The sequence below is a fragment of the Rhizobium pantanalense genome, assembly GCF_030182525.1.
In the GTDB taxonomy this organism is placed as follows: Bacteria; Pseudomonadota; Alphaproteobacteria; order Rhizobiales; family Rhizobiaceae; genus Rhizobium.
Window position 1 is genome coordinate 113,442 of sequence record NZ_JAQJCH010000012.1, and the last position, 230,686, is coordinate 344,127.

Consider the following 230,686-nt stretch of genomic DNA (forward strand, 5'->3'; position numbering starts at 1 on the left):
ACCGCGACTTCGACCTGCGGATGATCGACATGATAACGGCTGAGCCGGGGGATCAGCCAGCGCATCGCGAAGCTGGTCGGGGCGCTTACCCGCAGAATGCGACGCGCGCCCGGCCGGCCACAAGCCTCCGCCGCGACAGCCAGGCGATCAAACGAAAGGCCGACCTCCGCGGCGAAGACCTTCGCCATCGGCGTCGCGACCATGCGCCGGCCTTCCCGCGTGAAGAGCCGCTGCCCGAGCCAGCCTTCGAGCGCCGAGATCTGCCGACTGACCGCGCCATGGGTGAGGCCGAGCTCCGCGCCGGCGTCGGCATAGCTGCCGGTGCGAGCGGCGACCTCGAAGATGCGAAGGGCGTTCAAGGGAGGAAGGCGACGCATGTGAACCCGTGAGAAAAATAAACGATATTCGTGATTAATGACAGGCTAGTCGATAAAAGCTCACGCGTATAGACCTGCGGTAGCTAACGAGGCTCACCGAACGATGCGAACTGCGTATTGTGAAGACCGACCGACAACGACCGAGAGAAATAGGCGCACGCTGCAAAGGCGTAGTCTGGTGGGTGCAAGTCTTACCCACGCGCTCCATGACGGCTATACCGACGCACTCTATGCCTTCCTGCCCATATGGCAGGCGCACTTCACTCTCTCCTACGCCGCCCTGGCCGTCGTTCGCGCCCTATACTACGGCACCATGGGAGTCCTCCAGGTCCCGGCCGACCATGCCCTTCGCTCTGCTTCGCCGCGCACCGCGCTGATCCTGTCAACCATTCTCGCGGCGGCTGGCTTGGCTATTATGGCGCTGCCGTTCGGTTTCACGGGTCTTTGCGTCGGGCTCGTCGTAGCCGGCATCGGATCGAGCATCCAGCATCCGCGCGGATCGATGCTCGTCACCGACAGTTTTGGGAAAGCTGCGCGCGGGCCGCTTGGCATGTACAATTTCGCAGGCGACCTCGGAAAAGCCGTGCTGCCGGCGCTTGTCGCGCTGCTGCTGCCGATCTTCGCCTGGCGACCGGTGCTCGGCATGATGGCGGCGCTTGGCATCGCCATGTCGATCGCGCTGATACCGCTGGCGCCGGCAGCTCGCGTTAACATCAACGCCACGGTGAAGGCTGCCGCCGGCCATGGCCGCGGCGGTTTCGGCATTCTGACCGTGATCGGGGCGCTCGACACGGCGACCCGCATGGGCTACCTCCTGTTTCTGCCTTTCCTCGTCCATGAACAGGGCGGTGGCTCGCCGACGGTCGGGAGTGCGCTCGCCCTGCTGTTCATCGGTGGCGCTCTCGGCAAAGCGGCGTGCGGTTTGCTCGGTGAGCGGTTGGGTGTCGTCGGCAGCGTCATGGTGACTGAGGCCGCAACGGCGATGCTGATCGTGGCGACGCTGTTCACGTCTCTCACGCCAACGCTCATGCTGCTGCCGCTGCTCGGCATCGTGCTCAACGGTACCTCATCGGTGCTCTACGGCACCGTGCCGGAGTTGTCCGACGGCGATACAGGCCGGGCATTTGCGATCTTCTATACGAGCGTGATCGGCTCCGGCGGGATCGCGCCGATCCTTTACGGCATGGTCGCCGATTACAGCAGTCGAGCGATCGGAATGGTGGCCTCGGCGGCAACCGCTGCCCTGATCATCCCGCTCGTGCTGGCTCTGCGACCCCATCTGCGCGCCTCCTCAGCCGCGGATTCGGGCGAGAGCTCCGCCTGAGCAGGCTCGGATCTTCGGCTGGACGAGCCAAAGCCGCCATGTGCGACCCGCGTTTGGGGCGGTCTCGCCTGATCAATATCTCACAACACATGAAAGGTCCGACAAATGGACGCTGTCTCTCAAACGCCGCTCATCCTGATAACCGGTGGAAGTCGTGGCGTAGGTGCTGCCACGGCGCGCCTTGCCGCCGCACAAGGCTACGATGTCGCGATCAGCTTCGTCTCCAACGAAGAGGCTGCGCTCGCGGTGGCGGCCGATGTGGAAGCAGCCGGACGCCGGGCGCTGGCCATTCGCGCGGACAGCGCCGATCCAGATGAGGTCGCGCAACTATTCGCCGCGATCGATCGGGAGTTTGGGCGGATCGATGTACTGGTGAACAACGCCGCGATCATCGCAAAGCAATCACGGATGGAGGATCTCGAGTTCGAGCGAATGCAGCGGATCTTCGCGACCAACGCGATCGGCCCAATGCTCTGCGCACAGCAAGCTGTCAAGCGCATGTCGTATCGCTACAATGGACGAGGCGGCGTCGTAATCAACATCTCGTCGGCATCGGCCCGGCTCGGCAGTCCGAATGAATATGTCGACTACGCCGCGTCGAAGGGCGCCCTTGAGACCTTCACGACCGGGCTTGCCAAAGAAGTCGCGCGCGATGGCATCCGCGCCTGCTGCATTCGGCCAGGGCACATCTACACCGAGATGCATGCCAGTGGCGGAGAGCCGGGACGGGTGGACCGCGTCAGGGATTCGATCCCCATGGGAAGAGGTGGCCAGCCGGAAGAAGTAGCGCGGGCGATCTTGTGGCTGGCAAGCGATGAGGCGTCCTTCATCACCGGCACGTTCCTCGATGTCACCGGCGGCAAGTGAGCGTAGGGCGGTCCGCCATTGGCCGCCGTTGCCTCCCGCATGCCATGTTCAACTTAGCGGAGAACCACCGTTCGAGAGCGCGATCACGGAGGTCGCGTGATCGATGTGCTCCGGTCCGCCCTTCGGCGGCCAGGTGCCGGCGGCGTAATGACGCTCGCGCAGCTGACTTCTCTGCCGAAGGCTCTCGAAACCCCATATGTGGAGGATACGAGGGCGGCCATCCAATGCGAACATGTTGATGACCAGGTGATCGGTATAATCCTTGGCCGGCCCGATCGCCGCTTCCCAGCCATCTAGCGTAGCCGGGAGACCTCCTACCGTCAGGAAATAGGTTCGAAACTCATATATACCGCCTGCCTTCCGAGGGATGGCCGGGGGTAGAAACGGAAAGCCCTCATAGCTCTCCTGGGCAACGGAGGTGGCAAGGCCGCGGACCCTGAACGGATCGCGGTCCAGCAGCGCGCGGCGCCGTTCTTCGCTGAGGTACTTCAAGCTATCGAATTGGCGCAGGAGCAGCACTTGCCCGAGCAGGCCGATATCGGTCCGCCACCGGCCGAGGACGGTTCCCGCCGCAGCACCAGCCATCCATTCTTGCGCCGCCACGTCCATTTCGCTGAGCTTTAGCAAGGGCCCCGATAGGGTCACGAGTTCGTAGAACATGTTTCACATTCCTTCCGTTCGGCGTGAACAGGATGGCTCGTTCGCGCGGACGTTGCGCGCGCTCGGCTATGCCTGGGAAAGGAGCCGCGGCAATCGCCGAGGTGCTTCAGTTTCGCCGTCAGCGACGCTAGGGAGTAGATTCGCGCAACAGCAGGCGCGTCCCGACTTCTACGATGGATCTGATCGCGGGGAGGAGCTCCTTTCCCAACTCGGTCAGTTCGTATTCCACGGTTGGCGGCGATGTCGGCAAAACCTTGCGCGTGAGGACGCCGCGCTGTTCGAGATCCCGTAGCCTGCTCGTCATGACCTTCGCTGAGATGAAGGGATTGTCCCGGCGCAACTCCGAGAACCGGCGCGGGCCTTCGCTCAAGGACCAGAGCACCTCCGGCGTCCAGCAGCCACCAAGGAGATCCATGCATTTGGACATAGGGCAGCCCGGAGGCGTCTCCACCTTCTTTCGTACCTTGAGTACCATCATCCTTCCTTCGACGGCAGTTTCCAGTTGGTTACCGGAAAATGGAGGTAACCACAAGATACGTGGTTTCCCTCAGTAACGATGGCAGCTATCTAAAGGCCATCGAATTCATTGCAACCACGAAATGGACTGAACGATGTACGCAGTAACTGGAGCAACCGGACACCTTGGCCGCCTTGTGATCGAGGCGCTGCTGAAAACCATTCCCGCCACCCGGATCGTCGCGGCGGTTCGCAATCCGGCAAAGGCCAGCGATCTGGCTGAACGCGGGTTGATCGTGCGCGAGGCGGACTACAGCCGGCCCGACACGCTTGGTTCGGCGCTGGCCGGCGTGGAGAAACTGCTGCTGATTTCCTCGACCGAAGTCAGCGGCCGTCTTCCGCGGCATAGAGCGGTGATTGAGGCAGCCAAAGCGAACAGGGTTTCGCTGATCGCCTACACCAGTATGTTGCACGCCGACACGTCGCCGGCAAGGCTCGCAATCGAGCATCGCCAGACAGAGGAGGTCATCGCGGCCTCGGGACTACCCGCGGTGATCCTGCGCAATGGCTGGTACACCGAGAACCACCTCATGGCGCTTCCCGCAGCGCTTGAGCACGGCGCCTTCGTCGGCGCCGCGAAGGATGGGCGCTTCTCGTCCGCGGCCCGGCAGGACTATGCCGAGGCTGCAGCCGTAGTGCTGGCGACGGGTGGGCATGCTGGGAAGACGTATGAGCTCGCAGCCGACCAGGCCTTCACCCTTGCCGAGCTTGCTGCAGAGGTCTCGCGCCAGTCGGGCAAGGCTGTCGTCTACAACGACCTGTCCGAGGTTGCCTATCGTGATGTCCTGACCGGCGCCGGCCTGCCAGCCGATCTCGCTGCTCTCCTGGCCGATGCCGACGCCGCTGCCTCGCACGGGGCGCTGTTCGATGACGGTGGCGCGCTGGGGCGGTTGATAGGTCGTCCGACCACTTCGATGCAGAGCCTGGTCGCTGCCGCGTTGCGCGTCTGAGCCAGGTTCAGGCGATGTCACGTTGACAAAACTGCCGTGGTTTCCTGTTGGGCGGAACCGCCCGACTTCCATCCAGCCTCGCAAACTCGCGTGACACCAACGTGTCCGCGAGGTGAGGAAGTTCCACTCATCAACGCGATCAAGTTCAATTCGTCTCGTAAGATTAATCCAGAGAGCTGTCCCATGCCCATGAAATATCAAACAAACGACAAGACGACATCTTCAACAATGCGTCTGGAGCACAATTTGTCCCGCGCCGTCAAAATCGGTCTCAGCGCTGGACTGACGGCCGGCGTGATCGTTCTCGTGCCGGTTCTGATCTTGCAACTGGCCCGCGGCGTTGGGATCGTACCAGAGATGCAACTGGCAGCCAGCAGCCTGATGGGTATGGCCGCCTATGCGGGCGCGACCGGCTTCGTCTTGGGGACGCTGCTCCACTTTTTCGTGTCGATCGTTCCAGCCGTCGCCTACGCGCTGGTCGTCTGGCAGGTGCCGGTGGTGGACCGCTGGGCGTGGATCGGTGGTCCTGTGCTCGGCATCATCCTCTTCTTCTTCATGGGCTTTGTCGTATTGCCGCTCAGCGCCTTCACGACACCCGCATCGGTGACCCCGATGCCATTCGTGCCGGCCCTGCTGATCCATATGTTCGGTCTTGGGTTGCCGATCTCGTTGATCATCCAACGCATATGGGAGCCAAGACGGGCAGTATAAGCCCGAGAGTAGCCGGATGCCATCTGAGCTCTTATCCGCTTGATGGCGTCAGGCAATGTTGGATCTGGCGCTTGGGCGACGTGCTCAACTCAGCGGCGAACCGTCGTTCGAGAGTGCGATTGCAGACGTCGCGTGATCAATGTGTTCTGGACCGCCCTTCGGCGAAAAACTCGCATTTCGGCTTCCTTTCGGCTCCAGGCTCGATGGATCGCCGGCTGCTCAGGCAGCGAAATAATCCGGACGGGCGAGATCCTCAAGCAGCTCCGGCTGCTCGGGTTTCCAATTCAGGAGCGCGCGCGTACGGTCGCTGCTGGTTGGCGCATCGATGCCGACGAATGGCGCGAACCACCCGAAATGCTCGCCTGCCTCAGCGGCGGCCTTGGAGACCAGCGGCAGATCGAACCGGCGCGCGATCGCCTCGGCGATGTCTTTTAGCGCCACGCCCTGTTCGGCGACAGCGTGAAACGGCCCCTCGGCGGTGTGCTCCAGCGCCAGACGGAAGACCCGCGCCGCGTCGAGGCGATGCACAGCCGGCCAGCGGTTCTGGCCATCACCGATATAGGCCGATACGCCCTTGTCGCGGGCGATGCCGGCAAGACGCGGCACGAAGCCATTATCGCCGACCCCGTGCACCGTGGGTGCCAGGCGCACCGTGGTGGCGCGGACACCGCGACCACGAAGCTCTTCAACGACCGCTTCGGACGCGCGCGGGAAGCGCTCCGTGACGGGTGGCGCCATATCGGCCTCGGTCGCGAGGCGGCCCGGCGCGAGCAGGGCGACGCCGGACGTGACGATCAGCGGCCGCTCTGTTCCTTCGAGCTCCGCGCCCAACGCCTCGATGGCGTGCTTGTCGGCTGCACAATTCTCCGCGAAGCGCGACCAGTCATGGTTGAAGGCGGTGTGGATCACGGCATCCGCTGCCCGCGCAGCCGTTCGCAGCACGTCGATATCCTCGATCGATCCACTCACCACCTGTGCACCTGCCGCCGTGAGCCGTTCGACACCCACGGGAGACCGGGCGAGGCCGGCGATCTCGTGCTCTGCGGCGATCAAGTCCTTCACCACGGCAGAACCGACCCATCCGGTTGCACCGGTTATGAATATGCGCATGGCGCTTCTCCTCTATTTGACTTCAAAACCCAATTTAGGCCGTTGATCAGGAACGATCCATGTCGCATAGTTCGCATATGGTTTTCGATCGTTCAGGAAGTCACGGATGGACGCACTGTCGGATGTGCTCTCGTTCCTGAAGCTGCGCAGCTATGTGTCGGGCGGCTTCGATGCGGGCGGCGATTGGGCGATCAGCTTCGGGCCACATGACGGGATCAAGTTCCACGCCGTCGTGACCGGCTCGTGCTGGATATCGGTGGAAGGGGAGCCCCCCGTTCAGGTCAGCGCCGGCGAATGTTTCCTGCTGCCGCGTGGCCGGCCGTTCCAGATCGCCAGCGACCTCTCGGTCGCGCCGGTCCATGTCAGTCAGATCCTGCCGCCACGGCCGAACGGTCGCATCCTCACCTACAAAGGCGGCGGGGACTATCTCAGCATCGGCGGCTACTTCACACTGTCGGAGGGCCAGTCGGAGCTGCTCTTGAATGTCCTTCCGCCACTCCTGCATATCCGTGATCGTGCTGGCAGCGCGACATTGCAATGGTGCGTCGAGCGCATGCGGCAGGAGCTTTCGGAGGGACAGCCCGGCGACTTCATCATCGCGCAGCAATTGGCGACGATCGTGCTGGTGCAGGCGCTGCGGCTTTACTTGTCCGACCGGACGGCCGAGCAAGCGGGCTGGCTCTCGGCGCTCGCGGATAAAAGATTGCGCGCAGCCATCGCCGCAATGCACGGAGCACCCGGTCAGCGATGGACGCTGCAGACCCTCGCCAGGGAGGCGGGGATGTCGCGCACTGCCTTTGCGGTAACCTTCAAGGAGAGGGTTGGCCTCTCGCCAATGGACTATCTGACCCGCTGGCGCATGATGCAGGCGGCCGAGAGGCTGACCTCGACGCGTCAGTCGCTTGGCGAGATCGGGTTGGCACTTGGTTACGAATCCGAAAAGGCATTCAGCACCGCGTTCAAGCGGGTGATGAACTGCTCGCCCCGGCAATATGGCCGCCGGCAGGTCGAGGCGGGTGAAGCTGGACGTCGCCTAGCATCTGGTAGTGAGCAGTCCTTCTCGTCACTCCCTTAACGGTGGAGCGGACACGTTCAACATGGTTCCCGTTTTGGTCGCCGGCCGGCAGGAGGATCCCCGCGGTTGGCCGCGGGGATCTGTCCGACAATAGCATGTCCGCGATCCTGTCCGACATGCCCGGCCGAGAGATCTGCGATCAGGAAATTTCGTCCGAGCAATTGAAGCAGCGATTCCTCGGTTACGGCGCGAAAGCCAGGCATGCCGTGCATTGGCGCCCGTACTCTCAAGCTCCGAGTGGAGCCGGAGTTCCAGCCTTCGGAGAGACCTTGCGCGCCTCTTCAAGTGCGCCCGCAATCGAGGCGCGGCGTACCTCGTCGCTACGCCCGAGCCCCTCGGCGACAATAAACTCGATATCTGTGACGCCCATGAATGTGAATGCGGAGCGGAGCAGCGTCTCTGCATGTTCGAAGGACTGATACGGCGAGCCATCGCTGTAGACGTTGCCGCGCGCCAGCGCGACGATCACGCGCTTTCCCTGGGCGAGACCGATCGGCCCGTTTTCGCCGCGTGCGAAGGTCTTTCCCCGTACGACGATATGATCGATCCAGGCCTTGAGCTGGGTGGGAACCGAGAAATTGTAGAAGCCAGCCCCGATCACCACAACGTCTGCGTCGAGGAATTGCTGCACGTCGGTGCCGGCGTCGAGCACCTTGAACGCGTCGAGAGTGAGATGCGGGAGCGGTTCGCTGGCAAGGTCGCGATAGGTGACGTCCACCGCGTCATGTGTTTCGACGATCCGCTCGACGATAGCGGCGGAGAGCACTCGGCTTGCCGAGTTTTCGCCCATGATGCTGGAGTCGAGATGAAGAAGCTTCATTGGATATCTCCGGTCTTGATTTGTGACCAAGACTATCTATGTGACCACATGTGCTTCGCCAAGAACGCATATTTTTAGGACCTGGTCACATGGATATGCCTGCCTCACCGGCCGTCAGCGCCCAATGCCACAAGGTCGGCAAAGTGCTTGCCATCGTCGGCGACAAATGGACAGTGATGATCGTCAGGATACTGGTCGAGCGGCCGCATCGCTTCAACGAGATCAAACGGACGGTCGGGGGCATCTCGCAGCAGATGCTGACGCGCACCCTGAAGGCGCTCGAGCGCGACGGGATGGTGAGCCGGACGGTCTATCCGACGGTGCCGCCGCAAGTCGAATATGCCCTGACGAAACTTGGGCAATCCTTGGCGGTGCCGGTCCGCGCACTGGGTGCGTGGGCGGGAGAGCATATCAACGAGATCGAGAACAACCGGGCGCGCTATGATCAGGACAAACATGGTCCCACCAGTCGCGGTGGATCAGAGTAGGCCCGACGTTCGGCGGAGGGGCAGCCCGACATGGCTGAACGCGCTCGCTGTGAAACAGCCGATACGTTCGACAATGCCAGCTTCGCTTCTCTGGAGCACCGCGCTTATGGCGCGGCGCTGAGAAAGTCGATGAGGCTGAAGGGTGCGTGCTCACCCAGGCAAAGATCGAGGACGCGGTGCGCGTCCATGGCAGCGGCCTTGCTGCGCGAAAACATCGCCGCCTCGTAGACGGTCAGCGCATCTTCGATGTTTCCGGGCCGAGCGGCTATGGCCTCGCCGAGCTGGGCTCCGTCGAGCATCGCCAGGTTTGCACCGTCGCCGGCCGGAGGCGACAGATGCGCGGCGTCGCCGAGCAGCGTCACGCCTGGCGTACGATCCCATCGATGACCAACCGGTAGCGCGTTGACCGCTCGCAGGACCGGCGCCGTGTCGCCGCCGGTGATCAATGTGGTGAGAGCCGATGTCCACCCGTCGAATTCTGCTGCTATCCGTGTTTTCACAGTCGCGGCGTCGTTGAAGTCGATGTCCGCAAACCAGGATGCGGACCGCATCAGTTGAACGTAGGTGTGGAGCGCGCCCGCCGGCTCCCGGTGCGCGGTGATCCCCTTGCCCGGTTCGAGCGCGAACATTCCGCCGGCCCCGACCGCCGCGGCCGTTGCGGGGAACCGCCGATCAGCGTCATGCAGGTAGGTCTCGACAAAGGACACGCCGACATAGGCGGGCGTCGCGTTCGACAACAGCGGTCGCACCTTCGACCAGGCGCCATCGGCGCCGACGAGCAATTCGGTCTCTACAGCCGAGCCATCGGTGAACGTTAGCTCATGACGACCGGCGCCAAGCGGCCTGGCTCCGGCCAGCTTCCGCCCCCACTGGATCGTCCCGGCAGGCAAGGAGTCGATGAGGATTCGCCGCAGGTCGCCCCGGAGCACCTCGGGACGCCTGCCGTCTCCGGGCTGGTCGAGCAGCACATTGCCGTTTCGATCGAGCGCGCGCGTCGCGTCCCCACCGTCGTGAACGATTGCGCGGAATGCTTCCGTCAGGCCGGCGGCAGCGAGCGCACGCTGACCGTCATGTTCGTGAACGTCAAGCTGACCGCCTTGAGTGCGGGCGTGCGCGGAGGGTTCTGCTTCATAGATTGTGGCAGTGATGCCGTGAATGTGGAGCACGCGGGCGAGGGTCAGGCCGCCCAGGCCTGCACCAATAATGGTAACGGAAGTGGTCATGCGGCACCTCGGTTGATTGGAACAATGTTCCATATAGCAAGGATTGGAACAGCGTTCCAGATATGTCATCATAGGCGCATGTCTAAACGAGCTCACCAGATAGCGCGGCGCGGGGACGCCCTTTCCAAGGCGCGGATTGTTGAAGCGGCGATCGAGATTCTCGATGCGCGCGGGGAGGCCGCTCTGACATTTCGGGCGCTGGCGACGCAGCTGGCGACGGGCAGCGGGGCGATCTACTGGCATATCGCCGACAGGAACGACCTCCTTGCCGCAGCGACGGCAGATGTTCTCGCCCGCGCCCTGGCGAAAGTGGCCAAGGAAGAGGAGCCAAGGGCCGCGATCCGCGCCATCGCGCTCGCGGTATTCGATGCGATTGACGCTCACCCCTGGGCCGGCGCTCACCTTTCCCGCGAACCATGGCATTCCGCGGTTGGAGAGATCTTCGAACGCATTGGCGGATGGCTCCAGCCGCTTGGTGTTCCTGTGGATGCACAATTCGACTGCGCCTCAGCGCTGACGAACTACATCCTCGGTGTGGCCGGCCAGAACGCGGCCAACGCCCGCACGCTTCCGGGCGGAACGGATCGCAAGGCGTGGCTGGAGACCATAGGCACGCGCTGGATTCAGGATGATCCCGAATCGCGTCCGTTTCTTCGGCGGGTGGCGGCGCAGCTGAGCGAGCATGACGATCGCCAACAGTTCGTTGCCGGCGTCGACTTCATCCTTGCCGGCGCCTGCGTCAAGCGAAACGGTTGAGGCTGGCGGCGGTCATGCGGACTATCCGCTACCCTTCTTCGCCGAGGTCGTCTCCAACCTCCACGCGCCCAGCAAGGATCCCGAGGCGCTCCGCTGGCTCGCCATGTTCGACGGCTTCATTTTCGTGGTGGCCGGGTACAACCATTCGATGCCGGCGGGCTCAAGAACGCACTCGATCAAGCGTACAAGGTGTGGGATCACTCGGTTGTCCGCCCGATCGGCAGGCTGGAATCTGGACTTCATTTCGGATGCTCTGATTCCCAGGGAAGCCCACCGGCGAATAGGGTCGTGATCCACTGTATAAACGCTTCAGTTCGTGCCGGCGTAAACCTCGCGGACGGACGCACAAGATGGATCCCGCCATCGATCTCGAACTGCCACTCGGGTAGGATCCGGACAAGCCTCCCCGCGGCGAAGTCACGGGCCATCGACCACTCGCCGAAGCCGACTATGCCAATACCCTGCCGTGCCGCTTCGAGCAGCCTGTCGATGTCGTTCGATTGATAGCTTCCGGAAGGCAGGATTGTCTCGCGCAGGGGGCCTTTCCGCATTCGCCACTCCGGTACCAGCACTGGCCCGGTATATCGAAGGAGGTTGTGATCCACGAGCGCGCGCGGAGAGGCGGGAATCCCGTGGCGATCGAGATAATCCGATGACGCGCCGAGAACGATCCGGTGGTCGCCCAGCTTGCGTGAAACAAGACGGCTGTCACCGAGCGTTCCAAGGCGTACCGCCGCGTCAAATCCTTCGCCGATGAGATCGACATGCCGCTCGGCGTAGTCGACCTCGATGTCAAGACCTGGATATCGTCGAGCAAAAGCTGGCATCGCAGGTGCCAGCCATTGCCGTCCCATCGCCGCCGGGAAGGCCAAGCGCAGCCGGCCTTTGAGCTCGATACCCCCGGCAGCCGTCTCCTGCTCGGCCTCGAAAATGGCGTTGGTTGCATTCTGGATGCGTTCCGCAAGCCGGGCACCGGCTTCCGTTAGTCGAACCTGACGCGTCGTTCTTTCGAGCAGACGTACGCCGAGGCGTCGCTCCAGCGCGGCGATGCGTTTGGACACAATGGTCGGGTGTCGGCGGAGCACGGAGGCTGCTGCGACGAACGATCCTTCTCGTGCAACGGCCACGAGTGCCGCAAGTTCGTCGGTCCGCGCTTGTTCGAGATGCATGATTATCGGGCCGCCTCAAGATTGCCTGCACAGAGGCGGGATTGCTGCGCACATTGCAGCATTATAGTGCGGTGAACCCCAATATTCCTAGCTCTTTAGTGAGGCTATCTGTGTTTCGGCACGGCAGCGACGCGGTCGCCGCCGGCACGCGAGATGAAAGAGGAAAAACGCGATGACGACTGTTAATGAACGTTTGGAATGGCGCTATGCGACCAAGAAGTACGACCCGAGCAGGAGCATCGCCCCCGACACGCTCTCGCGCATTGTTGAGGCCGTGCGCCTAGCGCCGACGTCGAGCGGGCTTCAGCCCTTCGAGCTGATTGTTGTAAGCAATCCCGAAATTCGCGCAGGAATTCGGGCCGCGGCCTGGGATCAGGCGCAAATCACCGACTGCTCGCACCTGCTGGTTTTTGCTGCCTGGGACGACATCACGGCTGATCGCGTCAACATGATGTTCGACCTCACCAATGAGGTGCGAGGCTTTAGAAACGAGGGCTGGGAAAATTATCGTCAGAAGCTGTTGGGTATAGTTGCCGCGCAGGGAAAAGAGGCCAATCATCAAGCTGCTGCCCGGCAGGCCTATATCGGCTTGGGCGTCGCCGTCATCGCGGCAGCCTTCGAACAGGTGGACTCGACACCTATGGAAGGCTTCGACCCAGCCGCGGTCGACGAGATACTGGACCTGCGATCGAAGGGGCTGCGCAGCGTCGTCATGCTGCCGATTGGATACCGAGCCCCAGAGGGCGATTGGCTTGTGCACCTGAAGAAGGTCCGACGAAGCCGCGATGAGTTTGTCACCGATATCGTGTGATCCAGGCATCCGCAATTAACGCGATGGTCTATGCTTCGGGGATCGGCTCGATCTCGCCGCTCCTCTGATACCCTCTGCGCGGCGGACCACGTCTATGCCGGCAGGAGCCCTGTGACTCGGTAGCTTTCGATCAAGGCGTCGAACAATGATATGTCGCACCGACTTCTCGCCATGAGCTGAGCTCCGGCGACTGCTGCAAAGATCGCACGTGCCCGCGCCTCGCTGTTTTCTGGGCGCGTCATGCCGGCGGCGGCGAGCGCCTTTCTGATCCAGGCCACATTGACGTCGGAGAAGGTCCGAACTTCCGCCGTCACCTCATCTGGAAGATCATCATATTCCGCCGACATGAAGCTGCAGAGGCAAAGCCGGTTATCGCTCTCCAGCGATCTTCGAAAGATTTTCGGATATTCCCGTAGCGCGCTGATTGGATCGGCCGCGTTTTTAAGGAGGGTATCGAGCTCGCTTTCGGTATCCTCCCAGTAGCGCCGAGCAACCGCTGCACCGAGGGCCGCCTTGCTGGGAAAGTGATGATAGATGCTCGCCGCCTTGATCCCGACCTGGGCTGCGAGATCGCGGAAGTTCAGTCCGCTATAACCATGTGATTGAGCTATCCGTCTGGCAGCCGCCAGGATCGCTCCCTTTGAATTCGTCATCGTCATCTCAGCGGCCAGGATCGAATGGTCATTACTCTACCAAATGTTAGATAGGCCTTGACGCACAAAAAGGAAAGGGCTTATCTCCCCCTAACGAACGTTAGGTTGGCTACGTGCCGAGCGAGACGGAGCAGGAAAAGAGAGAAAGACATGAGTGAGAACATCATCTATTCGGACGCGACCAAGCTTGCTGACATGATCCGCAGCCGCGAGGTGTCAGCGGTCGAGGTCGTCAAGGCTCATCTGAACCGGATCCAGGCCGTGGACCCGAAGATCAATGCGGTCGTCACCCTCGCCGAAGACGCCTTGGAAAAGGCTGAGGCGGCTGACGCCGCGGTCCGCGCGGGTGACGAGCTCGGTGCCCTTCATGGCGTTCCGTTCACGGTTAAGGACTCGATCGATACCGCCGGCGTGGCGACGCAGCGCGGCTCGCCGATCTTCAAGGGACGCACGCCCGATGCTGATGCCACCAGCGTCGCACGCATGAAGAGGGCCGGCGGCATCCTGCTCGCCAAGACCAATCTTCCCGAATTCTCTTACTGGATCGAAAGTGACAACCTCCTTACCGGCCGCTCGAACAATCCCTGGGATCTCTCGCGAACGCCGGGCGGTTCGAGCGGTGGCGAGTCGGCCGCGATTGCGGCGGGCATGTCGCCGATCGGCCTTGGCACCGATCTCGCCATCTCGGTGCGCGGACCGGCGGCCCAGACCGGTATCTCGTCTATCAAGGCAACGCACGGCCGTGTGCCGATGACCGGCATCTATCCGCGTGCGCCACGCCGCTTCTGGCATGTAGGCCCAATGGCCCGCAGCATCCGCGACCTAGCGCTCGCCCTCTCGCAGCTTGCCGGCCCCGATGGCCATGACGCTTTCGCGACGAGCACTGTTCAATTCGACGCCGGTATCGGTCGTCAGTCCTATCGGCAGCTTCGAGTGGGTTGGCTGGTCGAACCGGGCTTCGGGCCGATCGACCCGGAAGTGGCCAAGGTGGTCGAGGCGGCCGCTGAGGCGCTCAAGAGTCTCGGGCTATATGTCGAGCCAGTGCGCATTCCCGCGCTCGAGAGAGATTTCGCGCTCGATGTCTTCAATCGTATCCACGTGATGGAGATGAAGCAGGCTTTCGCGGAGGCGACCGCCGGGCACGAAGACCAGATGTACAAGATGTCCAAGACGATGCTGTCGCTGCCGGACACATCGATGGTGGACTTCATCGAGGCCGAGCAAGCGGCGGAGCGTCTCCGCGATGGCTTCGCCGCGTATTTCCAGAAATTCGACGCGCTAATCACGCCGGTGCTGCCGCTCCCGGCTCACAAGCACGGCCAAGAGGAATTCCTCATCAATGGCCGAACGGTCGACGCTACCTATCTGCAGGGCGCGACCGTACCGCTCAACGTCACCGGCTTGCCGGGAATTTCAATGCGATTCGGCACGAGCAGGGAAGGCCTTCCGATCAACATCCAGATCGTGGGCAGTTGGCTGGCGGAGTCGACGATCCTGGCGGTCGCGTCCCAGCTGGAAAGTGTGAGCACCGTCAGAGACCTGCATCCAGATCTTTGACCGGATGGGGCGCCGGGAGCGATCAAGTTCGTGCGGCAGCGCCTATGTCGCGACATTATTTTGCCGAGAGGACGCTGTCCCCAGTCATGGTGGTGCAACTAACCTCCGCCAGCGCCTCGAATACAGCCGGCGTGCGTTCCAGGCGTGCGATCGTTCGCGCGCCTTCGAGGGCGGCTACCAGCGCGGCTGCTGTGGAGGACGCGCGCGCGGGAGCGAAGCCGCACTCCCTGAAATGCTCTGCAATAATCTCGGTCGAATCGACAAACCCGCGCGCGACCCGTTTGGTCAGCTCGGCGTCGAGCGCGGGCAGCTCGTTGGCCAGATTTTGCATCAGACAGCCATATTGGAAGTCGGAGGTGGCCATTTCGGCGGCGAATGTGCTGAAAATCAGGCGAACGAAACTCTCGGCATCGCCCGTCGTATCCGCTGAGATATTCCGCAAAACCGCAATCCGGCTCGCAACGTATTGATCGATTGCCTCTTCTGCGAGCTGTGCTTTGCCGCGTGGAAAGTGAAAATAGAACGATCCTTTGGGCGCGCCACTTTCCGTAATGATCTGAGTCAATCCGGTCGCAGTGTAACCTTGGATGCGAAACAGTCTTTGGGCGGTGGCAATCGCGTTGGCGCGGGCGTCAGTCTTACGTGGCATGCAACAAACATAACACGGTTCGCTTGACGCCGCTATGGCGATTGCCATACTATGGCGATCACCATAGAAAGAGGCCGACGGATGAGTCACCCCGTTCGTTTCATACCATCGATGTCCCGACGTGCCGTTTTGGCGATGGGTGCGGCCAGTCTGGTTGCGGCGTCACTTCGATCGGCTCGCTCAAACCCCATGGGAGGAAGTGCTTTGACTACACCACCTTACGGCGGGGGAACGCTTCCCAAGGGGGTCCGCTCGCGCATGATCCACGGCGTCAACGGCCTTGATGTCCATGTTCTCGAGGCCGGTTATGAAAACGCCGGCCGGCCACTCGCGCTGCTTCTACACGGCTTTCCAGATTTGGCTTACGGCTGGCGACATCTGATTCCGATTCTGGCTGACGCGGGATACCATGTCGTGGCGCCGGATCAGCGGGGTTTTGGCCGCACCACCGGTTGGATGAACGGCTATGACGCTCCTCTTGCGCCCTTCAGCCTCCTGAATATGACGCGCGACGCCCTCGGACTGGTTTCGGCGCTGGGGTATCGGCACACGACGATGCTCGTTGGGCACGACTTCGGCTCGCCCGTGGCGGCCTATTGCGCGCTCGCCCGACCTGACGTCTTTCCATCGGTGGTGCTGATGAGCGCGCCGTTCCCCGGCCCGCCGGCATTTCCGTTCAACACCGCGGAAGTCGAGGCATCGTCGTCGGTCCAACCGAACACTGACAATCAAAAGTTGGCGGCCGCACTGGCCGCGCTCGATCCGCCCAGAGAGTATTATCAGCAATATTTGAGCACGCGGAAGGCCAATGATGACATGTGGCACCCCCCTCAAGGTCTGCACGCGTTTCTTCGCGCATTTTTCTACGTCAAGAGTGCCGACTGGCCGGGAAACAAGCCGCATCCGCTGCTGGCGCGAACCGCCATGGAGCTTGCAAAAATGCCCACCTACTATGTTATGGATCTCGGCAAGACGATGCCCGAGACTGTCGCTTCATTCCAGCCTTCCGCTGCCGAGGTCCAATCCTGCAAATGGCTCACCGAGCCGGAACTTGGCGTGTACACGGAGGAATATGACCGCACCGGATTTCAAGGCGCGCTGCAGACTTATCGCGTCTATTCCGATCCTGACCTGAATGCCGAGTTGCGCCTGTTTTCGGGCAGGACGATCGATGTCCCCTCACTCTTCGTCGGCGGGAAGAGCGATTGGGGCACCTATGCGTCGCCGGGCGCGCTCGATATCATGAGGATGAAGGCAGCGACGAAGATGGCTGGCATCGAGCTGATCGACGGCGCTGGTCATTGGATCCAGCAGGAGCAGCCGGTTCGGCTGAGCGAGCTGCTGCTCGCCTTCATGAAGGACGTAGGTGGGGTGGATCACATCCCCGGTTAGGTCGGGGAATTCCTACTGGAACTCGCGAAAATATTGCCGGCGCCAACGACGTGTCGGGATGGAATGTTAGCGGAATGCCGCCGCGTTCTTCCTGAAGAACGTCATGACGCGATCTATTCGTGTCGGGTTAAGCGCATGGTTCCGACGAATCATCCACATTGTTGTCGGTCCGCATGCCCATTCATCGAGCACGGCGGACAAGCTGCCGGCCCGCAATGCATCGGCAACCAGCCAGTGGGGCGCCCACGCTATGCCGGCACCGGCAATTGCTGTTTGGACAACGGAATTGGCATCGTCGAGGATCAATGCAGGGCTTGGGTACCATCGCAATTCGGAACCATCACCATGGCGGGTGCCGAAGCGCCATGCATCCACGACCCCGGTGCGTTGGTTGCGGAAACCGATAAGATCGTGATTTGACAAGTCACTGGGCGTCGATGGTTTTCCCTGGTTGGATAAATAGGCGGGCGACGCGCAGGCGACCCATGCAAAGTCGAATAGCGTCCGCTGAAGATGCCCAGGGATGCCGTCTATAACTCCCGCACGCAGCACAATGTCCACCCCATCCTCGGCCAAGTCGATCATCTGATCGCTACCACGCAAGTCGAGCAGGATATCCGGATGCGCGCGCCTGAAGGCTGAAGTCAGGGGAGCAAGGCAGGCGCTGAGGAAAGCGGTTGGTGCTCCGACTCGGACGCGACCGTGGGCACCGTCTCGTGCTGCCGCTGTTAAGGCTGTGTCCACCTGTTCGATGCTGCGAACCGCTTCGCGGGCGAGTCCGATAAGTTCCTCACCTTCCGGCGTTAAGGAAAGGGAGTGCGTCGAGCGATTGAGCAGTCGCACTCCTCTTGCTTCCTCCAAGCGTGCGATCGTCTTCGAGATGCCCGATGTGGACAGGCCGAGCTGCCGACCTGCTTCGGCGAACGATCCAGTGTCCACGATCCGCACGAAGCATTGCAGCTGAATTGTACTGAGTGTCGGTGTTGACATGGTGTCAATACTGTCACGCCTGGTCTGGCGCTACAAGGGCGGCAGGCGTCGTGCGATTGAGTCCAAATCAACAGAAGGAAAATCGACATGGATATGCGACATGTAACGCCGTTTCTGAACGCCATGGACGCCGGCGAGGTAGACAAACTCGGCGAGCATCTAAGCGACGACATCGTGCTGCTCAGCCCGTTTGTCGTCGATCCCTTTGTTGGCCGCGATGCTGTCGTTAAGGTGTTGGGTGTGCTGCACTCGGGTGTCGATTCATTTACGACGGAAGAAGTCATCGCGGGCGACAAGCGCGCCGCGGTAATGCTGCGCATCCGGGCTGGTGACATTGAAGTGACGGGCGTTGACGATATGCGGATCGGCGAGGACGGCCGTATCACCAGCATGTCGGTCCAGTGGCGGCCGCTCGCCAACATCGTAGCGATACAACAGCGGTTGGCTCCCTTGATCGGCGCGCCGGTGCTGGAGCTCATTGAAAAGCGGGCGTGAGTGCAATGGCTCCAGCGTGCCGTTGCTGATAAACAATCGCTTGGGTCCTCTCAAAATCCCGACGAGCCTCGGAGATACCATTATTATCGCCAGCGGCACGAGAGATTGCGCCGCCGTGCTCCCCTATGGCGGGAGCGCCAAGGCGACCGGTATAGTCCGACTATTATGAAAGATCCCGAGGTGCTTTCTTTCCGTCAGCGTGTCGTGGCTGAAATCGATCCGGAATTCGATGCTAAAATGAGCGGTGTCAAGCGGCGGCCGGCCGGTGAGACTTCCAAGGCGCTGTTTGCCGCCGGAGCATCGTCAGCGAATAGCCCTGACGACGTCCATGAAGCGCTTGACGCGGGCGGGCTCGACCTTGTTCCAGGTATTGCCCTCATATTTGAAATGCGTGCCGATAACGACACCGCTGGCGCAGGAGAGGATGTCGGTGACATTGTCCTTGTTGACGCCTGTATTGGCGAAAACGGGAACATCCGGCACGGCTTCGCAAACCTTGCGCAAGCCGGACTGGTCGACCGGCTGACCGGTTAGCGGGCCGGACACAAGGATGGCGTCGGCTAGCGAGGAGAAGACGGCGCTCTTTGCGCGGAGTTCGATCGGGCGCTGGTCGAGCGAATGGGCGAATTCCGCATTGATGTTGAATAGCATCTTCATGTCGGTGCGGCCGAGCTTGGCGCGCAGTCGCGCTGGCGTCGCGCAATCCGGTGCCCAGATACCCATATCGGAAGCGAAAACGCCGGTGAAGATCTCACGCACGAAGCTAGCGCCGGTGGCGGCACCGATGGCGACGCTTGCTGTTGGATCCCAGAGATAGTTGACACCGAAGGGGATCTTGAGTTCTGCCTTTGCAGCCTGGACGATCGCCGTCATCGCAGCAATACCTTCCGGCGGCGCTTTCAACTCGTAAGGCCGGTCATTCTCGTTGCCGAACATGATGGCATCCACGCCACCTTCCTGCAGCGCGCGAATATCTTCCATCACGTCGTCGATGAGCTTCGAGACGCCGCCTTTCGGATCATAATTCGGCGAACCGGGCAGTGCGCCGATATGCGCCATGGCAATGATGACTTTCCTCTTGTCACCAAAAAACTCAAAAACCATCGAAAGCTCCGAAATTGGGCGTTAGAGAAAGCGGGTTTTTGCAAAACCGAGTGCTTCAAGAGGACGGGCCGGCGACCATCACTTCGACCTTGGCGGCTTCAAGTGCTTCTGCAAGTTCCGGCGGCGGCGGTGCATTGGTGATCAGCATGTCGAATTGTGACAGCGGTGCGATGTGGACGAGCGACATGCAATCGAATTTCGATGCGTCACAAAGAACGACCTTTTTCGTTGAGCGGCGGAGATAGACGCGCTTCATCTCCGTGTCATCGAAGGAATAATCATAAATACCGTCCGACGTCAGTCCGGAAACGCCGACAAAGGCGATGTCGAACCAAAGTGCTTCGAACTGGGAAATCGCCGTCGCATTGGAGATCGACAACTCATCGTTTCTCATGCGCCCACCCGGCAGGTAGACTTCCGCCAGGCCTTCCCCGAGCTGGGTGGCGTTGCGCACGCTGTTGGTGAAGAACTTTACATGCTGCTGGCCGGCGAGCAACCGGGCAAGCAGGAATGTTGTCGTGCCGACATCCAGCGCGATGGTGCGAAGTCCTAAGGCGACCCGCGCTGCCGCTTCCGCAATCAGCCGCTTCGGCAATGCGTTCTTGGCAAGACGAGCCTGAAAGGTCGGCTCGTTAAGGCGCGAGATGGTTGCCGAAAGGCCAGGTTCGACAATTGCGGTCAGGTCGGTGCTCACTGCTCCGCCATGGGTGCGGGCAAGCCGTCCTTCCTTTTCCAGTTCCGTCAGGTCGCGTCGCACAGTCATTTCGGACACGCCGAGCTGCGCAGCAATTTCCGTGACGGATACGGCACCCGTTTCGGCTAGCGCATCTAAGATGAAAGCTCGGCGCGTGCGCGCAAGAACTTTCGTCTTTTCGATTGTCAGCGTTTCAGCGTGATGGCCTGTAATCATTGGTCTGTCTTTCACTTGGATAAGGTGGGCTGGTGTTTGCGTGCGCCCGAAGCCCAGCCTCCCATTACATAACCAGTGATTAACTCAGAAAGTGAACAAATTCAAACATAAATTTCGATTGATTTGTAAGTTTTTGTTGCTATATGATCGCCCTGTTGTTTAGGCCGGAGATATGGTTCGTGGGACATCCTAAATTCGCGGAGCTCGAGGGTTTGAAGGCGATCGTCACCGGCGGCGGCAGTGGAATAGGCCGCGCCATCGCGCAGGCACTGGCAAAACAAGGCGTCAAGATCACCATTTGCGACATCAATCTCGACGCGGCGAACACAGTCGCACAATCGATTTCCGGCCATGCTCTGGAGATCGATGTTCGTTCGCGTTCCTCCGTGGAAAAAACGTTCGAACGAGCTGCGGATCTCATGGGCGGCTACGATATACTGATTGCTAACGCCGGGGTCTCTACGATGCAGCATGCGCTGGAGATCACCGACGAGGAGTGGGACTTCAACTTCGACGTCAACACGCGCGGCATCTTCCTGACGAACCAGATCGCTGCGCGCCGCTTCGTGGCGCAGGGCCAAGGGGTGATTGTCAACACGGCCTCGCTTGCCGCAAAGGTCGGCGCGCCGCTGCTAGCGCATTACTCTGCCAGCAAGTTCGCCGTTCTGGGCTGGACCCAGGCGCTGGCCCGCGAACTCGCCTCGAAAGGCATCCGCGTCAATGCCGTCTGCCCGGGTTTCGTCAAGACCGGCATGCAGGAGCGCGAGATCGATTGGGAAGCCAAACTGCGCGGCGTCAGTCCCGAGCGCGTCGTTGGAGACTATATCGCACAGACGCCCCTCGGACGACTGGAAACACCCGAGGACGTCGCCGATGTCGTCGTTTTCCTCTGCTCGAATTCCGCCCGTTTCATGACCGGTCAGGGCGTCAATGTCACCGGCGGCGTCTATATGACCTGACGGGCCAGCCGGCCGCCCAAGCGCATCATATCGGAGAGAGCATGGCATCCATCGTCTTTGAGGGAGTGGAAAAGCGTTATCCGGACGGATATGCGGCAATCCAGCACCTCGATCTCACCATCGAGGATGGTGAGTTTCTGGTTCTAGTCGGCCCGAGCGGCTGCGGTAAGTCCACCGCGCTCCGAATGATTGCGGGTCTTGAGGATATCACTGGCGGCCGCCTGTTGGTTGGCGATACCGTCGCCAATGGCCTTGCACCCCGCGATCGCGACATTGCGATGGTCTTCCAGTCCTACGCGCTTTATCCGCATATGACGGTCGCCGAGAATATCGGCTTCGGCCTGTCCGTGCGCGGCGTCGACAAGTCCGAGATCGATCGCAAGGTCAGGGAAACGGCCAAGCTTCTCGAACTCGACGCCTATCTCGGCCGTAAGCCAGGGCAGCTTTCCGGCGGTCAGCGGCAGCGCGTGGCGATGGGCCGGGCGCTGGTGCGCGCGCCCAAGGCGTTTTTGATGGACGAGCCTTTGAGCAATCTCGACGCGCGGCTGCGGGGCCAGATGCGGGCCGAAATCGCCCGGCTGCAGAAGTTGAGCGGTATTACCACCGTCTATGTCACCCACGACCAGATCGAGGCCATGACCATGGGTGATCGCGTCGCCGTGATGCGCGCCGGCGTTTTGCAGCAGCTCGGCACGCCGCGCGCGCTTTACGACACGCCCGCCAATCTCTTCGTTGCCGGTTTCATCGGCACGCCGTCGATGAACTTCCTGAAGGCCACGCTTGCGAGTAGCGAGGGCGGTTTGGTTGCCGCCGCCGGCGGGTTCAGCCTGCCAGTGCCTAAGCCTGTCGTTGCCGCGCGTCCTGCGCTTGTGCGTCATGTCGGCAAGGAGATCATCGTCGGCGTGCGGGCCGAGGCGTTGAGCGCCACAGACGCCGTTGATCCCGGTTTCGGGCGCATTGAAGGAATGATTGCCTTCATTGAGGATTTCGGTGCCACGAAACTCGTCCATCTCGATATTGGCGGAGCCGGCAAGCTGGAGGAGGTGGCGGCGGAAGCCGACGAAGTTTCGCTTTCCGGCCCTCAATTGCGTGCCTCTGTGCCGGCGACGCTTCCGCTTCGCCTCGGCGAGACGCTATCCCTGTCGGTCAATCCTCGAGACCTGCATTTCTTCGACGCCGAGACCGAAAACGCGATCCGCGACTGAAAGGTTCTTCCGCCATGCCCGTATTCATCGGCATCGATATCGGCACGACCTCGACGATCGCGGTAGCGATGTCGGAGGCCGGCGAACCGCTGGCCTCGGCCTCGCGCCCCTCGCGCTTGTCCTCGCCGCATCCAGGCTTCGCCGAGGCCGACCCCGGGCAATGGTGGGCGAACACGCAGGTCGTGGTGCGGGACATGATCACCCGCCTGCCTGAGGGATGCCAACTCGCCGGCGTCTGCGTCACCGGAATGCTGCCGGCTGTGGTGCTGTTCGATCGCGAACGCCGCGTACTGCGCCCGAGCATCCAGCAAAGCGATGCGCGTTGCGGGGCGGAAGTCGAGACGATGAAGGCGGCGTTGGACGAGGAGCGTTTCCTCAGCCGCACCGGCCAAGGCCTGACCCAGCAATTGGTTGCCCCGAAACTGCAATGGCTGAGGGCGCATGAGCCGGATGTTTTTAGCCGGATCGCCCATGTTTTCGGCTCTTATGATTTCATCAACATGCACCTGACCGGCCGCCTGACGATCGAGCGCAACTGGGCGCTTGAAGCGGGCTTCATCGATCTTGACGATCACGGGATCGCGGACGACCTCGTGGCGCTGTCGGGACTTCGTTCCGGTGTCCTGCCGGAGCTGGTCGCCTCGCATGAGGTCATCGGCGCGGTGACGGCGGAAGCGGCGCAACTGACCGGCTTGCCGGAAGGCCTACCTGTCTTCGGTGGGGCCGCCGACCATATCGCCTCTGCGCTAGCGGCTGGCCTGACGCAGGCCGGCGATGTTCTCCTCAAATTTGGTGGGGCAGGCGACATCATCGCCATTGCCGGTAGGCCTGAGCCCGATCGTCGGCTTTTTCTCGATTACCATCTCGTTCCCGGCCTTTATGCGCCGAACGGCTGCATGGCTTCGTCCGGTTCGCTTCTCAGATGGCTTGCCGCCCTAATAGGGGGTTCGGAAAGCGACGATGTTCTAAGGCAACTCGACCGGGAAGCGGCGGCCGTGCCTGCCGGCGCGGACGGCGTACGCGCGCTGCCCTATTTTCTGGGTGAGAAGACGCCGATTCATGACCCGCTGGCGCGCGGTACGATCACGGGCGTCAGTCTCGGTCACACGCGCGGCCATATCTGGCGCGCGGTGCTGGAGGCGATTGCCTGTGGCTTCCGCCATCACCTCGATGTTCTTTCGGAAACGGGACACCCGGCAACACGGCTAATCGCCTCCGATGGGGGAAGTCGAAGCCGCATCTGGATGCAGATCGTCGCCGATATCTGCGGCCAGCCGATCCACGTCTTGTCCGACGCCTTCGGCTCGTCGATTGGTGCGGCCTGGGTGGCGGCGGCCGGATCAGGTGTGGCGGTATGGGAGGATGTCGCGGCCTCCGTGCGGTTTGGCGCGGTGCTGCGGCCCTCGCCCGAAGGTGTTGCCGCAGGCGACCGGATCTATGCCGACTACCGCGATCTCTACCGGTCGCTGAAGCCCTTCTTCGCGCGTGGAGACCAGCCATGATCAAGGCAGTCGCCTGGGATGTCGACGGGACGCTGATCGACAGCGAACCGGTTCACCACAAGGCACTGATGGCCGTTTCGGGGCGCTATGGCGTCAACATTGCCGCCAATGATACGCGTTTCATCGGGGTGGCAATGAGTGATGTCTGGACGGTGCTCGCGCCGCTCTATCCGCCGGGACTTGGCCCCGAGACTTGGATCTCCGAGATTGTCGAGGCCTATATCGAGCGGACCGCCGAATTACAGCCGATTGCGGGCGCGCCGGAGACGGTGCTCGCGCTTGCCGAGGCCGGGCTTGTTCAATGCGCGGTTTCCAACTCGTCTCGCCGCATCGTCGAGGCCAATCTCAAGGCTATGGGGCTCGACCGCGCGATGGCCTTTGCGATCGGGCGCGAGGATGTAGTGCACGGCAAGCCTGATCCCGAGCCCTATCGGCTTGCCTGCGAGCGTCTCGGCCTGGATGCTTCGCACGTGCTTGCCGTCGAGGATAGCATCGTGGGTGCGGCCTCGGCGCGGGCGGCGGGCATGCCGGTGCTGCGCTGTGGGGCGGATTTCACCGACTTCTCGGCGCTCCTCGACCTCGTTGAGGAGCGGAGGCTTCGTGCATGATGAATTTCTGGCCATGCAACCCACCTGAACGCGCCGCTAGGGCGGCGCTCGTCGTGATTGACATGCAGGTCGATTTCTGTGCGCCGGGTGGGTGGGTCGATCAATTGGGCGAGGATGTCAGCAATACGCGCTCCGTCATCCCGGCCGTTGCAGAGGCTCTGGCAATCGCACGAGGCGCGGGCCTTGCCGTCTTCCATACCCGGGAGGGCCACAAGCCGGACCTGTCGGACCTGCCCGCTAACAAGCAATGGCGTACCCGCGTCCATGGGCTCGGCATCGGCGATGAAGGTGCTTCGGGGCGTATCCTCGTGCGCGGTGAACCTGGCTTCGAAATCGTTCCGGAACTTGCACCGCTTGCTGGCGAAACGGTGATCGACAAACCGGGCAAGTCGAGTTTCCACGCGACCGATTTCGATGCGCGGCTGACTGCTCAAGGCATCACCCATCTCATCGTCATCGGCGTCACCTCCGATTGCTGCGTGCAATCGACTTTCCGCGATGGATTCGAGCGCGGCTATGAATGCATCATTCTCGAAGATTGCACGGCGGCGGTCGAAACGGCCAATCACGAAGCGACGATGGATATCCTGAAAGCCTTCGGCGGGCGCTGGGGGACGGTGTCCAATCTTGCGGGCTTCCGCGCCGCCGTGGAGGCGCTCCATGGCTGACAACTTACCCGGTGTTGCCGCCGCCCCGTATTCTTGGCCCTTCGACGGGCAATGGAGCGCTGCCGACAGCGCGCTTCTCGTTCTGGGATTCCAGAACGGTACGATCGCGGCACTCGGTGCGGAGCCGGAGGCCGCTGTCGCGGCAAAGCTGATCGCATGCGCGCAGGAAGCCGGCCTGCCGGTGATTGCGAGCCGGTGCGGCCGCAGCGAGGCGCTTTCCCCGGTTGCCGCCCGCCGCGCCGCCATAGGCGATCCGGTCTTTGCGCCCGGGACGCCGGAATGGCAGCTTTCAGACACGCTCGGCCTGCCAGTGGAGGCTTCGATCTTCGACCATCCGGGCGACAACGCCTTCTATTCGACCGGGCTCGATGCCTGGTTGCGGCGGCGCGGCATCCGCAATCTGGTGCTGGCCGGTGTTCCAACCGAGGGCCTGCTGCACGCGACCCAGCGTGCTGCCAACGACATGGGCTTTGAATGCATCGCCGTTTCCGATGCGTGCAAGGGAACGACGGATGCCCGTCATGCTGGGCAATTGCGCATCACCGTCTTCGGCAACGGGCTTTTCGGCACCGTGGCGCACTCGGATCAACTGTTCTCGGCGCTGAGGGCGCCCATCCCGACCTGAAGAGGATCGACATGTCTGATTTTCACTGGCCGGCCGAGACCGGCAGCCTCGACTTCCACACGCTGACCGCTGCCTATGCATCTGGCCAGCTTAAGCCCTCCACGGTCGTCAACGCCATCTATGACCGGATTGAGGCGCGAGGCGACGACCACGTTTGGATCCATCTCGTCTCCCGCGCCGATGCGGAGAGGGCGGCAGAGGAGCTGGAGAATGCCGGCTATGACGGTCGCCCTCTCTGGGGCATTCCATTTTCAATCAAGGATTGCAACGACGTTGTTGGCCTGCCGACGACCAATGCGCTGAAAGAGGGAGCCTATATCGCCGAAAGTACCGGACAGGTGGTGACGCGCCTTTTCGACAATGGTGCGATCCTGATCGGCAAGACCAATATGGACCAGTTCGGCATCGGCCTTGTCGGCATGCGCACGCCATATGGCGCGTGCTCGTCGGTGTTCAACGATGATTATATTTCCGGCGGTTCCAGTTCCGGTTCTGGCGTTTCGGTGGCCGCCGGGCTTTCCAGCTTCTCGATCGCCAATGATGCAGCCGGCTCCGGTCGCGTGCCGGCGGGCTTCAACAATATCGTCGGGATCAAGCCGACGCCAGGCATTGTCAGCAATGCCTGCGTATCGGGCGGCGGCTGCGTGAAGACGATCGAGACCGTATCTGTCTTCGCGCTGACGGTGGAGGATGGCATGGCGATCATGCGCATCATCACCGGCTACGATCCGACCTATCCCTTTTCCAAGTCCGAGGCCGATCATGTCGCGCTCGACATGCGGCCGGCCCCGCCGAAGTTCCGCTTCGGCATTCCGTCCGGCACGGCGCTTCGCTTCTTCGGCGACAGCGAGGCGGAGCGGCTGTTCCAGGAAGCCGTCAAGCGGCTGGATGCGATGGGTGGCGTGGCCGTCGAGGTCGATTTCGCCGCATTCGAAGAAACCCAGCGTATTCTCTACGAAGGTCCGTGGATTTCGGAGCGTGCGCTCAGCCTCGATAAGGTGCTGGCCCAGCATGGCGACGCGATCCATCCGGTAACAAAGAAGCTCCTCGAAAACAGCGGGCAATATTCATCCGTTGATACCTTCCGCGCCATTCACCGCATTGCGGAGTTGAAATGTGCGACACGTCCGATCTGGGACGATATGGAAGTGCTTCTGGTGCCGACGACGCCGACGATCTATCGCAAAAGCGAGATTCTCGCCGATCCGATCGCGCTCAATGCGCGCCTCGGCATCTATACCAATTTCGTCAATCTGATGGGCCTTTGCGGGATCGCCGTGCCGAACGGTTTCCGCGCCGACGGCCTGCCCTCGGGCGTCACCTTCCTCGCCCCCGGCATGGCCGAAGCGAAAGCGGCGGCGATCGCGGCCGAATTCCACCGCCGCGCCGGAATCGGGCTCGGCATGAACCTCACTCCCTATCCGGCCTATGGCGCACCAGCGGAAATTCCGGCCGGTCACCGCGAGATTGCCGTTGTCGGCGCGCATCTGTCCGGCATGCCGCTCAACTATGAACTGACGGAGCGCGGCGGCGTATTCCGCGGCAAGATCCGCACGACAGGCGATTATCGACTGTATGCGCTCGCCGGCACGACACCGGCCAAGCCCGGCCTCGTTCGCGATCCAAACGCCAAGGGGCCGGGCATCGAGGTCGAGATCTGGTCGCTGCCACTTGCAGGCTTTGCCGATTTCGTCGAGCGCATTCCGCAGCCGCTGGGGATCGGCAAGCTGGCGCTTGAGAACGGTCGTCAGGTGTCCGGCTTCCTCTGCGAGGCCGCAGCGCTGGACGGTGCGACCGACATTACGGCGCATGCCGGCTGGAAGAATTACCTGGTTTCGAAAGCGGCCTGAAGGTTCTCGCGAGAACGTTTCCGGTGAAACGAAATCGCCTGAAGCGCTCCGCACGTCTTGTTTGACTTGTTCGAAATGACGAAAGGCGGCACCGCGAGGTGACACCTTTTTAGTCGCCAATGTTTGTCCGCTCAGTTGATGCCTTTGGTCAGTCCCTGCACGAAATAGCGGTTGAGGACGAGGACGATGAGCACGATCGGCACGGTCGAGAAATGTGCCAAAGCCCCGAGCGTCCCCCAGGTGATGTCCTTTGTGCCGTAAGCCGAAAGCAACGCCACCGAGATCGGCTTGGAATCGAGCCGCGTCAGGAACATAGCGAAGAGGAAGTCGTTCCACGAGAAGAGCACGCAGAAAAGCGCAGACGCTATGATGCCGGAGCGCACCGCCGGCAGCGATACTTTCCAGAACGCGCCGAACTGCCTGCAGCCATCCGTCAGGGCCGCTTCCTCCAGCTCCTTCGGCAGGCCACGGAAATAGGAAAACATCATCCAGCTCACGAAGGCGGTATTGAGCACGCAATTGATCAGGACGACGCTGAACCAGCTGCCGATAAGGCCGATATCGCGCATCAGCAGATAGAAAGGGATAAGCGCCGCGACAGCGGGGACCATGCGGATCGTCATGAAGAAATAGGCAACGCCCATGGCGGCAGGATGTGTCGAGCGGGCGAGCGCATAGCCGGCCGGAACACCGAGTATCAGCGAAAGCAGCATCGAGCCGCCAGCAATCAAGAGGCTGGAAATGATGAGGCTGCCGACATCGAAGATGCGCAATGCATTGCGGAACTGGTCCAGCGTCGGCGTGAAGAAGAGATGTGGCGGAATGGAGAAGATCGCGTTCGAGGGCTTGTAGGCGGTCATTGCGAGCCACAGGAAGGGCAGCAGGAAGAAGGCGAGCGTAAGCAGCAGGAAGACGCGGCGTGCCGTATCAAAGACTGTGGAATGCGTCGTCATCGGCCATTGGCCTTCTTGTCGAAATGGCGGATCATGAGGATGAAGCAGGTGGCGATGATCGCTACGCACAGAAGCGCGATGTTGGAAATCGCAGACGCCTTGCCGATATTGAAGAAGCTCAGGCCCTCCTTCACTGCATAGACCATGAGCGTGTTGGTCGAATTGCCCGGCCCGCCACCGGTCGTGACGAATACGCTGTCAAAGACGCGGAAGGCGTCGATGGTGCGTAGCGTCAGAGCCAGCATGACGGCCGGGAGCATGAGCGGCAAGGTAATGGAGCGGAAAGTGCGCCAAGCGGTCGCTCCGTCGACGGCTGCTGCTTCCAGGAGATCGCCGGGCAGCGCCTTCAGGCCGGCCAGTAGAATGAGCGCGACGAGCGGCGTCCATTCCCAGACATCGATAAAGATGAGCGTGGCTAGCGCCGTCGACGGCGTGGCGAAGAGGCCGCGCGGATCGGTGATGCCCCACTGGGCAAGATAATAGCCGACCATGCCGTAGTCGGCGAGCAGCAAGCCCTTGAAGATGAGACCGACGACCAGCGGCGTGATGGTGACGGGAACAAGGATCAATGTCAGGCAGACGCGATTGAACCGGTCGTCGCGCCAGAGCGCCAGCGCGATGACAAAGCCGAAGACGAGTTCGATGGTGACGGAAAAGACGGTGAAGATCACCGTATTGGCGATGGCGCCGCGAAAATCGGCGTCTGCCAGCAGGTTGATGTAATTGTCGATGCCGACAAAATGCGTCCGCGCCGGTTTCAGGAGGTTGTATTCGTAGAGGCTGTACCACATGCCCTTTACGAGCGGGAAGACGCCGAGCGCGATCACATAGGCGACGGCGGGAAGCGCCATGGCAAGCAGGAAGAATCTTCGCCGCGTGGCAAAAGGGACAGGCGAGAAGCCCGTGGCCGCTTTGCTTTCAACGGAGCTGGTCAGGTTCATCGCGTAATTCGTCATCACCGAATGGCCGATTGCTTCGCGTTTCGATCTGAGAGGAAAACGGGCCATCACGCAAACGGAATCTTGCTTTCAGCGTACCGCTGAAGCTCGCGCGACCAGCGCCTTCGAAAATGAAAGGCCCGCGTCACGGTCTTTCGTGAAGCGGGCCTGTTCTTAGAACAACTTGGTGGCAGCTTCCTGCGCCGCGTCAAGCGCGGCCTTGGGCTCGACCGTACCCACGAGGACGGAGTTGACTGCCGTGCCCAGGATGTCCTGGATTTCCGGATATTCCGGAATGCGCGGGCGATAGTCGCCGTCGCCGTTCTCGAAGACTTCGTTGAGAACAGGCAGGAATGGATACTTGGCGTTCAGCTCCTTATCGGTAACCGTGCTCTTGCGGATATAGCTACCCGCACCGAGCATGTTCATCTCCTTCTGGATCTTTGGGCTTGTGACCCACTTGATGAAGGTCCAGGCGGCTTCTTTCTGCTTGTCCTTCGCATCGGCGTTGATGGCCATGCCCCAGCCGCCGATTCCGTAGATCTTCGGTAAACCCTTGCCGCGCGGGGCAAGCGCGACATCGACCTTGCCGACCACCTTCGACGTCTTCGGATCGTAATAGCCGGGGGCGCCGACAGACCAAGTCTGCATCGTGGCGGCAATCCCCTGCCGGAAGCTTTCCTCGCGGCCGCCCCAATCATAGTCGGCGGCACCGGGAGGGGCTGCCTTCTTGAAGAGATCGCGATAAACAGTCAGGCTCTTGATATTGGCTTCGGAATTGAGCGCTGGCTTGCCGTCCTTGTCGAGGATTGCGCCGCCCATTTCGGCGTTATATTGCATCCAGTCCTGAGCGACCGCCGGGCCTTTCTGGCCGTTGGCGACAAAGCCGTATTGCTTCTTGGCCGGGTCGGTCAGCTTGTAGGCGGCGGCAACCAGATCTTCCATCGTTTCCGGAGCCTTCAAGCCGGCGGCATCGAAGAGATCCTTGCGATAGGCGAGAACGTTGGCATAGCCGGCAAAGGGATAGGCGACCTGTTTGCCCTTGTAGTTGCCGAGCGCTTCCGTGAGCTTGGGATAGATGTCGGCGGCATCGAGCTCTTTGGCATCGCGCTTCATCAAGTCGTTGAGATCGATCGTATAGCCGTTGGCGGCGAACTGCCCTGCCCAGACGATGTCCATGGTGATCAGGTCATAACCGGCGGTGTGGGCGACGAAATCGGCGGTCGTCTTCGTCAGCAGAGAGCCATAATCCATGATGTCGACCTTGATCTCTGCGCCGGTCGCTTCCTTGAACTCGGGCGCGATCTGCGCCAGCACGGCCGAAAATTGGTCGTTCATGGATGCCAAATTGAGAGTGATGCCGGCCAGCGGCTTGTCGGCGGCCTGCGCCATGCCCGCTGTCAGGGCAATGATGCAAACGGTAGCAAATTTCTGAAAATTCCCCTTCATGAATGTCATTAGTATTCTCCTTTTCATGATTGATTGCCACTATACATCAAACAAAAACGCACTCAAGTACACTTGACAAAAAAGCAATAACGGTCTGAATATAACAAAATTGAACAATATCGATCATTTTTTTGCTTGATGCTTGTGCAATATGCCTCGTTTTTGCGCATCGGCCGGCTTGCTTAAAAGACTTGCGGTCATGCGGGCTTAGCGCGAGGCCGGTATCAAAGAAAGAAGTGTCAGGATCGAACATGAATGGAGGTCTCAGCATATCGCGACTTGAAACGCTCGAAAAACGGCTCGTCGCCGAGATGGAGGCCACGGAAGCGCTCGGGCAGGTCTGGGCTCCGGCACCGGAGCCAAGACCTGCTTGCGTCGCGCGCTATAATGTCGTGATCTGTGGGGCCGGCATGTCGGGGCTCGCTATCGCCTTTGGCCTGAAAAGGCGTGGGGTTGCGGGCGTTCAGGTGATCGACAAGGCCGAGAAGGGGCGGGAAGGGCCTTGGATCGGCTGCGCGCGCATGAAGACGCTGCGCTCGCCGAAGTATCTCGCGGGGCCGGATTTCGGCCTGCCGTCGCTGACGCCGCGCGCCTGGTACGAAGCCGTCTATGGCACAGACGCCTATGAAAGCCTCGACAAGATGTCACGGCAAGACTGGATGGCTTATCTCGGCTGGTATCGTGCTGTGACGGAGCCGGATGTGGCCAACGGCACGAGCCTTGCCGGTATCTCGCAAGCCGACGGCTGGTTGCGGCTTGTGCTTGAAGCGGACGGTGAAACGCAACAGATCGAATGCCGTCGGCTTGTGCTGGCGACCGGTATTGATGGCGGCGGCACGCCGATGGTTCCCGATTTCGTTCGTACCTTGCCCAAGCAATACTGGACCCATAGTGCCGAGATCGCGGACGATGGCCATCTCAAGGATCGGGATGTCGCCATTCTGGGTTCGGCGACTTCCAGCTTCGACTGGGCGGCAACGGCCTTGGAAAAGGGCGCGAAAAGCATTGTGATGATCGGCCGCTCGCGCAATTTCGGCCGGACGGAAGTGTTGGCCTGGACCAATTTTCCGGGCTTCCTCGGTCATTTCGGCGACCTGTCGGATCTGCAGAAATGGCGCTATATGCGGCTCTACAATAGCTTCAAGATCCCGCCGACACAGGATCAGTTCGATCGTGTCGTATCCAGTCCGCGTTTCACGATGGCGCTGGGCCATAATGTGCGGTCCGTGACACTGGATGCCGGGCGGATTGTGATCGAAAGTGACAGCGGCATATTCAGCGCCGATCATCTTCTGCTTGGCACCGGCTACACGATCGATTTCAACCGGCGCGCGGAATTGAAGAGTATCGCGCCGCATGTGGCTTTCTGGTCTGATCGCTTCACGCCGCCGGATGGCGAGGCATCGGCCGAGATCGCGGCCCATCCCTATCTCGGGCGCGGCTTCGAACTCACGCCGAAGAATGCGGCAACCCATAGCTGGCTGTCGCACATCCATTTGTTCAACTGCTCGGCCATTGCTAGCCTAGGCCCGATCAGTAACGGTGTGACTGGCATGAAATACGGTCTGCCGCGCATCGTCGATGCGGTCGTAGGCGGTCTCTTTCACGAGGCGGCCGATGATTTTCTCCGTGACCTTGCGGCTTATCGGGAGCATCATTTCGATCCGCGCGGCTATGATGGAGACCTTGAAGGCATTAAGGAAGTGTCATGATGACAATCATACCGACGTTTCCGCTCGGCCGAGTTCTGGAAAGGGCTCGGTATGACAGCGTGGAATTTCCCTATCTGCTCGCCAATCACGCTCCGATGGTTCTCGTGGCACTCGATCGCATGGGCGCGACCCCTGAGCGTCTCGACGAATGGTACGAGATTTATCGCGTGACAAACCAGCTCGTTCCCGCGCCGCCAACCGTGGCCCCGATCGAGCGTGCGCGTTGGGACGCGGCGCTGGGTGACCGGACGCGGGAATCCGATTATCGCGCCTATTTCATCGCGGAGGTCGAACGGCTCGGAACCGATGCCGCGATCCGCCATTATTTGCCCCGGCTGATCCAGGGCGTCGCCGGCAGCGCGCTGCACCCGCTGATGCGGCTGGCTTACGCGATGCTCAACAGCGACGCGAAGGAAGTGGGAACGGCGCTCGGATATTGGACGACCTGTTATCTGCCCTTGCCGGATCCGACTGGACTAAAGCCGGACACGGAAGATCCGGCAGCGATCCTCGCTGCCATGAATGATGTTGCCGGCGCACACGACTATGTGCCTGAAACCGATCTTCTCTGGCACAATATACGCGAAGTCGCCGCCTTGCCGGACTTTCCGCCGGTGATCGATCGCTTGCGCATTGATGAGGCGACACCGAAACGCATGGCGGAGACCGCGCTGGCCCTGTTCGCCGCGACCATGGATTTCTCGGCGCTCCACGCCGTTACCGGCTTGCATTGGGCTCGGTTGGTCGCGCCGCATCTGGATGATCCGCTGCCGCTCTACCGTGCCTTTTGGCAGGTGATTGCCACACTCGTTCCGAAAATCGGCTTCCCAGTACTTCCGGCCGCCGAAGCTCTTCAGGCAATGCGGGAGATGCAGGTACCGGACTGGCCGGAGATAAGGGCTGCAGCGGTGGCCTCCAACGACGAACACGACGTTAGCCTGGTCTTTTCGGCGTTACAGGAACAACTGGCCTGGGGTGATCCGCTTTATCGGGTGGTGGCGGCACGCCGGGTCGGGCTGATCTAGAGGTTGGCGTCCTGGAAGCCTTTAGCGCGTCATCCTCCGTTCGTTCGATCGATTCGATATGACGCGCGAACGGTGCGTTGCAAGCATGCTGCGGTGTTGTTGACCCAGTCGAAACGGCAATGAGCCAGCAGTTCGAATTGGTTCAAGAGACGCAGTTTTTTGGTTGTATGGATGGCCCACCACGAGAACTCGCTTTAGCTTGATGAAAGAGCAGGTCGACCGAAGGTTCAGGCGGGCGGCATCGGCAGGTTCTATCCCTGTTGAGATGGTTTAGAATGCCAAGCGAAATCAGATGCCCCGGATGTGTAGTGTCGAGAGGAGGCCTCCCTCCAGCAATCGATGCATACAAACCGAACGGTCCGGTCGAGATTGGACGCGTAAGGAGGAATTGTTAGCGCGGAAGGTGCACACGATTTAGTACTATTTGACAACTGGAAAATTGTCACATCGGTCGTAAACTTCTGATTGTAAGCCAGCAAGTCAGTGAAGATGCGGCTAAGAGCGCCGGTGCGCTCGTCGGTGCAAATAAGCCGAAATAGGCGGTTCGACTCCGCGGCCGCAACCACGCCTTTCGACAGCATCACAGCTGATGGATGAAAAGCTGCAACTGCAACTAATTTCGGTTCTTGAACCGTTCGAATGCCGTCGGACGCTGAACCAGCGGTCGGCATCCGCCCATCGGTAGGTTTGCGCTCTTAGAAAGCGAAGCTCGTCTTCTATAGCCTCACTCTTTCAGGCGATCCTCTAGATCGAAGGGTGCGTCCTGCGCGGAGGCGGGCACGGCGAAAGCTGGCTTGATCGAAAGAGTTCGAAAAAATGGCGATTTACGTCCGTTGTGCCGGAAAAGAAGCTTACTCGTCATCAGACTAAGGTCCGTGTTCAACGCAGCTCTATTCGGATAGTGCATGACTGCCCCCGGTCGCCGACACCACTGCCACCCGTCGGCGGTCTGCCCTGTCATCGGACCAATCTCCGGTGACAGGGCGAATCATCAGGCATTGGATCGGCGTTCACTCGCTGCCGCATGGACAGCGACTTGCCGCCAGAGGGGCTCTTCACCCAGCACCGTCAAGGCCAGCCTCTAGCGAGACCCCGAAGGCGGCCCGAGGTCATGCGTTGAGTATCGGCGCGTTCCCGACTAAGGATCACACCATTCCTCTTTCGCCGACCGACCATTATCCTTCCGCAAGTCCGTATGCGTCGACTGCGACGATGTGGCTCTCCACTCGCCTTCGTTGCCATCATCTGTTGCTTCGAGCACTCGGCACCCATGCGATGCTGAAGGATCCCATGAATAGGCGTCGGTAGCACCGAGCGCGTTACCTGGACGCGGCGACATCTTTTCGGTGAAGCGCGAAGCCTGATGCCCTTTGATTGCCCAGTTCCGAACGGAGTTGCATGGTCGGAATATGATAGTCCCCGCCATTTTGGCTCCTGTAAGGAATGGGGCTTGTTGTTTCGAGCGTTCGCATCCGATCGCGCAGATGTTTTGCCGCGGCTTCGAAGCGGGCGTCGTCGAAGCGATCGGTACTGTACGTTACGAAGGGCGGCAGCACATCGTAGCCGGGATAGTAGAGAATCCCGTGATTGATCGGAAACAGAAGATCGTCGATGGGGCCGTTGATTCCCCGAGGAGCGTAGTGCTCTTCCCACCCCCCTGCGGTTACGATCAGCATGGCGCGCTTGCCAGCCAAGGTTCCCTCTCCATAGCGATCACCCCAGCGCTTGTCGCTATGTTCGCCAACGCCATAGGCGAACCCATAAGCAAACACGCGGTCGACCCAGCCTTTCAGGATGGCCGGCATGGCGAACCACCAGAGTGGAAACTGCAGGATCAATGCATCAGCCCAGAGAAGCTTTTCGATCTCCCCTTTGACATCGTCCGTCAGCGCATCGCCGTTAAAGGCATGTTTGGAAGCGGCGGCCGGCATAAGCCGCTCGTCAGGAGCCAAAGACGGGAAATCCGCGCGGTCGATCTCTGATTTCCAGCGCATGGCGTGCAGGTCGGAAACCTGTACCGTGTGGCCGGCTGCTTCCAGCTCCTGGATCGCAACATCACGTAACGATGCCGATAAGGATTTAGGTTCGGGGTGAGCGAAGACGATGAGCACATTCATAGTGGTACCTGCTCGTTGAAGAAAACTCTCCCTAAACTAGGCCATGTTCCGCTAATGCGTTATATAGCAGGGATGGATAGGATAATGCCGAATAATGGATAGATCGGACGTCACGCTCGAACGCATCCGTACCTTCGTCCGCGTCGCCGAACGCGGCAATCTGTCGGCTGTGGCGCGCGAGTTGAACATCGGCCAGTCCAGTGTCACGCGGCATGTGCGTGAGCTCGAAGAAGCCCTCGGCGTGGCGCTGTTGAGCCGCACGACCCGCCGCGTCACGCTCACCGAGGAAGGCGGGCTTTACTATGCCAGTGCTATCCAAATCCTGCGCCTGCTGGAACAGGCGACCGATGAAGCGCGAGGCGCGCGGGGCGTCTCCGCCGGCACGGTTCGCATCTCCTGTACGGCAGCGCTCGGCGTCCGGCACGTCAGTCGATTGATCTTCGCCTTTCAGGATCGCCATCCGGATATCGCAGTCGACTTCAGCCTGACGGATGAACGCGTTGATCTCATCCGCGAAGGCGTGGACATCGCACTGCGCCTCGGTCCGCTCGCCGACAGTTCGATGAAGCTGCGGGCGATCGGTCAAAGCCGGCGCGTCCTCGTCGCCTCTCCCGCCTATCTGGCAAGCCGTGGCCGGCCGGCGACACCCGAGGAGCTCAAGGACCATGAGGGCGTCCGCATGTCGAACGTTGCCGGGAGCGAATCTCTTGCGCTTGAGCGGGCGGGAGGCACGCGCCACCTCGTGCCTTTCAGCGGGCATCTGCGCGTTGATCACGGACTTGCCGCGCGCGAAGCCTTTGTCGCGGGTCGCGGCTTAGGCCCTGCTCATATCTGGCTGGTGGACGACCTTCTCGCGGACGGCCGGCTCGAAGCGGTGCTGCCTGACTATAGCCCACCGGCCGTGCCGTTGAATATGCTTATCGCGCCCGAACGAACCGGCATCGCGCGTGTCCGGCTGCTGGTCCACTTTCTGGCGGAGGGAATGCTCCGGATCCCCGGTATAGAGCGGTAAGGGGCTGGGAGTTAGACCGCATGCCTAACCTTGCCTGTTTCCCTTGGCGCTGCGGCAGGGATGGCTCACTCGGTCGAGAGGAAATCCGGACAAGCCTTTCCGATCTCGACATGCAGCGCTACGCGGTTGGTGACCAGCCGAGGCACGGGGCCACCGTCTGGGCGAGATCGGTCAGCAGCCGCACATTCTCCGCAAGGCCGAAAGCAGGCGGCAGGAAGAGAACAATCTCGTCGGCCGCCGCCAGACCCGGGTCCTTGAGCGCCGCCTCGATCACCTGATCGGGGGTGCCGTGGAAGACCGGGGAAATCTGGATGCCCGGCGGCTGAATGGCCGGCGCGGTCGGCTCGAGGGCGCCATTGGGGCGAGAGGCTCCGATACCCTTGGTTCGACGCTCGAGATCGTAAGCGGCATATTTTTCCCGCAATTCGGCAGTGGTGCCGACCAGGATCGATGCCGCGACCGTGACTGGCGGCGGCTCGGTGCCCTGCTTCTGGCGCCATGTCGTGCGGAAAGCCTCGATGGCGCGAGCCTGATATTCTCCGAAACTCTCGCCCTCGGCGTGGTCGTGCTGCACGGTTCCCGAGATGAGACCGATGCCGAGTTCGGCAGCCTGGACGGCCGAGGCAAGGCTCGCAGATCCTTGTCGGATACGCGAACGCAGGGTCGGGCTATGTGGCGTCACTCGCAGCTCAGTACCCTCTGGGGCGCCCTGGCCTGGGCCATCGACGGTGTGAAGAACCTCGCCAGCGATTGCCGCAAGAAAACGCGCCTGGCGGCGCTTCGCTTCCGCTCGGGCATCGGTGTCGACCGCACCGAATACCGCGTCGAATGCAGCGTTGGCGCCGGTGGAGATGGCCAGCTCAAGCCTTTCGCCAATGAGCAGGTCGGCGGTGCCCGCCGCCTCGGCAAGCAGGATGGGATCCTGGTAGCGCATCGGGATGACAGCCGATCCCAGCGTGATATGGCTTGTATGTTGGCCGACCGCGGCAAAGAATGGGATCGGAGAGGACAGGTAGTGATCGAAGTGGCGCTGATAGGCCCAGCCCGACTGGTAGCCCAGCCGCTCGGCTGCCTTGAACAGTTCTATGCCGTCGCGCAGTCCCTGCGCCGGACCGGCCTCATCGTTGAACGATACGCGGGTGTTGAAGCCGAGTCGCCGCTTGGCGCGGAATGTGGCAGGCAGGGTGCCGGCGGGGGCAACGATACTCATGCGATCTGTTCCTGGCTGATGATCCGGCGGAGTTGCGGCAGCGGTGCGCGGGCAGGGCTGGTGGCGGCCGGGATCGATTCCAGTAACGACACCGTGTAGGGCTCGCGTGGATTGTCGAAGATGTCCCTGACGTTGCCGTGTTCGACGATGCGCCCGCGTTGCATCACGGAGACGGTATGGGCAAATTGGCGCACGAGGGCCAAATCGTGGGAGACGAATATATAGGTCAGGCCAAGGCTTGCCTGCAGCGACAGCAATACCTCGACGATATCGGCCTGAACACTGACATCAAGTGCCGACGTCGGCTCATCGAGCACGATCACTTCCGGCTTCAGGACCAGCGAACGGGCAATCGCGACGCGCTGCCGCTGACCGCCGGACAAGGCCTGCGGCTTGCGTGAAAGTAGGTGCTCGCCAAGCCCGACATCGGACAATACTTCGCGGACCCGTTCTGCCCGTTCCGTATGAGTTCCAATGCCAAACCTGTCGAGCGGTTCGCGCACAAGCTGCTCGACTTTCCAGGTCGGATCGAGCGATGTGAAAGGATTTTGATAGACGAGCTGAAGATGGCGCCATACGGAGCGCAGTGACTGGTGTGAGCGTCCGTTGAGTTTTTCTCCAGCGACCGAAATATGACCGGCGTCCGGTTGATCGAGCCCGAGCAGCAGCCGGATCGTCGTCGTCTTTCCGGAACCCGACTCGCCGACCAGCGCGTGCGTGGTACCTGCCGGAACGGTAAAGGACACGTCATCGACGGCCGTCAGAACCTTGCCGTCGACCGTGAAGCTCTTGGTGATGCCCTTGACGTCGATCTTCGGTGCCTTGGTGCTGTCGGCATCGAGGAAACGAAAGCCAGGATCTCGAAGCTTTTGGTAACGGTCGGGATTAAGCGCCGGCACGTCGGCATGCAGCTTCTTTGCGTAAGTCGATGCGGGTGAGGAGAAAACCGCTGCGGTACTGCCCGCCTCCTGAACGACGCCATCCTTGAGCACGACAAGAGAGTTTGCCCGTTCGGCTGCGATCGCCAGGTCATGGGTGATGAGCAGCAGGCTGATGTCGAGGTTCTGCTGCAGCCGAGAGAGCAGGTCGAGGATTCTCTTCTGGATTGTAACATCGAGCGCCGAGGTCGGCTCATCGGCGACCAGCAACCGCGGCCGCGGCAGAACCGCAAGTCCGATCAGGACGCGCTGAAGCATGCCGCCGGACAGTTGGTGCGGATAGGAATCATAAACACGCTGCGGGTTATCGAGCCCGACCTGGGCGAACGTCTCCAGGACGAGCGCCTTGCGGATTGCCTTGCTGGGTTCGTCGACAAGGGCTGCGGCTTCCATCGCCTGGGCACCGATTTTCCGCATCGGGTTGAGCGCATTTCCCGGGTCCTGCGGCACGAAGCCGATGGTCCGGCCTCGAAGCTGGCGGAAACGGCGCTCGGGAAGCTGCAATATGTCCTGGCTGTCGACCGCGATGCGGCCGGTCGCCTGTCCCGTGCGGGGAAGCAATCGCAGTACGGCGCGCGCAATGGTCGACTTGCCCGAGCCCGATTCCCCAATGAGCGCAAGGCTCTTACCGCGCCCCAGTTCGAAGCCGACATTGCTGACGACCTCATGCGAGCCGTAGGAAACGGATAGGCCCTCCACCTGAAGCAATGGCGTTGGCCGCTGCGGCATCGGCGCATTCTCGGCGATAAGAGTGCGAATTGCATTCAGTCTATCTTGCGAAGCCATCGGCTGATCCTATTCACAGAGAGGACGGTCGCGATCGTGACGAAGGCCGGTGCGTAGACCAGCCACGGCCACTTGAGGTAATCCTTGCCGATCGAGATCAGCAGACCCCAATCGGAGGCTGGCGGCGGATCGCCGTAGCCGAGAAAGGCGAGGCTGGCGATCACCAGGATCGAGTCGCCGAACTGCAGCACGGCAAGTGGGAGCACGGAGCGCGATGCGTTCGGCAATATGTGCCGCCACAGGATGTGCCAGCGCGAGCCTCCGGAAAGAAAGGAGGCCTCGATGAAGGTCGCCTGCCTGGTCTTGATGACTTCCGACCGCATGACACGGGCGAAGACGGCCACCGACGAGATGCCGGTGGCGATGGCGGCGTTCGTGGTGTCAAAGCCGATCGCGGTGACAACGATGACGGCAAGCAGGAATTTCGGAATGGCAAGCAGGACATCGACCAGGCGCGCAAGCGCGATATCCACGCGGCCGCCGAAGAAACCGGCGAGCAGGCCGATGAAGCCGCCGGCGACCGCACCGATGACGACAGCGATCAGTGCGCTGCTGACCGAAGAGGCTGCGCCATAGACGACGCGGGTGTAGAGATCGCGACCCAGCTGGTCGGTTCCGAACCAGTGCTGGGCGCTGGGCCCGAGCAGCTTTTGAGAGGGAATCCCGACCGCCGGATTATGGCTGGTGAACAGGCTTGGTGCGAGCGACCAGGCGATCACGATCGCCACGATCACAAACGAGAGCGCGACGGCAGCCGGCAATCGGAAACCGCCAAACCGGCTGCCGGCGGTAAGGCGCGAGGACGTGTTGGTCGAAACGAGCGTCATGACAGCACCGACTTCGAAATTTCCGGAGAACCCTCATCAGAGGTGACGGGTCGGCGCTCGGCACCGCCGAGCAGTTTGACGCGCGGGTCGAGCAGCGGATAGACAAGATCGGCGATGAGGTTGACCAGCACGAAAACCACGGCCGCGAGCGATACGATCGCCTGCAGGACAGGCAGGTCCTGGGTGCTGACCGAGCGCTGGACCAGGCTGCCGATGCCGGTGCGCCCGAACACCGCCTCGGTGATCAGCGAGCCGCCAAGCAATTCGCCGATTGTCAGCGCGACGACGGTGATGACCGGGAGCGAAGACGGCTTGAGGAGATGCCTGGCAAAAAGCTGTAGCTGACCGAGGCCGCGGCTGCGCGCAACGGCGGCATATTCTTGTCCCGACTCGTGATCGAGGTTGGCGATCAGTACCTCGGCGATCTGCGCCGAGATCGGAATGCCGAGCGCGACTGCCGCGAAAAAGGTTGCCCAGAAGCTGTCGGGATTGATCACACGGAAGAGACCGAGCTGAAAGCCGAAGATGTGGATCAGCACCAGCCCTATCACGAAATTCGGCACCGACAAGAACAGGGACGGGAAGCCCCGCAGCAAGCCCTGGCCGAACCTTTTTGGGAGGAACTGAGTGCCGTAGGCAATCACGATCGCCAGGATCAGCGCGACGACCAGACCGGAGAAGGCGAGAACGAGCGTCGAAGGTAGCACCTCGGCGATCATGGTCGTCACGGGACGGTTGGTTCGCATCGACAGACCGAAGTCGCCGATCAGGAAGTGGGAAAGCGATGTCGACAATTGCACGAGTACCGGCTTGTCCAGGCCCTGGGCGGCAATGATTTCCTGGATCTCCGCCTCGCTGAAGCCGTTTTGCGGATTGCGCAGAACGTTGGTGACGGGATCGCCCGGCAGAACGCTGACGACGACGAAGGTGAAGACATAGGCCAGCAGGATGACAATGACGGCCTGGACGAAGCGCTTTGTGGCATAGCTAAGATAGGCATTGTTCACGCCGGTCTCCTCCTTGCGTTCCTTGGTTGTGCTGCGGGTCACTCACTGATCGTGGCCGCGTAATAGCTGGCATAGGCGACGCCGTTATATGTCTCGCCTTTGAGCTTGGGAGACTGGACATAGATGCGCTGGACCATCTGTGTGCGCGGAATGAAGTAGCCCTGTTCAAGAACATATTTCTGAAGCTCGTCCAGCAGCGGGTTTCTGGCCTCGAGAGAACCAGCGCTGGCGATCTTGTCGCGCAGTTCGTTGATCTTCTGGTCGCTTTCGCCGAGTGCGAACCAGTTCTCGCCGTTGTTGGCGTTGGTCAGGATGCTCGCGACGGTACCGGCGTCGATGAAGCTGCGTGTTACCTCATAGGCAGGGACACCGGCGCCGCCATACTGAACCTTCTGGCCGTAGGTCACGACGTCATAGGCCCGGATATCGACTTTCCAGCCGATCTTGCCGAGTTGCTGGGCGATGAGTTCGTCGATCGACCTCGAGGTCACGAGATATGGGTTGGAATTGAGCGTCAATGACAGCTGCCTGCCGTCCTTGGCGCGTATGCCATAGGCCCCCTTTTTCCAGCCCGCCTCGTCGAGGAGTTTCTCGGCTCTGTCGGGATTATAGGCCAGAAGCTCGCTGTGATCGGTCGCGCCGGGCACGTTGCTCTGGATGAATGATGTCGCAAGCTTCCAGTCGGGTGTGTAGACGGTATCGATGATTTCCTGGCGATTGATGCCGGCCTGCAAGGCCTGTCGCACCTTGACGTCGTCATAGGGCGCGAGCTTGGTATTGATTGCCCAGCCGTTGACGAAGCCGAGATAACGCGGCGTCGCGACGGTAAAGCCCTCCTGCTTGAGCGACGTCAGCTCCTGCGGCGAGGCGTTATAGGCAATGTCCGCCTGGCCGGACTGGACGGCAGCGACTCGCAATGACGGTTCGGACACCAGCTTGTAGGTGATCGTATCGAGATAGGCCGGACCGGTATGGCCGACGGCCGCTGGACCCCAGTTGTAATCCTTGCGTTTGGTGAGCTTGACGAAATCGCCTTCCTTCCAGGAATCGATCACGTAAGGTCCGCTGCCGGAGGTCTTGCTAAGATCGGCCTGCTGCGCGGCCGGCTGGGCGATGCTCTTGGGGGAGATCAGAATGGAGCCGTGATAGCCAAGGGTCGGAATGAAACCGAGCGTCGGTTTTTTGAAGAAGACCTTCACCGTGGTTGCGTCAACCGCCTCGGCGTGGTCGTAAGTCTTCGGGAAGAGTCCGATTGGATTGATCCCTTCCTTCTTGCGTCCGGCATACCAGATGTCGAGATTGGCGACCGCGGCAGACGCATCAAGAGGGGTGCCGTCCGAGAAGGTCACACCACTCTTGAGATGCAGGGTGAACTCGGTCGCACTGTCATTCTGCTCCCAGCGCTCGGCGATCCAGGGGCTCACCTTGCCGTCGGCGTCCACGTAGACGAGCTTGTCGGTTACGTGACCCCATATGTGGCCCTGGAAACTGGAAATCGCGCTGTTGTTCGGTATCCAGGTGTCGCCCAATGAATCGATGAGGAAGGTGATGTCGCCGCCATTGGCCGGACCGTCGGCACTGTGCGCCGGGCTGAAGCCTGCCATCGCCACCAAAGCACCGGTCGCCACGGCGGATGAAGTGATCAACAAGCGGCGCCGGGTAATAGGCAGCGAAAGAGGGCGTTCTGTCATAGATAGATCCTGATGGTTCGGGTTCTGCGAATTCCTGAAGCAGAGCCTATTCAGGCAGAACCAAAAGGAGAAAGACTGGTTGTTCTTTTTCTACTAATTTTATGGATTATTTTGTCCGGTTTTGGCTGATGTAGGGATCAGCATTTTTCGGGCCTGTCGGCGAGGGAATTGCGGGCTTGAAATCCTGCATGGCGATCTGCGTCTGCGTATCGATCTCATCACGATCGATTTTGAACCATAAGTCCTGGAATATCCTCGCCGGCAGCCGGTCGCCGATCAGATATGATGTCCCGATGTCATGCGCGAGGATGCTCCGCTTTCCGGATCAACGACAAAGATGAGGTAGTATTTGCCGTCTCCGACATGGCAAAGAGCGGTCGCAGACTTCAGGCCTGTTCGGCCTGAAGTCCTTCGGCGCTATGTCAGGCCACCAGCTTTTCACCCGACAGATGACGTTCGAGGAAGGGCAGGCTGTCCTGCCCCCAATAGAGTTCGCCTTCGTAGCGGAAGGTCGGAAGACCGAAGACGCCAGCTTCTTTCGCAATGTCGCGATTACTGCTCCAGAGTTCCGAGATATCAGGAAGCGCCGCGCGCGCCTCGAGTGCTTCACCGTCAAAGCCTGCGGCATCGGCAATCGCCTTTCGCACATCGGGGCTGCCGATATCGGCGGCAGTGCCCCAGAAGCCGTATTGTAGCGCGCGGGCGAGGGCGACCCAATCCTGCCCTTCGAGCTGAGCCGCCAAAACGAGAAAGCCGGCGGGCGTCGGGTCGGACAGTGTCGAGCGATTGGTAAAGTCGAGCTGCTTGCCGCGAAGAGCGGCCCAGCGCCGGAGATCCTTCAGCCAATAAGCGCGGCGCGCGTCGGGACGATCGCGCGAATAGATCGCGCCATTTTCGACGATCAGCGGAATGAGATAGGGACGGATTTCAGCGCCGGATCGCGCCGCGACTTCGACAAACGCATCCAGGCCTATATAGGCCCATGGTGATCCGATCCCGAAGAAGTAATCAATGGTTTTGGTCATCAAGCTTTCCTCCAGACGGGATGAATTGGCCAGTTGCCATATCGAAAACGGATAACGCGCAATCGCGCGCTACGAGAACAGCACGGGGGTCGCGACCGACGGCAACCGTCGCCAGCGCCCCTTCGTAAAGCAGAGACATGTGCGAGGCAGTCTGTTCGGCGGGACACCTTGCGGCCGACATGACGGAACGGAAGATATCGCGCACGGCGTTCTTATGCTCGCGGGCGACGGAAACGACCCGCTCGGAGTCACCGTGCTCGGCAACCGCCAATGCGAAAGCGCAGCCGCGAAACTCCGGGCTGTCGGCCTTTTCGAACAGGCGTTCGAAAATCAGGGCGATCTGGTCGCGCGGCTGTAGCGTCACGGTGGATGCGACCTCTCTCAATTGAAGAAGGACGCGTTCGTGACGCTCGGTTAGATAGGCAGCGACAAGATGATCTTTAGACGGAAAGTGTCGGTAGAGCGTGGCTTTTGCGACATTGGCTTCGTCGACGATGCGGTCGATACCGACGGCGCGAATGCCTTCCTTGTAGAAAAGGGTGCCGGCGGTGGTCAGGATATGATCTGATATTTTCATTGCGTCGGTCCGGATGCCGTCATTGCATGATCCCGGGACTAGCCCGTCTGATGTGCTTTCGGCCTCGAAGGGATGGGGGTGGAGAAAGACAGGTAGTTCTCGGCAAGCCGGCGCAGACTAGCGAAAGGAAGGAGCGCCGTGAAGCCACCTTGTTGCGCCGCCGATCCGGCAATTTCCTGAGCGGCGCGGTTATAGGGCGTCGCTATCCCATGCAGACGCCCGAGAAGGGTGATTTCGCCGTTGAGGTAGTCGACTTCGCTTGAAGCGCCGCGCGTAAAACTCTGCCAGGTCGATTGCTGGCCGGGTCGAATGCCGGCGCTCTCGGCGATCTTCCAGTGCGCTATGCTGACGGTCCGTTCCGAAGGAGATGCAAATGTATAATCCGCCGCCTTGAGAACGGTCTCGGCCTCCTCGACAAGGCCCGCGCTGAACGTCGCTCGTTCGTCTTCTGCGCCGTCGAAGAGCTCCAGCACATTGCGCACATTATGAAGAAGCTTCGCCGCCTTCCATCGCTTGATATCGCTCGTTGTCTCGGCGATGTAGTCCGACCGGCTAAGATCCAGGGCGACCTTGGCCGCGGTTTCGTCCGAGCCGTGCGGATAACGACCTATGGTGACGATCGCCACCTGCGGATCGCCCCCGACCACGACGTGACCGGTTTCCGTAAAGCGGGCAGGCGTCAGGATGCTGGCGCCGTAGACATTCGCAAAAAGTCTAAGCGCGGCCGCCTCCGTTGCCAGACCATTTTGAAACGTGACGATCGGCAGGGCGGAGGCGGTCAGCCCCTCAGTATGCTCGATTGGCCGCCAGGCCCAAAAGGCGAAAGCTTCGGCGGCATCCTGCGATTTTACCGTCAACAGGAGGATGTCTTCCTGCCTCAATGATGGCGGTTCAGTCGTGTCAAAGGCTTTCAGCCGGATTTGCCGGGTGCCGGCGGGCCGCTGGTAGGCAAGACCGTGATCGATGATGTACCGGATCTGAGCGCCGCGTCCGACAAGAGCGTAGTCGACGCCCGAAAGCTCAAACTGTGCAGCAAGGCTGGCGCCGACGGCGCCTGCTCCGATGATGATGTAGCGTGTCATGCTCGCTGCCCGGAAACTACATTCAGGAACTCCCGCGCGTCTTCCGCCTGCCGTGAGCCGGAGGACACAACTGGCGTCTTTTCAACCGGGAAAAGATGAGGCGGTTCTTCTACCTTTCGGCTCCATCTGTCACATGCCGAGCGTCCGAGAATGGAAATAGACGTGTCTTCCTGGGGGGCGTGGACGAGAACCGATTGGATGTCGCGGAAATGCCGTTCGATCCCGAGATCGCCATTGAGACCGGGATTGCCGAGCGTGCGAACGGCAAGCTGAACGGCGTCGCGTATGTTGCGGGCCGCAAGAAGGCGCGCCCTGATGAGCGCTTCGGGTTCACCCAGCGAATGGTCAAGCGCGTTGAACAGGATCTGTCTCGCCCCGCCCACGAGCAGGTCGATCTCGCCGGCTGCGGAAATGAACCTTTCCGTTTTTGCGATCGGAACGCCGAGATTGGCGGGGATGCGTTCATGACCGAAACGGATGAAAGCCTCCTGGGCAGCTTCTGCAGCTCCGAGGTATATGGCGGTGAGCGCGACGTTGCCGGCGGCATGGGCACGATTGTCCTGCGTGCCGACGGAGACGTCGACGAGATCGAGGACGTCCTCAAGCGGCACCTCGACATCCTTGAACTCGACGTCGTGCGAGCCGCTGGCCCGCATCCCCAGGCTCTTCCAGTTCTCGATCACCGTGATGCCGGGAAGACCCGAGGGAACGACGAAAGTGCCGACGCGCTGCGGTGTCTCATCGGTGCGCGCCCAGACGAGGAAATGCGTCAGACCCAGTGCGCCGGTGACGAAACGTTTGCGCCCTGTGATCGCCCATCCACCGGCCGTGCGGCGCGCCAATGTGTCGGGAAGGCCGCCTCGGGCGGGAGAACCGAGCTCGGGCTCGACGCGGGCCGCGTTCAGCAGGATCGGGCGATCGCGAGCATCGTCCAATAAACGTCGATAAAGCGGCTCCGGCCATTTGCTGCCCGCTGCCTGTCCGAGATGGGTGAATATGGTCATCGCGCTAATCAGGGCGACCGAAGGATCGCCGCGACCAAGCGCTGCCAGAATGCGCCCGACATCGGCAATACCAGCACCTTTTCCACCGAACCGTGTCGCCACCGTGCTTTCGAGAAGGCCGGCGGCATGGACGGCCTCGATGCCTGTCCAAGGGAAGGCGCCGGATTCATCTGCCGCCGCAGCTGCAGCAGCAAGCTTGCGGGTCACATCTGTCAGATCGATGGTGTTAAAGGGCACTTTGCATCAGCCTCTTTGAAGCAGTGAGGGGCGTCATGCGCGGCTTTGCCGCGCGATGGCTTGTTTTTGCAAACACAATCCGAATGGCGTTCGCCAAATTCCATTTGTTGATGCGTGATAATGTGGGTGGTCAGGCGACCGCTTGTCGCGGTGTTTCCCGCGCCGCCAGATCCGCCCTGACGAGGGGCAGAATATAGCGGCCGTAATCGATGGCGTCGTTCAGGTTGTCATAGCCTCGGATCGAGATCAGATCCGCGCCGAGATCGACGTAATCGAGAATGGAGTCAGCAATCGTTCTCGGCGAACCGACCAGGGCAGTGGAGGCACCACGAGCATTGGTGGCCGTTACCGTCGGATACCAGAGAGCCCGATCATGCACATCGCCGCGCGAGGCGATTTCAAGCAGGCGCTGCGAGCCGGTATTCTGGGGCGAAGGCGCTGATGGTGGCACCTTGCCAAGACCTTTTGCGCGATTTTCTTTCAAAAGATCGAGGGTGCGATGCGCCTTGGCCCAGGCAAGCTCGTCCGTCTCCGCAACGATAGGACGGAACGTCACCCAGATCCGCGGGCGATCCTTGCGCCCGGCGCGTGCCGCTTCGGCATAGATCCGGTCGATTTGCTGCTTGGTTTCAGCCAGCGGCTCGCCCCACAGGCCGAAGATATCGGCAAGCGCGCCGCCGATGCGATAGGCGTCGTCCGACGACCCGCCGACCGACACCGGGATGGTGCCGTTTACTGGACGCACGCGGCTGTGGAACTGCTTGAATTGATAGTAGCGGCCATCGAAGTCAAAGGGTTCGCTCGACTGCCAGACGCGTCGCAGGATGCGGATATACTCCTCCTGCCGTTCGTAGCGCTGATGCTTGTCGAGGAAGTCGCCTTCCTTGGCCTGTTCTTCATCGCTTCCGCCGGCGATGAAATGAACCACGACGCGCCCGCCGCTCAGCTGATCGAGCGTTGCCAGCGATTTGGCCGCGACCGTCGGATAGATTGTGTTCGGACGAAGGGCGATGATGATCTTGATATTCTTCGTGTGCGCCACCACGGTTGCGCCGATGGTAAAGGGATCGAAGGACGCGCTGTCATAGGGAATAAGGGTGTAGTTGAAGCCATAATCATCGAGCGAACGGGCATAACGCTCGATGAATTGCGGGTCGAGGGCGGGATTTTCGAGAGGGTTGAGCTCGGTCGAGGCATTTGGAAAGGTGACGCTGATGAATTCGGTCGGCATGGCTATGTCCCTATGGTTTGCTTCACCGGATTGTGGTTAGGATGCTAACGTCAGCGGAATGCCACAGAAAGACAGGTCGTTCTTTTTCTACAAAATTTGTAGAATATTTATGCTTTGAATCCGTCCGACCGAGAAGCTGAGGTTTCGTCGAATAACCCTCATCAGAGATCCCCGCGCTGCCGTGGTTCGAAAAAACCCGTCGCACGCGACGCGGACTTTGCAATTCCCGAAGAGCACATGAAGCATGCTGGAATGCGATTGTCTCGGCGGAGGATCCCACGAATAGGATCAGTCTTGTAGCAGGAGGATCGACGACCACGTGATCGAACGTTTTTCGGGCAGGCCTTTCGTCGCAAACGCGCCCTTTTGCAAAAACATTTCGCCGCTCTTGCCAAGATTGGGTACGGCTCTCTCCACAGTAGTGCAGTGAAACAGTAGATTTATAGCGTTAGATTTGAGGAACCAGAATGTCCCGTCAGGCTGCCAATATCATTGATTTCCAGGCCTATCGCGATGCCCGCGAGAAAACGTCAGCGGTGGCGCCCTCTGTCGGCGCGATTTGGCCGGCCCAGCCGTTTCTGATGTGGGTGCCCTTCGTCGGTTTCATTCCCGTGATGCCGTTCGGCAATCAAGCCTATGGCAGCTGAACTGGGTGGGCCGCTGCATCTGGTCTCCAGGGCGGAGGCAATCGACGAAATTTCGACATTGACCGGTCAAAATCTGCGGCGTCTGAGAACGCGGCGGGGCTATTCGCTAGATCGGCTGGCCAAGATATCGGGCGTCAGCAGGGCCATGCTCGGGCAGATCGAAACCGGCAAGAGCAGCCCCACGGTCGCTATCCTATGGAAAATCGCGGCCGCCCTCGAAGTATCCTGTGGCTCGCTGATCGCCGAGCCGCATGAGACGGCTCTGCAGGTGCTGACGCATGCGAAAGCGAAGGTTCTTTCCGCGTCCGACGGACGATTTCAGACCAGGGCGCTCTTTCCGTATGAGAGCGAGCGCAAGGTCGAGTTTTACGAGCTGCGAATTGCTCCCCACCATACTGAAACTGCGGAACCACATCGCTCAGGCACCGTTGAAAATCTCGTGGTGTCGCGCGGTACGGTGGAGGTCGTTGCCGGCAGGCATGCGCCGCAGATCCTTGGCGAAGGTGATGCCATCATATTCGAGGCGGATGTTGCCCATAGCTATCGCAACATGACCGGCAACGAGGCGGTGCTCTATCTCGTTACCACCTATGTCGAGGAAGTTCGCGGCTGAATTTGCGCCGTGCGAATGAAAAAGCTAGCCCCAAAGCGCGTTGCGATCTTCTAGACTCGCTCCTCGCGCTTCAGGTTTTCTTTCCACATATATCACGCAAAACCACAGCACAGTTGAGGTGATATGCTTCAGAGCTAGTGTGCGTTTGTATGCGCGCACCTGCCTGATGAGATCAGGCGGCTTCCATGGTGCAGCACATCATCATGTTGCCGCACATCATCATCATTGGCATGCCAGACGACATCATGGACATCATGCGCTTGCAGCACTCCATGAACATGTCCTTGTCCATGCCTTCCATCGGCATCATCTCGCAGACCATGCCCTTCGGCGTCATCTTGCACGTCATCTTGCCCATCATCATCTGCATCATGGGCATCATCATCGGATTCATCATGGGCATGCCACCCATCATGGAACCCATCATCGGGTTCATCATAGGATTCATCATTGGCATCGCGCCCATCATCGGCATGTTGCTCATCATGGGGTTCATCATCGGCATCATGTTCATTGCAGGATTCATCATTGTCATCTCCCGAAATCGGCCGCGTTCTGGCCTTCGATGAAAGTTGAGTTATGCCAACTAATTTTCCCGTTCAATGCAAAAAATAATTTTAATATTCTTTCCTCCAATAGAAAAGATACATCTCTGTTGATTTGATCGGTATCGTTGTTATTGCAGAGTTGTATCCGCTATAGCAGACGCCGCCAGTCGTCGTCGGCGGCGGTTCCGCGACGCGATCATCGCGGCCGAGGCGAAGCACGAAGAAATTCATTTTGCCGATTCAAGCCGCCACACCGGAAACCTATTCCTTTAATCTACTAGATTTATAGATATTGTCTCCGCATCGGATAAGTGTTCGCCGCATCGATGCCGCTCGTTGGTGCCGGGTCGGACGTCGGAACAGGAGCTCGTATGGATACTGTCCTTTACCTTGCCTCGCTCTCAACGCAGCACCGTCGCCCAGTGGATCTCGGACCTCTGGCGATTACCCGGTTTGCCCTGGTGAGCCTAACGGTCCTCATGTCGTTGTTCCTGTTGCTGCGCATCACTTGAAAAATTCCGGGGTGCGATGGTCATGCCCTCCCGGCCTTTGCCCTTTCCGCCAGACATCGGAGACGTATCGCGTGACGAAAATATCCCAAAGCTTCTCGGAGCTGATCGGCAACAAGCCACTGCTGGAACTTCACAACCATCGCAGACGGGAGCAGGCACAATGACCAGGAACAATCGCCCTGCCGATCCGCTAGGCCCGAATACCGTGCTGGTGCGCGCGGGCCATGATCCCTTCGACTATCATGGCTTCATCAACCCACCGAAGGTTCACGCATCGACGGTTCTGTTTCCGGATGCGCAAACGATGGATCGCAGCGGGCAGAAATACACCTATGCGACGCGCGGCACGCCGACGACGGACGCGCTCTGCGATGCGATCAATGAACTTGAGGGGGCGGCCGGTACTATTCTCGTCCCGTCCGGCTTAGCCGCCGTTACGACCGCCCTGCTGGCCTATCTGTCGCCTGGAGACCATGCACTGATCGTCGATTCCGTCTATGGCAATGTCCGGCAGTTTTGCGACACCATGCTTTCGCGATTCGGCATCGATGTTGAGTATTACGATCCGTCAATCGGCCGGGACATCGAGACGTTGTTCAAGGCCAACACGAAGCTGGTTCACACCGAAGCGCCCGGATCGAATACCTTCGAGATGCAGGATATCCCTGCCATCGTCGAGGCCGCACATCGGCATGATGCCGTCGTCACCATGGACAATACCTGGGCAACGCCGCTTTTCTTCAGGCCCCTCGACGCAGGCGTCGACGTATCGATCCAGGCATCGACCAAATATCCCGCCGGTCATGCCGATGTGCTGATGGGCACGATTTCGGTCAATGCCAAGCATTGGCCGGCACTGAAACGCGCCAACGGAGCGCTTGGCTTTTGCGGCACGCCTGATGACGCCTATCAGGTTCTTCGTGGACTGCGCACCATGGGCGTTCGGTTGGAGCGCCATCAAGCAAGCAGCCTTGCGGTTGCCAAATGGCTGGAGGGACGAAGCGACGTCGTTCGTGTCCTTAACCCGGCTCTGGAAAGTTTCCCCGGGCACGCGCTTTGGCGGCGTGACTTCAAGGGGGCCGGCGGGGTGTTTTCCTTCGTGTTGGCAGTCGATCAAACAAAGGATTTCAAGCTGAAGGCACAGAAATTTCTCGATGGGCTCTCGTTGTTCGGCCTTGGCTATTCCTGGGGTGGATATCAAAGCCTCGCTCTGCACGTCGATCTCAGTGATCGACGTGTCGCGAAAGTGCCGGTGGAAGGACCGCTCATCCGTCTCCAGATCGGGCTCGAGGATGTCGAGGACCTTATCGCTGATCTTGAACGTGCCTTTACAGCCTCCTCGACGGTTTGAGCAGCACATCTTTCTCAGGAGGCAGGCCTTGGAAAGGCGAGCGTTAGGTCAGATGCATACGGAGATAGGTGAAAGATGGTTCACGGCAGCGTCAAAGCCGCAATCGGACATTCCGAGATGGATCTGACGGATGAATTGGTCGCTCTAAGCTTGCGAAACGAGATCGATCCGGGGCCGGACCCGCTGCGCATACCGATCACGGACGCCGAACTGGATGCGCTGGCGGAGCGGCTCTATCGGGAGTCGCAAGGGGATGCGCTCTGGATCTTCGCCTACGGTTCCTTGATCTGGAAGCCTGATTTCGATGCCGTGGAAGCGCGGGTGGGAGCCATCAAGGGGTGGCATCGCTCGTTCTGTCTCCGGATGACACGGTGGCGGGGGTCGCAGACGCAACCAGGCCTGATGCTGGCATTAAAGCGAGGCGGGTACTGCAAGGCCGTCGCCTTCAGATTGGATGACGGCGATCGCCTTGGCCAGATCGGGCGCATCCTTCGCCGGGAAATCGGAACCCTTGAAGACGCGGCCACCATTCGATGGGTGCGGGTACAGACCGATCAAGGTCCGGTGCGGGCATTGGTCTTCTGGGCGGATCCGAAGGGAAGCTACGTCACTTCCAAGCTGCCATTGGAGGCTGTCGCGGGCATCTTGGCGCGGGCTTGCGGCGCCAGAGGGTCGTGTGCGGAATATCTCTATTTGACGGTGAAGCATCTCGAGGCTTGGGGAATTCGGGATCTCAATCTGTGGAGGCTCCAAAAGCTCGTTGCAGGCGAGCTTAAAGCGATCCACGCGTTGGAAAGCGTGGCAAGCCGGACTGAGGTCATGAGCCGGAGCGCGTAGGGGCGGCGCCAATATTTCCCGACAACGCCGCCATCGCATGTTGGCTCGGCAATCCATCTGCCCTAGATCAGCTGAAAGGGAGATATCGGTAATTCCCTCGCCTCGTTCGAAAGCGGAGAAGGCTTGCGATGATCTATGATGCCATTGTCGTGGGTTCTGGTTTTTCCGCCATTTCTACCGTCTGCAATCTGGTGGAGTTGCTACCCGAAACGGCATCGATCGCTATTGTCGGCGACGATCCCGGATTTGGTCGCGGGACCGCCTATCGAACGGAGCTCTATCTGCATCGTCTGAATGTGCCGGCGGGCCGCATGAGCCTTTTTCCGGACCGCCCGAATGCCTTTGTTGAATGGCTGCGGGAACGCAGGCGGCCACTGGATGCGGGAGATTTCGCCTCCAGGCAGGATTATGGTCTGTACATTCGAGATAGCCTAGCCGCTCTGTTGCGCAACAGGAAGGGCCGCTGCAGGGTCGACTTCATCAAGGCGAAGGCGACAGGATGTATCGAACGCTACGGCTCCGCGCTCGGCTTTTTATTGGACAATGGCAATGAGATTGCCGGCCGAAGCATCGTGCTCTGTCTCGGCGTCGGCAATGCACAACTGCCGTTTGATGTTTCCCGACTATCCGCGGACGCGCGCTCCCACATCATCGAAAATCCATGGCGGCTGTCATGGCTGAGGCGCGTTGGTAAGACCGATACGGCCTGCATCCTGGGTTCGGGATTGACGATGATCGATCAGGCTCTGGCACTGTCTGCCCATGGCTTTAAAGGAAAGATAGTCGTGCTGTCACGGCGCGGCCTCGTTCCGCACGATCATGTCAGCCATCCGAAGCCGGCGGTCGACATCGACGTCGAAGCCCTGCCCACGCGGATGAGTGAACTCCTGCATATTCTCCGTCGCGAAAGCAAAGATGCGGGAGACTGGCGCAGGGTCATGGATGGCTTACGCCCGAAGACGCAAGCTCTCTGGTCGAGATTGCCGGAGGCTGAGCGCCGCCGCTTTTTACGCCATGCCTTGCCGTGGTGGAACATTCATCGTCATCGTGTTGCTCCGGATGTGTTTCGGAGGTTTGAGAGGATGCTGCAAAACGGCCAGGTTTCGGTCCGAGCCGGCTACCTGCAGAATGTTGAGAAAACCAACGCTTTGACCGTGCGTTACCGGCCTCGCGGCGAGCGCTTTATCGCATCAGCTGAGGCGGATTGGATCGTGAATTGCACTGGCATGGAGCGGGCAGGCATCGCCCATTCCCCATTGCTGCAGGAAATGCAGCGCAAGGGCCTGATCGAAGCGGATCCGCTTCGTCTTGGCTTGACGGTCGATGCCCAGTCGCGCGTTCCTGGTTCGATCGGCAATGATGCGGTTATTTATGCCGTTGGTGCGCTGACCGCTGGCCAATTCTGGGAAATTACTGCCGTGCCGGATATTCGCGTCCAGGCGAAAAAGGTCGCCGAGGCCATTGCGGATAGATTGCGGTGAAGGACCGATACCCGCCGACTTGACGGCTGCCTGCCGCGATCAGCCCTGTGCGACACGCACGATCAGCTTACCGAAATTCCGCCCTTCCAGCAGCCCGAGGAAGGCTTCCGGAGCGTTTTCGAGCCCATCCACGATGTCTTCCTTATATTTGAGGCGCCCTTCGGAAATCCATTTTGCGGCTTCACGATAGAAATCGGGGCGCTGATCGGCGAATTCGCGTTGTATGAAACCCCGAATGGTCAGGCTCTTTCTCAGGATGGCGCGCATCACCACAGGCACCTGGTCTGTTCCGCGCGAAGTGGACGGGTCTTCGTTATAATGCGCGATAAGGCCGCAGACCGGAACGCGCGCGAAATCGTTCAGCAATGGAAATACGGCGTTCCAGACGTGTCCGCCGACATTTTCGAAGTATATGTCGATGCCGTTCGGACAAGCCGACGCAAGCCGGGCTTGAAAATCGTCCGCACGGTGATCGATCGCGGCATCGAAACCGAGCTCGTCGCGGATATAGCTACACTTGTCCGGGCCGCCTGCGATGCCGACCACTCTTGCACCAAAGATCTTGCCGATCTGGCCGACGGCAGAGCCGACCGCGCCGCTTGCGGCGGCAACGACCAATGTCTCTCCCGCCTTGGGTCGTGCGATATTACGCAATCCCGCATAGGCGGTGAAGCCCGGCATTCCCAGAATGCCGAGTGCCGTCGATATCGGCGCCGCACTCGGGTCGAGCTTGCGCAATCCCGCGCCGTTTGAGATCGCATGACTCTGCCAGCCGGAATGGGAGAGGACGATGTCCCCCGGCGTGAATTCCGTATTGCGTGATTTGACCACGCGCGCGACGGTTCCTCCTTCCATCACGCCGCCAATTTCGACCGGCGCGGCATAGGATTTCGCGTCGTCCATTCGGCCCCGCATATAGGGGTCGAGGGAAAGATAAAGGATCTGCAGAAGAACCTCGCCTTCCTCGAGATCCCGCAAGGTTTCCCGTTCAAGTCGGAAGTTCGCCGCCACCGGTTTTCCAACGGGACGGGAGGCAAGCACGATGCGGGTGGTGACGGGCTGACTGGCCATGTCGAGTTCCTTGCATTGATTTCGATAGCGGAGCGCTAACGATCGCAACACCGGACACCGGTATTTCATTGCAGCCGTTCGAGAGCTCCTGCCGTATTAGTTGTGCGTCACTGTCGCCTATGCGTCGGCTCTTCTACTCCTTGAACCATAGTGCAACTCCATTGGCGGCATCGGCGTCAACGAGCAGGCCGCCCTCGAAGGGGCGAGGCGAAAAGCCTCCTTGCGCCAGCACGTCCGCCGTCACTTCAAGCGATCGGACCTTCAGCCCCAGCGCCACTTTTCTTTCGTTGCCGTCAAAGCTTGCCGGAATGGCCGAGCCGAACCGGGAGGTGGCCGCAGCCTCCGATAGGATATGAAGTGTGACGATGCCGGCGTGAATTGCAATGCCGTCTCTGCTGATTTCAGGCTCAGCGGCATTGGCAAATCCGCCTAGCAGCTCGGTAATCGCTTGAGGAGCGCGGCTGACGATGAAGACATCGACGATATCGAGGACACCGTTGGGATGGCTCTGATCGCGCGGTTGCCACACCAGCTCCGGCGTATTGTGCTGGCAAAAGAAGAAGCGGCCGTTGGAAATCGCCTCCTTGCCGATCTGGAAGGTGCGGAAACTGGCGGACTTCTCTATGCCTTCCACGTCGACGGGGCGTGAGAAATCACGCCATTCGGTGACGGATTTACCGGCGTCGCCCAATTCCCGCTGTAGAGCGGCCGCATCGGTGGTTCGAAAGGCAAGCCCGTTCAAACCGATCGGATAAGACCAGAGATCGGTGCGTTTCCTGTCACCGTCAGGCGGAAATCCGAGCAGCTCCAGATAGTTCTCGCCGAACACGGCAAGATGATTGATGGAGCCCAGGGTATGGTAGCCTCGGGGCGTCAGCGCGAAGCCGAGTTTGCGATAGATCGCAGCGGCCTCGTCCAGCCGATCAAGGACGCCGACGACCGCGTGATCGAGGATGAGGGGTTGGGCAGTAACAGCCATTGGTAGGCTCCCGACATAGAGATAGGTTAAATTGCGGTCTTCGCGCCGCATTCGGCATGCCGCGATTTTGGTGATCACATCAGCAACCGTGTCCGCGGGCCGAACGCGAGCGGCTGCTGAACTATATCGAACAGGATTGGCTATCCACGGTAATACCAACGTCGATGCGAACCGATCTCATGAGATAGTTCGACGCATTTCGATTGCAGCTCATGGCTGGTACCGTCATCGACAAGATCATCGAGAATGAGCGCCCGATATTCTTGTGCCAGCAGCCTTGTCTCGATCTCGTCGCGTTGTGCGGAGAGGCGAAAGAAACGATGCAGTCTGCTCATGATGCGCCTCCTCTACGCGGCTCGGTTGAGGCCGTCAGGCGCTGTGGACGCCAACTTATGGATTGCTCGCAGCACGTCCGAGGCGGCAGCAAAATGTTGGCCGTCAAGATCGTATACATGAAACTTAACCGCGATGAACTTCAGTGCGCCCTCGTCCGGGACGACGATGCCCACCGGAATGCCGGCATATTCAATCACCTGTCTGGTCATGATCACCACCTGTTGAAATTGATTCTTCCGGACGAACGATCGGGGCATTCCAAGTTCGATTAGTCTATTGATTTAATGGATTATATGTGTGGCGAATGCGGAAGACCATTCTTAGGGATGCCAAATAGTTGCGGCGCGGCGGAAAACAATTCTAATATAGGGGGGCGAAGCTCTTGAGAGCAAAGGCGCACCGGAGGTCGCGACGATGTTCTCGAACGAACCGGGGTTGCGCTGCCGATTTCGGGCGGAAATCTATTGCGTCCAACAGCAGGAGGCCGCAGCTCATTCGTCAATGGGCCTGCCACACCTGTTTAGTCTATAATTTTTATAGACTATTATAAAGGCATCTGGCTATAAGTGGCGCCGGCAATCATTATAGCGCTGACCTGATGCTTGAGGCGCCAGCCATGACGGGAAGGAAATCGGCAGTGACAAATTTGAACGAATATCTTGCGCAAAAGCGCGAAGCCCTGATTAATCGGCGTAAGCGGGTAAAATCAGGGGAGCTTGGCGCTGTCACGCTGCACGCGGGTGCAAGTGCCGAGGGCCGCAGCGGGGTGCGCCGCATCAGAATTAGGGACTTCCAGGTTATTTCCGACAGTCCCCCGGATTTTGCCGGCTACAATTTGGGGCCATCGTCTCCGGAACTTTTGCTCGGCGCTCTCTCGAGCTGCCTGACGCATACTTATCTTATTCATGCATCCGATCAGGGTGTGCCGTTGGAATCGTTGCAAGCGGAAGTCTCCGCCTCGATCGATCCGCGTGGAGGTGCCGAGGGCCATGACGATATTCCCGTCTATCCCCACGATATCAATTACGTCGTAACGCTGATGTCGCCTGCAAGCGGGGAGGAGATAGCAAGGTTGCAGGCCACCGTGGAGAGGCTTTGCCCAATCCTCAATCTCCTGAAGCGAGGAAACGAAGTGCGTGGGCGTGTCGATCACCAACGTCCGGCGTGAGGTGAACGCTGCTCCGTCTTTTTCCATCCGAGGTATCCGCGCCATGAATAAACCCGTTGCATCGTTCGCAGGGCAGCCTGTTTTGAATATCATCGATCGGATCGAAGGCTACCATCCGGAGCTTGTCGCGATCCGGCACGATCTCCATGCCCATCCCGAAATCGGCTTCGAGGAAGTGCGTACCTCGGCGATCGTCGCCGAAAAGCTGTCGTCCTGGGGGATCGAAGTTCATCGCGGTATCGGCAAGACGGGTGTTGTCGGTCTTCTCAAGGGACGCCATCCCGGCAATAGATCGGTGGGCCTGCGTGCCGATATGGATGCCTTACCGATGCCGGAGGAAACCGGTCTTGCCTATGCCTCGATCCATCCCGGCCGGTTTCACGGTTGCGGTCATGATGCCCACACGACGATCTTGCTTGGTGCTGCACGCTATCTTGCCGAAACGAGGGATTTCGCGGGGACGGTGACCTTCATCTTCCAGCCGGCCGAGGAGGGTCTTGGTGGGGCGCGGGCGATGATCGCCGACGGCCTGTTCGAGAGATTTCCGGTGGACGAAATCTATGGGCTACACAACGCAACGCAATTGCCGCCAAATCATCTGCACGTCTCGGCCGGAGCAGTGCTGGCGGGCGCTGATTTTTTCGATGTGACCTTCAAAGGCAAGGGCGCGCATGGTGCCCATCCGGATGTCGCACGCGATCCCATTCCGGCAATCGCCGAACTCGTGCAAGCACTGCAGACCATCGTCAGCCGCAATGTATCGCCCACGGAACCAGCCGTGCTGTCCGTCACCAAGATATTCGGAGGGTCCGCCTATAATGTCATACCCGAAACCGCGAGTGTCGGCGGTACGATACGAGCCTTCTCCGATGACATCAGGTATTTGATCCGCGAGCGCGTGACCACGATTTCGCGCAATATCGCTGCCGCTCACGATATCGAAGCCAATGTCGATATACGCGACATCTTCTCGGTTTTGACCAACCATCCGGATCAGGTCGATATCGTCGCTGCTATTGGCCGCGAGGTTCTTGGTGAGGATCGGGTTTCGACAGTGCCCAAGCGCGCGATGGGAAGCGAGGACTTTGCCGATATGCTGCTCCATGCGCCGGGCGCATTCTTCACGCTGGGGCATGCCGGCAACGTTCCCGCTCACAATCCCGGTTTCATCGTAGACGACGGTATTCTCACCGTCGGCGCGACATTGTTTGCCCGTCTTGTCGAAAGCAAGCTGAAGGCGGCGTGACCGGCTCGATCTTTACGCGCATTCAGTTGACTGGGATGCTCTAACTTTCATAACAAACCGGCGCCGGCACAACGTGCATGGAAGAGTTGGGCTAACCCATTTGCCAATCCGCCATTGCCAATGGTCGCCGGTTCGAAACGGCAGGGCGTTCGTTTCCTGCGTAGTGCCAAAATTAGAATATAAATTCTATAGATAGTAAGGCCATCGTCGTAGGTTGATGCGCATTTTCCTACAGAGGCTTACACAATGGGCATTAAAGCCAAACTCAAAGCGGCAAGTTTACTGAGCGTGTGGCTATTGGCGGCGCCGGCAGCATTTGCCGATGATCAGCCGGTCAAGGGCGGTACGCTGATTTATCTCGAACAGCAGGCGCATACGAACCTTTACCCGCCGGCCGGCGGCTTCTATCCGAACGGCGGGATCCTCAACCAGATCACCGACAAGCTGACCTATCAAAATCCCAAGACGCTTCAAATCGAGCCATGGATTGCCGAATCCTGGGCAGTCAACGATGCGGCGACTGAATATACGTTCAAGATCCGCAAGGGCGTGACCTTTTCCGACGGTACTCCGCTCGATGCCAATGCTGTCGCCAAGAATTATGATACGTTCGGCCTTGGCAACAAGGAGCTGAAGCAGCCGGTTTCCGAGGTCATCAACAACTACGATCACAGCGAAGTCGTCGATCCCTATACGGTCAAGTTCTACTTCAAGAAGTCGTCCCCGGGTTTCCTGCAGGGAACGTCCGTCATCGGATCCGGCCTGGTCTCGTTGAAGACGCTGGCGCTGTCGTTCGACCAGCTAGGAGATGCGACGAAGATCATCGGGTCCGGCCCTTTTGTCGTCGAAAGTGAAACGCTTGGCAAGCAGCTCTCGCTGAAGGCGCGGACAGACTACAACTGGGGTCCGAGCAAGCTGGAGCATCAGGGCCGGGCCTATCTGGATGGCATCAAGTACATCATCACCGGCGAGGACAGCGTGCGCATCGGCGCATTGCTGTCCGGCCAGGCCGATTTCATCCGTCAGCTGCAGGCCTATGACGAGAAGCAGGTGTCCGATCAGAGTTTTGCGATCTATGCGGCGCCGACCCGCGGCGTGAATGACAGCGTCGCCTTCCGCCCGGACAATCCGCTCGTTGCCGATCTCAAGGTTCGTCAGGCGCTCCTGCATGCGACCAACAACAAGGAAATCGTCGATACGCTGTTTTCGGCAAATTATCCGCAGGCGAAATCGGTCATTTCGTCGGCTGCGGCCGGCTACACGGACCTGTCGTCGAAGCTGACCTACGATCCGGCTCTTGCTGAAAAGCTCCTGGACGAAGCGGGCTGGAAGAAGGGCACGAGCGGCGTTCGCGAAAAGGATGGCAAGCCGCTTTCGCTGGCCGTCTACGAATCCTTGCCCCAGCCACAGAACAAGGCCGTCTTGCAGCTGGTCGCGCAGCAATGGGCCAAGCTCGGCGTCAAGCTGCAGGTTCTTGCCGGAACCTCGGGAAATCTGGTGACCGACAATGTCGATCCGGCAAAGACACCGCTGGTTGTCGCTGAAGTCGGACGCGCCGATCCCGATGTCATCAAGAGCCAGTTCTACCCCAAGAATCGCGATGCCCTGCTCCAGAAGGGCGGTCTCAATCCCAAGGCGACCTTCTCGGACGACAAGCTGAACGGCATCCTGGAAACCGTTGCCTCCGAGACGGATCGCGACAAGCGACTTGCGGCTGCCAAGGCGGCGCAGGAATATCTGCTCGATCAGGCCTATGTCATCCCCTTCTTCGAGGAGCCGCAGGTCTTCGCTGGCGCGCCTTACGTGAAGGGGGTTGCATTCGAGGCCGTAGGACGTCCGTCCTTCTACAGCGCCTGGCTTGCTGAACATTGACGAATAAAGGGGCGGCCCGGCGTGGTGCCGGGCTCTCCTTCATGCGAAGACATGGTAGTGGCATGGCAAGATACATATTATCGAGGTTCGGGCAGGCGCTGTTCGTCCTATGGGCGGCTTTCACCGTTTCGTTCGTATTGCTGCAGTCGCTGCCGGGCGACGCGGTGCTGATCAAATTCCAGAACCCGGATTATGGGCTGAGCCCCGAACAGCTTGCCGATATCAGGGCGGCTTATGGCGCCGACGGATCGTTCCTGCAGCAATATGCCCACGCGGTCTGGAATTTTCTGACGGGAAATTTCGGCTATTCACTGCAGGCAGGCGTTCCGGTGAGCTCGCTGCTTGCCACCAACCTGCCGCCATCCCTTCTGCTCGCAGCATCGGGGTTTGTGGTGGCGACACTTCTCGCCGTTCTGATCGCGATCGCCTGCAATCTCTCCGGTCTTGCCTGGCTGCGTGGCCTGATCCAATCCATTCCCTCACTGTTCATATCGGTGCCCACCTTCTGGCTTGGCATCATGCTCATTCAGATATTCTCCTTCAGGCTTCGCCTCGTGCCGGTCATCAATCCGGGTCCATGGGAGGGTCTTTTCCTGCCTATCCTGACGGTCGCGGTGCCGATTTCGGCGCCGCTGGCGCAAATCTTGCTGAAGAACATCGACGAGGTTCTGACGAAGCCCTTCGTGCCCGTGGCCCGGGCCAAGGGACTTTCACATGCCAAGGTTCTATGGCGGCACGTCACCAAGAACACGCTGCTGCCGGTTCTGACCGTTGCCGGGTTGCTGTTCGGGGAGCTGATCGCGAGCGCGGTCATCACCGAAACGGTGTTTGGCCTCAATGGTATCGGCGGGCTGACGAAACAGGCCGTGGATAGCCAGGATGTCGCCGTTCTTCAGGCGATCGTCGTCATTGCCGCGACCGCTTTCGTCATCATCAACCTCGTAGTCGATCTTCTCTATCCCGTGCTCGATCCGCGTCTGAAGACCAAGCTGGGAGCCGCATGATGGCAACGATCGAAACCGCCCGACCTGATCCAGACCTCGATGCGTCCGACCGGAAAGTCAGTGTATCGCCCGTGACGCTCGAGACCAATGCTCATGAGAACACTGGGACTGTCGGCCGTTTTCCCCGCATTCAGCCTGGTCTCTTCCTTGCGTGCCTTATCCTCGCGCTGGCTATCCTTTGGGCACTCGTCCCCGGTCTCTTTACGATCTACGACCCTGTCCAGGGCTTGCCCGGGCAACATCTACGACCGCCCAGTGCCACCCATCTCCTGGGCATGGATTCGCTCGGGCGGGATCTCTATGCCCGCATCGTCTATGGCGCGATTCACTCGCTATCGGGCGCTCTCGCAGCCGTTGGCATCGCGCTTGTAGCCGGCACGGCGCTCGGCGTGCTTGCCGGATCATTCGGCGGCAGGATCGAGACGGTCATCATGAGGCTGGTCGATGTCATGCTGTCGATACCGGATCTTCTCTTGTCGCTCAGCATCATCGTTCTGCTCGGTTTCGGCACCGTCAACGCCGCGATCGCAGTCGGCTGCACGCTGATCGCCAAGTTTGCCAGATTGGTTCGCTCCGAAGTCGTCACCGTGCGGCGAAGCGAATATGTCGAGGCCGCCTTCGGCAGCGGCGGCACCTTCCTCAAGGTGCTCTGGCGTCACATCCTGCCGAATTCACTGACCTCGGTAATCGCCTTTGCGGCACTTCAGGCCGGCTGGGCGATCCTGCAGCTCGCGACGCTCGGTTTTCTCGGCTATGGCGCGCCGCCACCGACACCGGAATGGGGCCTGCTGATCGCCGAAGGACGCAATTATATCGCAACCGCCTGGTGGCTGACGGCCGCACCCGGTCTTGTCGTCGTCCTGGTGGTTATTTCCATCAATCGCATCAGCCGGGCAATCGGGAGCATTGGGAAATGACGGCTCCGATCATTGGAACCATTGCAGAAGAGAGTGCGCCGATCCTCGATGTTGCAGGCCTCGTGGTCGCCTATCGTGATAGGAGCGGCCAGCGCACGGTCGTTCACGATATTGACTTTGAGGTTCGCGCTGGCGAAGTGGTCGCCCTTGTCGGCGAATCCGGTTCAGGCAAAAGCTCCACCGCACAGGCGTTGATCGGCCTTCTACCCGAAGGTGGCATTCTCCAACAGGGAACCATCCGCCTGAACGGCCAGGATATTGCCGGCTGGCCACAGAAGCGGCTGGATGGCATTCGCGGTTCCGTCATCAGCCTCGTGCCGCAGGATCCGGGCAATTCGCTCAATCCGGTGAGGACGATCGGCGAACAGATCGCCGAAATCCTGACGGTGCATGGCTGGGCGTCCGGAGCGGCTGCTCGCGCTCAAGCGATCGAATTGCTGGAACGTGTCGGCCTCAGCCAGCCTCAATTGCGTGTCAGGCAATATCCGCACGAGCTCTCCGGCGGCATGCGCCAGCGCGTGTTGATCGCCATCGCCATTGCGCTGAAACCTTCGCTGATCATCGCCGACGAACCCACCAGCGCCCTGGATGTCACGGTGCAGCGGCACATTCTCGATCTGATCGACGATCTGAGACGGGAATATGGCACGGCGGTCCTTTTAGTGACCCACGACCTCGGGGTCGCTGCCGATCGATCTGACCGGTTGATCGTCTTGCAGCACGGCCGCATCCAGGAGCAGGGGCACACGGCCAATATCCTCGCAAACCCGCAGAGCAACTATACGCGTCGTCTGCTTGCCGACGCGCCATCGTTGAATGCGCGGCCGAAGACCCCGCCGGTACACCCAGTTGCATCCACCGCGCCGGCGGACGACATCGTTGTGGTCGATAGGCTGGTGCAGGATTTTGGTGCCGGTCGCGGCGGCGGTTTCCGGGCGGTCGACGATGTCTCTTTTCGCGTTCGCCGCGGCAGCACCCATGCAATTGTCGGTGAGTCCGGCTCTGGCAAGACGACGACGATAAGGATCGTTTCCGCCTTTCAGAAGCCGACTTCGGGTCAGGTGCTGATCGACGGGCTCGACCTGGCTTCGTTGCGCGGCGAAGCGTTGAGGCTGCTGCGCAAGAAGATCCAACTCGTCTATCAAAATCCCTATGCTTCGCTTGATCCACGGCAGACGATTACCGGGATCGTGGAGGAGCCGTTGCTGAATTTCGAACGCCTATCCCGGCGTGAGCGATTGGCAAAGGTGGCGGCCACTCTCGACAAGGTCAGGCTGCCAGCCGACATATCACAACGTCGGCCGCATGCGCTTTCGGGAGGGCAGCGCCAGCGCGTCGCGATTGCGCGTGCCCTGGTCCTCGACCCGCAGATCCTGGTGCTCGATGAGGCCGTCTCCGCACTTGACGTAACGGTACAGGCGCAGATCCTCGATCTCTTGGGCGAGTTGCAGTGTGAGCTTGGGCTGACCTACCTGTTTGTCTCCCACGATCTCGCCGTCGTGCGACAGATCGCGGACACTGTCTCGGTGCTGAACGCCGGGCAGTTGGTCGAGACGGGTCGTGTCGAAGACGTCTTCTCCAATCCAAGTAGCCCGTACACACGCGAGCTGATCGATGCGGTGCCAGGCAAGAAGTTTCCGCGGGCGACCGCGCCCGCCCTTACCAGTGCAGGATGATCCCATGAGTAAGCCAACATTACTGAAGCGATTGGGCTTCTTCAGTCGGGTCCTGGACCAGGTGGATGCCGGAACCCGCTACAGGCTGGTTGCCGAGCAGATCATCCATGCCGAAAAACATGGCTTCGACACGGCCTGGGTGGCGCAGCATCACTTCAACGGAGACGAAGGCGGCCTGCCTGCACCATTGGTGTTTCTCGCCGCCCTGGCCCCGCAGACCTCGCATATTCGTTTGGGCACGGGCGTCATCACGTTGCCGATGGAGAACGCGGTGCGGGTCGCCGAAGATACAGCCGTGCTCGACAAGCTGCTCGGCGGGCGGCTGGAGGTCGGCTTCGGAACGGGCGGTACCCCGCAGGCCTTCCTTCCCTTCGGCCTGGAAAGCAGCCAGCGCACGGAGGTCTATGGCAATCATCTTGCTCTCGTGCGCGATGCCTGGGCGGGCGGAGAGCTTGCAGGCGGCAACCGCCTGTATCCGGCAGCGCCGCATTTGCGCGACCATGTCTGGCAGGCGACATTTTCCGTTGGCGGCGGCTTGCTTGCCGGCCGTGATGGCGACGGGCTGATGTTATCTAGGACGCAGCCACGGCCGCCGGAGACACCGGACGCCAAGCTTTCGGACCTGCAGAACCCGATCATCGACGCCTATCTGTCAGCGCTGCCGGCCGGGCGGCAGCCGCGAATATTGGGTTCGCGCAGCCTCTTTGTCGCCGACAGCAGAAAGGAAGCCCTTCATTTTGCTGACATCGGCCTGAGGCGGATCGTCGAACACTTCAAGGCGGCGGGCTTTGTGATCCCAGGCGAAACCACGGCTGATTTGATTGGAGCCTTCGATGTTCACGTCGGCACCCCCGACGACGTTATCGCGTCGCTTCAGGCAGACACGGCATTGGCGCGGGTCACGGATCTGGTCTTTCAGGTGCATTCCGTCGATCCGCCGCATGAACATATCCTGCGCTCGCTGGAACTGACGGCTGCTCATGTCGCCCCAGCGCTTGGTTGGGTGCAACAGCGCCCCGCCGGAAATGAACGCCCGCGTGGCGGCGCAAGTCCAATAGCAGCATCCGAAGAGAAGGCATCGACCATGACTTTGCAAACCAGAGACGTCATCGATTTCCTCGCGGGAATAAATCCTGGGTCCGATCTTGACGGCCTTCGGGCACACCGGCCCGAGACGCGCCTCAATGCTCAAAAGAGCTATGAAGCTCTTTTCGAGCCCGAGCATTGGGGAAGCGTGACCCCGGCGGAGCGCTTTGCCGTCGCCGCCTTTGTCGCCGGCCTTCACAAGGCGCCGGAGATCGCGAATTTTTATTCCTCCAAGTTGCGGGATGAGGCGCACGGCCCCGAGCTCGTCGCCGTCATCGATGCGGAGCTGGAGGCCGGTGATACAACCGGACCTTACGGCCATTATCCGGCTGGCCCGCTTTCCAGCGAGGACCGGCCGGGCCTCGTCTATGAGGTTTCGGTCGAAAGCCGCAAACTTCTGGACCTGAAGCTCAGCGCGGCGCTCGAACACAGCCACCTTCTGGTCTTCCGTCCGAGGGAGGCAAGCGCTGCGGCGCTGCAGAAGCTGCTGGACGCCGGCTGGACGACCACAGGCATCGTTACCTTGTCACAGCTGGTCGCATTTCTAGCGTTTCAGATCAGGGTCGTTACGGGCTTGAAGGCCTTGGCGGCCAGTTCAGCCGATGTCGGACGGGTCGCGCAAGCCTGATCACACGAACAAGGACTCCTTTCATGACCGAAACTGTCATTCACCCGACAATCGAAAACCGACCAAATGCCTTCACTCAAGCCGAAATCGGCTGGACGCCCTGGCTGCAGCCCCTTGATGAAGCGGACTTGACCGAGCGGCACTGGGCAGGCCTTGTGGACGCATCCCGCGCGAAGTCGCCGTATTTCATGCTGCTGGTACGCGATCCCGACATTCTCCAGGCCCGCACCAAGACGGACAAGGATATCTTCTATAATGTCTCGGCCGGCCTTCCCCGCGCCGAGCGTGAACTGGCTGCCACGGCTGCATCGCGGGCGAATGGATGCATCTTCTGTGCATCGGTCCATTCTCGTTTCGCCTCCCATCATTCCAAGCGGACGGATGACGTGCAGCATCTGCTGGATGATGGGCTTCAGGCGGATCTTGGCAGCCGCTGGAATGCCGTTGTCGAGGTTTCAGCCGCGCTCACCGCGACGCCATCGCAATTTGGAGCCAACGAGATCGTCAGATTGCGCGAGGAGGGCCTGGATGATCTGGAAATCGCCGACGTGATCCATGGGGCTGCCTTCTTCAATTGGGCAAACCGATTGATGCTATCGCTCGGCGAGCCAACACCAGCGGCCTGAAGCCGACGCTGTCGTGATTGAGCGGCGGAAGCTTGTCTGGAGGGCGGCTATGTCGGTGGCAAGTGCTACAATATGGTGATCGAACTGAAACGACGGACGAGATGGTAACGCAAAGAAAAAAGATATTGCTCAACGCATTCAACATGAACTGCGTCGGCCACATCAATCATGGGCTATGGACGCATCCGCGAGATCAGTCCGATCGCTATAAGACGCTGAGCTACTGGACATCGCTTGCGGCAACCCTGGAGCGTGGCCTTTTCGATGGCATTTTCCTGGCCGATATTCTCGGCGTCTATGATGTCTACCAGAACTCGGTCGATCTAACCTTGCGGGAATCCATTCAGTTGCCACTCAACGATCCCTTGTTGCTAGTGTCCGCCATGGCGGCCGTGACGCAGCATCTTGGCTTTGGCGTAACGGTCAATGCCAATGCGGATGCGCCCTATGTTTTTGCGCGGCGCATGTCGACACTCGATCATCTGACCAATGGGCGCATCGGTTGGAATATCGTAACCGGCTATCTCGACAGTGCCGCGCGCGGCTTGGGACTCGATATGCAGATCGAGCATGATGCCCGCTACGATCGAGCAGACGAATATCTCGAACTCCTGTACAAATTCTGGGAGGGAAGCTGGGAAGACGATGCGGTTTTGGCGGACAAGGAAAAGCGCATCTATGCCGATCCGTCAAAAGTCCATCAGATAGATCATGAGGGGCAATTCTATCGTTCGCGCGGCTATCATCTTGCCGAACCGTCAATGCAGCGTACACCGGTTCTCTATCAGGCGGGTACATCCGGCCGCGGCAGGCAATTTGCTGCCCGTCATGCCGAATGCATCTTCATAGCAGCCGCGGACAAGAATGCAGCACGCGCCGCTGTCCGGGCGCTGCGCCAGGCGGCTGTTGCTGCGGGGCGAAAGCCCGATGACGTGAAAATCTTTGTCGGCATAACTGTCGTGGCGGATCGCTCGGCTGCCGCGGCGCGGGAAAGATACGCGGACTATCTCCACCATGCTAATCCTGAAGCAGGGTTGGCGCATTTTTCGGCGAGCACGGGTATCGATTTTTCGCGTTACGAACTCGACGAGGCTATCGTCTATGGACCGTCCAACGCCAGCCAGTCGGCAACGCAAACTGCGCGGCAACGAGGCTGGACCAAGCGGCAATTGCTAGGGGAACTGTCCATTGGCGGCCGCTATCCGGTCGTTGTCGGCGATGCCGCAACGGTCGCGGATGAGCTTTCCGCGTGGATCGATGAGGGGGAGATCGACGGCTTTAACCTCACACGCACGGTGGCGCCGGAGGGCTTTGAGGATTTCGTCGATATTGTGGTGCCAGCCTTGCAGGATCGAGGTCTCTATAAGACTGCATATGCAGAAGGTTCACTGCGGCAAAAGATCTTCGGGGAAACCGCTCGCCTGCCGGAACGTCACTGCGGGGCGTCTTATCGACGGCGATAATCAAGCTTGCGGATTTGAAAGGCAGAGACGGGTGAGACCCGGAATTCTCTGGATGCGTCGTTTTGGCTCAATAAGCCACGCCGAGCAGCTGGCCGCCTTCCGACGACAGCGTGCCGTGGGGAAGATTGATCGGGACATCGACAACAAAACTCTCGCAACTTATTTCTGTACGCCTTGACGCCAAAACAAAGTTACTTAATCTAAATCCGGGCGATGCGATCCGCTGGGAGGAGAGGGGCGCGGGGCCGGCGACCAATTCGCGCTGATATATTTTCTCCTCCGTCGTCAGTTGCCGATTTTCCGATAGGAACCCGCCCATGTCTCTTACTATTGCCCAACGCCTTGATCGCTTGAAAGTCCGCACTGCGGAGCTTGTGCATTGGCGCGACAGGAAAAGTCTCGCGATCAACGGCTGGACCTTCGATGGGGAACCGATTGCGCATCATCAGGACTGGCCGCATCGCAACGGGGCGGTTCGCTTTGCTGCCAAGGCAACGGCGCCGCAGGACTGGCCGCTCGAGGAGATCCGCCTTCAGCTCGATCTTGGCGGCGAGAGTCTGCTGACGCTGCGTTATCCTGATGGCGAAACCGAGATGTTCGGTCTCGATCCCTATCACCAGGAATTTCCGATCAAGGGTCGCGACTTCCAGATCGCGACCGAGAGCGTTGCGCGGTTTCCCTTCGGCGAGCCCAATAGGGCACCGAAGCTGAACAGGGCGCGCTTGATCTGGCTGGATGAGCCGGTCCATCGGCTGCATCTCCTGTTGCAGCAGATCGGCGAGGCGGCCGATATTCTTGACGGCCATGAAGTCGTGCCGCATTTGATCGATGCGGCCGAACGGGCGTTGCGCAGCCTTGATTGGCCCTCCGACACATCAGCCTATATCTCGCGCACCTCAGGCGCGGCAATGCAGCAGAAGATCTGGGAGCTGCCGGAGCTTCAGGACAATCCGGCCGGTCTCAGCGAAGCACAGAGTGCTTCGGCAGCCGCTGCTTATGATGAATTGCTCGCGCAATTGAAAGAGCTTCAGACCCGCTTCCCGCAAAATGGCGAACTGCTGCTGACCGGTCATGCCCATATCGACCTGGCATGGCTTTGGCCCTATGGCGAAACGCGCCGCAAGATGCGCCGTACCTTCAACACTGCGCTCTCGTTGATGGAACGCTCCGACGACTTTCGCTTCAACCAATCGACCGCCCAATACTATGCGCAAATAGAGGAAGACGATCCGGAACTGCTCGAGCGGATCAAGAAAAAGGTGGCCGAAGGCAAGTGGGAAACCGTCGGCGGCATGTGGGTCGAGCCCGACACCAACATGCCGACGGGCGAGAGCCTCGCGCGTCAGGTTCTCTATGGCCAGCGCTATTTCGAAAAGCATTTCGGCCTGCGTCATAGCGTCTGCTGGCTGCCCGATTGCTTCGGCTTTTCCGGCGCCCTGCCACAGATCCTGCGGCTTGGAGGCATTGACAGCTTCTTCACGATCAAGGTGAACTGGAGCGAAAGCAATCACATTCCGTCAGACCTCTTCTGGTGGAAGGGGCTCGACGGCAGCAAGGTTCTCACTCATACATTCGATAATCCCATGCAAGGTTATAACGGTTTCGTACAGCCGGATTGCTTCGTGCCGACATGGAAGAATTTCCGCGGCAAGACGCAGCATGACACCTCGCTGCTGGCCGTCGGCTATGGCGATGGCGGCGGCGGCGTCACGCCGGAAATGGTCGAGCGCGAAGTGCAATTACGCGACTTTCCGGCTATCCCGAAGGCGCGCTGGGGTACCGTAAAAGGCTTTTACGAAAAGGCGCACCGCACCGCTAAGGAAAAAGAGCTTCCGGTCTGGGACGGGGAAATCTATTTGGAATTGCATCGCGCAACGCTGACGACGCAGAGCGGCGTCAAGCGCAAGCACCGCCAGGCCGAACGCGCCCTGATAACGGCGGAGACGCTTGCCTCGCTTGCTCATATGCTCGGCGCTGCCAAACCTCAAAGTCTCGAGGCGGATTGGCGCGTCGTCCTGAAGAACGAGTTTCACGATATCCTGCCGGGATCGAGTATCCGCGAGGTCTACGCCGATGCCGAACGGGAACTTGACGGCGTGATCGGCAATGCCAGGGCGGAGCAGGCAAGTGCTCTGAAGACGTTATCGGCCCATCTTCTGGCGGGCGGCGTCGTGGATGCGCTTGTTGTCGTCAACCCCTCACTTTCGCCGCGCCCGCTCACTGCAACCCTATCGGATGGAACGGTCCTGGCCTCGGCCGATTCCGTCGCGCCTCTTTCCGTCGCGGTCTTCGATCGCAAAGCCCTGAAGCCCGCCGGTGATCTCAAAGCCGATACCCATCATCTCGAGAACGAGCATCTGTCCGTTACCATCGGCAAGGATGGCGCTGTATCGAGCCTTATTCACAAGGCGACGGGACGAGAAGCGATTGAAGGAAGTGCCAACCAGCTCTGGGTCTATCCAGTCGACAAGCCGCGCAATTGGGATGCCTGGGACGTGGACGCCGATTATGCCGAGAAAGGCATCCGGCTCGATCGGCCGGAGAGCATCACTTTGGTCGAGGAGGGATCGCATCGCGCCGCGATCCGTGTCATCAATCGATACCGCAACTCGACCGTGACCCAGCTTTATGTTCTGACCGCCAATGCCCGCAGGCTTGATATCGAAACGACCATCGACTGGCATGATCGGCGAACGCTGCTGAGAACCCTCAATCCGGTCGCCGTGCGGTCGCGTACAGCGACTTTCGAATGTGCTTTCGGCATTGTCGAGCGGCAAACGCATACCAATACCTCTTGGGAGCAGGCGATGTTCGAGGCGGCGGCGCATCGGTTCGTCGATCTCAGTGAACCAGGCTTCGGCGTCGCGCTGCTCAATAACGCTAAATATGGTCACAGCGCCCGCGGCAATGTCATCGGCATGAGCCTCGTACGCGCGCCGATCTATCCCGATCCGATGGCCGATGAAGGCCAGCAGAGTTTCACCTATGCGCTGATGCCGCATGAGGGCGCCTGGTACGAAGGCGGCGTTCTATCGGAGGCGATCGACCTCAACCAGCCGTTGGTGAGCATGGAAGCAAGCGGTCTTGCGGCCGGCACCGTATCGCCGCTTGGCATCCAAGGCACCCCAGTCGCCTTCTCCGGCCTGAAGCCGGCCGAGGAAGGGGAGGGGCTCATCCTGCGCCTTTACGAACCGGCCGGCCGGCGCGGCCGTCTGTCGCTGACCCTGCCGTCGGGATGGCAAGCTTCGGGGCCGCTGAACATCCTCGAAGAGCCGATGGAGCGCGCAGGCCCTGCCGACATCATGCCGTTCGAAATCCGGACCTGGAAGTTGCAGCGGACCTGACGGCAGATTATTCGGCGCCTTTGCTCCAAAGAGCCGCCTTGTCAGCGGCTCTCCAATATCCGCATCAGTCGGCCCCGATAGCTGTCGAGAATAACGGCGAGCACGATGACGGCGCCGATGACGATCGGCTTGATGTTGTCGTCGGCACCCAAGAGCTGCAGCCCCGTCGACAGCACCTGCAGAATGCAGGCTCCAACCAGCGTTCCGATGATCGAGCCCTTACCGCCCGAAAGGCTGGTGCCTCCGATGATGACGGCCGCGATGGCATTCAATTCATAGCCGATACCGGCAACCGGACTACCGACATTGAGGCGCAGTAGATAGACCATGGCGGCAATTCCGGCGGTCAGTCCGGAAATGGTGAAGACCGCGATCTTGTACCGCTTCGGCTCATGGCCCGATAGGCGGACGGCCTCCTCATTCGTCCCGATCGCGAAGACGAAACGTCCGAACACCGTATAGCGCAGCACGAACCAGCCGATGAGGACGACGACGATCGCGATCAGGAAGATCGATGGAAGAACGCCCCAGAAAATCAGATTGCCGAAATCGACGAAGGCTTGCGGAAGTCCTGTGATGGTGGAGTTGTCACTGACAACGCGGGCAAGGCCGCTTGCGACGTTGAGCATGCCGAGCGTGACGATGAAGGAGGGAAGTTTCCACTTCTCGCAGATCCATCCGTTGATGGCACCCAGGATCGCGCCGGCCCCCATCGAGGCAAGGGATGCAAGAGCAATCGCCTGCCAGGGAGAGAGCCGCGGGTCGATCATGATCGTCGCGCCGATGACGGTGCAAAGCGCCAGCAGCGAACCGACGGAAAGATCGATGCCGCCCGTGAGGATGACGAAGGTCATGCCGGCGGCAAGCACCGTGTTGATGGCGATCTGCACGAAGATCTTCAGGAAGTTCTCCGGCGTCGCGAAATAAGGCGCCGTCAGGGAGAAGAAGATCAAAATCAGGACGAGGGCAATGGCGACGCCGGCCTCTTTCATCGAGATCCGGATGAGCTTGTCCCAGACGCTGGCCTCTTTTGCCTCGGTCGTCTTTTCAATGTTGCCGGACACGACTGTACTCCTTGTAAGCGAGTGAGAGGATCCTGCTCTCGTCAAATTGCTCCCGGGCTATTTCTCCGGCTATCTTGCCGTCCGAGAAAACGATGATGCGGTGGCAAATGCTCATGAGCTCCGGCAGGTCCGAAGACACGACCAGAACGCCTTTTCCCTCGGCGGCAAATTTCCACAGAAGCTCGTAGATTTCCGCCTTGGCACCAACATCGATGCCGCGGGTCGGCTCGTCGAAGATCAGCACCTTGGGGCCGCGGAACAGCCATTTGGCGATGACGACTTTCTGCTGGTTGCCACCCGAAAATGTCCTGACGGCCTGATGGATGGACGGTGTCTTTATCCGCAGTTCGCGCACCAGGCGTTGCGCGGAATCATCCTCCGCCTTGCGCGAAATCAATCCGTTGCGGGAGATCTTGCCGAGACTAGTGATGGTGCTGTTTTGCGCGCAGCTCATATCGAGCATGAGACCTTGTGTCTTACGGTCTTCGGTCGCCAGGCACAGCCCGGCACTGACGGCGTCCCTCGGCGAGGCAATCTCAACCGGCTCGCCGTCTATGCGGATTTCGCCTGCGGCCTTGATGTCGGCGCCGAATATGGCCCGGACCGCCTCTGTGCGGCCGCTGCCCACAAGCCCGGCAATGCCGACGATTTCTCCCTTGGCGACGGAAAATGACAGCTCCGGGCTATGGCTCGTCACTTTGAGGCCGGAGACGCCGAGCGCCTCGCCGGAGATAGTGCTGTCGCCGCGGAAGGCGTCATGCTGCGCGAGTTCGCGCCCAACCATGAGTTCGACGATTTTCGGAATTCCGAGCCCTTCGAGCGGCCGCGTAATCACATGCTGCCCGTCGCGCAGGATGGTCACGTCATCGCCCACTTCGAAGATCTCTTCGAGCCTGTGCGATATGTAAAGCGTGGTGACGCCCCGCGCCTTCAGCCGCTTCAGAATCTCAAAGAGGCGATCAACCTCCTTGGAGGTCAAAGTCGCCGTCGGTTCATCGAGGACCAGAAGCTTGCTTTCGTTGGATAGCGCCTTGGCGATCTCTAGCAGTTGAAGCTGGGCGACGCTCAAGCTGCTGGCAAGCGTCGTCGGCGCCACGTGGAGGCCGACCTCGGCTAGTAGTTCCGCCGCTCTGGTGTTCATTTGCTTGTAGTTCACGAGGCCGTATCGGCGCGGCAGATGCTCAAAAAGCAGGTTTTCGGCGACGGTGAGATTGGAAAGTGGGTGCAGTTCCTGGTGAATGACGCGGATGCCCGCCTTGAACGCCTCGAGCGGAGAGGATGGATGATAGGCTTTGCCGTCAAACAGGATGCGACCATCATCAGGCTTGAAGACGCCGCCAAGCAGATTGATCAGCGTCGATTTGCCGGCGCCATTTTCGCCGAGCAGAATGTGACCCTTGCCGCGGCCGATCTCTATGGAGACATCCTTCAGAGCCACGACGCCCGGGAAGCGTTTGCCTATTCCTTCCAGCTTCAGGATGGCGTCATCTAAAGTCTCTGGCACGTCCACCTCATCAGCGTTTCCATTTTGAATTGGAGATGATGATCTTCCTTGCGTCGCCTTCCGCTGGGTCTAACGCCTCACGCTGAATGCCGACCAGAAGATCGATCGAAAAGCGGATGCGCCGGCAAATGCCGACGCATCCTTTGCCCGCAGCGCGGGTTTATCGACTATTTGAGGTCCTTAGCGGTGACGAGCGTCACGTCCGTCTTGACCCAGCCGGTGAATTTCTCGCCGGCATATTCGCGAAGGCCATACTTGATGCCCATGGCGGCCATTTCCGCGCCGTACTGTTCGACGGTTGCCAGCATCTTGCCATCCTTGAGCAACGGCTTGACGGACGGAATATTGTCGAAGCCGACAACCTTGATCTTGCCTGCCTGGCCGGATGCATCAAGCGCCTTGACCACGCCGAGCGCCATGGAGTCGTTGGCGGCCATGACGCCCTGAATATCCTTGTACTTGGTCAGGAAATTCGTCATCACGGTGTTGGCTTCTTCCGTCTCCCAATGCGCGGTTTTGCTGTCGAGAAGCTCCAGCTTGCCGTTCTTGATGGAGTCCATGAAGCCCGCCTTGCGCTCCTTGGCGTTGTCGGCCTCGGGATTGCCTTCCAGGATCACGACCTTTGCGCCGGGACCCAGATCCTTGGCGAGCGCATCGCCGGCAAGCTTGGCGCCGGCCGTGTTGTCCGGCCCGAAGAAGGCGAGATCGATACCGGCGGCCTTCTTGGCGTCGGCATCGAGCGGCACGTCGATGTTGATGACTTTCACGCCAGCCTTCACCGCCTTTGCGAGCGGCGTGGCCATGGCCTTGGAATCGGCCGGCGCGACGACGATGATGTCGTATTTCTGCGTCACGAAGTTCTCGACGGCATCGACCTGGGCTGCGAAGTCGCGTTCGTCCTTCATGCCGACGGCCTTGAAGTCGAACTTGTCCTTGTTTTCGGCCGCATATTTGTCGGCGCCGGCCTTCATCTGTTTGAAGAACTCATTGGACAGAGACTTCATGATCAGCCCGACCTTCGGCTTGCTCGCGGCAAAGGCAGGCGATATGCCGCAGGACAGCGCGAGCACCAGGGTGCCGGCAAGCCCCAGTTTCAGCGCCGCACGCCGCTTCGCGTTGATCAAGACGGATTCGCACTTTGTAGAATTGGTCATTTCTTTCCTCCCGAACGGTCCTGGGCTCAGCTCCACCTGAGTTGTCTGCGACAATGAACCGTTTCCACATATATTGGGTAGCATGCCGCCAGGAATTGTCAAGGCGCCGATTTTTTGGTGAAAAACAAGTGAAATTGGAGCTTTACCGGTCTCGGAAGATAGGTATGATGAACCGTTTCCACCGGGCTGGTGTTGTTTTCGCGGCGGAGGATCTGCCTGACATGAAGCCTTTTGACTAAGGCGGGAGAGACCATTAGCTGAGGGCCTGGTCAGGCGCCTCCATGGTGCTCGGAAGGTGAAATGAAGGGATATTGGTTCCGTTATGGCGAAGGTTGGAATTCGAGACGTTGCCAAGCTGGCGGGGGTTTCCACCGGGACCGTCTCAAGGGTTTTGAATGACCACCCTTCCGTGACGGATGAATTGAGGGCGCGGGTCAGAAGCATCATCGAAGAGCTCGGTTATACGCCCGATCCTTCTGCCAGAAGCATGCGCAGCAAGATCAGCCGTCTCATCGGCATCATCATTCCCGATCTCACCAATCCCTTCTTCGCGGAACTCGTCCAGTCCGCAGAGCAAGCGGCGGCAAAGCATGGCTATAACATCATCGTCATGACCTCTTTCGACCATGCGGCCAAGGAAGCGGATCGGATCGGCCAGCTGACAAGCCGGAAGGTGGATGGCATCATCCTTGTTCCAAGCAACGATTTCCATGCGCTCAAGCTGCCGAAGGGGCTGCCGATCGTCATCGTCGACCGCTTGCTGCCGGGATATTCCGGCATCGCTGCCGATCATCGCAGCGGCGTGCGCCTCGGCGTCGAGCATCTCGTGAAGCTTGGTCATCGCCGCATCGGCTTCATTTCGGGTCCCAAAGACTCCGTTCCTGCCAACGATCGTCTCAAGGGTTATCTGGATGCAATGGAGGTGGTCGGCGACGGCAGGCAGAATTCGGTTCCGCTGATCGCAGAAGCGGCTTTCGACTATGAAAGCGGGCGGTCCGCCGGAAACTATCTTCTCGCGCGTGCCCGCCACGAGCGTCCAACTGCCATATTCGCAAGTTCCGACCAGCAGGCGATCGGCTGCATGCGTGCAGCACATGATTTGGGGATCCCAATCCCGGCTGCCCTTTCCATCGTCGGCTTTGATGGTATTCCGCTCGCAAGCATGACAACACCACGCCTGACCACCGTGAAACAGCCGATTCAGGAAATAGCCGCAGCGGCGGTCGCCGTTTTGTTGAGCAAGCAGGATGCCCCGGCTCTCGGCAAGCCACTCCTGCTGGCCTGCGAGATTTCTGAGGGGGAAACAACGTCTTCACCACAGCCGGATTAAAAGATGATGCCGGTGATCGTAGATGGCATTACATCTGAATATTGAAGAACTACATGCACGTCTTTATCCGCATGTATTGTCCACGAGACATGTCTTCAGCAGTATCGGAACTGCCTTACAGCAACATAGTTTGTAACCATCAAATACCCAGTGTATTAAGCCAGTCGCTGAGGCTGGATGTCTTCGTCACCCGTGGCAGATGCTCTACCTTGCATTCTCCGGTATGTCTGCGGACCTCGCTTGGGCTGTAGCCGAATTCATGTGTGAAGGCCCGGCTGAAGTTGGCTCCCGATTCGAAGCCGAGATTGCTGGCGATATCTGCAATTTTCTGCCCATTGCTCACATCGGCCAAAGCTGCGCGTGCAGCCAGAAGCCGTCTTCTGCGCACGTAGTTCAAGACGCCACCCGAGGCCTGGAACAATTCGTACAGTCTGGTTCGGGAAATTGCCAATTCACGGCTCAACGCTTCCGGAGTTAGCTCCGCTGATCCGAGATTGCTCTGGATAAAGCGACGAGCTTTCGTCATCAGTCCGATCTCGGAGCTGCGATCGCCGGTCGCATGGCCATTCACCAGCGGCGTGACGCTATGAAATATCATCTCTTGCAGCTGGTTGCGTACACTGTGCAGATCATCCCTTATCAAACGGTTGAGGTTCGCTTCGAGAAAAGCGATGTAGTCCGCTAGCAGCTTGACGCGCGCGCCCCCCAGGACGATGTTGTTGCTTGCTCCAGGCAGTCCGCCGTGATCGGCGAACAAATCGCAAGGTAGAATGAGGGCGACGGATTGCGCGCTTATGGTGCGACCATAAAACGGGCAGCCAAGTGCCCGGATTTCCATCATGCCGGGCTCGTTTTCAACCACATGCCCATTGACGCTGGTCCATGTCTTGCCCGTGCGCAGGAAGGTGATCTGCCAATGATCTATGGCGCTGAAGCGTACTTTCTCCGGTGAGCGTTCATAGCTGAAGGCCGGCGTTTGTTGCTGGATGAGAAGCGCTCCTTCGAGATTCCAGACGGTTTGAGTTGCTGCGAAGCCATCTCCAGCCTGGGCGTTTTCGGGAAGATAAGCGTCTATCAACGGCGCCATATGCTTCTGCCAGGCCGGGAATTGCTGGCTGGGGGCCTCATTGGATGTGGAAAATGGCAGCGACGCGAGCTCTGGCAGATCTGTGGTCTTGCCGCAAATTGGAGCTTCGGAAATACGGGGCCACCGGCGCCTTTCGACAAAAGCCGGCTGTCCGGTTGCAATCTCGGTCTTGCTCCACATCATCGTGGTGATCTTTCGACAAAACATGCCAAATCGGCTGGTGGTCGCCGCGGTATCCCTGCCGCAGTCGGATGAAGGGGGCATGCGCCCATGGGGGCGAGTAATGGGCATCCAAAACAGGCCGCGCGCGGATAGTACAGGCCCCGTCCGGCTACGATCTTCCCCAATCGTCGCAAAACAGCCTGAATTTCAGTCCATCCGGGCGCCTGCCGGTTGGCGAACGGACGTAAAAAGAGAGATAGTTTCATGTCTTGAGCAAAGAATTCTGCCCCGCGGTGCGCCATGGCCAGCGAACCAAAGAAGTCTGTGGATGTCTGAGTCAAGGCTCTGTGCATTAACCGAATGTCGCGCCAAGTTAACACTATCGCAGGCAGCATTGTTGCAGGTCCCCCGCCCGAAGGCTGTAAGGGGAAATTAAGCAGATTTCATTAATATTTTCAAGATATTTATAGAAGTTGCTTAAATATTTTCCGCTGAAATACACGAAGGAAACTTGTCAAGGAGAGTAAACTTATGAGTTTTTGGAAGAACTCTTGCAATCTATCCGCTGCTAATCGAAAAATTGGTGTATCTTTATCGGTAATGCTTGCGATTGCATCTTCGGTGATCATGCATGAACATGCAAATGCTGCCGAGAATGCGCACATAAAAAATAAGACTGTGCAGTTGTACATGAAGAAGTATCAAAAGAACAATGTCGTCTTCTATAGTGGAAGCTCTCTCGCCAAGACGACTTCGGTCTCCGCCGAGGATTACTTTAAGGGCTCTCCCTATATCTGCACACCAAGTGGATTTGGAAGAACGTCGCATTGCTACAATCGCAGCCCGTTTTGAGTTGAGCCGGCTGATGTCGCGCAGTGCGTGCGGCAAAGAATAGGGGCATTTCCCGGATGGCGGTTCGACGGAACAGGTGAGACGCATGCCGTCCGCTATCCAAGTAAAAGCCCCTATGTGAGTATTCGACTTCAACCGGGCAGATGTCTGCGAACATAGTCGCCCGGCCGCAGTTTCAGAACTTCGTCATCATGTTTGATCGGATTATGACGGAACACATACCATTTTCCGCCTGATGCTCGTTTCTGATAGATGATCCCAGCCTTCTTGCGATGCAGGAAGCAGGACACGTTGGGTGCGGCACTTTTCTTGCTGTACCAGACAGCGCTCATGCAGAGCCGCCCGCGATCGGTCGCATACCAGATGCCCCTTGCGTAGGATTTTTGAGCGCCCGTATGCGACCAGGCCGTAAATCGACGGTGATGACGCGAGAAGAAGCCGGCCCCGTCCTTCCATATCCAGGAGCGTCCCGCGTAGAGCTTTTTCAGTTCCTTGGCGCTCATCGGCATGGCGTGATGTGCCGCACGCGCAGTCATTCGATCGATTTGATGCTGTGTCGCCGCGTTCGCGGTGCCGACCAGCAGCATCGCGAACATGGCATTCAGGATGATGAAACGGAACCAAAACATGTGTTTCTCCTCAACCTTTCAGCGTCGCGGTCAATTCAAGAGGGGCGGCGTGGCAACGCGCCAATCCGGCCTGCCCAGACCATCCGGCCAGGGGTAGACTTCACGGTCGTTGAAGTAGACCACTGCTTGCAGGTCGGGGAATTCGGAATGCGGCTTGTTGGCCTCCTCGGCCCACGCGTGAACGTAGCCCTCATTTCCCTGATAGCCCAATTCCGCGATCACGATGGGTTTCTTGAAGCGTTTCACGCGGTCGTAGCCGGGTTTGGTCGCCTCCACAAAGGTCGAATCCCGTCCGAGCTTGCGCTGATCGAACGGCTGGTAACCGAAGACCGACAGCCCGACCACGTCGACGAATGAATCGCCGGGATAGTAGGCTTCAAGCCCGTCCTTGCCCATCGGCGACCACATGTACTTTGCCGTGGGAAGGCTCTTGCGGCAGACGGTGACGGCGTGCCTGTAGGCTTTCACATACTCCTCCGCGTTCCAGTAGGCCCAGGTAAACTGCCCGTTCTTCTCATCCATTTCCTGGGCCCAGCGAATGGTGACGGGTGCATTGAGCTTTGCGGCTGCGGAGCAGATCGCCGTCATGTTGGAATCGTAGCGGCCCGCCAGAATTCCATTGAGAAGATCGGTTGGCGTGACGCGCCAGTCGCGGGCCCATGACCAGGGCTCGACGGTGATCAGCAGCGAGCGCCCGCGCTTGCGGGCATAATCGTCTGCCGTGCCCAGCGTCGACAGATCGACGTCTTCCCAAGGCAGGAAGAGGTGCTCGATCTTCGGACTGGGGTCATTGGAAAAGTCCCCATTGGGATCATAGGCGCCCCCCGGCAGCGACTGGGGTGTGATGATCGGCCTCTTGTCGTTGAAGAGCGGCCGGGTCTCGGCCCTTGCATCCAGGCCGTTGCTGGCAGCGTATACGCCCCCACACAGGGCGCCGGCCGCAAGCAAGGCCGTCGTTAGTTTTGATAAGGTTTTCATATCATTGCCTCCTTCCTCTATTCGGTCTTGCGGACGGTCAAAGAGGTCTTCAAGGCCTCCAGTCGTTGTGAGACCAGATCATCGGCGATCAAGTTTGTCGCCTCATCGGTTTTCTTAGTGACGGGATGGCGAAACACGAACCATGCTCCGCCAGTCTCGCGTTTCTGATAGATCGTTCCATCGAGAATGCGATGGATGAAGCATGTCTTGGCGGGAAACTGGCCGTTTGCGGCGTGCCAGGTTGCCTCGAGACACAGACGGCCGGTGTCTGTCACAGCCCAGCGGCCTTCGGCCCAGGATTGTCCGCCGGTTCCGTCGACCCAAGCCGAAAATCGACGGTCGGTATTCTGCATTCGGCCTGCGCCATCGGGCCAGCGCCAACTCTTGTCGTGATAGAGCATGTAAAGTTCAGCTGCCGTCATGGGTCTTGCTCCATCCGGCACCTTGGTGGTCGTCGCGGCTACGGCCGCATTGCTCCCCGCTGCAAGTCCAAGCACGATCGCACATGCCAGCGATGCTGCAGGGACCAGGGAGGTTTGCTTCCTTGATGGCTTCATATTGTTTCTCCCGTATCGTGGATTGGAACGAGCTTTGGGGTTGCAGCCTTCACGGCTCGCTGCCGGTTTCGTCGCTTGCCGATATCGCGCAGGCTGCTGTGTGTGCTTGCCGACTTACCTATGGCGTAGACGTGAAAGCCAATCCGGTGGGCGGCTTCTGCATCCAGCGCATTTCGCAGGTCTATGAGAACAGGCTGGCGCAGTTTCTGCTTGAGCTGGGCCAGGTCGATCTTTCGGATGGCATCCCATTCTGTCATGACCACGACGGCATCCGCATCTCTCGCGCATTCATAAAGATCCTCGTGGAAATCGACGCTGCTGAGAACCTTTGCTGCATTCTCGATGCCGACGGGGTCGTATGCCCGGATGCGAGCACCCAGGCGCTGCAGCGTTTCGATGAGCGGCACGGCGGGCGCATCGCGCATGTCGTCGGTGTCGGGCCTGAAGGTCAGGCCGAGAATGGCGATGGTCAGGCCGTCAATATCGCCGCCAAGTGCCTTGCTGACCTTCCGTGCCATGCGCCGCTTGCGCATCTCGTTGACGGCAAGGGTTTCCTCGACGATACGCAGCGCCACGCCATGGTCCTGCGCCGTCTGCAACAGTGCAAGCGCGCTTTTGCGGAAGCATGAGCCGCCATAGCCGGGGCCGGCGGCAAGGAGGCTTGCCCCGATGCGCTTGTCGAGTCCCATGCCGAGAGCCAGCTCTCCAACATCGCTGCCCATCTCCTCGCAAAGATCGGCAAGTTCGTTGATGAAGGTGATCTTTGTGGCGAGAAAGGCATTGGCGGCATGCTTGATTAGCTCAGCCGTCCGGCGCATCGTGATGATGACGGGCGTATTCTGGCGTTCGAGCGGGACGTCATAGAGCTCGACAAGCCGTTTGCACGCCCACTCCTCCTCCACGCCCAGGACGATACGGTCCGGAGCGAGAAAATCGTGCACCGCAACGCCTTCGCGCAGAAATTCCGGATTGGAGGCGACGGCGAAGGTGCCTGGCGTCCGGGCCGAGCTGATGATCCTGTGCACGGCGTCGCCGGTTCCGACCGGCACCGTCGATCTTATCACCACAATGCTATCAGCCGAGATAAGCGCCGCAAGCTCGCGCGCTGCCTGGTAAATGAAGGAAAGATCGACATCCGTTTGTCCTGGATGTGGCAGAGCGGCGATCGCTATGAAGACGATGGCTGCTCCTTCGACTGCCTTTGCGATGTCGCAGGTAAAGTCCAGCCGTCCTGCGGCATAGTTTCGTTCCACCAGCTCGTCGAGATCCGGCTCGTAGATCGGCATCCTGCCGTGACGAAGGGCGGCGATCTTATCGGCATTCTTGTCCACACAGACGACACGATTGCCCCATTCGGCGAAGCATGTGCCGCTGACCAAGCCCACATATCCGGTTCCAATAACAGCTATCTTCATGTGCGTTCCCGCCAATAGCGTCCTTCCCGTCATGAACCTCAATTGTCCGTATCACTCACGTGCCAGTGCGGATTGAGCACCATTCTGTGTAATCCACGCCCGCCAATTCCGGCGCCTGCCACCGAAAAACGATTGTCGAACAGCACGTAACCGTCGGTGTCCCAAATCAGTGATTGTACTCCGGCGCGGCCATGCTCCATGATGCCGACAAATGGCAGCGCGGTCAGAGCAAGCAGAGCGCTGGCGAGCGCCGGCCGATAAAAGCGCTTGTTCGTGCCGAGCGTGTTTTCACGCGCATGCTGGACGATGATGACCAGCAGCAGCAAAGTGTAGATGGCGGCATTCATCGTTGCGAAGATATAAAAGCCGCTGCTCTCTTCCGCGCTGACGGACAGCACCGGCAAGATGGAGGCGAGAGAGAGAAGGGCATAGGGCGCAAGGACCCGGAACGGCAGCGGATCGATCTCCGATGTGCCTTTCGGCGTGACGCGGAAATCCACGAACGATCCGGTCGCCCAATCGCGAATGGCAGCCAGAGCGCCTGCGAGTGCCCACGGCCAGCGGGCAAACAGGAACAATGTCATCTCCCAGCTCAGGATCCTGGCATTGACCGGTCTAAACGTATGCGTACTGCGCCAGCGATAAGCAAACAGGATCAGCAGAACGGATTGCGGCACGAAGTGCAGCAGAAAGTCGGGATAGGAGACATCGACGAAGGTCTTGCCTCTAACAAGCGCGATGATCGGCATGACGAACATCAGCGCCATGAAGAGCGAGAAGAGGGAATACCAGAGCTGCGAAAACAGGAACTGGATCTTGAGACGCAGCGGCAGCCGTTTGATCAGGCTTGGTGAATATTGCAGCAGGATCATCATCAGGCTGCGCGACCACTGAAACTCCTGGGTGATGAGATCGGCAAAGGTGCGCGGGCCATCACCATGCGCAATGGCATCGAGCGCATGAATGCCACGCCAGCCATGCGCATTCATCATCAGCGTGGTGGAGTGGTCTTCCGCCAGCTCTGGACCCAGTCCGCCAATGCTCCTGAGGGCCTTGGTGCGAACGGCATAGTGCGAGCCGATGCAAAGCGGTGACAGCCCGTGATTGAACCCCACCTGAAGCGATCCGTGCATGCTGGCTTCCGCATAGAGACGGCCGCGTGCCGACCAGCTTTCATCTGCATTCTGATCGCAAATGCTCGGCGCGGATACGTAGCCGACCGCCGGATCGGCGAAGGGGCGAAGCATCTGAAAAAGATAGCCTTGCTCGGGCACATGATCGGCATCGAGCTGCACGACGAAATCATAGTCTTCATAGCCGTGGTGATCGTAGAAGAAGGCAAGATTGCCTTCCTTGCAGCGGGTGCGCCGCGGCCAGGTCTGGCGGTGATAATCTTTGCGGCCCCGGCGGGTGGAAACCTGTACGCCATGTTTGCGGCACCACTCCAGCGTCGAGGGTGACGGATCCTCATCCGCGAGCCAGGTGTCGTGCGGCACATTCTGTGCCAGCATGGCATCCAACGTCCGGGCCACCACTGCAAAGGGCTCCGATGGTGCCTTGGTGACCACCATGGCGATGCGGCTGCCGGCGGGAGTCCGCAATTGTCCCGTCGGCTTTTCGGCGCGAAAGAAGACGATGATGAAATAGGCTGGAATGATCGTTACCCAGGCAAGCACCAGGGTCAGCAAGACCGATCCCATAGGGTCGACATGGTGTGCGGGTGTAAACCACCAGTTCCAGAAATAGACAAGTGCCGCAAGCCACAGCGTAGCGCAAACGACATATTCCGCGCGCTGGCGACCCTGTAGGACTGGCGTCATCAACGCCCTTTCCTTCATTACTTCAGCTCGTGTCCGGATCGATGTCATCCTCGCATCTCCAGTCCGAAGAAAGGAGCCGCGGTCCGGATGATCGTTTCGATATTCGAATGCAGGGCGCGGAAACCGAGTTTTTCGGCAGCAAGGTCTGAAGCGGCATACAGGGCAGGCGGATCGCCCAGCCGCCGCCTATGTATGGCGACGGGAACCTTGCGCCCACAAACGCGCTCGATCGCGCCGACGATCTCCTTGATCGACGTGCCGTGCCCTGTCCCCAGATTGACGGCAAGATTGTCACCGCCGGCCAATAGATACTCGACTGCTAGGACATGCGCTCTGGCGAGATCCAGCACGTGGATATAGTCGCGCACACAGGTGCCATCCGGCGTGTCGTAATCGTCTCCATAGACTTCCAAGGTTTCGATCGCGCCGGCTGTCGCCAGCAACGCGCGGGGAATGAGGTGGGTTTCGGGATCATGCCATTCGCCGAGCTCCCGTTCCGGATCGGCGCCCGAGGCGTTGAAGTAGCGCAACGCCACATAGGAAAGTCCGTAGGCGGCGGAATAGTCGGCAAGCATATGTTCGGCAATGAGCTTCGTTCTGCCGTAGGGATTGATCGGCTGAGGCATCTCGCATTCGCGGATCGGCAGATGGGCGGGAATTCCGTAGATCGCGCAGCTCGATGAAAAGATCAGCTTATCGGCTTGCGTGCGGCGGCATGCCTCCAGAACCGACAGCGTGCCGTTGACATTGTTGGCGTAGTATTTCGCAGGATTTTCAACGGACTCGCCGACATAGGCCGAGGCGGCGAAATGTATGATTGCCGCAGGCTTGTGGCCATCGATCGCCTCGGCAAGACGGGACGTGTCAAGAATATCTCCTTCCAGGAAAGGCCCCCAGCGCACAGAGGTCAGGTGGCCCGTCGAGAGATTGTCATAGACGACGGGCTCAAAGCCCTGGCGATGGAGGAGTTTCGCAGTGTGACTGCCGATGAAGCCGGCGCCACCCACGACGAGTATTTTTTGCCTGGCCATCACGCAACCTCGAAAAGCTCGCTGCTTGGACGAACCAGCTGCCGTTCGAAGTAGGCGATGGTGGACTTCAGTCCATCCGCTAGGGCGACCGACGGTTCCCATCCCAATTCGCGTTTCGCAACGCTGATATCGGGCCGGCGCTGACGCGGATCGTCGATCGGTAGGGGCTTATGGACGATCTCTGAGTTGGAGCCGGTGATTGCGATTACCTGTTCGGCAAGATCACGCACGGTAAATTCCGCCGGATTACCGAGGTTGACGGGCGTATGGATGACCGTTTGGTCGGCCATCAGGCGGACGAAACCATCGATCAGGTCGGCGACATAGCAGAACGACCGCGTCTGGGAGCCATCGCCGTAGACTGTGATGTCCTGGCCCCTGAGTGCCTGGACGATGAAATTGGAAACGACGCGGCCGTCGTCGGGGCGCATGCGTGGCCCATAGGTGTTGAAGATGCGGGCAATCCTGATGTCGACGCCGTGCTTAGCGTGAAAGTCACGGAAAAGCGTTTCGGCGGAACGCTTGCCTTCGTCGTAGCACGAGCGCGGGCCGAAGGAATTGACGTTGCCCCAATAGTTTTCCGGCTGCGGATGCACCTGGGGATCTCCATAGATCTCCGAGGTCGAGGCCTGGAAGATGCGCGCCTGGTGATGCGTGGCTAGCTCCAGCAGATTGAGCGAGCCGAAAACGCATGTCTTCATCGTATGGATCGGATCGGCCTGATAGTGCGGTGGAGATGCCGGGCAGGCCAGATTGTAGATCTCGCTGACAGGCAGATCGAGTGACGCTATGACGTCGTGGCGGATAAAGCTGAACGTGTCGTAGCGAAGTAGATGCCATAAATTGTCCATCCGCCCGGTTGAAAAATCATCCACGCAGATGACTTCATGACCATCCTGCAGAAGCCGGTCGCAAAGATGCGAGCCGAGGAACCCCGCGCCTCCCGCAACAAGTATTGTACGCCTCTTGGTATTTTTTGGAGTTATGCCTGCAGATTTGAACGCTATGCCCATCAAACCCTCCCGGTACTATAGACACGCAGCCGAGTATTCAGGGCGAAGTAAGACTTCCGCCCTTTTGTCAGGCTTTTACAACTGGGAATTATTTCTGCAATTTACAGCTATAGTTTACAAATGTTTAACTATGCTGTCGTTATCAGGGAATGCAGAAGTTTTACATTCTGTCCATTTTTGCAGCTATCAGCACAGGCGCGCTCGCTTAAAATATTTATGTTGAATGTACGATTTAAACTGAAGTTTTTATTGTAGAATTTACATATACTTCAGTATCATAAGATATATAAGAGATAGCATAGAGTATTGTTATTTATATCCGTCTCAGCTGGCGAGGTCGACAGGCCGAAGAGAGAACTAACCGAAATTCCGCTTCAAAGAAATTCGCGCAATATGTTGTGTCACGATGCGCCTCTTCTCCAGCAAGTTTTCGTATCCGCGCGCGGCGCTACAGCCGAGCGGATGAGCTTTCACACACCCACCCCATGGAACACCCAGAATAAGGGGCGGTAAGCGTTTGATGGCTAGGTGAGGCGCAGATCCAGGCGCGGATGCAGCTTTTTCAGGTTTGGCAATGATTTCATCTGCCAGGGAATTTGCGAGGAGCCGCAGACGGTAAGATGAACATCCGGATGCTTGCGCGCCTCTATCGTCAGTTTGGCAAGCAGGTTGATGCCCGAAGAATTCAAGAATTGCAGACCGGTGAGATCGAAAGTCGCTTTGCCTCCACCCCCATGAAGGATCGTCCTGGCCAGATCATAGACCGGTGCATAGGCATCGGGACCCGCCAGACGCATGGTTCCGTCAAAATATAAGGTACTGCCTTCGGACCAGACGCGGAATGCTTCTTCTTTGATTTCCATAAAAGGCCTCTCGCTGGTTCACGCCGATGAAATCGCCATTGCGGCATAGGTTTGCAGCTTGATCCGCTTGCGCGGACCATCCTCGTCGAAATGCCAGGCCAACTGAACCTGGTAATCACTCATCAATGTCAACAGTCCTAACCCGGATGCATCGTCGCCGGCAAGAACGCTTGCCTCGATCTGCTCTATCAGGAGATCGCCTGGATCGCCGGTCGTAACCCTGAGCAACAATTGTTGGAAGCGGTCGGTCGCTTCGCGGTCGATCAGGTTCATGATCCGCATCCTGAAATAATGGGCATCCCTCAGCGCCTCGATCAGGATCTCGCCCGTGGCCCGGAACTTGATGGAGTTTTCGATGAGCTCGTTGGTCAAATAACCGATATCGTGCCGTACCGTCTTGTATTGGCGTTCGGAAGCACGGAAATCGAGCGCCATCGTTTCCGCGATAAAGTCGGATGTCATGGCCGAATGGCGCCACGCCAGATGAAGAGGTCCGTCGAACAGGCGGATGCGAAGGGCATTGGTGCCGTCGAACGAAACCAGATCTTCCCTGCCGAAAATTGCTGTTGTCATCTCCTCACCTGTGCCGCATCACCACAAGGGTAATATCGTCATGGATCTTGTGGGTCCCGATGTAAGCCATCAAGTCGTCAAGTATGCCCTCGACGACTTCTTCCGCAGTCCCGCCATGCAGGCGGCGGGCATCCTCCAAAAGCCTGTCGAAGCCGAACAATTCACCCTTCGAATTCTCCGCTTCGGTGACACCATCGGTATGCAGGACTATCATGTCGCCTTTCTCGAAGGATACTTGCCGCGTATCGATAAAGGGAGCTATGTCAGGCTCGAGGCCAACAGGAAGACCGAGATCGCCTGTGTCTATCCGCTCCACCTTGCCGTCCTGGCGAATGATGATCATGTCCTCGTGCTGGCCGGATATAGTCAATCTCTCGCCGTCATAGTCGAGGAACGACAGGGTCAGATGCTTGTCCGTCCGTGTTCGTTCGATGTTCTTGAAGATGGCGCGGTTGAGATCGGTCAGAAATTTTGCCGGGTCCATCTCGCCTGCTTCCTGCAGGGCGCGGGCGATCGATTGCACCATCAGCATCAGCACGCCACTCTCCAGCCCGTGGCCGGTCACGTCGCCGATGCCGATCTTCAGGTTGTTTCCGTTCTGGAGAACATCATAGTAATCGCCGCCGACTTCGTCGGCCGGGCGCATATAGGCGGCGATCTCCAGATGCTTGATCGCCGTCAGCTCCTTGGCCCGCGGCAGGACCATGAGCTGGATCTGCCGGGCGACATTGAGCTCGGCACCCAGCCGCAGATTTTCGTTCTTCAATTGGCTGTTGAGGGTCGAAATCTCTTCCTTGGCCGCCTCGATCTCCTGGGTCCGATCCGAAACGAGCTTTTCGAGGTTTTCGGTGTGGAAGCTGATATCCTCCGCCATCCGGTTGAATGCGATACCGGCCTCCGCCACCTCGTCCCTGGTCGAGATATCGACCCTGACGGAATAATCCTTCGCCTGTATGCGTTTGGCGGCGCTTGCCAGCGCGCTGATGCCGCTGGTGACGCGTTTCGAGGCAGCGAAGACCGCCGCCGTGACGATCATCAGCGACACAAGGACCGCCATGATCTGATAAAGCAGGATGCGGTTGGTTGCCCGCGATATCTCGTCCTTGGCGGCAATGAGCGAGGCGTAGATCTCGCGCTCGGGTACCACGATCCCGAGCGACATGACCTCGCTCTTGACCGGCCCGTCCACCCAGAGATTGGTCGGGTGCAATTGCTTGACGACCGCGAGGTAGGGAACATCCTCTCCCTGTTGGCTGAGGGTGATATGCTGGATCACGCCATCGGCGTCGAGCGGCAGCTTGGTGATCGCCGTTTGGGTGCTGTTGCGCAAGGATCGATCGACGCCGGTGACGCCCTTGGCGGCAGCATCGTTGGCGGCACGCAAGCCGATGACCTTCTCGCCCACGGGATTGATTGCGACGACATTTCCATTTGACATGGCGAGGAAGCCGAAGCCGGTCTGGGCGACTTTCACATGTTCGACGATTTCGGCAAGTTGTGTGAGCGTGATATCGGCACCTGCCGCACCGGCTACTTGATGCCGATCCGGCGTCCAGAGCGGATGAAAAAAGCTGACGATCAACTTGCCGGTGATAGCGTCGGTATAGGGCGCGGTCTGGGTGATGTAATCGGCAACGGGGCGGGATGACGGGTTGGAGGCCCATTGCTGCCAGGATTCGTATAGGCCGGGAAAGAAGAATGTCCAAAAATCGGAGCTGTTGTGTCCGGGATAGAGCCGGTCGAAGGTCTGGGCCTGCGTCGTATAGGGAGCGGTCCGAAAAATCGGACGCTCCCTAGGCCCGATATAATACATCTGCAGCTTCGACGCGCCATTGCGCAGCAATGAAGGGGCGACCAGATCGAGCACCGCGCTCCATTCTATGTCTGCCTGCACCTGGGGCAGGGGATGGTGATCCTTATCGAGCAGGTACCCCCAGACGCTGATGACCGAGGGCGTGCCGGGCAGGTTCTGTGACCATTGGCCAGCCGGATCGTAGGTCACCGTTACGGCGCCTGGTGACGCTCTGCTCATGGCAGCACCGACATCGACGCTCCTGGCCGGATTGTCGATCTGCCCCTGCAGGACGCCGGCCAGCGCCTTCACATCGGAATGGACCTGGTCGATCAGCAGACCGACCTCTGCGGCGGTCGAATCCGCATAGGAGCGAATGTAATCCTGGCTCGCCTTCTCCAAGCCTTGTCCCACTTCCGTCGTGGCGTTGCGCGAAAGACGCTGGACGTTCCATAGTGCAAGGCCGCCGCTGACGAGCAGGTCGAAAAGAACGGCACCCCCGACCACGAGTAGAAATTTGGCGCGAAATGAGCGCAGTCCGAGCCGTTGCTTGGCGGTTGACGGGTCTGTCATAGCGGTTTCTGTCCCGAGGAAGCCCAGATCGGCCAGCCGGCATAGCCTCTTGGATGGAGCGCGGCAAAAATATGATCGGCGAAACCTTGTTTGAATCGCTCGATGAATGCGGCCGAATCCCCTCTTCGGACCGCCATCTCACCTGCATAGACATTCTGCCACGCCGTGATGATGTCGGCGAAATCCTGGGGATCGCCGTCGAGATTGGTGACCATGAAGCTTTCCATCCGCACATCCTTGAAGCCAGCATCCAGCAGCATGCGGCGGCCCTTGGGACCCATTTCGACATCCATGTCGAAATGGGCAAACAGCTTCGCGACCTCGTTATAGGTCCATTGGATACTGTCGGCTCTGGGCTCGCCAAGACAATGGGAGTTCTTCTCGTTGGTGATGTAGACCCTGCCGCCTGGCTTGCATATGCGATAGAGTTCGCGCAGCAGAACATCCGGACGGTCGAAGATCTGCAGCGAATGCCTGCAGGTCACGAAATCGAACTGGTCACTCTCGAACAGCATCTGTGATGCGTCGCCATAGGTATATTCGATGTCCTGGACGTCGAAATCATCAGCGACCTTGCGGGCATATTCCAGGCTCGGCAGCGAGTGATCGAGGGCAACGATCCGCGCCGGCTTGAAATCCTTTCGCAGCAGCATGGCGAAATCGCCGATGCCGCAACAGATGTCGGCAACATGCAAACCCTCGCGAAGGCCGTGTCGCGGCAATATCTCGCGTTCGTGCCGCCAGGTCATTTTCGTCTGGGTCCGGAGGATCGGGATGAAGCTCTGGTTCTCCACGAATGTCTGCCCGGGATAGAAGGCCGAATCGTAGATCTCGACGACGATGTTGGGCGACAGATCGCTCAAATGGCGAAACAGCCGCGATGCCCATGCGACGACGCTCGAAGCGACGACCGTCAGCTTGAGATCCGGCCTCGACCGGGTGGCATCGAGGAGTGCATGCGTCAGGGCACGGAACGCCGTATTGTTCATGTGGATGACGCGCTTCAGATTGATGTAGCAGACACCATTCACCGTCTCGATACCGTTTCGCAGCAGGGCGAGATCATCGGCGAGCTCGGCAACCGAATGTGGCCTGAGGACTCCTGACAGGGAGAATTCCTGATTATTGGCATCGAATTGCGCTGTGAAACGGCTAGAGGAGGGGGTGTTCAATTGAGTAGCCTTTCGAGTGCGAGATCCACCACGAAAGTCATGACGCCTGTATGCTGATCGGACAGCTCGATATCGGCATCGTAATTGACGGCAAGGCCAAGAAGGATCGCATGCTCGGCACGCGCGGCGTCATCGGTGATGACATCGAGATAGTTTGCAAGCGCCTGGCCTTGTCCGATGCGCTCGACGATTGCCTGATATGAATCGCGTTGCTCGGCCGAGCAGGGAAAGGTCAATTCGATCCGCTCGATCAAGCCGTTTCGATAGAGGCGGCAGGTAAGTGTGCCGTCGCTTTCTCTGGTATGGAACGACATCTCGAAGAGTTCATTCAGGGCTGACGAAAGCAGGTTGGCATGGCGGATGGGATCGTGGCGATCATGGCTGACCATGCGGGCCACATAAGTGGCGGACTGGTCGCAATGCGACCAGTCCGCCTCGAGAAATTTCCGAATCAAATGCGCTTCGGAAATTCACGGGCTGGCGTGATATTCGTCGAATGTCGTGGCCGGTTGAGTGCGCGCACGCTGCCTTATGAAATCATCGAGCTTGTCGGCGCTGAGCGGAGGGCTGATGCTGTAGCCCTGCAGGCGGTCGCAGCCCTCTTCCCGGAGCCAGGCTGCCTGTTGCTGCGTTTCGACGCCTTCCGCGGTCACCCGCATGTCCAGACCGTGGGCGAGCCCGATCACGGAGCGCACAATGGCTTGGCTTTTGCTGTCCTGCAAAAGATCCCTGATGAAGTAGCGATCGATCTTGATCGTATCGAAGGGAAAATTCTTGAGATAGCTGAGCGAGGAATATTCCGTGCCGAAGTCATCGAGGGAAATCTGGATGCCGAGCACGTTCAGCGTATTCAGCGTGTCCAGATTATTGGTCGTGCGTTCCAGAAGCACGCCCTCGGTGATTTCCAGCTCCAGGCGCTCGGCTGGAAATCCGACGATATCGAGCGTTTGGGAGACGCGATCGGTCAGGCCCGGCGTCAGGAATTCCGCCGGAGAAAGGTTCACTGCAAGCGTATAGTGCGCCGGCCACGCCAAGGCCTCGCGGCAGGCTTCTTCCAGCATCCACTGACCGATTTCGCGCATGAGGCCGTCGGCTTCCGCCATGGGAATGAAAGCTGCCGGCGGAATAATCCCGAGGGTCGGATGCCGCCAGCGCAGCAGCGCCTCAAAGCCGACCACATTGGACGAAGACTCCACGAGCGGCTGATATTCGATGAAGAACTCGTCGCGCTGCAGTGCCACGCGCAGGCTGCGCCGCAGCAGCTCCCTTTGTTCGACCACGATCAGCATGGCCGGATCGAAAGTCCGCGCCCGCCGCCGTCCCTCTTTCTTGGCGGCATAAAGGGCGACATCGGCAGCCTTCATCAGCTGTTCCCCCTCGTTGCCGTCGCGCGGCGCAATTGCAATGCCGACACTCACGCCGACGAAAAGAGAGATACCGTTGACCGTGAACGGTTTCTTGAATTCGGTCACCAGCGCGTCTGCCAGCCGTTCCGCCTCGAAGGCACGCTGTGGTCCGACCTGGATGATGGCGAATTCGTCGCCGGCGAGACGGTAGACCGTTCCGCCCTGGCCGAGCGCTTCCTTGATTCTTTCGGCGGCGAGTTTCAGCACGATGTCGCCGGCACCATGGCCGAGCGTATCGTTGACGGGCTTGAAGTCATCGAGATCGAGCTGCATCAGCGCCGGCCCGATCTTGCCGCTCGCTGGAAGGAGTTGCGCCAGCGCCGCACTGAATTGGCGGCGATTGGGCAATCCGGTCAACGCGTCGTGTGTTGCCTGATGGATCAGCCGCGCTTTTTCACTGTCTTCGGATGACAAGTTCCCATTCGAGCTTGCCCCGTTGGTTTCGATAATTAGGAGGCCTACTCGAATGTAGGAGACGAGAACGTTGCGTTTTCCTCGCCTCGGATCGTCGAGCGAGATCGCGCGAGGTTCACCCGTATCGATTACCTCACGAATGAGCTCGGCAAGCGCCGGTTTTGCAAGTGCCGGATAGGCCTCCCACAATGTCACCTCGTTGCGGGACGCAAGGCCGATATGCTCTTTGAACCTCTTGGAGGAGTCGAGGAATTTGAGATCGAGGTCCCAAAGCGAAATCATCGCCTCTAAACCGTTGTCGGATTCGGACTCATATGGAATTTGCTGCGACCGATCCACTCGGTTCTCAGGCATATGGCCTCGTCCTCCCCAAGCCGGCCACACAAAATCCGGCCATTGTCCAATTTGAGCTGGTCCGTTCGCATCGGAGCATGCGCATCAACAATCGCAGTCTCACCGAGCGTGCGGGCGCAAGTCATAACTTACCAGAACGTGACAGCCGCTTTAAGTGAATATATTACAAGATCTTCATATTTAGCAATGATTGCTAAGACATGTGCAGATTAAATCGACCGCGGCAATATTTTCTGTGTCATTCCGGGTGCTTGAAGATTGTATTCCCTGAGTGGAGGCAGTGCGTCGGTTGTAATGCTTCCATAGGGTGATTCGATTGCTCCATGGCTGTTTCGCGGAGCGTGCCCGCCATCCGTGCTTCTTTTCTGATCGAGGCCAGCGGTCGCTGCCGCTGGCTTCTACTGGAGTGTCCTGCTTTGCGGTTCCATCGCAAGGACCGGCAATTGCGCTTCGCGACCTCCTTGAACGGCTGGGTGGCTGCGAAGCCTTGCCGCCTTGCGGATCAGCAGCTCCTCATTGATGATCGCTTGCATGCCTGCGGTGAATTTACGCGGACTGAACTGTTCTGCATGCGCTTGCAGTGTTTCCGGGTGAAAGCGGTGCTGCATGGCCTCGAAATCGATCACGGCCTTGATCAGAGCATCGACGGACTGTTGGTCGAAGAGAACGCCGGTCACGCCCGGCGCGACCGTTTCCAGCGCGCCACCACTTCCGTAGGCGATAACGGGTCGCCCGCTGGCCATCGCTTCCACTGGAACCATGCCAAAGTCCTCCTCGCCGGGAAAGACCAGCGCACGACAGCGGGCAAGCTTTTCTCTCAATATTGGAAATGGGGTCCGTCCGAGAAAAGTAATCGATGGACCGGCGATACGTTTGAGCCCCTCCGCTTCGCTGCCTTCGCCGATGACGACCAGCTGGCGATTCATCCGGGTAAAAGCCTTCACCGCCAGATCAATCCGCTTGTAGGGAACCAACTGGCCGGCGCAGAGATAAAAATCCTCGGTCGATGGCGCCGGCATGAAATCATCGACATTGACGGGGGGATAGACCACGGTCGCGGGGCGTCGATAATATTTGCCGATGCGGTCGCAGACATGATGCGAGTTGGCGACGAAGCGATCGACCCGCATGCTCGTATTGACGTCCCAGGAGCGTAGCATCGGCGCCAGCATCGGCAATATGAGCCGGGATGCGAGGCCCGCATGGGATCGATAGAAGTGATAGTGATCCCAAAGATAACGCATGGGGGAATGGCAATAGCAGATATGCGTTGCCCGCGGCGGCGGGATGATGCCCTTGGCCGGGCCGGATTCGCTAGAAATGATCAGATCGTAACCGGTGAGGTCGAAGCTCTCCAATGCGAAGGGCATCAGCGGCAAGAGCGATTGGTAGGTCTTGGCGGCACCGGGAATCCGCTGAAGGAAGGAGGTGAAAATCTTGTGCCTGCGAATCTTCTCGGAGACACGGCTTTCATCATAGACGAGAGTGAAGATATCGGCGTCCGGATACATGTCGCAGAGCGCCTCGACCACTTTTTCTCCGCCGCGCATCGATACCAGCCAATAATGCACGATCGCTACCCGCATTGCTCTTCCCTCCATGGGCCGAAACAACATTGGGCAGCCGGCAACTTTTGCGACAGGGCCTACATCGGTTCACCGCGGCATACAAATGGCCGAAGGGAGTAACCAAAAGATTTAGCTGCCGGTGTCTGCCTGCACACAAGGATATGCCCATCCCACCAAGAGACGGCAGCGTCGCCTACCTCCCTGTCAGAAATGATAAGCCCTGTTGCTTCGGTAGGGGATTTACACGTTATGCGTTCAGCTGCTGATCTCGCTGTATGGCGCCTTTTCCGCGTGATGGCGCAAGCGATCAAGAAAGCGAGATTTCAGCTCATGTCCAGAGTGTGCGCTTCAGCTTACCATTCCATCTCCAGGCCATCTCGGCGCATGGCGCTCTGGTTGATGGCGTTGCTTCTTTCCGGCGTGGCGATGCATGGCATAGCGAGTGCTGCGGCCGCCGACGCCTATCGTGTTGGGCCTCAGGCGCGGATCAAGGTCGCCATCGTCGAATGGATCGCCGCAACCGGCGAATACAAGGAATGGACGGCGCTGAATGGCGAATATGTCGTATCGCAATCGGGTTCGATCTCAATTCCGATGATTGGAAAAATGCAGGTCAGCGATAAGACGGTCGAAGACATCAGCGCCGATATCGGCGAGAAGCTGAAGCAGATCACCGGTCTGGCGCTTGCACCGACCGCTTCGGTCGAGGTCGTCAAATATCCGATGATCTACGTGTCCGGCGCTGTCGAAAAGCCGAGTGAGCTGGAATTCAGGCCCGGCCTGACGGTGAAGCAGGCGGTTGCCATGGCGGGCGGGCGTGAGCGTCGGTCCAGCCAGACCGGTGACTACTCGGAGGCGCAGCAGGTCAGCTATGCCGGCGAGATCAGCCGGATGGAGCTGCAGCTGAAACAGCTCGGCGCCCGGCGGGCCCGCCTGATGGCCGAACTCAACGATCAGTCGGCGATCGCATTCCCGCCGGAGATCAAGGCCGCCCCCGAAGGATCGGCCATCTGGCAGATCATGACCAGCGAAGTAGACCTGTTCAATGCCAGGGCGGATGCCTTGCGCCAGCAACTCGCCGCCGCCGCGGATCTGGAAGTGCTGCTGCGCAATGAAATCAACATCCTCGACGAGAAGATGTCGTCGCAGGACGAGCAGGTGAAGATCGCGCAGGACGAGTTGAGCGACATTTCCAAGCTGGTCGACACGAAGATCCTGACCACCTCTCGGAAGACCTCGCTGGAGCGGATCGTTGCCGAGATGCAGGCAGGCAAGCTGGATCTTGTGGTTGCTTCGATGCAGGCAAAGCAGAAGCTGAGCGAGACCGAACGTGATGCGCTCAATCTCAAGGGTCAACGCAAGACCGATGCCGGCCAATTGCTGCAGACTACCGAGACCGAAATCGAGGATACCAAACTAAAGCGAAACACGACGCTGCAACTTCTGCAGCTTTCGGGCGCTTCGCTTTCGAGAAGTCAGAGCTTGAAGGCGCTCGATCTCCAGCCGATGGAATACTGGATCACCCGCAACGGCGACGAGGCCAATGCGATCAAGGCATCGGAAGCGACCGCGCTGCAGCCGGGGGACGTCCTGGATGTGCGTTACAATATTTCCGGAAGCCTGGACGGCACGGCGCTTTCGTCTGCCGATACCGGTCAATCTCAATAGTGATAAGTGAGCAATGTGGGGCGACAATCATGGCAATTCACGAGATCGGTAAGGGCTTGCGCAGCATTCCTTCAAGCGCCAAGGGTACAGGGGACAGCGAATATATCTCCTTTCGTGACGTCTGGCGTTTCCTGCAGCGCCACTGGATGATCTTCGCACTGTTTACGGGGGCGGGTCTCGGCGTCGGCGGCTTCTATATGGCGACGACCCAGCCGGTCTATTTGGCGACCACGCGGCTCGTCATGGATCCTGACCAGGGGCGCATCGTCTCGCAGGACGCTTTCACCGGAACGGTCATCATCGAGGCGGCGGAAATTGCGAGCCAGGTCGAGATCGTCAAATCCGAGGCGATCGCGCGCGCGGTCGTGCAGAAACTCAATCTCACGGAAGATCCGGAAATCGTAGGCGGCATATCCTGGCAGGCGACGCTGCATGACAAGCTGCGCACAATCTTCAGCTATTTCAAACATGGCGATGATGGCAGCGCGAAAGCGGAAACCACAGAGGATGATCTGATGCGCCGCACTATGGCCTCCTTCCTCTCCAGGGTCGAGGTTACCCGCGTTGGCCAGTCTTACATTCTTGAGATCGGATATAGTTCGGTCGACCCGCAAAAGGCGGCCCTGGCAGCGAATGCAATTGCAGAGGCCTATATCAGCACCGGCCTGTCGGAACGGGCGTCGGCGGCGCAAAGTGGTGCCAAATGGCTGGAGACACGTTTGATCGAAGTCGGACGGCAAGCTCGCGAGGCGGCGATGAACGTCGAGGAGTTTCGCGCTAAAAACGGCATCATGGAGATCAGCACGTCGTCCTCCCTCGATCAGCAGCAATTATCGGAGATCAGTAGTCAGGCAGTCGCGGCGAAGGCACAGACGGCGGCGGAATCAGCCAAGCTCGCAACGCTCAACCAGCTGATGTCAGGTGGTAAAGTTGAAGGCGATGTCGATGAGACGATGAACAATCCACGCATACAGAAGCTGCAGGAGGATCTCGGAGCTGCGACAATCAAATTGAACAATCTTACCGGCAGATATGATGCCGATAATCCAGCCATCATTGCGGCGCGGCAGGAAATCGACCGAATAAAGGGAGATATGCGCAAGGAGTTCGAGCGTATCCAGGCAGTCTACAAGGTAAATCTGGAAGTCGCCCAAACCCGCGAAAAGCTGCTCAGCGATGAATTGGCGTCGCTCAAAGACGCCGGAACGGACAAGAATCTGGCAAGGGTGGAGCTGTCGGAGATGGAAAGCCGCGCCACCACCTACCGACGGATGTATGAAAGCATCCTGCAGCAGCTGATTGGCGCGCTGCAAAAGGAATCATTTCCGCTCGGCAATGTTCGCGTCGTGACCGCGGCCGCCGTGCCGCTGGCAAAGAGCTGGCCGAAGTCCTCCTTCGTCCTGCCCTTCACGGCCATGCTCGGCCTTGCGGCCGGCGTCATGGCAGCACTTTTGCGGGATGGCCTGGATCGCCGCGTCAGCTCCAGTGAAAAGCTGCGGCGGGAATTGGGGATCAGCTCTCTCGGCCACGTGCCCGTCTACATGAGCCCATCCTTCCTGCCGGGAAGCATGGCGGCTGCCAATGCCGGCTGGCGACGAACGATGCTGCCGTTGAGATCTGTGCTCGATACGCCCTATTCGCAATTTTCCGAAGCCTTGCGTGGCGTCAAGCACTCGATCGATTCCGCATTTCCGCCGAACGCACCCATGGTGATCGGCATCACCTCGGTCGGCACCGGCGAAGGCAAGACCACGATCGCAACCAATCTCGCGCAGCTCTACCAGCATGAAGGTGCATCCGTTGTGCTCGTCGACGCTGACTTTCTCAATGCGAGACTGAGCTGCGTGGTGACCGAAGCCGGTACGGATTTCGGCATGGAGGCCTTGAGCATCAACGATGTGCCGCGCCGCTATGCCGTCGCCCATGAAGGCGGCTTGCTTGTCGCGAAGGCCGATCATGAGCCCGAGGCGGAGGTCATGCAGGCCCATGGCGGTGTCCCGGTCGTCACCGTCGACGAGACCGAAAAATCCGTGACCGCTTTTCAGCGCTACGGGCATCTGCCGGCACTGAAGGCTGAGATCGACTTGTTGCGCCGGCGATACAAGGTCGTCATCGTCGATATGTCTGCTTTCGAGGATTCTGCCGATACCCGCGTCATCTGCACCTATCTCGAAGGCATTGTCGTGGTCGTCGGGCAGACCAACAAGATGACGGTGGAGAGGCTGTCGGACGCGCTGGCAAGCTTCGGCACGACAACGATCAATATCCTCGGCATCATCGCCAATCGCAGCCATGAGAGGCGTCACCACCAGAATAAGCGTCTTTGGCACCGCAGACAGGACCGCCGCCAGGTGCGTGCATCGGCGAGACGGCTTGCCGGCAGCGTAACGGGTCGTCCCTTGAAGATCGCGCTTGGTATCGCAAGCTCCGGCCGCCGCGATATCCTGTCGTCCATCCTCCCACATGTTGCCAGCCAGACCCGGAAGCCGGACGAGATCGTCGTCTGCCTTTCCTCGCCGGAAGACATCGATCCCAGTTGCCTCAGAAATCTCGACATTCCCGTACGGGTGCTTATCAGCGAGCGCGGACTCTGCCGTCAGCGCAATCGCATCCTCGACAGCGTTCAGGACGCGGATATCGTCCTTTTCCTCGATGATGATTTTCTGATGACGCCTGCCTATATCGAGGAAACGGAACGGCTGTTTCAACTGCAGCCGGATGTCGCCCTATGCACCGGCACGGTCTTGGCCGATGGCATTACCGGGCCGGGCATCTCCATTCGTGACGGCTTACGATTGGTCGGTACGGGACGCAGGCGCCGCTCCGAGCCCTCGATGCAGATCCGATCTGTTTACAATGCCTATGGCTGCAACATGGCGATCCGCATGGCCATCGTCAAAGCCGCGGCTCTTCGTTTCGACGAGAACCTGCCATTCTATGGCTGGCTCGAGGATGTCGATTTCAGCAGGCTCGTGGCCCATTATGGCCAGGTCGTCAGCGTCAAGCAGCTCGAAGGCGTTCATCTCGGCACGAAAGGTGGCCGATCGGGCGGCGTTCGTCTCGGCTATTCGCAAATAGCCAACCCGCTTTATCTCATGCGCAAGCGCACGATGAGCGTGCCGCAGGCAACAATGCAGATCGGCCGCAATCTTGCGGCCAACCTTGTCAAGGTCTGGCGACCGGAGCCCTGGGTCGACCGCAAGGGCCGCCTCAAGGGCAATGTCATCGCACTTCGCGATCTGCTCAAGGGCAGGCTGGCGCCGCAAAACATCGAAGCGCTGGAATAATCCGGTGGCACGCTCATCCGGCCTCGATCGTGTTGTCATCATCAATGACCGTTCCGCCAAGATAGGCGGAGCATCGAATCTGGCGATACTCTCGGCCACTTTGCTGCAGGAAGCCGGGGTGGCCGTAACCTACTTCGCCGGCGATAGCGCCGGCTCCGAACGGCCGGCGGCCGACACCGTCAACCTGGCCGCGCAGCCGCTGATGCAGCAGCCGCGTCTCAGCGCACTTGCCAGCGGCCTTTATAGCCGTCAGGCCTATGAAGGCCTGAGCGCTCTCATGTCGCGCGTCGATACCAAGGGCACTATCTATCATGTCCACGGCTGGTCGAAGATCCTATCGCCATCGATTTTCCGCGCCCTATGGCCGGTTCGCGACCGAGTCGTCCTGCACGCTCACGACTATTTCCTCTCTTGCCCCAACGGAGGATTTGCCAATTACCGGAGAAGCCAGGTCTGCCCTCTGACGCCGATGTCGCTCGGCTGTCTGGCGACAAACTGCGACAAGCGCGGCTATCATGAGAAGATCTGGAGATCGGCCCGCCATATGGTGAGGGAGCATTATTATCCCATCCAGCAATTTGCCGCCAATATCATCGTCGTGCATCAACGCATGCGCGAATATTTCGTTCGCGGGCGGATCGACATGGGCAATATCGAGACAATTCGCAACCCGGTCGAGCCCTTCCTCGATCACCCTACGGAGCCCTGGAAGAAGCGCGACTTCTTCTTCGTTGGTCGGCTGGAGCCGGAAAAGGGATTTGAAGATGCCGCGATCGCGGCGCGGCTTGCCGGTGGAAAGCTGCAGATCATAGGCGATGGCGCCGGCCGCGTTCGGCTGGAACGGGACTTTCCGGAAGTCGTCATTCACGGCTGGAAATCCAAGAGTGAGATGCGGAACATCCTTTGCGACGCGCGTGCCCTCGTCATTTCCTCCCGGGTGCCGGAACCTTTCGGATTGGCGGCGCTCGAGGCCGTGACGAGCGGCATACCGGTGATCTTGCCGGATACCGCGCTTCTCGGCGACGAACTTGCGATACTCGGATGCGGACTGACCTTTCAGGGCGGCAAGGTGGAAACGCTCGCAAGCGAAATGCGCCGGCTTGCCAGCGATGACATACTGCTTCGACGGCTGAGCGTGAATTGCCTCCGCCGATCAGGCGAGCTGGCGCACACACCGGTCTCATGGCGCGATGCATTGCTTACCCTTTACGATCGTGTTCTCGACCGTGCAAACGCTGCCAGAACGAACTTGCGGTCAACCTTGAACGACGACTTTTCAGCCGCCCATCGACTGATCGACGAAGCAGGTTGAGGCTTGTGGGTAGCTCTGTGTCCGGCGTCCTACGCCAATGGGACTAACCCAATGTCCGCAGGGTCAATTGTCAAGGATTGGGCCAGCTGGCAGCTTTTGAAGGAAGTTGATGGTGGTGAGGGGTCCGGAAGATGTTATCGACTTTTGACAGCATTGCCCATCGCGAGCGGGCTCGCCGCGAGGCAAAGCGCACGGAACGGCGCGGCCGCGTCAAGCGTATTGTCGACCTCGTTCTTTCCGGGCTCGGGCTATTGTTTCTGGCGCCGGCGCTGCTTGTCATCGCGATTGCATTGCTTCTGGTCGACGGCCGGCCCGTCATCTATCGCCATACGCGCATCGGCCGCGACGGACGCCCGTTCGACTGCCTGAAATTCCGCACGATGCGCAAGGATGCCGATCGGCAGCTGGCGGAGCTGCTTTCGCGTGACGAGGCGCGAAAGCAGGAATGGCTATCGACACAGAAGCTGACGAACGACCCGCGCGTGCATTGGCTCGGGAAATACCTGCGCATGAGCAGCGCCGACGAGCTACCACAATTGGTGAACGTTCAGCGCGGTGACATGAGCATGGTCGGGCCCCGGCCTATCGTTGCCGCGGAGCTCGATCGCTATGGAGCCAATCTCTATTGCTATCTGGGGCTGCGGCCGGGGATCACGGGCCTCTGGCAGGTCAACCGCCGTGCCGATACCACTTACGAGGAGCGTATCCAGTTCGATCTGGATTACTTCCACAGCCGTTCCTTGCGCACCGACTTTGCAATTCTCGTAAAAACGGTCGGCGTCGTGCTGCTCGCACGCAACGAAAAAGAACGTCTCACAAAATGAAAAAAGCGACTACGGCAATCCAGACGACAAGGCAGAAGATCACCAGACTCCAACGAAGCAAAAGTTTCTGGCGCAATCCACCCGGCTGTCCCGAGGCGATGCGATCATGGTTTTCGTCTTTCATAAGCGGCTCTGCATGGTGTTTCATGACGATTGCCGGCAAGCCCCTTTTCTATTGCCGAGAATTTCGATCGGACCCTGGCGTTCAGGGTAATAATTTCTCTGAAACAAAATCGAATAATTCCGGCACACCCCGCCTGCAGGCAGCGTTTCATTGCACGGAATCATGTCCTGAATGGGAACACTATAGACTTTATCTGGTGCAAGGCTGGAAACAATTGTGGATTATCATGTTACATTTCAACGGGATTTCTCAACCGGGCGGTGCGAAGGTCGGCTTTGCTCGCATTTACTTGCCTCGACGGTGCGCTGATGGATAGCTTTCCGTTTCGCCCCAAGCGCGCCGTCTGGACGGGCCTGCGTCACTGGCTGCGCGCCCGCATGCCCGCCATCATCGGCGACGGAGCCTCGACGCTGGTTTCGAAAGTCGTATCCCAGGTCGTTCAGCTCCTCATATTCCTCGTCGCCGCCCGCGTGCTGGAATCAGCCGAATTCGGTCTTTACGCATTCAGTTCGGCTATTGTCGTCATGCTCGTCGTGATCTCAGAAGGCGGATGGGGCGAGTTCGTCATGAAGGCCGAGTGTACGGATCGCGAGCTCGACCAGATTGGCACGCTTTCGATCGTCGCCGGGGTGCTCGTGACCATCGTCGGGCTGCTTGCTTCCGCCATTGCCTGGCTCCTTTTCGGCAGGCCGCATGAAGCGCTTCTCCTCGTTCTTTTCAGCTGCTGGTTTTTGCCATCGTCTCTTTACGCGGTTTACGATGGGTTGTTGGTCGCACGTGGCCTGCTGCGCAAGCAGGCCGCCATCCGCATAGCAAGCGAAGTTGCCGGGCTCTGCGCTGCGATGCTGGGGCTGTGGCTCGGCTGGAACGTGTTTTCGCTCGCGACCGGCCGGCTCGTTTCGCAGCTCGTTTGTCTTGCCGGTTCGGCAGCCGTGCTTGCCTGGCGTCCCAAGCTGCATCTCACATGGCCTTTCGCGCGCGAGATTCTCGAATTTTCTAGCCATATCCTGTCGAACCGGCTGATCCTCTTTCTGCGATCCTATTCCGGAACGCTCGCGATCGGCAGCTTTCTAGGCCTTGCGGAGGCAGGCTATTATCGCGTCGCGGAACGTATCGTTGCGGCATTTTCCGAACTCATCGGCGAACCGGCGCGAATGCTGTCCTGGACCCTGTTTCGCCGCGCGGCGATCGTGATCGGGGTGGACGGAAGACAGGTTCGCGACGCCGGACCCTCTGCAACGATCTTCATGACGGTTCTCATGGCAATTTCGACACCGATCTATCTCGGCCTTTCGCTCATATCGTCCGATTTGATCGACATCGTCCTCGGCGAAAAATGGGCGCCAGCGGCGATTCTGGTCGCGATCCTGTCGATAAAGCAGATCCTGTTGATGCCGGGCTACGTCACGGAAGCCCTGCTATCTCTGTCGGGCAACATTAGGCGCATGCCTCCAACCCTGCTGTTGAATGCGGTGGTCTCCGTCTCCCTGATCCTGCTTCTGGCGCCTTTCGGCGTGGCCGCTGCTGCCTGGGGACAGTGTCTGGCGTCGTTGATCTCCTTTTTAACATCGATGCACCTGCAAAAGAACTATGGCGGCCTTCGATGGGGGCGTGTGCTGCGCAAGAGCGGTTATCTTGCCGTTGCCATCGTGTTGATGGCGTCAGCGGTTTACGGGCTCGGCTATTTCGCCGGATCGCTGAGCATGCAGCGCGTATTGACTGTACTGCTGCAGGTTGTCTCGGGTGGAGCAATCTATATCTGCACGTTACTGGCTCTGGAGAAGATGAGCGGAGGCGCGGTTTCGATTCTCTCGGGCAGGCAGTGACCGGCGACGACAGGATGGATAGAGATAGGGGATGCAGGATGACGGCTTCGTTGCAATCCAATTTGTCATGGTCGGCACATGCGCGTTCGGCCTTGAAGAGCGCCGCACAGACCGCCGCTAAAGGGCTTTCGCCACTGCGCCTTGCCAGAGGACGGCTGAACTATCTCTTGCCCTTTCCACGGCGATTTACGGGCGCCTATGGCACCTATGACGCTGCCATTTCTGCCGCCCGCAGGCAGACCATGGCCGGCTATGATCACGATGAGATCGCAACCGTCGCCTTCGCCAAAATGTGTGAGGTGACGCCCTGGGACTATCCGGTGCTGTTCTGGATCCGCAATTTGCTGCACGAGATCGATGGCCTCGTCGACGCCGGTGGGCACATGGGCACGAAATATCGAGCCTTCCGTCCTGTGCTGCCGCTCGACGACGCTTTTCGCTGGGTCGTCTACGATCTGCCGGCTATCGTCCGCGCGGGGCAGAGCCTTGCCGAGAAGGAAGGCCTGACGAGCCTGTCCTTTGTCGATCGGATTGGAGACGCCGGCGAGATGTCACTGTTGCTTGGATCGGGGCTGATGCAATATCTCGATATGCCGCTGTCCGGACTGCTATCGCAAATGCCCTCCCGGCCGCAGCACCTGATCCTCAACAAGGTTGCGCTCCGCAAGGGTCGCACCGTCGTCACGCTCGAACGCATCGGCAGGTCCTATGTCCCCTATCACATGCGCAACGAGGCGGACTTCATCGACGATATTGCAAAGCTCGGCTACAAGCAGGTCGACCGCTGGTCCATTCCTTCCCTGTCCCATGCCATAGACACGCACCCGGAACTCGGTCGCAGCGAGAGCGCCGGCTTCTATTTTCGGCTGGGCTAGGATTAATTCCAGGAAAAGTGCTTGGCTGTTTTCCGTCAGGAAGGACGAAAAAAGGCCCGATCACTTTCGCGATTCGAGCGGAAGGTTTTAGCCGTGATGAAGCGACAGGTCCGCTTCGCCTTGATGATGCGGTCTGCGCGATTGCTTCGTCGCGTGTCGTTGCCTGAGGTGATCGGCGAGTCGGATAGACAGGGCGAGTAGCATCAGCGTCGGATTGGCATGACCCGGCGTCGGGAACACGGAGCTGCCGGCAATGAACAAGCCATCGATGCCGTGAACCATGGCATCGGTATCGACGACGCTCGTTCGCGGATCGCTTCCCATGCGGGTGGTGCAGGAAGGGTGGGCCATATCCATGAAGACGGGCAGGGTGTTCTCCCTTGCCGCGATCCAATCCGGCAGCACTGGTTTCGGTAAGCCAACGCGAACGAATTCGTTCGAAATCAATCCTGCAAGCCGTTTGACACTTGCTATTTCGCGCTGACCGATTTTCCAGTTGACTCGCGGCAATGGCTGACCGAAGCGATCGCGCTGTTGGGCGAGCATGATACGGCTTTCGGGATCGAGCTGTTGCTCGACCATGACGTCGAAGCGCAATTCCGTCGAGCGATGCGGCAGGCCGCGCTTGCGCACGAGGCGTTCGTAGAGCCCGGAGGTGATCATATCAGCCGATCTCGCGACTGTCGCAAGATCTCCCATGACGGTCTTGCCCCCACCCTTCGTCAAGCGCTTCAGTGCCGCCCAGGGATCATCCCGAGCATGAAGCTGCACCGGATAGGCGGCGCAGTTGGTAAGGCCTTCATATGCCTGAATTTCTGGGCTTAAGGACAGGCCCCTGAGATAGAAATGCGTGCGCCCCCCGTGGCTGAGGCCATAGAAATTGAAATGACGTGCGATCGCGTCGATGTCGCGTCCCGTGAAGCGGCAGAGCGATGTTCGGGGGTGGTCGCAGAGGTAGCGGCCGACAACATCATGCTCATTGCCTATGCCCGCCGGCAGAAGGGAATTGGATGCGAGCAGCAGGCGTGCATTCTCGACGCCCCCAGCGCAAAGAACGATCGTGTTTGCACAGACAGTCGCGCTGCGACCGATGGCGCTCCGGAGATTGAGGGAGGTCACCCGCCGGCGCTGGCTGTCGACATTGATCTCGGTCACCGTGGCATGCGTCAGGAAGCTTATGTTCGCGGCCTTGATATAGCCAGCAAGTCGGGCAAAGCGCGTCGGTTCGGCACGCGGATGGCGCATGTGGCTGAATTGCCAGAAGAAAGGCTTGAGAAGCTGCTTGTTAAGACCGAGATCGTCCGGGCGTGAATGGAGCAAAGCAAAAAGGCGTTCATCGTAGAGGTTCGGCCCGAGGTTGAGCAGTTTGCCGGCACGATCGAGAGCAGGCAGCAGCTGTTCGCGATCGATCGGCCAGCCGGAAAGCGGCAGCCAGGGCCGGTTCAGGAAATCGATGTCATCGAAGGCAGCGCATTTGCCGATCCAGGTATGGCTGCTGCCGCCAAGCATGCGATTTCGAAGCTCGAATGCGGGAACATCGTTCAGCCATGCCAATCTGTCGGTATAGCCCCGCCCTTCGGGTACGGCATTCGCCGAAACGAATGGCTCGCCAATGTTCTCGACGGAATTCAGCGCCTGGATTTCCGCCTCGTAATCCTGGCCGCCGCTCTCGATGACAAGGACACGAATGCGGGTATCGGCCAACTCGCGGGCGATCGCAATTCCGGCCGGGCCGCCACCGATAATCGCAATATCGGCATGTATTTCAATCCCTTCCGGCATAGATCTCAAGTCACTGGTTATCATGATCGTTTTCCCGCTGGTTTTCCCATTTTTTTACCAGCATCGCGAGCGTGCGGATAACTGTTCGATTGGCATAGGTACGTGCGATATCTACCGATTTCGGATAGGTGATCTGATCGGTTCCGGCGGCTTTTTCAGTCGGAAGTCCATGCTGAAAATGCGTCAATCACAGGCTAGGCTCTCCAGCAAATGCCGAGTTTCCTGGGAGCGAAAATCATGGCCAAGGTGGGGTTACGGGAGTGGTTGGCGCTCGCGCCGGTATTTGCTTCGGGCAAATTGGCACGCTACAGCGACGAGACCGGCGGCCCGCTCGGGCGCTTCGAAGCCGACTTTTCCACCAAGTTCGGTGTGCGCCATACCTTGGCCACGAGCAGCGGAACCGGCGCGCTGATCTCGGCGCTGGTTGCCGCCGGTGTCGGTCCCGGGGATGAAGTGCTCGTGCCCGCCTATACCTGGATCGCGACAGCTGCCGCTCCACTGGCCGCCGGCGCGGTGCCGGTCCTGGTCGATATCGACCGCACGCTCACGATGGATCCGCAGGACATCCTGCGTAAGATCACGCCGCAGACGAGGGCAATCATCCCCGTCCACATGTCGAACATGGTGTGCGATATGGACAGCATCATGCGCATTGCCCGCGAGAACAATCTCGTGGTCATCGAGGATGCCTGCCAGGCTGTCGGATTGCATTACAAGACCAAGCGGGTCGGTACGATCGGTGACTTCGGAGCCTTCAGCTTCAATCAGTTCAAGAACATCAATTGCGGGGAGGGTGGGGCCGTTGTCACCAACGACGCGCGGCTCTTTGCGCGTGCCCGGATGTATCACGACATCGGCTCCATGTTTCGCGGCCATCTCGACAATGCCAACGAGCCGCCCATGCTGGGGGTGAATTTCAAGGCGAGCCAGATTCAAGGCGCCATGTTGAACGTGCAGTTGAAAAAGCTTGATCCGATGATTGCCCGCATGCGCGAGCGCTACGATGTGATGAGCGAAATCTTCGCCAAGAGCGGGCAGATCATGGTGGGGCCTCACAACGATATCGGCAATGCGGCGGGCCTCCACGTCATCTTCGAGACGTCGGAGGAGGCCAAGCGATTTGCCGAGGAAAACAAGCGCGGTGTCTATCGGCTGTTCGATTCCAGCCGCCATGTCTATACCAACTGGCAACCTGTTCTGCAGCAACGCACAGGCCATCCGGCGATGAACCCCTTCCACTGGACCGATCGGAAGATCGAATACACACCGGAACTTTGCGCGCAGACACTCGATATCCTGAAGCGCAGCTGCCGCATCAGCCTTGGAGAAAACTATCCCGTTGCGTTGGTCGCCTATATGGCGAGGCGGATGTCGCGGCAGGCCAAATCGAAGAACGTCAATCTCTTATACGCAACGATCTGACATGGAAAATATCGGGCCCGACACAATCGATGTCTGGCACTGGAAGCTGGACATGCCGTTGCCTGACCCCGGCATGTACATCACCTTGCTGTCGCTCGACGAATGCGTTCGGACCATTCGCTTCGTCCATGATCGCGACAGGCATCGTTTCGTCGCCGCCAGGACCGGGATGCGGGTGATCCTCGGGCGCTATCTCGGCATTCCGCCGCGGTCGATAGGCTTCGACTATGGCGATAACGGCAAGCCTTACGTCGCGATCGGCGGCGTTTGTCCCATCCATTTCAATCTCAGCCACAGCGCCGACCTGGCCGTCCTTGCTGTCTCCGATCGTTATGAACTCGGCATCGATATCGAGGAAATTCGGTTCCTGAAGGAAGATATTGCGAAGTGGTTCTTCTCCCGCAAGGAGTATCAGACGCTTCGATCTCTGCCGGCTGATGGCTATCTGGATGGTTTCTATCGCTGCTGGACGCGCAAGGAAGCATTCATCAAGGCCCATGGTGCCGGCTTGTCGCTGCCGCTCGATAGTTTCGACGTCGCCTTCGACAGATCGAAACAATCGCGCTTGGAACGGCTGGAGGGAGACGAGGATGCACCGCAAAACTGGGCCATTCTGGAGCTTGCGACACCGGCCAACTTCGCTGGCGCCGTTGTCGCCTCGACCGGCGGGCACCAGGTATGCCTGCGCTATCGCAATGGAAATATCAGTCAGATGGTCAGCCGCGCATCGAGAATGTAGCGTCCGTCGGCGGCGTCGAAGTGATGGCAACCATGGAGCCCGGCCTTGAAAGCCGGGGTGACGGTGCGGATGCGGCGCTCGCAATAGTCGTCAAGCGTGAGTCTCTCGATCTCCATGATGTTGAGAGCATAACCATAAATGCCGTATGCATTGTGCTGCGAGGGCCGCAAGAGCCTGCCGCCACGTTCGAAGATGCGCCCTGCGCCTCGTGCCTCGGTGCTGCCGATGACGACCGGATTTCGCTTATGGGGCCTTATGCCTGTGAGCGCGGGGCCGTCGACCTCGAACAGATAGAGCTCGCTGCAATGGTCTTCATAGGCATGGAAATCTGACAGATTGGTGAACAGCCACCATTTGCCGCCATGGCGGATCAAGACGCTATCGGCCGGCGATTGACCCTCGAAAGCCGTGGCATGCAGCTCCCATTTCAGCGGAAACTCACGGCAGCGCCAGACCTCGAGCCGCCGTGCCTGATGCGTTTCCGGTATCATGAAGATCTCGTCGCCATCGCGAAATATGAATGGATAGGAAAGATGGTAGGGGCGCTCCAGCGCCACCCCGACCTGTATGAGCGCATCGCCGTCGAAACGGCCGACCGCGATATGCGCCTTGCGGTCACCATGGGAATAAGCCTCATAGAACAGGTAGCATTTGCCATCCTCCTGAAACAGGAACGGATCGGCCTTGATGCTGTTATCAGAAGGTGGGATTTCGACCGCCTTGCTCGGATCGAAGTCATCGATGTGACCGTGTCCCGTATAAAGCGTCCATATGGCCGATTCGGCGCGGAGCCTCGTCCTGATCGATTTGAATGCCTTGACCGAGACCGATCCCGCGACGATGCAGCCATAGCGAAAGAGGTCAACGAGTGATGGTGCCTGCTCGACGATCGAGTTGGAGAAGGCGGAGGGGTTGAACCGCCTGGTGTCGGCGAGCCGCGTCAGCTCCCGCAGCAGAAGGGTGACGCTTCGCTCCCGCACGAAGGCACTCAATCGCGCTGCGCTGGGCTTGATGTTGAATGACGCCCGCGCAATCTCGAATCTGCCGGCTTTGCCGCCGCACTTGGCATAGAGGACCAGATCGGCAGCCGGCGCACGGGCAAGGACCTCGGCATAGCCGTACCAATCCACATCTGCCGATCGCCGGTCGGAGAGGTTGAAGGCCCATTCTCCGAACGGGAGAGCCGCGATCGCTTCGTCGCCCATGCTCATTGGAACCATGCGGATGACGAGGTCCAATTTCAGACGACGCAGCGATGCCGCCGTGATGTTGTCGGGAGTGCTTGTCTTGTCGCCATTGGATTCGTAACAGTCGATAAAATGACGCCGGCTATTGAAATGCTTTGGCGAATAGACGGATTGACGCGCAAGAGCCTGAGCCTCCAATCGCGCACTCCAGGACAACAGCTTCGATGCCTTGCCGTCGCCGAACGGATGAGGATGGGTCAGCACGGCTGCAAGCTCCAGACCCGGGGCACCCAGAATTCGGTCCAGGATCATCAGCTCCCAGTTTTCGAGCGCATGTCCGCGCGCGACGAGAATGCCGACCCTCAATGGCTTAGTCTCGTTCATGACTGTTTCCTCTATGGCTCGACCATTTGCCGGATATGGTCCGAGGCATTGGCGGCTGCCTAAAGCCTTTCCGCTTTTTCGAGTCGCGAAAGCGCTCTATCCTTGTGTTTTCACGTAATTCCGGATTGAAAGCCGCGATGCACTTTTCCCGGAGTTGATCTAGCCATCCGCGAGTTTTCCCGAGAGCGTCGACGCCAGGTCGCGGATGCCGTTGCTGGTCAGCGAATCCTCATGCCAGCCGTCGATATCGACCACCGCGCAGTCCTCTCCGACCGCCTCACCCCATCCAAATCGCATTTTGCGCGCCCGAGGATGGGTCGCGCTGCTTCGAAGCAGAACGACGCTCTCATCCTTTGTCTGCGGCGGCTTATAGCGACGCGCTGCCGTCACCAGCAATTTCGTAACGGCCTCGTTCGCCTCTTCTTCCGGAGAATATTGACCGGCCTTGACGCCGAAGATCCTCAGAAGCGCTAGGGAGACTTCGAACTCCTTGAGATAATCGATCAGCCGGATACGGCGGGACAGCAGTTTCCGGGTGAAATAGGCAAGACGCTTGCGCCGTCGCTCCCGGTGCCATCGCGCTTGCTCCCGCTTGGGCAGCGAAGCGAAATAGCCTGGAGCCCAGGCATCGATGAGGGCCGTGACGCCGACGTCCATGCCTCGCGCGCGCAGTTGCCGGCTGATTTCCATCGCAAGGACGCCATTGACGCAGAGTCCGACGATGGCAATGCGGCCCGCGGCCTTGCCGATTTGCATGGCATCGATCGCATGGCCGGCGATATCCTCGATGCTGAGGCGGTCCAGGCCGCTCGTCAGATCCGCATGGAACATGTTGACGTTGTAGACCGAGATCTCGTCGGGCAATTCATTGGCAAGACGGTAGTACAGGAACGGATGGTTGAGGGTATAGACCGTCCCGGTCCCCACCCCATGTTTGCAGGTAATCAGCTCCCATGGGTTTACTGCTTTTTCCCGCGGTTTCTCGATCTCCTCGCTGTTGAAGATCGCAGCTGCAAAGCCCGCAAACGTCGGCTGTTTGAATAGAAGCTGCAATGTCGGGCTTGCATCGAATCTTGCGCGTGTTTCCGATAGTAGCCGGAGCGCGAGGAGCGAGTGGCCACCAAGCGCGAAGAAATCATCATCCGGGCGTATTTGCGGAACCTGTAGGACTTCCTTCCAGATTTCAGCAAGCGCTTCCATTCGCGTATTCGATGGCGATTTGCCTGTGACGGCGCCATCCACCGACGCAATCTTGGCGGAAGCTGCCAGGTGCCGCCGTTCCGGCGCAACGAGCGAAGAAAGCGGCGCCTCAGGGCGATCGAGAGCAATTTCATAAGCGTTCCTCCATAGTTGCAGGAGGCTTTCGATGGTGCTGGCTTCGAAAAGGTCGGCATTGTATTCGATCGACATGCGCCAGCCTGTCGGCCGTCCGATCATGATGAAGCTGAGGTCGTAGATGACGCCGGGGGATTGCGAGGGCGAGCTGATCAGCTCGAAGCCGCCGTAGCGGCGATCCTCGAGAAAGGCTTTCTGCAGATTGAAGTTGACCGAGATCAGCGGGTTGCGCGCCGGATCGCGCACCGGATTGACCAGTTCCACGAGCTTGTTGAACGGCATGCGCTGATGGTTCAGCGCCCCTTCGATCGTCGCGCTGACGGAACGAATATGTTCGGCGAAGCTGACATCGGAGCCGAAATCGAAACGCAGCACCAGATTGTTGATGAAGACGCCGATCATATCCTCCAGATCGCTATGTTCACGGCCGGCGATCTGCGAGCCGAAGAGCACGGTCGGAGCCTCGGTCAAGCGATGAAGGGCTGCGCTGAGGACGGCAGCGCCGAAGCTATATTGCGAGACGCAATGAGCGCGTGCGGCCGCGTCCATGCGATCGGTGAAGGCGGGTGGCTGGACAATGGAGAGAATATCGCCGTGATTGGTTTTGACCTGACCGCGAGGCCGGTCGGAAATGACTTCGAAATAAGGGGCGCCGAGCAGAGTTTCGCGCCAGAAGGTTTTTTCCGTCTCGAAGCCGTAGCTCTGCAGATATTCCTGCTGCCAGAGGGCATAGTCGCCATATTGCAAGGGCAGCTCGGGCAGGACCGGTGCACGCCCTGCATCGATTGCGGCGGCTATTTCGCCGACTTCCCGCCCGAGGACCCGGATCGACCAGCCGTCGAAGCAGCTCTGATGGGCCGTGATCAGCAGGAAGCCGCGCTCGTTTTCCGCCATCAGCAGCGTGACGCGGAATAGGCCCGGCATGCTGAGATCGAAGGGCGCCTGCGCCGTCTCCTCGCCGATCGACAAGATCCGTGCCTGGCGCTGCTCCGGCGGCATGCCGCGCAGATCGATCACCGACATCTTGAAATTGACGTCGCTGACGGCCTGCTGGAATGGCTGACCACTTTTCTCGATGAAGCGGGTTCTCAATATTTCATGACGCTGAATGATCTTTCGAAATGCAGCTTCGAGGGTCGCGACCTTGAATGAACCCCGGATTTCCCACCGGACCGCGACATTGAGCGCCGGGTTGCCGGGATTGAGCTGATCGAGAATCCAGCAGCGCAGCTGTGTCTGCGTACAGGGAAATTCGCCGATGATCTGCGGTTCGGCGAGGGAACCGCTAGGACTATTGTCGACTGTACTCATAGAGATGCCCCCAGGCCGCGGCGTGCGCCGTTACGAAAATCTCGCAGTGATGGAATGTGAAGCTGAACAGGATCGGACAGAGCTTCCGCCTGGCTGTCGGCAAAGGCTGCCAGCGCGGCAATCGTCGGATGGCGCAATAGATGTTTTGCCTCGAGCGACAGCCCATTGTCGCGCATGCGGGCAGCGATGCGGAATATGGCAAGTGAATCGGCACCCAGCGCGTAGAGATTGTCGTCGATGCCGATGTCGCCAAGGTTCAGCACGTCCTGCCAGATCGCCAGCAGCCGTTGTTCCATCTCGGTTTTCGGCTGGACCTTGGTTGGCGCGGCACCACGCTGCGGCACGCCGCGCTGTTGCAAGGTCTTGCGGTCGAGCTTCCCGTTGCCGGTCTGCGGCAGCTCGCTTTCCATCACCCAGAAGCTTGGCACCATATGCGCCGGCAGATTGGCTTTGGCATGTGCCGCGATATCGGCTGCAAGTGCATCGCCGCCCTCCGCAGTCGGCACGATGTAGCAGACCAATGAACGATCGCCCCTGGCGTTTTCGGCGACGACGGTCGCACATTGGCGCACGCCTTCCACCTTGGAAATGACGGCTTCGATGTCGCCAAGCTCGATGCGGAAGCCGCGCAGCTTAATCTGCTGGTCACGCCGTCCGAGCAGCTGCAGCGAGCCGTCGGCAAGCCGCCGTCCGACATCGCCGGTCTTATAAAGCCGCATCGGCCTGCCGATGGCGAAGCAATGCGGGACGAAAGCCTTCTCGGTGAGATCGAGGCGATCGAAGTAGCCCTCGGCAAGCCCGTCGCCTCCGATGTGCAGTTCGCCGATGACGCCGACTGGCGCGATATTCTCGCTCTGGTCGAGGATGAAGAGCTGGGTGTTGGCGATCGGATGGCCGATCGTGATCGGTTGATCCGCATCTGTGATGAGCTGCAGCGACGACCAGATCGTCGTTTCCGTCGGGCCGTACATGTTCCAGAGCTCGCCGCCGATCTGAAGCAGGGAGCGTGCCAATTCCTTGGGCAGGGGCTCGCCGCCGCAGAGCATTTTCAGTGTCCGTCTCTCCTTTAGGCCAGCTTCGACCAGCATCTGCCAAAGCGTTGGCGTGGCCTGCAGCACCGTGGCATCATGTTCGTCGATGAGCTTAACCAGTGCAAAGCCATCCTGGACCTGGCTGCGGCTGGCGATGACGACCTTTCCGCCCGATATCAACGGCAGGTAGAGTTCAAGGGCGGCTATGTCGAACGAGATTGTGGTGACTGCGACAAGCGTGTCATCCGCACCGAAGCCGGGCTCCTTCGCCATGGAGAGAAGGAAGTTCGTCAGGGACCGATGCGAAACTTCGACACCCTTCGGCATGCCGGTCGAGCCGGAGGTGAAGATGATATAGGCGGATGCGGTCGTATCGACAGGCAGGGTCTTCAGGACAAGGCCGGTCATCGAGTTGATCGCCTTGGCATCCTGATCGAGCCGGATAACAGGGATATCCGTCGCTGCGAGCCGAGCCATATCGTCGCTATCGCAGATCAGGCCGCGGATACGGGCGATTTCCAGCGTCTGCCGCAGGCGCGGTTCCGGATGTGCCGGATCCATCGGCACGTAGGTGTGCCCTGCCTTCATCACGGCAAGGAGGGCGACGATCATATTCAACGAACGCTCGACCAATATTGCAATCCGCTGGCCGGGGTCGGGAAGCGCCATCTGGAGGTAGAGGGCCAGCTGATTCGATCGGGTTTCCAGCTCGCCATAAGTGATCGACTGGCCGTCATGTTGAGCCGCAACGGCATCCGGATGTTCGGCCGCACGCCTGGAGAAGAGCGAGAAGACGAACTGATCGTGATCGTAAGGCATTGCCGTCCGATTGAGATCGTCGACCAGCCAGGACTTCTCCGCCGCGGAAAGCAGAGGCAGCTCGCCGATCCTGTGATCCATATCCTTGGCCAAGGCTGCCGCCAGTGTCGAGAAATGGCCGATCCATCGTTCCACGGTCGTGCGGTCGAAGACATCGGCGTTGTAGTCGACATCGATGCGGATGTGGTCGCTCGCCTCGATCATGTTGAAGAACAGGTCGAAGTTGGAGAAGGCCTTCGCATTCGGCTCGATGGTCGGCGTTAGATCGCCAAAGGACGATCCGCCGGCCATGCGCTCGAGGTTGAACTGGATCTCGGTGAGCGGCAGGCGGCGTGGATCACGCTTGGTATCCAGTTTGCGCACCAGCGTGCCGTAGGTGTAATCCTGATGTTCAAAAGCCTGGAAGACGAGCTGCTGCGTTGCCTTCAGATGCGCTGCAAACGGCTCGGTCAGCGATACAGCTTGACGCAACGGCAGCAGATTGACGCAATGGCCGACGAGAATCTGGCCGTCAAGCAGGCTTTGACCGGCCGAGGGAATGGCGATGACGATGTCATCCTGGCCCGATAGCCGTGATACCATCACCTGGAGGGTCGCCAGCAGCGTTGAAAATAGTGTGGCGCCCGACTTCGCCCCCCTTTTCTTCAGCGCCTTATAGACCTCGGTGCCGATATAGCCGGTGCAGCTTCCGCCGGCAAAGCTGCGATATTCCGGCCGCGGGCGATCCAGCGGTAGATCAGGAAGATCGGGAACCGTCTTGAACTGATCGAGCCAGAATTGCTCGGTCGCCTGCGATTTCTCCGGCCTGGGCGAAAGGTCGGTCGAATAGGTGGCAAAGGAAAGTGCCGGCTGGAATTCCGGAACATTGCCGGCCTTATAGGCCTCATAGGCCGTCGCCAGTTCTTCGATGAAGGTGTTGATAGACCAGCCGTCGCAGATGATGTGATGAGCCGTGAAGACCAGCACATGCTTTTCGGGTGCCAAGCTGATGATGCTGGCGCGGACAAGAGGGCCGTTGATCAGGTCAAAGGGCGTATGAGCATCATCGTCGATGAGAATGGCGAGGCCTTGCTCATCGATGTCTTCAAGGAGTGGCAGGTCGAGCCTGAAATCCGGAATGAAGCGGAAAGACTCGCCGCTGCGGTCGAAGCGAATATGGAAGGCGTCGTGACGCGCAATGACCGTATCGAACGCCTGCCGGATGGCCGTCTCGTCCAGGGTTCCCTCCAGCGTCAGCGAGAAGGACTCGTTGAACGAGCAGGAGGCTTCGTCACCCGCTTGGGCTGCAAGCCATATTTCCGTCTGCGCTTCCGTCAGCGGTGCGGATTGCGGCCTTGCGACAGATGCCTGTACCGGCATTGCAGGTTGGGATGGCTCCTTGATTGCCGTGAATATGCCGACCGCCTGCATGGCATCGAGACTGTCGCGGAAGGCTTTCGCGATGGAGCGGAAGTCGTCCTCGCTGTGGGCTGTCGTCAGGAAGCAGGGGTAACCATCCTGTATATGGACGCCATTCAGTCGCATCTGCGCATAAAACAGCGCGCCGAGGGGGTCCTGACTGGAGAAGTCGGTGGCAAACCAGCTCTTGTAGCCATGAACGACATCGGCGATGCCGCGTCTGGCAAGATCGGCCTTGATTTCGGCTACGAGTGCCTCCGTTCGCTCGGCGACACGGCCGTAGAGGGCCGAACCCTCTCCCTGGATGTGATGCAACACGGCTTCGGCGGCGGCAAGCACCAGCGGATGACGGACGAAGGTGCCGGCAAAGAACGTCGGTGCCGTCATGGGAACGGAATTGTCGCCGTAAGTCCAATGGCCGCCGTCGAGTGCATCCATGAAACGCGGGCTGCCGACCAGCACGCCGATCGGCATACCGCCGCCGACGACCTTGCCATAGGTCGCCATGTCGCCTTTGATGCCCCAGATCGCCTGCATCCCGCCGGGATCGACGCGGAAGCCGGTGACGACCTCGTCGAAGACGAGGGCGAATTCCGACCTGGTGGCGATATCGCGCAATTCCCGGACGAATTCGCGCGGCTGCAGTTCCGGATGGCGGCTCTGGATCGGTTCGATGATGACGGCCGCTATATCGGTTGCATTGGCGCGGATGAAATCGAGGCTCTCCGGCGCACCATAGCGCAGGACTGTCATGTTCGACACGGAGGCCATCGGAATGCCGGAGGCAACCGGCAGGGCGATCGGCTTGTCGGAGCGATTGCGGCCCTTGACCAGAACCTCGTCGAACTGGCCGTGATAGTCATTGGCAAAGACCACGACCCGATCGCGGCCGGTGACGGCGCGTGCAAGCCGCATCGCGGCCATGACCGCTTCCGAGCCGGTGTTGCAGAAAGTCACCCGCTCGTGGCCGGTCACATCGGCGATCATCCTTGCGACATCGCCGGCAAGCGGCGTCTGCGGGCCGATCGCAAATCCGCGGTCGGCCTGAGCCTTGACGGCGTCGATGACGAAATCAGGTGCATGGCCGAAGGCTGTCTGCCCGAAGCCGTTGACCAGGTCGACATATTGGTTGCCGTCGATATCCCAGATATGGGCGCCCTTGGAATGATCGCAGACGATCGGAAACACCATTTCCTTCCAATCGGCGCGGAAGCCCGATGCGGATCGGGGGTCGGCCAGGTATCCGCGATGCTCCTGCGTGAATGCCTTGGATTTGGCATTCTTGGTTTCATAGGCCTTGGTGAGATCGGTAATGAAACCCTGCTTGGCGGCGGAAATCTCCGATGTCACGCTTTTAGCATTTGGACGATAGAGCTTGATGCGCTCGGTACCGAAATCGCTTTCGACGGGAGCTGCGGCGGGAGTGGACGAGGGCTGGCTTGCTGCAGCTTGCGGCGCCAGCAAGACGGGCGCTGCGGATAAGACGGGCGATGTGGGAAGCCCGCTTGGTACGACGGCAGCCGGAGCACCGCCCTGCATGGCTTGCAACATCAACAGCTGTTGGGCAAATAGCGTTTGCGCCATCTGGATCTGCGATTGCAGCACCGTGGCGAGATCCGATGCCGCAGCCGACATCGATGCGACTTGCGGAGCGGGCGCCGTCATTGGTGCGGATGATGCCGATACCGGCATGATCGGCATCGCCGCTGCGGCGATGGGAGAGGCTGCCGGTAACGGATCGGCCGTCTTCACCGGCTCAGGAGGCATTTGCCGATCGATATGAACGGCCAGATCGGCGACGGAGGGAATATCGCTCAGCAATTCCCGGAAGGAGATTTTGACCTTGAAGTCTTTCTCGATGCGCTGCGCGAACTGGCCGACGAAAAGCGAGTCGAAGCCGAGCTCCAGGAATGTCGCTGCCCGCTCGTCCGGCCCGAGTGTTTCGCCCGACATGTCGCTGAGCAAGGTCAGAAGAGCCGCTTCCAATTGCGGCAGACGGTTGGAGGTGGAAATGGGTGCTGCAACATTCATTGCTCGATTCTCCCCGGTAAGGTTGACGTCAGAGACAAAGGGTTCGGCGACCGGCCGACTGTCTGTTTCGGCATTTGGGCGCTGGGTCGATGCGCGACGGGCCGATGACGGAGCATCGATCCAGTGGCGCTGCCGCTGGAAGGGATAGGTCGGCAGGGACAGCCGCTGCCGTGTCGCGGAAGGATGGGTTGGCCAGTTGAGACGGCAGCCGGCCATCCACAGTTTGCCGTGAGCTTCTGCAAGCGTCGCCGCGGCGGCGGAGGCCCGATCATGTTCCGGCAGGCTTTGTACGACGGCGGCAAGATTGTCACGTGCGATCGTCTGAGCGGCAAACACCGACAGGGTACGCCCCGGCCCCACTTCGAGAAGAACCGGCTTGCGGTCGCGGCAGAGCGTGGCAAGCCCGTCGGCAAAGCGAACGGCGTCGCGGCAATGCATGGCCCAGTAATCAGGCGAGGTTGCCAATTCGGCGGTCTGCCAATCGCCCGTGACACCGGAGATGAAGGGTATGGTGGCCGTGCCGTAGGTGACCTTCTCGGTCTCCTGGCGTAGCGCCAGCGCTGCGTCATTCATCATCGCGGAATGGAAGGCGTGCGATGTGTGCAGCCTGCTGAAGGCGATCTCAGCTTCCGAAAGTGCCGCGCAAACTGTCTCGATATCGGCAAACGGACCGGAGATGACGCAAAGTTTCGGAGCGTTGATTGCGGCGATTTCCACCGCGCCGCGCAGGTAGGAGGCCGTCGTTGCGGCATCGGCACGAACGGATACCATCGCGCCTTGTGGCTGATGCTGCATCAACCGGCCGCGATTGGCCACGAGACGCAGGCCATCCTCGAACGAAATGACGTTGGCGAGCGTAGCGGCAACAAACTCGCCAACGCTGTGACCGATCATGGCATACGGCTTGACGCCGCGGCTGAGCCACAATCGGGCAAGCGCGTATTCGACGAGATAGAGGCAGGGCTGCGCGATGCGGGTTTCGCGCTGCTCGTCGGTGATGGCCTGCGTCGCGGAGCCGGTGTGGCAGATGTAGTCGCGCAGATCGAGCCCGAGCGTCATTTTCAAAAGCTCGGAACCGCGGTCGATCCAGCGCGCAAACTCCGGTTCCGAGCGGTAAAGCCCGGCACCCATGCCGACATATTGCGCGCCTTGGCCTGGGAACATGAAGGCGACGGATGGCTGATCGGCGGCGACGAGAGGCTGGTAGCTCTCCGTCGTCAGCTTGAGGATCGCTTCCTCGATATTTTCAGCGGCAACGGCCAGCCGATGGCCGAACTCACGCCGTCCGGTTTGAAGCGTGTGGGCCAGTTGCGCCATCGAAAGCTTCGGGTTTTCGGCGAGATGGTCGCTCAGATTGGCGCGCATCTCGGCAAGCGCCTGCTTGTTGCGGGCCGAAAGGGGGAGAATGTGAGGCCCCTCTACCTCTTTCGACGGAGCCGGCGGGTAGGGAGGCTCCTCCAAAACGACGTGAACATTTGTTCCGCCTACGCCGAAAGCGCTGACACCCGCCCTTCGTGGCGCTTGTCCCTGTGGCCACTCGATTGCCGTTGCCGGAATGTAGAAGGGACTTTTCTCAAGATCGATGCGGGGATTGGGCTGCTGATAATTGGGCATCGGTGGGATTTTCCCGCTGCGCAGGGCCAAGGCCGTCTTGATGAGGCCTGTCACTCCGGCCGCCGCGTCGGTATGACCGATGGTGCCCTTGACCGATCCGAGCGCACAAGTGGCCGGCTCCGACCCATCCTGCGCGAAGGCGCGCGTCAATCCGTTGAATTCGATGGGGTCGCCGAGCGGTGTCGCGGTGCCATGGCATTCGATATAGCCGATGGTCGAGGGATCGACGGCCGCATTTGCGAGAGCCGTGGCAATCGCTTCGGCTTGGCCTTCCACACTCGGTGCCGTGAAGCCCACCTTGTCGCTGCCGTCATTGTTGATGCCATAGCCGCGAATGACCGCATAGATGTGATCGCCGTCCTTGAGCGCATCTTCATACCGCTTCAGGAGGACGACGCCCGCCCCGCTGGCAAAAACCGTTCCGGCGGCGTTGGCATCGAACGGCCGGCAGGTTCCGTCGGGTGAGGCCATGCCGCCTTCCTGGTAGATGTAGCCTCGCTTTTGCGGAATGGTGACGGAGATGCCGCCGGCCAGAGCCATGTCGCAGCTATAGGTCAGCAGGTTCTGGCATGCCTGGGAAACCGCGAGAAGCGAGGTTGAGCAGGCGGATTGCACTGTGAAAGCCGGACCGCGCAGGTTGAATTTATAAGCGATACGGGTCGCCAGCGTGTCGTTGAGCGCGCCGACAAGCTCATGGAAGCAGCCGATCTGGTAATTCGATGTGAATTCTTCCGCCTTGGCGCGATCGCGCAGAACATTGTTGATCAGGTAGGTCGGCATCGAAGAGCCGGCAAAAACCCCGATCAGGCCGTCATAGCGTTGTGGATCGTAGCCGCCGTCCTCGAGGGCTTCCCAGCATATTTCGAGGAAGATCCGGTGCTGCGGATCGGTAACGGCGGCTTCGCGCGGAAACATGCCAAAGAACTCGGCGTCGAACATATCGGCACCGTCGAGATGGGGCCTTGCGGCGACATAATTCGGCTGTGCCCGTTCCTCGTCGGTAAACGCGTCTTCGATCTCATCCGGCGAGAAAAGCGAAAAGGCGTTCTTTCCTTCAATTACAAGCTGCCAGAGCGCCTGCACCGAGGGGGCGCCGGGAAAGCGGCCGGACATGCCGATAATGGCGATATGCCCGGAAATTTGCTCGCTCAGGTCCTCATTGTCTTCGAAATCACGCTGATTGCCATTGTCCTGGTGATTCCCTTTCATAAGGAGCTCCTGCGGATATGAGAGATCGCCTTTTTCTGCAGCGCGGCACGCTGCGCCGCGGCGGCAAGACGGCTTGGGCCGGATGTGCGGCCATCCAGGTGAAGTGCGAGTTCGCGAATGGTCGGATGACGCAGCAACGCAACCACATCAATCGCGTGACCGAGCGTCTCTTCGAGACCGGCATGAATTTCCATCAGTTGAAGGGACGTGCCGCCGAGATCAAAGAAGTTCCGGTCGAGATCGACGCCGTCGAGCGCCAACGCGTCTTGCCATAGCGTCATCAGCAGTTCCTCCGTCCGGCTCCTGACATCTTGGGGCTTTGTCTTGGGTTCGACCGGAGGAGGTAGCAATTTCGAACGATCGACTTTACCGGCCGGCGTCAGCGGCAAGGCGTCAACGATGACCGTGGCATTCGGAATCATATAGGCGGGAAGGGCCGCGCGCAGTGTCGCCATGACGCTCTGCGCCAGATCGGCGCCCGCGCCCACATGGCTTTCCTTCGGGCATAGATAGGCAACGATGCGCTTGAGGTTCTCGCCCTGCATGTGGCAAAGCACGATCCCGTCGGCAAGGCGTGGGTCACGACGGAGTGCTGCCTCGATCTCATCGAGTTCAATGCGCTTGCCGTTGATCTTGATTTGCCGGTCGCGACGTCCCTTGAAGGTAACGGTGCCGTCCGGCTTCAGGCAGGCCACGTCGCCCGTCAGATAGAAGCGCGTCACGCCATCCCTGGTTTCGATGGTGACGAATTTCTGTTCCGTCAGCTCCGGTCGCTTGAAATAGCCGATGGCGAGGCCGTCCCCCGATATCGCCAATTGGCCTTCAATGCCTGGAGGAACGACACGCAATTCCTCGTCTAATATCGCGATTCCGGTGTGAGCGATTGCCTTACCGATCGGCAGCTCAGTGCCCGAGAAGCTTGGCAGAACCTGAAAAGCGGTGGCAAAGACGGTCGTTTCGGTCGGCCCATAGGCATTGGTGAGCCTGCAACCGGGATAGCGCTCCAGAAAGCGGCGAGCGTGAACGGCCGAGCCGACATCGCCTCCAAAGAGGATATGGCGAAGCTTTGGCAGGGTTACGCGGGCATGATCAGCAAAAAGATTGAACAGCCCCGTCGTCAGGAAGGCGATAGTGACGCCTGTCTCCCGCATGAAATCGGACAGCCGTGAAATCGAGAAATCGGTATCGGGCATGACTGCCAAGGCGCTGCCGTTGAGGAGCGCACCCCAGATTTCGAGTGTCGATGCGTCGAAGGAGATGGTGGCCGTATGCAAGACGACGTCATTACGGTGGAAATCGATATAGTTCTGATCGAGAACGACCCGCGAAATACTGCGATGGCAGATCATCGTTCCCTTGGGCCGTCCGGTCGAGCCGGATGTGTACATGATATAGGCAAGATCGCCGCCCGTTATCTCGATGGACGGCATAGTCGCGCCGGGCCGGCGCGCCATTTCCGTGATAATGGCATCCGCTTCGATGACCCTGCCGTTCATGCTCGGCACGGCGGCCAGCTTCTCGCCATGGGCGGAGTCGACAAAAATGACCTTGGGAGCACATTCCGCGATGACGAAGTCGAGATGCTCCACGGGAAAGGCTGGGTCGAGCGGGAGATAGGCGCCGCCGGCTTTCAGTATAGCCAGCGTACAAATGATCGCATTGACGCTGCGCGGCAGGAAGAGGCCGACAATATCGGCCTTGTGGACGCCTGCCTTCATCAAATGCAATGCCAGCGCATCGGATATGCGATCCAGGTCACGATAGGTGATGCGGATATCGCCGGAAACAAGAGCTGTTGCCTCCGGTACCGCTCTGGCCTGTTCGCGCAGCATCTGATGAAGGCAAAGACTGCGATCGTAATGCATGCTTGCTGCGCCAATTGCGTCTGCCTGCGCCTCGCGGTCAATCATTATCGCTCTCCGAGTTGTCCTGCGATGGATGACGGCATGTTGCGAAATGCTTCGTCGTCGATCGCAGAATTTCACGCTGGAGCAAAAGCACCAGCTGGTCATTGGGATGATTGTCCGCACCACCGAAAGTCGTAAGTCATAAGGGCGCGTAGCCATTTTGTCGGAAAGGTCCGCCATGGCTGCCGCACCCCGGCCGAAAGCATTATGCGCGGCGTCAGTCCTGACCATCGGGCGAAGGTCATGTAGTCGCTGCGGTTCGGGAAGAATTGCTGGAGAGTCCGATAGTGCAGAGGCTATTTGAACTGATAGGCTCTGACGTAATCGACAAACATGAAGGATGGGTCGGCCGCGGCCATCTTGGATATGCCGTCGACGATACCGAGGTCGATGAGCATATACATCGGCTGGCGATGTTCTGGCGGAATTTTGGTTTTCCAGACGAGATTACCGTCGAAATACATGCGTATGAAATCGGAATCGATCTTCACGCCATAGGTGTGCAAGTCAGCAGGATTTGCGGTGGCGAATACGTTGACGCGGGAAAAGGCAGAATCGTGCCGCCCATCCCGATGCCAGACATGCACCGTCGAAGAGTAGGCGCCGGGCTTATCGCCGTAATATTCGATGACATCTATCTCGGCGGTAGCCTTCGAGCGATCCTTGCCGATAAGCCAGAAGGCTGGCCAGACACCTGGCCCATCCGGCAATCGCGCCCGCATCTCGAAGTAACCATATTGCTGAGAAAAGCCATTTCCATGCTCGTCGACCGAGGCAATCAAGCCGGAGCGCCATAGACCTTTGCTGTCGCGTGCAGCGGTAATGCGCAACATACCGTCCTGTATTGCGAAGGGAAAGTCGCCGCTCGGATCCGAGAAGCGAGCACCACCGAAGTCGCCATTCCATGGTGTGTGGGAAATCCAGCGGGTACCAGGACCCCAGGCGGAGATGCTGAGATCGTTGAAGGCATCCTCAAAGGTGAGTGTCATGCTGCTGACATCGAGCGTATCGCCCGTATCACCGGCGCGAACAATTCCTACATCCATGATCGAAACTAATGCAGCCGCAATTGACGCGCGAAGAAATACGCGGCGGTTGCTCCTGCATCGAACATTAGATATCGGCGCGAACTGATCCATGCATGCAAGCATGAACGGTACAATTTCTGCGGTATAGAACGTATTTCGGCCATAACGTCCACCAAAAGGCTTAGGTGCGGCGGAAATACAGCTGCATGGCACCGTGGTAGTTTGCGGCGACATTGAGGCAGAACAACCGGATTGCCAGACATGAATGCCATGGGGCTCGTAACACTGATTGTAGGAGTTGTTGCGCTGACCGCGCCTGTGCGATGGTCGTTCATCATCATGGTTTTGTCGACGGTATTCGGTGCGGCGGCAGCCTTTAGCATACCCGGTCTAGGTGGTGCATCGGTACTCGTTCCGAGCCTGTTTCTGATATTCTTCGCCGCACGGTTGTTTGCGGCCCACGGGGAGGGACCGCTCCTCGGCGCCCTGGCTCCCTGGCGTCCAGGTTTCTTTCTGCTGCTTCTGACGGCCTTCGGAATCTTCTCTGCGATTTTCTTCCCGCGCATGTTCCAAGGCATGACGCAGACGATGACGGTCGAACGATCGATAGGGGCACGTAATCTGATTGCGTTGGTGCCGTTACGCTTCTCTTCAAACAATATCACTCAATCGGTTTACGCGTTGGGCGGCCTCATCTGCTTCATAACGACCTTTGCCTTCTTTCGGCGTCAGGGCACCCCTTCGGCCTTTATCAACGGCATGTTGGTTGTCGTCGGTGTCAATCTCGGCTTCGCGCTCGCCGATATAGTGACCCATTTCACCCATACGGACTTTCTGCTGAGTTTCGTGCGGACAGCCAATTACGCACTCCTGACCAATGCCGAAAAGGGCGGGCTGAAGCGCATTTCAGGAACTTTTCCCGAAGCCTCGGCCTTCGCCGATTTCACGCTCGTGCTGTTTGCCATCGTCACCAGCCTCTGGCTTGGGGGCATCCGCTCGAAGGCCACGGGCACTTTCTCTGGTCTGCTGCTGGTTGCGCTGATCCTGTCGACGTCGGCGACCGCACTTGTCGGGCTCGCCGCCATCCTGCCGATCCTCAGCCTGCAGTCATTTCTGGCCTCCCGTCGCGAACCCGGCGCCGGCCGGCCCGTTCTGATCGTGTCCATTCTGGCGAGCATGCCGCTCGTCGTCTTCTTCGTTCTCATCGTCATGCCGGAGCTCGCGCATAATCTGCACGATTTTCTGGACGAGATGCTCTTTTCGAAGGCCGATAGTCAATCAGGGCGCGAGCGCTTCATGTGGAACGCCATGGCTTACCAGGCCTTTCTGGACACGAGCGGCTTTGGCGCCGGCCTTGGAAGCGCGCGGGCGTCGAGCTTCGGGCTGGTGCTGCTGTCCAATATCGGTATCTTCGGCACGCTGCTGTTTGCGATATTCGTCGCTCGGCTGCTCATGGCCGACTTGGGCGTCTCGCATCCATCATCGCGGGAAACCACTGCGGTTCTGCGCGCCGCCAAGGCCGGGATCATCACGGTTCTCATTTCAGCGGCCACGTCCGGTACGGTGTATGACCTCGGACTGATGTTCTACATCCTCGCTGGCTGCATTTCCGCGCTGAGTGTCGGCGCACTGCAGATCCGGAGCGACTACAGCCCGCAGTTGCGTACCATCGGGGAGCTGCAATGAAGATTGTCGTCTTCAACGTCAAATACAGCGAAAACCTTGGCGACGGGCTGCTTGCTGAATGCATCGAATCCGCCTTAGCGAACGGCAGGGATGAGATCGAAGTGGAGACGATCGATCTTGCCGGACGTCAGGCCTTCGCGACAGGTCATGGCGGCCGCAGACGGCTCGTGCTGGGATTGCTCCATCGACTGCCCGCAGGCGCCCGTCGGCGGCTTGTTCGCGCAGTCCTGGAACGCAGGCTGCGCGCGCTTCGCGGACAATGGGAAGAGAAGGTTGCGGTTGCCGATGCCGTCGTGATCGGCGGCGGGAACCTGTTTCAGGACGACGATCTCAATTTCCCGTTGAAGATCGGTGCTGTGCTCGATTGCGTCGTACGGTACGATCGGCCGCTGGCGATCTATGCGGTTGGGGTCGGCGGCCACTGGTCGGAGCCCGCATATCATCTCTTTGCCCGATTGAAGCAAGCGCGCCTTGTTCATCTTTCGGTGCGGGACGGTTTTGCGCAGGATACCTGGCGCGAGCACTTTCCCGATGGGCCTGGTGCGAAGATCGTGCGTGATCCCGGACTGCTGATCCAGGCCTCACGGGGGCATGAGGGTGCGCGCGTTCCGTTCAAAGGCCCTTTGACCATAGGTCTGTGCGTGACAGATCCCATCGTCCTGTATCGGCACGGTGCCGTTCAGACCGCTGGTATCCCCTTTGCCGATGTTGAAGCCTACCGGAATCTGATCGAACTTCTCCTGGATGACGGCCAGCATGTGGTCTTGTTCTGCAACGGAGCCAAAGAGGATCAAGCCTTTGCGGAGCGTATCGGTGCTTCTGTCGCCAAGCATCGTATCGTCAGGTCCGGCACCCTTGATATTTCCAGACGGCCGCGGCTTCCGATCGATCTCATCCAGATCATCCAGTCGACGGATGTGGTTCTAGCTCACAGATTGCACGCCTGCATTGCCGCCTATGCACTCGGAATTCCGCATGTCGGCTTGGCTTGGGACAGGAAGGTCGAAGGCTTCTTCAACTCGGTCGGGCGCGAAACCTACTTCATAAAGGGAACATCGCCGCCGCCGAAGCACGTCGCCCTGCTCCTGAAGGCAGCACAGCAGGAAGGCATAGAGGCGCGCCGCCATCGCGACACGATTTCGGAAGCCCGCGCCGGAATCTCCAACATGCGGCGGCATCTGGTCGAGCGCGACCAATGTGCTATGTCGCAAATATAGGTGCACGCAAAACGATACAAGAGGCGGTTAGTATAGATTTTGTGACGCGGACGGAAATACTAAAAAGTATACATAAAGGCGTCGAATTTTGTCCCGCTATGGCGGTAAAAATTCGAGGAACAGCGGATATCGATTTGCAATAAAGACATCGTGGATTTTCTATGGTATTAAATACTTGGAACTCACGAAAAATATATTTTCGAATGGCACTTGGAGCATTCGAAATATGCTTTTCGTCCGAGGGGATGACGGCATGGCAGCGCAGCTTTCAATTGAGCATATTCGCAGCCTCGGTGGTGTAGCGCGGACTTTTGTTGCAGGTAGTGCGATCTGCGACTACGACAGCGATACGCCGCGTCTTCTCTTTGTGCTCGATGGGTGGGCCTCGCGCAGCAAGATGCTGCCGAACGGCACGCGTTTCATGACGGAATTCGTGTTGCGTGGCGATATGATTTCGACATCCCTGACGGCGCTTTCGCGCGAGACCGTGCGAGCGATCACCAATGTCACGGTGATGGTCTTCCCCGACTTCACCTCTCTGCCGAAGATCGAAGCACCAACGTTTTTTTATCGTATCGTCATTGCTGAACTGGTGCGACATCAGGCGCGCATGTCGGAGAGGCTCGCCAATATAGGGCGCCGTGACGCTCTGGAGAAAACCGGCTACCTGCTGCTCGAGCTCGGGGCACGCATCGGCACCTCGCGAGACTATGCAAACGCAGAATACTTCGATTGTCCTTTGACCCAGGCGGATATTGGTGACGCGGTTGGCCTGTCGACCGTGCACATCAACCGCGTCCTCAGGGACATGCGTGAAGCGGGCCTGCTGTCCTTCCGCAACGGCATTGTCGCCTTTCTCGATCGGCCGCGTCTAGCCGATCTCGTCGACTTCGACGAATCCTGTTTCGATACAACTATGGTTTGAGCAATACTTTGTCTCCATTACTAATGGAGCAAGAAAGAATTATTTTATGCAATATTTAAATTCATTATTAACATATGTTAATGCGCGGAAAAACAAAATAAGCAATTACTACGGTAACATAAACCTAAAAAGAGGGGAGAAATATGGGAACTCAAGAAAAGCCTCGGCTTAAACGGATGTTATTCTCTTTAAATCGAGTAAATACTCTAATGGTTGCAAGAAATACAAAGGCCATTTTAAAAGTTGGGGGTAACGGCCATGATTGGACAATCGCTCACAAGTGAAAAATTCACGTCAGACACGGGCGCACGCATCATTTCAGTTCGGACATCCGACACGTTGAGGCCATTCATCGCATCCGGCACGCCCGGGATCGATGAATGGGAAGACTATATTCTTCTCATAGATTCTCGCGCTCTCGATCGCGAGTGCCTGTCGAAAAGTCTGACCGAATGCGATAGCGCCATGCATATCGTCACCGTAGGTTCGCTCGACGAATGGCAGATGCGCAATATGCAAGTATTACCGTCCGCGGTTCTCTTCATGATCGGCGGCCGCAAGGTTTCTGACGCGGATGTGAGTGCCAAGATCTGCGCTCTGGTGGAAAGATTCCAGACGAGCCCGGTGATCGTGGGCGCTGATGGCGACGAGCTTGCGCAGTTGCTGCATGCGCTGGAGTGCGGCGCCCGTGGCTATATCCCGACCAGCGTCGGAATCAAGGTTGCCGCCGAGGCGGTGGCTCTCGCACGGGCGGGCGGTGTCTTCGTGCCGGCAAGCAGCCTGCTGGCTGCCAAGGAGGCGATCGCACCCGTGGCCAGCCGCAACTGCTGCCTAGACAGCCTCTTTACGCCACGCGAAGTCGTCGTCGCGGAGGCTTTGAGGCGAGGCAAGGCAAACAAGATCATCGCCTATGAGATGGATCTTTGCGAGAGCACGGTCAAAGTGCACATTCGCAATATCATGAAGAAACTGAATGCGACGAACCGGACGGAAGTTGCCTACAAGATCCGGGAACTCGTTCGATAACAGGCCGGCCGACCGCGGCCATCGATCATGTAAATAATGCCGGAAAGCGCCGTGTCGCTTCAGCTGGAAGCGATCGGCCCCGGCGCAGGGAATGCCTTGCAGGGCAGGTTCGCAAAACCCCGACTCTTAAAGCCATAGTCAGTTGACGGAAAAGTGCCGGCGGCTGATTCCCGCCGAAAGATCACAGGCAAAGGCCGAGTTCCCGCACATTTGAACTGCCTTGCCGACACCCTGATAGACCGGCCGCCGTAGACATGTTTTTCCGGCGTTTGAGCTTTGTGTCGTTGGCGCGACGAGCGGGGCAATATCCTCATCGTTGCGACGGAATGTCGAAGGACGACCGCATTCGGCAATGCCGATATTGTTTGGCGGCCGAAGTACATGCAGGCTCTTGGTAATTCCAGCAAAAGGGAAAGCGGTTTAGCGTGCACAATTGCGTGAAAGCAATTGGGATGAAGCATTTCCCACGCTGCGCCCAAAGCAGAAATGCTCTCGATCAGCGTTGGGCGACGCGCAGGGAAGCAATCTCCGCAGGCTTGTCGTCGATGATCGCGCTGACGGTCAGGAGACCTGGCTGACGCAATCTTAGCGGTGAAAAGACAAGGCTGGCGCCGACAACAACGTTGATCGGAATATCGCTCGTCTCCGCATCCTCCACGACATCCTTCTGCTCGCTGAGCTGAGCGGCATCCAATCGCTCTTCAAGAAGCGGCTGACGGTCGCCAGGCGCAGTGCAGCGCAAAACGATCGATCGGTAAGGTTCCGTCGCCAAGGTGATCAAATTCACATGCACGCAGAATTTCGGCAGTGAAAAGGGAAATTCCGGCAGCATCAGTACGCCGCTATAGACGCCGATGAAGCTGAGCTTTTCGCCGATTTCGGTGCGAACGTCGTCGCAAAAGATGCAATATCCATAGCGCATGTGTTTCAATCGTCCCGATCGTTGTTGCCACGAGCAATTATCGTGCGGATGGCCCTTGAAGAGCTCCAGGAAACCGCTCCGCCGGAACGAGCGGGATGAATAGCCGCCCGCGTCTCCGCTTCGGAGAGGTAACCGCCGTCTGCTGCCGACCCCTTGGGATCGCACAGCTCAATGTGGATTTCCTTGTCGAGCGCCCAGGCGAGATCCGCAATCGAACGAAGCGGAAGCTCTGTCTGCCCGCAGAGATAACGGTTCAGATCCTTTCGGCTGACGCCGACCAACTCCGCAAGTCGCTGCTGAGTAAACCCTTTCTGCGACCGCCTTTCGAGGACGGCGGCGGCCAGGTCGCTACGAACATCTGCGATGAAACGGCTGGCCGCCCGCGCCCGCGCCCCTATCTCAAACCGAAATGACATCTTCCGGATTTACTCCCTCTACGCACAACGCATCATCCACACCAAGCGTGCGGCGCAATCGGCGCACCTCCAGCCGATAGCCGCGGTAAAGATCATGGTCCTTCACATGGTCGGCCCAGTCTCCAAAGACGGCGACAAAACAGTCGCGCATGGCGAACCAGCCGAATATGCGGAAATCGACAGTCTTCAGTTCCCAAACCGCATTTCGTTCGACCCGGATTGCCCGGAATTGTCTGCAATGAATGAGTGGTTTCCCCGAAACGAAAGTATAGAAAAGAAAATCCAGCTGCTCGACAGGCCTGAGGACCGCTCCGAGCGACGATGGTTCGTCCTTGCTTACGCGTTCGCTCAACCAGTTCACAAAGCTTGGCGTCGCGAAAAGCAGCCGCTTGGGTGACTGCTTTCGACCAAGCTGAATCTCAACTTTAACGATTGCTTCGGATGCCACGAGACTGTCAAACGTAGCCATAGCTGTCAACTAATCCATTATCATGTGGCAAGCCTTTCATCGAAGCTATCTATGAGTAGCATGAATTGCTGCACACTTGGATTGTATCTATCTAGCTTTCATATGGGTTAGAACGCCTAATCAAAGAAGAGTATAGCTCATACGTCATAGCGATACACATCTAATCCGTTACTCATTTCGAGGTAGGCTATTTCTATTTCACATAGATCTGCGTTGCTGTCTTAGTCCGAACGGTTCTCTTGTTCGGTTCTCCTTCCGCGGCCTATTAAAAAGCTCGAGGGCGGCGAATGGTCGCTTGCCCCGTCATGGAGAACAGGGAGGATCACATGAGGACGATTGGAGCTCTCGCCGTCTTGCTGGCAAGCACGTCTTTGACACTTGCCGGACCACCGTCGCCGCCAGCCGAAAATGAATCGTTTATCGGCCAGGTGGGTGCGTTCAACGGTGCTTTCGTCAGTCAGAACACTGGCAATAATGATGCTCTGACATTCCAGAATGGCGTCGGCAACTTCGCCGTCACCAATCAGGACAAGGCCAAGTCCAACACATCAGCCATCTTGCAATTCGGTGACGGTAACGTCGCCTTCGCCGACCAGAAAGGCAAGACGAACGATCAGAGCACGTTCCAGGCCGGCGTCATGAACTTCGCCTCGACCCTGCAGCGGGACGGCGCGGACAACAACTCGACGATCGCCCAGTTCGGCTTCGGCAATTCTGCCTTCGCGGATCAGTCAAAAGGAGACAACTCCCAAGACACGTTGCAGGTCGGTGGCTTGAACTTCGCCTCGACGAACCAAACCGACGGCAAGCACGGCGGAAATGACTCCAGTACCATGCAGTTCGGCTGGGGTAACGGCGCCATCGTCGGCCAGGACGGCGGCGGCAATGACCAGACGACGCTGCAGGTCGGCGCCGGCAACTTTGCCGTCACCTCTCAGTTCGGTGTTATCGGCTTCAACGGCAATTCGTCGTCGACGACGCAATTCGGTTGGGGCAACATATCCTTCGCCGATCAGGCGGGCGGCAACAACTCGCAAGACACGTTCCAGGCGGGCGCGCATAACTTCGCCATGACCGGCCAGTCGTCGTTCTTCGGCACGAACAAGGCGACCACGGCGCAATTCGGTGTGGGCAACACCGCTCTGACATCCCAGATCGCCAATCCGCTCGGCTCCAACAATTCGATGATCGTGCAGGCCGGCTATCGCAACACCGCGATCGCCTCGCAATCGGGACTGCAAACCGTGTTCCCCGTCAGCGGTTCGAACCTTCAGGGAACCATCCAGATCGGTTCGGGAAACTATGCCGTTACCTCTCAGACCAGCTCGAGCGGCCTGACAAACACGTCGGTTACGGCCCAGTTCGGCTATCGCAACACGGCCGTTACGGTCCAGCACTGAGTGAGCCGATGGAGGAGGCGAAAGCAAATGTCCGCCTCCTCCTTTAATGCAGCTGAACCAGCCATGTATGCCGGAATCAATGTCGGGCGATCAACATTCATCTTGCTTCTGAAATCCTTCTTGTCCGCGGCCTTGTTGTTCGCGTACGCCGCTCCTGCCTCGTCTCAGGCCGAGTTTGAGTGCCTGATCAGAGCAGACAGGAGGGATGAGTTTCTTATGGTGCGGGCGATTGCAAAGTCTGTAGTAGCAGTATCCGGAACATACAGGCTGGTTCTTTTCAAACATAGCGCAGCAGGTTCAAGCCAGAGCATTCAGCAAGGTAGCTTCGCATTAAAGCCAGGAGCAGAGAACCTTCTTGCCACGACAATGGTCGATGCAGAAAACGGGGTAGAGCTGAGTGCAAGACTGTTGATCGAAACCGATCGAGGTACATCACAATGCAGATTATCAGAATGAAACGCCTGAACGATACGAAATTCGCGCTCGGCGCCGCTCTCGTCTTGGCTGCTTCGTTCTGCCAGATTGCAACGGAATGCCGAGCCGAGACGGCCTATGTCGCCCAGATCCCGGTGAATGTCACGACGACGGTGCAACTCGGAAATCTGCCACCTCAGCAGCAGCAACAATATCATCTTTCGTCGTCCTACCTTTCAGCAGGTATGGCCAGTACGCCGGAAGCAATCATAGTGCCACGAGGCAATAACCTGGCAAGGACGCTAGAAATAGGAACGCGCAACAGCGTGTATCACCTTCAATCAGGAACGGGTAACAGCTCGACTGCCGGTATCATAGGGAACTACGGCAATATCAACGTCCTGCAATCCGGCAATAATCTGAAGTCGAATGTCGTACTGCTGAATGGCGCAGGCCTGAACGTAAGTGTTCTTCAGCCTGCTGGTTCGGCACCTGTCAATGTGCTGATCGCGCGTTTGCCGGGTGGCGGCTTGCTTATCAAACGTTGAGTGGGCGCAGCAGCCTTTGAAAACAAGGGAGGGGAATAGTAATGAGAATAGATGCGGCGATGATTACAGTTGGTTTGTTAGCCTTGATGACGGCGCCGGCTATGGCGGGGCAATTGGTCTATCAGCCGACCAATCCGACATTCGGGGGAAATCCGTTGAATGGTTCATTCCTGCTTTCGACGGCACAGACGCAGGGTGCCGGCGTCAAGTCGGGGCAGCAGCAGACGCCGGATCTCTCCGGTCTCGATAAGGCCTTGAGCAATCTTGGGAATGTCAATCAAGGTACGGGCTCAACCGGAACATCTCCGGTCATCGTGATCCAGAGCGGCCAGGTGCCGGCCAATCCTTGAGCCAAGTTGATTGCGTCATCGTTCGGCGTTGTTGGGAGCGATTTATTCGAGCGGCCATGTCACATGTTGGTTTTCCTGTCGCAGCCATTCTATGCGGGTTGGGTCTTGGCAGCTGCGCCGCCGCGGGCAGCAGCCTCGACCCTATGAGTACTCCAGCGACGCTTATGCCTGCCACCAAGTCAGGTGTGGCATTGGAGAGTCTGCCGCCACCCATACAAAAGCTCGATGTGGCGGTCTATTCGTTTCCCGATCTGACAGGACAGAACAAACCGAACGAAAACTTTGCCGAATATTCCCGTGCTCTGACGCAGGGCGGCGCGCAGCTGTTGACTGACGTGCTGACCAAGGCTGGTAACGGCGACTGGTTCAATGTCGTCGAGCGCACGGATCTGCAATCACTGCTGCAGGAGCGTCAGATCATCCAGAACACCAGGTCGGCGGTTTACGGCGCGAAGGCTGGCGGCATCCCGCCGCTCCGGTTTGCTGGCGTGCTGCTGGATGGCGGTATCATCGGCTATGATTCCAATGAAACGACGGGCGGGATCGGTGCCAATTATCTCGGGATCGGCGGAAACACGCAGTACCGCAAGGACATTGTGACCGTATCCTTGCGGGCCGTCAGCGTCAGTACGGGCCGGGTGCTAGCCTCTGTCAGCACGACCAAGACGATCTATTCCGTACAGTTGCAGGGATCGGCGTTCCGTTTCGTCGGCGTCGACCAGCTGCTCCAGATCGAGGGCGGTATTACACGAAATGCGCCCACGACCTTGGGCGTCCAGGAAGGTATCCAGCTCGCAGTCTATTCGCTGATTTTCGAGGGCGTAAGGAACGGGCTGTGGCAATTCAGGGATGCGGCGGCCGGCGCGGCGTTTATGCGATATCTGGACGAACATCAAAGAGCCATGACGTACAAGCTCGATGCCAACGGTCGGCCGATCGGCCCGGCAGTCGCCGTTCCCGCCGCCAGCGCAGCGCAACCGGCCGTGGAGGCCGCGTCCCAGCCCATTGTGGTCAAGGACAGGCCGAAGAGCTCATGATCGTTGCCGGCGCCAGATCATTTTTTCCGGCAGATCTCAGATTGTGCGTTGTCAGGTCCGCAGGTCGCCGCTCCATTCTGGATGCTGGCATTCGGATTTGGTTTGACCGGAGCCTTGGCGGCAGGTCCTTTCTCCAGGTTACCGTTCGTCCTCGGCGGAATACGTCCTTTCACCTGGGGAATTTGGGTCTCAGAAAATCCGGAACGTCGGATAATGGGTTGGCTGCTTGCTAGGACATCGGCTGAGCCAAGCGTGCCGGCAAGAAGCAAGATGGTCGTAACAGCAATGATTTTACTGGGATGCATCATGTCGATACTGTTCCTGAATCGCACTCTCGAGCCGATATCGAATTCTCGGCTCCGAACATGCCGCTCTCGAAATTTCAGCTGGCCGAAAACCCTTCGGTTCCATATTTGCTGCTGCTCTTATCGGCGGTCTCGCTTTGGCCGCGCGCACGAGACGATCGCCCGCTGCATATCTCATTGTCCGCCGTCGAAATGCAGTCAGCGTGATACTGTGCCCGATCCAACCGTCGGCAAGTGGCCATCGGTCGGTGCGGGTGCGGCCCGCTCGGTCACGCCATTGCCGACATTCGGAAAGATGCTGCTTACCAATCGGACGTTTGCCTGTGTTCGTGATGCCCGCCTTTGCTTGCGCGGTGTCGCCCGGCGATTAGTCGGCAGCTGGTGGGCGGGCATGACGGATGTCTCCGGCAGCTGTTCGACGAAGGCGGGATTTGCTTCCGCGGAGGAAGCCTGTTGCAGATAACTTTCGTCGCATACGGCGCCCTCGGTCAGCGCGAGCATGACGATCAGGGAGTAACCGAAAACGAGTTTTGATGTCATCTGAATCGTTCCCCTGCGTTTTATCAGGATATTAAACGCCTATATTTCCCCCATTGAATAAATGAATTGAAATTCTTCGAAATTTTATCTTCTTTAAACGAATTTGAAATTGATCGATATTCGACATTATTTCAATTTTACTATAAAATTGCAAACAAAATCGGGAGGATGGCATGAATTTATATTTGAAGACATTAGTCTGTTGCGTGGTTTTCTCGCTTTGTGGAGCGGGTGTTTCCTCCGCGCTTGGGGCTGATAATAGCTCAGGGGCGCCGCAATCGGGGCCTCAAGATGTGACGCCGGATGCCGGCAAGACCAATCCATCCAATGCCGTGGCGCCAGCTCCGGCTACATCCGCACCGGCCGGTCCGCAAATTACCGAACAGAAGTTCGATGCGTGGACATTGCAATGCGCGGCCGACAAAACGATGAAGCCGCACTGCCAGATCGTCTACCGATTGACGTCACCGGATCAAAAGCAGGTGTTCATGGTCATCAGTATGGCGCGTTCCGCGGACAAGAAGGTCGGCATGCAGATGGCTCTTCCGCTCGGTTTTGCTATTCAGGGTGGTGTGAAGATTGGCTTCGGCAGCAAATATTCGACAATGGCGAAGGTATCGCGCTGCACCACGCAAGGATGCCTGGTGGAGGGGTTGTGCCCACCCGAGATGCTAGCCGCCTTGATGAAGGAAAAGTCGGGAAAAGTCTCGATCCGGATGATGCAGGGAAACATGGCGGAGCTTCCAATCTCTCTGACCGGCTTCGGCGCCGCCTTTCAGGCAATGCAGGCAGATAGCGGATGATGATTGAGACGCTTCCGTCCGGTCGCACGTCACCTTTTTACGGCTACAAATAGAAAGCTTCCGATATCACTGCCAGCGGGCACAAAGTGATCTCCGGAAATTCAGGATCTTGCCGACTTCCCATGAATTGGTCGGCTCCACGTCCTCACGTGTTTCCGGAAGGGCGGCGAAGGCGACCGCTCGCACGATCTCCCTCGCCGCTTCATCATCAGTCGACGCTACGTTCCGCTCATCGCCTGCAGGTCGGCGACATCGATGCCATGCGTGTCGAACCACCATTCCGGCGGCATGTCGGGATATTTTTCGCGAAGGCGCAAATATCTGGAGCGCAATCGTTCCTGACGCACGACTTCCTGTTCGAAAAAGGGATGGTCCAGTGCTCCGACCATCACATGAATGCGGCGAAGGAGCTTTCGCAAGACATATCCCTGCTCCTTGTTTCCCGGCTTGTAGCCGCTCTCCACGATCGTCGTGACCGTGTCGCGCAACGTGTCGAGTGCATCAGCCGGCGGAGTGCCGTTCACGATCATGTCGAGGCGTTCGGCGCCGAAACCGACGTCGATACAGGTTCCGAGCGGATTGACAATGTTCCCGATTTCGATGCCTTCCTTATAGAACTCTGTGCAATATCCGCTGATGCTGCCGTCGCTCCAGGTGCATTCGTCATCCGGAATAACGGGAATGCGGCCGCGATAGAACGGCGTCCATTCTTCGAGGCGATCCGGATGGATCGTGACATGATCGGGCACGAGGCCAAGGGTTCCGAGAAACTCGAGCCAGAAATCGATGGCGTCGCCGACAGTCATTTCCCTGAACGAGAAAAGCCCCAGCATCGTGAAATGAAGGAAATGCGTTCCGTCCCCGATCTCGTCGAAATCGCCCATTCTCAAGCAGGCCTGAGTGTTGGCGACAGTACCAATATGGGAAGGGTCGGTGAAGAGGTGTTTGTATTGCTGCATCCCAGCGTTGCAGAAGAGCGTGGTATTATCGTGCGGCCTTACGGAGTCTATGCGTGTGAATTTGATGCCTTTGGCAAGGCAGAAGTCTTGATATTGCTGGATCAGGCGTCCCGCGATGACATAGGCAACCTCCTTTGCTGTTCGTGTGCCTTCCTAAAACATAGCGACACGATGCGGGATCTGCAATGCGAAGATGCGAGTTTCACCTTGCCGGACAGAAAGAGCATGCTGCTTCAAGAGGTGGATATTCTTCACCTTTGCTACATGCCTGTCTTGTTTTTGCTGTAGATCTGGTCCGGTGTGCTGACGGCTTTTTTGGACGGGAGCGGCGAGATTGCTTCATCGATCGGTTTGGTGTACGGCCTTGGCCCATAGTGATCGCAAGCGATCGCCGCACGACGGTCGCTGTTCTCAGAGAATGCCAGCCGCTCATCAATGCTGATTGTCCATCAATTGCGCTCCGTCGTCGAGCACACACTGAAATATCATGGTTAAACAGACAAAACCCTTCATTATCGAAATCAAATCCTCCCGCCGAACGAAAGCAAAGCCAGTCGAATCGGCAAGATCGATCTGGGGAGAGCTTGCTGCCGATCTAAAGCAGACCCTGGCGCTGGAGCAGGAAACGCAGCCAAGCGCGTCTGCGCCCGCGGATTGCGCGGCGCAGCCGACACCGGATTCCGAGACGGTTATCGATCATGATGAAGCAACGGCTTCGCAGCCCGGGTTTCAGTTTCTTGAAAAATGGATTGCAAGGAAGGCTGAAAGGCCGAAGGCCGGCTCGCAGGGCGTGGTTGAGGCGTTCCTCGCGCGGCTTGACCAGCAAAAGATCCTGCTTGCGGAGTTTCAGTCGGATCCCGACGGTTTCAAGCGCTGGCGCTCGGCGTGGTTTCGCAAGGTCGCCGGGGGTTTCGGCGTGAGCGTCAGCCATGACCTGATCGATGCTGGCGGCGGTCTGCGACATGTCGTCGTCGATACGCTTGATGGCGTCTCTCAGTTTCTCGAGGATCTCCGTCACCACGCGCAAACCGATCTGGATTTTCAGCGGGCTTTGGAGGCGAACCGCCGGCAGCGCGCAGCCCGGCTGGCTGGCGGCAAAGCAATGTGACGGCTTTTCGGGACAACGGCGTGTGCTAGGTCGAAGACCCGGAGTGCGGCGCGATCTGGCAGATCGGCTTCAGCCGATTGATAGCCCGATCTTCGGTATCCTTGCCGTAAAGCCGCCACGCGTTTTCGCGCGGCTGGCTTGCGGTTTTCGAGAGCAGGCGGGCCATCTACCGGTGGCGTCTCAGTATTTCACGTTTTTCCTCTGGGCGCGCCATGCGGCGCTCCCACAGGATGAGCAGGAAGCTCGAGGCGATGATGAGGAGGGCGCCGGCAAAGACGTTCGTCGCCGGAATCTCGGCCCAGATCACATAGCCGTACACGAAAGCCCAAACGAGGCCGCTATATTCGATGGGCGCCAGCGTCGAAGCGGGTGCGTATCGAAAGCCCTCATAGAGCAGAAACTGCCCAATCGTAGAGATAATGCCGAGGGTCAGCATCAGTGCCCAGCCGCTCGCGTCAGGGGTCTTCCATGTCCATGGAAATGACAGGGCGCAGGCAATGCCGAATATCAGGCTCGTGGCATACATCTGGGTAAGCGTGGTCTCGCTTCGGCTGACGAGCCGGATCAGGATCGTGCTCCAAGCCCAGCAGAAACCCGCGACGATGCACATGGCGGCGGGCAGGAGGTTGGGCGAATGGCTTGGATTTGCCGCGATCGCCACGCCGATGAAGCCTCCTATGCAGGCGATCCAGCGGCCCGCATGGACCTTCTCCTTGAGAACGAAGATCGACAGAACCACGACGATGATCGGCGCCGAAAAGTACAGTGTCGTCAGTTCTGCCAGACCCAGATAGCGGGCCGCATTGTAAAACAGCAGCCAGGCAAGCAGCATCAGCCCGGCGCGCAGGGTGACCGTGCCGCGATAGGGGCTCTTGAAAATTGACGGATGGCGCCGATAACGGACGAGTACGCCTGCAACCAGCACGATGACCAGACTTCGCATGAAGAGGATCTCCGGTACTTCGTAGCTGGCGACCAGCCACTTCACCATCGCGTCCTGAAGTGAGAAGCAGGCATATCCCGCGCAGGCGAGCGCAATCCCTGCAATGGGTCCCTTCTCACGGTTTTCGGAAATCATATGGCCTCGCAGGGTATGTCGAATCGATATGGTCGCTTCCCATTGCAGGAAGCAGTTCGCGGTATAGTGGCGCGAGCGATCTTCTGGCTAAGCGCTTTCCCTCGAACTGACAAGAGAGCCACATATCATCATGCTGCCTCAATGGTGGTTTTCCTGACCGGCTCCGATCGAGGATGGAACGAAACGCCTTCTACGATGTTCCCCAACTGGAAAATCCCGGTGGTGACACTCCTTGGGAGGACATCATGCCTGACCTCAGCGATATCATGCAGGTGGATGCGGATTGGCTGGATATTGTCGTCCGTCTGGTCCTGGTTATCGTCGCCGGAGGTCTGATCGGCATCAATCGAGAGATGGGCGGGCACGCGGCCGGGTTTCGCACGACGATTCTCGTCGGGCTTGCCGCGTGCCTGTCGATGATCCAGGCTAATCTCCTGCTGTCCACATTGGGCAAGACGTCACAATCGTTTGCCTCGATGGATGTGCTGCGCTTTCCACTCGGCGTCCTGACCGGCGTCGGCTTCATCGGCGGCGGTGCCATCCTTAAGCGCGGAGATCTCGTCACCGGCGTAACGACGGCTGCGACGCTGTGGATCATGACGGCCGTTGGCCTATGCATCGGCGGCGGTCAACTCATTGTCGGTTCGGCCGGCGCCCTCATTGCATTTGTGGTGCTATCGCCGCTTAAGCAGTTCGACAGGCTGATCCCGCGCAGGCAGAAGGCGCGTATCGTGATAGAGCGGCCTTGCGATGCCGGCGTTGGGATCACCGATATGCAGGCAGTGCTTGAACCGCTCGGATATGTCTTCTCTTTTGTCGGCAAGGCGGCGGGCTCGACCGAGGCAGTTGCGCATATTTCCTACGAGGTGCGATGGCGGCAGGCAGGGCTGGATGGCGGCGGTGCGCAGCTGCTGACGTCCCTTCAAGAGCATTATAAGGTCGTATCTTTGGAAATGCTGACCACTGGAACTTGAGACAAGTCCCAGATCGGAACATTCCGCAGCGGTGAAAGTTTGTCCCTAATCAAAGAGGGAGAAAACCATGACCGAAACCAAGCAACAGGCAAAGGATTCTCCGGAACGCGGCGATATACGCACACTTCAGGCGCTTGATCAGGCAGCCGGTGGTTCGGGGGATATCGCAGCCGAGGAAACGAAGCGACATTCGTCAGAGGAAATTCCGCCTGAGCATGGGACCGATGACGCACGCTGCGAGGATTCAGCCGAATGCGATCGGCAGCGCAAGCAAACGGCCGATGAAGTTTCCGTCAAGATTTCCGATATCAGAACGATCTCCCGATCAGGGGAGGTCGGGGACGGCAGGATCTCTGAAGACCTGCCAGCCAAGACCTCTACGCTGGTGCAGGAAAGAACGGATGGGGAAATCCGTACCGAAATCGAAGGCAGGTTGAAAGCCGATCGATTGCTCAACGAGGCGAGCATCTTCGTCACCGTCAGCCACGGGCGCGTCATTGTCGAAGGATCCGTCGAAAATCACGAGGCCAAGCAGCGCGCCGAGGCGATCTCCCGGCAAGCCAGCGGCATAACTGGGCATGACAGCAATCTTACCGTGCGCAAATCCTCATAGGATCAGGACTTCGACATGCGAATGCTTCTGCTCCTCATTTTCGGCTTCATGATCGCGTCCATTCTGGCGATTCTCGTCATCAAGCCGTTTACGTCGAGCGATAATCGAGACTCGGGTGCCGTCACACAGGGTCCCATAGAGCAACCCGAACCAAAGCCATAAGACAGATCGGCATTATTCGCCTGGCTGTTGGCCGTTCTGCTGTTCTTTCGGCTGATCGCCGGGCTTGATGACAGGCGTGTTGCCGACCTGCGGCGCGGGCTTTTCCATTTTGCTGTCGCCAACTGACGGTGGTTTCAGCACGCCGCCGCAGTCGGACAGCTTCTGGCTGGAATTGCCGTCCGGCGCCGACGTCTGCCCGCTTTCCGCATGCTTGTTGTCAGCCTGCCGGTTGGTATCCTCTGCCTTGCATCGATCGTCGTTCGGTTGCTGTTGTGCGAACACGAAATTCGATGACACGACAGCCGTTAGCGCCGTTATCAGCAGGAAGCGTCCGGATTTGGCTATCATGCTGCGGCTGTTCGAAAGGCGCGACCACTCAGACCTGGGTGGAGATGATGGTGTCGACGCCGATGGTGCCTTCGGCGACACCGCGCTGACTATATTCTTTGCCATTGTTCACCTCGATGAGGGCATATGGTTTTTGTCGCGAAAGACGCTTGCGGGGGTCGTCGGCCGCGATGGAGACCAGACGGTGAAGCTTCAAAGGCTTATCCATCTTTCATCTCCTCGAACATTGGAAAGGCTACAAATCGGATGGGTAGGAAGCTCGACTGCCGTTTCGTTGGCTATGGAGAGAAAGCGGAAAAATCTCCATATTCTTCAGCACCATCGCGTCCGCTTGGCACGATCTGTAGCCTCGTTGGGCTAACGCCGGGCTTAGCGCATTGTTCCGGTTTAATGCCGATCGGATGCGGGTGCTCCTCGATGGAACCATCTTTCGACGTCTCTGTTAGGTCCATATGGAATTTGTAGAGATGGAGGCTTGCCATGGCATTCGAGGAACCGAAGAAGCCCCAGGATCAGAAGAAGCAATTGTCCGCGACCGAGGCCCGCCAGGGCGTGCGTGGTACGCACCTGTCTACCATCTTGATCGCGGCATTGGTTCTGGCGGCAATCGTATGGGCCGGCGTTGAAGTTTGGGGTCGTTATATCGAACCCAACAAACCGCAGAACCCGGCGCCGACAATAAGTTCCTCCAGCGGGCAGCCGCAGACGGGCACGATAGACAATACGCCGCCGGCAGGGCAATCCATTCAGCCCGCTCCAACCGATCGAACGGAGAACAATCAGCAGGGAACGAAGAGCACACCGGCCCAACCAAATCGCGACGGAACGCAGAATTAGCACGCAGGCTTCCGAGATTTGGGGGATGAATGTGCGTTGCGGATGTCCGCTCCTCTGTGAGGGGACCGGATTTGGGAGCGGAACGGCTCTGGAACTGCCGATGACTGGAAGTTATCCGACACGTCTGTCGTCGGAGAGTGTATCTTCCCCGCTCTCCTGAGCATCGTTCGCGGATGGACGTATTACAGTCGTCCGTCGAAATCTCGCGAGCACCTCTTCGCCGTCGGCGGAGGCTCGCGTTCTCTCCATGATCTCGCGCTCCTTGGCCGCCTGTTCCCAGTGATGGTGGCTGCAGCCCCAGGGGCGGCCGGCTGCTTCCCAGATGGCGTAGGCCCTCTTGCTGATCCACTCGAACCGTTCGTCCGTCATTTTTTCCTCCTTCATGGACGCTCCCACAACTGCGGATGAGTGCGAATGTTCCCTATGGGGAACAATAATGATTCTGATGTGTTCCACCTTAAGTTCAGAACTTCACAGGCTCATGAATCCATGACAGCAAGAGGAGGATCGAATGGCTTTGACGTTGATCAGCAAGGCCTTTGCTGAGAATGCGCCGATACCGAGCAAATACGCGCTGGATGGGGAAAATATATTTCCGCCGCTTGCCTGGGGCGGCGCTCCCAAAGGGACCCAAAGCTTCGCCTTGATCATTGAGGATCCGGATGCGCCGGCGGGAACATTCCGCCATTGCGGCATCGCCAATATTCCGGCGGAATGGACCGGCTTGGTTGAAAACGTGGATGCGATGCAGGAGCAGGCGCTGCGTTTCTACAAGAATGATTTTGGCAATGCCCGCTACGACGGTCCGCGTCCTCCGGCAGGCGATCCGCCGCATCGGTACGTTTTCCGCCTTGCCGCGCTCGATGTACCGCGGATGACGCTTCCCGAAGCTGCTGGCGCGGAAGCCATGTGGCAGAAAGTGAAGAAACACATGCTTGCAGAGGCAAGCCTTACTGGCAGCTACCAATCGTAAGCCACGCTTTGCAAGCTGACACGATCGGCGGTTCCAACCGCCGAGGGATGGTTGCGATGAGCAAAAGGGACCAAGACGGTTCGCACAAGCAGGAACCGCGCACGTTTTCCGCAGAAGATGCCCGTCAAGGCGAGATCATCCTGAAGCGACGGTGGCAGCGTCTGGTGTTCATCGGTGGGCTTGCCGCCGTAGTCCTCGTGATCCTGCTGGTGCGTTTCGCTGGCTAAGCCACCAAAATTTCAACCTGATCCAAAGGAGACATCATCATGCCAGCAAAATCGAAATCACAGCAAATGGCCGCGGGTGCGGCGCTCGCCGCCAAACGTGGCGAAAAAAAGAAGAGCGAACTGAAGGGTGCGTCGAAAAGCATGGTCGACTCGATGAGCGAAAAGGAGCTTCACGACATGGCCTCAACCAAGCAAAAGGGAAAGCCGCAGCACGCGTCCAAATCCTGAGGTTTGGCCGCTGCAAAGCGGTATTTCCGGCTTGCTGTCGATGTCGGTCCAGTTCTATCGTTTCCATCGCCAGTCGCGAACCTCCGGCATATCCTCGCCGTGCAGGCGGACGTAATCGCGGTGTTTGCTGAGCTTTGCCTTCAGGCCATCCACGACCTCCGGTACCTTTGCCGATAGGCCGGTAATACGGTTGATCGCCTCCAAGGCGAGATGGTAGCGGTCGAGCTCGTTCAGCACGGTCATGTCAAATGGCGTCGTTGTGGTGCCCTCCTCGATAAAGCCGCGAACATGGATATTGTCATGGTTGGTGCGCCGGTAGGTGAGGCGGTGGATCAGGTAGGGATAGCCGTGATAGGCGAAGATCACCGGTTTATCGGTCGTGAAGATCTGGTCGAAGGCCTGATGATCAAGGCCGTGCGGATGCTGTTGCGGGTCCTGCAGAGCCAGGAGATCGACCACATTGACCGTGCGGATCTTGAGATCGGGGATCGCCTCGTGCAGCAGCATGACGGCGGCAAGCGTCTCCATGGTAGGAACATCGCCGGCGCAGGCCATCACGACGTCGGGGGCGATGGTGTTGTCCTCGTAGCTCGCCCAATCCCAGATGCCGACGCCGGCTTTACAATGAGCGGCCGCTTCATCGATGCTGAGCCACTGCGATTCCGGCTGCTTGCCGGCAACGATGACGTTGATCCGGTCATAGGTCCTGAGGCAATGATCGCCCACCCACAGCAGCGTATTGGCGTCCGGCGGCAGATAGATGCGCACGATATCGGCCTTCTTGTTGGCGACGAGATCGACGAAGCCCGGATCCTGGTGGGAAAAGCCGTTATGATCCTGCCGCCAGACATGCGACGTCAACAAATAGTTCAGCGACGAAATCGGTTCGCGCCACGGCAATTCGCGCGAAACCTTCAGCCATTTGGCATGCTGGTTGAACATGGAATCGACGATATGGATGAAGGCTTCATAGCACGAAAAAAGCCCATGCCGACCGGTGAGCAAATATCCTTCCAGCCAGCCCTGACATAGATGTTCGCTCAGCACCTCCATCACCCGCCCGTCGCGGGACAGATGGACATCGTAATCCTCGATCGCCTCCATCCAGACCCGATCCGTGGCTTCGAAGACGCTGCCGAGCCGGTTCGATTCCGTCTCGTCGGGACCGAAGATGCGGAAATTCTGCTTGGCATCATTGAGCTTCAGCGTGTCGCGCAAGTAGTGCCCCAGGATTTCGGTGGATTGCACCTGCCTGCTGCCGCGCTCGCCGATCTCTATGGCATAGTCCTCAATGGGGGGAACCGAAAGCTCCTTGCGCAGCAGACCGCCATTGGCGTGGGGACTGGCGCCCATGCGTTTTTGGCCACCGGGCGCAAGCGCCCGCAGCTCCTCCTTCAGCCGCCCGCTATGATCGAAAAGGTCATCCGGATCATAGCTGCGCATCCAGTCTTCCAGGATCTTGCGATGATCCTCGTCGCCTCGGCAGTTGGCGACCGGCACCTGATGTGCCCGCCAGAAGCCTTCGACCTTCTTGCCATCGACTTGCCTGGGGCCGGTCCAGCCTTTCGGGCTTCGCAGCACGATCATAGGCCAGCGCGGCATGGCTTCGGACGACGTCTTTTCGCGCGCGTTTTTTTGTATGTCGCGGATGCGGTCGAACACTTGGTCAAACGTGCCGGCCATCGCCTGATGCATGGCGGATGGTTCATGTCCCTCGACGAAGAAGGGTTCGTAGCCATAGCCCGAGAACAGCTCGCGGAGATCGTCGTCGCTTTCACGGCCGAGGATTGTCGGATTGGCGATCTTGTAGCCGTTGAGGTGGAGGATCGGTAGGACTGCGCCGTCACGCGCCGGATTGAGGAACTTGTTGGAATGCCAGCTTGCCGCCAGAGGTCCGGTTTCGGCCTCGCCATCGCCGACGACGCAGGCAACGATCAGATCGGGATTGTCGAAGGCAGCGCCATAGGCATGCACAAGCGCATAGCCGAGCTCGCCGCCCTCATGGATGGAACCGGGCGTCTCTGGTGCGGCGTGGCTCGGAATGCCGCCTGGGAAGGAAAACTGCTTGAATAGCCTCTGTATCCCCTCCGTCGTCTCGGAGATATCCGGATAGATCTCGCTATAGGTACCCTCGAGATAGGTGTTGGCGACCATACCGGGGCCGCCATGGCCGGGGCCACATATATAGATGACGTCGAGATCGCGCGCCTTGATGATGCGGTTGAGATGGGCATAGATGAAGTTCAATCCCGGCGTCGTGCCCCAGTGGCCGAGCAGCCTCGGCTTGATATGCTGCGGTTTCAGCGGTTCGCGCAGCAGCGGATTGTCCATCAGATAGATCTGGCCGACCGACAGATAATTAGCCGCCTTCCAGTAACGGTCGATCAATGCGAGGTCTTCGGGCGAAAGCGGTGTGGTAACGGCATTCATCTGCATCTCCTCGTTTTCGTCAAGCGATCAGGGCAACGGCCTCTTCTGCGATCACCCGTTCCTCGTCGGTCGGGATCACGAACAGCTTCACGCGGCTGGATGCCGCGTTGACCGAGGTCAAATTGCTGCTGTTTGCATTTTCATCGATCTCGATACCGAGCCACTGCAACCTTTGTGCGACGCGCGTCCTGATCTGCGGCTGGTTCTCACCGATGCCCGCGGTGAAGACGATGGCGTCGAGACCGCCGAGCGTGGCGCATAGCCGCCCGATTTCGCCTGAGATGCGAAGGCAGAACAGATCAATGGCTTCGGCCGCTTCCGGGCTCTCGTCATCGAGCAGAACCCGTGTGTCGCCGCTGATGCCGGAGACGCCGAGCAGGCCGCATTGATGGTAGAGGAAGTCCTCTATCCGTTCGGCCTGCGACATTCCTGTCCTCATGAGGTAGAGCAGGGCGCCCGGATCCAGCCAGCCGGGGCGCGTCGCCATCGGGATGCCGTCGAGTGCTGAGAAACCCATGCTCGTGTCGCGGCTGATGCCGTTTTCCATCGCACACAGGCTGGCGCCGCTGCCGAGATGACAGGCGACGACCTTGCCCTTCGCTGTTTGCCGATCGATCTCTCGAAGCTTCGCGGCGATGTATTTGTAAGAGAGCCCGTGAAAGCCGTAGCGGCGCACTCCGTCGTCATGCATGGCGCGCGGTATCGCCAGCCGTCGCACGACGTCGGCTTGCGACGAATGAAAGGCCGTGTCGAAGGAGGCGGTCTGAAGAACGTCCGGACGCAGCGTTTTCATGGACCGAATGGCGCGCAGGGCCTGGGGCTGGTGCAGGGGTGCTAGGGGTACTAGCTTCTCGATCCGCTCGATCGCAGCGTCATCCAAGAGGATAGCCTCTTGAAACACCATGCCGCCGTGGACGACACGATGGGCAACCGCCCGGAGCCTGCCGGGAAGGTGAGCCAGCAAATGATCCAGCGTTTCGGATATGACGGAGACGAACTGCCCGCTATTATCGCCCCGGATCGCCTTCTCGTATTGATCTTTGCCTATGGAATAGCGGAGCATCAATGGGCTTTGATCGAAATCGATCTTGCCGCGGCCGACATTCCTTGGCCCATCGGTCGCCAGCTCGAAGACCCCGATTTTCAAGGTCGAGGAGCCGGCATTGAATGTCAGCAAGACATCGTCGGACATGTCAGCCTCAAATGAAGAGTGTCGACTACCGCAAGTTAGTGCGTTCGCCTGCGGAGGCAACCGTGCATACCGTCGCATGCTGCTCTTTCTCGCCAACGAGGCTGTCATTCATTGGCAAGCCAGCGAAATGCGTGCCGAAGAAATGCCTGACCATTCGCGATGATCGGGGTTCCGTGCGCCATCAGAACCTTTTTCGTGGGCCAGGCCAAAATATGGTCGAGCGCTGTGCGGGCGACCCGGCGATCGGTGAATGCGATGCGAAATTTGCGGGGCACGGATGGTTCCGGCGCCACCATGAGATCGAGCCGGGCGACGAGACCTCGCCAGCCCCTGAACCACTCCTGCGGAAACTGCTGGAGGAGATCGGCAAAGATCGCCGTCTCGCTGCGGTGGTGAAAGAGAACGGCTTCCGTCGTTATCCGGTTTCCCTCGATGATGGCGATATCGATCTCTCCCGTCCAGGCAGAAAACGGCGTGTCACGGCGAAGGTCCTCATCAAAAGCGATATCCCTACGTTTCTCCCGCAAGCCGGGCGGCGCATAGATTTTCGCTTCGGGAAAAGCTTCCCGCCATTCGGCAAGCCATGTGTGATGCAGCGAGTTCGGCGGCACGAGGTGTCGCACGACGCCCAACGCTTCGATCGCGAAGCGAAGGTCGCTCGAGAGCTTCACCGGCGACCAGAGGACCAAATCGTGGTTGCGCAGTCGGATGACGGCCATGCGCGTGGGATAGTGAAATCCCGCTGCGGCCGTTACGACCGGGCCATCGGCAGTCCAGATATCGGGGCCGAATTCCTTCAACATGACAGCATCCGATTTATTTACACTCGTGTAAAATTACACTATTGTATAAAAATGACAATCATGAAGCGTAGGGAACGATCGAGGAAACTCATCCTTGATGCCGCGGACGCGGCTTTCAGGGAACTTGGATTCGCCGAGACCTCGATTGAGGAAATAGCTGGCCGTGCCGGCCTGACGCGCAAGACAGTCTACAATCTTTTTCGCTCGAAAGAGGAGATCGCTCTCTGCCTGATCGCACTGGTCGAAGCACAGGATGCCGGCTATCGCGTGAGAATGGCGGCAAACGAGAATGTCCTGTCCCTGCTGGAACTGGTACTTTTCGACAGCGCAGGCTGGTGCCTTGCCAATCCGTCGCTTGCAAGGCTTGCTCTCAGTCCCGCCGAACGGCCATCGCTCGACCCGCCGTCCGGTCGGCCTTCGTTTCAGGGGCTTGTGAGGGACATTCTGGCTCTTGGCCAGCGCCAAGGGATCATTCGCAAGGACGAGGATCCCAATTTCATGACCCTTGTCCTGCTCGGCGTTTTTGGGCAATCCATGCTGACGGCACTGTCGACGGGATCGTTCAGCGGGCTGGAAATCAAGCGCATTGTCCGCATCCTTGTCGAAGGTATCGGCTCGGCTGCGCAGCCCTTAAGTTGACGGCCCTCACGAGGCTCGCCACGCATCCGCGTGGCGTCAGACCTCCATCACGTCTTCGAACGCTTCGGGGAAGCTTTCGCGCGCCACTTTCTCGTTGATCACAAGCATGGCTTCGTAGGAGAGCGGATCGAAGTCCTTATCGGCTGGCAGGACTTCGCGCCCGAACAGGAGGTTCAGCCGAGCGGCATCGAGATTGCCGCGCTCGAAGGGTTCGGCTCCGAAATGGTGCCAAAGCGCGTGCAGGAATGCGGCGTCGATCCGGTGTTCCTGTGTTCCCGGCCGCGCGCGGCGCGGCAGCTTTTTGATCGGCGTCACGCCTTTCGGGTTCGCACGGCGAATGGTGAATTGCACGCCCGTGCCCGGCATTCCGGAAGGAAAGCCGCGGTGTTTCGTCATATCGGGAAGCTTGCCCATGGCTGTTGCTCTCTCCTGTTAAGCAATCGGGTGCGCCTTTTCCGATGTCAGGCAAGCCGATGCGATGGAGAAGGCCGTGGAGACGCACTCTGTCGTGATTTCCTTCTCCCAGTCAATTGTAAGACCCAGGCTTTCGTTGTCCGAAGGGACGCATCCTGGCTCGACAATGGGGCGAGTTCTCTACTTCGAACGTAAAGATTACCGCTCGCGAGTAAGTGGAGCCACTTGTTGAGAAGAGTCATGCGCCGAAAAGTTGGGTTCCACGTCAAGCAAATGATACATCAGCGCAGCGAGCGCGACAAAAAAGACATGCCTAGGATGAAACGAAGGAATGTCAGTCACAGGTAGACCATGATGATCGGTGCCAGACGTGCCAACATCGAAAGCCAATCGATAAGCGTGGGCGTCTTCTGATTATACATGATGTTTCCCTTAGGGACTCTCGAAGTCGTTCGTTACATCCCCGTTCCATCGGAGGCCCATGCCTGCCGAGGGGGCCTTTTGTGTCGATAGCGGCTGCCGCATGAACAAAATGGGCGATTGGTCGCTGTCGGCATCGGAAGACAACATGAATATTGTGCAGGTTTCGTGGAGACGAGATGCAAGCTCGGTGGATCGATTCCTGATGCTCGTCAGCTCCGGTATCCATTTTACTTTTACGTAAGCTTCATTAAACTTCCAATTGAATGTGCTATTCGCTGGGGGGAGAACGAATGAGCGATCGTGCAGATGTCGTCATCGTCGGAGCCGGCCTCTCGGGCCTTGTTGCCGCTTGCGAGCTGATAGAGCGCCGAAAACGGGTGATCCTTATCGATCAGGAGCCGCGCGCAAATCTCGGTGGTCAGGCCTTCTGGTCGCTCGGCGGCCTGTTCATGATCGATACGCCGGAACAGAGGCGCATGCGTATTCGCGACAGTCTCGATCTCGCTCGTCAGGATTGGCTGGGGGCGGCGGGTTTCGACCGGGCTGAGGATTTCTGGCCGCGTGCCTGGGCGGATGCCTATCTCAATTTTGCCGCCGGCGAGATGCGCAGCTGGCTGCGTGGGCTCGGCATGCGCTGGTTTCCGGTCGTCGGCTGGGCAGAACGTGGCGGAGCCCTTGCCGACGGACATGGCAATTCCGTGCCGCGCTTCCATCTCACCTGGGGCACGGGTCCCGGCGTTCTCGAGCCATTCCTAAAGCGGGTTTTGGCGGCAGAGAAGGAAGGCAAAATCGAGCTGTTGTTCCGTCGGCGGGTGACGCGGCTGATCGGCGATCGCAATGGCATAACCGGCGTGGAAGGCGAGCTTCTGGCGGAGGATAGTATCTCCCGTGGCCAGCAATCGAACCGTGATGTCGTGGGGGACTTCCGCATTGAGGGTGCCGTGATCGTGGCAAGCGGCGGCATCGGCGGCAATCCGGAACTGGTTCGCCGTGCCTGGCCCGTTGAACGTCTTGGCGCACCCCCGGAGCGGATGCTGAGCGGCGTGCCTCATCACGTGGATGGCTTGATGATCGGTCATGCCGAGGTGGCCGGCGCGCGGCCGATCAATGGCGACCGGATGTGGCACTATACCGAAGGCATTGCCAACTGGGACCCGATTTGGCCGAACCACGGTATCCGCATCCTGCCAGGCCCGTCCTCCCTATGGTTCGATGCCAATGGCAATCGCATGCCGGCACCTTGCCTGCCGGGCTTCGACAGTCTTGCGACGCTGCAGCACATCTGCAAGCTCGGCCATAGTTACAGCTGGTTCGTCACCACGCAGAAGATTGTCAAGAAGGAGTTTGCCCTTTCGGGCTCCGAACAGAATCCGGACCTCACCGGACGTGATATCCGGCTTCTTCTGCGCAGCCGCTTGGGGCGGTCGGCTCCGCCGCCGGTGGAAGTCTTCAAGGCGAAGGGCCGGGATTTCATCGTTGCTGAAACCCTGGAAGAACTGGTCGCCGGCATGAACCGTATCGGCGACCACCCGCTCGACCTTGCCCATCTGCGTTCCCAGATCGAAGCCCGTGATCGCGAGTTGGACAATCCTTTTGCCAAGGATGCTCAGATCGTTGCGTTGAGACAGGCGCGCGGCTATCTCGGCGATCGATTCATGCGCACGGCCCCACCGCATCGCATATTGGATGCGAAGGCCGGCCCATTGATTGCAGTGCGCCTCAACATTCTTACACGAAAATCCCTGGGCGGGCTGGAGACCGATCTGGATAGCCAGGCGCTTGGGCAAAGCGGCGCGCCCATACCAGGATTGTATGCCTGCGGCGAGGCGGCAGGCTTTGGCGGCGGCGGATATCACGGTTACAATGCGCTGGAGGGTACATTCCTCGGAGGATGCATTTTCTCCGGCCGCAAAGCGGGACGAGCAGCATGAACCGATCGAAATGGGTGGTCTTCTTAGGGGAGGGTGTCCGACGACACTGCGAGGGCATGCAGTCTCGTCGGACGCTGTAATGACCGGCTCGGGGGTGGCGTCCAAGCCGGTAGAGTAAGTCATAGCATCTACCAGAGGTTTATTTAACCTACCCGAATGGACGGCTGGAAGCCCTGGTGGCGAGGAAGGGCAAATGGGAGATTATTCATGCCGGGCAGTCGGCTTGACAAGGTTCGCTAGCAGCCGCTTTTCGCCAATGGCGCGAACGCAGAAGGTATAGAAGGATCCTCGCCCTTTCGAAATAGCCGGGCGTTGCGGGCGAGCTGCCATCGTCATGTAGGGACGAAGCCTGGCGGAACTCGCGACCGAAGCGGAGCGGCTCGGCGTTGCCGGCAATCTCGTGCCTTGAAGTGAACTGCCCGTCGTGGATGGGGCGAGGCACGCCAGCGAGTGGCCCGTGATATTGCCCAACCATCTCGCTTGACCCGTCCATATGGGTTTTGACGACGACGGAAGCCCACACTGTAAGCGCCAAAGCGCTGACAAAGAGAAGCAGGGGAGAAGGGCAGCGAGGCAACATTCGGGGATCCAGATTGTTGCCAAGCCACTAGAAGCCGAAGATTGCGTTGGCATTACACATGCACAAGCAAGTCGAGCCATGCCCGCAATGAGGATCACAGCAGATTTTCTGCGATCCCGGATCGACCTCTATGCGATGCGGGGCAGGCATCAGACGCTGTCATTTTTGCCGAACCAGAAGTCGAGCTCGCGTATGCGACGCTTGTCATAGGGTTGATCCGGCGATTTGATCTGCCAGTTGTCATCATTGGCAAGACCGGTCCACTTGGGCGCGCCGCCCTGTTTCTGAACGGATTGCCGCCAGCGATACTGGGCATAGATCTCCATGATCTTGCCGGCATATTGGCTGGCAAGATCGCCGTTGCCGGTGATGATCACCAGGTTCTCGTCGTTCACGCCGCTGGCCTTCGGGCCCATATTGTGGGAGCCGGTCATGACGACGGGATTGGGACCATATGGATCGACGATGACCACCTTGCTATGGACCATGGCGTGGGCCGTCGGCAGCTTCAGAACTTCCTTCTGCCAATAGGCGAAACGGCCGGGGATCGCGGCGGGCAGGACGACGTCGGCATTGGCGTCGATCCGTTCACCTCTGTTGAACAGCACGACAGGGTTTTTCGCCGTGCCGGGATTCTGGTTGACTACGCCCTGGATGTAGAGATCGGGCTTGAACGAAGGGCTCGACGGAGACGCAAGCTCGATGATGTCGTTGAGAAGCGTGCCGCGAGGACCCGGATTGAACATGGCGAACAGAATGCCCTGCTGAGCACCACGGATCAGCTCGCCTGCCTGTTCGAGATCGAGACCTTCGCGCATTGGCGTGAACCAGACCGTCGTGTTTTTCGCTTTCGGCGTTGTTCTAGGCTCGGCATTGCTTTGATAGAGTGCGGGCGGAGAATCGTTGCCATCGGCGGCAAGCGTCTTCCACTGATCAAGATAGAATTGCGCGACGGCCGGGTTGTCGATGAGAAGCGCATTGTTGGCCTGCGTGCAAAGGCCGGTCATTGTCCAGTTCGTGCTGCCGGTCCATACGGCTTGCGGCGATTTGTCGGCGCTGCAGATGACGAGGAACTTATTGTGCGCCAATGCCCGCGGCGCGCTCATGCGATCCCTGATATCGCACGAAGACAGGTCGGATCGGGCGTCTTCGTTTTCGTCCTCTCCCTTTTTCTTGACGCTGCCATTGCCCAGCACGATATGGGCGCGTTTCTTGAACCCCTGCAGCAGTGGTATGAGTTCTGGATCGTCCAGCTCGAACAGGGCGGCATAGATATGACCGCTGTTCGACCTGATATCATTGAGGAGCGATACCAGCTTGTCGCGGATCGGCCCTGCTAGAAATCGGCGGATCGGGTCTTCCGGATCGGCGATCGCCTTCTTGAGTTTAGTGGTGGGGGCCTCTTCGGGCAACACGCGCGCAAGCCACTGGCTGGCGACGATGCCCCGGTTGAAATAGCAGCTGACATGGCCGCTGGTTTCGGCTCCGATCTGCATGGCATCGCTCCAATCCGATACGTGATCGGCCGATTCCTGCAATGCCGTCTCGGGTCCGACCATGGCGGAGACCTTGTAGGCGACGACATCGCCCGGATTGACGGCGAAATCGGACCACAGATATTTCTGGATCGGCCATTCCGTGGTCGGCTTGCGCGTGCCTTCCTCGACGGCCGCTCCGTCGGCGAAGCCGACCCAGCTCGCGACGATCTCCTCGTGATATCCATCGGCGTCGACATCCAAGACCGTGTTGGGACTTTGCGGGCTTCCGGGCGCCCGCTTGATCTTCCGCCGCAAGGCAAAGCCACGGCACTGGTCGATGAAGTCACTGCGCCAGGCGATAAGAGCACTATCGACACCGGGATGCACGATCAGACTTATGTTCATTGTACCTCTCCCTGGATGGCTGCTTCTGTTCCTCTCATTGCGGCGTAGCGGATTTGCGCCGATACCTGACCGCGAAGCCTTAATCAGGCGCGTCTGGTGGTCTAGCCAGTTGAGTGGCTCCATCCTACTTTGCGTCACGGCCGTGACGATCTCATGAATTGCTCTGGGCATCTTAAGGACGGCGCAATGCCATCCTGATTTAGCAGTCTTTGCAGCAGCCGTGGAACGAGTGATCCATAGCAGCCTATGAAAATTTCTCTCGAAGTCGAAATGTGATCTTGCGTATCGAGGCAAGTGCGGCAAGAGTTCCGGATCTCCTGGCGCCGGTGGGGCGCGGCGCGAAAAATTTCGGCAGACCGTATGAAAGCACCCAAAAGAATCGGCATTCTGGACGTCGCCCGGCTGGCTGGCGTGTCCGCGACCACCGTATCCCGCGTCCTGAACGGCCAGGCTGATAGCCGCATCAGCCTGGAGACGCAGGATCGTGTCAGGGCGGCGGCAAGCAGCCTCGGCTATGTTGTCAACCGTCTGGCAACGTCGCTCAGAACACATAGGACCGGTGTGTTCGGGGCGATCGTCAACAGCCTGTCGGGCCATTATCAGCCGCATCTGACAAGCCGCCTCCAAATCGTGGCACAGCGCCGTGGCGTGGAACTGCTGGTGGCGCAGGCCAAGGCGGAGGCCGGCGAGATCGCCGGCCAGCTGCGCCTGTTTCAGCAGGATTTTTTCGATGGCGTCATCATGGTCAGCGACCTTCCGGGCCAGCAGGCGCTCTGCGATCACCTTGATCTCATGGGTAAGGCACATGTGACGCTCGGCGCGGGGCTGACAGGGCCACTTCCCGCGGTTCTCACCGACGACCGGCAGGGCATAAGACTGCTGTTCGATCACTTGGTGGAGCTCGGACACCGCCGCATCTCCTTCGTCTACCGCATCAGCCGCAGCGCTCTTCGTGATCGCCTGTCGATATTCCAGGAGGCCGTTGCCGGCAGAGCGGGCTTGATTTTCGGCGACGTCATTTCCTTTGAGAAGGGCGAGCGCGACCGCAGGCTCTTTGCGGATCTCTTGGCATCGCCGCAATGCCCGACGGCGCTGATCTGCGGCAGCGACGGGCTTGCGATCGAAGTCGTCGCCTTCCTGCGCGATCTCGGCCTTCGGATCCCCGCCGATATTTCCGTCGTCGGCTATGACAACGTACCCGATACCGCCTATTGGGCCCCGCCTCTGACGACCGTCGCACAGCCGACGGATGCACTGTGTGAAGCATCGCTTGATCTTCTGATTGAGCTTTCAAATCTTCCGGCGGATCTGCGCGTTGAAAAGCGTCCGATCCGGTTCGTTATTCCCGAACTTGTCATACGTGCGTCATCGAGCTCGCCTAGCTTGCGGCCACTTTCCCTTGCGTAAAAGAAAAGACGATCTTGAACGCAAGTGGTCGTATTTTATATGCGCAAACGTTTGTGCAGCGATTTTTAAATTGCTTTAACAGGAAAGTGTGTCGATGTCCGATTACCTGCCCAGCGGCTTCAACAGCCCGGTTACCCGCCGCACAACCCTTCTGATGGGAGCCGCGGCCGGCCTCTCGGCTTTTGTCCCGGCGTTGTCGGCCTCGGCTGATGAGAGCACCGACAAAAGGCCTGAACTGCGCATCGCCGTTCAGATGAATCCGGTGTCGCAGGAGCCCGTCGATGCCGCCAGCAACGTCGCCTTCCGCAATAACTTTTCCATCCACGAGACGGTGCTCGCGCTCGACATGCGCGGCGATTTCTCGGTGAAGCCCAATCTCGCGACGTCCTGGACCTGGATTTCACCGACCGTGCTCGAAATGAAGCTGCGTCCCGGCGTGATCTTCCATGACGGCCGCGAGATGAGCGCCGAGGATGTCGCCTTCTCCTTCGGACCCGAGCGGCTCCTGAACAAGGACGCACCGGGTTATCCGACCTATCGCACCAATTTCACCAGCCTCGACCATGTCGAGGTGGTCGATCCGCTGACGGTCCGCTTCGTCACCAAGTTCCAGGACCCGATCTTCCTGCAGCGCCTTGCATCCTATGCGGCCGTTGTCATCAGCAAGGATGCCTGGCAGAAAAACGGCGGCAACTGGACGACTTGGCGGCAGAAGCCGGTCGGCGCCGGCCCCTATAAGGTCGAAAGCTATACGGCCAATGAGAGCGTCGTTCTCGCCGCGCACGATCAGGCCTATCGCGGCAAGCCGGCGGCCAAGCGCGTGACCTTGCGCATCGTGCCGGAGGTTTCTTCACGCATCGCGGGCCTGCTGGCCGGCGACTACGACATTGCGACGGACCTGCCGCCCGACCAGCTTTCGGTCGTCACCGCGAGCGCCGATCACGAGATCGTCGGCGGTCCGGTTCCGAACAATCGCATTCTGTTCTTCGACAAGAACAATCCGGCGCTGAAGGACCCGCGCGTGCGCCAGGCACTCATCCTCGCCATCGATCGCCAGGCGATTGTCGACACGATCTGGAACGGCCGCACGAAGGTGCCGAACGGGCTGCAATTCGAGCTCTACGGTCCCGTCTATCTCAAGGATTATCCGGCCTATCAGTACGATCCCGATCGCGCGATGCAGCTCCTGAAGGATGCCGGCTATAATGGCGAGGAGATCGAGATCCGCTCGCAGAACAATTACTACACGGCGGAAAACCCGGTGACGCAGGCCGTTGTCGCCATGTGGCAAGCTGTCGGCGTCAATGCCAAGATGAAATTCGTCGAATCGGGCAAGCTGTTTGACAACTCGCCGACCCGCGCGACCGGCAACTGGTCGAGCACCGGCCAGGTTCCCGACCCCTATATCTCCTTCTTCACGCAGTTCAGCTCCGCCGGCAATCTGAGCTCGTTCAAGATCTGGCAGAATGCCGATTTCGATGCGCTCGGCGCCAAGATGGAGCAGGCTGTCGATCCGGCCGACCGCGCCAAGATCTTCCGCGACATGCTGCATCTGATCGAATGGGAAGATCCGGGCGTCACCGTCCTGCATCAGAACGCTGTCTTCTTCGGCATCCGCAAGGGTATCAAGTGGCAGCCTCTACCGGCCTTCCAGATGGATCTCGGTGCCGGCAGCCTTTCTTTCGAAGAGCAGAAGAGCTGAGCTTCGACGCGATGGGCGTTCCCCTTCTTTCCGTCGACAATCTGAGTGTCTCGTTCACAACGGGCGCCGGACGGTTTCATCCGGTCAACAACGTGTCTTTCGACCTTGCCGAGGGTGAGATCCTCGGCATCGTTGGCGAGAGCGGTTCGGGAAAGAGCCTCACCTGTCTTGCACTCGCGGGTCTTCTCGGGCCAAGCGCCAATGCCACGGGCTATATTTCCTTTCAGGATGCCATGTATGATGCGGCCGAGCTCGGTCCACGGTCAAGAGTGAAGCTGCCGCCGATCGGGCTGATTTTTCAGGAGCCCGTTTCCTGCCTCGATCCCGTCCGCACGATCGGCTCCCAGATCGCCGAGGCGGCTGTCAGCGCCGGCATGTCGGCAAGGGAGGCCAGGGACGAAGCGCTCCGGCTTCTGGCCGAGGTTGCCATTCCGCAACCCGAGACGCGCTACAATGCCTTTCCCGCGCAATTTTCCGGCGGCATGTGCCAGCGCGTCATGATTGCCACGGCGCTCGCCATGCAGCCGCGACTGATCATCGCCGACGAGCCGACGACGGCACTTGATGTCACCGTGCAGGCGCAGGTTGTCGCTCTTCTGGTCAAGGCGGTGCGCGAGCGTGGCATCCCCATGATCTTCATAAGCCACGACCTAGATCTCGTCTCGGAGGTCTGCGACCGTATCGCCGTCATGTATGCGGGGTCGCTGGTCGAGATCAATCGCACGGACGATCTCTACGACAATCCGCGCCATCCCTATACGCGCCTGCTGCTGGAGGCCATGCCCGGACGCGGCAGGCCGCTGGAGAGGCTTGCGGACATCCCCGGCGAACTGAAATTGCATGACGACCTGCCGCAGGCCTGCGCCTTTGCGCCCCGTTGTCCGCGGGCGGAGCCGAACTGCGCGACGATGGTTCCGCCGTTGATTGCGGGTACGGCAGCCCTTGCCTGCTTCAATCCATGGAGTGTCCATGATGCCTGAGAAGCAAATCGCCGCCAATTCAGAGATGGGAACTGCACTTGCCGCCCGCGATCTGCAATTTTCCTACGCTCCGGGCTTTTCCCTTTGGCCGGGACGCGCGAAGGCATTTCGTGCGATCAAGGATGTGAGCCTGGAATTGAGGCCCGGCGAGACTCTAGGGCTTGTCGGTGAATCGGGTTGCGGCAAGTCCACGCTTGCCTCGCTGCTCTGCGGCGATCGTGAGCCGACATCAGGCGAAATCACGCTATTCGATCAGCCTTTCAAAAACCTGATGAAGCCGAACCGGCGTGGTCTGGCAAAACATCTGCAGGTCATTTCGCAGGATACGATGGGCGCGCTTGATCCGCGCCGGAGCGTCGGTCATCAGATGATGGAAACGCTCACGATCCACGGCATAGGCTATCCAGCAAGCAGGCTCGATCGTGCGGCGGAAGCGTTTAAAGCTGTCAGCCTGCCGGTCTCCGCCTTGCAGAAATTTCCCCATCAGCTCTCCGGCGGTCAGCGCCAGCGCGTCGCCATTGCTCGTGCCCTAGTGGTCGAACCACAAATTCTGCTGTGCGACGAGCCGGTCTCGGCGCTCGACGTTTCCGTGCAGGCGCAGGTGCTAAACCTCCTGCTCGAATTACAGCGGGCGCGGGGCCTGTCGCTGCTTTTCATCAGCCACGACGTCCGCGTGGTCCGTCATGTCTCGCATCGCGTCGCGATCATGGAGGCGGGACAGATCGCGGAAACCGGTCCCACGGAGGATATCTTCGCGAACCCTGTCCACCCCTATACCGCTAAGCTCCTGTCGGCTGTTCCTCGCGGGCGGCGCGGCAGGGCACGGCAGACAGCGGCCATGCTTGAAACGCTCTGAAGGAACACGCAATGCTTCAATCCATCCTGCGGGCGTTTCTACGAGCGCTTGTGACCTTGTTCCTGGCGATGACCTTCACCTTCGTCATTCTGCGCGTCAGCGGTGACCCGCTGCATTCGCTGTTGCCCATTGAGACGCCGCCGGAAGTCGTGGCGCTGATGCGGCAGCAATGGGGTCTCGATCAGCCACTTTACATCCAGTATTTCGCCTATCTCGGCCATCTCCTGCGCGGCGATTTCGGCACGTCGCTATTGAATGGACAGGATGCCCTGGCGCTGGTTCTGTCGAAAGTCCCGGCAACGCTGGAATTGATGGGCGCTGCCCTCGTATTGGCGTTCGGCGCCGGCGTGCCCTTCGGTATTCTAGCTGCACGTAACCGCGGCGGCCTGATCGACCGCTTTGTCATGGCGCTTGCGGTGCTGATGCATTCGCTGCCGAATTTCCTGATCGCCATTCTGCTCATCCAGCTTTTCGCCGTCTCCTTGCGGATCTTGCCGAGCGGCGGGGGATCGACGATGGCGCATCTCGTCATGCCCGTTCTGGTCATTGGTCTTTACAATGCCGGCATCATCGCCCGCTTCGTCCGCTCGAGCGTACTGGAAGTGCTGGGCCAGCGCTTCATATTGGCAGCGCGCGCCAAGCGCATCGGCGAAAGTGCTCTTCTGTGGCGGCATGTCATGCCGAATGCGGCCTTGCCGCTTCTGACCATGCTCGGCTTCCTCGTCGGCGGCATGATCGGCGGCGCGGCCGTGGTCGAGAGCGTCTACGCCTGGCCGGGTGTCGGCCGCTTTCTCGTCTCCTCCGTGGCGCAGCGCGATCTGAACATCGTGCAGACCATCGTGCTGCTCATCACGGCGACGATGGTGACTGCCAATCTCCTCATCGATTGTCTCTACATTCTCGCCGATCCGCGTCTGCGGCATCGCGTATCGGCCTGATCGGCCGCCTTGAAAGGTATCAGCCATGGCGAATGCAGCGACCGGCGCCGATGCTTCCCCCAAAACCAGATCGGAGCGATCTTTTCGACCCAGGCTTCGGTTCGATCTGATGACGGCCATTTGCGCCATTATCCTCATGACTTTCATCACGGTTGCGATCTTTGCCAATGTGCTTGCGCCTCACGGCTTTGCGCAGATCGATCTTCATGCCCGCAAGGCGCCGCCGATCCTGTTCGGCGGCTCGTTCACGCACATTCTCGGCACCGACGAGCTTGGGCGGGACATTCTAAGCCGCATCTTCTACGGCTTGCGTACCAGCTTGCTGATCGCGCTCGGCGCTTCGGCGATCAGCCTTGCGCTCGGCACTGTGCTCGGGCTGCTTGCCGCTTTCGGCCGCGGATTTGCCGATATGCTGATCCGTGTCGCCGTGGATTTTCAGGCGTCGATGCCGTTCCTGATCATCGCGCTCGCCGTTCTCGCCTTCTTCGGCGACAATCTCTGGCTTTTCATGGCATTGCTCGGCCTCTATGGCTGGGAGCGTTACGCGCGGTTGGTTCGAACCATGGCCGGGCTGGAGCTCGAGCGGGGCTATGTCGCGGCGCTGAGACGAAATGGTGCAGGAACAGGGCGCATCGCCTTCCTGCACGTCTTGCCCAACATTCTCTCCGTCGTCCTCGTTAACCTGACGATCGTCCTGCCGGAAATCCTTTTGCAGGAATCGGCGCTGAGCTTTCTCGGCCTCGGCATCCAGCCGCCGCTCGTCAGCCTCGGCAGCATGGTCGGCGCGGGCCGAGACTATGTGATGACCGAATGGTGGATCGCGATCCTGCCGGGTATCGTGATCTTCATCCTGTCGCTGTTGATCAGCCTGATCGGCGACTATCTGCGCGACGTTCTCGATCCGACACTTCACTAGGTTGCCCCTAAAGAACCGACTCCAAGGAGACTTGCATTGCCTTTGCCCCTTCACGCCGCTCGTCATGGTTCGCTCCGCATCGCTGCTCATCGCGGCTTCAGCCGGCGCTTCCCGGAAAACACCATTCTCGCCTTCCAGGCGGGTGTGAACGCAGGCGCCAACGAGTGCGAAATCGATCTCATGCTGACGCGCGACGACCAGATCGTCGTGATCCACGACAGAACGCTTGATCGCACGACCAACGGCTTCGGCTTCGTTGCCGATTATGATCTCCAGCACATTCTTTCGCTCGATGCCGGCGCGAGATTCGATCCCCGGTTCGCCGGAACCCGCATGCCGACGCTTGCCGATACCCTGCTGTGGGCCAAGCAAACGGATACCCGCCTAGCGATCGAAATGAAGGAACCGGAGCGTGCCGATCGCCTCATCGATATCATGATCGATACGCTGCGAGAGCTCGACGCGTTCGACCATGTCGCCATATCCTCCTTTGATCATATAGATCTGCGGCGGGTGAAAGAGCTCGAACCGCGCCTGCAGACGGAAGCAATCCTCCACCATCGCCCCGTGGACATCGTCGCCTCGATGCGCGCCGGCGGCATTGATGGCGTGTCGCTGGAACTGAACCGCTTTCATCGCGTCGATGCCGAAGCGCTGCAGGAAGCCGGCATTGCCGTGCGTCTGAGCCTGCCGCTGCCGGAAAAGCTTGCCATGTTCTGGCAGGGTGGCCGCGACCTGCTTCCCATGATCCGCAGCTGCGTCAGGGATCGGCTGGTCGATGCCCTTATCGGCGACGATGTGGATTTCCTCTGCATGCTGAGCACGAGCGCCTGAGAATAGCGCCGCCGATAGGCGCTTGACTTATTCATAGCCCGTCAGCTATTGATCTAATCAATAGCCAAAGAGTTATGAATTGGTATGGCAAACGCCCATGATCCCATTTTCCGAGCGCTCGCCGATCCGACGCGGCGGGCGATATTCGAGCGATTGTGTCGTGACGGCGATCAGACCGTCGTCGCACTTACGGCTTATGCCGGTGTCTCCCAGCCAGGCGTTTCAAAGCATCTCGCCGTTCTGAAACAGGCGGGGCTGGTATGCGACCGGCATGAAGGACGCCAGACGCACTATAGCGCACAACGAAACGCTCTTGCGCCGTTGCGTGACTGGACGAGCGAAATGGCCGGTTTCTGGGAAGACAAGTTCGATGATCTCGAAAATTTGCTCGATCGGATGAACGCGGCATCGGGCGAGGTACGCGCTGTCGTGGTTGAGCGCGAAATTGCGCATCCGCGGGCAAAGGTCTGGCGCGCACTCACACAGCCGCATCTGATCGCAGAGTGGCTGATGAAGAACGACTTCGTTCCCGTCCTGGGACACCGGTTCAGCTTTCGTGGCGACTGGGGCGGCGTCCTGGATTGCGAAGTGCTCGTCGTGGAGCCGGAGGCCAGGCTGTCCTATCGATGGAATTTCGCACATGATGATCCGGCTTTCGATCTGAGGAGCGTTGTGACCTTCACGCTCACGCAAACGGACAAGGGAACGCATCTGCGCATGGAGCAGATCGGCTTCCGACCGGACCAGAAGCAGGCCTATGGCGGTGCCCAGGTGGGATGGCGGCAGTTCCTCGAAAGACTTGAACAGGTGCTGATAGAAGTGAAGTGAGACCCATTGCTCGCAAGCCCGGGATACGATCATGCGAGCATGTCCGGCCGCTTACTTTCACCAAGCTGACAGTGTGGATGTTGCAGATAGCCGGAATATGAAGTGGATGAGGACATGATTACCGATATCGAGGACTTCTTTACCAAGGGATGCGGACGCTGTGAACGCTTTGCGACACCGGACTGTTCGACGAGGCAATGGATAGACGGTCTGAACGAACTGCGCCGGATCTGTCTAGAGGCGGGGCTCGTCGAGACGGTGAAATGGGCCCATCCATGTTACATGCACGAAGGGCGCAACATCGTCATCATCGGCGCCTTTCGCGGTGATTTTCGCCTCACTTTCTTCAACGCGGCACTCATGAAAGACGCGGAAGGCGTGCTCGAAAAGCAAGGGCAGAATACCCGGCATGCCGATATGATCCGCTTCGTGAGCAATGCCGCCGTGGCGAAGATGGCGCCCATCATCCGAGCCTATCTGAAGGAGGCGATGGGATACGCGGAGGCCGGCCTTAAGCCGGCGAAAGAGGTGAGCGATATCGAATTGCCTGACGAGCTGATTGAGGCGCTGGATTCCGATCCCGAATTGGCGGAGGCTTTCCATGATCTGACACCGGGGCGAAAGAAAAGCTACGTGATCAACCTCGGTTCCGTGAAGAAGTCCGAAACACGGACTGCGCGAATTGCGAAGTTTCGCAATCATATTCTCGCCGGAAAGGGCGCGCTGGAGCGGTAGCCGACGTTAATCCCTCCTGCTTCTCGATCGTCCCATCCACCGATGAGATCGAATGGCTGCGCAATCCCAAGTCAGTTGGGCTTGGGATAATACCAAGCATAGCCAAAATGATAGCGATCCGGCTCCCTGCCATAGTAATATGGAAGGGCGACGTCCTGTTGCGGCGGCAGCTCCGCCGCCGTTCCGAATTTCGATGTGAGCCATTGCTGCAGTGCATTCGGCATGGTTGATTGATGTCCGTCCCGCTCGTTCCAGACCAGCAGGACCGGTCCGTCTCCTATGGCTTGCCGGCTTAAATCCGACGCAGGATATTCCGTCGATATGATCGATGTGTGCGGCATGTTCACACGCAGATTGCCGGCCTTGAGCCAGGTCGTCGTCACGACTGCCGAGGGTTGTTTTCCTTCTACGGTGACGACTTTGTCCACGAAGGTGGCGTAGGGCGCGTTCAAATGCTCATAAGAATGGAAAAACCGCGCAAAAAGGACACCTCCGGCTATGATCAGCGGCAGCGCAATCATCATGACGATGGGTACATAAAGGAATTTCTTTATATCGGCTTGGCTTTGCTGTCCCGCGGCATCGAGCTTCAGACAGAAGTAGGCCGGTAGCAGAAACAGGAAGGGGAGCAGCCAGCGGTCGCGAAACTCCGTAAGCGTGATCACCAGTATCAAGACCAGCAGGATCGCGACGGTGCTTGAAAGTATCCTTCCGGCGAAATCGCTCCATTCGCTTCTGGCCCGCAGCGAACGCAGGAATGATTGACGGAAGAACAGCAGAAAGATCACGCTGGTGGGAGCAATGATGGCGACGCTCGTCTTTATTAGCTCCAGAAGTCCGAAACCGATGTCGGAAAGTTTTCCGCCGGCGCCTTGCTCCGACATGGTGTGGACCGTCGTTGCCAGGACCCGGTCCATGTTGGACACCATCCATATGGCGTGCGGCAGGAACACGAGAACGGCGATTGCCAATGTCAGCAGAAGGCGCCAGTCGATGAGCCTTTTTCGTCCAACTGGATGAAAGAAGGTCGCGACGAGGACGCTGATGATCACCAGAGCGAAATTGTATTTCGTCAGCATGCCAAGTCCGGCCCAAAGGCCGATCAGCGCATAGGAGACGAGCGTCGGGCGACGAATGGTTGCAACGACGAAGTAGATGAGCATGAGCACCGCAAGCAGGGTGCCGACCGTATGCGTCAGGTCTCTCTGCGCCTGCCAAAACATCTGTGGCATCGTCAGGAGCGATAGCGTCCCGACCGCCGCCAGGCTTTTGTCGGTCACAAGCAATCGCAGAAGCTTGTAATAGGCGAGATAGACGAGGAAAAGCAGGAGATTCTTCACGATGACGAGCGATGCAACGCTCGTGCCGAAGATTTCGAAGATGCCGTACTGAATCCAGTTGTAGAGCGGCGGCTGGGCGTCATATCCCCAGGCGAGCCATTGGCCGACGAGAAACTGCTGTGCTTCGTCGATCCGCAGCGAGTTGGAGATGGCGATGCGGATGGCTGCCTGGACGATGAAATATATGGCTAGGCTCCCCGGTACCCACGAATATTCGCAGCATGAGCTGCTGTCGATGGACTCAGCCTGCTGATGCGCACTCGCAAGCCTGTCTTTTCCCAGAAGGTTCATCCGGTTCTCCCAGCGATTGCCACTATCGTCGCGGGCGCCATCTCATAGATGTCGCGGCGACACAATCGTTTTCAGTAAGATTTCAGGGGGCGGCATCTCGAGGGCAGATCTGATTTACCAGATATTATTCCTTGGGTAGCCAGGTCGTCAAAGCATCCTCGTCGTTCTTCGCGTACAGCGCTCCCGTATGACGCTGGCGAACCGCCTGGTCAGATAACCGCCTGTGGCTGCAGGAATATGAATGCCGCGGCACGTGCGAACAAGAATTTTTTTCCAGTTGCTGCCTTAATCCGCATCGAACTTGTTGTCAAACATACCGAATGTATGTATATAGGAACCAAGCTTGGGCAAGGGGCGTTTTCAAACTCCGAGTCCGCCACAATCCGACACACTGTGTCGGTAGTAGCAGCCCATCGTTCCAATCCGATGCGGCTGCCCACCCCGATCGGTTGACCTCCGATCAAGACGAGAAGGATTCGGCTTTCCCTCCGAATCCTTCTCTTTTTAAGCTATTTGGAGTTTCGGTCGCCCGGATGGATGCGGACACAGTCACGCTCCGTTTGCAAACACTCGATCCTGCCGAAGCTGATCCGAGCGAACTTGCCCCTTGATTTGATCCAGAGGTTTACCGCCTGCATTTCCGGTCGTCGGCCGTATCAAGTCCTCGATCTGCGCGCGGAGCCAACGATGCGCCGCATCCCGATCGCGGCGGCGATGCCAAGTCTGGACGAAAGGGAAGCTCGGCAAGGTGAAAGGCACCTCAAGACACAGAAGATCCTGATCCGGCAGATGTTCTATGCTGCGCCGTGCCGCAGTCAATATGAGATCGGTGCCGCGTACGAGATCCGGTGCGGCCGACCAATGGGGAATCTGAATGGCGATCCGGCGCTTGTGGCCCAGTCGTAAGAGCGCGGCGTCGATCTCGCTGCTGTCCTGCAACGCGACCGAAACCTGAACATGCGGCCGCGACAGATAGGCGGCGAGATCCAGGGGTAGAGATGCGGACTTCGCATCCATCAGGCAGGCGAAGCTCTCGTCGAACAGCAGCATGCTATTGAGATCGCGATGGCTCGGCTGTTTCAATGTCGGATAAACACCGACGGCAAGGTCGATCTCGCCATCTTTCAAGGCGGCAAGAGCTCTCTCCCTGCCATAAGAGACGACGGTGAGATCGACAAGTGGCGCACATCGCCTCAGTCGCGAGACAAGAGCGGGCAAGAGAATGGCAGCGCCATAATCCGACAGCGACAGGCGGAAAAGGCGCTCGGTTTGCCCGATATCGAATAAAGGCTGTTCCACCATGGAGCGCACGAGTGCAAGGGCTTCCGACAGAGGCTCGGCGAGTTCAAGCGCTCGTGCAGTCGGCTGCATCCCATCGCTGCCTCTCACCAGTAGTGGATCGTTGAAGATATCCCTCAGTCTCGCTAGTGCGTGGCTGACCGCCGGTTGCGAGCGGTTGAGCCGTAAGGCCGCGCGCGAGACGTGACGCTCCTCGAGCAAGGCCTCCAGGACGAGCAGAAGGTTCAAATCCGAGGCGGCAATATTATTCATCTTGTGCATGATTTTGATATCGTATTTCGATTTCCATTCTCAGTGTCAATGATCCAAATTGGAAAGGAAAGGAGAATTGACCATGAGCCACTCAACAAACACGGATCTGGGGTTATCCCATGTCGCACTGCTCGTGCGCGATCTTGACAGAAGCATTGCCTTCTATGAGGAATTTGCCGGTCTTCATATCATCCATCGCCGGGATGCAAAGGCGCCGCTGGACGCGGTCGCATGGATGGCGGATGGCTTGCGTCCCTTTGCGCTCGTTCTCGTCGCATCGCGCAGCCTCCACGACACGCCGCTGGGCCCTTTCGGACATATCGGCATCGCCTGCGCTTCGCGCGAGGAAGTGCTGCGTCAGGCCAACGAAGCCCAACGCCGGGGCATATTGCGGTCAAAGCCAAGCGACGACGGGCTTCCGGTGGGCTGCTGGACCTATATTGCCGATCCCGACGGCAATACGCTTGAATTATCCTTCGGACAAGAGATAGGGTTCACGACGGAGCAGCTAGGGCCGCGGACCTAGGGGTCTATTCATCTAAATGAGTGGGAACCTTTTGCCATCACGCGCTTTTCATCTGACGATTTCAGGAACCATGTGGTTGTCACTTGTCGCGTTCATCCCCCAACGACCAGCAGCAAGCCCGAGCTCTCGTCCCACTTGGATTTCTGAATTTCTTCATGGCTGATGTTCAGGCGGGCATCGGCCCCTTCCTCGGCGTTTTTCTCGTCGCCCATGGCTGGCAAAGCGGGTCGATCGGCTCCGTCATGACGATCGGCGGGATTGCGGGGATGGTGATGATGGCGCCTGCCGGAGCCTTCATCGATGAGACGACGCATAAGCGCACATGCGTGATCGTGCTCGGCATCTGCACGGTCCTCGCCTCCATGATCATATTGGTCTCGCAGCTCTTCTGGGTCGTAGCCCTGTCGCAGGTTGCGACCGCTATTGCCGGCGCCGCGATCGGGCCTGCCCTCAATGGCATCACGCTCGGCATTGTCCGGCAGACGGGCTTCAATCGGCAGAATGGTTACAATCAGGCATTCAATCATGCTGGCAACCTCGTCGGCGCCGGCCTGTCGGGATGGCTCGGCTGGATGTTCGGGCTGACTGCCGTGTTCTGGCTGTCAGCCGTCTTCGGCGTGCTGACCATCATTTCCGTGCTGATGATCCCAGCCGATGCGATCGACGATGACGAAGCGCGGGGTGCGACCCTTACCGCCGCTGGTCCGCTGGGAGAGACGGAGCCTGCCAGACACAGAAAGCCGAGCGGCTTCAAGGTGCTCGCAGAATCGAAGCCGCTGCTGATCCTGGCCGGCGCGCTTGCATTGTTTCATCTTGGCAACGGCGCGATGCTGCCCTTGTTCGGGCTGGCCGTCGTCTCCGCCGGGCAGGCCGATCCCGCGGGTTTCGTCGCCCTGACCGTGGTGGTGGCGCAGGGCACGATGATCATCACCTCCTTGATCGCGATGCATATGGCGGAAAAGAGGGGGCAATGGCTCGTGCTGCTGGTTTCGTTTGTCTCATTGCCGATCCGCGGCTTCGTGGCGGCGCATCTGATTACATCCTGGGGTGTCTATCCCGTTCAGGTTCTCGATGGCATCGGCGCCGGCCTGCAAAGCGTTGCCGTGCCGACGCTCGTCGCCCGCATCTTGAACGGAACGGGGCGCATCAATGTCGGTCAGGGCGTCGTCATGACTATGCAGGGGGTCGGCGCATCCCTGAGCCCGGCGATCGGCGGCTGGCTGGCGCAGGAGATCGGCTATGGCACGATGTTCATGATCCTCGGCAGTTTTGCACTCGGGTCGATTGCGCTTTGGGTCGGGTTTCATGGCGTGCTGCGCGTAGCCGCTTGCGTACCGGGGCAGCCTCAGGGCGCTGTTTTCTCCGGCGGCGATTGATCTGCTTATCGCAGCCTCATCACGAGGCTTCGAGAGCGTTATCCTTCGGCGCATCCCGATCAATCCAACTTTACGGTTGCTCGACCGCTTGTCAGATCCTGAATATTGTCAACGACCCGTTCGACCATCGAGGCGGCTATGGTCACACCGAGCACGGCTCCGGATTCGGTGAAGCGTTCCTCCACGAGCCGCACGCCCGCCTCTGCCAGAAGTTTCGCTTTTACCAGCGCGAGATGTGAAAACTGCACGTTGATCGTTGCCGCAACGGTTGGAAGTATTTCTCTCTTCTCAGCGCCTTGCAGACATAGTGCGGCGGTGCCGCCATAAGCGCGGATCAGTCCGCCTGCACCCAAAAGAGTGCCGCCGAACCAGCGTGTTACGACGACGACCACCATATTCAATTCGAAGCCGTCGATGGCCTGGAGGATCGGCTTGCCGGCGGTTCCGCTCGGTTCGCCATCATCGCTGAAGCGATAGGCCTGTCCGATGCGCCAGGCCCAGCAATTGTGATTGGCATCCGTGACGGAGTGTTGTGCGACAAACGCCTTTGCTGCCTCGGTATCGGCAATCGGGCCGGCTGTCGCAACGAACCGGCTTCGCTTGATTTCCTGATTAGCGGTAGCGGTCGAAACAAGCTCAAACATACGGCCTCTTAGCCAATTTCGTGCACGCTGCGAAGAGGCATTGCCACTGTCCCGAAAGACATGCGGTGGAGCGCCGTGGGACAAAATGAATTGGATGCGGATAGCCGCGGGAGTATCCAAGGCCTTCAATGGCCTAGCCGGAACGCGTTGAGCGTGATCCGGGCGGGAAAGCTCTGCCTCATGGGCATGAGGCAGAGCAGAGAGCCTTATAGGCGCTTCGTGCGAAACTTTGTTGGGGGCGCAAGTATCGCACGCACGAAGCTTATAACGAGTAGCTGAAACGTAGCTGAGGCACCGCAGGCAGATGAATTCCGGTCTATTCGATCTGAAATGAAAATTCGCTTTGAAATCAAAGGGACAGGTGGTCGACGTCCAAAAGCCATCCACTTTTTGGCATTTTGCCGCAGATGCAAGTCTTATGCATCCGCAGCCGACGAGGCGGTCGACGTCACGGCAGGGACATCGATTCCTCGGCTGTGAGCGACACGATGGAACTTCGTGACTATTTTGCCGCGGCCCTCGACATGCCGGCCTGCAGGTCCGCCTCGTCGGCAACGATGGAGGCAGCCTCGTTCTGCAGGATATCCTTTGCGTTCTTGCGGGCCTTTTCGATGGCGATATCGGCGCTCAGGCTGCGCTCGTTGGCCTGCAGGCCATCATCCTCGCCGGTATCGATGCCGTCATTGGCCTGTCCGCGCGCCTTGATGCGGTTTGCCTGAGCGGTCAGCTCGTTGCGACGCTCGGTTTCGTTGAGAGAGATGGTCTTCTTGTCGCGCTGCTCCTTCAGCGTGGTGACGTCTTCCACGAAGCGCTGGTATTCCGGATCATCCTTCACGCGCGCGTCATGGCGACTTTGCAGCTGCGGCAGCAGCGCCTGGATATCAGCCCAGGGCTTGTAACTCGCCGGCTTTACCTGCGTCCAAGGCAGCGCGTTGTCGTAGCTGGATTCGCCGAAGGTCTTGAGGTCGGAAAGTCCCGGCAGGCTGATATCCGGCGTCACGCCACGCAATTGCGTCGTACCGCCGTTGACGCGGAAGAATTGAGCGACCGTCAGTTTCAGCTCGCCGAATTTCGGTTTCTGATTGTGGGCCACCTGATCGAGATTAACAACGGTTTGCACCGTGCCCTTGCCGAAGCTCGGTTCGCCGATAATCACGCCGCGACCATAATCCTGGATCGCCGCGGCGAAGATCTCGGAGGCCGATGCCGAGCCGCGATTGATCAGCACGCCGACTGGGCCGGTCCAGGCCGGGGCGGCAAGATCATCGCTCTCGACCTCCACCTCGCCGGCTGCATCGCGCTGCTGGACGACCGGACCCTTGCCGACGAACAGGCCCGTCAGGTCGATCGCTTCGGCCAGCGAGCCGCCGCCATTGTTGCGCAGGTCGATCAGGACGCCATCGACCTTCTCCTGCTTCAGTTCACCGAGAAGCTTGGCGACATCGCGGCTGGCGCTGCGGTAATCCTTGTCGCCCTTGCGTCGGGCTTCGAAATCCTCATAGAAAGCCGGCAGAGTGATCACGCCAATCCTGCGCGTCGTATTGCCATCCTTTACCGACAGGATCGTCTGTTTGGCAGCCTGCTTGTCGAGGCTGATCTTGTCACGGACGAGACTGATGACGTGATGCTTGCCATCCGGCCCGGCATCAGCGGGCAAAATATCAAGGCGCACGACCGAACCCTTGGCGCCGCGTATCATCTGCACGATTTCATCGAGTCGCGTGCCGACGACTTCCTTGATCGGGCCATTTTCGCCTTGACCGACACCGATGATGCGATCGCCGACCGCGAGCTTGCCGGAGAGTTGCGCCGGGCCGCCTGCGACCAGTTCGCGGATCGTGGTGTAATCATCCCTTTCCTGCAGCACCGCGCCGATACCGACCAGAGAGAGCTTCATGGAAATATCGAATTCGGCCGAGGCGGTCGCGCCGAAATAGTCGGTATGCGGGTCGACCGACGTCGTATAGGCGTCCATGAATGTCTGGAAGACATCGTCGCTCTTGTATTTATACGCGCGCTCAAGAGAGTTTTCATAGCGCTTGTCAAGCGTATCGCGAATGGCGGCATCATCCTTGCCGGCAAGCTTGAGGCGCAGCCAGTCATTCTTGACGCGTTTGCGCCAGAGATCGTTGCTTTCCGCCTCGGTTTGCGGCCAAGGCTCTTTGTCGCGTAGGAGCGCGTAGTCTTCCTTGGTGGCAAAGTCCAGCTTCTGATTGAGCAGGCTGCGCGCATAGGTCATGCGGTCGACGACGCGCTGCTCGTACACATTGAAAATGGAAAACGGGATATTCAAGTCTTCCTGATTGATGGCGTCATCGATCTTGGTGCTGCCCGCCATGAACTTGTCGATATCGCTCTGCAGGAAGATGAGACGGTCCGGATCGAGGGACTTGATGAAGCGATTCATGATCCTGGCGGAGAGGACGTCGTCCAGCGGAACCGGCTTATAGTGGAAGCGCTGCAGAAATTGCGCCGTCAAATGCGCGGCCTGCGCCTGCTGCGGCAGCGGTGTCAAAACTGGCGGTGAACCGGCTTCCAGAGCATATGCCGATGAAGCAAATGCCAGGAACAGGCAGAGGAAACCATATTTCGTACGCATCAAGTCTTGGCCCGATTCTCAACGTTAAATGTTCAATCTATAATCTAGGTGGAACAATTATGGTTTTTTGGCAACCAGACAGATGCTTTCCTTCGGGAAAGATTCTCGAAACATTCGTGTTGCGCGCATTGCGAGGATCGTCAACACAGCCGCGAATACGAAGCTGAACCTACCGGATTCGACCTTGAGATGCCGTAGACAATGCAGTGTGCAGCGTTTCTTGGCCATGCAGAGGCGCGTCGGGCGATAGCGTCTTCGGATCTTAAGGGTCGGAAGGAGCTTTCTTGGGTCTCGCGATGGGCCATACGCCGTAACGGGAGGGATCGCGAAAGCAGTGTTCGCCCTTAGCCCGCCTTTATCGCGGTAGGCGCAGGCGGCCTGGCTGGAAAGTTTCGCCTCGGTAACCGTGTGTTTCTTCTCGTATTGCCGAGGGCGCGTGTCATGCGGATTGGAATGGCAACCGGAGCACGGCTTTAACGAATTAAAGAAGAAGACCTGGAGGGAAACCAGGTCTTCTTCCGTCTCTGATCGGAGGTCTAGTTCAGATCAGATTAGAAGCTACGCTCGAAGCGAAGAACGCCAGCCCACTGGTCTTCGTTGATCGAATCCCAGTTGGTGTAGGTAACTTCCGGCTCGATGAGCAGGTTCTTGACCGGCTTCCACTTGACGTTCGTGGTTGCCGAGAAGGTCTTGTTGTCGGTATAGGCGAGCTGGAGGTTCCACTTCAGCTTTTCGTTGACCGGAACGCCAACGCCGCCCCAGGCAGCCCAGTCGCCCCAGCTCTGGCCGATCGAATCGCCGTTGGCATACTTGTTGAGCTTGTCGCCGTCGGTATTCCAGCCGCCCATCAAGAAGGCGTCGAATACGCCGAAGTCAGCATCGACGCGAGCCTTGATAGCGCCTTCTTCGACGATCGAGTCGTAACCGCCGACGACCTTGAAGCCCCATGCGCCGGCCTTGTAGCCAACACCTGCGACAACGTCCGGTGCATAGTGGTCGGAGCTGTCTTCGCCGTTTGCACCCGTAGCGCCCGAACCGGAGTTCGAGTCTTCAACCGAGATCACAGCCGTGAAGCCGTTGCCGGCGTCGTAGTTGTAGGTGATCTGGTTCAATTCGTACGGGCCATCGCCGATCACGTCGTCGTTGATGACGTCGCCGGCGTAGCCGGTGAAGACGTTGAACTGAGAATCTTCCTTACCGATGGTAAAGCCGCCGAGGCTGATGCTGGCGTGCAGCAGGTTGGTAGCCGTAGCGCCGCCGTCATTCCAGTCCCAACGCAGTTCCGTGTTGGTCTTCAGCGGGCCGTATTCGGTGTCGGTTGCCGTCTGCAGCTGCAGTTCGGCACGGGTGTGCCAGAGAGTGCCATAGTGACTGTCTGGGCTGTAGGCGTCGTACCACTTTCCTTCGGTACGAACCTTACCACCGATCTTGAGGCAGGTTTCGGTGCCCGGGATGAAGAAGTAGCCAGCGCCATAAGCGTCGCAAATGCGGACATATTCCAGCGGCTCCGGCTCGGCTGCGACGATAGCGTCAGCCGCGTGAGCACCGGATACTGCTACGAGTGCAGCAGCGGAGCCGAGAAGAAGGCTCTTGATATTCATTTTTTCTCCAATCGATTTGCCGGATCGGAACGCGACCGGAGATTTTCCGCCACGTTCACCAATTCGGTGTTCCCTCTTACCGAAAGCCCAAAAGACTTTCGTGCTGGCACGCTAGCGGGGCTTTTGGTACATCGGAATAGAATAATTCGAAGTTATAAAGTAATTATCGTCATAAATTCGTCAAAGATGCAAAAATACACCATAAAATCACGCGATCTTAGTATGTATATGAAGTATATTAGAAATCTATACGTAATAAACGTACCAAACGTATGTTGTTAATCAAAGATTTTTTAAAAATGATAAGTAAAGAATACAAACTATACAATAATTACTGAGGAGTGCGTGTAGCGCGAATCCGAACTCAATCTTACTCAAGTCAGTTAGATGAACTACGGAGGGATCGGAGGTCGTGGTTTACGACCTACCAATCTAGGGGTGGAGAGGGGAACGTGCTGCTCGGCAGCGCGCCTTGAGCCGAACTCAGCGCAGGCCGCTCAGGCAATGCTTCAGTGGCAGATGTACCCCGGCCAAATGGCCGGATTACGAGACCGGCGCAATTGTGGGACCGCCGGTCCACGGAGTTTCGCAGGCGGACTCAGCCGTGCGGAATGATTTGTAGCCTCCGAAGCAGGTCCCTCTGTGTTTTAATGGGCTTCCGCGGACACCAATGGAACTTCCGCGCCATTGGCGTCGTAAAGCTTGCCGTTCAGGAAATAATCGCCGTCATGCAGGCCGGCAATGTCCTGATAGCGGATCAGGCGTTCCGTTCCCGCGACGAAGACCGATTGCTGATCCGAGTTTCCGGTCGTCAGGTGATTGAACAGGAGGTTCAGCGCGATCGCCATCAATGCCGCCGAGCTGATGCCGGAGTGGAAGATGGTGATGACCCATGCGGGAAAGTGTTCGTAGAATCCTGGTGAGGCGATCGGGATCATGCCGAAGCCGATCGAGGTCGCCACGATGATCAGGTTCATGTTGTTCTCATAGTCGACCTTGGCGAGCGTGCGGATACCGCTTGCCGCGACCGTCCCGAACAGGACGAGGCCTGCTCCTCCGAGGACGGAACTCGGAACGGCGGCGACGATGCGACCGATGATCGGCAGCAAACCGAGGGCGACGAGAAAAAGACCGCCGGTCGCCACGACAAATCGGCTCTTGATGCCGGTCACGGCCACGAGGCCGACATTCTGGGCAAAGGCGCTCTGCGTGAAGGAGCCGACGACCGGGGCGAGGATGCTGGAAAGCATATCGGCACGCAGGCCGTTGCCGAGCCGGCGCGCATCGACCTTGGTGCCGACGATCTCACCGACGGCAAGGATATCCGCTGAGGTTTCGACCAGCGTCACCATGATGACGATGCACATCGAGATGATCGCCGCAGTATCGAACACGGGATAGCCGAAATGGAAGATCTGCGGCAGCGCGACGAAGGGGCCGCTGATTACCCGCGAGAAGTCCGCTATGCCGACCGCATGGGCGATCCCGGTGCCGATAATGATGGCGAGCAGGATCGATAGTCTTGATATGGCGGCGCTACCCAACTTGCTGAGCAGCAGCACGATCACGAGCGTTACCGCCGCAAGCAGGATATTGGCCTGGCTGCCGAAATCCGGCGAACTCCTGTTGCCGCCCATCGCCCAGCCCGCCGCGACCGGCATCAGTGTCAACCCGATGGTGGTGATGACGATGCCGGTGACGATCGGCGGAAAGAAGCGGGTGATGCGTGAAAAGACGGGCGTGATGAGGAGCCCGATGAAGGACGCCGCAATGACTGCACCGAGAACGGTCTGGATGCCCCCATGTCCGGTAATGGCAATCATCGTCGCGACGCCAGAAAAGGATACGCCCTGCACTAGGGGGAGACGGCTGCCGAAGAACGGTATTCCGATCGTCTGCAGGATGGTCGCGAGACCGCCGGCAAACAGCGATGCGGTCACGAGCAGACCGACGTCGGGAGGTGTCAGGCCCGATGCCTGGCCGATGATCAGCGGAACGGCAACGATGCCACCATACATGGTCAGGACATGCTGAAGGCCATAGGCCAGATTGGCGCCAAGGCTGAGCTTTTCATCTTCGGGGGCCAGGCGTGCGGTATTTTCCTCTGCTGCTATTGCCAAGGTAATCTCCTCCATACCTTTGCGTTTCTCGTTTCCTCCAAACGAGCGTTGCACGTTACGGTGTGTGCCGTCTCATGACTTTATAGAAAAATGCGAAACACCTTACCGGAAGGCGATGCCCGCGCTGGTCTGGTTGGCTGACCGCGATCTTCAGAGCTGGAGCAAAATCAGTTGGTCCCCTTGAGCCTCGCGTCCTAGAACCCGCCTGTCCATCTTCCGAGGGGCGGAATTTGATGGCATGATGAACTCTGGATAAGTTCGCGCACGTATCGTGCATTCCTTTCCGATTTGTGAAATTATCTTGCGCGCAGATAGGGTTTCTCTTTGTAACTTGCGCGCCTTTTGCACGCTCTTGCTGATATTCTGAGCATCAGTGATTTGAGGTGCTGCGGGAGGGAAAATACTCAAAATGGCCGAGAATGCGATCTATGTGTACCAGTCGATTGCACGTGCGGTTTGCGATCACGATGCCGGTACGATGTTCGGCCTCATGGGGGATGCCAACCTCTTCATGATCGACCACTATGTACGCGGATGCGGCGGCCGCTTCGTGCCGGCGGCTCATGAGGGAAGCTCGGTCCTTATGGCGCTCGCCTATGCCCATGTCTCCGGAAAGGTCGGTGTGGCCAGCGTGACCCACGGTCCGGCTTTGACCAATTGTGTCACCGCGCTCACCGAAGGTGCCCGCGGCTCCATCCCCATGGTGCTCCTGGCGGGTGACACGCCCGTCATCAACCCGCACCATCTGCAGAGCATCGATCAGCGCGAGGTGGTCAAGGTCACCGGCGCCGGCTTCGAGCAGATGCGCTCAGCGGAAACCGCAACACGGGATGTTGCCCGCGCTTTCTACCGCGCCCGGGTCGAACGGCGCCCGATTGTCTTGAACATGCCGGCCGATTTCATGTGGTGCGAACAGGCTTACGAGCGGGCCGTCTTCGAAGTCTTCGATGCCCCCGGATATGTGCCTGAAGGAGATGGGCTGGACAGGGCCATTGGCATCATTGCCTCTGCAAAGCGTCCGCTCATCCTCGCCGGCGGCGGGGCTTGCGCTGCGCGCGATCAGCTTATCGGCCTGGCGGACCGGCTGGAGGCTCCGCTTGCGACGACCTTGAAAGCAAAGGGGCTCTTCGGTGGCCATCCCTATAATATGGACATTTTCGGCACGCTCAGCACCCCTGCCGCTTATGATCTGATCGCCAGGACCGATTGCCTGATCTGCTTCGGAGCGGGACTACATGATTTCACCACTGACAGGGGCAAGCTCCTGAAGGGCAAGCGCGTCGTCCAGATCGATATGGATGCCAGCGCCATCGGCAAGAACATTCATCCGGATGCGGCCCTAGTGGCCGATTCAGGCCTGACGGCAGACAATTTCGTCCATTGGCTGGATGCGGCTGAAATTCCGCCGAGCGGCTTCACGCATGAACTGGATGTCCCCTCCCTCAACAGGCATCCACGCGATCAGCGCGGCAAGACGAGCGCGGGATATGTGAGTTACATCTGGGCGCTCGAAGAGCTGGAAAAGGCCTTGCCGAAGGACCGGGTGCTTGTGACCGACGGCGGGCGTTTCATGACCGAGGTCTGGTGCCGGATTTCCGTCAGCGACCCGCGGAGTTTCGTCGTGACGGCAAATTTCGGCTCGATCGGCCTCGGATTGCAGGAAGCGATAGGCGCAAGCGTTGCCGCACCCGATCGACCGGTGGTGCTTTTCACCGGGGATGGCGGTTTCATGATGAGCGGTGTCAATGAATTCAATACTGCCGTGCGTCTCGGGCAGGATTTGGTCGTCATCGTCTGCAATGATTCCGCCTATGGGGCTGAGCATATCCAGTTTCGTGATCGCAGCATGGATCCGGGGCTAACCCAGTTCAACTGGCCCTCCTTTGCCGAGGTCGCGACCGCGCTCGGCGGACACGGCGTTGCGGTCAGCTCGGTTCATGAGCTTGAAGGGGCTCTGGACGCCATCAGGAATCGCAGTCGCCCGGTGCTGATCGAGCTGCGCCTCGACCCCAACGACGTGCCACGGATGCGCATCTGACGACCTTTTCTGAAAGCGCGAAAGGCAAACCGCTTTCAAGGCTCAGCGTGACGACATCGACTTGACCAAGAGCTGTCGTCACCTCCTGGCCGAAGGATTTCTTCAGCCGTTCGATGCTTGCTTTTGATTTGCCGCAGTCGAATAGTCTGCTGCGAAAGGGTAGATGTCTTCGATACAGCCGATCTCGCCGCGGAGTTCGGTGGGGCTGGCGGGGATTTCGAGGCCGGTCTGTCATCAATGAGATATAGAGTTTCGATGAAGTCGAACGATATGATGCTGAATTCTTCCTGGCCCCACTCCGGCGTCAATTCGGCGGGGAGGACTTCATGGCAGGCATGATCCGCGTCTATCGCTATCTGCTTGCCCTGCTCGCTTTATCGGGTATCGCGATCTCATATTTCGCTATCATACCCGGTGGGCATGTTTCACGGCTGACGATGACGGTGAATTTCTTCAGCTATTTCACCATGCAATCCAATCTTCTGCTCGCCATGACACTGCTTTGCGCGCAAATTGCGCCGCTCTCGTCGATTGGCAAATGGGCGAGCAAGCCGTCTGTACGCAGCGCCCTTCTTCTTTACGTGGGGATCGCCGGCATCGTTTACTTTTTGATGCTGAGGGACGTTTGGCACCCTCGCGGTTGGCAATTGTTCGGAGACCAGATACTCCATTATTGCGTTCCGCTGCTGTACGCCGCAGATTGGATTTTTCTGAGTGAGCGCGGCAGGCTTTCCTGGCGCGATGTGCTCTGGTGGTTGGCTTTTCCCGCGGCCTACTCCGCTTATACGCTTGCGCATGGGTATATCTCGCGCTTCTACCCTTACCCATTCCTGGATGTTCGCGATATCGGCCTTGAAGCCGTTCTGCTGAACATGGGGCTGCTGGCAACAGCCTTTCTGGTTATGAGAGGGATGCTGACTTTTCTCGACTGGGTCGGTGCCTGGCAACGGGTCTTTCGGCGCGCATAGGCACTGTTGTCACGAAGGCAAATTCATCACTTACCCATATGTTGCCGCGCGGCCCTTGTTCGAACTTGGCGGCCCGCTCATTCCGCCAGTTGGGTGATGGCGGCCGAGCTGGACGCACGCGTGCCGGAAAGGCTTGTCTGGCCGAGCGCTACCACCACGACGGTTGTGATACTTGCCGCGACCGAAACCCAGAAGCCGTTTGCAGGCCCGAAGCTGTCCACCACCCAGCCGGACACGAAGGCACCGAGTGCCATGCCGATGCCGATGCCGGTCATCACCCACGTCACGCCTTCGGTCAGCATGGCTTCCGGCACGCGACGTTCGATCAAGCCGAAGGCGGTGATGAAGGTGGGGGAAATGGCAACGCCGCTGAGGAAGACGGCAAAGGCAAGCAGAGCGACCGAGGTGCTGGCAGCCAGAAGCGGCAGAGAGGTCAGGGCGAGAACGCTGACGGCCACCAGCAACTGGCGCTGCAATGGCATCTTGAGGTTCAGCGCTCCGATGATGAGACCGACGATGAAGGAGCCGAGCGCATAGACCCCGATGACGACACTAGCGGCACCCGGCTCTCCGAGTTGCTTGGTGATGGCAACGGCACTCACTTCCGCCGTGGCGAAGGTGGCGCCGACGAAGATCAGGGCGAGCGTGATGATCTGGACCGGCCGCAGCCGGATCGCCGAGCGTTGCGAGCCTGCGGAGCTAGCCGCGCGCACTTTCGGTTCCGTCGATCGCTGCACCAGGAAGGCTGCCGATCCAAGCGCGAGGAAGATGGTGCTGACGACCATGCCGGCTTCCGGGAACAGGGAGACCGCGAGCCCGACGGAAAGGGATGCGCCCATGATGTAGACAAGCTCATCGGCAGCGGATTCGAAGGCAAAGGCCGTATTCAATTCGGGCCGGTCCCGGAAGATCTCCGTCCAGCGGGCGCGTACCATGGCTGGTATGCTCGGCATGACTGCCGCGAAGAAGGCCGAGGTAAACAGCGTCCAGGCCGGCCAGACCTGGTTTGCGGCGATGACGAGAATGATGAAGGCAATGACCGAGAGTATGGTGGCGGGCGTAACGACCGTACGCTGACCCAGCCGGTCAACGAGGCGCGATATCTGCGGCGAGACAAACGCATTGGTCAGCGCAAAGGTCGCCGAAACGGCGCCGGCCAGCCAATATTCACCGCGCGTCTGCGACAGCATGGCGACGATGCCGATAGGAGCCATGGCAAGGGGAAGGCGAGCAAAGAAGGCCGCGGCCGAAAAGCTCCTGGCGCCCGGTGCGCGGAAAATCTCTCTGTACGGATTGGACATCGGAACATTCCCTATATTGAACGAAATGGCCGCAGACATACGCAGCGTATGTGAATCAAGTAATTGCATACGCCACGTATGTCAACTAATATACGCGGCGTATGCAAATTAATATGGGTGATCGATGGAGACGCAATGCGCAAACCTCGCAGTGAAATGATTGCCGAGACGCGAGCCAAGCTGCTCGCCGCCGGCCGTGAGGCATTCGGTAGCGTCGGCTATGCCGATGCATCGATGGATGACTTTACAGCGGCTGCCGGACTGACGCGGGGCGCACTTTATCATCATTTCGGCGACAAGAAGGGGCTGCTACAGGCCGTCGTCAGCGAGATCGATGCGGAAATGACCACAAGGCTCTGTCAGATCTCGTCGAAAGCGCCGTCGCGCTGGCAGGCATTCGTCGACGAGAATGTCGGTTATGTCGAGATGGCGCTGGAGCCGGAAATCCAGCGCATCATGTTTCGTGACGGCCCCGCCGTGCTAGGCGATCCCTCCGGATGGCCGAGCGCCAACGGTTGCATCGCCACCATCAGGGAAAGCCTTCGTTGCCTTTGCGAGGAGGGTATCATCGTTGATATCGACGCGGAAGCCGGCGCTCGCCTCATCAATGCTGCAAGCAGTTGTGCCGCGCAGTGGATCGCCAATTCGGACGATCCCGAGACAATCTCGAAACGGGCAGTCGGCGCATTTCGGACCTTCCTTGAAGGCTTGCGGGTCGAGAAGAACTGATCGGACTGGAGTTCGCTTAGTCGGCCGACGCGGCGGTGAAGACCGCCAGCTGAGCCTCGAAAGCGCGCTTGTATGCAGGCCGTGCTTCTCCACGGGCGACATAGGCAGAGAGGTTCTGATATTCCTGCAATAGGCCGGAATCCTTCAACCTGAGCAGGACCGATATCATCAGAAGATCGCCGGCACTGAATGCGTCCTCGAGCCAGTCGGCACTGCCGAGGCGATCGGAAAGTTCGTTCAGCCGCTGGCGGATGTGCCCATCGACCATGGACAGGCGCTGCTGATACCAGGTCTGATCGCGCCCCTGGATTCTTGCGGTTGCGCGGTCGATGATCGGCGGCTCCACCGTGGAAAGCGCAGCAAACATCCATGTGATCGCCCGTGCCCGCGCCTTGGCATCGTCCGGTAGAAGCCCGGCATGGCGCTCCGCGATATGGAGCACGATCGACCCCGATTCGAACAAGGCAAGGCCGTCCTCTTCGTAGGTCGGGATCTGCCCGAAGGGATGAAGGGCGAGATGCGCAGGCTCCTTCATCGCCTTGAAGGAGAGGAGGCGCACTTCATAAGGCTGGCCGACTTCTTCGAGGGCCCAGCGAACGCGCATATCGCGCGCCAGACCTCTGCCGCGATCCGGCGATTTTTCAAAGGCGGTGATCGTTATCGTCATTGCTGCTCTCCATGGCTTTGTCTGCCTTAAAGACGATCGGTTGAACGAGATTCCGACACTCCATTTTCGAGATGGTTTTCAGAGCCGGGAGCGATGCGGGCCAATGCATCTCATTTTGCAGTTCGACCGTCTGCTGGATCAGTTCATGGATAGGCGGCGCGGCAGACGCGCGTGATGATATTGCGTAGCCATTTATGGGCGGGGTCGGCGTCGACGCGCGGATGCCATATGGCGGCAATGAGTATTTCCGGCGTTTCGAACGGCAATTCAAAGCTTCGAATACCAAACTCGCCCACCGGTTCGTTCAGCTTGCTCTTGCCGAGGCAGGAGAGGGGGACAGCCGCGATGAAATTCGTCGAAGCCGCAATTCTCATTGCATCCGGAAAACCAGGCACCACGACGCGAATTTCCCGCTTCAGACCTTTCCTGTCCAAAGCCTCATCGACCGTTTCGGCAAATTCTCCTCTTCTCGAAGCGGCGATGTGGGCGCAGGCGGCATAGCGCTTTGCCGTTACCGCCCCGCCCGTCAGCAGAGGATGACCTTCCCGTGCCACTCCAACCAGCCGATCGCGAAGCAGAAGTCGCGTGCGCAGCTCCGGCGCAGGCACGCCCAAGACGCCGATTTCCAGATCGATCAGTCCTTCCCGCAACATATGCGGCTCCTTGTCCCGCTTGAGCACGAAGCGGATACGGACATGAGGGGCGGCTTCCGTGATGGCCGCGACAAGGGGCGCAGACAAAAGCTCGAGAAAGGCTTCGCTCACGCGGATCGAAAACGTGGTGTCCAACGTGGCAACATCGAGTTCGCCGGCCGCAGGCCGAAGAATGGCGCGCGCATCCAGTGTAACGGCATGAACGCGATCCCGAAGGGTCTCGGCAAACCGTGTCGGCACGAGTGATCTGCCTGCCCTGACAAGCAACGGATCACCCATCACGGCACGCAGCCGCGACAACGTGCGGCTCATGGCGGAAGGGCTCAAGCCAAGACGCTTCGCCGCTTCCGTCACGCTCCCCTCGGCAAGCAGGACGTCAAGGGCGACGAGCAGATTGAGATCTATGTCTTCCATGGCAACTGGGTAGACCAGATCGATCGATATGCCCAGCGTCTGACGCAACTATTCTTTGCGTCCTGTGCGTCTGGAGAAATCCGGACCGGACTTTCATATTGGGCTCACAGCAAACAAAGGAGGCGTGCCCATGCCGTCATCATCATCGTCCACCGACAGCATCCTGATCATCGGCGCATCACGCGGTCTCGGCCATGCCATGGCCGAAGAATTCTTCAAGAAGGGCTGGTCCGTCGTCGGCACGGTGCGGGCCTCGACGGCGAAGACGAAACTGCACGATCTGGCGGACCGTTCCGATGGCCGCGTCACCATCGAAACGCTTGATATCAACGAGCCGGAACAGCTCGCCTCGCTACGAGAGCGCCTCGGCGGACGCATCTTCGACATGCTGTTCGTCAATGCGGGAACGACGAATGTCCCGACCGAGACGATCGCGGAGGTGACGACGGAAGAGTTCGTGCGTGTCATGGTGACGAATGCGCTGAGCCCGATGCGGACCGTGGAGGGATTGCAGGACCTCGTTTCGCCCATGGGGCTGATCGGCGTCATGTCGTCGGGGCAGGGAAGCGTCAGCAACAATACGACAGGCATGCGGGAGGTCTATCGCGGCAGCAAGGCGGCCTTGAACACGTTGATGCGCAGCTATGCCGCCCGCCATGCGGATGATGCGCGTGCATTGGTGCTCATGGCTCCCGGTTGGGTCAAGACCGATCTGGGCGGTCCCGACGGGCGGCTGACGATCGAGGAAAGCGTTCCGAACCTGGTGAATGTGCTTCTCGGACAGCAGGGGAAGCGGGGCCTTGAATATCTGGACTATCTGGGCCGAACGGTTCCCTGGTAAACCAGAGGTAGGCACTTCCAAAAACGTTCGTAGCGCGGAGCCGGCGCCTGGCCGATGCGGCTGACGATTGTTCGGCGGATCGCCGAACACATAACGGAAATGAATCGAAGCCGGCCGACCGATTCAAAACACTCGTTGGACCGCAGCCGCGCGATCGACGATTCTTCCGGCATGCTTACTCAACCCTATCATCTCTATATCGAACGCACCAATGCCGCGAAGAACATGGCCCGCTATTATGCACTGGAGATATCGACGACGCTGTTCGGGGACACATGTCTTACGCGCCGATGGGGCCGGATAGGCTTCAGCGGACAGACGATGGCTCATCATTTCGAGCATGAAAGGGATGCCGTCAGACTGTTCCTCGCGCTGACCCGCCAGAAGCGGGCGAAAGGCTACCGCCCATGCCCACTACAAAGCAGGGCGCTCACATGAATTCTCACGGCGCCCGAGTGCACTACCCGAGATCTCGGGTAGTGACGTGTTCATAATGATTAGAGCGGTCTGACGTTTTCCGCCTTCGACTTGCCCGTCTTCCGGTCCTGACCCAGATCGTAGGAGACGGATTGCCCCTCCCTGAGCACATTGCCGTATTGCAGGGCGGAGACGTGAACGAAAACGTCAGGTCCTCCGCTTTCCGGCGTAATGAAGCCAAAGCCCTTGTCGGTGTTGAAAAACTTAACCGTGCCAGTTGGCATGAAATCCCCATGTCTTTGCAGTTGATCGCGGCGGCAACCTAGCGGGCAACTGCTGTCAGATCAAGCACATCTGCTAACGGCGTCCGTTAGGTCCTGTGATCAAACGTGTTTTTTCGCACCAGATCGTCTTTGAAGTCTTGATATCAGCGATAGCTATCCCTTCTGTGACTCGGCTTTGCCTGCTTTCGTCGAGCATTCGCGCGCAGCTCCGGTCATCCGTGGTAACTGGAATCTGATAGAACTCTGATGGACTAGCCTGCAAAAGGATCTATTCTTGCGGCCTGCCTCCCAGTTTTGGAGGCATCCATCGATCTGCCAACAAGCACGAGCTCCATCCATGACCAAAGGCTCCGATCTCCTGGTGGCCGCACTCGAAAACGAGGGTGTCGACCGTATCTTCGGTATTCCAGGCGAAGAAAATCTCGATGTTGTCGAATCTATCCGCAAATCGTCCATTCAGCTGGTGTTGACCCGGCATGAACAGGCGGCTGCGTTCATGGCCGCGACCTATGGTCGCCTGACCGGCAAACCGGGTGTGTGCCTGACGACGCTCGGGCCGGGCGCCTTGAACCTTTCGACGGGTGCGGCATACGCGTTGCTCGGCGCCATGCCAATGGTGATGATCACCGGCCAGAAAGGGGTACTTTCGTCCCGGCAGGCCCGGTTCCAGGTGGTAGACGTGGTGGCGTCGATGAAGCCGCTCACCAAGCTTGCCAGGCAGATCGTCTCACCGCAGATGATCCCGACGATGGTCAGAGAGGCATTCCGGATCGCACAGGAGGAGCGGCCGGGCCCCGTCCATCTCGAGCTCCCAGAGGACATCGCTGCCGAGGAATGCGCGCCGGTCGCCCTCGTCGCCCCGCATCAGCTGGAGCTGCCGATCGCAAGTGACGCGGCGCTCGATCGCGCGGCCGCGCTGATCACCGCGGCAAAACGCCCGCTGCTCATGCTTGGGGCAGCCGCTTCGCGCCCGCGCTCGACGTCCGACATCGCGCAGTTCGTCATCCGCACCGGCATCCCGTTCTTCACGACCCAGATGGGTAAGGGAACGGTCCCGGGCGGAACCGAGCTCTACATGGGCACGGCCGCGCTGTCGGAGCGGGACTATGTTCATGAGGCGATCGAGCAGGCCGATCTCATTATCACCATCGGCCATGACACGATCGAAAAGCCGCCCTTCATCATGGGCAAGGATGGCCCGAATGTCGTCCATGTCGGATATCAGCCGGCGACCGTTGAGCAGGTCTACTTTCCCCAGTCGGAGGTCATCGGCGACATCGGTCCATCGCTGAAGGCGCTGGCGGATCGCCTTGCAGGTAAACTGCCGAATGCGCAGTCCCTTCTTCATCTTAGGGAACGTATCCTCGAGCGCATCGCGGATCGGGCGACGGAAGATCGGTTCACGCCGCAGCGGCTGGTCCATGACATCCGGGAAGTCATGCCGCATGACGGCATCCTCGCGCTCGACAACGGCATGTACAAGATCTGGTTCGCCCGGAACTATCGGACGCGCATGGCGAACACGCTGCTGCTCGACAACGCACTTGCGACAATGGGTGCCGGGCTCCCTTCGGCCATGGTCGCCTCGATGCTCTATCCCGAGCGGCGTGTCATGGCGATCTGCGGGGATGGCGGCTTCATGATGAATTCGCAGGAGATCGAGACGGCCGTCCGGCTGAAGCTGAACCTCGTCATCCTCGTTATCGAGGATGATGCCTATGGCATGATCCGCTGGAAACAGGCGGTGGACGAGTTTCCGGACTTCGGAATGACGTTCGGCAATCCGGATTTCGTTAGATATGCGCAATCCTATGGTGCCAAGGGGACGAGGGTCGACGACATCAGCCAGTTCAAGCAGGTGCTTGAGGACGCCTTTTCCGGCGGTGGCGTTCATCTGGTGAACGTTCCGGTCGATTATTCGGAAAACGAACGTGTGCTGGTGAAGGAATTGCGCGAACGGCTTCCCGCCATCCTGGAGGATCAAGATGACGCTTAATCTGAAGGTTTATCAGGCATTCGATCGCGCGCTCATTGCGGAAATCCCGGCCGATGACGCCGTTGCTCTTGAGCATAAGCTCGATGTGGCCGCGAAAGCCTATGCCGATCGTAGCGCCTGGCTGCCGACGCATCGCAGGATGGCCATCCTCAGAAGGGTGTCCGAGCTTCTCTCCGAGAATCGTGACCGCTTTGCCATCATGATCGCCCGTGAAGGTGGCAAGCCGCTGGCGGATGCGATCGTGGAGGTCACGCGCGGGATTGATGGTCTCGTCAACGCGGCGGACGAGCTGCGCAATTTTGGCGGCAAGGAAATCCCGATGGGCCTGACTGCTGCCAGCGCCAACCGATGGGCCTTCACCACCAAGGAGCCGATCGGTGTCGTGGCGGCGATATCGGCGTTCAACCACCCCCTCAATCTCATCATTCACCAGATTGCACCCGCGGTGGCCGTTGGCTGCCCTGTCATCGTCAAACCGGCGGCAACCACACCGATTTCCTGCATCGAGATCGTCAAGCTGTTCTGGGAGGCGGGACTGGACGAGCGCTGGTGCCAGACTTTCATCACCGAGGACAATACGCTTGCCGAGAGCTTTGCTACGGATCAGCGCGTCGCCTTCTTGAGCTTCATCGGCTCGGCGAAGGTCGGCTGGTATCTGAAAAGCAAGCTGCCGCCAGGCACGAGATGTGCGCTCGAACATGGCGGAGCAGCCCCGGTCATCGTCGATCGAAGCGTCAGCATCGACGCAATCATTGGGACGATCGTCAAAGGTGGATATTATCACGCGGGGCAGGTCTGCGTGTCGGTGCAGCGCCTCTTTGTGCACAATGACATCCTGGCCAACTTCACCGACGCGCTTGCCGCCAAGGTCGCAAGCCTGCGTGTCGGCGATCCCACGTTGAAGGAGACTGAGGTCGGGCCGCTGATCCTGCCGCGCGAGACGGAACGTGTCGCAAGTTGGATCAAGGAAGCGACCGATGCGGGAGCAAGGCAATTCGGGGGAGGGCGGCTGTCCGAGACCACGCTTCTGCCCTCCGTCCTGCTCGATCCGCCAGCGGATGCCAAGGTGTCGCGGCTCGAGGTGTTCGGGCCGCTGACCTGTGTCTATGGCTATAGCGACATCGACGAGGCGATCCGTACAGCCAACTCGCTGCCCTACGCATTCCAGGCGAGCGTCTTTTCCACCGATATAGCCGTCGCGCTCAAGGCGGCAAGGCATCTCGATGCATCCGCAGTGCTCGTCAACGACCACACGGCGTTTCGAACCGACTGGATGCCTTTTGCGGGGCGCAGGCAGTCGGGATATGGTGTCGGGGGTATTCCCTGGACGATGGAGGAGATGGCCGACGACAAGATGGTGGTGTTCAACGGCGTGAGCTAGGTAAGCCTCGGCAAGCGTCATCCGCGGGCTCTCTCCGTGCTTGTCTTGCCGCAATTGATCGAAAGTTGCCTCAGAATAACAGGATCGCGGTCAGTGTGGCCGCGTTCCCGGATTCCGAGGCCTGACAGTCTTTCACGAGGCGACCGACGTCTGATTAGACCTCAATCTCTGCGAGGCGAGCCGGCACCGGCGACGATAGCCACTTTTCCGGTTAGCTTTCCCATTTGGTTTCCTTTCGGGTTGGCAATCAGAGCATCTGCGCGAGCGCATACGGTGAGGGAACTTCGCGTCCCGCGTTCTGTGTCGCGAAAGAGATAGCGACCAATGCCAGCCCGATGACAGCGGGCAGTGCACCTAGGAGTTTGCGAGCGCCCATGTGGGCAAGCCCGGAAAGCAGGAGGTGAAACAACATGCCTGCATATGCCAGATCACTGACGGCAACGTTGAAACGCGAGGCGATAGCGGCGACGGCAGCGAGTTTCACGAAGGTCAGAAAGCGGACAAGATAGCTAGGATAGCCGAACCCGAGGATTGTTTGCCGTACCCACTCGATCTTGATAATGTAGGTCACGGCAGAGGCCAGGTACAACAAGATAAGCAAGGTCGTTGCAACCCAATAAATATAGAATTCAGACATAGGATATCCGTTGCCGCCGGATAGCCCCGGCAGCTTGCTCCGTTCAAGATTTTCGATGTCCGGAATAGCGATCCGCTATCTCTCCGGTGCGTGGATTGAAAATGTGGTATTAAATGAATGTACGCAAGTAGGATGAATTCGGCACTGTAAGTATGAAAAACCAGACTAATGAACCGGCGAGCATCAACATGCATGAAGAGATGCGTCGTGCATTCGCGTTGCTTTCGGGAAAATGGAAGCTGGAAATCATGTGGTTTCTTAACCAACGGATCTATCGGTTTAATGAGCTGCGCGAAGCGATCCCAGGCATCACCCAGCACATGTTGACCGCACAATTGCGGGAGCTGGAGGCCGATGACCTTGTGTCGCGCACTGTCTTCGCCGAAGTTCCGCCTCGCGTGGAGTACGAGATCACCGCGAAGGCGCGAGGGCTTGGACCGACCATGGAAGCCTTGACGGCGTGGTGGAACGAGTATGGGAGAAGCGTGCCCGAAAGGACGACAACTCGGGGACGAAAGCAGGCTTCGAAAAATAGGTGATTAGAGAGCCGCCGAAGGGCAGCCGGATGGCCGGCGTCTGCCTTTCTGTGTCCATCACCCCTCCCGGCCCAAAGCAGTTATGACTTTGGGCCGAGCATTCACTGGTTGTTCGTGTACCTTTTGAGGCAGTCGCCAGGCAGCTCACTATCTCCTCATTTGCGCGATACGATGCCCGTCTCATGGATCTTGCAAATCAACACCGAACAGCTCCTGATGCATGTGCTCGACTGCGATGCCAATGCCGCCGACGAGAGCCGCCCGATTGCCAAACTGGCTGATCTCGATGCGGGGTGGGTAAGGCGTGCAACGTGGCAAATATCTGCGAATGGCTTCAACAAGTTCGGGGCGCGCGCCGATGCTGCCGCCCATGATCACCAGCTCTGGATCGAGCGTCGCACCGATCGCGGCAATGGCAAGCGCAATCGATCGCGAAGTTTCCTCGATCACCGCAACAGCGGCTGGCTCGCCAGCCACCAGAGCCGAAAAAAGGTCCGCTACGGTTGCATCGCTCTGCCCACCGTATCCGGAATAGCGCCGCACCATTGCCGCGCTACCCACGGCGCTTTCAAGAGTACCAAGGGTAAAGCCGCCCGGATCAAATGGCTCACCGCCGAGAGGCAGATAGGCGATCTCGCCGGCGGCACCGCGCGCGCCGCGCATGAGGCTACCATTTGCAATAATGCCCATGCCGATACCAGTGCCTACGGCCACGAAGGCAAAATTATCCGATGTGGCGCCGTGCCCCCGCCATCGCTCTCCCTGCGCAGCAAGATTGACGTCGTTTTCAATGATGACCGGGATTGCCATCCGGTCACTCAAGAGCCGGCGCAAGTCGATTGTTTCGACTCCCGGGATGTTCGGGGCGACATTGATGTGTCCGGTGGCCGGATCACGCACCCCTGGCGTAGCCAGCACTATGACGCGCAATTTGGAGAGATCGACGCCGGTGCCCCGGGCGAGGTCCTGTATAATGGCGTGGAATTGATCAACAAGATGAACGCCACCGCGCGAGCTTGTCGGCACCTTGGTTTCGGCAACGATATTTCCAACCAGATCGCAGATGACTGCCGCGATTTTGGTTCCACCGAGATCGATGGATACAGCGAAACCGGCACTTGCATCGAGCTCGTAGGTTATTGCGGTTCGCCCCAAGCGCCCATCGGTATATCCAGTCGGCTTCAACCAACCATTATTTTCGAGATTGCGAACGACGTCGGAAATCGTTTGCTTGGACAAGCCCGTTTGCTTGGCAATATCCGCGCGGGAAATAGGGCCTTTGGCAAGTATGGTCCGAATGACGGAATTTGTTGAAATTTTTCGCGCTATCGGTGTCTGGGTCGCATTTGGCATCATTGCTGGCTCGCGTTCTGCCTCTAATTAGTTCGGGACCTTTTCCTAATTCATCCAACCTCGCGCTGCGGCTGTGCAAGCTTCGACTGGAATACCGCAGAATTCAAGTGAAACTCGGTGAGTTGGCTAAACAAAACCATTTAATTTGTCCACGTCATTGACAAATTAAGCGCCCAATTCGTAGACTGTGCCCAGGCTGAGCAAGTTGCGGAGGGGTAATGAAAGCGAGGTCAAAGGATGTGTAATTCTGCATTCGCCGAGGACTTCGTGGCGCTCCATCCCGGCGAGTGTACTGGATATTGCAACCTGGATTTCACGCCTAATCCCATCTTTGATACCGCGCGTTGAAAGGTGCTGGATTTGCCATGATGACCCCCACATCCCAAGGCGAAATCACAACCAATCACCCGGTCATTTTGCCGATCATGGCGCCTCGACTGCAGGCGGACGCGCATCCCGATGGGTATCTTGATCTCGCTCTTTGGGGAAGCGGTCGTCTTGGTCGCATACGTTTTTCCAAGCTTGCCGGACCTTACGTTTACGGTCCAAACAGGGTCACCGTCGCAGCAGGCGGCATTTTCGTCGCCCAGTCAAAACCCATCCTTCTGATCCGCAATGCCCGCCTGGAAGGAATCCATCCGGCTCGTCGGGGTGCTTGGTGGCATGAGATTGACAAGGATAGTCCGAAGCCCAAGCTCATCAAACGCAATAATCGCCGTATCGTCGTGACCGGTTGGGGTGCGATGATCGTCGAGGTTGGCGACGGAGATGTCCGCGTCGCGGCCGGGGCCACTGAAGGGGAGGCGGAAGCCGCATTTAGCCTTGCGAGCGACGCTATCGTGGCAGAAGCGGCGAATTATGTCGCCCGGTGCGACCTTGCGCCAAAGGCCGATCCCGTGATGCGCAGCATGGTGATGCAGGGCACACATGCCGCGCTTTCTAGCATTCGGTTAGACGAGAATGGCGTGTTTGCCGGCCTGGCTGCAGGTCAGGCCTACAGTGCTCCCGCCCGCACCTATTATCGCGATGGCTACTGGACGATGCAAATGCTGCTGAAGCTGGCCCCAGAAGCCGTACGCGATGAAATTCGGCTTTTGGCCAACGGGATCCAGCCCGACGGGGAGGCGCCGAGCGGCGTGATATTGACGGGACCGGCGCAATCGCGCGCCTGGCAGAACTTCGTTCTCGATGCCAAACGAAATCCGGAGAAATATCGTGGTAAGGCTGCTCCGGAGCATCACAATCGTCCGGGCGATTGGTGGAGCGATCATTTTGACAGCCCGCTTTTCTTCATCCTCTTTCTCGTCGATTATGTGGACGCCACAGGGGATGTGGCGGAAGCCGTGCGTCATTGGCCGCTTGTGACCGCCATCGTTGAACGATACCTGGCTCTTGCTGGCCCCGGCAGCGTACTGCCGCTGAAGCCGCGAAACGACAGGGATTGGGCGGACAATGTCTATCGGGAAGGTCTCGTCTCCTACAATCTCGGCCTTTTTGTCGGCGCGCTGGATGCGGTGGCTAAACTGGGAGCCGGGCATGATGCCGCATTGGCGCAGAAAGCATGCGAGATAGCGGCCTCCGCTCGTGCCGAAATCGAGGACAGGCTTTTCGTCCCGAGCAGAAACGGTTACGCCGATTTCGTCACTCCTGATGGATTTGTCGAGGATCATCTCGTGCTCGACAGTCTGACACTCTCCCGTTATGGGGCGATTTCGCAAACGCGCGCGATTGGTCTCCTGAAGGCGATGGAAGGGGCTCTGGAGGCTCGAAACAATACGAAACAGCCCTATGGGGATTGGGGCGTCCTTTGCGCGTTTCCACCATTTAAACGGGCAAGTGATGTAAGATCGAAGACCGCGTTCCCCTTTCGCTATCACAATGGATCGGATTGGCCCTATTGGGATGGCGTCTATGCGGAAGAAAGAATACGCCACGGTCTCAGTGGAGCGCGTTATGCGCTTATACGCTGGTGGGAAACCTGCTTAGCCAACGGTTGGGCAGGTGCGGTCGAATATTTCTCGCCGCCCTACGGACGCGGTTCCCTGCTGCAGGGATGGAGTGCGATGCCGGCGGCTGTTGTTCTTAAATATGGCCTAGAGGCTGCGAACGCGGAGAACAGGTAATGAGCGGATGCCGGCAAGATTTGCGTTCAGATTGCCGGCTTGTCCAATCTCATGACGAAGGCAAGGTGATCGCCATGGCGGAGTTCTTCGAAGCCGAGATGCCTGTAAAAGCCCTTGGCACGTTCGTTTGCAGGACTGACGCCAAGATGGACCGCGGGTACGCCATGGCTCGAGAGCTTGTCGAGCATGGTCTCGATCATGAGCCGTCCCCATCCACCCGATTGGGCTTCGGGCAGAATATTGATGTGAAGATGCGCGGGATAGGTCTCTTCAAGGCCCGGCGTGCCGCTGTGAGGATTGGCTATTCGCTCCAGAACATCGGCGTCTTTTTCGGTGCTGGGTATCAGATCGGCGATCTCGCGGCGGACAGGCGGCCACCAATCTCTGCCGAGCGCTTTGTCAAAGCTGGCGGTATCCGGCGTGCCGACAACATAGCCGACGACCCGGTCGTGCCTGGCAAGAACGAACGCGAACTCTGGGGCGAATTTGAGATAAGGCACCGCCCATACATAACCGGGAAGGCGCGGATTGCTGTAAAGTGCGCTCGCGTCGGCTCCGGCGTCAGCCGTCACCAGGCAAATGTGAAAGAGGGCGTCAACGTCGTCCTCGGTGGCCGGGCGGATGAAATAATCGTCGATCTTAGGAGGCATCGCACCATCGATTTGCTGGCCGCTGCACGGCGAGGACTGACATCAGGCAGCGGTAAAACTGGGAAGGTTGAGGAACTGCATTTGCGGGATGAAAGCCCGCTGATCTTTTGAAAAGGATAAGGAAATTCATCAGGCCAGTAAAGGCCCGATGAGGCAAGACATTCGGCTCGTCTCAGCAGGACCGGCCGGTTGGAAACGATAGGAACTGCCAATACGCAGCTAGAGGGAACCAATCAATGTTTAGCGATTTCATCTCCATCAACATGGCATCCATTCTGAAGAAGGCAGGAATTTTGGCGGGCGTCACGTTCGTCGGGCTCGGCATGTCGACGGCCGTCTTTGCCGAGACGCTTACCGTCTGGGACGACCATGACTCGGAGTCGCGGGCTGCCGTGATGACTGAGCTTAACGCCAACTTCCAGAAGGCACATCCAGAGGTTAAGCTCGACCATACCGTGCGCGACTTCCAGGATCTCAATCTTACGCTCAAGCTTGCGGTTTCATCCGGCGATGGTCCAGTAGTGACCAAGGTCAACCAGGGCGCCGGCGACATGGGCGCGATGGTGAAGGAAAACCTTCTCGTTCCTGTCGATACTTATCTCAAGAAATATGGCTGGGATAAAAACCAGTCCGATAGTCTGCTTGCGCGTGACCGCTGGTCGAGCAAGGGTGAGTTCGGTGTCGGCGAGACCTACGGTATCTCGTCGCTCGCCGAAATCGTCGGCCTTTATTATAATGAAAAGGTCTTGAAAGCCGCCGGAGTCGAGCTGCCGATCAAGAACTTCGACGATTTCCTTGCAGCCTTGGATAAGGTCAAGGCGGCAGGTACCCCACCGCTGACGATCGGCACGGCCAAGGGCCATCTGGCGCTCCATATGCTGGCTGGGATCAGCCAGGCGCATATCGATGCGTCCGATCGAAAGGCGCTTGATGACCTGATCTACGGTCGCGGCGGAACCTGGAATACGCCTGGCAATCTGGAATCGGTGAGACTTGCTCAGAAATGGGCAACAAACGGCTATTTCTCCGATGGTTACCAGGGCATCTCGGGTGATGATGCCGTTCAGCTTTTTGTCGCTGGCCAAGGGGCCTTTCTGATTTCTGGAACCTGGTATTTCGGCGATATGCAGAACAATCCGGATATTCATTTCATGCCGATCCCGGCACCCGCCGGCATCAAGCATCCGCTTTCGGTTGGCGGCGTCGACCTTGCCTGGGCGATCACCAGCCTGGCCAAGAGCGACAAAATGAAGGATCTCGCCGGCGAATACATCAATTACATGGTCTCCAAGGACGCATCCGTGACCTGGGCTCGCGCCGGCTACCTGCCTGCGACCCCGGTTCCGGAAGATGCCGGGGTCAACGCTTCCCCGCTTCTGAAAGAGGGCATCGCGATCTGGAAATCGTTGAACGATGACAATGCACTCGGGCATTATCCCGATTGGGCGAGCCCCACCATGCTCAAGACGTTTGATGAAAATACGCCTCTGCTGTTTGCGAACAAACAAACGCCTGAAGAGCTGATCGCCAAGCTCGATGCCGATTATGCCGCCTACATGAAGAGCAAGTGATTGCCAGGTACAGCAATCTCGCTGCTGCTCCATTTGATGAGAAGCAGCGGCGGGAGACTTCGCGACGTCAATCCTGATCACGGCCAGAGCGGCGTCAGTCGACCCCTGGCATATCTATGAGACGATGCATGAAACGCTCACCACTTGATGCCAACGCCGGCAGAAATCTCGTTTATATTCTCCCTGGTTTGCTGGTTTATTTTGCTCTGGTCTTGGGCCCCATTATTGCAGCAATCGGCATCAGCTTCACCGAATGGAATGGGATCGGTTCGCCCAATTGGATCGGCTTCGGCAATTATGCGAAATTGCTTTCGGATGAGACTTTCTATGTCGCATTGAAAAACAATGCGCTTTTCATGGTGTTTTACTGCGTCATCCCGATTGTCGTGGGCCTGTCGCTTGCTGCATTGGTCTGGTCGCTCAGGCAGCGGGAGCAGTTCGCGCTGCGCACATTTCTTTTTTTGCCCTATATCATGCCGACCGCCGTTCTGGGGATCATCTGGCACTGGCTCTACAATCCCGCCTTTGGCCCCATCAATCAAGCGTTAAAACTGGCTGGCCTGGGTTCGATCGCTTTACCCTGGCTTGGCGATTTCACCTTTGTCCTACCGGCCGTGGGTATCGTCGCCAGCTGGTACTTCTTCGGTTTCTGCATGGTTCTCTTTCTTTCCGGTATCCAGCGGATCGACCCTTCGCTGTTTGAAGCGGCGAAGGTCGACGGCGCTTCAGGAAGCAGGATTTTTTTCTTCATAACGCTGCCGCTCCTACTGCCGGAAATACGTATCGCACTGCTTCTCACCATCATTGCTTCCATCAAGAGCTTTGACTTAATCTTCACGATGACCAGAGGTGGTCCGGCCAATGCGACCGTCGTCCCCAATATTTATATGTATGAACTTGGCTTCCAATTGAATCGGTATGGCTATGCCTCGGCCGTCGCCATCATCGGTGCAATTCTGGTCTTCGCAATCAATTATGCCGTTCATCGGCTGGTGCGGCCAGTGAAGGAGGGGAGTGCATCGTGAGTCGAAATTCTCATGGTATAGGTGCCGTATTGCCGTCACGCATCATTCTGTGGCTGTTTGCGGTCCTGACAGTTATTCCTTTCGCGCTTCTGATACTAACGTCTCTGAAGAGCCGTGCCGATCTTATCCAAGGCGCATTCGTTTTGCCTGCCTATCCGCATTTCGAGAATTATGCGAATGCTTGGATCGAAGGTCACTTTAACGTCTATTTCCTCAATTCGGTTCTGATCGTTTTCCCTGTGGTTATCGCCAGCATCATACTCGGGACATTGATGGGATTCAGTTTCGCGTTCCTGGGCTTTCCCTTCAGACGAACTATTTTCGTTCTCTTGACCATCGGCATGATGGTGCCGACCGAAGCCTTCATTATTCCGCTCTATTATGAGATGCGATATGTTGGCCTTATCAACACCTATGCGGCGTTGATCCTTCCGCAAATTGCCATGTCGCTGCCCTTTGCGACCATGTTCATGGCAAGTGCGATGCAGCAGTTACCGTCGGAGATCATAGAAGCGGCAGTTCTCGATGGAGCATCCAGACGATATATTCTTTCGAAAGTCATTGTACCCTTGATGCTGCCGTCGATGTCCACGCTGGCATTGTTCCTGTTCATCTGGACATGGAACGAGTTTCTTATTCCACTTGTTCTGGTCAATGACGATAACTACCGGACTCTGCCAATTGGCATGTTGTTTTTTCAGGGACGCTATACGGTCAATACACCTGTGTTAACGGCGGGTGCTGTCATCGTCATCGGACCGCTCATTCTTGCCTATATGATATTCCAGCGGAAGCTCATCACGGGACTCACGGCTGGAGCGACGAAGTAAATCGCGTTGATCCCGATTGAAGAGATCGGTCGCGCCCCCGCGCCATGAAGCAATGGGAATCTTCTTTCGCCGATCATCGCGCCATTTCCGCGCGAATGCGGCCATGCAATTATTGGATAACCCAATCGCTTTGCCGGTTGAGATGGCACGCAAATCCGGTTATCTGCCTGTCCGTCCAATTTGCGAACAGTAAGGTCCTGGCCGTATGGCTCCCAATTTCCTCGTCACCCATTCCGGCGGCTTCCATGCCGACGAAGTATTGTCCAGCGTCATTCTCACGCGGCTTTTCCCCGATGCGCGGCTGGTTCGCAGCAGGGCGCAGGAATGGATCACGCCCGGCGCCGATCGCATCGTCTACGATGTCGGCGGCGCTTATGACGCGGCTGTCGGAATATTCGATCATCACCAGCGCGGCGCGCCGCGGCGCGACGATGGTCAGCCCTTCAGTTCGTTCGGGTTGATCTGGAAACATTTCGGTCGCGACTACCTGACAGCCCTCTTGGTCCCGAGCAGTTTTGTCGAGACCATGCATGCTGCCTTCGATACCGGCTTCGTCTTGCCGATCGACTTGGTCGACAACGGTGCGCTCGGCCCGGATAGTGCCGGCCTGCTGGCTGGATTGACCCTGCCGTCATTGCTCGAAACATTGAAGCCCGTCTTCGACGACGCGGACCCGGGGGCGACCGACCGGGCATTCCATACTGGGGTTGCGATCGCCCGCAATTTCGTCGAAGCGAAGATTGCCGGAATCCATGCGAAACTGCGCGCCGAAACTCTGGTGCTGCAGGCAATTGCGTCCGCCGGCGAGAGCCGCGTTCTCGAGTTGCCGATGGGCATGCCGTTCCGTCCGGCGATCGTCAAGGCAGGTGCCGATCATCTCCTATTCGTGGTCCATCCGCGCGAGGCCGACTGGTGCCTGACGGGAATTCGCCGCGCGGAGGAAGGATTCGAACTGCGAGCCGATCTTCCGGCGGGCTGGGCGGGATTGAGCGGTCGCGACCTGGAAGTGGCGACCGGCATTGAGGGCGCAAGTTTCTGCCACAACGGCCGCTTTATCGCCGCCGCCAAAACGCGGGAAGCGGCGCTCGCTCTCGCCAGGTTGGCGGTGAAGGACGCAGAGCAAAGAGCCGATTGACAGTAGGCTTGAGGGCAGGCGCAATCGCCGTTTCACGGTGCAGCTCCGGGTTGAGCATTGAGCGGATCGCCATACGAAAGCCACTCATTTTGCAACCAGGACCGGATTGCCCCTGAATTCGCGCGCTGTCCAGATCGACTGAAAATACTTCCGGCTGAAATTATTTGGGGATGATCCCGCGCCACCGTTGCTCCCATGAGCATGCATTGGCACGATCACGACACCAAAAAGGAGGCTTGTCATGCGCTTATCCGCCCCGCCGATGTCGAAAGAACGACTTGCGCAGTTGCTCGCTGGTTTTTTGCCGGATACCAAGCAGCAAGGGGGCCAAACCGGTATGCGGAGCCAGGGCGGTGGAAAAGTGATATGTGAGGAAGGCTCGCCCGGCGGAACTAATTCGCAGTAGTTTAAGATCGCGGTCGAAGCGTTGGTAGGGAAACGTGCGGACGCGGCAGAAAGGGCGCATCGAGTGATAGTCAACAGCCTGGCTCATCCCGGTAGACCGTAAACCGCGGCGGGCTGGCTCACACCCTTCAGCGTGAAGATCCCGAGCCGTTCAAATCCGTCTTGGACTTTCGAAGCGAATAGTTCGGAGGCCAACACGTTGCGTTCGACCGTATCGCAGAGCTTTTCCATCCGGGCCGCCTCGTTAACAGCTCTGCCGATTGCCGTGAAATCAAGTCTGCGGGCAGCTCCGACGTTTCCGTAGAATACGTCTCCGATATGCAGAACTATATCGACGAGGAGCTGGGGTTCCTCGGAAACCACGCGTGCCCGGTTTACCGCTGCATTCGCCTCGATCGCCATCTTCGCCGCGGAAAGGGCCCTTTCACACGCGTTGGCCGGATCTTCAATATCGGTCGGGAAGATTGCAAGCAGGCTATCGCCCATGAATTTGAGGATCTCGCCGCCGAATTGCTCGACAGGCCCGCCGATCGCATCAAAATGCTCGTTCAGCCAACCGACAATACGCTCTGGCGGAAAACGTTCGTTTAGCGCCGTGAAATTCTTCAGGTCCGCAAGCAGGATGGCGGCATGGATGGCATCACCATTGCCGCGCCGTGTCTGGCCGCTGAGAATGCGCCCGCTCGTGCGGGATCCGGTATAAACGGCGAGCATGTCGGTCGCCACACGCATCGCCGCGATGCGGCAGCAGGCGAGGGCGAGAGCCGGTAGAAATTCATCCAGGGCGGCAATCTGGCGGTCGGAGAACCCCTCCGGGTTATCGACAGCCAATGAGAAGCCGATGCCGCCCAGCGCGGTTCCCCCGGGAAACCGGGCAAGTTTCACCAGGTAATCGGTTGCCCCAAGATCGGAGAGTTCGTTTAGCAGCGGGAACCCGGCTGCATCACTGCCGGGCGGCAGTCTCCAGCGCCCAACATCGAGGTCTCGTGAAAGAAGATATGAAATAGGCGAGCGGCGAAACATCGCGTCTCCGGCTTCGCCGTGCTCTTGTATTTCGAGAGAGATGCCCGATGACCGCGACCAGGAAATCGAAGAGCCTCTTTGAAGTGGATCGATGGATGGCATGGCTATGGACGTCCTAACGAGTAGATAGCCCAGCCTGGTCAGCCGTTCTGAAACTCCGGTCAGGATCTCCTCGATGCTGTCGCTGGTCAGGCCCATGGCTATGATCCAGTCGACCAATTCCCGCGTCTGCGTCACTTCGCAAGCTCCTCCGAACGGCAACGTTTGAGCAGATCATCGATCAAGTTTGGTGCTCGGTCCAAATCAATGCGGCAGCCTAGCATGGAAACTGGCGAAAGTACCTTGTGTGCGCACGACCAGGGTGGCGAGCCATGAACAAGATCCGGCAATAGGCACGCGGATGCAGGTAATCATCGAAGTGCGGGATGCCGCCGAAGAGCAGCCGGGGGAGGTGCAATCCCTCGTCATATCAGTGAAATGCCGGCGGCCAGAAACAAGTGTGGCAAAGTGGCGACACATGCTGGTGACCAGGCAAAAAGCCGTAATTTCCTAAAAATAGTCCATAGTTTTCTAAAATACCGCCGCCTCGAATGCAGCCATGCTCGGCGTGGTAACCATTCGGTGCGCTATGGACATTCAATTCTCAGGTTTTGAAATTTTTGCTCCGAAAATCGCGGTGGCCCGGACTGCCCCGCAACGGCCATATGCCAGCCATCCGACCGATTGGGAACTCGATCATCTCTATGCCCGCCGCACCCTCGCGGGGACGAAGCTCCCTTCCGATCACACGCATGTTGCACTGCATCCCGCTCCGAAGGCCACGCAACCCAGGGTCACGGATATCGGAGCAGATCGAAAGCCAAGCATCTGGATGGGACGCGTATATCAAGAATTGCGAAATTTCGACGACGCCGCAGGCGTGGATGCCGACCCAAGCGTGAAGCGCTTTGCCCGGTTTCCAGCATGCCGGCAACGCCAGGGGCAGCCAGGATCAGATCCGACGAGACTTGCATCCGATGATGGATTTTCGCCGCAGGCATGACATGTGCCTGAGGCATCGATCATCCATGACTTGTGTGTAGTGCCATACAGCCAGCCTTAGGAATTCGGCAAGGCCGATGCTTCAATTGATCGGGAGAGTCGCATGAACACTGAAAAGATCATTATCTTTGACACCACTTTGCGTGACGGCGAGCAAAGCCCCGGCATCAACCTCGACGCCGGCGAAAAGGTCGAGATCGCGCTTATGCTCGAAGGGCTGAAGGTCGACGTGATCGAGGCTGGCTTTGCCGTCTCGAGTTCAGGCGAGTTCGAGGCGATCAAGGCCGTGGCGCGTGTCGTGAAGGACAGCACGATTTGCAGCCTGAGCCGCGCGGTCGAGCGCGACATCGATCTGACGGCGGAGGCTGTTTCCGGTGCGGCGTCGTCCCGTATCCATATCGTGCTGGCGACCTCGCCTATTCATATGAAATACAAGTTGCAAATGACACCGGAAAACGTGCTCGAGCATGCCGTTCGCGCCGTGACCCACGCCCGACGCTATTCCGAGGATATCGAGTTTTCCTGCGAGGATGCGAGCCGGTCGGAGCCGGAGTTTCTTGCCCGTTTCGTGGAACAGGTGATTGGAGCCGGTGCGACCACGGTCAGCTTGCCTGATACGGTCGGCTACGCCACGCCTTATGAATACGGCAAGCTATTCACCTATCTGCGCAATGTCGTACCGAATGCTGACAAGGCGGTGTTCTCCGCGCATTGTCACAATGATCTCGGCATGGCTGTTTCCAACTCGCTCGAAGCGACCCGGCAGGGCGCGCGCCAGATCGAATGCACGATCAACGGCATCGGTGAGCGAGCGGGCAATGCGTCGCTCGAGGAGATCGTCATGGCACTGCATACACGCGAGGATTTTTTCCGATGCCAGACTTCCGTTGAAACCCGTCGATTGACGGCTGCATCCAGGCTCGTCTCGGAAATCACGGGTTTTGTCGTGCAGCCGAACAAAGCGATCGTCGGCAGGAATGCCTTCTCGCATCAGTCTGGCATTCACCAGGATGGCATGCTGAAGAACCCGTTGACCTATCAGATCATGACGGCGGCGGAGGTTGGTGCAGACGAGTACCGGTTGGTGCTCGGAAAGAACTCCGGTCGCAACGGTTTTCGCATGTGCATGCGCTCGCTGGGTGTCGAGTTCGGCTCTGATGCCGATCTCGATCTCGCTTTCTCCCGTTTCAAGGATATCGCCGATCAGAAGGCATCGCTTTGCGATGAGGATCTTCTGGCGACGGTTGCGGGTGTGGAAGCGTTCTCCCGGGAAAAAAGCATCGCATAAATCGGCTGTCGGAGCATGTAATCGGGATCGGCTCGATGCCGGAACCGCGCTTTCTTCGGGCCGACTGGCCCGGGGGACGAACGTCAATACATTGCTGAATTCAGGAAAAGGTCATAGCGGAGAGGCGAGCCAATGACGGTGAATCTTGCAGTCGGAACAGCGAGTGATGTTCAGGTCGTCAAACCGAAAACAGGATATGAATTCCTGATCGAAACGCTTGCGACCTGGCATGTGCGTCATTATGCCGGCGTCACCGGGGGAGGGGTCATCCATTTGCTCAAACATCTCGAGCCGATGGTTTCTCTCCAAGACGGTGCCGAATTTCCGGTTTTCTTCAATATCGGAGAGTATGTCGCCGGCTTCATTCCGTTGGGATACTATCTGGCAAGCGGGAAAATCAGTGCGGCCATTGCGACGACAGGAGCTGCAACGCGGTTGCTGACCTGCGGCCTAAGCGATGCGAAATTGCACAATATTCCCGCGATCTACCTTATTCCGCTCAGCCCGGTAGATACGCGATATCGTGCACCATTGCAGGACACGAGCCCGGACGGTGCCGATGTCGTGGCTCAGCTGATGGCCGAGCTGCCATCAGGCACATTCGTTCTGAACGATCCAGAACGCATCGGAGAACAGCTTGACGAGGCCCGTCAACACCTTGATCAAGGCTCTCCCATCGCACTTCTGATGCCGCCGGAGGCACTTGGAAAGATGGTGCCTGAGCCGGTCCATACGCCTTGGCGTGGTGAGTACGTCCATAAACCGAACAAGATCGATCATGGAGCGCTCGCCCATTTTCTGGCCGAATTCCCGCGGCAATCGGCTGGGCGCCGGGTGATCGTGCTCGCTGGAGAAGAGGCGGCCATGTATCCGTATATGCCCGTCCTCACCACGCGTTTGTGCAAGGTGTTACAGGCACCGATCGTCTGGAGCATAAACGGGGCGAATGCGGTGGCGCGCAAGAATGTCTTCGGTTTCGGCTATCTGGGATTTGGCGGCAACGATCGCGCAATGCAGCTCTGGAGAAGCCTCGGCCCTGACGATATCGTCATTACACTCGGCTTTTGCCCTGACGAATATACCCTTAATTTCTCTGACATACCCGCCCATACGACATGGAATTTCACCAATCTGGCCGCCCCATACGGCAGCGTTGGGGGCGAGTTTCGGCATCGTGTGCGCGGCGAATATTTCGATGTTCGAGGTCCAATCGATCAGGTTCTGAGCGAAGCGATAGGTCGGCTCGAGGGTCTTCAGCTGCCGCGTCCTCCGGCACCGGCTTTCGTGGCTGATCTCAATGATCGCGAGATCATGCCGCCACGCGCCGGGACGATCGATATCGCCCGATTTTATCAGGAGCTCGATCGTCATTGGCGGCCGGGAAGCGTCGCATTCGATGATGTGTGCCTTGCCTACAAAGATCGTCAATATGTCACGCAGCGCCCGCATCCGGACGTCCGCTTCCATTCGCTCTATCGCGGTTCGGCAATGGGCGGAGCATTCGGCGCGGCAATCGGCGCAAAGCTTGCGAAACCGGACGCGGTGGTCTTCGCTTTTACGGGTGATGGCTGCTTCCGCCTGATTGCCGGTTGCCTGGCTGAGGCGCGATCCTTGGGGCTCGTCCTGTTCGTACTGGACAACGGCGCGCTTGGCATCATGGTGCAAGGCCTGCCCGTGGTCATTCCCGACTATTCGTCCGATCGCTACCACAGCGATCTGCACCGCATCGACTTTGGAGCGATGGCGCGCGCGTGCGGTTGGGAGAGCCGCAGGCTGATGCCGGATCTAAGCAACCTGCCTGAGATCATGCGCGAAAGCTACGGCCCCGGTCGCTCATCCATCCTGGTCGAGGTACCCGTCGATGCAGAGCAAGTGGTGGGACAAAATCCGCGGGCCAACAACCTGTAGCGCCACCCGAAGCGGCCGATGCCAGATCAATGCACCAGATCAATGCAATGGTGTCGGAGGCGTCATCTCCATGTCACCGATGACCGTATCGAAATAGTTGTCGGCGATTTCGAGCAGAGCTTCCGCTATGCACTGAGGTTCCGATCCATCTTGCAGGAGATCCTGCACGGCCGCATCGATTGTCCGCTGGAGTTGCTCGTGGCATTGCCGCTTCGATTGATCTGCAAAACCGATCAGCCATTGCTTACCTGGCATGACGATGCTCTCCTCCATGACGACAGACGTCCATATTTATCGACAAGGTATAGCGGAGGTGAGCGCAGGCAACCGCTGCAACGCTATTTTTCAAGCCAAATGCCATCATTTGCTCGCCGGTACGAATAAGTAATTCTCCTATTCCAGGAATGGTTGTAGCGGTTGGGGGCGGCGGCGGCGATGTATACACCCGCAAAGTCACCGCCCTCGCGGTGAGATCACCTCGAAGTGCACGTAAAAAGTCCCGCTGAAAACCATCGCAGCCGGCAATCGTTCCGCTGATTTTGGCGACAAAGCCATCTGCATCAGACTAAAGTCTAGATTATGATAGGACCTAGGACCGAAGACACAATCTTTGGTCCTAATGCCATGGATTGCCCGGACCTTTGCGCCAGTTGTTTCCCGCGAGGGAAGCGGCGGGATATTCGGCCGCTATCGTAGTGCATGCGGAGAGATCGATGAATATGAACGGCGCCCGTGAAAGCGGCATCCCAGCCCCGGCATGTGCCGCAGCTTTCGTCGACAGCAGTATCCTCGGGTTCGTTGGCTTCGTCGCCAAAGGTGGCAATGGCTGTGGGAGCTAAGCGAAGTACCACGGTTGCAGTCGTCGTACCGATGTTCAACGCCGAACGAACGATCGGTGCGACCCTTGCCAGCATCTGTCGCCAGACGCATCAGGAGCTCGATATCATCATTGTCGATGATGGTTCTTCGGATCGATCATTCTCGATCGTGGCTGAATATGCGAGGCAGGATCCGCGAATCCGGATCCTTCGGCAGGCCAATAGCGGTGTCGCCGTCGCGCGTAACAATGGTGCGGCTGCGACCGACGCCGAATTTCTCGCATTTATCGATGCCGACGATTTATGGGCTCCGTCAAAGATCGCCCTTCAGTGGCAAGCGCTTGATATGGGCGGGCCGTCGGTTGGATTGGCCTATTGCTGGTATGCGCTCATCGACGAACATAGCCGCGTGTTTTCCCTGCATAACCGGCCAAGCCATGAAGGGCATGTGCTGCAGCGCATGTGCAGAAACAATTTCGTCGGCAACGGCAGTTCGATGCTCATGCGTCGTTCCGCATTCGAAGACGCCGGGCAGTTCGACCCATCCTTAAGGGCACGCAACGCGCAGGGTTGCGAGGATCTTTTGATCTGCCTCAGAATTGCGGAGAATTACGAATTCCGCGTCATACCGCAGCACTTGATCGGCTACCGCATGACGAACACGAACATGTCGAGCGACGTGAGGCGGATGCTCTCTTCATGCGAAATCGTCCTCGCCGAGTATCGTGAAAAATATCCGCAGTATGGCAGCGATCTCGACGCCCATCTGGTCGATATGATCCATTGGCTGGTTGTCAGAGCTTTTGTCAGCGGCCGGCTTTTCGATGGCTGTGATTTGTTGAGGCGATTTCTGGCATTGGAGCCGCGTCTGGCGATTTCGAGCCTGCCGAACATACTGGACGTATATTGCCGCGCCAGGCTGGTTCCCGATTGGCTCAAGGCCCGTTTGCGGGGGTTGCAAAGAAACGCGGAGTTGCGGCCGCTCTATATGGAGACGATCCCGTGAGGCCGGGCAGTTCGTTCCTCCCGCGGCTGCAACGGCTCTTCCGCCTGGCGGAGGCGCCTGCCTGGGCAGGACCGACCATCATCGGGCTCGGCCTGGCCGCCGCGGTTCTCGAGGGGACAGGCCTCTTTCTCTTCATTCCCCTCATTCAGAGTCTCGGCGCCGTAGCGGCGCAGCAGGGAGAATGGCAAGGAATTTTCGACCGGCTGCTCGCGCCCGTTCCACAGAGCCATTTGACGGCATTCCTGGTGGGCGTGCTTTGCGTCAGCATTCTTCTGAAGAATGCCGTCCATCTCGTCAATATCTGGGTGACCCGGTACATCGATGGTCTCGTTGCGCATCGGCTAAGAGCAAGGGTCTTTGATCAGACGATAAGCTCGTGCATCGACTACAGGGTGGAAAACAAGCGCTCCGATATCATCACGACGATCGCCAACAACACCTGGAAAGTCAGTCAGGCCCTAAGCCTTGCTTATCGTTTGATGATCTGCTTCTGCACCTTCGCCGTCTTCATGTTGCTGATGCTGCTGATTTCCGTCCGGCTGACCTTCTTCTCGATGATATTCCTGCTCATGGGCGCCATGGCCATTCGCCTGGCCACGCGGCGCGCGGACGAGACTGGCAAGGCCGTCGTCGAGGAAAACAAGCAGTTCGGCTTGAGGATGTGGGAGAGCATCAACGCGCTACAATTGATCCGCGCTTTCGCCCAGGAAGACTATGAACGCAATCGCTTCCGGAAGACTTCCGACAATGTGCGGCGGCGCCTTCTGAAGCTCGATATGCTGTGGGCGACACCGGGACCTGTCTCGGAAATCTCTATTACAATCCTGATCGGCGCGCTCGTCCTCGTCGCTCAATCGGTGGGCCTGGGCATCGCGGCGCTCGCCGCGTTTCTGTCGCTGCTATATCGCCTGCAAGGCCCAACGCGGGAGTTGCTGCAATCGAAGATCGCGCTCGACGGCCTCGCCGGCAGCATCGACGATGTCGATGACTTCCTCCGCACAACGGAGAAGCCTTTTCTCTCGCAGGGGCACGTGCAGGCGCCCGCCTTCGAGAAGGCTGTCGAATTCCGCAATGTCTCCTTCCGTTACGCAGATGGCCAACCGCTTGCGCTGGAGGATGTCTCCTTCAGCATTCCCGCCGGCAAAACCACGGCGATCGTGGGCGAATCGGGGGCCGGCAAGTCCACAGTGATGGCGCTGCTCTTTCGCTTCATGGATCCGACATCCGGTGCGATCGTGGCAGACGGTATGCCCCTTTCCGAATTCGATCTTCGCAGCTGGCGCAAGCGCCTGTCTCTGATGTCGCAGGAGGTCCGTCTCTTCAACGACACGATTGCAGCCAACATCGCCTATGGTGATCTGGCGGCCGGGCCGGCTGAGATCCGCAAGGCTGCCGAAATCGCCAAGGCGGACGATTTCATCCGCCTGCTTCCGGATGGCTACGAGACACGGATCGGCGATCAGGGAATGCGCCTGTCGGGCGGGCAAAGGCAGCGCGTTGCGCTCGCGCGAACGATCCTTCGAAATCCCGATATTCTGCTCCTGGATGAGGCGACGAACGCGCTCGACGCCGAAACCGAACAGGCGTTTCAGCTGGCGCTCGACGCGTACTCACACAACCGCACCGTTGTCGTGATCGCTCACCGGCTTTCGACCGTTCTGGCCGCCGATCAGATCATCGTTATGACAAAGGGTCGGGTGGTCGAGGCCGGTTCGCCGGATGAGCTCTTCAAACGGCAGGGACATTTTTCCAGGCTCCACGAATTTCAGCATGGCCGTCGCAGCGGACGGGAGTTGGGTGATGAGTTACAAGCTTATTGATATCGAGTTGTCGGAGCCCCTGGGGCCAATCGAACTCTCGGCTGAGCAGACCGGTATCGGCTTGATTGCACGATGGCAGGGCCGGCTGATCGCATTCGAAATGTTCGAGTTGTCCGCCGGCTCCGTGCTGTCGGCCGAGAGCCTGAAAGCCCTTGCCGATGAGCGATTTGCAGAACGTATCCTCGTTGCAAAGCTGGAGGAGGAGCTGAGGGCGCGTTTACCGGCGAACGAGACGACGCTACCCAGTCTCAGCATCGCCATCTGCAGCAAGGATCGTGCACAGCGTCTTTCCCGGTTGCTGCGCTCGCTCGATGCGGTTCGGCATGAATCTCCCTTCCAGTTCGTCGAAATCATCGTGGTCGACAATGCCTCGGTGGATGCGGCCACGCGTGAAACCGTCGAGAGTTTCCGCGATATCCGCTACGTTTTCGAACCGAAGGCCGGGCTGGATTTCGCCCGAAATGCCGCCCTTCACGCGGCCTGGGGTGATATCATCGCCTATCTGGACGATGATGTCGTGGTGGACCGCAATTGGCTTGCAGGCCTTGCCAAGGCGTGCCGCGACAACCCTGGCGTCGGCGGTTTCACCGGCCTCGTGCTGCCGTTTCGTCTCGACACCGAGGCACAGATCTTTTTCGAGCGACGTGGAGGGTTCGGCCGCGGCTTTGCGCGACGGGAGTTTCACAAGGCGCGTTTCGACAATCCGCTTCATCCCGTCGGTGCCGGCATTCTCGGCGCCGGCTGCAACATGGCCTTCGACCGCGCATTGCTGATGGAGCTCGGCGGTTTCGACGAGGCGCTCGATACGGGAGCGCCGCTGCCCGGAGGCGGGGATCTCGATATCTTTTACCGCGTCCTGCGCTCCGGACGCCCGATGATCTATGAGCCGGAATATGCGGTTTATCACGAGCACCGCGAAACAATTCCGCAGCTCAGGCGGCAATACTGGACCTGGGGTCTCGGCATGATGGCCTTTCTCGTCAAGAGCTATCGCACCGACAGCGTGATGCGCGCACGCCATCGCGCCATGGTCCGCTGGTGGTTCTTCGACCAGTTGAAGGCGCTTGCCCGCGCTGCGAGGCGGCTGCGCGGCCATGAGCTGCGGTTCGGTATCGCGGAGCTTTGGGGCGGGATCTACGGCCTTGCCGGTGAATACGATCGCTCGCGCGCCCGTATCAGGTCGATCAGGGAGCGCAACTCATGACGACAGAACGTTTTGAGGTGAGGCATGTGGATCTTGCGGCCGCGGATATCGGTAGCGCTCGCGCGCCCGCATTGTCGATCTTCTGGTGGAAGGACCTGCCGCTCGGGGCACGGGCATCCCTGGAGGACGAGCTACCTTACGGAGCCTCCCAATTGCGCCAGCTTGCTGCCGAACATGCGGCCGCACAGCTCCAAGCGCGCAGCATCGGGCTGGGTGCACCCCTGCGTGCCACCTATGAAGGACAGCCCAAGCCCGCGCTCTCGCTGGAGGCCGCGATTGAATCGGAGAATCTGGTAGAGACGCTCGATGCGATCGCAATTCCATCCTCGGCTTCGGCGCAGGATGTCTCCGTGATCGTCTGCACCCGCGATCGCGGTCCGGCGCTGAGCAAATGCCTGGTCAGCCTTGCGGCGCAACGCAGCGCTCCGGGCGAGGTCGTCATCGTCGACAACTCCGAAGACGGGAACGCTAGGGACATCTGCGGGCAATTTCCTGATTTTCGCTATGTCCACGAGCCTCATGCCGGTCTAAGCCGAGCCCGGAACACCGGGATTCAAACGAGCCAGTTTGATATCGTCGCTTTCACCGATGACGACGTGGAAGCCCATCCGGGCTGGACCGCGGAGATCGCGCGTGCCTTTGCGGAACGGAATGTCATCGAGGCGTTTACCGGTCTCGTGCTGCCTGCGCGTCTCGATACGGCGGCACAATGCTCCTTTCAGTTCACCATGGGCGGCTTCGGCTCGACCTTCGTGCCGCTCACCTTCGACAGGCGTTTCTTCGAGGAGACGCGGCCGAGCGGAGCGCATGTCTGGAAGATCGGCGCCGGCGCCAACATGGCCTTTCGACGCTCCGTATTCGAGCGCGTTGGCCTCTTCGACGAACGTCTTGGCGCGGGGGCGGCGGGATGCTCTGAAGATTCGGAGCTTTGGTACCGGCTGCTGGCGGCCGGCGGCGTATGCCTCTATGAACCCCGGGCTGTAGTCTTCCACCACCATCGCAGCGACTGGCCGGGCCTCAAGCGGCAGATCAAAGCCTATATGAAGGGCCACGTTGCGGCCCTTGTGACGCAATACGACAATTTCGGCGATCACGGAAACATCGTGCGTATCGGCAAGCAGCTGCCGGTCTATTTTGCCAAGACCTTCGTCAAGGCGCTTTTCGAAGGGCCTCCGGGCAGGCTCGGCATTTTGGCGGCCGAAGTAGAGGGCTGGCTCGCCGGCCTGCAGTTTCTCCTGCGCTTCGGTTGGAGAATGCGGCGAACCCAGATGGGGACCGCTGCTACGGCTGAAAAAGGAATATCGCGATGATCAAGAAAGCGGCGCTTGGCCAGTTTCTGTCCGGAAACCCTTATCCGAACGGCTTGACGGATGGCCTGTTCTATCGCGAGAAGATGCGCGCCATCCATCGGGTGGCCCCTGCGGAAACCGGAGGAAGAGGGCGGGTGCTGGAAATCGGCGGCGGCCGTAGCGGCCTTGCCAGCATCCTCTATCCGCAGGCCGAAATCGTCACGCTCGACATCGATCCGGAGCTGGCCGACCATCAGCCCTCCTGGGCGAAATCGACCTTCATTTGCGGCGACGCCTGCTCGCTGCCAATGGATGACGATAGTTTCGATATCGTCACCATGTTCGACGTGCTGGAGCATATCGAGGACGACCGCCGCGCCGCGCAGGAGGCGTTGCGGGTGGTACGGCCGGGTGGATATGTCCTGATCTCCACTCCTGAGATCAACTGGCATTATCCCTATTTCAGCGTCATGAAACGCCATTGTCCGCATGAAAGCGAACTGATGCGCGAATGGGGCCATGTCAGGCGGGGATACCGGGACCCGGAACTCGCCTCCCTTTTCGACAGACGCCCGGAACGGCGCGCCACCTTCATCAATGCCGCCACAGCGTTTTTCCACGACGTTTCGTTTTCTCGCATCGGACGCCGTCGCCGCAAGGTCCTCTATGCGCTGGCCGCGCCCGTGACCTTCCTCGGTTACTTGATGCACCGGCCATCCACGCGTGGCACTGAGACCGCCTTTGCCTGGCGCAAATGAGAGGTGACCAGACGTCAAAGGTGATCGCGCTTTTCCCATGGGGAGACGTGATCGAAGAATTTCTCGATCCGATCGGGCTTGAACTTCAGGATTTCGTCGAGCGGATGACGGGAGGCTGGCTGTTCGGCTTTGCGAAAGCACTGAGTTCGGCTGGCCACAAACCGATCATCGTCTGTGCGTCGGAGCGAGTGAACAGGATTGAGTGCTATGAGCATCTCGGCACGGGCACGCCGATCTGGATCGCGCCGGCAAAGCGGCCACGCCAGGGCCATTCCCCTGCCGCCTACAGCCTGCGGCGCTGGTCTGCAACGCCGCTTTCAACCTTCCGCGAGATCCTTTGCCGCTCCAAATGCGATCTGCTGCTTGCCCAGGAGTATGAATATACGCGCTTCGATGCGCTGGCATGGCTGGCGCGGCGTTTGAACCTTCCTCTCTACGCCACCTTTCAGGGAGGGGATCGCACGCTGTCCTGGATCGAGGCTCTCGCAAGACAGCTTTCACTGCGCGCCTGCCGCGGCCTGATCGTCGCGTCTTCCGCAGAGCGTGAGCGTCTTGCCAGGGCCTATCCGCGCATTGCTGTCGATATCGCGAATATCCCCAATCCACTGGATACGCAGGAATGGCAAGCCACGGATCGCAGCGAGGCGCGAGCAAATCTTGGCCTGCCGCAGGATTGTTTCATCGTCCTCAATCACGGGCGCATCGATATCCGCCGCAAGGGGCTTGATGTGCTGCTGAAAGCCTGGGAGCACTTCGGCGGTGCTTCCACGTGCCGATTGGTGATCATCGGATCGGGCCAGGACGATGACGCTTTCGCAAAGCTCGTTCGCGAAAGCGAATTGGCGAACGTGCAATGGTTGTCCGGTTACATGACGGACCGAACCTTGGTCCGCCGCTGGTTATCGGCCGCGGACGTCTATGTCACAGCCTCGCGCATCGAGGGTATGCCGGTCGCGCCATTGGAAGCCATGGCTTGCGGCCTTCCCGTCATCGCTTCGGATGCACAGGGCCTGCCGGACATTCTCGTCGATGGCGAGGCCTCGGGCGGCCTGATGGTTGCGCAGGAACAGCCGGAGGAAATTGCGCGGGCGTTGGCGAGATTGAAAGATGATGGAGTTCTTCGCGCACGACTGGGTGCCGCCGCCCGACGGCGGGTTACGGAGAAATTTTCGATCGAAGCAGTTGGCGCCGCTCTCGATGAGTTTCTGACAACGACACGCAAGTAAGGATCACATCCGGCGGCGATACCACGCGAGCGCCGTCTCGATAATCCTGTCGATACTGGAATGCCTGGGCACCCATCCAAGCTCGCGCCCGGCTTTATTGGCCGCAGCGACGAGAGCCGGTGGGTCGCCCGCTCTACGGGGGCCATAGGTAACGGGAAGCCTGCGTCCGGAAATTCGGCTGACAGCATCGACCAATTCCTTAACGGTCGTTCCGTTGCCGGTGCCGAGGTTGTAGATGTGTACTCCCTCATCCCGCAATAGCTTCTCTCCACCAAGGACGTGAGCCTGCGCGAGATCGCTGACGTGGATGTAGTCGCGGATGGCCGTTCCGTCACGCGTGTCGAAATCGGTGCCGTTGATGGTGAAGGTTCGGCCCGATCTGATCGCCGCTTCTATGGCGAGCGGCACGACATGGGTCTCGGGCTCGTGCCGTTCACCGATCTCGCCATCAGGATCGCAGCCGGCCGCATTGAAATATCGCAGCATCACCGCGTTGAGGCCGCGGGCGCGCGCGAAATCCTCCACCATCCGCTCGATCATGAATTTCGACCATCCATAAGGGTTGATCGGCCATTGCGGATGGGTCTCGTCAATTGGGGTCTGGGTCGGGATGCCATAGGATGCGCAGGTGCTTGAAAAGATCAGCCGGTTGATGCCTGCCTTGAGCATTTCCTCGATGAGAACCAGCGTCCCGAATGTGTTGTTCCGATAGTAGAGCTCGGGAAACTCGACGGATTCGCCGACATAGGCATAGGCCGCAAAATGAGCGACCACATCCGGGCGGTATTGGCGCAACGTTGCCGCGACTGTCTCGGCGTCGGCAATGTCGCCCTCGACCAGCGGTCCCCATTTCACGGCGTCACGCCAGCCGCGGGAGAGATTGTCGTAGGTCACAACCGACCATCCGGCCTCGGCGAAGGCCTTGCAGCAATGCGATCCGATATAGCCGGCTCCGCCAGTGACAAGGACCGTTCTCATTCGGCAGCGATCGCGTGCGAACGGCCAGACGAAAGCAGTTCCTCAAAATAAGCGATCGTTTTGCCAAGCCCGGCTTTCAGCTGAACCTTGGGCTTCCAGCCGAGTTCGCGCGATGCGACCCCGATATCCGGCTGGCGTTGCCTGGGATCATCGGCGGGCAGGGGGAGGTATTTTATCGCCGAGCGGCTTCCGGTCAGTTCTATCGTGAGATTGGCAAGTTCCAGCATCGTAAACTCCGCCGGATTGCCGAGATTGATCGGGCCTGTGATCTCGTCCTTTGTTCCCATGAGGCGAACCAGGCCGTCGATAAGATCGTCGACATAGCAGAACGAGCGCGTCTGCTGACCGCTGCCATAAACCGTTATCGGCTTATTCTGCAGCGCCTGCACGATGAAGTTGGAGACGACCCGGCCGTCATCGGGGCGCATCCTTGGACCATAGGTATTGAAGATGCGCGCCACCTTGATCTTGAGCTGGTGCTGACGCCAGTAATCGAAGAACAGGGTCTCGGCGCAGCGCTTGCCCTCGTCGTAACAGGAGCGCGGGCCTATCGGGTTCACCCGGCCCCAATAATCTTCCTGTTGAGGATGGATCTCTGGATCTCCATAGACTTCGGAGGTCGATGCCTGGAGGATCTTGGCGCCGACCCGTTTGGCGAGGCCGAGCATGTTGATCGCGCCGTGGACGCTGGTCTTGGTCGTCTGCACCGGATCGAACTGATAGTGAACCGGGCTCGCCGGACAGGCGAGATTGTAGATCTCGTCAACCTCTACATAGAGGGGGAAGGTAATGTCGTGGCGGACGATTTCGAAAGATCTGTTGCCGAGCAGATGCGAGACGTTGCTTTTCCGTCCTGTAAAAAAATTATCTACGCAGATAACCTCGTGTTTTTCCCGCAAAAGCCGTTCGCATAGGAAGGAGCCGAGAAAACCTGCGCCGCCGGTAACCAGGATTCGCTTTGTTTGCTGCATGACGGTCATCTCGCCACTGGCGGCGTGATATTGCCGCTGTCGGAAACCATGTCGGATGCCGGTGCTGGGATGCCGCTTTCAAGGACGCCGCTGATGTTCATCGACCTTCTCCGCATGCATTACGACAGCGGCCGCGTATCCGACCGCTTCTATCGCCAGAAACAACTGGCGCAAAGGCCGGGGCAATCCATGGCGTTAGGACCAAAGATTGCATCTTCAGGCCTAGGTCCTGTCATGGATCGGACTTTAGTCTGACGGAGGCCAAAAGTCTTCCTGAGGACATCATGGTCGGCATCGTCTCTTGGCTTCCAATGACCGATTGATCGGCTTTGGATTGGCTGACATAGTGCCGCCGCTATCCGACCTACTACGCAAAGACCCATCAATGACAGAATCCGCCGCTCATTCCTTTTCACCCGTTTCCGCTCGCCCCTTGGCGAAGATCAGCTTGAAATGGGGCATGGTCGAGGAGCCGTCGCTTTCCATCCTGGAGAAATTCCAGCTCCTGCGGGATCTCGGTTATGACGGGGTCGAGCTCGATGCGCCCAATGACCTGCCGCTCGACGAAGTTCTGAATGCCCGCGACAAGACCGGGCTCGCTATCCCCGGCCTCGTCAATGCCGTGCACTGGAAGCGTCCGCTGACGGATCCCGATCCATCGGCGCGCCAGGCCTGTGTCGATTCGATGGTCAAGGCTCTGCATGATGCAAAGCTCTATGGCGCGACGACGGTGCTGCTCGTTCCCGGCGTCGTCAATGCGGGCACCAGTTACAAGACCGCTTACGCGAGAGCCGGAGAGGAAATCGTCAGGATCCTGCCCGCTGCGGAAGAGAGCGGTGTATCGATCGCACTCGAAAATGTGTGGAACGACTTTCTTCTGAGCCCGCTTGAGGCGGCGAATTTTATCGATCACTTCAACCATCCCAGGCTCGGCTGGTATTTCGATGTCGGCAATGTGCTCCGCTACGGCCGGCCGACGGATTGGATCGAGGCACTCGGCAAGCGCATACTGAAGATCGACATCAAGGAATACAGCCTTGAAAAGATGAACAGCGAAGGCCCGTGGAAGGGCTTCGATGTCGAGCTGGGCGAGGGCGACTGCGATTGGGCTGCGGTCAATAAGGCTCTCACTGATGTCGGTTACTCCGGCTGGGCCTCCATCGAGGTGCCGGGAGGCGACCGACAGCGCCTCGCCGATTTGAAGAAGCGCGTCGATCGGATCGCCGCGCTCTAATGGCTGGATTGCAAGCGGGCGATGGTCAGCGGCCGGCAGCCGCAAACATCGCCTTCGCATTCTTCAGACCGGTTTCGCAACCATATTGCGTCGGCTCGTTGCCTTCATATTCCAGCGAGACGAAGCCGTCATAGCCTGAGGCGACGATGTCCTCGATGATTGACCTCACAGGCAGGTCGCCATAGCCGAAGACCGAGCCGCGGATCGCCTGGCCGCCGACCGTCTGCAGCCAGTCCGCGCCAGGCGCTATCTGGCGCACATAGAAATCCTTGATATGGACGAAACTTGCATGAGAGAGGCACGCACGCGTCCCCGTCAGGGGATTCTCATCGACGCAGAGGAAATTGCCGATATCGACGGTCAGCTTGAAGCTCGGCAGATTGACGGCATGAAGAAGCCGCTTGATCCGCTCGCTGGAATTCATGAAGAAACCGTGATCCTCGACGCTGGTGGTCACGCCATAGCGTCCGGCATGCGCGGCAAGCTCATGGGTGGCTTCGGCGATTGCCGGGAACGCGGCTTCGAACTGGCCGGGCTCCGTTGCGCGGAGCGACCAGGGAACGACATCGTGGCGCAGGAAGCGGACACCGAGCTTGTCGCAGAGCTCGACATAGCGCTTCAGCCGGCCAACCTGGAATGCGCGTTCGCCGTCATCAATGAAATTGCCGGACATGCAGAGGCCGGAAAGCGGTACGCCGTTTTTCTGGGACGCGCCCTTTAGCCGCTCCAGCATCTCCGCGTCATTGGCGAGTTCATATTGCAGGTCCTGCCCTTCGGGCGCGACGGAAAGCGTCGCCAGTTCGACGTGATCGCCGCCATGTTTGCCGACCCAGGCAAAGACATCCTCGATCTGCATGGCGCCGCTCTGCATCAACGGACGGAAACTGTATGAGCTCAGACCTACCTTCATCGTGCCTCTCCTTAAGCGCTTTCACAAAAACTTTGTTCGGTAACTTAACAATCCCGGTTGACTTCGGCTACGATACATCTTTGTTTGCAATCAAATTGATTTAAGAGTGGGGAATAGCAGGAATGTCTCGTCAGTCCGCCGACGTCGTCATCATCGGAAGTGGCCCGACTGGCTCGGCCTATGCACGGGTCATCAGGAATAACTGGCCGGAAGCGCGTATTCTGATGGTAGAAGCCGGCCCGCAGATTCTGCCGCAAAAGGGCGCACATCTCGACAATATTATCGATCTCGACGAGCGCGCGGCCTGCGAGGTGCGTGCCCAGGGCGGCGACCGCAGCCCGCGCATGCCAATCAACAAGGAAGAGTGGGAGGCCCGCCGCGCTGGCGGCTTCGATCATTCGTTGCTGCGCCGCTCGGGCCTTTTCATCGCCAACGACGCCAATGCCCAGGATGAGAACCTCTTCGCCGGCTTCTCGGCGGCCAATGTCGGCGGCATGGGCACCAAATGGTCGACCGGCACGCCGGTGCCATCGGAGATCGAATTGGTGCCCTTCATCCCCACCGATGAGATGCAGAGGGCTTTGGCCGTGTCGGCAGCATTGCTCGGTACCAACAAGGACCCACGCGCCGGCGATGCCGCAGCGGTCGCGATGCGCGAGCGCCTGGGCGAGGTCTTCAATCCCGGTCGCTCACCCGATCGCTTCGTCCAGCCGATGCCGCTCGCGGCAACGCCCGGTCCTGACGGCCTGCGCTATCACGGCACTGACGTCGTTCTTGGCGACCTTGTCGACGAGCCCGAGGAGAGCTTTCATATTCTCTCTGAAACCGCCTGCCGCCGCGTGATCCACGAAAATGGTCATGTCACGGGGGTCGAGCTCGCGCGAGCCGGCTCGAAGGAAACCTTTATTGTCAAGGCCGGCACGGTCGTCGTTGCGTGCGACTCGCTGCATTCCCCTCAGCTGCTCTACGCCTCTGGCATACGCCCTGAAGCGCTCGGCCGCTATATCAACGACCATTATATCGTCTCGCAGATCACCGAGATGCAGACCGATGTGCCCATGACCGCGATGAGCTGGATTCCGGCTACCAAGGAGTTCCCCTACTCGGTCACCATCGCCCCGGCAAGCCTGCACTCGATGCCGCATGCCAGCGACATGAGCGGCCAGCCGATTGGCATGGGCGTTTTCGTGCCCTCCGATATCAGCGCCGACAACCGTGTCACCTTCGATGACGATCGCCGTGACTGGCTCGGGCTGCCAGCTATTTCCATCCATTGGCGTCAGTCGGAGGGCGACAAGGCGCGCCTCGAAGAGGCCAAGGGCCATGCCCAGCGAATTTCCGCCATTATCGGTCGTCCGGCGCCCGGTTTTGCTACCTTCGTGCAGCCGGTCGGCTCGTCGTTGCATTATCAGGGCACGATCCGTATGGGCGAGCGCAACGATGGTACCAGCGTTTGCGACAGGAACTCCAAGGTCTGGGGCTTCGACAACCTCTATGTTGCCGGCAATGGAGTCATTCCCACGAAGACCGCCACAAACCCGACCCTGTTCAGCGTCGCTCTCGCCAGTATCGGCGCCAGCCAGATCGCTGCCGCTCGCCGTATCGCCTAATCGAGAGATCGGCTGAATTATTGGTCATAGGACCGGATCGATGCGCGCCCTTATCGTCACCTAAGGGCGCTACCGTCGTCTGCAACAGATCGGTCAGTAAACCAATCGAGCTCTTATCGTTCCCGGGATCTGCCGGAGCGTGTCGAGTATTTCATTCACTGTTTGGCCAACGCCCTCGACTTCAATAACCACGTAACCCGTGTCGCCATGTGTTTGCAGGAACTCGCCGACGATATTCAACCCGCGCGACGAAAAGATCGTATTCAGGCTGTTGAGGATACCCGGGCGATTTTCGTGAACATGGATGAAACGCGTGCCGTTTGGACGCGGCGGCAATTGAACCTGCGGGAAATTGACCGCACCAAGCGTCGAGCCGATATCGGAATATTCCACAAGCTTCCGGGAAACTTCTCTTCCGATCCGTTCCTGGGCTTCTTCGGTCGATCCGCCGATATGCGGCGTCAGGATCACATTATCCAACCCTTGCAGCGGTGTTTCGAAGCGTTCCTTGTTCGATGCCGGCTCCTTAGGGAACACGTCGACTGCTGCGCCTGCGAGATGCCCCTCTTTCAAGACCTTTGCAAGAGCCTCAAGATCGACCACCGTGCCGCGGGAGTTGTTGATGAAGAAGGCGCCCTTCTTCATTCTGCGCAGCTCGGCCTCGGTGATCATGTTCTGGGTCGAGCTGGTTTCGGGAACATGCATCGTCACGAAATCCGAGATTTCGAGCAGCTCGCCGAGCGAAGCCATGGATTCCGAATTGCCGTGGCGAAGCCTGTCCGTCGGATCGAAATAGCGAACGTTCATGCCCATGCTTTCCGCAAGAACGCTCAGCTGCGAGCCGATATTGCCGTAGCCGACGATACCAAGCGTTTTTCCGCGCATCTCGCGGCTGCCCTCGGCGGATTTGTCCCATCCGCCGGCATGAGCGGAAGCCGAACGTGGAAGGATCCGCCTGGTCAGCATGATGATTTCACCGATGACGAGTTCGGCGACCGAGCGCGTATTCGAATAGGGGGCGTTGAATACCGGGATCCCGCGCCGACGAGCCGCATCCAGATCGACTTGATTCGTCCCTACGGAAAAGCAGCCGACCGCCATGAGCTTCTTGGCGGAGCTGAAAATCTCTTCTGTCAGCTGCGTGCGTGAACGAATGCCGATGATGTGTGCTTCGGCGATGTGGCTCTTGAGATCCTTGTCATCGAGAGCCTTCGGCAAATGAGTGAGATTGACGTAACCCGATGAGGTAAAATAGTCCACTGCGCTCTGACTGATCCCTTCCAGCAGAAGGACTGAAATCCGGTCACGGGGAAGAGAAAGTTGTCCGGTCATTGAATTACCTTCGATAGTCAAATTCGATTAGGCCGACGCCGCTCGCCGCCACGAGCACATGACTTAGACCATCCAAGGGACAGCGCAAGAACAAACTCAATTCGCTCGGCGGGAGGAGCCTTGGTTCCAGCAAGTCACCGTGGTGGGCTTACTTTCGTCTTCTCGGTTTGATTGACGGTTGCGCTACTACTGAGTAGTATATTGCCCGCAATAAGGAGTGAAATGAGATGTCGGTAAAAGCATCGGTCTCAATTTCCGACCAGCAGGATGTCTTTGCGAGAAAGCTGGTCGAAGAGGGACGATTTTCGAGCCTGAGCGCCGTCGTGCAGCATGGACTTGAACTCGTTCGCGAAGAAGCCGAACTGAGAGCAGCCGAGCTTGCGGCCTTGAAAGCTCTCATGTCCGAGCGTCAGGCAGGTGACTTTCTGACCTTGGAGGAAGGTCGCCGGCGGACCCAGGAGCTGATCTCCTCCAAGAAGGCATCTCATGGTCTTTAAAGTCGTGCGTTCCGCCGACAGCGACCGGGACCTCGGCCTGATTCTCGACCATCTGATCGAAGCCTATATCGCGCTTGGCGATCCGCTGACTGATGCCTTCGATCGTGCTGCAGCGCGCCTTCACGCGATCGAAGCCGACATGGAAGCACTTGCCCACGCGCCATACCAGGGAACGCTTCTGCCCTCCGTGGCCCCAGGCTTGCGGCAGGTTACCAAGAACCGCGCCATCTTTTATTTCGACCTCGACGAAGAGAGGCAAGTTCTTCGAGTGCTTGCCATCTTTTTCGGCGGGCAGGACCACCTACGGCAGTACCTGCCGCGGCTTGGCCGGGTGGAATAAGCACCGAATGCGAGCACGGTTCGTTCTCGCGCCGCGCGAATACCGAATCATGCGATCGGAGGTCGACACCGGTTCAATGCAATCGGGCAAGCCGCTCGCATAGAAATTGCGTGATGTCGGCTGATTTCCAACTACCCCGAAGATCGGCGCTGAGACAACCCGAGGCCAGAGCGGCATTCGTCACGTTTCGGATGTTGGTTGCGGCCTCGCTCAGCGTGCGGTCGGCATGCTTTGTGCCAAGCCAATCGAGCATGGCGGCTGCCGAGAGCACCGTTCCGTAGGGATTGGCGATGCCCTTGCCGGCGATATCAGGTGCGGAACCATGCGCCGCCTGGAAGAAGCCATTGCGATCACCGAGTTCGGCTGAGGGCGCCAGCCCCATGCCGCCGATGGTCGCCGCCCCGAGATCGGAGATAATGTCGCCGAACATGTTTTCGGTGACGATCACGTTGAAATGGCCGGGCTTGAGCACGAGATGCATGGTCATGGCATCGATCAGCACATATTCCGTTTCGATGTCGGGATAGTCCGGCGCGACGAGGTCGAATACCGAGCGGAAGAAAGCGTAGCTGCGCAGCACATTGGCCTTGTCGCAGCAGGTCACGCGCTTCACGCCGTCCCTGGGCGCGCCGTTCGATTGACGCGCAAGCTCGAAGGCCTTCCGTACGATCCGTTCGACGCCCGAGCGGGTTTGAACCAGGCTGTCGACGGCAAGTTCACCGCGCAATTGCACGCCGGCGCCGCGCGCCGCATAGAGCCCTTCGCTGTTTTCGCGCAGGATGATGTAATCGATCTCGCCTGCCTTCACGCCGGCAAGCGGACAGGCAACGCCTTCGAAAAGGCGGATCGGCCGGATATTGGCGTAAAGATCAAGTTCGAAACGCAGGCGGAGGGTAAAATCCAATCCTGCCTCGGTCCCGTCGGGATGGACAACACCGGGTATCCCGCCCGCACCATGCAGGATCGCGTCAGCATTCCGGCAGGCATTGAAGGTCGGTTCGGGAAAGCTCTCGCCTGTCTTGAGGAAATGCTCTGCACCGGCTGGATATTCTCGAAAGTTGAGATGCGAGCGATTGCCCAGAGCCGCCTTGACCACCTCGACCGCCGCCGCGCAGACCTCGGGACCGATGCCGTCGCCATGAACCACGGCAATCTCGTAGATATCCTTCATGACAGCCTCTTCAGATGCACTTGCCGCCGTCGACATTGAGATCGACGCCAGTGATCATGCTCGCTTGGTCGGAGCAGAGAAAAGCGGCGGCGTTGCCCATGTCTGCGGGTGTCGAAAGCCGCCCCATCGGAATGGTGGCGACGATCCGTGCCCGGCTTTCGTCACTGTCGGAGCCGATGAAGGTCGAGAGCAATGGCGTATCGCCGGCGACGGGATTGATGGCGTTGACGCGAATCCCGAAGGGAGCAAGCTCGACGGCCATCGCGCGGGTGGCGGCGATACCCCACCCCTTCGAGGCATTGTACCAGGTGAGATTGGGGCGAGGGGAGACGCCGCCGGTAGAGGCGATATTCAAAATAGCGCCGTGCCGCTCGGCCTTGAAATGCGGTAGCACCGCCCGCGCGCCATTGTAGATCGAGCGGATGTTGACATTGAAGATGCGCTCGAACAGGCCTTCATCCATATCCTCCATCGGCATCGGCGGCTGTCCGACCCCGGCATTGTTGACGAGGATGTGCAGACCGCCGAACTGCGCCAGCGCAAGATCCCTTGCGGCGGCGAGGCTGTCGAGCGTGGCGACATCACCGGCAATCGGCGCGACCGACCCTTCGTGCTGCGCCGCCACCCGCTCTGCTGCCGCAAGGTCGCGATCGACGAGCACGACCCGCGCGCCTTCCTCGACGAATTTCCTGACGATTCCTTCGCCGAAACCCGATCCGCCACCCGTGACGATCGCCACTTTTCCCTCAAGACGCATGTCAAGCTCCTCCATTTGCTCCAACATCGGATAAGTCGGAGCGATTTCACAGTCCGATTATCTGAACGCCTTTTTAGCTTTCTTTATTTGTATTGTGGCCGTCTGATAGTGATTATCGACGACAGAATGAAGCTGGGAGGCCGCGCCATGACACTGACTTTCGACGCCAAGAAAATGGCGGACGAGCTTTACGATGGCGGCTTTCGGCCGATGTTCATCGGCGGCCAATGGGTTGCGGCTCAATCCGGCGAAGTCAGCGAGACCTACAATCCGGCGACCGGGGCGGTCCTGGCAACGGTTCCGTTGGCCGCAGCTGCCGATGTCGACCGCGCCGTTGCCGCGGCGCGTCGGGCTCTGGAAGGGCCGTGGTCCAGGTTCTCGCCCTATGAGCGCCAGACGCTGCTCCTGAAAATCGCCGACCTGTTCGAGGACAACTGGGAGCGCCTTTCGGTTTCCGACACCCTGAACATGGGCATGCCGATCACGCGCACGCTCGCCAACAAGCGTCGGGTCATCGGCATGCTGCGGTTTTACGCCGGCATGGCGACAGCCCTTCATGGCGAGGTGATCGACAATTCCATACCCGGCGAGATCGTGACCTTCACCCGGCGGGAGCCGATCGGGGTCGTCGGCGCGATCATCCCCTGGAATGCGCCCACCGCAGCATCGATCTGGAAGATCGCCCCTGCGCTGGCAACAGGCTGCACGGTGGTTCTGAAACCCTCGGAAGATGCGCCGCTCACGCCGCTGCTGATCGCCAAACTCATGCAAGAGGCCGGCGTGCCGGACGGAGTGGTCAATATCGTCACCGGTAAGGGATCGGTCGCCGGCGCGCGGCTAGCCGAGCATCCCGATGTCAACAAGATCGTCTTCACCGGGTCCACCGCCACCGGGCAATCGATCGCCCGTGCCGCGGTTGGCAACTTAAAACGGGTCTCGCTGGAACTCGGGGGCAAGTCACCGGTGATTGTCTGCCGCGACGCCGACATAGACCGGGCCGTGCCCGTCGCCGCCATGGCGGTCTTTGCGCATTCGGGGCAGATCTGCATCGCCGGTTCGCGTTTGTTCGTGGCGCGCGAGATCCACGAAGAATTCGTCGCCAAGGTTGCCGATTTTGCCCGTTCGCTGCGGATCGGTCACGGGATCGAAGCAGATACCGATATCGGACCGCTGATTTCGGCTCGCCAGGCGCAGGTCGTCGAGAGTTTCATCGCATCCGGGCGGAGCGAAGGCGCTGCCTTGGTCGCCGGCGGCACGCGCCTTTCAGGGGCTCTCTACGACAAGGGAAACTTCATCGCGCCGACCGTATTCGGCGGCGTGAAGGACGAGATGAGGATTGCCCGCGAGGAGATCTTCGGGCCGGTCATTTCGGCGATGCCCTTCGATACGATCGAGGAAGCCGTCGAGCGCGCCAATGCATCGCCCTACGGGCTGGCGGCCGGCATCTTCACCCAAAATCTCGGGCTGGCGCACAAGCTGGTGCGTCGCATCAAGGCGGGCTCGGTCTGGGTGAACATGTATCATGCCCTCGACCCAGCCGTGCCATTCGGCGGCATGAAGATGTCCGGCTACGGGCGCGAGGGTGGTATCGAGCATCTTCACGAATATCTCGAAACCAAGGCCGTTTGGATACAGACGGACTAGTGCTCAGCCTTCACCGCGCAAATTGGTGCGGATGAGGGCGATGAGCTGCTCGGCATAGCGCTGCTGTACGTAGCCACGGCTCGTGATGATGCCGACAGCCCGCCGGGCGTTGGGATTGGCGAGCGGTACGACACGGACGCGGCTGTCGACATTCCGCCCGAGCGCGATACCCGGCACGATCGAAACGCCAAGCCCCGACGCGGCAAGCGCCAGTGCGGTCTGCGCGCTCTCGACCTCGTACTGGACATTGAGCTCGATGCCCTCCTCGCGCGTCAGGCGATCGACGAGGCCGCGAACGGCGGTCTTGCGATTGAGCATGATCAGCGGGAACTGGGCGATGGCGTCCAGCCGGATTGCTTTTTCGCCGGTGTATAGCTCTTCGGGAATGCAGGCGACCAGCGGATCGTCAATGATCGATTCGAAATGGAAGTCGTTGAGGTTGGGCACCTCCGGGCCGATGTAAAACTCGACCTCCTGCTGCTGCAACATGACGAGTGCTGCCTGTGGCGGCGTTTCCTGGACCTCGACCACGCTACGCGGATAGCGCAGCTTGAAGGTCGACAGGATATCGCCGAGCCGGCTGGTAGCAAGCGTCGGGGCGCAGGCGATCTGAATTTTTCCTTTGCGGCGGGCGGCCAGCTCCGTCAGCTTGTCGAGGCTTGCCTGCACATCGGCCATGGCCCGCCCGATCTCTTCGAACAGCGCCTGACCCTCGTTGGTGAGATTGACCCGCTGCGGCGTGCGCGTGAACAGGCTGATGCCGATCTGTTCCTCAAGGTCCTTGATCTGCATGCTCACCGCTGAGGGTGACCGGTTGCTTTCTTCCGCCGCCTTACGAAAGCTTCCGGATTCCGCTGCAAGAAGAAAGGTTTGCAGCAATTTCAGATTAATATTTGGCATGGTTGTTATGGTCTCACTTGCGCCGATCGATACCGATCGACCCCTCCGCTCGTGAGCATATTCCGCCATGGGATCATGACAAGGCCAGCCGCAGAAAAAAGCCGCTTGCAATGAACGGTGCAAGCGGCCTGGAAGGTCAGTTGGGAGGGATCAATGAACGGCGGCAAACATGATTTTCTCTTCGGATGCATCCGATGCCATCATCTCTTCGACAACGCGGCCGCGCTTGACCACGAGAATGCGATCGGACACGGCCATGATTTCCGGTAGATAAGAGGAGATGACGACGACGGCCATGCCGTTGTCGGCAAGATCGCTGATCAGCTGATGAATCTCGACGATGGCGCCGACATCGACGCCGCGCGTCGGTTCGTCGAAAATGATCAGTTTCGGTTTCTGGATCAGCGATTTGGCGATGACCACCTTCTGCTGATTGCCGCCCGACAGTTCGATCATGCGTGCCTGATCATTGATTTGCTTGAGCCGCAGGCGGGTGCCCCAATCCGCGACCAGTTCCTTGGCTCGCGCCAGTGAAACGATCGAGAATGGGTTGACGCCATTGGACAATTCGCCGATCTGCAGGTTTTCGCCGCCGGTCATCGTCTCGAAGAAGCCGTCGAGCTTGCGGTCCTCGGTAACATAGACGATGCCGTCGAGCATGGCAGGTCGGGGTACGCGGTAACGTACCGACTTGCCGAAGAGCCGGATTTCGCCGCCATGAAACAGGTTGCGCTTCATGACGCCGGAGATTACTTTGGCCATCTCCGTTCGGCCCGCGCCGACAAGTCCGAACATGCCTGTGACCTGACCCGCAAACACGGAGAAGGACGAGTTCCGCACCAGGCCGGCGCAGGACAGGTTCTCCACCGACAGGACCTTTTCGCCATAGCTGCGTGGAGCGCGCTTTGCCGATCCGTGCAGAGTTTCGGACAGGTTGCGGCCGACCATAGCCTGGACGATCGAGCTGCGGGTGAAGTCTCCGGCCTTGCCGGTGGCAACGATTTCGCCGTCGCGCATCACAGTGATGCGATTGGCAACCTGCAATGCTTCCTCGAGCGCATGGGTGATGAAGACGATCGCCACTCCGGCTTTCACGAGCCGGCCAACGAGATTGAAGAAATGGCGCTTTTCTTCCGGCGTCAGTGTCGCCGTCGGCTCGTCGAAAATGATGACCTTTGCCTTGTGATGCACGGCGCGGGCGATTTCGACCATCTGCTTGTGGGCTGCGCCGAGCGTGCTTACCTGCGCCGTCGGATCGACCTGGAACCCCATGCCGACAAGAAACTGCCGGGCCTGGATGTTAAGGCCGCGCAGGCGATTGAACAGCTTCTCTTCCCCCAGATAGAGGTTCTGGGCCACGGTCATCGCCGGCACCAGGTTGGTTTCCTGGAACACCATGGCGATGCCCGCCTTGAGGGCTTCCGATGGCGAACCGAAATCCACCTCTCGGCCATCATAGACAAGCTTACCCTCGCTGAGGCGATAGACCCCGGACATCACCTTGGTCAAAGTCGATTTTCCCGCGCCGTTTTCGCCCAACAGCGCATGGATCTCGCCAGGCTCCAGGGTGAAATCGACATTGCGAAAGGCTGCTATGCCGCCGAAAGTCTTGGTCGCATTTGTGAATTCGATGATATTGCCCATGTCAGCCTCGCTGCCCGCTTGCTACACTGGCAAGCCTCAGCACTTTTGAGCCACCGCGCGACGCCACGATCAGGTCGTCGCCATGCTCGCAGGCTGATAGTGTTCCATGCGCCTTGCCGTCCGCGCGGGAATGAAAGCTTGCCAGTGGCTGCATGCGCGAGTCGCAATTGACGACAAGCCCGTAGGAACGGGTTACGGCATAGGGTTTGAGGACGCCCATCTGCTTGAGTTGGCTGCCCTGCATCGGCTCCTGATAAGAGTTCCAGGAGCTTAATGACGGCGCCATCCAGAAGGCTTCCGGAACTTCTGCCAGCATGCGCTCGCGATAGCGATCCTCGCGCAGGATGAATTCCACCAGCTGGTTGCGCGTCGAATAAAACGTCAGCCAATAGCCTGCATCGACGGCCGGGGCGATGCGCGCGGGGTAGGCGGGCAGGTGTTCGAGCACGTTTTCCACCTGTCCGGAAGTGAGATCGATCGATATGACCCGGTGCCGCCATGCCTCGCTGACGAAGATGCGATTGGAGCCCGTGGTTGCCACGCCCGCCGGCCAGGCAAGATCTGACTTCACGAGTTCGACCTTGCGGGCACCCAGATCGATCTTCAAGAGGCTGCCGGAACAGCCCTTTTGCATGAGATCCCGTCGCCAGCCGGAAACGCCCGTTCTTGCCGAGCCGTTGCTGGCGAGCAAGGTGTCGTTACTTAGGAACGTCAGCGCCGTTACGCACCCAAGGTTTACGTTGGCTTCGCTCTTGAATACCGCGCCGTCATGGGCACCGCCACGGATAAAGATGCCTTCGCCATCGAGCGCGACCGCCGTCATGCCCCGCGCCGTCGCAAGCGCAGTGATCTCCTGTGGAAAGCTGACGATCTCCTCCATGCGGCCATCGCCCTGGAGGCGCAGGAGACGCCTGCCGCTTGAAGCGAGAATGCCTTTCGGCGTCGATATCAGATTGTCCGCGGCTTCAAGCGGCGCAAGCGTTTCCGCCTCTTCCAGCCTCTGGTTCGGCAATAATGGCCCGTCGAATGTCGGGATGGTGACGGCCCAGATACCACGGCCCAGGAAACGGTCTAGGAGTTCTCCGAATGGTCTCATGCCGGTTTGCCCCAGTAAGAGTCTGTGCTGAACCAGGTCTTGTCGGCGTCCGGCAGCGGGAGCGTGCCCATGCGGTTGTTGAAGATACCGCAGAGATAAAGCATGCCCTTGTGCTCGCGCATCGACGTAATCATCGGATGCTTTTCACCCGTCTGATCCCAGAAGCTTTCGAGGATTTCGCCCTTCTCGCTGAAGCGCAGCACGCAGCCGGTGTTGAGATTGGGCATCAGCCAGGCATCCTCGGACACGCGCCTTGCCATACGCCTGCGAAAGCCGGGCATTTCCAGCGACAGATCGAGCGCCGGTGTGCGCATGCCCATCAGCGCCAGCCAGTAGGTGCCGTCGGAAGCGCGGTTTATGTTGTCGGGATAGCCTGGCAGGCCCTCGATCACCCGCTCCAGCTTGCCGGCTTTGGGGCCGGCGAAATAGTAGCGGTTGATCCGGCACGCCCAGCTTTCGGCGAAGAGGACCGACTGCCCGTCGAAGGATGTGCAGACGCCGTTCGGGAATACGAGGTTGGAAATCAATGTCCGGGTCGTGCCGCTTGCCGGGTCGTGAACGATGATGCGGCCGTTGCCGCGGCTTTCAAGCGCATCGGCGTACCAGTCATGCATTTCAAAGCGTACGGTCGCTTCGGAAAACACGATCCGTCCGTCGGGAAGGATGTCGCAGTCGTCGGCAAGCTTCATCGTGCTGTCGTCGACGACCGATGTGAGGCTGCGATTTGTCTCGGCGGTGAGAAGCTTTGCTTCGCCCGCCGGCGACACCTGATAAAGGCCCATGCCCGCGACGCAGACGACGAGATTGCCCTGCCGGTCGAAGGCCATGCCAAGCGGGGCGCCGCCGATATGGGCAAAGACCTCGCGGCGGGTATAGTCGGGCGGATAGAAGCGCAGAATCTCGCCTTGCCGGCTTCCGGTATAGAGGCGATCTTCCCGGTCGAAGATCACATCCTCGGCGCCGTCAAGGATGCCAAGTCCGATCACACCGACATCCTTCAGGCGATCATTGACCGCCATCGGCATGCCGGCGGCGGTCGAAATCGCCTCCGGCATCTTGGCGAAAGTCGGCGAGATATAGACGCTGCGCAGGATCTTATGGCGATTTTTGACCCAGCGGACATCGAGGAAGACCGACGCAAGCAGCACGAAGCCCAGGGTCAGATCGTTGACCGGGCCGGGTACGGCAAGTGTCAGTAGGCTGTTGGAAAGAACGAGGACGAAAACGACGCCCATCAGGGCCTTTGCCACCGAACCGCGTCCGCCGCCGAGCGAAATGCCGCCGAGGACGGTGGCCGTCAGTGCCTGGAGTTCGAGGCCGGAGCCAATGTCGGAGGCTGCGCTGCCGATCCGGGCGCAAAACAGGAAGGCGGCGAGTGCGACGAATACCGAACAGACCACATAAGCGCTGAACACCGTGAGGCGCACGTTGATGCCGGCATTATAGGCCGATCGGCGTGCGCCGCCGACGGCGAACAGCCGCCATCCGTAGCGGCCGCGCGACAGCACGATGTGCACGATGATCGCGACGAAAACGAAGAAGACGAAGGAGACGGGAATGCCGCCGATGTGGCCGAGGCCCAAATAATCGTAGAGCGGCGAATCCGGCGAACTGGTCACCAGCGCTGTTGACACCTGTGGGAAGAGAATTTCGAAGGTCGAGCGAAAGATGATCAGCGTGACAAGTGTCGTCAGAAAGGCGCGCATCCGCAGAATACCCACCATGAAGGCGTTGATCGCCCCGCAGGCGGCGCCAACGGCCAAGGTGGCGGCAAGCCCGACGCCGAAGCTCCACTGGCCGACATTCATGCCGTAAAGCGTCGCGAGCACGGTGAGGGCAAAGGTCGATCCGATCGAAAGATCGATGCCGCCCGATATCATGACGATCGTCAATCCCAGCACGATCAGACCCAATTCAGCGGTTTGGCCGCTGAGATTGGTCAAGGTCGTGACGTCGAAGAATCCGGGGACGATCGACCCGAAAATCGCACACAGCAGGATCAGTGCAAAAAAGGGAATGACGCTGTCGATCCACTTCTTCGCGAGGATTTCCCCGGCCACATGGTCGGGGAGGACGCGATAGCGCCAGCGTATCAGGCTTTCAGCCAAGCTCATCTGTTCGTTCCGTTACTTGAGCTCGTCGAGCTTCCAGCAGTTTCGGCCGCTTGCATTAGTCTTGTCGACGCGAGTGATCGGCCCGAAGAAGATCGTCTTTTCGCTGCCGGCCTGACGATCGGGATGCTGCAGCAGTTCGGAAATCTGCTGGGCAGCGATTTCGCCCTGGATCGGCGCATTGAAATTATAGATCACGTCCAGAAGACCGTTCTTGATGCTCTGGCAGCCGGTATCGCTGCCGGCGCCATTGGTGACGATCGTCACCTGGTCCTGCTTGCCGGCGGCAGCGACCGCAGCCCCGGCGCCGACTTCGGCGTTATCCCAGATGCCCATGATCCCGCAGAGGTCGGGATGCTGCTGCAGAACGGTTTCGGTGATCTGGCGGGCCTTTTCGCTGGAATAATCGGCCGGCTGGTCGGAGACGAGTTGAAGTTCGGGATATTGCTTCAGGATCTCGTCGATGCCGGTGCGCATGAAGATGTTGGCAGCTCCGGTCTGCACGCCTGCGAGCCAGACGACCTTGTGCGACGGCGCCTTTGGACCGGTGCACGCCTTGGCGAGCTCCGTCATCTCCAGCTTGCCCATTTCGATCCAGTCATTGCCGACATAGCTGTCGGTCTGCGTGGCCGATTGCATATTGACCTGCAGCACCTTGATGCCGGCCTGTTGCGCTTGCTTGAGCAGGCGGGCATAGGTCTGCACATCGGGATTCTGAACGATGATCAGGTCAGGTTTTTCCGCGATCGCACCCTGCATGGCGCGAATGCCGGCATTGGTATCGCCATTGGGGTCACGCACTTCGAGCTTGAAGCCGTAGCGGGCCGCATGCCGCTGCCAGACGGCAACCCATGCCTGGTTGAGATCGAAGCCTTGCGAGATCGGCACGAAGATGACCCGCTTGCCCTTTACCGAGTCGATATAGGCTTGGCGGCCGACCTGGTCGGTCTCTTGCGCCGATGCGATGTTAGAAGCCGTGAAGAGTGCGGCGGCGCCCAGGCCGACGACCATCAGTATTTTCTTGAGACCCGTCATAGTTTCCTCCCTATTGGACGTCTCGAGCCTTTAGATATCTCCGCTTTGCGAGGTCTGCTCATCCCGTGGATTGATGATCGCATCGATGGCGAGAGCACTCAGCAGAATGATGCTCTTGATCAGGTTCTGGCTGGTGTAGCTGAAGTTCAGGATGGTCATGCCATTGGTGAGAATGCCGACCAGGATCGTGCCGACAATGACGTTGCGCACGCCGCCTTGCCCGCCGGACAGGCCGATGCCGCCGAGCACGACCACCAGAAGCACGTCGTAGATCAGGCTGGAATTGTAGAGGCGGGTGTTTATGCCGGTGACAAGGCCCGTCATGATCAGACCGGCGGTAAAGGCAATCAGCGCACTGATGACATATTGCGTGACGATGATCGGGCGCGTCGGCAGCCCCATGTTGCGCGCCGCGCTCGGATTGTCTCCGGTAGCATAGACTAGCCGCCCGAAGCGGGTTTTCCTGAGGAACAGGCCCATGATCGCCGTTACCGCGCCGAAGATGATGACGGAAGCCGGAATCCCGAATACCGCCCCCGATCCGATCCATTTCAGCCAGGCGACATTATTGGGTGCATAAAGTACGTCGGAAGCAAAGACGATCCGGCCTGAGCCATAGACGGAGGAGGCGATGGCGAGCGTCGCAAAGATCGGAGGGATGTCGGCAAAGGCGATCATGATGCCGGTAAAGAGGCCGATCATGGCGACGAGCACGGCGCCTATCAGCACTGCTAGTGTGAAATCGATGCCCCAGGAAGAAATCCAGATGCTGAAGGCGACGCCGACCACCATGACGGCAACCATGGTGAGGTCGATGCCGCGCCCGACCACGACGAAGCCCATGCCCACCGCCAAAGTGCCGAGGATGGACACATTCTTCAGCAGCGCAATGATGTTGCCTTCCGACAGAAAGTTGTTGAGGCCGATGGAGAAGATCAAAAACAATAAGGCTGAAATGCCGACGACAACGGCTTCCTGGCTCAGCTTGAAAGGCCTCTTGGGCGTACCGCTGTTCGTCGTGCCGGCGCTCTTGCTGCCGCTCACCATATGCCTCCCCTCGACCGCGAGATCGTTCCTCGTCTGGTCCTAGATCCTCCGCTCTCAGCCTGTTGCCGGCCGAGCCTCCGACAACAACCATCTTCCTTGAATGTTGGTTGAGCAATTTCGTTTTTCTGAAACGCTGTTCAGTTCCTTGAGCCGGGTGGACGTTTTCGTGGAATGGGTTGGTCCGAACCGGAGAAACGGAAAAATCCGTGATCGAGGTCATGTATGCGGTGGGCTTTCAGGCAGAATCCGATTTCAATCGTGAATTTCGCCGCGTAACGGAGACTCCGCCTCCGGAG

204 protein-coding genes and 2 pseudogenes (1 of these 206 running past the window's edge) are annotated in these 230,686 nt (G+C 59.0%); 106 read left to right on the forward strand and 100 right to left on the reverse strand.

The window, feature by feature from the left end; all coding sequences use genetic code 11:
* A protein-coding gene (locus PH558_RS27020; protein ID WP_285207672.1) for a LysR substrate-binding domain-containing protein crosses the window boundary here: on the reverse strand, nt 1–377 show its start. It extends 535 nt beyond the left edge of the window; 377 of the gene's 912 nt are visible here — the first part of the coding sequence; its start codon is at nt 375–377; its stop codon lies off the left edge, out of view.
* 103 nt (nt 378–480) lie between these two features.
* Between PH558_RS27020 and PH558_RS27025 the strand changes: the two genes are divergently transcribed.
* Both PH558_RS27025 and PH558_RS27030 read left to right on the forward strand, forming a co-directional pair.
* Nucleotides 481–1,701: an MFS transporter gene (locus tag PH558_RS27025; RefSeq protein WP_285207673.1), complete on the forward strand. Its 1,221-nt coding sequence runs from the start codon at nt 481–483 to the stop codon at nt 1,699–1,701.
* A gap of 105 nt (nt 1,702–1,806) precedes the next feature.
* Nucleotides 1,807–2,568 carry an SDR family oxidoreductase gene (locus PH558_RS27030; protein WP_285207674.1) on the forward strand — a complete coding sequence of 254 codons (762 nt, stop codon included), beginning with the start codon at nt 1,807–1,809 and terminating at the stop codon, nt 2,566–2,568.
* A 48-nt stretch (nt 2,569–2,616) separates the two neighbouring features.
* On the opposite strand, the gene PH558_RS27035 is transcribed toward PH558_RS27030, so the two are convergent.
* Nucleotides 2,617–3,228 carry an NIPSNAP family protein gene (locus tag PH558_RS27035; protein WP_285207675.1) on the reverse strand — a complete coding sequence of 204 codons (612 nt, stop codon included), beginning with the start codon at nt 3,226–3,228 and terminating at the stop codon, nt 2,617–2,619.
* Nucleotides 3,229–3,355: 127 nt separating this feature from the next.
* Entirely contained in the window at nt 3,356–3,703 is a 348-nt protein-coding gene (locus PH558_RS27040) for a winged helix-turn-helix transcriptional regulator (RefSeq protein ID WP_095438480.1), read from the reverse strand.
* Nucleotides 3,704–3,839: 136 nt separating this feature from the next.
* Here PH558_RS27040 and PH558_RS27045 point away from each other — a divergent pair, with 136 nt between their 5' ends.
* The gene (locus tag PH558_RS27045; protein ID WP_285207676.1) at nt 3,840–4,694 is read left to right on the forward strand and encodes an SDR family oxidoreductase; all 855 of its coding nucleotides are present in this window, start codon (nt 3,840–3,842) and stop codon (nt 4,692–4,694) included.
* 189 nt (nt 4,695–4,883) lie between these two features.
* Entirely contained in the window at nt 4,884–5,405 is a 522-nt protein-coding gene (locus PH558_RS27050; RefSeq protein WP_285207677.1) for a hypothetical protein, read from the forward strand.
* A gap of 219 nt (nt 5,406–5,624) precedes the next feature.
* On the opposite strand, the gene PH558_RS27055 is transcribed toward PH558_RS27050, so the two are convergent.
* Nucleotides 5,625–6,515, reverse strand: coding sequence for an SDR family oxidoreductase (locus PH558_RS27055; RefSeq protein ID WP_285207678.1), 891 nt, complete (start codon nt 6,513–6,515; stop codon nt 5,625–5,627).
* Between the two features lie 106 nt (nt 6,516–6,621).
* Between PH558_RS27055 and PH558_RS27060 the strand changes: the two genes are divergently transcribed.
* Nucleotides 6,622–7,590, forward strand: a complete 969-nt coding sequence (locus PH558_RS27060) for an AraC family transcriptional regulator (RefSeq protein WP_285207679.1) — start codon at nt 6,622–6,624, stop codon at nt 7,588–7,590.
* A 226-nt stretch (nt 7,591–7,816) separates the two neighbouring features.
* Here the strand turns inward: PH558_RS27060 and PH558_RS27065 are convergent, their stop codons facing one another.
* Nucleotides 7,817–8,410: an FMN-dependent NADH-azoreductase gene (locus PH558_RS27065; protein WP_285207680.1), complete on the reverse strand. Its 594-nt coding sequence runs from the start codon at nt 8,408–8,410 to the stop codon at nt 7,817–7,819.
* A gap of 89 nt (nt 8,411–8,499) precedes the next feature.
* Between PH558_RS27065 and PH558_RS27070 the strand changes: the two genes are divergently transcribed.
* A complete protein-coding gene (locus PH558_RS27070) occupies nt 8,500–8,898 on the forward strand; it encodes a winged helix-turn-helix transcriptional regulator (RefSeq protein ID WP_285207681.1) in 399 nt (132 codons plus the stop codon).
* 104 nt (nt 8,899–9,002) lie between these two features.
* Here the strand turns inward: PH558_RS27070 and PH558_RS27075 are convergent, their stop codons facing one another.
* Nucleotides 9,003–10,121 (reverse strand): FAD-dependent oxidoreductase, encoded by a 1,119-nt coding sequence (locus PH558_RS27075; protein WP_285207682.1) that lies wholly within the window; start codon nt 10,119–10,121, stop codon nt 9,003–9,005.
* A 78-nt stretch (nt 10,122–10,199) separates the two neighbouring features.
* Between PH558_RS27075 and PH558_RS27080 the strand changes: the two genes are divergently transcribed.
* Complete coding sequence (locus PH558_RS27080; protein ID WP_095438473.1) at nt 10,200–10,877, forward strand: TetR/AcrR family transcriptional regulator; 678 nt, start codon at nt 10,200–10,202, stop codon at nt 10,875–10,877.
* A 239-nt stretch (nt 10,878–11,116) separates the two neighbouring features.
* Here PH558_RS27080 and PH558_RS27085 read toward each other — a convergent pair whose 3' ends face one another.
* Nucleotides 11,117–12,046 (reverse strand): LysR family transcriptional regulator, encoded by a 930-nt coding sequence (locus tag PH558_RS27085; RefSeq protein ID WP_285207683.1) that lies wholly within the window; start codon nt 12,044–12,046, stop codon nt 11,117–11,119.
* 172 nt (nt 12,047–12,218) lie between these two features.
* Between PH558_RS27085 and PH558_RS27090 the strand changes: the two genes are divergently transcribed.
* Nucleotides 12,219–12,857, forward strand: a complete 639-nt coding sequence (locus tag PH558_RS27090) for an NAD(P)H-dependent oxidoreductase (RefSeq protein WP_285207684.1) — start codon at nt 12,219–12,221, stop codon at nt 12,855–12,857.
* A gap of 92 nt (nt 12,858–12,949) precedes the next feature.
* On the opposite strand, the gene PH558_RS27095 is transcribed toward PH558_RS27090, so the two are convergent.
* On the reverse strand, nt 12,950–13,510 hold the full coding sequence (locus PH558_RS27095; RefSeq protein WP_285207685.1) for a TetR/AcrR family transcriptional regulator: 561 nt from the start codon (nt 13,508–13,510) through the stop codon (nt 12,950–12,952).
* Between the two features lie 150 nt (nt 13,511–13,660).
* Between PH558_RS27095 and PH558_RS27100 the strand changes: the two genes are divergently transcribed.
* Complete coding sequence (locus PH558_RS27100) at nt 13,661–15,067, forward strand: amidase (RefSeq protein WP_095438468.1); 1,407 nt, start codon at nt 13,661–13,663, stop codon at nt 15,065–15,067.
* A 55-nt stretch (nt 15,068–15,122) separates the two neighbouring features.
* Here the strand turns inward: PH558_RS27100 and PH558_RS27105 are convergent, their stop codons facing one another.
* Nucleotides 15,123–15,716, reverse strand: a complete 594-nt coding sequence (locus PH558_RS27105) for a TetR/AcrR family transcriptional regulator (RefSeq protein WP_244575445.1) — start codon at nt 15,714–15,716, stop codon at nt 15,123–15,125.
* Between the two features lie 258 nt (nt 15,717–15,974).
* On the opposite strand from PH558_RS27105, the gene PH558_RS27110 reads away from it, so the two are divergent.
* Nucleotides 15,975–17,108: an alpha/beta fold hydrolase gene (locus PH558_RS27110; RefSeq protein ID WP_285207820.1), complete on the forward strand. Its 1,134-nt coding sequence runs from the start codon at nt 15,975–15,977 to the stop codon at nt 17,106–17,108.
* A gap of 66 nt (nt 17,109–17,174) precedes the next feature.
* On the opposite strand, the gene PH558_RS27115 is transcribed toward PH558_RS27110, so the two are convergent.
* Nucleotides 17,175–18,098, reverse strand: a complete 924-nt coding sequence (locus PH558_RS27115; RefSeq protein WP_285207686.1) for a LysR family transcriptional regulator — start codon at nt 18,096–18,098, stop codon at nt 17,175–17,177.
* An 87-nt stretch (nt 18,099–18,185) separates the two neighbouring features.
* Here PH558_RS27115 and PH558_RS27120 point away from each other — a divergent pair, with 87 nt between their 5' ends.
* The gene (locus PH558_RS27120; protein ID WP_113409798.1) at nt 18,186–18,593 is read left to right on the forward strand and encodes a nuclear transport factor 2 family protein; all 408 of its coding nucleotides are present in this window, start codon (nt 18,186–18,188) and stop codon (nt 18,591–18,593) included.
* Between the two features lie 303 nt (nt 18,594–18,896).
* Here the strand turns inward: PH558_RS27120 and PH558_RS27125 are convergent, their stop codons facing one another.
* Together PH558_RS27125 and PH558_RS27130 are read right to left on the reverse strand one after the other, a co-directional pair.
* A complete protein-coding gene (locus PH558_RS27125) occupies nt 18,897–19,697 on the reverse strand; it encodes a BtpA/SgcQ family protein (protein WP_285207687.1) in 801 nt (266 codons plus the stop codon).
* A gap of 55 nt (nt 19,698–19,752) precedes the next feature.
* Nucleotides 19,753–20,607, reverse strand: a complete 855-nt coding sequence (locus PH558_RS27130) for a DeoR/GlpR family DNA-binding transcription regulator (protein ID WP_113409794.1) — start codon at nt 20,605–20,607, stop codon at nt 19,753–19,755.
* A gap of 143 nt (nt 20,608–20,750) precedes the next feature.
* On the opposite strand from PH558_RS27130, the gene PH558_RS27135 reads away from it, so the two are divergent.
* Genes PH558_RS27135 through atzF form a run of 7 tightly spaced genes read left to right on the forward strand, consistent with a single transcriptional unit; the run spans nt 20,751 to nt 28,024 of the window.
* On the forward strand, nt 20,751–21,566 hold the full coding sequence (locus tag PH558_RS27135; RefSeq protein WP_113409792.1) for an SDR family oxidoreductase: 816 nt from the start codon (nt 20,751–20,753) through the stop codon (nt 21,564–21,566).
* Between the two features lie 41 nt (nt 21,567–21,607).
* Complete coding sequence (locus PH558_RS27140) at nt 21,608–22,771, forward strand: ABC transporter ATP-binding protein (RefSeq protein WP_285207688.1); 1,164 nt, start codon at nt 21,608–21,610, stop codon at nt 22,769–22,771.
* A 14-nt stretch (nt 22,772–22,785) separates the two neighbouring features.
* Complete coding sequence (locus PH558_RS27145; protein ID WP_285207689.1) at nt 22,786–24,273, forward strand: FGGY-family carbohydrate kinase; 1,488 nt, start codon at nt 22,786–22,788, stop codon at nt 24,271–24,273.
* A complete protein-coding gene (locus PH558_RS27150) occupies nt 24,270–24,881 on the forward strand; it encodes an HAD family hydrolase (RefSeq protein WP_285207690.1) in 612 nt (203 codons plus the stop codon). Before PH558_RS27145 ends, PH558_RS27150 begins: the two co-directional genes overlap by 4 nt.
* Entirely contained in the window at nt 24,878–25,549 is a 672-nt protein-coding gene (locus tag PH558_RS27155; protein ID WP_285207691.1) for a cysteine hydrolase family protein, read from the forward strand. Before PH558_RS27150 ends, PH558_RS27155 begins: the two co-directional genes overlap by 4 nt.
* Nucleotides 25,542–26,174: a cysteine hydrolase family protein gene (locus PH558_RS27160; protein WP_285207692.1), complete on the forward strand. Its 633-nt coding sequence runs from the start codon at nt 25,542–25,544 to the stop codon at nt 26,172–26,174. Before PH558_RS27155 ends, PH558_RS27160 begins: the two co-directional genes overlap by 8 nt.
* Before the next feature lie 11 nt (nt 26,175–26,185).
* Complete coding sequence (gene atzF / locus PH558_RS27165; protein WP_285207693.1) at nt 26,186–28,024, forward strand: allophanate hydrolase; 1,839 nt, start codon at nt 26,186–26,188, stop codon at nt 28,022–28,024.
* Nucleotides 28,025–28,155: 131 nt separating this feature from the next.
* On the opposite strand, the gene PH558_RS27170 is transcribed toward atzF, so the two are convergent.
* From PH558_RS27170 to PH558_RS27180, 3 genes are all read right to left on the reverse strand, one after another.
* Nucleotides 28,156–28,977, reverse strand: coding sequence for a carbohydrate ABC transporter permease (locus PH558_RS27170; RefSeq protein ID WP_113409784.1), 822 nt, complete (start codon nt 28,975–28,977; stop codon nt 28,156–28,158).
* A complete protein-coding gene (locus tag PH558_RS27175) occupies nt 28,974–29,918 on the reverse strand; it encodes a carbohydrate ABC transporter permease (RefSeq protein WP_285207694.1) in 945 nt (314 codons plus the stop codon). The genes PH558_RS27170 and PH558_RS27175 overlap by 4 nt, the downstream gene beginning before the upstream one ends.
* 171 nt (nt 29,919–30,089) lie before the next feature.
* Nucleotides 30,090–31,307: an ABC transporter substrate-binding protein gene (locus PH558_RS27180; RefSeq protein ID WP_285207821.1), complete on the reverse strand. Its 1,218-nt coding sequence runs from the start codon at nt 31,305–31,307 to the stop codon at nt 30,090–30,092.
* Nucleotides 31,308–31,615: 308 nt separating this feature from the next.
* Between PH558_RS27180 and PH558_RS27185 the strand changes: the two genes are divergently transcribed.
* Together PH558_RS27185 and PH558_RS27190 are read left to right on the forward strand one after the other, a co-directional pair.
* Nucleotides 31,616–33,076 (forward strand): SidA/IucD/PvdA family monooxygenase, encoded by a 1,461-nt coding sequence (locus tag PH558_RS27185; protein ID WP_285207695.1) that lies wholly within the window; start codon nt 31,616–31,618, stop codon nt 33,074–33,076.
* Nucleotides 33,076–34,101: a questin oxidase family protein gene (locus PH558_RS27190; protein WP_285207822.1), complete on the forward strand. Its 1,026-nt coding sequence runs from the start codon at nt 33,076–33,078 to the stop codon at nt 34,099–34,101. The genes PH558_RS27185 and PH558_RS27190 overlap by 1 nt, the downstream gene beginning before the upstream one ends.
* A 1,319-nt stretch (nt 34,102–35,420) precedes the next feature.
* On the opposite strand, the gene PH558_RS27195 is transcribed toward PH558_RS27190, so the two are convergent.
* Nucleotides 35,421–36,218, reverse strand: a complete 798-nt coding sequence (locus tag PH558_RS27195) for an NAD(P)H-dependent oxidoreductase (protein WP_285207696.1) — start codon at nt 36,216–36,218, stop codon at nt 35,421–35,423.
* Nucleotides 36,219–36,312: 94 nt separating this feature from the next.
* Between PH558_RS27195 and PH558_RS27200 the strand changes: the two genes are divergently transcribed.
* Nucleotides 36,313–37,230 (forward strand): LysR family transcriptional regulator, encoded by a 918-nt coding sequence (locus PH558_RS27200; RefSeq protein ID WP_285207697.1) that lies wholly within the window; start codon nt 36,313–36,315, stop codon nt 37,228–37,230.
* A gap of 118 nt (nt 37,231–37,348) precedes the next feature.
* Here PH558_RS27200 and PH558_RS27205 read toward each other — a convergent pair whose 3' ends face one another.
* The 10 genes from PH558_RS27205 to PH558_RS27250 all read right to left on the reverse strand — a co-directional run bounded on the left by PH558_RS27205 (nt 37,349) and on the right by PH558_RS27250 (nt 48,845).
* Complete coding sequence (locus PH558_RS27205) at nt 37,349–38,440, reverse strand: LLM class flavin-dependent oxidoreductase (RefSeq protein WP_285207698.1); 1,092 nt, start codon at nt 38,438–38,440, stop codon at nt 37,349–37,351.
* Nucleotides 38,437–40,164: an ABC transporter ATP-binding protein gene (locus tag PH558_RS27210; RefSeq protein ID WP_483314194.1), complete on the reverse strand. Its 1,728-nt coding sequence runs from the start codon at nt 40,162–40,164 to the stop codon at nt 38,437–38,439. Before PH558_RS27210 ends, PH558_RS27205 begins: the two co-directional genes overlap by 4 nt.
* The gene (locus PH558_RS27215; protein WP_285207699.1) at nt 40,143–40,991 is read right to left on the reverse strand and encodes an ABC transporter permease; all 849 of its coding nucleotides are present in this window, start codon (nt 40,989–40,991) and stop codon (nt 40,143–40,145) included. The genes PH558_RS27210 and PH558_RS27215 overlap by 22 nt, the downstream gene beginning before the upstream one ends.
* Nucleotides 40,988–41,998 carry an ABC transporter permease gene (locus PH558_RS27220; RefSeq protein ID WP_285207824.1) on the reverse strand — a complete coding sequence of 337 codons (1,011 nt, stop codon included), beginning with the start codon at nt 41,996–41,998 and terminating at the stop codon, nt 40,988–40,990. Before PH558_RS27220 ends, PH558_RS27215 begins: the two co-directional genes overlap by 4 nt.
* 38 nt (nt 41,999–42,036) lie before the next feature.
* On the reverse strand, nt 42,037–43,689 hold the full coding sequence (locus PH558_RS27225) for an ABC transporter substrate-binding protein (protein ID WP_285207700.1): 1,653 nt from the start codon (nt 43,687–43,689) through the stop codon (nt 42,037–42,039).
* Between the two features lie 422 nt (nt 43,690–44,111).
* Complete coding sequence (locus PH558_RS27230; protein ID WP_285207701.1) at nt 44,112–44,714, reverse strand: 2-hydroxychromene-2-carboxylate isomerase; 603 nt, start codon at nt 44,712–44,714, stop codon at nt 44,112–44,114.
* Entirely contained in the window at nt 44,698–45,291 is a 594-nt protein-coding gene (locus tag PH558_RS27235) for a TetR/AcrR family transcriptional regulator (RefSeq protein ID WP_285207702.1), read from the reverse strand. Before PH558_RS27235 ends, PH558_RS27230 begins: the two co-directional genes overlap by 17 nt.
* Nucleotides 45,292–45,329: 38 nt before the next feature.
* Nucleotides 45,330–46,373 carry a ketopantoate reductase family protein gene (locus PH558_RS27240; RefSeq protein WP_285207703.1) on the reverse strand — a complete coding sequence of 348 codons (1,044 nt, stop codon included), beginning with the start codon at nt 46,371–46,373 and terminating at the stop codon, nt 45,330–45,332.
* Nucleotides 46,370–47,614 (reverse strand): acyl-CoA dehydrogenase family protein, encoded by a 1,245-nt coding sequence (locus PH558_RS27245; RefSeq protein WP_285207704.1) that lies wholly within the window; start codon nt 47,612–47,614, stop codon nt 46,370–46,372. Before PH558_RS27245 ends, PH558_RS27240 begins: the two co-directional genes overlap by 4 nt.
* Before the next feature lie 130 nt (nt 47,615–47,744).
* Nucleotides 47,745–48,845, reverse strand: coding sequence for an LLM class flavin-dependent oxidoreductase (locus PH558_RS27250; RefSeq protein WP_095438443.1), 1,101 nt, complete (start codon nt 48,843–48,845; stop codon nt 47,745–47,747).
* Between the two features lie 467 nt (nt 48,846–49,312).
* On the opposite strand from PH558_RS27250, the gene PH558_RS27255 reads away from it, so the two are divergent.
* Both PH558_RS27255 and PH558_RS27260 read left to right on the forward strand, forming a co-directional pair.
* Nucleotides 49,313–49,492: a hypothetical protein gene (locus tag PH558_RS27255; protein ID WP_113228944.1), complete on the forward strand. Its 180-nt coding sequence runs from the start codon at nt 49,313–49,315 to the stop codon at nt 49,490–49,492.
* The gene (locus tag PH558_RS27260) at nt 49,482–50,105 is read left to right on the forward strand and encodes a helix-turn-helix domain-containing protein (protein ID WP_095438441.1); all 624 of its coding nucleotides are present in this window, start codon (nt 49,482–49,484) and stop codon (nt 50,103–50,105) included. The genes PH558_RS27255 and PH558_RS27260 overlap by 11 nt, the downstream gene beginning before the upstream one ends.
* A 172-nt stretch (nt 50,106–50,277) precedes the next feature.
* On the opposite strand, the gene PH558_RS27265 is transcribed toward PH558_RS27260, so the two are convergent.
* Nucleotides 50,278–50,613: a hypothetical protein gene (locus PH558_RS27265; protein WP_285207705.1), complete on the reverse strand. Its 336-nt coding sequence runs from the start codon at nt 50,611–50,613 to the stop codon at nt 50,278–50,280.
* A gap of 411 nt (nt 50,614–51,024) precedes the next feature.
* Between PH558_RS27265 and PH558_RS27270 the strand changes: the two genes are divergently transcribed.
* The 4 genes from PH558_RS27270 (at nt 51,025) to PH558_RS27285 (ending at nt 54,834) form a co-directional block, all read left to right on the forward strand.
* Nucleotides 51,025–51,165 (forward strand): hypothetical protein, encoded by a 141-nt coding sequence (locus tag PH558_RS27270; RefSeq protein ID WP_285207706.1) that lies wholly within the window; start codon nt 51,025–51,027, stop codon nt 51,163–51,165.
* Nucleotides 51,166–51,325: 160 nt separating this feature from the next.
* The gene (locus tag PH558_RS27275; RefSeq protein ID WP_285207707.1) at nt 51,326–52,516 is read left to right on the forward strand and encodes a cystathionine beta-lyase; all 1,191 of its coding nucleotides are present in this window, start codon (nt 51,326–51,328) and stop codon (nt 52,514–52,516) included.
* A 75-nt stretch (nt 52,517–52,591) separates the two neighbouring features.
* Nucleotides 52,592–53,353, forward strand: a complete 762-nt coding sequence (locus PH558_RS27280; protein ID WP_285207708.1) for a gamma-glutamylcyclotransferase — start codon at nt 52,592–52,594, stop codon at nt 53,351–53,353.
* A 128-nt stretch (nt 53,354–53,481) separates the two neighbouring features.
* A complete protein-coding gene (locus PH558_RS27285) occupies nt 53,482–54,834 on the forward strand; it encodes an FAD/NAD(P)-binding protein (RefSeq protein ID WP_285207709.1) in 1,353 nt (450 codons plus the stop codon).
* Between the two features lie 39 nt (nt 54,835–54,873).
* Here PH558_RS27285 and PH558_RS27290 read toward each other — a convergent pair whose 3' ends face one another.
* The 4 genes from PH558_RS27290 to PH558_RS27305 form a co-directional block, all read right to left on the reverse strand.
* A complete protein-coding gene (locus PH558_RS27290; RefSeq protein WP_285207710.1) occupies nt 54,874–55,905 on the reverse strand; it encodes an NADP-dependent oxidoreductase in 1,032 nt (343 codons plus the stop codon).
* A gap of 133 nt (nt 55,906–56,038) precedes the next feature.
* The gene (locus PH558_RS27295) at nt 56,039–56,884 is read right to left on the reverse strand and encodes a VOC family protein (protein ID WP_285207711.1); all 846 of its coding nucleotides are present in this window, start codon (nt 56,882–56,884) and stop codon (nt 56,039–56,041) included.
* A gap of 140 nt (nt 56,885–57,024) precedes the next feature.
* Nucleotides 57,025–57,219: a hypothetical protein gene (locus PH558_RS27300; RefSeq protein ID WP_095438436.1), complete on the reverse strand. Its 195-nt coding sequence runs from the start codon at nt 57,217–57,219 to the stop codon at nt 57,025–57,027.
* A gap of 12 nt (nt 57,220–57,231) precedes the next feature.
* Nucleotides 57,232–57,429 carry a hypothetical protein gene (locus tag PH558_RS27305; RefSeq protein ID WP_095438973.1) on the reverse strand — a complete coding sequence of 66 codons (198 nt, stop codon included), beginning with the start codon at nt 57,427–57,429 and terminating at the stop codon, nt 57,232–57,234.
* 428 nt (nt 57,430–57,857) lie between these two features.
* Between PH558_RS27305 and PH558_RS27310 the strand changes: the two genes are divergently transcribed.
* The 11 genes and pseudogenes from PH558_RS27310 (at nt 57,858) to PH558_RS27360 (ending at nt 72,250) form a co-directional block, all read left to right on the forward strand.
* A complete protein-coding gene (locus PH558_RS27310; protein WP_095438435.1) occupies nt 57,858–58,388 on the forward strand; it encodes an OsmC family protein in 531 nt (176 codons plus the stop codon).
* A 43-nt stretch (nt 58,389–58,431) separates the two neighbouring features.
* On the forward strand, nt 58,432–59,634 hold the full coding sequence (locus PH558_RS27315) for a M20 aminoacylase family protein (protein ID WP_285207712.1): 1,203 nt from the start codon (nt 58,432–58,434) through the stop codon (nt 59,632–59,634).
* Nucleotides 59,635–59,880: 246 nt separating this feature from the next.
* Nucleotides 59,881–61,506 (forward strand): TIGR04028 family ABC transporter substrate-binding protein, encoded by a 1,626-nt coding sequence (locus PH558_RS27320; protein WP_285207713.1) that lies wholly within the window; start codon nt 59,881–59,883, stop codon nt 61,504–61,506.
* 62 nt (nt 61,507–61,568) lie between these two features.
* Nucleotides 61,569–62,510 carry an ABC transporter permease gene (locus PH558_RS27325; protein ID WP_285207714.1) on the forward strand — a complete coding sequence of 314 codons (942 nt, stop codon included), beginning with the start codon at nt 61,569–61,571 and terminating at the stop codon, nt 62,508–62,510.
* Nucleotides 62,510–63,427, forward strand: a complete 918-nt coding sequence (locus tag PH558_RS27330; protein ID WP_285207715.1) for an ABC transporter permease — start codon at nt 62,510–62,512, stop codon at nt 63,425–63,427. The genes PH558_RS27325 and PH558_RS27330 overlap by 1 nt, the downstream gene beginning before the upstream one ends.
* Nucleotides 63,424–65,103, forward strand: coding sequence for a dipeptide ABC transporter ATP-binding protein (locus tag PH558_RS27335; protein ID WP_285207716.1), 1,680 nt, complete (start codon nt 63,424–63,426; stop codon nt 65,101–65,103). Before PH558_RS27330 ends, PH558_RS27335 begins: the two co-directional genes overlap by 4 nt.
* Before the next feature lie 4 nt (nt 65,104–65,107).
* Nucleotides 65,108–66,136: pseudogene (locus PH558_RS27340) on the forward strand (putative FMN-dependent luciferase-like monooxygenase); the annotation flags it as partial.
* 51 nt (nt 66,137–66,187) lie between these two features.
* The gene (locus PH558_RS27345; protein ID WP_285207825.1) at nt 66,188–66,817 is read left to right on the forward strand and encodes a CMD domain protein; all 630 of its coding nucleotides are present in this window, start codon (nt 66,188–66,190) and stop codon (nt 66,815–66,817) included.
* 23 nt (nt 66,818–66,840) lie between these two features.
* The gene (locus PH558_RS27350) at nt 66,841–67,443 is read left to right on the forward strand and encodes an alkylhydroperoxidase domain protein (protein ID WP_095438428.1); all 603 of its coding nucleotides are present in this window, start codon (nt 66,841–66,843) and stop codon (nt 67,441–67,443) included.
* Nucleotides 67,444–67,544: 101 nt separating this feature from the next.
* Nucleotides 67,545–68,906, forward strand: coding sequence for an LLM class flavin-dependent oxidoreductase (locus PH558_RS27355; protein ID WP_285207717.1), 1,362 nt, complete (start codon nt 67,545–67,547; stop codon nt 68,904–68,906).
* Nucleotides 68,907–69,223: 317 nt separating this feature from the next.
* Complete coding sequence (locus PH558_RS27360; RefSeq protein ID WP_285207718.1) at nt 69,224–72,250, forward strand: alpha-mannosidase; 3,027 nt, start codon at nt 69,224–69,226, stop codon at nt 72,248–72,250.
* Nucleotides 72,251–72,291: 41 nt separating this feature from the next.
* On the opposite strand, the gene PH558_RS27365 is transcribed toward PH558_RS27360, so the two are convergent.
* From PH558_RS27365 to PH558_RS27375, 3 genes are all read right to left on the reverse strand, one after another.
* A complete protein-coding gene (locus PH558_RS27365; RefSeq protein ID WP_285207719.1) occupies nt 72,292–73,314 on the reverse strand; it encodes an ABC transporter permease in 1,023 nt (340 codons plus the stop codon).
* Complete coding sequence (locus PH558_RS27370) at nt 73,298–74,824, reverse strand: sugar ABC transporter ATP-binding protein (RefSeq protein WP_483314195.1); 1,527 nt, start codon at nt 74,822–74,824, stop codon at nt 73,298–73,300. Before PH558_RS27370 ends, PH558_RS27365 begins: the two co-directional genes overlap by 17 nt.
* A gap of 161 nt (nt 74,825–74,985) precedes the next feature.
* Nucleotides 74,986–75,972, reverse strand: coding sequence for a sugar ABC transporter substrate-binding protein (locus PH558_RS27375; RefSeq protein ID WP_113409737.1), 987 nt, complete (start codon nt 75,970–75,972; stop codon nt 74,986–74,988).
* Nucleotides 75,973–76,294: 322 nt separating this feature from the next.
* Between PH558_RS27375 and PH558_RS27380 the strand changes: the two genes are divergently transcribed.
* Complete coding sequence (locus tag PH558_RS27380) at nt 76,295–77,302, forward strand: LacI family DNA-binding transcriptional regulator (RefSeq protein ID WP_285207721.1); 1,008 nt, start codon at nt 76,295–76,297, stop codon at nt 77,300–77,302.
* A 139-nt stretch (nt 77,303–77,441) separates the two neighbouring features.
* On the opposite strand, the gene PH558_RS27385 is transcribed toward PH558_RS27380, so the two are convergent.
* Nucleotides 77,442–78,572: a helix-turn-helix domain-containing protein gene (locus PH558_RS27385; protein WP_285207722.1), complete on the reverse strand. Its 1,131-nt coding sequence runs from the start codon at nt 78,570–78,572 to the stop codon at nt 77,442–77,444.
* A 510-nt stretch (nt 78,573–79,082) separates the two neighbouring features.
* On the opposite strand from PH558_RS27385, the gene PH558_RS27390 reads away from it, so the two are divergent.
* A complete protein-coding gene (locus tag PH558_RS27390) occupies nt 79,083–79,403 on the forward strand; it encodes a hypothetical protein (protein ID WP_285207723.1) in 321 nt (106 codons plus the stop codon).
* Between the two features lie 131 nt (nt 79,404–79,534).
* Here PH558_RS27390 and PH558_RS27395 read toward each other — a convergent pair whose 3' ends face one another.
* The 14 genes from PH558_RS27395 to PH558_RS27460 all read right to left on the reverse strand — a co-directional run bounded on the left by PH558_RS27395 (nt 79,535) and on the right by PH558_RS27460 (nt 95,579).
* Entirely contained in the window at nt 79,535–80,032 is a 498-nt protein-coding gene (locus PH558_RS27395) for a DUF995 domain-containing protein (protein ID WP_095438419.1), read from the reverse strand.
* A gap of 30 nt (nt 80,033–80,062) precedes the next feature.
* Nucleotides 80,063–81,010 (reverse strand): glycoside hydrolase family 26 protein, encoded by a 948-nt coding sequence (locus tag PH558_RS27400; RefSeq protein WP_285207724.1) that lies wholly within the window; start codon nt 81,008–81,010, stop codon nt 80,063–80,065.
* Nucleotides 81,011–81,027: 17 nt separating this feature from the next.
* Nucleotides 81,028–81,567, reverse strand: a complete 540-nt coding sequence (locus PH558_RS27405) for a DUF995 domain-containing protein (protein ID WP_285207725.1) — start codon at nt 81,565–81,567, stop codon at nt 81,028–81,030.
* Complete coding sequence (locus tag PH558_RS27410; protein WP_285207726.1) at nt 81,564–82,982, reverse strand: UDP-glucose dehydrogenase family protein; 1,419 nt, start codon at nt 82,980–82,982, stop codon at nt 81,564–81,566. The genes PH558_RS27405 and PH558_RS27410 overlap by 4 nt, the downstream gene beginning before the upstream one ends.
* A 38-nt stretch (nt 82,983–83,020) precedes the next feature.
* Nucleotides 83,021–84,850, reverse strand: a complete 1,830-nt coding sequence (locus PH558_RS27415; RefSeq protein WP_285207727.1) for a glycosyltransferase family 2 protein — start codon at nt 84,848–84,850, stop codon at nt 83,021–83,023.
* Nucleotides 84,847–85,833 (reverse strand): UDP-glucose 4-epimerase GalE, encoded by a 987-nt coding sequence (gene galE, locus PH558_RS27420; protein WP_285207728.1) that lies wholly within the window; start codon nt 85,831–85,833, stop codon nt 84,847–84,849. The genes PH558_RS27415 and galE (PH558_RS27420) overlap by 4 nt, the downstream gene beginning before the upstream one ends.
* Complete coding sequence (locus PH558_RS27425) at nt 85,833–86,846, reverse strand: UDP-glucuronic acid decarboxylase family protein (protein ID WP_113409718.1); 1,014 nt, start codon at nt 86,844–86,846, stop codon at nt 85,833–85,835. The genes galE (PH558_RS27420) and PH558_RS27425 overlap by 1 nt, the downstream gene beginning before the upstream one ends.
* 524 nt (nt 86,847–87,370) lie before the next feature.
* Nucleotides 87,371–87,709, reverse strand: a complete 339-nt coding sequence (locus PH558_RS27430) for a slr1659 superfamily regulator (RefSeq protein WP_069615114.1) — start codon at nt 87,707–87,709, stop codon at nt 87,371–87,373.
* An 18-nt stretch (nt 87,710–87,727) separates the two neighbouring features.
* The gene (locus tag PH558_RS27435) at nt 87,728–88,282 is read right to left on the reverse strand and encodes a slr1658 superfamily regulator (RefSeq protein ID WP_095438412.1); all 555 of its coding nucleotides are present in this window, start codon (nt 88,280–88,282) and stop codon (nt 87,728–87,730) included.
* A 4-nt stretch (nt 88,283–88,286) separates the two neighbouring features.
* On the reverse strand, nt 88,287–90,647 hold the full coding sequence (locus tag PH558_RS27440; protein WP_285207729.1) for a SpoIIE family protein phosphatase: 2,361 nt from the start codon (nt 90,645–90,647) through the stop codon (nt 88,287–88,289).
* The gene (locus PH558_RS27445) at nt 90,644–91,819 is read right to left on the reverse strand and encodes a class I SAM-dependent methyltransferase (protein WP_095438410.1); all 1,176 of its coding nucleotides are present in this window, start codon (nt 91,817–91,819) and stop codon (nt 90,644–90,646) included. The genes PH558_RS27440 and PH558_RS27445 overlap by 4 nt, the downstream gene beginning before the upstream one ends.
* Nucleotides 91,816–92,274 carry a ubiquinone biosynthesis methyltransferase UbiE gene (locus tag PH558_RS27450; protein ID WP_285207730.1) on the reverse strand — a complete coding sequence of 153 codons (459 nt, stop codon included), beginning with the start codon at nt 92,272–92,274 and terminating at the stop codon, nt 91,816–91,818. The genes PH558_RS27445 and PH558_RS27450 overlap by 4 nt, the downstream gene beginning before the upstream one ends.
* A 15-nt stretch (nt 92,275–92,289) precedes the next feature.
* Nucleotides 92,290–93,993 (reverse strand): putative bifunctional diguanylate cyclase/phosphodiesterase, encoded by a 1,704-nt coding sequence (locus PH558_RS27455; protein WP_095438408.1) that lies wholly within the window; start codon nt 93,991–93,993, stop codon nt 92,290–92,292.
* Between the two features lie 398 nt (nt 93,994–94,391).
* A complete protein-coding gene (locus PH558_RS27460; RefSeq protein ID WP_285207731.1) occupies nt 94,392–95,579 on the reverse strand; it encodes a glycosyltransferase in 1,188 nt (395 codons plus the stop codon).
* Nucleotides 95,580–95,945: 366 nt separating this feature from the next.
* On the opposite strand from PH558_RS27460, the gene PH558_RS27465 reads away from it, so the two are divergent.
* The 4 genes from PH558_RS27465 (at nt 95,946) to PH558_RS27480 (ending at nt 102,652) form a co-directional block, all read left to right on the forward strand.
* Entirely contained in the window at nt 95,946–97,229 is a 1,284-nt protein-coding gene (locus tag PH558_RS27465) for a polysaccharide biosynthesis/export family protein (protein ID WP_285207732.1), read from the forward strand.
* 29 nt (nt 97,230–97,258) lie between these two features.
* Nucleotides 97,259–100,516: a nucleotide-binding protein gene (locus PH558_RS27470; protein ID WP_285207733.1), complete on the forward strand. Its 3,258-nt coding sequence runs from the start codon at nt 97,259–97,261 to the stop codon at nt 100,514–100,516.
* Nucleotides 100,517–100,520: 4 nt separating this feature from the next.
* A complete protein-coding gene (locus PH558_RS27475) occupies nt 100,521–101,828 on the forward strand; it encodes a glycosyltransferase family 4 protein (RefSeq protein WP_285207734.1) in 1,308 nt (435 codons plus the stop codon).
* A gap of 131 nt (nt 101,829–101,959) precedes the next feature.
* Nucleotides 101,960–102,652, forward strand: a complete 693-nt coding sequence (locus PH558_RS27480; RefSeq protein WP_285207735.1) for a sugar transferase — start codon at nt 101,960–101,962, stop codon at nt 102,650–102,652.
* Here the strand turns inward: PH558_RS27480 and PH558_RS27485 are convergent.
* On the reverse strand, nt 102,642–102,815 hold the full coding sequence (locus PH558_RS27485; protein WP_162751508.1) for a hypothetical protein: 174 nt from the start codon (nt 102,813–102,815) through the stop codon (nt 102,642–102,644). The two genes, PH558_RS27480 and PH558_RS27485, sit on opposite strands and share 11 nt — an antisense overlap.
* Before the next feature lie 236 nt (nt 102,816–103,051).
* Between PH558_RS27485 and PH558_RS27490 the strand changes: the two genes are divergently transcribed.
* Nucleotides 103,052–104,602, forward strand: a complete 1,551-nt coding sequence (locus PH558_RS27490) for an oligosaccharide flippase family protein (RefSeq protein WP_285207736.1) — start codon at nt 103,052–103,054, stop codon at nt 104,600–104,602.
* Between the two features lie 38 nt (nt 104,603–104,640).
* On the forward strand, nt 104,641–105,477 hold the full coding sequence (locus tag PH558_RS27495; protein WP_285207737.1) for a methyltransferase, TIGR04325 family: 837 nt from the start codon (nt 104,641–104,643) through the stop codon (nt 105,475–105,477).
* Between the two features lie 87 nt (nt 105,478–105,564).
* Here PH558_RS27495 and PH558_RS27500 read toward each other — a convergent pair whose 3' ends face one another.
* Entirely contained in the window at nt 105,565–107,283 is a 1,719-nt protein-coding gene (locus PH558_RS27500; protein ID WP_285207738.1) for a GMC oxidoreductase, read from the reverse strand.
* Nucleotides 107,270–107,446 (reverse strand): hypothetical protein, encoded by a 177-nt coding sequence (locus PH558_RS27505; protein WP_285207739.1) that lies wholly within the window; start codon nt 107,444–107,446, stop codon nt 107,270–107,272. The genes PH558_RS27500 and PH558_RS27505 overlap by 14 nt, the downstream gene beginning before the upstream one ends.
* A gap of 50 nt (nt 107,447–107,496) precedes the next feature.
* Between PH558_RS27505 and PH558_RS27510 the strand changes: the two genes are divergently transcribed.
* Together PH558_RS27510 and PH558_RS27515 are read left to right on the forward strand one after the other, a co-directional pair.
* Complete coding sequence (locus PH558_RS27510) at nt 107,497–108,681, forward strand: DegT/DnrJ/EryC1/StrS family aminotransferase (RefSeq protein WP_285207740.1); 1,185 nt, start codon at nt 107,497–107,499, stop codon at nt 108,679–108,681.
* A gap of 1 nt (nt 108,682) precedes the next feature.
* Nucleotides 108,683–109,420, forward strand: a complete 738-nt coding sequence (locus tag PH558_RS27515; RefSeq protein ID WP_113409702.1) for a 4'-phosphopantetheinyl transferase family protein — start codon at nt 108,683–108,685, stop codon at nt 109,418–109,420.
* On the opposite strand, the gene PH558_RS27520 is transcribed toward PH558_RS27515, so the two are convergent.
* From PH558_RS27520 to PH558_RS27540, 5 genes are all read right to left on the reverse strand, one after another.
* The gene (locus PH558_RS27520; RefSeq protein ID WP_285207741.1) at nt 109,390–110,991 is read right to left on the reverse strand and encodes a glucosamine inositolphosphorylceramide transferase family protein; all 1,602 of its coding nucleotides are present in this window, start codon (nt 110,989–110,991) and stop codon (nt 109,390–109,392) included. The genes PH558_RS27515 and PH558_RS27520 overlap by 31 nt on opposite strands.
* 159 nt (nt 110,992–111,150) lie before the next feature.
* Entirely contained in the window at nt 111,151–113,637 is a 2,487-nt protein-coding gene (locus PH558_RS27525) for a condensation domain-containing protein (protein WP_285207742.1), read from the reverse strand.
* Nucleotides 113,634–121,739 (reverse strand): non-ribosomal peptide synthetase/type I polyketide synthase, encoded by an 8,106-nt coding sequence (locus tag PH558_RS27530; protein WP_285207743.1) that lies wholly within the window; start codon nt 121,737–121,739, stop codon nt 113,634–113,636. The genes PH558_RS27525 and PH558_RS27530 overlap by 4 nt, the downstream gene beginning before the upstream one ends.
* Nucleotides 121,736–123,649, reverse strand: coding sequence for a non-ribosomal peptide synthetase (locus PH558_RS27535; protein WP_095438399.1), 1,914 nt, complete (start codon nt 123,647–123,649; stop codon nt 121,736–121,738). Before PH558_RS27535 ends, PH558_RS27530 begins: the two co-directional genes overlap by 4 nt.
* Nucleotides 123,650–123,942: 293 nt before the next feature.
* Nucleotides 123,943–124,692: a glycoside hydrolase family 16 protein gene (locus PH558_RS27540; RefSeq protein WP_244575439.1), complete on the reverse strand. Its 750-nt coding sequence runs from the start codon at nt 124,690–124,692 to the stop codon at nt 123,943–123,945.
* A gap of 243 nt (nt 124,693–124,935) precedes the next feature.
* Between PH558_RS27540 and PH558_RS27545 the strand changes: the two genes are divergently transcribed.
* The 4 genes from PH558_RS27545 (at nt 124,936) to PH558_RS27560 (ending at nt 129,528) form a co-directional block, all read left to right on the forward strand.
* On the forward strand, nt 124,936–126,360 hold the full coding sequence (locus PH558_RS27545) for a hypothetical protein (protein WP_285207744.1): 1,425 nt from the start codon (nt 124,936–124,938) through the stop codon (nt 126,358–126,360).
* Nucleotides 126,357–127,577 carry a polysaccharide pyruvyl transferase family protein gene (locus tag PH558_RS27550; protein ID WP_285207745.1) on the forward strand — a complete coding sequence of 407 codons (1,221 nt, stop codon included), beginning with the start codon at nt 126,357–126,359 and terminating at the stop codon, nt 127,575–127,577. Before PH558_RS27545 ends, PH558_RS27550 begins: the two co-directional genes overlap by 4 nt.
* Nucleotides 127,578–127,665: 88 nt before the next feature.
* Nucleotides 127,666–128,502, forward strand: a complete 837-nt coding sequence (locus tag PH558_RS27555) for a Crp/Fnr family transcriptional regulator (protein WP_162751507.1) — start codon at nt 127,666–127,668, stop codon at nt 128,500–128,502.
* A gap of 258 nt (nt 128,503–128,760) precedes the next feature.
* Entirely contained in the window at nt 128,761–129,528 is a 768-nt protein-coding gene (locus tag PH558_RS27560) for a response regulator transcription factor (protein WP_069615132.1), read from the forward strand.
* A gap of 496 nt (nt 129,529–130,024) precedes the next feature.
* Here the strand turns inward: PH558_RS27560 and PH558_RS27565 are convergent, their stop codons facing one another.
* Genes PH558_RS27565 through PH558_RS27575 form a run of 3 tightly spaced genes read right to left on the reverse strand, consistent with a single transcriptional unit; the run spans nt 130,025 to nt 131,314 of the window.
* Nucleotides 130,025–130,450 (reverse strand): DUF6941 family protein, encoded by a 426-nt coding sequence (locus PH558_RS27565; RefSeq protein WP_092714135.1) that lies wholly within the window; start codon nt 130,448–130,450, stop codon nt 130,025–130,027.
* A gap of 5 nt (nt 130,451–130,455) precedes the next feature.
* On the reverse strand, nt 130,456–130,866 hold the full coding sequence (locus PH558_RS27570; RefSeq protein WP_285207746.1) for a helix-turn-helix domain-containing protein: 411 nt from the start codon (nt 130,864–130,866) through the stop codon (nt 130,456–130,458).
* Complete coding sequence (locus PH558_RS27575) at nt 130,850–131,314, reverse strand: hypothetical protein (protein ID WP_285176627.1); 465 nt, start codon at nt 131,312–131,314, stop codon at nt 130,850–130,852. The genes PH558_RS27570 and PH558_RS27575 overlap by 17 nt, the downstream gene beginning before the upstream one ends.
* Nucleotides 131,315–131,661: 347 nt before the next feature.
* On the opposite strand from PH558_RS27575, the gene PH558_RS27580 reads away from it, so the two are divergent.
* The 5 genes from PH558_RS27580 (at nt 131,662) to PH558_RS27600 (ending at nt 135,084) form a co-directional block, all read left to right on the forward strand.
* On the forward strand, nt 131,662–132,735 hold the full coding sequence (locus tag PH558_RS27580) for a hypothetical protein (protein WP_285207747.1): 1,074 nt from the start codon (nt 131,662–131,664) through the stop codon (nt 132,733–132,735).
* A gap of 27 nt (nt 132,736–132,762) precedes the next feature.
* Nucleotides 132,763–133,191 (forward strand): curli-like amyloid fiber formation chaperone CsgH, encoded by a 429-nt coding sequence (gene csgH, locus PH558_RS27585; protein WP_285207748.1) that lies wholly within the window; start codon nt 132,763–132,765, stop codon nt 133,189–133,191.
* Entirely contained in the window at nt 133,188–133,697 is a 510-nt protein-coding gene (locus PH558_RS27590; RefSeq protein ID WP_285207749.1) for a hypothetical protein, read from the forward strand. Before csgH ends, PH558_RS27590 begins: the two co-directional genes overlap by 4 nt.
* Nucleotides 133,698–133,756: 59 nt before the next feature.
* A complete protein-coding gene (locus PH558_RS27595; protein ID WP_095438963.1) occupies nt 133,757–134,047 on the forward strand; it encodes a curli assembly protein CsgF in 291 nt (96 codons plus the stop codon).
* Nucleotides 134,048–134,190: 143 nt separating this feature from the next.
* The gene (locus PH558_RS27600; RefSeq protein WP_285207750.1) at nt 134,191–135,084 is read left to right on the forward strand and encodes a CsgG/HfaB family protein; all 894 of its coding nucleotides are present in this window, start codon (nt 134,191–134,193) and stop codon (nt 135,082–135,084) included.
* Between the two features lie 17 nt (nt 135,085–135,101).
* Here the strand turns inward: PH558_RS27600 and PH558_RS27605 are convergent, their stop codons facing one another.
* Both PH558_RS27605 and PH558_RS27610 read right to left on the reverse strand, forming a co-directional pair.
* A complete protein-coding gene (locus PH558_RS27605) occupies nt 135,102–135,392 on the reverse strand; it encodes a hypothetical protein (RefSeq protein ID WP_162738077.1) in 291 nt (96 codons plus the stop codon).
* A 195-nt stretch (nt 135,393–135,587) separates the two neighbouring features.
* On the reverse strand, nt 135,588–135,929 hold the full coding sequence (locus tag PH558_RS27610; protein WP_285207751.1) for a hypothetical protein: 342 nt from the start codon (nt 135,927–135,929) through the stop codon (nt 135,588–135,590).
* 185 nt (nt 135,930–136,114) lie between these two features.
* Here PH558_RS27610 and PH558_RS27615 point away from each other — a divergent pair, with 185 nt between their 5' ends.
* Nucleotides 136,115–136,732, forward strand: coding sequence for an invasion associated locus B family protein (locus PH558_RS27615; RefSeq protein WP_285207752.1), 618 nt, complete (start codon nt 136,115–136,117; stop codon nt 136,730–136,732).
* Nucleotides 136,733–136,950: 218 nt separating this feature from the next.
* Here PH558_RS27615 and PH558_RS27620 read toward each other — a convergent pair whose 3' ends face one another.
* Complete coding sequence (locus tag PH558_RS27620; protein ID WP_483314199.1) at nt 136,951–137,796, reverse strand: alanine--tRNA ligase-related protein; 846 nt, start codon at nt 137,794–137,796, stop codon at nt 136,951–136,953.
* Between the two features lie 382 nt (nt 137,797–138,178).
* Between PH558_RS27620 and PH558_RS27625 the strand changes: the two genes are divergently transcribed.
* Nucleotides 138,179–138,799: a hypothetical protein gene (locus PH558_RS27625; RefSeq protein WP_095438384.1), complete on the forward strand. Its 621-nt coding sequence runs from the start codon at nt 138,179–138,181 to the stop codon at nt 138,797–138,799.
* Between the two features lie 25 nt (nt 138,800–138,824).
* Here PH558_RS27625 and PH558_RS27630 read toward each other — a convergent pair whose 3' ends face one another.
* The gene (locus tag PH558_RS27630) at nt 138,825–138,965 is read right to left on the reverse strand and encodes a hypothetical protein (protein WP_285207753.1); all 141 of its coding nucleotides are present in this window, start codon (nt 138,963–138,965) and stop codon (nt 138,825–138,827) included.
* Nucleotides 138,966–139,877: a DMT family transporter gene (locus tag PH558_RS27635; RefSeq protein ID WP_285207754.1), complete on the reverse strand. Its 912-nt coding sequence runs from the start codon at nt 139,875–139,877 to the stop codon at nt 138,966–138,968. It lies immediately after the preceding gene.
* A 245-nt stretch (nt 139,878–140,122) separates the two neighbouring features.
* Between PH558_RS27635 and PH558_RS27640 the strand changes: the two genes are divergently transcribed.
* Together PH558_RS27640 and PH558_RS27645 are read left to right on the forward strand one after the other, a co-directional pair.
* A complete protein-coding gene (locus tag PH558_RS27640; RefSeq protein WP_285207755.1) occupies nt 140,123–140,851 on the forward strand; it encodes an MgtC/SapB family protein in 729 nt (242 codons plus the stop codon).
* Nucleotides 140,852–140,918: 67 nt separating this feature from the next.
* A complete protein-coding gene (locus tag PH558_RS27645; RefSeq protein WP_285207756.1) occupies nt 140,919–141,464 on the forward strand; it encodes a BON domain-containing protein in 546 nt (181 codons plus the stop codon).
* A 174-nt stretch (nt 141,465–141,638) separates the two neighbouring features.
* On the opposite strand, the gene PH558_RS27650 is transcribed toward PH558_RS27645, so the two are convergent.
* Together PH558_RS27650 and PH558_RS27655 are read right to left on the reverse strand one after the other, a co-directional pair.
* Nucleotides 141,639–141,974: a hypothetical protein gene (locus tag PH558_RS27650; RefSeq protein WP_285207757.1), complete on the reverse strand. Its 336-nt coding sequence runs from the start codon at nt 141,972–141,974 to the stop codon at nt 141,639–141,641.
* Between the two features lie 28 nt (nt 141,975–142,002).
* The gene (locus tag PH558_RS27655) at nt 142,003–142,182 is read right to left on the reverse strand and encodes a hypothetical protein (RefSeq protein WP_285207758.1); all 180 of its coding nucleotides are present in this window, start codon (nt 142,180–142,182) and stop codon (nt 142,003–142,005) included.
* A gap of 272 nt (nt 142,183–142,454) precedes the next feature.
* Between PH558_RS27655 and PH558_RS27660 the strand changes: the two genes are divergently transcribed.
* On the forward strand, nt 142,455–142,811 hold the full coding sequence (locus tag PH558_RS27660) for a hypothetical protein (protein ID WP_285207759.1): 357 nt from the start codon (nt 142,455–142,457) through the stop codon (nt 142,809–142,811).
* Nucleotides 142,812–142,922: 111 nt separating this feature from the next.
* Here the strand turns inward: PH558_RS27660 and PH558_RS27665 are convergent, their stop codons facing one another.
* Nucleotides 142,923–143,180, reverse strand: a complete 258-nt coding sequence (locus PH558_RS27665) for a DUF2934 domain-containing protein (RefSeq protein WP_095438961.1) — start codon at nt 143,178–143,180, stop codon at nt 142,923–142,925.
* Nucleotides 143,181–143,322: 142 nt separating this feature from the next.
* Between PH558_RS27665 and PH558_RS27670 the strand changes: the two genes are divergently transcribed.
* The 3 genes from PH558_RS27670 to PH558_RS27680 are packed head-to-tail and all read left to right on the forward strand — an operon-like array spanning nt 143,323 to nt 144,239.
* Nucleotides 143,323–143,784, forward strand: a complete 462-nt coding sequence (locus PH558_RS27670) for a YbhB/YbcL family Raf kinase inhibitor-like protein (RefSeq protein WP_113409663.1) — start codon at nt 143,323–143,325, stop codon at nt 143,782–143,784.
* Nucleotides 143,785–143,840: 56 nt separating this feature from the next.
* Nucleotides 143,841–144,011: a hypothetical protein gene (locus PH558_RS27675; protein WP_168192622.1), complete on the forward strand. Its 171-nt coding sequence runs from the start codon at nt 143,841–143,843 to the stop codon at nt 144,009–144,011.
* A gap of 39 nt (nt 144,012–144,050) precedes the next feature.
* Nucleotides 144,051–144,239, forward strand: coding sequence for a DUF3008 family protein (locus tag PH558_RS27680; protein WP_285207760.1), 189 nt, complete (start codon nt 144,051–144,053; stop codon nt 144,237–144,239).
* A 54-nt stretch (nt 144,240–144,293) separates the two neighbouring features.
* Here the strand turns inward: PH558_RS27680 and PH558_RS27685 are convergent, their stop codons facing one another.
* The 3 genes from PH558_RS27685 to PH558_RS27695 form a co-directional block, all read right to left on the reverse strand.
* Nucleotides 144,294–146,669: a phosphoketolase family protein gene (locus PH558_RS27685; RefSeq protein WP_285207761.1), complete on the reverse strand. Its 2,376-nt coding sequence runs from the start codon at nt 146,667–146,669 to the stop codon at nt 144,294–144,296.
* Between the two features lie 19 nt (nt 146,670–146,688).
* On the reverse strand, nt 146,689–147,861 hold the full coding sequence (locus PH558_RS27690) for an acetate/propionate family kinase (protein ID WP_285207762.1): 1,173 nt from the start codon (nt 147,859–147,861) through the stop codon (nt 146,689–146,691).
* A 104-nt stretch (nt 147,862–147,965) separates the two neighbouring features.
* A complete protein-coding gene (locus PH558_RS27695) occupies nt 147,966–148,664 on the reverse strand; it encodes a DUF4336 domain-containing protein (protein WP_285207763.1) in 699 nt (232 codons plus the stop codon).
* Nucleotides 148,665–148,724: 60 nt separating this feature from the next.
* Here PH558_RS27695 and PH558_RS27700 point away from each other — a divergent pair, with 60 nt between their 5' ends.
* Nucleotides 148,725–149,303, forward strand: a complete 579-nt coding sequence (locus PH558_RS27700; protein WP_244575435.1) for a TetR/AcrR family transcriptional regulator — start codon at nt 148,725–148,727, stop codon at nt 149,301–149,303.
* Nucleotides 149,304–149,339: 36 nt separating this feature from the next.
* On the opposite strand, the gene PH558_RS27705 is transcribed toward PH558_RS27700, so the two are convergent.
* Nucleotides 149,340–149,717 carry a hypothetical protein gene (locus PH558_RS27705; RefSeq protein ID WP_095438373.1) on the reverse strand — a complete coding sequence of 126 codons (378 nt, stop codon included), beginning with the start codon at nt 149,715–149,717 and terminating at the stop codon, nt 149,340–149,342.
* Between the two features lie 713 nt (nt 149,718–150,430).
* Here PH558_RS27705 and PH558_RS27710 point away from each other — a divergent pair.
* Nucleotides 150,431–152,071 (forward strand): FAD-binding dehydrogenase, encoded by a 1,641-nt coding sequence (locus tag PH558_RS27710; protein ID WP_095438371.1) that lies wholly within the window; start codon nt 150,431–150,433, stop codon nt 152,069–152,071.
* A gap of 729 nt (nt 152,072–152,800) precedes the next feature.
* On the opposite strand, the gene PH558_RS27715 is transcribed toward PH558_RS27710, so the two are convergent.
* On the reverse strand, nt 152,801–154,534 hold the full coding sequence (locus PH558_RS27715) for a phospholipase D-like domain-containing protein (RefSeq protein WP_285207764.1): 1,734 nt from the start codon (nt 154,532–154,534) through the stop codon (nt 152,801–152,803).
* A 360-nt stretch (nt 154,535–154,894) separates the two neighbouring features.
* Here PH558_RS27715 and PH558_RS27720 point away from each other — a divergent pair, with 360 nt between their 5' ends.
* The 10 genes and pseudogenes from PH558_RS27720 (at nt 154,895) to PH558_RS27765 (ending at nt 163,730) form a co-directional block, all read left to right on the forward strand.
* The gene (locus tag PH558_RS27720) at nt 154,895–155,941 is read left to right on the forward strand and encodes a LacI family DNA-binding transcriptional regulator (protein ID WP_285207765.1); all 1,047 of its coding nucleotides are present in this window, start codon (nt 154,895–154,897) and stop codon (nt 155,939–155,941) included.
* 94 nt (nt 155,942–156,035) lie between these two features.
* Nucleotides 156,036–157,643: an ABC transporter substrate-binding protein gene (locus PH558_RS27725; protein ID WP_285207766.1), complete on the forward strand. Its 1,608-nt coding sequence runs from the start codon at nt 156,036–156,038 to the stop codon at nt 157,641–157,643.
* An 11-nt stretch (nt 157,644–157,654) separates the two neighbouring features.
* A complete protein-coding gene (locus PH558_RS27730; protein WP_285207767.1) occupies nt 157,655–158,623 on the forward strand; it encodes an ABC transporter ATP-binding protein in 969 nt (322 codons plus the stop codon).
* On the forward strand, nt 158,616–159,479 hold the full coding sequence (locus tag PH558_RS27735) for an ATP-binding cassette domain-containing protein (protein WP_285207768.1): 864 nt from the start codon (nt 158,616–158,618) through the stop codon (nt 159,477–159,479). The genes PH558_RS27730 and PH558_RS27735 overlap by 8 nt, the downstream gene beginning before the upstream one ends.
* A gap of 11 nt (nt 159,480–159,490) precedes the next feature.
* A complete protein-coding gene (locus tag PH558_RS27740) occupies nt 159,491–160,417 on the forward strand; it encodes an ABC transporter permease (protein WP_285207769.1) in 927 nt (308 codons plus the stop codon).
* A gap of 25 nt (nt 160,418–160,442) precedes the next feature.
* Nucleotides 160,443–161,333 carry an ABC transporter permease gene (locus PH558_RS27745; RefSeq protein WP_483314197.1) on the forward strand — a complete coding sequence of 297 codons (891 nt, stop codon included), beginning with the start codon at nt 160,443–160,445 and terminating at the stop codon, nt 161,331–161,333.
* Nucleotides 161,334–161,369: 36 nt separating this feature from the next.
* A complete protein-coding gene (locus PH558_RS27750) occupies nt 161,370–162,167 on the forward strand; it encodes a glycerophosphodiester phosphodiesterase (protein WP_285207771.1) in 798 nt (265 codons plus the stop codon).
* 84 nt (nt 162,168–162,251) lie between these two features.
* Nucleotides 162,252–162,569: pseudogene (locus PH558_RS27755) on the forward strand (ArsR/SmtB family transcription factor); the annotation flags it as partial.
* Nucleotides 162,564–162,995, forward strand: a complete 432-nt coding sequence (locus tag PH558_RS27760) for an SRPBCC family protein (RefSeq protein WP_095438363.1) — start codon at nt 162,564–162,566, stop codon at nt 162,993–162,995. The pseudogene PH558_RS27755 and the gene PH558_RS27760, both read left to right, overlap by 6 nt.
* A 114-nt stretch (nt 162,996–163,109) precedes the next feature.
* Entirely contained in the window at nt 163,110–163,730 is a 621-nt protein-coding gene (locus PH558_RS27765; RefSeq protein ID WP_285207772.1) for a YdeI/OmpD-associated family protein, read from the forward strand.
* Nucleotides 163,731–163,801: 71 nt separating this feature from the next.
* On the opposite strand, the gene PH558_RS27770 is transcribed toward PH558_RS27765, so the two are convergent.
* Complete coding sequence (locus PH558_RS27770; protein ID WP_285207773.1) at nt 163,802–165,361, reverse strand: glycosyltransferase family 39 protein; 1,560 nt, start codon at nt 165,359–165,361, stop codon at nt 163,802–163,804.
* Nucleotides 165,362–165,910: 549 nt separating this feature from the next.
* Nucleotides 165,911–166,921: a LysR family transcriptional regulator gene (locus PH558_RS27775; RefSeq protein ID WP_285207774.1), complete on the reverse strand. Its 1,011-nt coding sequence runs from the start codon at nt 166,919–166,921 to the stop codon at nt 165,911–165,913.
* 73 nt (nt 166,922–166,994) lie between these two features.
* On the opposite strand from PH558_RS27775, the gene PH558_RS27780 reads away from it, so the two are divergent.
* Both PH558_RS27780 and PH558_RS27785 read left to right on the forward strand, forming a co-directional pair.
* Nucleotides 166,995–167,438, forward strand: a complete 444-nt coding sequence (locus tag PH558_RS27780) for a VOC family protein (protein ID WP_285207775.1) — start codon at nt 166,995–166,997, stop codon at nt 167,436–167,438.
* Nucleotides 167,439–167,521: 83 nt separating this feature from the next.
* Nucleotides 167,522–168,814 carry an MFS transporter gene (locus tag PH558_RS27785; protein ID WP_285207776.1) on the forward strand — a complete coding sequence of 431 codons (1,293 nt, stop codon included), beginning with the start codon at nt 167,522–167,524 and terminating at the stop codon, nt 168,812–168,814.
* Nucleotides 168,815–168,873: 59 nt separating this feature from the next.
* On the opposite strand, the gene PH558_RS27790 is transcribed toward PH558_RS27785, so the two are convergent.
* From PH558_RS27790 to PH558_RS27805, 4 genes are all read right to left on the reverse strand, one after another.
* The gene (locus PH558_RS27790; protein ID WP_095438358.1) at nt 168,874–169,458 is read right to left on the reverse strand and encodes an IMPACT family protein; all 585 of its coding nucleotides are present in this window, start codon (nt 169,456–169,458) and stop codon (nt 168,874–168,876) included.
* Nucleotides 169,459–169,960: 502 nt separating this feature from the next.
* Complete coding sequence (locus tag PH558_RS27795; protein ID WP_285207777.1) at nt 169,961–172,057, reverse strand: carboxy terminal-processing peptidase; 2,097 nt, start codon at nt 172,055–172,057, stop codon at nt 169,961–169,963.
* A gap of 551 nt (nt 172,058–172,608) precedes the next feature.
* Nucleotides 172,609–173,658 (reverse strand): porin, encoded by a 1,050-nt coding sequence (locus tag PH558_RS27800; RefSeq protein WP_285207778.1) that lies wholly within the window; start codon nt 173,656–173,658, stop codon nt 172,609–172,611.
* Between the two features lie 647 nt (nt 173,659–174,305).
* A complete protein-coding gene (locus PH558_RS27805) occupies nt 174,306–175,778 on the reverse strand; it encodes a nucleobase:cation symporter-2 family protein (protein WP_285207779.1) in 1,473 nt (490 codons plus the stop codon).
* A 409-nt stretch (nt 175,779–176,187) separates the two neighbouring features.
* Here PH558_RS27805 and PH558_RS27810 point away from each other — a divergent pair, with 409 nt between their 5' ends.
* Both PH558_RS27810 and PH558_RS27815 read left to right on the forward strand, forming a co-directional pair.
* Entirely contained in the window at nt 176,188–177,816 is a 1,629-nt protein-coding gene (locus tag PH558_RS27810) for a thiamine pyrophosphate-binding protein (protein ID WP_285207780.1), read from the forward strand.
* Nucleotides 177,817–178,142: 326 nt separating this feature from the next.
* Complete coding sequence (locus PH558_RS27815; RefSeq protein ID WP_285207781.1) at nt 178,143–178,784, forward strand: Pr6Pr family membrane protein; 642 nt, start codon at nt 178,143–178,145, stop codon at nt 178,782–178,784.
* 77 nt (nt 178,785–178,861) lie between these two features.
* Here the strand turns inward: PH558_RS27815 and PH558_RS27820 are convergent, their stop codons facing one another.
* Nucleotides 178,862–180,085: an MFS transporter gene (locus PH558_RS27820; protein WP_285207782.1), complete on the reverse strand. Its 1,224-nt coding sequence runs from the start codon at nt 180,083–180,085 to the stop codon at nt 178,862–178,864.
* A 135-nt stretch (nt 180,086–180,220) separates the two neighbouring features.
* Between PH558_RS27820 and PH558_RS27825 the strand changes: the two genes are divergently transcribed.
* On the forward strand, nt 180,221–180,814 hold the full coding sequence (locus PH558_RS27825) for a TetR/AcrR family transcriptional regulator (RefSeq protein ID WP_285207783.1): 594 nt from the start codon (nt 180,221–180,223) through the stop codon (nt 180,812–180,814).
* Nucleotides 180,815–180,830: 16 nt separating this feature from the next.
* On the opposite strand, the gene PH558_RS27830 is transcribed toward PH558_RS27825, so the two are convergent.
* Together PH558_RS27830 and PH558_RS27835 are read right to left on the reverse strand one after the other, a co-directional pair.
* Nucleotides 180,831–181,481 (reverse strand): glutathione S-transferase family protein, encoded by a 651-nt coding sequence (locus PH558_RS27830; RefSeq protein WP_285207784.1) that lies wholly within the window; start codon nt 181,479–181,481, stop codon nt 180,831–180,833.
* A gap of 143 nt (nt 181,482–181,624) precedes the next feature.
* Nucleotides 181,625–182,548, reverse strand: coding sequence for a LysR family transcriptional regulator (locus PH558_RS27835; RefSeq protein ID WP_285207827.1), 924 nt, complete (start codon nt 182,546–182,548; stop codon nt 181,625–181,627).
* Nucleotides 182,549–182,678: 130 nt separating this feature from the next.
* Here PH558_RS27835 and PH558_RS27840 point away from each other — a divergent pair, with 130 nt between their 5' ends.
* Nucleotides 182,679–183,389 carry an SDR family NAD(P)-dependent oxidoreductase gene (locus PH558_RS27840; protein WP_285207785.1) on the forward strand — a complete coding sequence of 237 codons (711 nt, stop codon included), beginning with the start codon at nt 182,679–182,681 and terminating at the stop codon, nt 183,387–183,389.
* Between the two features lie 54 nt (nt 183,390–183,443).
* A complete protein-coding gene (locus tag PH558_RS27845; protein WP_350223828.1) occupies nt 183,444–183,827 on the forward strand; it encodes a WGR domain-containing protein in 384 nt (127 codons plus the stop codon).
* Between the two features lie 59 nt (nt 183,828–183,886).
* Here the strand turns inward: PH558_RS27845 and PH558_RS27850 are convergent, their stop codons facing one another.
* Entirely contained in the window at nt 183,887–184,090 is a 204-nt protein-coding gene (locus PH558_RS27850) for a cold-shock protein (RefSeq protein WP_047631453.1), read from the reverse strand.
* A gap of 337 nt (nt 184,091–184,427) precedes the next feature.
* On the opposite strand from PH558_RS27850, the gene PH558_RS27855 reads away from it, so the two are divergent.
* Nucleotides 184,428–186,086: an acetolactate synthase large subunit gene (locus PH558_RS27855; protein WP_285207786.1), complete on the forward strand. Its 1,659-nt coding sequence runs from the start codon at nt 184,428–184,430 to the stop codon at nt 186,084–186,086.
* A complete protein-coding gene (locus tag PH558_RS27860) occupies nt 186,076–187,467 on the forward strand; it encodes an aldehyde dehydrogenase family protein (RefSeq protein WP_285207787.1) in 1,392 nt (463 codons plus the stop codon). Before PH558_RS27855 ends, PH558_RS27860 begins: the two co-directional genes overlap by 11 nt.
* A gap of 247 nt (nt 187,468–187,714) precedes the next feature.
* Here PH558_RS27860 and PH558_RS27865 read toward each other — a convergent pair whose 3' ends face one another.
* On the reverse strand, nt 187,715–188,104 hold the full coding sequence (locus PH558_RS27865; protein WP_285207788.1) for a DoxX family protein: 390 nt from the start codon (nt 188,102–188,104) through the stop codon (nt 187,715–187,717).
* Nucleotides 188,105–188,256: 152 nt separating this feature from the next.
* On the opposite strand from PH558_RS27865, the gene PH558_RS27870 reads away from it, so the two are divergent.
* Entirely contained in the window at nt 188,257–188,643 is a 387-nt protein-coding gene (locus PH558_RS27870; RefSeq protein WP_285207789.1) for a winged helix-turn-helix transcriptional regulator, read from the forward strand.
* Between the two features lie 177 nt (nt 188,644–188,820).
* Here the strand turns inward: PH558_RS27870 and PH558_RS27875 are convergent, their stop codons facing one another.
* A complete protein-coding gene (locus PH558_RS27875; protein WP_285207828.1) occupies nt 188,821–189,993 on the reverse strand; it encodes an ROK family transcriptional regulator in 1,173 nt (390 codons plus the stop codon).
* Nucleotides 189,994–190,358: 365 nt separating this feature from the next.
* Between PH558_RS27875 and PH558_RS27880 the strand changes: the two genes are divergently transcribed.
* The gene (locus PH558_RS27880) at nt 190,359–192,116 is read left to right on the forward strand and encodes a glucosidase family protein (protein ID WP_285207790.1); all 1,758 of its coding nucleotides are present in this window, start codon (nt 190,359–190,361) and stop codon (nt 192,114–192,116) included.
* 26 nt (nt 192,117–192,142) lie between these two features.
* Here the strand turns inward: PH558_RS27880 and PH558_RS27885 are convergent, their stop codons facing one another.
* On the reverse strand, nt 192,143–192,766 hold the full coding sequence (locus tag PH558_RS27885; RefSeq protein ID WP_095438344.1) for a GNAT family N-acetyltransferase: 624 nt from the start codon (nt 192,764–192,766) through the stop codon (nt 192,143–192,145).
* Nucleotides 192,767–193,002: 236 nt separating this feature from the next.
* Here PH558_RS27885 and PH558_RS27890 point away from each other — a divergent pair, with 236 nt between their 5' ends.
* The 4 genes from PH558_RS27890 to PH558_RS27905 all read left to right on the forward strand — a co-directional run bounded on the left by PH558_RS27890 (nt 193,003) and on the right by PH558_RS27905 (nt 197,327).
* On the forward strand, nt 193,003–194,337 hold the full coding sequence (locus PH558_RS27890; RefSeq protein ID WP_285207791.1) for an extracellular solute-binding protein: 1,335 nt from the start codon (nt 193,003–193,005) through the stop codon (nt 194,335–194,337).
* Between the two features lie 128 nt (nt 194,338–194,465).
* Complete coding sequence (locus PH558_RS27895; RefSeq protein WP_285207792.1) at nt 194,466–195,362, forward strand: carbohydrate ABC transporter permease; 897 nt, start codon at nt 194,466–194,468, stop codon at nt 195,360–195,362.
* On the forward strand, nt 195,359–196,192 hold the full coding sequence (locus tag PH558_RS27900) for a carbohydrate ABC transporter permease (RefSeq protein WP_095438341.1): 834 nt from the start codon (nt 195,359–195,361) through the stop codon (nt 196,190–196,192). Before PH558_RS27895 ends, PH558_RS27900 begins: the two co-directional genes overlap by 4 nt.
* A gap of 205 nt (nt 196,193–196,397) precedes the next feature.
* Nucleotides 196,398–197,327, forward strand: a complete 930-nt coding sequence (locus tag PH558_RS27905; protein ID WP_285207793.1) for an MYG1 family protein — start codon at nt 196,398–196,400, stop codon at nt 197,325–197,327.
* A gap of 489 nt (nt 197,328–197,816) precedes the next feature.
* Here the strand turns inward: PH558_RS27905 and PH558_RS27910 are convergent, their stop codons facing one another.
* Entirely contained in the window at nt 197,817–198,992 is a 1,176-nt protein-coding gene (locus PH558_RS27910) for an adenylate/guanylate cyclase domain-containing protein (protein WP_095438339.1), read from the reverse strand.
* A gap of 361 nt (nt 198,993–199,353) precedes the next feature.
* On the opposite strand from PH558_RS27910, the gene PH558_RS27915 reads away from it, so the two are divergent.
* From PH558_RS27915 to PH558_RS27925, 3 genes are all read left to right on the forward strand, one after another.
* Nucleotides 199,354–199,797 carry a hypothetical protein gene (locus PH558_RS27915; protein ID WP_285207794.1) on the forward strand — a complete coding sequence of 148 codons (444 nt, stop codon included), beginning with the start codon at nt 199,354–199,356 and terminating at the stop codon, nt 199,795–199,797.
* Between the two features lie 102 nt (nt 199,798–199,899).
* Nucleotides 199,900–201,084 (forward strand): 2-isopropylmalate synthase, encoded by a 1,185-nt coding sequence (locus PH558_RS27920; RefSeq protein ID WP_285207795.1) that lies wholly within the window; start codon nt 199,900–199,902, stop codon nt 201,082–201,084.
* Nucleotides 201,085–201,216: 132 nt separating this feature from the next.
* Nucleotides 201,217–202,992, forward strand: a complete 1,776-nt coding sequence (locus tag PH558_RS27925; RefSeq protein ID WP_285207796.1) for a thiamine pyrophosphate-dependent enzyme — start codon at nt 201,217–201,219, stop codon at nt 202,990–202,992.
* Between the two features lie 39 nt (nt 202,993–203,031).
* Here PH558_RS27925 and PH558_RS27930 read toward each other — a convergent pair whose 3' ends face one another.
* Complete coding sequence (locus PH558_RS27930) at nt 203,032–203,247, reverse strand: hypothetical protein (protein ID WP_146214429.1); 216 nt, start codon at nt 203,245–203,247, stop codon at nt 203,032–203,034.
* Between the two features lie 567 nt (nt 203,248–203,814).
* Here PH558_RS27930 and PH558_RS27935 point away from each other — a divergent pair.
* From PH558_RS27935 to PH558_RS27960, 6 genes are read left to right on the forward strand one after another with little or no spacing between them, the layout of a single operon-like run.
* Nucleotides 203,815–204,816, forward strand: a complete 1,002-nt coding sequence (locus PH558_RS27935; protein ID WP_285207797.1) for a glycosyltransferase family 2 protein — start codon at nt 203,815–203,817, stop codon at nt 204,814–204,816.
* Nucleotides 204,813–206,636, forward strand: a complete 1,824-nt coding sequence (locus PH558_RS27940) for an ABC transporter ATP-binding protein (protein ID WP_285207798.1) — start codon at nt 204,813–204,815, stop codon at nt 206,634–206,636. Before PH558_RS27935 ends, PH558_RS27940 begins: the two co-directional genes overlap by 4 nt.
* Nucleotides 206,617–207,840, forward strand: a complete 1,224-nt coding sequence (locus PH558_RS27945) for a glycosyltransferase family 2 protein (protein ID WP_285207799.1) — start codon at nt 206,617–206,619, stop codon at nt 207,838–207,840. The genes PH558_RS27940 and PH558_RS27945 overlap by 20 nt, the downstream gene beginning before the upstream one ends.
* Complete coding sequence (locus PH558_RS27950) at nt 207,837–209,150, forward strand: glycosyltransferase family 2 protein (protein ID WP_285207800.1); 1,314 nt, start codon at nt 207,837–207,839, stop codon at nt 209,148–209,150. Before PH558_RS27945 ends, PH558_RS27950 begins: the two co-directional genes overlap by 4 nt.
* Nucleotides 209,147–209,887: a class I SAM-dependent methyltransferase gene (locus PH558_RS27955; protein ID WP_285207801.1), complete on the forward strand. Its 741-nt coding sequence runs from the start codon at nt 209,147–209,149 to the stop codon at nt 209,885–209,887. The genes PH558_RS27950 and PH558_RS27955 overlap by 4 nt, the downstream gene beginning before the upstream one ends.
* A gap of 20 nt (nt 209,888–209,907) precedes the next feature.
* Nucleotides 209,908–211,113, forward strand: coding sequence for a glycosyltransferase family 4 protein (locus PH558_RS27960; RefSeq protein ID WP_285207802.1), 1,206 nt, complete (start codon nt 209,908–209,910; stop codon nt 211,111–211,113).
* 3 nt (nt 211,114–211,116) lie between these two features.
* Here PH558_RS27960 and galE (PH558_RS27965) read toward each other — a convergent pair whose 3' ends face one another.
* Together galE (PH558_RS27965) and PH558_RS27970 are read right to left on the reverse strand one after the other, a co-directional pair.
* Nucleotides 211,117–212,091, reverse strand: a complete 975-nt coding sequence (gene galE / locus PH558_RS27965; RefSeq protein WP_285207803.1) for a UDP-glucose 4-epimerase GalE — start codon at nt 212,089–212,091, stop codon at nt 211,117–211,119.
* Complete coding sequence (locus PH558_RS27970) at nt 212,088–213,062, reverse strand: UDP-glucuronic acid decarboxylase family protein (protein ID WP_285207804.1); 975 nt, start codon at nt 213,060–213,062, stop codon at nt 212,088–212,090. The genes galE (PH558_RS27965) and PH558_RS27970 overlap by 4 nt, the downstream gene beginning before the upstream one ends.
* 385 nt (nt 213,063–213,447) lie before the next feature.
* Between PH558_RS27970 and PH558_RS27975 the strand changes: the two genes are divergently transcribed.
* Nucleotides 213,448–214,296 carry a sugar phosphate isomerase/epimerase family protein gene (locus tag PH558_RS27975; RefSeq protein ID WP_285207805.1) on the forward strand — a complete coding sequence of 283 codons (849 nt, stop codon included), beginning with the start codon at nt 213,448–213,450 and terminating at the stop codon, nt 214,294–214,296.
* Nucleotides 214,297–214,321: 25 nt separating this feature from the next.
* On the opposite strand, the gene PH558_RS27980 is transcribed toward PH558_RS27975, so the two are convergent.
* A complete protein-coding gene (locus PH558_RS27980) occupies nt 214,322–215,206 on the reverse strand; it encodes a sugar phosphate isomerase/epimerase family protein (protein WP_285207806.1) in 885 nt (294 codons plus the stop codon).
* Between the two features lie 122 nt (nt 215,207–215,328).
* Between PH558_RS27980 and PH558_RS27985 the strand changes: the two genes are divergently transcribed.
* Nucleotides 215,329–216,816, forward strand: coding sequence for a GMC oxidoreductase (locus PH558_RS27985; protein ID WP_285207807.1), 1,488 nt, complete (start codon nt 215,329–215,331; stop codon nt 216,814–216,816).
* 93 nt (nt 216,817–216,909) lie between these two features.
* Here PH558_RS27985 and serA read toward each other — a convergent pair whose 3' ends face one another.
* Nucleotides 216,910–218,148, reverse strand: coding sequence for a phosphoglycerate dehydrogenase (serA, locus tag PH558_RS27990; RefSeq protein ID WP_095438323.1), 1,239 nt, complete (start codon nt 218,146–218,148; stop codon nt 216,910–216,912).
* Between the two features lie 227 nt (nt 218,149–218,375).
* On the opposite strand from serA, the gene PH558_RS27995 reads away from it, so the two are divergent.
* Both PH558_RS27995 and PH558_RS28000 read left to right on the forward strand, forming a co-directional pair.
* Nucleotides 218,376–218,645 carry a type II toxin-antitoxin system ParD family antitoxin gene (locus tag PH558_RS27995; RefSeq protein WP_095438322.1) on the forward strand — a complete coding sequence of 90 codons (270 nt, stop codon included), beginning with the start codon at nt 218,376–218,378 and terminating at the stop codon, nt 218,643–218,645.
* Nucleotides 218,635–218,985, forward strand: a complete 351-nt coding sequence (locus PH558_RS28000; protein ID WP_095438321.1) for a KluB — start codon at nt 218,635–218,637, stop codon at nt 218,983–218,985. Before PH558_RS27995 ends, PH558_RS28000 begins: the two co-directional genes overlap by 11 nt.
* Nucleotides 218,986–219,058: 73 nt before the next feature.
* Here the strand turns inward: PH558_RS28000 and PH558_RS28005 are convergent, their stop codons facing one another.
* Both PH558_RS28005 and PH558_RS28010 read right to left on the reverse strand, forming a co-directional pair.
* The gene (locus tag PH558_RS28005) at nt 219,059–220,156 is read right to left on the reverse strand and encodes an isocitrate/isopropylmalate dehydrogenase family protein (RefSeq protein ID WP_285207808.1); all 1,098 of its coding nucleotides are present in this window, start codon (nt 220,154–220,156) and stop codon (nt 219,059–219,061) included.
* A 10-nt stretch (nt 220,157–220,166) separates the two neighbouring features.
* Nucleotides 220,167–220,913 (reverse strand): glucose 1-dehydrogenase, encoded by a 747-nt coding sequence (locus tag PH558_RS28010; protein WP_095438952.1) that lies wholly within the window; start codon nt 220,911–220,913, stop codon nt 220,167–220,169.
* Between the two features lie 147 nt (nt 220,914–221,060).
* Between PH558_RS28010 and PH558_RS28015 the strand changes: the two genes are divergently transcribed.
* Nucleotides 221,061–222,557 carry an aldehyde dehydrogenase family protein gene (locus PH558_RS28015; protein WP_113409954.1) on the forward strand — a complete coding sequence of 499 codons (1,497 nt, stop codon included), beginning with the start codon at nt 221,061–221,063 and terminating at the stop codon, nt 222,555–222,557.
* 3 nt (nt 222,558–222,560) lie between these two features.
* Here the strand turns inward: PH558_RS28015 and PH558_RS28020 are convergent, their stop codons facing one another.
* The 6 genes from PH558_RS28020 to PH558_RS28045 all read right to left on the reverse strand — a co-directional run bounded on the left by PH558_RS28020 (nt 222,561) and on the right by PH558_RS28045 (nt 230,387).
* Nucleotides 222,561–223,457, reverse strand: coding sequence for a LysR family transcriptional regulator (locus tag PH558_RS28020; RefSeq protein ID WP_095438319.1), 897 nt, complete (start codon nt 223,455–223,457; stop codon nt 222,561–222,563).
* A gap of 150 nt (nt 223,458–223,607) precedes the next feature.
* Nucleotides 223,608–225,101: a sugar ABC transporter ATP-binding protein gene (locus tag PH558_RS28025; RefSeq protein ID WP_285207809.1), complete on the reverse strand. Its 1,494-nt coding sequence runs from the start codon at nt 225,099–225,101 to the stop codon at nt 223,608–223,610.
* Between the two features lies 1 nt (nt 225,102).
* A complete protein-coding gene (locus PH558_RS28030; RefSeq protein ID WP_285207810.1) occupies nt 225,103–226,197 on the reverse strand; it encodes a YncE family protein in 1,095 nt (364 codons plus the stop codon).
* Nucleotides 226,194–228,311: an ABC transporter permease gene (locus PH558_RS28035; RefSeq protein ID WP_285207811.1), complete on the reverse strand. Its 2,118-nt coding sequence runs from the start codon at nt 228,309–228,311 to the stop codon at nt 226,194–226,196. Before PH558_RS28035 ends, PH558_RS28030 begins: the two co-directional genes overlap by 4 nt.
* A gap of 12 nt (nt 228,312–228,323) precedes the next feature.
* Nucleotides 228,324–229,343: a sugar ABC transporter substrate-binding protein gene (locus PH558_RS28040; protein ID WP_095438315.1), complete on the reverse strand. Its 1,020-nt coding sequence runs from the start codon at nt 229,341–229,343 to the stop codon at nt 228,324–228,326.
* A gap of 30 nt (nt 229,344–229,373) precedes the next feature.
* Nucleotides 229,374–230,387 carry an ABC transporter permease gene (locus PH558_RS28045; protein ID WP_285207812.1) on the reverse strand — a complete coding sequence of 338 codons (1,014 nt, stop codon included), beginning with the start codon at nt 230,385–230,387 and terminating at the stop codon, nt 229,374–229,376.
* Nucleotides 230,388–230,686: the final 299 nt, after the last annotated feature.

Coding starts and splice junctions, on each gene's coding strand:
- PH558_RS27275 (WP_285207707.1), top strand. CDS start 51,326: ATGACCAGGAACAATCGCCCTGCCGATCCGCTAGGCCCGAATACCGTG.
- PH558_RS27905 (WP_285207793.1), top strand. CDS start 196,398: ATGGCTCCCAATTTCCTCGTCACCCATTCCGGCGGCTTCCATGCCGAC.
- PH558_RS27145 (WP_285207689.1), top strand. CDS start 22,786: ATGCCCGTATTCATCGGCATCGATATCGGCACGACCTCGACGATCGCG.
- PH558_RS27720 (WP_285207765.1), top strand. CDS start 154,895: ATGAAAGCACCCAAAAGAATCGGCATTCTGGACGTCGCCCGGCTGGCT.
- PH558_RS27770 (WP_285207773.1), bottom strand. CDS start 165,361: ATGAACCTTCTGGGAAAAGACAGGCTTGCGAGTGCGCATCAGCAGGCT.
- PH558_RS27455 (WP_095438408.1), bottom strand. CDS start 93,993: ATGCCTGAGAACCGAGTGGATCGGTCGCAGCAAATTCCATATGAGTCC.
- PH558_RS27955 (WP_285207801.1), top strand. CDS start 209,147: ATGATCAAGAAAGCGGCGCTTGGCCAGTTTCTGTCCGGAAACCCTTAT.
- PH558_RS27685 (WP_285207761.1), bottom strand. CDS start 146,669: ATGAATGCCGTTACCACACCGCTTTCGCCCGAAGACCTCGCATTGATC.
- PH558_RS27140 (WP_285207688.1), top strand. CDS start 21,608: ATGGCATCCATCGTCTTTGAGGGAGTGGAAAAGCGTTATCCGGACGGA.
- PH558_RS27830 (WP_285207784.1), bottom strand. CDS start 181,481: ATGACGATAACGATCACCGCCTTTGAAAAATCGCCGGATCGCGGCAGA.
- atzF (WP_285207693.1), top strand. CDS start 26,186: ATGTCTGATTTTCACTGGCCGGCCGAGACCGGCAGCCTCGACTTCCAC.
- PH558_RS27825 (WP_285207783.1), top strand. CDS start 180,221: ATGCGCAAACCTCGCAGTGAAATGATTGCCGAGACGCGAGCCAAGCTG.
- PH558_RS27075 (WP_285207682.1), bottom strand. CDS start 10,121: ATGACCACTTCCGTTACCATTATTGGTGCAGGCCTGGGCGGCCTGACC.
- PH558_RS27625 (WP_095438384.1), top strand. CDS start 138,179: ATGGTTAAACAGACAAAACCCTTCATTATCGAAATCAAATCCTCCCGC.
- PH558_RS27415 (WP_285207727.1), bottom strand. CDS start 84,850: ATGACATCGATCCGGACACGAGCTGAAGTAATGAAGGAAAGGGCGTTG.
- PH558_RS27495 (WP_285207737.1), top strand. CDS start 104,641: ATGACGGCTTCGTTGCAATCCAATTTGTCATGGTCGGCACATGCGCGT.
- PH558_RS27320 (WP_285207713.1), top strand. CDS start 59,881: ATGGGCATTAAAGCCAAACTCAAAGCGGCAAGTTTACTGAGCGTGTGG.
- PH558_RS27865 (WP_285207788.1), bottom strand. CDS start 188,104: ATGTCTGAATTCTATATTTATTGGGTTGCAACGACCTTGCTTATCTTG.
- PH558_RS27250 (WP_095438443.1), bottom strand. CDS start 48,845: ATGCCGACCGAATTCATCAGCGTCACCTTTCCAAATGCCTCGACCGAG.
- PH558_RS28005 (WP_285207808.1), bottom strand. CDS start 220,156: ATGAAGGATATCTACGAGATTGCCGTGGTTCATGGCGACGGCATCGGT.
- PH558_RS27945 (WP_285207799.1), top strand. CDS start 206,617: ATGAGTTACAAGCTTATTGATATCGAGTTGTCGGAGCCCCTGGGGCCA.
- PH558_RS27385 (WP_285207722.1), bottom strand. CDS start 78,572: ATGATGTGGAGCAAGACCGAGATTGCAACCGGACAGCCGGCTTTTGTC.
- PH558_RS27525 (WP_285207742.1), bottom strand. CDS start 113,637: ATGAGTACAGTCGACAATAGTCCTAGCGGTTCCCTCGCCGAACCGCAG.
- PH558_RS27985 (WP_285207807.1), top strand. CDS start 215,329: ATGTCTCGTCAGTCCGCCGACGTCGTCATCATCGGAAGTGGCCCGACT.
- PH558_RS27725 (WP_285207766.1), top strand. CDS start 156,036: ATGTCCGATTACCTGCCCAGCGGCTTCAACAGCCCGGTTACCCGCCGC.
- PH558_RS27110 (WP_285207820.1), top strand. CDS start 15,975: ATGATCCACGGCGTCAACGGCCTTGATGTCCATGTTCTCGAGGCCGGT.
- PH558_RS27090 (WP_285207684.1), top strand. CDS start 12,219: ATGACGACTGTTAATGAACGTTTGGAATGGCGCTATGCGACCAAGAAG.
- PH558_RS27545 (WP_285207744.1), top strand. CDS start 124,936: ATGAATGCCATGGGGCTCGTAACACTGATTGTAGGAGTTGTTGCGCTG.
- PH558_RS27305 (WP_095438973.1), bottom strand. CDS start 57,429: ATGACCAGACAGGTGATTGAATATGCCGGCATTCCGGTGGGCATCGTC.
- PH558_RS27215 (WP_285207699.1), bottom strand. CDS start 40,991: ATGACGCTCGTTTCGACCAACACGTCCTCGCGCCTTACCGCCGGCAGC.
- PH558_RS27095 (WP_285207685.1), bottom strand. CDS start 13,510: ATGACGAATTCAAAGGGAGCGATCCTGGCGGCTGCCAGACGGATAGCT.
- PH558_RS27335 (WP_285207716.1), top strand. CDS start 63,424: ATGACGGCTCCGATCATTGGAACCATTGCAGAAGAGAGTGCGCCGATC.
- PH558_RS27210 (WP_483314194.1), bottom strand. CDS start 40,164: ATGGCTTCGCAAGATAGACTGAATGCAATTCGCACTCTTATCGCCGAG.
- PH558_RS27875 (WP_285207828.1), bottom strand. CDS start 189,993: ATGCCAAATGCGACCCAGACACCGATAGCGCGAAAAATTTCAACAAAT.
- galE (WP_285207728.1), bottom strand. CDS start 85,833: ATGGCCAGGCAAAAAATACTCGTCGTGGGTGGCGCCGGCTTCATCGGC.
- PH558_RS27155 (WP_285207691.1), top strand. CDS start 24,878: ATGATGAATTTCTGGCCATGCAACCCACCTGAACGCGCCGCTAGGGCG.
- PH558_RS27820 (WP_285207782.1), bottom strand. CDS start 180,085: ATGTCCAATCCGTACAGAGAGATTTTCCGCGCACCGGGCGCCAGGAGC.
- PH558_RS27840 (WP_285207785.1), top strand. CDS start 182,679: ATGCCGTCATCATCATCGTCCACCGACAGCATCCTGATCATCGGCGCA.
- PH558_RS27025 (WP_285207673.1), top strand. CDS start 481: ATGCGAACTGCGTATTGTGAAGACCGACCGACAACGACCGAGAGAAAT.
- PH558_RS27925 (WP_285207796.1), top strand. CDS start 201,217: ATGACGGTGAATCTTGCAGTCGGAACAGCGAGTGATGTTCAGGTCGTC.
- serA (WP_095438323.1), bottom strand. CDS start 218,148: ATGACCGGACAACTTTCTCTTCCCCGTGACCGGATTTCAGTCCTTCTG.
- PH558_RS27260 (WP_095438441.1), top strand. CDS start 49,482: ATGGCAGCTGAACTGGGTGGGCCGCTGCATCTGGTCTCCAGGGCGGAG.
- PH558_RS27795 (WP_285207777.1), bottom strand. CDS start 172,057: ATGCGTACGAAATATGGTTTCCTCTGCCTGTTCCTGGCATTTGCTTCA.
- PH558_RS27580 (WP_285207747.1), top strand. CDS start 131,662: ATGAGGACGATTGGAGCTCTCGCCGTCTTGCTGGCAAGCACGTCTTTG.
- PH558_RS27570 (WP_285207746.1), bottom strand. CDS start 130,866: ATGTCATTTCGGTTTGAGATAGGGGCGCGGGCGCGGGCGGCCAGCCGT.
- PH558_RS27595 (WP_095438963.1), top strand. CDS start 133,757: ATGATTACAGTTGGTTTGTTAGCCTTGATGACGGCGCCGGCTATGGCG.
- PH558_RS27565 (WP_092714135.1), bottom strand. CDS start 130,450: ATGCGCTATGGATATTGCATCTTTTGCGACGACGTTCGCACCGAAATC.
- PH558_RS27465 (WP_285207732.1), top strand. CDS start 95,946: ATGGCGCTCTGGTTGATGGCGTTGCTTCTTTCCGGCGTGGCGATGCAT.
- PH558_RS27550 (WP_285207745.1), top strand. CDS start 126,357: ATGAAGATTGTCGTCTTCAACGTCAAATACAGCGAAAACCTTGGCGAC.
- PH558_RS27225 (WP_285207700.1), bottom strand. CDS start 43,689: ATGACAGAACGCCCTCTTTCGCTGCCTATTACCCGGCGCCGCTTGTTG.
- PH558_RS27375 (WP_113409737.1), bottom strand. CDS start 75,972: ATGACCAATTCTACAAAGTGCGAATCCGTCTTGATCAACGCGAAGCGG.
- galE (WP_285207803.1), bottom strand. CDS start 212,091: ATGAGAACGGTCCTTGTCACTGGCGGAGCCGGCTATATCGGATCGCAT.
- PH558_RS27240 (WP_285207703.1), bottom strand. CDS start 46,373: ATGACACGCTACATCATCATCGGAGCAGGCGCCGTCGGCGCCAGCCTT.
- PH558_RS27060 (WP_285207679.1), top strand. CDS start 6,622: ATGGACGCACTGTCGGATGTGCTCTCGTTCCTGAAGCTGCGCAGCTAT.
- PH558_RS27870 (WP_285207789.1), top strand. CDS start 188,257: ATGAAAAACCAGACTAATGAACCGGCGAGCATCAACATGCATGAAGAG.
- PH558_RS27300 (WP_095438436.1), bottom strand. CDS start 57,219: ATGAGCAGACTGCATCGTTTCTTTCGCCTCTCCGCACAACGCGACGAG.
- PH558_RS27890 (WP_285207791.1), top strand. CDS start 193,003: ATGTTTAGCGATTTCATCTCCATCAACATGGCATCCATTCTGAAGAAG.
- PH558_RS27355 (WP_285207717.1), top strand. CDS start 67,545: ATGGTAACGCAAAGAAAAAAGATATTGCTCAACGCATTCAACATGAAC.
- PH558_RS27325 (WP_285207714.1), top strand. CDS start 61,569: ATGGCAAGATACATATTATCGAGGTTCGGGCAGGCGCTGTTCGTCCTA.
- PH558_RS28040 (WP_095438315.1), bottom strand. CDS start 229,343: ATGACGGGTCTCAAGAAAATACTGATGGTCGTCGGCCTGGGCGCCGCC.
- PH558_RS27520 (WP_285207741.1), bottom strand. CDS start 110,991: ATGAACGAGACTAAGCCATTGAGGGTCGGCATTCTCGTCGCGCGCGGA.
- PH558_RS27670 (WP_113409663.1), top strand. CDS start 143,323: ATGGCTTTGACGTTGATCAGCAAGGCCTTTGCTGAGAATGCGCCGATA.
- PH558_RS27235 (WP_285207702.1), bottom strand. CDS start 45,291: ATGAAAATATCAGATCATATCCTGACCACCGCCGGCACCCTTTTCTAC.
- PH558_RS27035 (WP_285207675.1), bottom strand. CDS start 3,228: ATGTTCTACGAACTCGTGACCCTATCGGGGCCCTTGCTAAAGCTCAGC.
- PH558_RS27160 (WP_285207692.1), top strand. CDS start 25,542: ATGGCTGACAACTTACCCGGTGTTGCCGCCGCCCCGTATTCTTGGCCC.
- PH558_RS27435 (WP_095438412.1), bottom strand. CDS start 88,282: ATGACAACAGCAATTTTCGGCAGGGAAGATCTGGTTTCGTTCGACGGC.
- PH558_RS27800 (WP_285207778.1), bottom strand. CDS start 173,658: ATGAATATCAAGAGCCTTCTTCTCGGCTCCGCTGCTGCACTCGTAGCA.
- PH558_RS27680 (WP_285207760.1), top strand. CDS start 144,051: ATGCCAGCAAAATCGAAATCACAGCAAATGGCCGCGGGTGCGGCGCTC.
- PH558_RS27745 (WP_483314197.1), top strand. CDS start 160,443: ATGGCGAATGCAGCGACCGGCGCCGATGCTTCCCCCAAAACCAGATCG.
- PH558_RS27915 (WP_285207794.1), top strand. CDS start 199,354: ATGCTCGGCGTGGTAACCATTCGGTGCGCTATGGACATTCAATTCTCA.
- PH558_RS27640 (WP_285207755.1), top strand. CDS start 140,123: ATGCCTGACCTCAGCGATATCATGCAGGTGGATGCGGATTGGCTGGAT.
- PH558_RS27480 (WP_285207735.1), top strand. CDS start 101,960: ATGTTATCGACTTTTGACAGCATTGCCCATCGCGAGCGGGCTCGCCGC.
- PH558_RS28000 (WP_095438321.1), top strand. CDS start 218,635: ATGGTCTTTAAAGTCGTGCGTTCCGCCGACAGCGACCGGGACCTCGGC.
- PH558_RS27835 (WP_285207827.1), bottom strand. CDS start 182,548: ATGGAAGACATAGATCTCAATCTGCTCGTCGCCCTTGACGTCCTGCTT.
- PH558_RS27895 (WP_285207792.1), top strand. CDS start 194,466: ATGAAACGCTCACCACTTGATGCCAACGCCGGCAGAAATCTCGTTTAT.
- PH558_RS27655 (WP_285207758.1), bottom strand. CDS start 142,182: ATGGATAAGCCTTTGAAGCTTCACCGTCTGGTCTCCATCGCGGCCGAC.
- PH558_RS27280 (WP_285207708.1), top strand. CDS start 52,592: ATGGTTCACGGCAGCGTCAAAGCCGCAATCGGACATTCCGAGATGGAT.
- PH558_RS27850 (WP_047631453.1), bottom strand. CDS start 184,090: ATGCCAACTGGCACGGTTAAGTTTTTCAACACCGACAAGGGCTTTGGC.
- PH558_RS27065 (WP_285207680.1), bottom strand. CDS start 8,410: ATGAAGCTTCTTCATCTCGACTCCAGCATCATGGGCGAAAACTCGGCA.
- PH558_RS27920 (WP_285207795.1), top strand. CDS start 199,900: ATGAACACTGAAAAGATCATTATCTTTGACACCACTTTGCGTGACGGC.
- PH558_RS27975 (WP_285207805.1), top strand. CDS start 213,448: ATGACAGAATCCGCCGCTCATTCCTTTTCACCCGTTTCCGCTCGCCCC.
- PH558_RS27650 (WP_285207757.1), bottom strand. CDS start 141,974: ATGATAGCCAAATCCGGACGCTTCCTGCTGATAACGGCGCTAACGGCT.
- PH558_RS27690 (WP_285207762.1), bottom strand. CDS start 147,861: ATGTCCGACGATGTCTTGCTGACATTCAATGCCGGCTCCTCGACCTTG.
- PH558_RS27635 (WP_285207754.1), bottom strand. CDS start 139,877: ATGATTTCCGAAAACCGTGAGAAGGGACCCATTGCAGGGATTGCGCTC.
- PH558_RS27765 (WP_285207772.1), top strand. CDS start 163,110: ATGATTACCGATATCGAGGACTTCTTTACCAAGGGATGCGGACGCTGT.
- PH558_RS27200 (WP_285207697.1), top strand. CDS start 36,313: ATGGATAGATCGGACGTCACGCTCGAACGCATCCGTACCTTCGTCCGC.
- PH558_RS27050 (WP_285207677.1), top strand. CDS start 4,884: ATGAAATATCAAACAAACGACAAGACGACATCTTCAACAATGCGTCTG.
- PH558_RS27540 (WP_244575439.1), bottom strand. CDS start 124,692: ATGGATGTAGGAATTGTTCGCGCCGGTGATACGGGCGATACGCTCGAT.
- PH558_RS27660 (WP_285207759.1), top strand. CDS start 142,455: ATGGCATTCGAGGAACCGAAGAAGCCCCAGGATCAGAAGAAGCAATTG.
- PH558_RS27600 (WP_285207750.1), top strand. CDS start 134,191: ATGAGTACTCCAGCGACGCTTATGCCTGCCACCAAGTCAGGTGTGGCA.
- PH558_RS27150 (WP_285207690.1), top strand. CDS start 24,270: ATGATCAAGGCAGTCGCCTGGGATGTCGACGGGACGCTGATCGACAGC.
- PH558_RS27790 (WP_095438358.1), bottom strand. CDS start 169,458: ATGTTTGAGCTTGTTTCGACCGCTACCGCTAATCAGGAAATCAAGCGA.
- PH558_RS27315 (WP_285207712.1), top strand. CDS start 58,432: ATGAATAAACCCGTTGCATCGTTCGCAGGGCAGCCTGTTTTGAATATC.
- PH558_RS27605 (WP_162738077.1), bottom strand. CDS start 135,392: ATGATGCATCCCAGTAAAATCATTGCTGTTACGACCATCTTGCTTCTT.
- PH558_RS28025 (WP_285207809.1), bottom strand. CDS start 225,101: ATGGGCAATATCATCGAATTCACAAATGCGACCAAGACTTTCGGCGGC.
- PH558_RS27700 (WP_244575435.1), top strand. CDS start 148,725: ATGAAGCGTAGGGAACGATCGAGGAAACTCATCCTTGATGCCGCGGAC.
- PH558_RS27400 (WP_285207724.1), bottom strand. CDS start 81,010: ATGAAAACCTTATCAAAACTAACGACGGCCTTGCTTGCGGCCGGCGCC.
- PH558_RS27185 (WP_285207695.1), top strand. CDS start 31,616: ATGAATGGAGGTCTCAGCATATCGCGACTTGAAACGCTCGAAAAACGG.
- PH558_RS27590 (WP_285207749.1), top strand. CDS start 133,188: ATGAAACGCCTGAACGATACGAAATTCGCGCTCGGCGCCGCTCTCGTC.
- PH558_RS27265 (WP_285207705.1), bottom strand. CDS start 50,613: ATGATGCCGATGATGAACCCCATGATGAGCAACATGCCGATGATGGGC.
- PH558_RS27030 (WP_285207674.1), top strand. CDS start 1,807: ATGGACGCTGTCTCTCAAACGCCGCTCATCCTGATAACCGGTGGAAGT.
- PH558_RS27100 (WP_095438468.1), top strand. CDS start 13,661: ATGAGTGAGAACATCATCTATTCGGACGCGACCAAGCTTGCTGACATG.
- PH558_RS27535 (WP_095438399.1), bottom strand. CDS start 123,649: ATGATTGACCGCGAGGCGCAGGCAGACGCAATTGGCGCAGCAAGCATG.
- PH558_RS27330 (WP_285207715.1), top strand. CDS start 62,510: ATGGCAACGATCGAAACCGCCCGACCTGATCCAGACCTCGATGCGTCC.
- PH558_RS27255 (WP_113228944.1), top strand. CDS start 49,313: ATGTCCCGTCAGGCTGCCAATATCATTGATTTCCAGGCCTATCGCGAT.
- PH558_RS27175 (WP_285207694.1), bottom strand. CDS start 29,918: ATGAACCTGACCAGCTCCGTTGAAAGCAAAGCGGCCACGGGCTTCTCG.
- PH558_RS27970 (WP_285207804.1), bottom strand. CDS start 213,062: ATGCAGCAAACAAAGCGAATCCTGGTTACCGGCGGCGCAGGTTTTCTC.
- PH558_RS27130 (WP_113409794.1), bottom strand. CDS start 20,607: ATGATTACAGGCCATCACGCTGAAACGCTGACAATCGAAAAGACGAAA.
- PH558_RS27405 (WP_285207725.1), bottom strand. CDS start 81,567: ATGAAGCCATCAAGGAAGCAAACCTCCCTGGTCCCTGCAGCATCGCTG.
- PH558_RS27080 (WP_095438473.1), top strand. CDS start 10,200: ATGTCTAAACGAGCTCACCAGATAGCGCGGCGCGGGGACGCCCTTTCC.
- PH558_RS27345 (WP_285207825.1), top strand. CDS start 66,188: ATGACTTTGCAAACCAGAGACGTCATCGATTTCCTCGCGGGAATAAAT.
- PH558_RS27470 (WP_285207733.1), top strand. CDS start 97,259: ATGGCAATTCACGAGATCGGTAAGGGCTTGCGCAGCATTCCTTCAAGC.
- PH558_RS27285 (WP_285207709.1), top strand. CDS start 53,482: ATGATCTATGATGCCATTGTCGTGGGTTCTGGTTTTTCCGCCATTTCT.
- PH558_RS27055 (WP_285207678.1), bottom strand. CDS start 6,515: ATGCGCATATTCATAACCGGTGCAACCGGATGGGTCGGTTCTGCCGTG.
- PH558_RS27735 (WP_285207768.1), top strand. CDS start 158,616: ATGCCTGAGAAGCAAATCGCCGCCAATTCAGAGATGGGAACTGCACTT.
- PH558_RS27760 (WP_095438363.1), top strand. CDS start 162,564: ATGAACGCGGCATCGGGCGAGGTACGCGCTGTCGTGGTTGAGCGCGAA.
- PH558_RS27705 (WP_095438373.1), bottom strand. CDS start 149,717: ATGGGCAAGCTTCCCGATATGACGAAACACCGCGGCTTTCCTTCCGGA.
- PH558_RS27360 (WP_285207718.1), top strand. CDS start 69,224: ATGTCTCTTACTATTGCCCAACGCCTTGATCGCTTGAAAGTCCGCACT.
- PH558_RS27425 (WP_113409718.1), bottom strand. CDS start 86,846: ATGGGCATAGCGTTCAAATCTGCAGGCATAACTCCAAAAAATACCAAG.
- PH558_RS27780 (WP_285207775.1), top strand. CDS start 166,995: ATGAGCCACTCAACAAACACGGATCTGGGGTTATCCCATGTCGCACTG.
- PH558_RS27845 (WP_350223828.1), top strand. CDS start 183,444: ATGCGGCTGACGATTGTTCGGCGGATCGCCGAACACATAACGGAAATG.
- PH558_RS27295 (WP_285207711.1), bottom strand. CDS start 56,884: ATGGCTGTTACTGCCCAACCCCTCATCCTCGATCACGCGGTCGTCGGC.
- PH558_RS28030 (WP_285207810.1), bottom strand. CDS start 226,197: ATGAGACCATTCGGAGAACTCCTAGACCGTTTCCTGGGCCGTGGTATC.
- PH558_RS27180 (WP_285207821.1), bottom strand. CDS start 31,307: ATGGCGCAGGCCGCCGACAAGCCGCTGGCCGGCATCACTCTCAATTTG.
- PH558_RS27730 (WP_285207767.1), top strand. CDS start 157,655: ATGGGCGTTCCCCTTCTTTCCGTCGACAATCTGAGTGTCTCGTTCACA.
- PH558_RS27350 (WP_095438428.1), top strand. CDS start 66,841: ATGACCGAAACTGTCATTCACCCGACAATCGAAAACCGACCAAATGCC.
- PH558_RS28020 (WP_095438319.1), bottom strand. CDS start 223,457: ATGCCAAATATTAATCTGAAATTGCTGCAAACCTTTCTTCTTGCAGCG.
- PH558_RS27105 (WP_244575445.1), bottom strand. CDS start 15,716: ATGCCACGTAAGACTGACGCCCGCGCCAACGCGATTGCCACCGCCCAA.
- PH558_RS27040 (WP_095438480.1), bottom strand. CDS start 3,703: ATGGTACTCAAGGTACGAAAGAAGGTGGAGACGCCTCCGGGCTGCCCT.
- PH558_RS27740 (WP_285207769.1), top strand. CDS start 159,491: ATGCTTCAATCCATCCTGCGGGCGTTTCTACGAGCGCTTGTGACCTTG.
- PH558_RS27070 (WP_285207681.1), top strand. CDS start 8,500: ATGGATATGCCTGCCTCACCGGCCGTCAGCGCCCAATGCCACAAGGTC.
- PH558_RS28010 (WP_095438952.1), bottom strand. CDS start 220,913: ATGCGTCTTGAGGGAAAAGTGGCGATCGTCACGGGTGGCGGATCGGGT.
- PH558_RS27710 (WP_095438371.1), top strand. CDS start 150,431: ATGAGCGATCGTGCAGATGTCGTCATCGTCGGAGCCGGCCTCTCGGGC.
- PH558_RS27190 (WP_285207822.1), top strand. CDS start 33,076: ATGACAATCATACCGACGTTTCCGCTCGGCCGAGTTCTGGAAAGGGCT.
- PH558_RS27930 (WP_146214429.1), bottom strand. CDS start 203,247: ATGCCAGGTAAGCAATGGCTGATCGGTTTTGCAGATCAATCGAAGCGG.
- PH558_RS27510 (WP_285207740.1), top strand. CDS start 107,497: ATGGCCAAGGTGGGGTTACGGGAGTGGTTGGCGCTCGCGCCGGTATTT.
- PH558_RS27815 (WP_285207781.1), top strand. CDS start 178,143: ATGGCAGGCATGATCCGCGTCTATCGCTATCTGCTTGCCCTGCTCGCT.
- PH558_RS27170 (WP_113409784.1), bottom strand. CDS start 28,977: ATGACGACGCATTCCACAGTCTTTGATACGGCACGCCGCGTCTTCCTG.
- PH558_RS27950 (WP_285207800.1), top strand. CDS start 207,837: ATGACGACAGAACGTTTTGAGGTGAGGCATGTGGATCTTGCGGCCGCG.
- PH558_RS27630 (WP_285207753.1), bottom strand. CDS start 138,965: ATGGCCCGCCTGCTCTCGAAAACCGCAAGCCAGCCGCGCGAAAACGCG.
- PH558_RS27560 (WP_069615132.1), top strand. CDS start 128,761: ATGATTGGACAATCGCTCACAAGTGAAAAATTCACGTCAGACACGGGC.
- PH558_RS27460 (WP_285207731.1), bottom strand. CDS start 95,579: ATGCGGGTAGCGATCGTGCATTATTGGCTGGTATCGATGCGCGGCGGA.
- PH558_RS27610 (WP_285207751.1), bottom strand. CDS start 135,929: ATGACATCAAAACTCGTTTTCGGTTACTCCCTGATCGTCATGCTCGCG.
- PH558_RS27085 (WP_285207683.1), bottom strand. CDS start 12,046: ATGCATCTCGAACAAGCGCGGACCGACGAACTTGCGGCACTCGTGGCC.
- csgH (WP_285207748.1), top strand. CDS start 132,763: ATGTCCGCCTCCTCCTTTAATGCAGCTGAACCAGCCATGTATGCCGGA.
- PH558_RS27935 (WP_285207797.1), top strand. CDS start 203,815: ATGGCTGTGGGAGCTAAGCGAAGTACCACGGTTGCAGTCGTCGTACCG.
- PH558_RS27125 (WP_285207687.1), bottom strand. CDS start 19,697: ATGGTTTTTGAGTTTTTTGGTGACAAGAGGAAAGTCATCATTGCCATG.
- PH558_RS27430 (WP_069615114.1), bottom strand. CDS start 87,709: ATGGAAATCAAAGAAGAAGCATTCCGCGTCTGGTCCGAAGGCAGTACC.
- PH558_RS27410 (WP_285207726.1), bottom strand. CDS start 82,982: ATGAAGATAGCTGTTATTGGAACCGGATATGTGGGCTTGGTCAGCGGC.
- PH558_RS27440 (WP_285207729.1), bottom strand. CDS start 90,647: ATGACAGACCCGTCAACCGCCAAGCAACGGCTCGGACTGCGCTCATTT.
- PH558_RS27810 (WP_285207780.1), top strand. CDS start 176,188: ATGGCCGAGAATGCGATCTATGTGTACCAGTCGATTGCACGTGCGGTT.
- PH558_RS27665 (WP_095438961.1), bottom strand. CDS start 143,180: ATGACGGACGAACGGTTCGAGTGGATCAGCAAGAGGGCCTACGCCATC.
- PH558_RS28035 (WP_285207811.1), bottom strand. CDS start 228,311: ATGAGCTTGGCTGAAAGCCTGATACGCTGGCGCTATCGCGTCCTCCCC.
- PH558_RS27715 (WP_285207764.1), bottom strand. CDS start 154,534: ATGAACATAAGTCTGATCGTGCATCCCGGTGTCGATAGTGCTCTTATC.
- PH558_RS27270 (WP_285207706.1), top strand. CDS start 51,025: ATGGATACTGTCCTTTACCTTGCCTCGCTCTCAACGCAGCACCGTCGC.
- PH558_RS27120 (WP_113409798.1), top strand. CDS start 18,186: ATGGATATGCGACATGTAACGCCGTTTCTGAACGCCATGGACGCCGGC.
- PH558_RS27885 (WP_095438344.1), bottom strand. CDS start 192,766: ATGCCTCCTAAGATCGACGATTATTTCATCCGCCCGGCCACCGAGGAC.
- PH558_RS27135 (WP_113409792.1), top strand. CDS start 20,751: ATGATCGCCCTGTTGTTTAGGCCGGAGATATGGTTCGTGGGACATCCT.
- PH558_RS28015 (WP_113409954.1), top strand. CDS start 221,061: ATGACACTGACTTTCGACGCCAAGAAAATGGCGGACGAGCTTTACGAT.
- PH558_RS27880 (WP_285207790.1), top strand. CDS start 190,359: ATGATGACCCCCACATCCCAAGGCGAAATCACAACCAATCACCCGGTC.
- PH558_RS27395 (WP_095438419.1), bottom strand. CDS start 80,032: ATGTTTTGGTTCCGTTTCATCATCCTGAATGCCATGTTCGCGATGCTG.
- PH558_RS27390 (WP_285207723.1), top strand. CDS start 79,083: ATGAGTTTTTGGAAGAACTCTTGCAATCTATCCGCTGCTAATCGAAAA.
- PH558_RS27230 (WP_285207701.1), bottom strand. CDS start 44,714: ATGACCAAAACCATTGATTACTTCTTCGGGATCGGATCACCATGGGCC.
- PH558_RS27290 (WP_285207710.1), bottom strand. CDS start 55,905: ATGGCCAGTCAGCCCGTCACCACCCGCATCGTGCTTGCCTCCCGTCCC.
- PH558_RS27045 (WP_285207676.1), top strand. CDS start 3,840: ATGTACGCAGTAACTGGAGCAACCGGACACCTTGGCCGCCTTGTGATC.
- PH558_RS27855 (WP_285207786.1), top strand. CDS start 184,428: ATGACCAAAGGCTCCGATCTCCTGGTGGCCGCACTCGAAAACGAGGGT.
- PH558_RS27195 (WP_285207696.1), bottom strand. CDS start 36,218: ATGAATGTGCTCATCGTCTTCGCTCACCCCGAACCTAAATCCTTATCG.
- PH558_RS27205 (WP_285207698.1), bottom strand. CDS start 38,440: ATGAGTATCGTTGCCCCCGCCGGCACCCTGCCTGCCACATTCCGCGCC.
- PH558_RS27380 (WP_285207721.1), top strand. CDS start 76,295: ATGGCGAAGGTTGGAATTCGAGACGTTGCCAAGCTGGCGGGGGTTTCC.
- PH558_RS27115 (WP_285207686.1), bottom strand. CDS start 18,098: ATGTCAACACCGACACTCAGTACAATTCAGCTGCAATGCTTCGTGCGG.
- PH558_RS27515 (WP_113409702.1), top strand. CDS start 108,683: ATGGAAAATATCGGGCCCGACACAATCGATGTCTGGCACTGGAAGCTG.
- PH558_RS27530 (WP_285207743.1), bottom strand. CDS start 121,739: ATGAAAGGGAATCACCAGGACAATGGCAATCAGCGTGATTTCGAAGAC.
- PH558_RS27645 (WP_285207756.1), top strand. CDS start 140,919: ATGACCGAAACCAAGCAACAGGCAAAGGATTCTCCGGAACGCGGCGAT.
- PH558_RS27860 (WP_285207787.1), top strand. CDS start 186,076: ATGACGCTTAATCTGAAGGTTTATCAGGCATTCGATCGCGCGCTCATT.
- PH558_RS27775 (WP_285207774.1), bottom strand. CDS start 166,921: ATGCACAAGATGAATAATATTGCCGCCTCGGATTTGAACCTTCTGCTC.
- PH558_RS27675 (WP_168192622.1), top strand. CDS start 143,841: ATGAGCAAAAGGGACCAAGACGGTTCGCACAAGCAGGAACCGCGCACG.
- PH558_RS27980 (WP_285207806.1), bottom strand. CDS start 215,206: ATGAAGGTAGGTCTGAGCTCATACAGTTTCCGTCCGTTGATGCAGAGC.
- PH558_RS27695 (WP_285207763.1), bottom strand. CDS start 148,664: ATGTTGAAGGAATTCGGCCCCGATATCTGGACTGCCGATGGCCCGGTC.
- PH558_RS27500 (WP_285207738.1), bottom strand. CDS start 107,283: ATGATAACCAGTGACTTGAGATCTATGCCGGAAGGGATTGAAATACAT.
- PH558_RS27995 (WP_095438322.1), top strand. CDS start 218,376: ATGTCGGTAAAAGCATCGGTCTCAATTTCCGACCAGCAGGATGTCTTT.